Source organism: Thioclava litoralis, from assembly GCF_045278885.1.
GTDB lineage: Bacteria > Pseudomonadota > Alphaproteobacteria > Rhodobacterales > Rhodobacteraceae > Thioclava > Thioclava litoralis.
This window is the reverse complement of the sequence record NZ_CP135443.1, coordinates 843,270-1,022,500: the sequence shown is the minus strand read 5'-3', so window position 1 is coordinate 1,022,500 and position 179,231 is coordinate 843,270. Positions and strand designations below refer to the sequence as shown.

General features: G+C 61.8%; 186 protein-coding genes, 2 tRNA genes, 2 rRNA genes, 1 other RNA gene, 1 pseudogene and 2 riboswitches (2 of these 194 cut by a window edge). Of the genes and pseudogenes, 87 read left to right on the top strand and 105 right to left on the bottom strand.

What is annotated here, in order from left to right; all coding sequences use genetic code 11:
- The 3 genes from RPE78_RS05050 to RPE78_RS05040 all read left to right on the top strand — a co-directional run.
- A 23S ribosomal RNA gene (locus tag RPE78_RS05050) occupies positions 1 to 2,549 on the top strand; it begins 282 nt to the left of the window's first position.
- 72 nt (positions 2,550 to 2,621) lie between these two features.
- Positions 2,622 to 2,736 (top strand): 5S ribosomal RNA (rrf, locus tag RPE78_RS05045).
- Between the two features lie 61 nt (positions 2,737 to 2,797).
- Positions 2,798 to 2,874: transfer RNA gene (locus tag RPE78_RS05040), tRNA-Met, on the top strand.
- Between the two features lie 1,163 nt (positions 2,875 to 4,037).
- Here the strand turns inward: RPE78_RS05040 and RPE78_RS05035 are convergent.
- Together RPE78_RS05035 and RPE78_RS05030 are read right to left on the bottom strand one after the other, a co-directional pair.
- Positions 4,038 to 5,024 carry an NAD(P)H-quinone oxidoreductase gene (locus RPE78_RS05035; protein ID WP_406721402.1) on the bottom strand — a complete coding sequence of 329 codons (987 nt, stop codon included), beginning with the start codon at positions 5,022 to 5,024 and terminating at the stop codon, positions 4,038 to 4,040.
- A gap of 3 nt (positions 5,025 to 5,027) precedes the next feature.
- On the bottom strand, positions 5,028 to 5,711 hold the full coding sequence (locus tag RPE78_RS05030) for a COQ9 family protein (protein WP_406721401.1): 684 nt from the start codon (positions 5,709 to 5,711) through the stop codon (positions 5,028 to 5,030).
- 110 nt (positions 5,712 to 5,821) lie between these two features.
- Here RPE78_RS05030 and rpsU point away from each other — a divergent pair, with 110 nt between their 5' ends.
- Entirely contained in the window at positions 5,822 to 6,028 is a 207-nt protein-coding gene (gene rpsU / locus RPE78_RS05025) for a 30S ribosomal protein S21 (RefSeq protein ID WP_083217574.1), read from the top strand.
- A gap of 84 nt (positions 6,029 to 6,112) precedes the next feature.
- On the opposite strand, the gene RPE78_RS05020 is transcribed toward rpsU, so the two are convergent.
- A complete protein-coding gene (locus tag RPE78_RS05020) occupies positions 6,113 to 6,766 on the bottom strand; it encodes a ribonuclease T2 family protein (RefSeq protein ID WP_406721400.1) in 654 nt (217 codons plus the stop codon).
- 132 nt (positions 6,767 to 6,898) lie between these two features.
- Here RPE78_RS05020 and RPE78_RS05015 point away from each other — a divergent pair, with 132 nt between their 5' ends.
- Positions 6,899 to 7,663 (top strand): DUF1013 domain-containing protein, encoded by a 765-nt coding sequence (locus RPE78_RS05015; protein WP_406721399.1) that lies wholly within the window; start codon positions 6,899 to 6,901, stop codon positions 7,661 to 7,663.
- Positions 7,664 to 7,713: 50 nt separating this feature from the next.
- Here RPE78_RS05015 and RPE78_RS05010 read toward each other — a convergent pair whose 3' ends face one another.
- Entirely contained in the window at positions 7,714 to 8,736 is a 1,023-nt protein-coding gene (locus RPE78_RS05010; protein WP_406721398.1) for a Hint domain-containing protein, read from the bottom strand.
- Between the two features lie 288 nt (positions 8,737 to 9,024).
- Between RPE78_RS05010 and RPE78_RS05005 the strand changes: the two genes are divergently transcribed.
- The 5 genes from RPE78_RS05005 (at position 9,025) to RPE78_RS04985 (ending at position 12,807) form a co-directional block, all read left to right on the top strand.
- On the top strand, positions 9,025 to 9,990 hold the full coding sequence (locus tag RPE78_RS05005; RefSeq protein ID WP_339108397.1) for a L,D-transpeptidase: 966 nt from the start codon (positions 9,025 to 9,027) through the stop codon (positions 9,988 to 9,990).
- A gap of 218 nt (positions 9,991 to 10,208) precedes the next feature.
- Positions 10,209 to 11,033: a 3-methyl-2-oxobutanoate hydroxymethyltransferase gene (gene panB / locus RPE78_RS05000; protein WP_406721397.1), complete on the top strand. Its 825-nt coding sequence runs from the start codon at positions 10,209 to 10,211 to the stop codon at positions 11,031 to 11,033.
- Positions 11,030 to 11,869 carry a pantoate--beta-alanine ligase gene (gene panC / locus RPE78_RS04995; protein ID WP_339108395.1) on the top strand — a complete coding sequence of 280 codons (840 nt, stop codon included), beginning with the start codon at positions 11,030 to 11,032 and terminating at the stop codon, positions 11,867 to 11,869. Before panB ends, panC begins: the two co-directional genes overlap by 4 nt.
- A 40-nt stretch (positions 11,870 to 11,909) precedes the next feature.
- Positions 11,910 to 12,167: a hypothetical protein gene (locus RPE78_RS04990; RefSeq protein WP_406721396.1), complete on the top strand. Its 258-nt coding sequence runs from the start codon at positions 11,910 to 11,912 to the stop codon at positions 12,165 to 12,167.
- A gap of 4 nt (positions 12,168 to 12,171) precedes the next feature.
- A complete protein-coding gene (locus RPE78_RS04985; protein WP_406721395.1) occupies positions 12,172 to 12,807 on the top strand; it encodes a DUF1523 family protein in 636 nt (211 codons plus the stop codon).
- 17 nt (positions 12,808 to 12,824) lie between these two features.
- Here RPE78_RS04985 and RPE78_RS04980 read toward each other — a convergent pair whose 3' ends face one another.
- Positions 12,825 to 13,196, bottom strand: coding sequence for a hypothetical protein (locus RPE78_RS04980; RefSeq protein WP_339108392.1), 372 nt, complete (start codon positions 13,194 to 13,196; stop codon positions 12,825 to 12,827).
- A gap of 160 nt (positions 13,197 to 13,356) precedes the next feature.
- On the opposite strand from RPE78_RS04980, the gene RPE78_RS04975 reads away from it, so the two are divergent.
- Positions 13,357 to 13,725 carry a hypothetical protein gene (locus RPE78_RS04975; RefSeq protein ID WP_406721394.1) on the top strand — a complete coding sequence of 123 codons (369 nt, stop codon included), beginning with the start codon at positions 13,357 to 13,359 and terminating at the stop codon, positions 13,723 to 13,725.
- Positions 13,726 to 13,820: 95 nt separating this feature from the next.
- On the opposite strand, the gene grxD is transcribed toward RPE78_RS04975, so the two are convergent.
- The 6 genes from grxD to RPE78_RS04945 form a co-directional block, all read right to left on the bottom strand.
- On the bottom strand, positions 13,821 to 14,180 hold the full coding sequence (gene grxD / locus RPE78_RS04970; RefSeq protein WP_339108390.1) for a Grx4 family monothiol glutaredoxin: 360 nt from the start codon (positions 14,178 to 14,180) through the stop codon (positions 13,821 to 13,823).
- Positions 14,181 to 14,386: 206 nt separating this feature from the next.
- Positions 14,387 to 14,629, bottom strand: coding sequence for a BolA/IbaG family iron-sulfur metabolism protein (locus tag RPE78_RS04965; RefSeq protein WP_339108389.1), 243 nt, complete (start codon positions 14,627 to 14,629; stop codon positions 14,387 to 14,389).
- Positions 14,630 to 14,700: 71 nt separating this feature from the next.
- Positions 14,701 to 15,717 (bottom strand): FUSC family protein, encoded by a 1,017-nt coding sequence (locus tag RPE78_RS04960; RefSeq protein ID WP_406721393.1) that lies wholly within the window; start codon positions 15,715 to 15,717, stop codon positions 14,701 to 14,703.
- A gap of 191 nt (positions 15,718 to 15,908) precedes the next feature.
- Positions 15,909 to 18,074 (bottom strand): phosphoribosylformylglycinamidine synthase subunit PurL, encoded by a 2,166-nt coding sequence (gene purL, locus RPE78_RS04955; protein WP_406721392.1) that lies wholly within the window; start codon positions 18,072 to 18,074, stop codon positions 15,909 to 15,911.
- 163 nt (positions 18,075 to 18,237) lie between these two features.
- Entirely contained in the window at positions 18,238 to 18,864 is a 627-nt protein-coding gene (locus tag RPE78_RS04950; protein ID WP_406721391.1) for a hypothetical protein, read from the bottom strand.
- 429 nt (positions 18,865 to 19,293) lie between these two features.
- Complete coding sequence (locus RPE78_RS04945) at positions 19,294 to 20,196, bottom strand: LysR family transcriptional regulator (RefSeq protein WP_339109448.1); 903 nt, start codon at positions 20,194 to 20,196, stop codon at positions 19,294 to 19,296.
- 234 nt (positions 20,197 to 20,430) lie between these two features.
- Here RPE78_RS04945 and murI point away from each other — a divergent pair, with 234 nt between their 5' ends.
- From murI to RPE78_RS04915, 6 genes are all read left to right on the top strand, one after another.
- Positions 20,431 to 21,243, top strand: coding sequence for a glutamate racemase (murI, locus tag RPE78_RS04940; protein ID WP_339108385.1), 813 nt, complete (start codon positions 20,431 to 20,433; stop codon positions 21,241 to 21,243).
- A gap of 170 nt (positions 21,244 to 21,413) precedes the next feature.
- Positions 21,414 to 22,442, top strand: a complete 1,029-nt coding sequence (argC, locus tag RPE78_RS04935; protein ID WP_339108384.1) for an N-acetyl-gamma-glutamyl-phosphate reductase — start codon at positions 21,414 to 21,416, stop codon at positions 22,440 to 22,442.
- Positions 22,443 to 22,498: 56 nt separating this feature from the next.
- The gene (gene ccmE / locus RPE78_RS04930) at positions 22,499 to 22,942 is read left to right on the top strand and encodes a cytochrome c maturation protein CcmE (protein ID WP_406721390.1); all 444 of its coding nucleotides are present in this window, start codon (positions 22,499 to 22,501) and stop codon (positions 22,940 to 22,942) included.
- A gap of 86 nt (positions 22,943 to 23,028) precedes the next feature.
- Complete coding sequence (locus RPE78_RS04925; protein ID WP_406721389.1) at positions 23,029 to 23,640, top strand: holin-associated N-acetylmuramidase; 612 nt, start codon at positions 23,029 to 23,031, stop codon at positions 23,638 to 23,640.
- Positions 23,631 to 24,134, top strand: coding sequence for a holin family protein (locus tag RPE78_RS04920; protein WP_406721388.1), 504 nt, complete (start codon positions 23,631 to 23,633; stop codon positions 24,132 to 24,134). The genes RPE78_RS04925 and RPE78_RS04920 overlap by 10 nt, the downstream gene beginning before the upstream one ends.
- A 76-nt stretch (positions 24,135 to 24,210) precedes the next feature.
- Positions 24,211 to 24,378 (top strand): capsid cement protein, encoded by a 168-nt coding sequence (locus tag RPE78_RS04915; protein ID WP_406721387.1) that lies wholly within the window; start codon positions 24,211 to 24,213, stop codon positions 24,376 to 24,378.
- A 748-nt stretch (positions 24,379 to 25,126) separates the two neighbouring features.
- On the opposite strand, the gene RPE78_RS04910 is transcribed toward RPE78_RS04915, so the two are convergent.
- On the bottom strand, positions 25,127 to 26,164 hold the full coding sequence (locus tag RPE78_RS04910) for a DUF4123 domain-containing protein (protein WP_406720585.1): 1,038 nt from the start codon (positions 26,162 to 26,164) through the stop codon (positions 25,127 to 25,129).
- A gap of 185 nt (positions 26,165 to 26,349) precedes the next feature.
- Between RPE78_RS04910 and RPE78_RS04905 the strand changes: the two genes are divergently transcribed.
- The 3 genes from RPE78_RS04905 (at position 26,350) to RPE78_RS04895 (ending at position 28,585) form a co-directional block, all read left to right on the top strand.
- Complete coding sequence (locus RPE78_RS04905) at positions 26,350 to 27,588, top strand: hypothetical protein (RefSeq protein ID WP_406721386.1); 1,239 nt, start codon at positions 26,350 to 26,352, stop codon at positions 27,586 to 27,588.
- Positions 27,589 to 27,654: 66 nt separating this feature from the next.
- Positions 27,655 to 28,047: an HNH endonuclease gene (locus tag RPE78_RS04900; protein WP_406721385.1), complete on the top strand. Its 393-nt coding sequence runs from the start codon at positions 27,655 to 27,657 to the stop codon at positions 28,045 to 28,047.
- A 1-nt stretch (position 28,048) separates the two neighbouring features.
- Positions 28,049 to 28,585, top strand: a complete 537-nt coding sequence (locus RPE78_RS04895; RefSeq protein WP_406721384.1) for an SMI1/KNR4 family protein — start codon at positions 28,049 to 28,051, stop codon at positions 28,583 to 28,585.
- Between the two features lie 133 nt (positions 28,586 to 28,718).
- Here the strand turns inward: RPE78_RS04895 and RPE78_RS04890 are convergent, their stop codons facing one another.
- Positions 28,719 to 29,258 (bottom strand): hypothetical protein, encoded by a 540-nt coding sequence (locus RPE78_RS04890; protein WP_406721383.1) that lies wholly within the window; start codon positions 29,256 to 29,258, stop codon positions 28,719 to 28,721.
- Between the two features lie 281 nt (positions 29,259 to 29,539).
- On the opposite strand from RPE78_RS04890, the gene RPE78_RS04885 reads away from it, so the two are divergent.
- Positions 29,540 to 29,725, top strand: coding sequence for a hypothetical protein (locus tag RPE78_RS04885; RefSeq protein ID WP_406721382.1), 186 nt, complete (start codon positions 29,540 to 29,542; stop codon positions 29,723 to 29,725).
- The gene (locus RPE78_RS04880; RefSeq protein ID WP_406721381.1) at positions 29,715 to 30,122 is read left to right on the top strand and encodes a hypothetical protein; all 408 of its coding nucleotides are present in this window, start codon (positions 29,715 to 29,717) and stop codon (positions 30,120 to 30,122) included. Before RPE78_RS04885 ends, RPE78_RS04880 begins: the two co-directional genes overlap by 11 nt.
- A gap of 208 nt (positions 30,123 to 30,330) precedes the next feature.
- On the opposite strand, the gene RPE78_RS04875 is transcribed toward RPE78_RS04880, so the two are convergent.
- The 3 genes from RPE78_RS04875 to RPE78_RS04865 form a co-directional block, all read right to left on the bottom strand.
- A complete protein-coding gene (locus tag RPE78_RS04875; protein WP_406721380.1) occupies positions 30,331 to 30,501 on the bottom strand; it encodes a hypothetical protein in 171 nt (56 codons plus the stop codon).
- A gap of 129 nt (positions 30,502 to 30,630) precedes the next feature.
- On the bottom strand, positions 30,631 to 31,527 hold the full coding sequence (locus tag RPE78_RS04870; protein ID WP_406721379.1) for an AbaSI family restriction endonuclease: 897 nt from the start codon (positions 31,525 to 31,527) through the stop codon (positions 30,631 to 30,633).
- A gap of 472 nt (positions 31,528 to 31,999) precedes the next feature.
- Positions 32,000 to 32,089 (bottom strand) — tRNA-Ser (locus tag RPE78_RS04865).
- Positions 32,090 to 32,306: 217 nt separating this feature from the next.
- Between RPE78_RS04865 and RPE78_RS04860 the strand changes: the two genes are divergently transcribed.
- Genes RPE78_RS04860 through RPE78_RS04850 form a run of 3 tightly spaced genes read left to right on the top strand, consistent with a single transcriptional unit; the run spans position 32,307 to position 35,146 of the window.
- Entirely contained in the window at positions 32,307 to 33,320 is a 1,014-nt protein-coding gene (locus tag RPE78_RS04860; RefSeq protein ID WP_406721378.1) for a TRAP transporter substrate-binding protein, read from the top strand.
- Between the two features lie 3 nt (positions 33,321 to 33,323).
- Positions 33,324 to 33,866, top strand: a complete 543-nt coding sequence (locus RPE78_RS04855) for a TRAP transporter small permease (RefSeq protein WP_339108373.1) — start codon at positions 33,324 to 33,326, stop codon at positions 33,864 to 33,866.
- Positions 33,866 to 35,146 (top strand): TRAP transporter large permease, encoded by a 1,281-nt coding sequence (locus tag RPE78_RS04850; protein ID WP_406721377.1) that lies wholly within the window; start codon positions 33,866 to 33,868, stop codon positions 35,144 to 35,146. The genes RPE78_RS04855 and RPE78_RS04850 overlap by 1 nt, the downstream gene beginning before the upstream one ends.
- A gap of 34 nt (positions 35,147 to 35,180) precedes the next feature.
- Here the strand turns inward: RPE78_RS04850 and RPE78_RS04845 are convergent, their stop codons facing one another.
- Together RPE78_RS04845 and RPE78_RS04840 are read right to left on the bottom strand one after the other, a co-directional pair.
- Positions 35,181 to 35,789, bottom strand: coding sequence for an exopolysaccharide biosynthesis protein (locus RPE78_RS04845; RefSeq protein ID WP_406721376.1), 609 nt, complete (start codon positions 35,787 to 35,789; stop codon positions 35,181 to 35,183).
- Between the two features lie 63 nt (positions 35,790 to 35,852).
- Positions 35,853 to 37,385 carry an acetyl-CoA hydrolase/transferase family protein gene (locus RPE78_RS04840; RefSeq protein WP_406721374.1) on the bottom strand — a complete coding sequence of 511 codons (1,533 nt, stop codon included), beginning with the start codon at positions 37,383 to 37,385 and terminating at the stop codon, positions 35,853 to 35,855.
- Positions 37,386 to 37,782: 397 nt separating this feature from the next.
- Between RPE78_RS04840 and RPE78_RS04835 the strand changes: the two genes are divergently transcribed.
- Positions 37,783 to 37,956 (top strand): hypothetical protein, encoded by a 174-nt coding sequence (locus RPE78_RS04835; protein ID WP_406721373.1) that lies wholly within the window; start codon positions 37,783 to 37,785, stop codon positions 37,954 to 37,956.
- Positions 37,957 to 37,985: 29 nt separating this feature from the next.
- On the opposite strand, the gene RPE78_RS04830 is transcribed toward RPE78_RS04835, so the two are convergent.
- The 4 genes from RPE78_RS04830 to rplS form a co-directional block, all read right to left on the bottom strand.
- A complete protein-coding gene (locus RPE78_RS04830; protein WP_406721372.1) occupies positions 37,986 to 38,795 on the bottom strand; it encodes a division plane positioning ATPase MipZ in 810 nt (269 codons plus the stop codon).
- 130 nt (positions 38,796 to 38,925) lie between these two features.
- Positions 38,926 to 39,792, bottom strand: a complete 867-nt coding sequence (locus RPE78_RS04825) for a Hint domain-containing protein (protein WP_406721370.1) — start codon at positions 39,790 to 39,792, stop codon at positions 38,926 to 38,928.
- Between the two features lie 215 nt (positions 39,793 to 40,007).
- Positions 40,008 to 40,229 (bottom strand): 50S ribosomal protein L31, encoded by a 222-nt coding sequence (rpmE, locus tag RPE78_RS04820; RefSeq protein ID WP_339108366.1) that lies wholly within the window; start codon positions 40,227 to 40,229, stop codon positions 40,008 to 40,010.
- Between the two features lie 11 nt (positions 40,230 to 40,240).
- A complete protein-coding gene (rplS, locus tag RPE78_RS04815) occupies positions 40,241 to 40,618 on the bottom strand; it encodes a 50S ribosomal protein L19 (protein WP_339108365.1) in 378 nt (125 codons plus the stop codon).
- 353 nt (positions 40,619 to 40,971) lie between these two features.
- Here rplS and RPE78_RS04810 point away from each other — a divergent pair, with 353 nt between their 5' ends.
- Positions 40,972 to 42,063 carry an acyltransferase family protein gene (locus tag RPE78_RS04810; protein ID WP_406721369.1) on the top strand — a complete coding sequence of 364 codons (1,092 nt, stop codon included), beginning with the start codon at positions 40,972 to 40,974 and terminating at the stop codon, positions 42,061 to 42,063.
- Here the strand turns inward: RPE78_RS04810 and trmD are convergent.
- The 10 genes from trmD to RPE78_RS04760 form a co-directional block, all read right to left on the bottom strand.
- Positions 42,011 to 42,838, bottom strand: a complete 828-nt coding sequence (gene trmD / locus RPE78_RS04805) for a tRNA (guanosine(37)-N1)-methyltransferase TrmD (protein ID WP_339109446.1) — start codon at positions 42,836 to 42,838, stop codon at positions 42,011 to 42,013. The two genes, RPE78_RS04810 and trmD, sit on opposite strands and share 53 nt — an antisense overlap.
- Before the next feature lie 60 nt (positions 42,839 to 42,898).
- The gene (rimM, locus tag RPE78_RS04800; RefSeq protein ID WP_339108363.1) at positions 42,899 to 43,399 is read right to left on the bottom strand and encodes a ribosome maturation factor RimM; all 501 of its coding nucleotides are present in this window, start codon (positions 43,397 to 43,399) and stop codon (positions 42,899 to 42,901) included.
- Positions 43,400 to 43,402: 3 nt separating this feature from the next.
- Complete coding sequence (gene bluB / locus RPE78_RS04795; protein ID WP_339108362.1) at positions 43,403 to 44,044, bottom strand: 5,6-dimethylbenzimidazole synthase; 642 nt, start codon at positions 44,042 to 44,044, stop codon at positions 43,403 to 43,405.
- 2 nt (positions 44,045 to 44,046) lie between these two features.
- Positions 44,047 to 44,409 (bottom strand): 30S ribosomal protein S16, encoded by a 363-nt coding sequence (rpsP, locus tag RPE78_RS04790; RefSeq protein ID WP_339108361.1) that lies wholly within the window; start codon positions 44,407 to 44,409, stop codon positions 44,047 to 44,049.
- A 48-nt stretch (positions 44,410 to 44,457) separates the two neighbouring features.
- Positions 44,458 to 44,754: a chorismate mutase gene (locus RPE78_RS04785; RefSeq protein ID WP_339108360.1), complete on the bottom strand. Its 297-nt coding sequence runs from the start codon at positions 44,752 to 44,754 to the stop codon at positions 44,458 to 44,460.
- Positions 44,751 to 45,287, bottom strand: a complete 537-nt coding sequence (locus RPE78_RS04780) for a GNAT family N-acetyltransferase (RefSeq protein WP_406721368.1) — start codon at positions 45,285 to 45,287, stop codon at positions 44,751 to 44,753. Before RPE78_RS04780 ends, RPE78_RS04785 begins: the two co-directional genes overlap by 4 nt.
- Positions 45,284 to 45,796: a GNAT family N-acetyltransferase gene (locus tag RPE78_RS04775; protein ID WP_339108358.1), complete on the bottom strand. Its 513-nt coding sequence runs from the start codon at positions 45,794 to 45,796 to the stop codon at positions 45,284 to 45,286. The genes RPE78_RS04780 and RPE78_RS04775 overlap by 4 nt, the downstream gene beginning before the upstream one ends.
- A complete protein-coding gene (ffh, locus tag RPE78_RS04770) occupies positions 45,796 to 47,301 on the bottom strand; it encodes a signal recognition particle protein (protein ID WP_339108357.1) in 1,506 nt (501 codons plus the stop codon). Before ffh ends, RPE78_RS04775 begins: the two co-directional genes overlap by 1 nt.
- Before the next feature lie 177 nt (positions 47,302 to 47,478).
- Positions 47,479 to 47,814, bottom strand: coding sequence for an antibiotic biosynthesis monooxygenase family protein (locus RPE78_RS04765; RefSeq protein WP_406721366.1), 336 nt, complete (start codon positions 47,812 to 47,814; stop codon positions 47,479 to 47,481).
- Positions 47,815 to 47,886: 72 nt separating this feature from the next.
- Positions 47,887 to 48,456 (bottom strand): NAD(P)H-dependent oxidoreductase, encoded by a 570-nt coding sequence (locus RPE78_RS04760; protein ID WP_339108355.1) that lies wholly within the window; start codon positions 48,454 to 48,456, stop codon positions 47,887 to 47,889.
- Between the two features lie 115 nt (positions 48,457 to 48,571).
- On the opposite strand from RPE78_RS04760, the gene RPE78_RS04755 reads away from it, so the two are divergent.
- Positions 48,572 to 49,456, top strand: a complete 885-nt coding sequence (locus tag RPE78_RS04755; protein ID WP_339108354.1) for a LysR family transcriptional regulator — start codon at positions 48,572 to 48,574, stop codon at positions 49,454 to 49,456.
- Positions 49,457 to 49,549: 93 nt separating this feature from the next.
- Here RPE78_RS04755 and RPE78_RS04750 read toward each other — a convergent pair whose 3' ends face one another.
- The 4 genes from RPE78_RS04750 to RPE78_RS04735 are packed head-to-tail and all read right to left on the bottom strand — an operon-like array spanning position 49,550 to position 54,455.
- Complete coding sequence (locus RPE78_RS04750) at positions 49,550 to 50,821, bottom strand: OpgC domain-containing protein (protein ID WP_339108353.1); 1,272 nt, start codon at positions 50,819 to 50,821, stop codon at positions 49,550 to 49,552.
- Positions 50,814 to 52,595: a glucans biosynthesis glucosyltransferase MdoH gene (gene mdoH / locus RPE78_RS04745; RefSeq protein ID WP_406721365.1), complete on the bottom strand. Its 1,782-nt coding sequence runs from the start codon at positions 52,593 to 52,595 to the stop codon at positions 50,814 to 50,816. The genes RPE78_RS04750 and mdoH overlap by 8 nt, the downstream gene beginning before the upstream one ends.
- Positions 52,596 to 52,620: 25 nt before the next feature.
- Positions 52,621 to 52,815 (bottom strand): hypothetical protein, encoded by a 195-nt coding sequence (locus RPE78_RS04740; protein ID WP_339108351.1) that lies wholly within the window; start codon positions 52,813 to 52,815, stop codon positions 52,621 to 52,623.
- Positions 52,812 to 54,455: a glucan biosynthesis protein G gene (locus RPE78_RS04735; protein WP_339108350.1), complete on the bottom strand. Its 1,644-nt coding sequence runs from the start codon at positions 54,453 to 54,455 to the stop codon at positions 52,812 to 52,814. Before RPE78_RS04735 ends, RPE78_RS04740 begins: the two co-directional genes overlap by 4 nt.
- 415 nt (positions 54,456 to 54,870) lie before the next feature.
- On the opposite strand from RPE78_RS04735, the gene RPE78_RS04730 reads away from it, so the two are divergent.
- The 7 genes from RPE78_RS04730 to RPE78_RS04700 all read left to right on the top strand — a co-directional run bounded on the left by RPE78_RS04730 (position 54,871) and on the right by RPE78_RS04700 (position 62,659).
- Positions 54,871 to 57,885 (top strand): monovalent cation/H+ antiporter subunit A, encoded by a 3,015-nt coding sequence (locus RPE78_RS04730; RefSeq protein WP_339108349.1) that lies wholly within the window; start codon positions 54,871 to 54,873, stop codon positions 57,883 to 57,885.
- Positions 57,885 to 58,220: a Na+/H+ antiporter subunit C gene (locus RPE78_RS04725; RefSeq protein ID WP_339108348.1), complete on the top strand. Its 336-nt coding sequence runs from the start codon at positions 57,885 to 57,887 to the stop codon at positions 58,218 to 58,220. The genes RPE78_RS04730 and RPE78_RS04725 overlap by 1 nt, the downstream gene beginning before the upstream one ends.
- A gap of 5 nt (positions 58,221 to 58,225) precedes the next feature.
- Positions 58,226 to 59,869: a monovalent cation/H+ antiporter subunit D gene (locus RPE78_RS04720; RefSeq protein ID WP_406721364.1), complete on the top strand. Its 1,644-nt coding sequence runs from the start codon at positions 58,226 to 58,228 to the stop codon at positions 59,867 to 59,869.
- 13 nt (positions 59,870 to 59,882) lie between these two features.
- Positions 59,883 to 60,374: a Na+/H+ antiporter subunit E gene (locus RPE78_RS04715; RefSeq protein ID WP_339108346.1), complete on the top strand. Its 492-nt coding sequence runs from the start codon at positions 59,883 to 59,885 to the stop codon at positions 60,372 to 60,374.
- The gene (locus RPE78_RS04710; protein ID WP_339108345.1) at positions 60,371 to 60,640 is read left to right on the top strand and encodes a K+/H+ antiporter subunit F; all 270 of its coding nucleotides are present in this window, start codon (positions 60,371 to 60,373) and stop codon (positions 60,638 to 60,640) included. Before RPE78_RS04715 ends, RPE78_RS04710 begins: the two co-directional genes overlap by 4 nt.
- A gap of 8 nt (positions 60,641 to 60,648) precedes the next feature.
- Positions 60,649 to 61,152, top strand: a complete 504-nt coding sequence (locus RPE78_RS04705) for a Na+/H+ antiporter subunit G (RefSeq protein ID WP_339108344.1) — start codon at positions 60,649 to 60,651, stop codon at positions 61,150 to 61,152.
- 76 nt (positions 61,153 to 61,228) lie between these two features.
- Positions 61,229 to 62,659, top strand: a complete 1,431-nt coding sequence (locus RPE78_RS04700; RefSeq protein WP_406721363.1) for a sulfotransferase — start codon at positions 61,229 to 61,231, stop codon at positions 62,657 to 62,659.
- Between the two features lie 207 nt (positions 62,660 to 62,866).
- On the opposite strand, the gene dapA is transcribed toward RPE78_RS04700, so the two are convergent.
- Positions 62,867 to 63,739 carry a 4-hydroxy-tetrahydrodipicolinate synthase gene (gene dapA, locus RPE78_RS04695; protein ID WP_339108342.1) on the bottom strand — a complete coding sequence of 291 codons (873 nt, stop codon included), beginning with the start codon at positions 63,737 to 63,739 and terminating at the stop codon, positions 62,867 to 62,869.
- A gap of 147 nt (positions 63,740 to 63,886) precedes the next feature.
- On the opposite strand from dapA, the gene RPE78_RS04690 reads away from it, so the two are divergent.
- Positions 63,887 to 65,851: a transglycosylase SLT domain-containing protein gene (locus RPE78_RS04690; RefSeq protein WP_406721360.1), complete on the top strand. Its 1,965-nt coding sequence runs from the start codon at positions 63,887 to 63,889 to the stop codon at positions 65,849 to 65,851.
- Here RPE78_RS04690 and RPE78_RS04685 read toward each other — a convergent pair whose 3' ends face one another.
- Together RPE78_RS04685 and mnmD are read right to left on the bottom strand one after the other, a co-directional pair.
- Positions 65,852 to 66,757 carry a DMT family transporter gene (locus RPE78_RS04685; protein WP_339108340.1) on the bottom strand — a complete coding sequence of 302 codons (906 nt, stop codon included), beginning with the start codon at positions 66,755 to 66,757 and terminating at the stop codon, positions 65,852 to 65,854.
- Positions 66,738 to 67,442 carry a tRNA (5-methylaminomethyl-2-thiouridine)(34)-methyltransferase MnmD gene (mnmD, locus tag RPE78_RS04680; RefSeq protein WP_339108339.1) on the bottom strand — a complete coding sequence of 235 codons (705 nt, stop codon included), beginning with the start codon at positions 67,440 to 67,442 and terminating at the stop codon, positions 66,738 to 66,740. Before mnmD ends, RPE78_RS04685 begins: the two co-directional genes overlap by 20 nt.
- A 79-nt stretch (positions 67,443 to 67,521) precedes the next feature.
- On the opposite strand from mnmD, the gene RPE78_RS04675 reads away from it, so the two are divergent.
- Entirely contained in the window at positions 67,522 to 68,598 is a 1,077-nt protein-coding gene (locus RPE78_RS04675; RefSeq protein ID WP_406721358.1) for an NAD(P)/FAD-dependent oxidoreductase, read from the top strand.
- Between the two features lie 203 nt (positions 68,599 to 68,801).
- On the opposite strand, the gene RPE78_RS04670 is transcribed toward RPE78_RS04675, so the two are convergent.
- The 9 genes and pseudogenes from RPE78_RS04670 to RPE78_RS04630 form a co-directional block, all read right to left on the bottom strand.
- Positions 68,802 to 69,239: a molybdenum cofactor biosynthesis protein MoaE gene (locus tag RPE78_RS04670; RefSeq protein ID WP_406721357.1), complete on the bottom strand. Its 438-nt coding sequence runs from the start codon at positions 69,237 to 69,239 to the stop codon at positions 68,802 to 68,804.
- A gap of 1 nt (position 69,240) precedes the next feature.
- Complete coding sequence (gene moaD, locus RPE78_RS04665; RefSeq protein WP_339108336.1) at positions 69,241 to 69,492, bottom strand: molybdopterin converting factor subunit 1; 252 nt, start codon at positions 69,490 to 69,492, stop codon at positions 69,241 to 69,243.
- The gene (gene pgsA, locus RPE78_RS04660; RefSeq protein WP_339108335.1) at positions 69,489 to 70,112 is read right to left on the bottom strand and encodes a CDP-diacylglycerol--glycerol-3-phosphate 3-phosphatidyltransferase; all 624 of its coding nucleotides are present in this window, start codon (positions 70,110 to 70,112) and stop codon (positions 69,489 to 69,491) included. The genes moaD and pgsA overlap by 4 nt, the downstream gene beginning before the upstream one ends.
- Before the next feature lie 41 nt (positions 70,113 to 70,153).
- Positions 70,154 to 71,176, bottom strand: a complete 1,023-nt coding sequence (locus RPE78_RS04655) for a lysine-2,3-aminomutase-like protein (protein WP_406721356.1) — start codon at positions 71,174 to 71,176, stop codon at positions 70,154 to 70,156.
- 32 nt (positions 71,177 to 71,208) lie between these two features.
- The gene (uvrC, locus tag RPE78_RS04650) at positions 71,209 to 73,116 is read right to left on the bottom strand and encodes an excinuclease ABC subunit UvrC (protein WP_406721355.1); all 1,908 of its coding nucleotides are present in this window, start codon (positions 73,114 to 73,116) and stop codon (positions 71,209 to 71,211) included.
- Positions 73,117 to 73,416: 300 nt separating this feature from the next.
- A pseudogene (locus tag RPE78_RS04645) lies at positions 73,417 to 74,202 on the bottom strand (SDR family oxidoreductase); the annotation flags it as partial.
- Between the two features lie 30 nt (positions 74,203 to 74,232).
- The gene (locus tag RPE78_RS04640; protein ID WP_406721354.1) at positions 74,233 to 75,192 is read right to left on the bottom strand and encodes a calcium/sodium antiporter; all 960 of its coding nucleotides are present in this window, start codon (positions 75,190 to 75,192) and stop codon (positions 74,233 to 74,235) included.
- Positions 75,193 to 75,201: 9 nt separating this feature from the next.
- Entirely contained in the window at positions 75,202 to 75,402 is a 201-nt protein-coding gene (locus RPE78_RS04635; protein ID WP_339108332.1) for a hypothetical protein, read from the bottom strand.
- 1 nt (position 75,403) lies between these two features.
- Positions 75,404 to 76,252, bottom strand: coding sequence for a S49 family peptidase (locus RPE78_RS04630; protein ID WP_406721353.1), 849 nt, complete (start codon positions 76,250 to 76,252; stop codon positions 75,404 to 75,406).
- Between the two features lie 128 nt (positions 76,253 to 76,380).
- Here RPE78_RS04630 and fdhD point away from each other — a divergent pair, with 128 nt between their 5' ends.
- Positions 76,381 to 77,145, top strand: coding sequence for a formate dehydrogenase accessory sulfurtransferase FdhD (fdhD, locus tag RPE78_RS04625; protein WP_406721352.1), 765 nt, complete (start codon positions 76,381 to 76,383; stop codon positions 77,143 to 77,145).
- Positions 77,146 to 77,297: 152 nt separating this feature from the next.
- Here the strand turns inward: fdhD and RPE78_RS04620 are convergent, their stop codons facing one another.
- The 3 genes from RPE78_RS04620 to ubiA all read right to left on the bottom strand — a co-directional run bounded on the left by RPE78_RS04620 (position 77,298) and on the right by ubiA (position 80,728).
- Positions 77,298 to 77,612, bottom strand: coding sequence for a hypothetical protein (locus RPE78_RS04620; protein ID WP_339108329.1), 315 nt, complete (start codon positions 77,610 to 77,612; stop codon positions 77,298 to 77,300).
- A gap of 29 nt (positions 77,613 to 77,641) precedes the next feature.
- Entirely contained in the window at positions 77,642 to 79,669 is a 2,028-nt protein-coding gene (locus RPE78_RS04615; protein WP_339108328.1) for an OmpA family protein, read from the bottom strand.
- 87 nt (positions 79,670 to 79,756) lie between these two features.
- Positions 79,757 to 80,728, bottom strand: a complete 972-nt coding sequence (gene ubiA, locus RPE78_RS04610) for a 4-hydroxybenzoate octaprenyltransferase (protein WP_406721351.1) — start codon at positions 80,726 to 80,728, stop codon at positions 79,757 to 79,759.
- An 11-nt stretch (positions 80,729 to 80,739) separates the two neighbouring features.
- Here ubiA and RPE78_RS04605 point away from each other — a divergent pair, with 11 nt between their 5' ends.
- Positions 80,740 to 81,465 (top strand): 16S rRNA (uracil(1498)-N(3))-methyltransferase, encoded by a 726-nt coding sequence (locus RPE78_RS04605; protein ID WP_406721350.1) that lies wholly within the window; start codon positions 80,740 to 80,742, stop codon positions 81,463 to 81,465.
- On the opposite strand, the gene RPE78_RS04600 is transcribed toward RPE78_RS04605, so the two are convergent.
- Positions 81,466 to 81,867 carry a winged helix-turn-helix transcriptional regulator gene (locus RPE78_RS04600; protein ID WP_406721349.1) on the bottom strand — a complete coding sequence of 134 codons (402 nt, stop codon included), beginning with the start codon at positions 81,865 to 81,867 and terminating at the stop codon, positions 81,466 to 81,468.
- Positions 81,868 to 81,968: 101 nt separating this feature from the next.
- Here RPE78_RS04600 and RPE78_RS04595 point away from each other — a divergent pair, with 101 nt between their 5' ends.
- Complete coding sequence (locus RPE78_RS04595; protein WP_406721348.1) at positions 81,969 to 82,715, top strand: SDR family oxidoreductase; 747 nt, start codon at positions 81,969 to 81,971, stop codon at positions 82,713 to 82,715.
- Here the strand turns inward: RPE78_RS04595 and RPE78_RS04590 are convergent, their stop codons facing one another.
- Positions 82,716 to 83,123: an SRPBCC domain-containing protein gene (locus RPE78_RS04590; RefSeq protein ID WP_406721347.1), complete on the bottom strand. Its 408-nt coding sequence runs from the start codon at positions 83,121 to 83,123 to the stop codon at positions 82,716 to 82,718.
- Positions 83,124 to 83,215: 92 nt separating this feature from the next.
- On the opposite strand from RPE78_RS04590, the gene RPE78_RS04585 reads away from it, so the two are divergent.
- The 4 genes from RPE78_RS04585 to RPE78_RS04570 all read left to right on the top strand — a co-directional run bounded on the left by RPE78_RS04585 (position 83,216) and on the right by RPE78_RS04570 (position 85,942).
- Positions 83,216 to 83,743, top strand: a complete 528-nt coding sequence (locus RPE78_RS04585) for a hypothetical protein (protein ID WP_406721346.1) — start codon at positions 83,216 to 83,218, stop codon at positions 83,741 to 83,743.
- A gap of 79 nt (positions 83,744 to 83,822) precedes the next feature.
- Positions 83,823 to 85,193, top strand: coding sequence for a glutamate--cysteine ligase (locus tag RPE78_RS04580; protein WP_339108321.1), 1,371 nt, complete (start codon positions 83,823 to 83,825; stop codon positions 85,191 to 85,193).
- Between the two features lie 80 nt (positions 85,194 to 85,273).
- Complete coding sequence (locus RPE78_RS04575) at positions 85,274 to 85,567, top strand: hypothetical protein (protein ID WP_406721345.1); 294 nt, start codon at positions 85,274 to 85,276, stop codon at positions 85,565 to 85,567.
- 78 nt (positions 85,568 to 85,645) lie between these two features.
- On the top strand, positions 85,646 to 85,942 hold the full coding sequence (locus RPE78_RS04570; protein WP_406721344.1) for a hypothetical protein: 297 nt from the start codon (positions 85,646 to 85,648) through the stop codon (positions 85,940 to 85,942).
- Between the two features lie 48 nt (positions 85,943 to 85,990).
- Here the strand turns inward: RPE78_RS04570 and RPE78_RS04565 are convergent, their stop codons facing one another.
- The 8 genes from RPE78_RS04565 to ettA all read right to left on the bottom strand — a co-directional run bounded on the left by RPE78_RS04565 (position 85,991) and on the right by ettA (position 93,266).
- Positions 85,991 to 86,395, bottom strand: a complete 405-nt coding sequence (locus tag RPE78_RS04565) for a DUF805 domain-containing protein (protein WP_406721343.1) — start codon at positions 86,393 to 86,395, stop codon at positions 85,991 to 85,993.
- A gap of 58 nt (positions 86,396 to 86,453) precedes the next feature.
- Entirely contained in the window at positions 86,454 to 87,059 is a 606-nt protein-coding gene (gene plsY, locus RPE78_RS04560) for a glycerol-3-phosphate 1-O-acyltransferase PlsY (protein WP_339108317.1), read from the bottom strand.
- Positions 87,060 to 87,130: 71 nt separating this feature from the next.
- Positions 87,131 to 88,414, bottom strand: coding sequence for a dihydroorotase (pyrC, locus tag RPE78_RS04555; RefSeq protein ID WP_406721342.1), 1,284 nt, complete (start codon positions 88,412 to 88,414; stop codon positions 87,131 to 87,133).
- Positions 88,415 to 88,423: 9 nt separating this feature from the next.
- A complete protein-coding gene (locus RPE78_RS04550; protein ID WP_339108315.1) occupies positions 88,424 to 88,993 on the bottom strand; it encodes a hypothetical protein in 570 nt (189 codons plus the stop codon).
- Positions 88,990 to 89,451, bottom strand: coding sequence for a hypothetical protein (locus RPE78_RS04545; RefSeq protein ID WP_339108314.1), 462 nt, complete (start codon positions 89,449 to 89,451; stop codon positions 88,990 to 88,992). Before RPE78_RS04545 ends, RPE78_RS04550 begins: the two co-directional genes overlap by 4 nt.
- A complete protein-coding gene (locus RPE78_RS04540) occupies positions 89,444 to 90,418 on the bottom strand; it encodes an aspartate carbamoyltransferase catalytic subunit (protein ID WP_339108313.1) in 975 nt (324 codons plus the stop codon). Before RPE78_RS04540 ends, RPE78_RS04545 begins: the two co-directional genes overlap by 8 nt.
- A gap of 73 nt (positions 90,419 to 90,491) precedes the next feature.
- Entirely contained in the window at positions 90,492 to 91,550 is a 1,059-nt protein-coding gene (locus RPE78_RS04535; RefSeq protein ID WP_406721341.1) for an SIR2 family protein, read from the bottom strand.
- 60 nt (positions 91,551 to 91,610) lie between these two features.
- Positions 91,611 to 93,266 (bottom strand): energy-dependent translational throttle protein EttA, encoded by a 1,656-nt coding sequence (gene ettA, locus RPE78_RS04530; protein ID WP_339108311.1) that lies wholly within the window; start codon positions 93,264 to 93,266, stop codon positions 91,611 to 91,613.
- A 248-nt stretch (positions 93,267 to 93,514) separates the two neighbouring features.
- Here ettA and RPE78_RS04525 point away from each other — a divergent pair, with 248 nt between their 5' ends.
- The 3 genes from RPE78_RS04525 to RPE78_RS04515 all read left to right on the top strand — a co-directional run bounded on the left by RPE78_RS04525 (position 93,515) and on the right by RPE78_RS04515 (position 95,424).
- The gene (locus tag RPE78_RS04525; protein WP_406721340.1) at positions 93,515 to 94,057 is read left to right on the top strand and encodes a hypothetical protein; all 543 of its coding nucleotides are present in this window, start codon (positions 93,515 to 93,517) and stop codon (positions 94,055 to 94,057) included.
- Positions 94,058 to 94,316: 259 nt separating this feature from the next.
- Positions 94,317 to 94,553, top strand: coding sequence for a hypothetical protein (locus RPE78_RS04520; RefSeq protein WP_406721339.1), 237 nt, complete (start codon positions 94,317 to 94,319; stop codon positions 94,551 to 94,553).
- A gap of 109 nt (positions 94,554 to 94,662) precedes the next feature.
- A complete protein-coding gene (locus RPE78_RS04515; RefSeq protein WP_339109444.1) occupies positions 94,663 to 95,424 on the top strand; it encodes a potassium channel family protein in 762 nt (253 codons plus the stop codon).
- On the opposite strand, the gene rimO is transcribed toward RPE78_RS04515, so the two are convergent.
- From rimO to RPE78_RS04495, 4 genes are all read right to left on the bottom strand, one after another.
- Positions 95,421 to 96,815, bottom strand: a complete 1,395-nt coding sequence (rimO, locus tag RPE78_RS04510; RefSeq protein WP_406721338.1) for a 30S ribosomal protein S12 methylthiotransferase RimO — start codon at positions 96,813 to 96,815, stop codon at positions 95,421 to 95,423. The two genes, RPE78_RS04515 and rimO, sit on opposite strands and share 4 nt — an antisense overlap.
- Before the next feature lie 114 nt (positions 96,816 to 96,929).
- The gene (gene argF / locus RPE78_RS04505) at positions 96,930 to 97,856 is read right to left on the bottom strand and encodes an ornithine carbamoyltransferase (RefSeq protein ID WP_406721337.1); all 927 of its coding nucleotides are present in this window, start codon (positions 97,854 to 97,856) and stop codon (positions 96,930 to 96,932) included.
- A 41-nt stretch (positions 97,857 to 97,897) separates the two neighbouring features.
- On the bottom strand, positions 97,898 to 99,094 hold the full coding sequence (locus tag RPE78_RS04500; protein WP_406721336.1) for an aspartate aminotransferase family protein: 1,197 nt from the start codon (positions 99,092 to 99,094) through the stop codon (positions 97,898 to 97,900).
- 272 nt (positions 99,095 to 99,366) lie between these two features.
- Positions 99,367 to 100,176 carry an ABC transporter permease gene (locus tag RPE78_RS04495; protein WP_339108305.1) on the bottom strand — a complete coding sequence of 270 codons (810 nt, stop codon included), beginning with the start codon at positions 100,174 to 100,176 and terminating at the stop codon, positions 99,367 to 99,369.
- A gap of 270 nt (positions 100,177 to 100,446) precedes the next feature.
- Between RPE78_RS04495 and RPE78_RS04490 the strand changes: the two genes are divergently transcribed.
- On the top strand, positions 100,447 to 101,097 hold the full coding sequence (locus RPE78_RS04490; RefSeq protein ID WP_406721335.1) for a GcrA family cell cycle regulator: 651 nt from the start codon (positions 100,447 to 100,449) through the stop codon (positions 101,095 to 101,097).
- Between the two features lie 165 nt (positions 101,098 to 101,262).
- Here RPE78_RS04490 and RPE78_RS04485 read toward each other — a convergent pair whose 3' ends face one another.
- Both RPE78_RS04485 and hemE read right to left on the bottom strand, forming a co-directional pair.
- On the bottom strand, positions 101,263 to 101,430 hold the full coding sequence (locus tag RPE78_RS04485; protein ID WP_339108303.1) for a hypothetical protein: 168 nt from the start codon (positions 101,428 to 101,430) through the stop codon (positions 101,263 to 101,265).
- Between the two features lie 66 nt (positions 101,431 to 101,496).
- Positions 101,497 to 102,528: a uroporphyrinogen decarboxylase gene (hemE, locus tag RPE78_RS04480; protein ID WP_339108302.1), complete on the bottom strand. Its 1,032-nt coding sequence runs from the start codon at positions 102,526 to 102,528 to the stop codon at positions 101,497 to 101,499.
- A 119-nt stretch (positions 102,529 to 102,647) separates the two neighbouring features.
- Here hemE and hemC point away from each other — a divergent pair, with 119 nt between their 5' ends.
- The 3 genes from hemC (at position 102,648) to RPE78_RS04465 (ending at position 106,466) form a co-directional block, all read left to right on the top strand.
- On the top strand, positions 102,648 to 103,613 hold the full coding sequence (gene hemC, locus RPE78_RS04475; protein ID WP_406721334.1) for a hydroxymethylbilane synthase: 966 nt from the start codon (positions 102,648 to 102,650) through the stop codon (positions 103,611 to 103,613).
- Positions 103,614 to 103,715: 102 nt separating this feature from the next.
- Positions 103,716 to 105,089, top strand: a complete 1,374-nt coding sequence (locus tag RPE78_RS04470) for an FAD-binding oxidoreductase (protein WP_339108300.1) — start codon at positions 103,716 to 103,718, stop codon at positions 105,087 to 105,089.
- Between the two features lie 150 nt (positions 105,090 to 105,239).
- Positions 105,240 to 106,466 carry a hypothetical protein gene (locus RPE78_RS04465; protein ID WP_406721333.1) on the top strand — a complete coding sequence of 409 codons (1,227 nt, stop codon included), beginning with the start codon at positions 105,240 to 105,242 and terminating at the stop codon, positions 106,464 to 106,466.
- A gap of 5 nt (positions 106,467 to 106,471) precedes the next feature.
- Here the strand turns inward: RPE78_RS04465 and RPE78_RS04460 are convergent, their stop codons facing one another.
- On the bottom strand, positions 106,472 to 107,185 hold the full coding sequence (locus tag RPE78_RS04460; RefSeq protein WP_406721332.1) for an arylesterase: 714 nt from the start codon (positions 107,183 to 107,185) through the stop codon (positions 106,472 to 106,474).
- Here RPE78_RS04460 and RPE78_RS04455 point away from each other — a divergent pair.
- The 10 genes from RPE78_RS04455 (at position 107,184) to RPE78_RS04410 (ending at position 117,433) form a co-directional block, all read left to right on the top strand.
- Positions 107,184 to 107,867, top strand: a complete 684-nt coding sequence (locus RPE78_RS04455) for an ABC transporter ATP-binding protein (RefSeq protein WP_339108297.1) — start codon at positions 107,184 to 107,186, stop codon at positions 107,865 to 107,867. The two genes, RPE78_RS04460 and RPE78_RS04455, sit on opposite strands and share 2 nt — an antisense overlap.
- Positions 107,864 to 110,371: an ABC transporter permease gene (locus RPE78_RS04450; RefSeq protein ID WP_406721331.1), complete on the top strand. Its 2,508-nt coding sequence runs from the start codon at positions 107,864 to 107,866 to the stop codon at positions 110,369 to 110,371. Before RPE78_RS04455 ends, RPE78_RS04450 begins: the two co-directional genes overlap by 4 nt.
- A gap of 40 nt (positions 110,372 to 110,411) precedes the next feature.
- Positions 110,412 to 110,514, top strand: a riboswitch (TPP riboswitch).
- Positions 110,515 to 110,580: 66 nt separating this feature from the next.
- Positions 110,581 to 111,384, top strand: a complete 804-nt coding sequence (gene thiD, locus RPE78_RS04445) for a bifunctional hydroxymethylpyrimidine kinase/phosphomethylpyrimidine kinase (protein ID WP_406721330.1) — start codon at positions 110,581 to 110,583, stop codon at positions 111,382 to 111,384.
- A complete protein-coding gene (locus RPE78_RS04440; RefSeq protein WP_406721329.1) occupies positions 111,381 to 112,382 on the top strand; it encodes an FAD-dependent oxidoreductase in 1,002 nt (333 codons plus the stop codon). Before thiD ends, RPE78_RS04440 begins: the two co-directional genes overlap by 4 nt.
- Positions 112,373 to 112,570: a sulfur carrier protein ThiS gene (gene thiS / locus RPE78_RS04435; RefSeq protein WP_339108293.1), complete on the top strand. Its 198-nt coding sequence runs from the start codon at positions 112,373 to 112,375 to the stop codon at positions 112,568 to 112,570. The genes RPE78_RS04440 and thiS overlap by 10 nt, the downstream gene beginning before the upstream one ends.
- Position 112,571: 1 nt before the next feature.
- Positions 112,572 to 113,345: a thiazole synthase gene (locus RPE78_RS04430; protein WP_339108292.1), complete on the top strand. Its 774-nt coding sequence runs from the start codon at positions 112,572 to 112,574 to the stop codon at positions 113,343 to 113,345.
- Positions 113,342 to 113,935: a thiamine phosphate synthase gene (locus RPE78_RS04425; protein WP_406721328.1), complete on the top strand. Its 594-nt coding sequence runs from the start codon at positions 113,342 to 113,344 to the stop codon at positions 113,933 to 113,935. Before RPE78_RS04430 ends, RPE78_RS04425 begins: the two co-directional genes overlap by 4 nt.
- The gene (locus tag RPE78_RS04420; protein ID WP_339108290.1) at positions 113,932 to 114,912 is read left to right on the top strand and encodes a HesA/MoeB/ThiF family protein; all 981 of its coding nucleotides are present in this window, start codon (positions 113,932 to 113,934) and stop codon (positions 114,910 to 114,912) included. The genes RPE78_RS04425 and RPE78_RS04420 overlap by 4 nt, the downstream gene beginning before the upstream one ends.
- 71 nt (positions 114,913 to 114,983) lie before the next feature.
- Positions 114,984 to 116,459, top strand: coding sequence for an MATE family efflux transporter (locus tag RPE78_RS04415; protein WP_406721327.1), 1,476 nt, complete (start codon positions 114,984 to 114,986; stop codon positions 116,457 to 116,459).
- Positions 116,460 to 116,542: 83 nt separating this feature from the next.
- Complete coding sequence (locus RPE78_RS04410) at positions 116,543 to 117,433, top strand: LysR family transcriptional regulator (RefSeq protein ID WP_339108288.1); 891 nt, start codon at positions 116,543 to 116,545, stop codon at positions 117,431 to 117,433.
- Between the two features lie 82 nt (positions 117,434 to 117,515).
- On the opposite strand, the gene metG is transcribed toward RPE78_RS04410, so the two are convergent.
- The 4 genes from metG to RPE78_RS04390 all read right to left on the bottom strand — a co-directional run bounded on the left by metG (position 117,516) and on the right by RPE78_RS04390 (position 121,860).
- Positions 117,516 to 119,225, bottom strand: coding sequence for a methionine--tRNA ligase (metG, locus tag RPE78_RS04405; RefSeq protein ID WP_406721326.1), 1,710 nt, complete (start codon positions 119,223 to 119,225; stop codon positions 117,516 to 117,518).
- 85 nt (positions 119,226 to 119,310) lie between these two features.
- The gene (locus RPE78_RS04400) at positions 119,311 to 119,748 is read right to left on the bottom strand and encodes a GNAT family N-acetyltransferase (protein ID WP_406721325.1); all 438 of its coding nucleotides are present in this window, start codon (positions 119,746 to 119,748) and stop codon (positions 119,311 to 119,313) included.
- A gap of 17 nt (positions 119,749 to 119,765) precedes the next feature.
- Positions 119,766 to 120,398 carry a LysE family translocator gene (locus RPE78_RS04395; protein ID WP_406721324.1) on the bottom strand — a complete coding sequence of 211 codons (633 nt, stop codon included), beginning with the start codon at positions 120,396 to 120,398 and terminating at the stop codon, positions 119,766 to 119,768.
- A gap of 88 nt (positions 120,399 to 120,486) precedes the next feature.
- Positions 120,487 to 121,860 (bottom strand): aspartate aminotransferase family protein, encoded by a 1,374-nt coding sequence (locus RPE78_RS04390; RefSeq protein WP_406721323.1) that lies wholly within the window; start codon positions 121,858 to 121,860, stop codon positions 120,487 to 120,489.
- Between the two features lie 167 nt (positions 121,861 to 122,027).
- On the opposite strand from RPE78_RS04390, the gene RPE78_RS04385 reads away from it, so the two are divergent.
- A complete protein-coding gene (locus tag RPE78_RS04385) occupies positions 122,028 to 123,470 on the top strand; it encodes a PLP-dependent aminotransferase family protein (RefSeq protein WP_406721322.1) in 1,443 nt (480 codons plus the stop codon).
- Here RPE78_RS04385 and RPE78_RS04380 read toward each other — a convergent pair.
- Both RPE78_RS04380 and RPE78_RS04375 read right to left on the bottom strand, forming a co-directional pair.
- Positions 123,467 to 125,347: a glycoside hydrolase family 15 protein gene (locus RPE78_RS04380; RefSeq protein WP_406721321.1), complete on the bottom strand. Its 1,881-nt coding sequence runs from the start codon at positions 125,345 to 125,347 to the stop codon at positions 123,467 to 123,469. The genes RPE78_RS04385 and RPE78_RS04380 overlap by 4 nt on opposite strands.
- A 1-nt stretch (position 125,348) precedes the next feature.
- The gene (locus tag RPE78_RS04375; protein ID WP_406721320.1) at positions 125,349 to 126,158 is read right to left on the bottom strand and encodes an SDR family NAD(P)-dependent oxidoreductase; all 810 of its coding nucleotides are present in this window, start codon (positions 126,156 to 126,158) and stop codon (positions 125,349 to 125,351) included.
- A gap of 117 nt (positions 126,159 to 126,275) precedes the next feature.
- Here RPE78_RS04375 and RPE78_RS04370 point away from each other — a divergent pair, with 117 nt between their 5' ends.
- The 5 genes from RPE78_RS04370 to RPE78_RS04350 all read left to right on the top strand — a co-directional run bounded on the left by RPE78_RS04370 (position 126,276) and on the right by RPE78_RS04350 (position 131,387).
- Complete coding sequence (locus tag RPE78_RS04370) at positions 126,276 to 126,755, top strand: Lrp/AsnC family transcriptional regulator (RefSeq protein ID WP_339109443.1); 480 nt, start codon at positions 126,276 to 126,278, stop codon at positions 126,753 to 126,755.
- Positions 126,756 to 126,854: 99 nt separating this feature from the next.
- Positions 126,855 to 128,321, top strand: coding sequence for an NAD-dependent succinate-semialdehyde dehydrogenase (locus RPE78_RS04365; RefSeq protein ID WP_406721319.1), 1,467 nt, complete (start codon positions 126,855 to 126,857; stop codon positions 128,319 to 128,321).
- Positions 128,322 to 128,342: 21 nt separating this feature from the next.
- On the top strand, positions 128,343 to 129,713 hold the full coding sequence (locus tag RPE78_RS04360; protein ID WP_406721318.1) for an aspartate aminotransferase family protein: 1,371 nt from the start codon (positions 128,343 to 128,345) through the stop codon (positions 129,711 to 129,713).
- Positions 129,714 to 129,907: 194 nt separating this feature from the next.
- Entirely contained in the window at positions 129,908 to 130,702 is a 795-nt protein-coding gene (locus RPE78_RS04355; protein ID WP_406721317.1) for a trypsin-like serine peptidase, read from the top strand.
- 208 nt (positions 130,703 to 130,910) lie between these two features.
- Positions 130,911 to 131,387 carry an Hsp20 family protein gene (locus RPE78_RS04350; RefSeq protein ID WP_339108277.1) on the top strand — a complete coding sequence of 159 codons (477 nt, stop codon included), beginning with the start codon at positions 130,911 to 130,913 and terminating at the stop codon, positions 131,385 to 131,387.
- A 122-nt stretch (positions 131,388 to 131,509) separates the two neighbouring features.
- Here RPE78_RS04350 and modC read toward each other — a convergent pair whose 3' ends face one another.
- The 4 genes from modC to RPE78_RS04330 are packed head-to-tail and all read right to left on the bottom strand — an operon-like array spanning position 131,510 to position 134,445.
- Positions 131,510 to 132,592, bottom strand: coding sequence for a molybdenum ABC transporter ATP-binding protein (gene modC, locus RPE78_RS04345; RefSeq protein WP_406721316.1), 1,083 nt, complete (start codon positions 132,590 to 132,592; stop codon positions 131,510 to 131,512).
- 1 nt (position 132,593) lies between these two features.
- Positions 132,594 to 133,289, bottom strand: a complete 696-nt coding sequence (gene modB, locus RPE78_RS04340) for a molybdate ABC transporter permease subunit (protein ID WP_339108275.1) — start codon at positions 133,287 to 133,289, stop codon at positions 132,594 to 132,596.
- A 4-nt stretch (positions 133,290 to 133,293) separates the two neighbouring features.
- The gene (gene modA / locus RPE78_RS04335) at positions 133,294 to 134,037 is read right to left on the bottom strand and encodes a molybdate ABC transporter substrate-binding protein (RefSeq protein WP_406721315.1); all 744 of its coding nucleotides are present in this window, start codon (positions 134,035 to 134,037) and stop codon (positions 133,294 to 133,296) included.
- A gap of 60 nt (positions 134,038 to 134,097) precedes the next feature.
- Entirely contained in the window at positions 134,098 to 134,445 is a 348-nt protein-coding gene (locus RPE78_RS04330; RefSeq protein WP_406721314.1) for a winged helix-turn-helix domain-containing protein, read from the bottom strand.
- A 121-nt stretch (positions 134,446 to 134,566) separates the two neighbouring features.
- Here RPE78_RS04330 and RPE78_RS04325 point away from each other — a divergent pair, with 121 nt between their 5' ends.
- The 4 genes from RPE78_RS04325 to RPE78_RS04310 all read left to right on the top strand — a co-directional run bounded on the left by RPE78_RS04325 (position 134,567) and on the right by RPE78_RS04310 (position 139,018).
- Positions 134,567 to 135,592 carry a glycosyltransferase family 4 protein gene (locus RPE78_RS04325; RefSeq protein ID WP_339109442.1) on the top strand — a complete coding sequence of 342 codons (1,026 nt, stop codon included), beginning with the start codon at positions 134,567 to 134,569 and terminating at the stop codon, positions 135,590 to 135,592.
- The gene (locus tag RPE78_RS04320; protein ID WP_339108272.1) at positions 135,589 to 136,203 is read left to right on the top strand and encodes a glycosyltransferase family 29 protein; all 615 of its coding nucleotides are present in this window, start codon (positions 135,589 to 135,591) and stop codon (positions 136,201 to 136,203) included. The genes RPE78_RS04325 and RPE78_RS04320 overlap by 4 nt, the downstream gene beginning before the upstream one ends.
- Positions 136,204 to 136,278: 75 nt before the next feature.
- Complete coding sequence (locus RPE78_RS04315) at positions 136,279 to 137,301, top strand: aspartate-semialdehyde dehydrogenase (RefSeq protein WP_339108271.1); 1,023 nt, start codon at positions 136,279 to 136,281, stop codon at positions 137,299 to 137,301.
- 157 nt (positions 137,302 to 137,458) lie between these two features.
- Positions 137,459 to 139,018, top strand: coding sequence for a DUF4139 domain-containing protein (locus RPE78_RS04310; protein ID WP_406721313.1), 1,560 nt, complete (start codon positions 137,459 to 137,461; stop codon positions 139,016 to 139,018).
- Here the strand turns inward: RPE78_RS04310 and RPE78_RS04305 are convergent.
- Together RPE78_RS04305 and RPE78_RS04300 are read right to left on the bottom strand one after the other, a co-directional pair.
- On the bottom strand, positions 138,975 to 139,682 hold the full coding sequence (locus RPE78_RS04305; RefSeq protein ID WP_406721312.1) for a hypothetical protein: 708 nt from the start codon (positions 139,680 to 139,682) through the stop codon (positions 138,975 to 138,977). The two genes, RPE78_RS04310 and RPE78_RS04305, sit on opposite strands and share 44 nt — an antisense overlap.
- Before the next feature lie 53 nt (positions 139,683 to 139,735).
- A complete protein-coding gene (locus RPE78_RS04300; RefSeq protein ID WP_339108268.1) occupies positions 139,736 to 140,386 on the bottom strand; it encodes a carbonic anhydrase in 651 nt (216 codons plus the stop codon).
- Between the two features lie 247 nt (positions 140,387 to 140,633).
- On the opposite strand from RPE78_RS04300, the gene RPE78_RS04295 reads away from it, so the two are divergent.
- From RPE78_RS04295 to RPE78_RS04285, 3 genes are all read left to right on the top strand, one after another.
- Complete coding sequence (locus RPE78_RS04295; RefSeq protein WP_339108267.1) at positions 140,634 to 141,014, top strand: hypothetical protein; 381 nt, start codon at positions 140,634 to 140,636, stop codon at positions 141,012 to 141,014.
- 125 nt (positions 141,015 to 141,139) lie between these two features.
- Entirely contained in the window at positions 141,140 to 142,543 is a 1,404-nt protein-coding gene (locus tag RPE78_RS04290) for a leucyl aminopeptidase family protein (RefSeq protein WP_406721311.1), read from the top strand.
- Positions 142,540 to 143,397, top strand: a complete 858-nt coding sequence (locus RPE78_RS04285; protein ID WP_406721310.1) for a C40 family peptidase — start codon at positions 142,540 to 142,542, stop codon at positions 143,395 to 143,397. The genes RPE78_RS04290 and RPE78_RS04285 overlap by 4 nt, the downstream gene beginning before the upstream one ends.
- Here the strand turns inward: RPE78_RS04285 and RPE78_RS04280 are convergent.
- Positions 143,394 to 143,732, bottom strand: coding sequence for a DUF2794 domain-containing protein (locus tag RPE78_RS04280; protein ID WP_339108264.1), 339 nt, complete (start codon positions 143,730 to 143,732; stop codon positions 143,394 to 143,396). The genes RPE78_RS04285 and RPE78_RS04280 overlap by 4 nt on opposite strands.
- Before the next feature lie 524 nt (positions 143,733 to 144,256).
- On the opposite strand from RPE78_RS04280, the gene RPE78_RS04275 reads away from it, so the two are divergent.
- Positions 144,257 to 144,691, top strand: a complete 435-nt coding sequence (locus tag RPE78_RS04275; RefSeq protein WP_339108263.1) for a cytochrome c — start codon at positions 144,257 to 144,259, stop codon at positions 144,689 to 144,691.
- A 187-nt stretch (positions 144,692 to 144,878) separates the two neighbouring features.
- On the opposite strand, the gene RPE78_RS04270 is transcribed toward RPE78_RS04275, so the two are convergent.
- Positions 144,879 to 145,226 carry a hypothetical protein gene (locus RPE78_RS04270; protein WP_339108262.1) on the bottom strand — a complete coding sequence of 116 codons (348 nt, stop codon included), beginning with the start codon at positions 145,224 to 145,226 and terminating at the stop codon, positions 144,879 to 144,881.
- A gap of 73 nt (positions 145,227 to 145,299) precedes the next feature.
- Here RPE78_RS04270 and RPE78_RS04265 point away from each other — a divergent pair, with 73 nt between their 5' ends.
- A complete protein-coding gene (locus RPE78_RS04265; RefSeq protein ID WP_339108261.1) occupies positions 145,300 to 146,430 on the top strand; it encodes an S-(hydroxymethyl)glutathione dehydrogenase/class III alcohol dehydrogenase in 1,131 nt (376 codons plus the stop codon).
- Positions 146,431 to 146,512: 82 nt separating this feature from the next.
- On the opposite strand, the gene RPE78_RS04260 is transcribed toward RPE78_RS04265, so the two are convergent.
- The 4 genes from RPE78_RS04260 to RPE78_RS04245 all read right to left on the bottom strand — a co-directional run bounded on the left by RPE78_RS04260 (position 146,513) and on the right by RPE78_RS04245 (position 151,274).
- The gene (locus RPE78_RS04260) at positions 146,513 to 147,223 is read right to left on the bottom strand and encodes an ATP-binding cassette domain-containing protein (protein WP_406721309.1); all 711 of its coding nucleotides are present in this window, start codon (positions 147,221 to 147,223) and stop codon (positions 146,513 to 146,515) included.
- A complete protein-coding gene (locus tag RPE78_RS04255) occupies positions 147,207 to 148,742 on the bottom strand; it encodes a thiamine/thiamine pyrophosphate ABC transporter permease ThiP (RefSeq protein WP_339108259.1) in 1,536 nt (511 codons plus the stop codon). The genes RPE78_RS04260 and RPE78_RS04255 overlap by 17 nt, the downstream gene beginning before the upstream one ends.
- Positions 148,721 to 149,725 carry a thiamine ABC transporter substrate binding subunit gene (gene thiB / locus RPE78_RS04250; protein WP_406721308.1) on the bottom strand — a complete coding sequence of 335 codons (1,005 nt, stop codon included), beginning with the start codon at positions 149,723 to 149,725 and terminating at the stop codon, positions 148,721 to 148,723. The genes RPE78_RS04255 and thiB overlap by 22 nt, the downstream gene beginning before the upstream one ends.
- A gap of 34 nt (positions 149,726 to 149,759) precedes the next feature.
- A riboswitch (TPP riboswitch) is annotated at positions 149,760 to 149,863 on the bottom strand.
- A gap of 79 nt (positions 149,864 to 149,942) precedes the next feature.
- Positions 149,943 to 151,274 carry a dicarboxylate/amino acid:cation symporter gene (locus RPE78_RS04245; protein WP_339108257.1) on the bottom strand — a complete coding sequence of 444 codons (1,332 nt, stop codon included), beginning with the start codon at positions 151,272 to 151,274 and terminating at the stop codon, positions 149,943 to 149,945.
- A 216-nt stretch (positions 151,275 to 151,490) separates the two neighbouring features.
- Between RPE78_RS04245 and aroC the strand changes: the two genes are divergently transcribed.
- The 3 genes from aroC (at position 151,491) to RPE78_RS04230 (ending at position 155,339) form a co-directional block, all read left to right on the top strand.
- Positions 151,491 to 152,594, top strand: coding sequence for a chorismate synthase (gene aroC / locus RPE78_RS04240; RefSeq protein WP_406721307.1), 1,104 nt, complete (start codon positions 151,491 to 151,493; stop codon positions 152,592 to 152,594).
- 71 nt (positions 152,595 to 152,665) lie between these two features.
- Positions 152,666 to 154,378: a calcium-binding protein gene (locus tag RPE78_RS04235; RefSeq protein WP_406721305.1), complete on the top strand. Its 1,713-nt coding sequence runs from the start codon at positions 152,666 to 152,668 to the stop codon at positions 154,376 to 154,378.
- Positions 154,379 to 154,667: 289 nt separating this feature from the next.
- Positions 154,668 to 155,339 (top strand): TetR/AcrR family transcriptional regulator, encoded by a 672-nt coding sequence (locus RPE78_RS04230; protein WP_339108254.1) that lies wholly within the window; start codon positions 154,668 to 154,670, stop codon positions 155,337 to 155,339.
- Here RPE78_RS04230 and RPE78_RS04225 read toward each other — a convergent pair.
- From RPE78_RS04225 to RPE78_RS04200, 6 genes are all read right to left on the bottom strand, one after another.
- Positions 155,336 to 156,079 carry an NYN domain-containing protein gene (locus RPE78_RS04225; protein ID WP_406721304.1) on the bottom strand — a complete coding sequence of 248 codons (744 nt, stop codon included), beginning with the start codon at positions 156,077 to 156,079 and terminating at the stop codon, positions 155,336 to 155,338. The genes RPE78_RS04230 and RPE78_RS04225 overlap by 4 nt on opposite strands.
- Before the next feature lie 84 nt (positions 156,080 to 156,163).
- Positions 156,164 to 156,973, bottom strand: coding sequence for a cytochrome c1 (locus tag RPE78_RS04220; RefSeq protein ID WP_339108252.1), 810 nt, complete (start codon positions 156,971 to 156,973; stop codon positions 156,164 to 156,166).
- A gap of 1 nt (position 156,974) precedes the next feature.
- Positions 156,975 to 158,300: a cytochrome b gene (gene petB, locus RPE78_RS04215; protein ID WP_339108251.1), complete on the bottom strand. Its 1,326-nt coding sequence runs from the start codon at positions 158,298 to 158,300 to the stop codon at positions 156,975 to 156,977.
- An 11-nt stretch (positions 158,301 to 158,311) separates the two neighbouring features.
- Positions 158,312 to 158,872 (bottom strand): ubiquinol-cytochrome c reductase iron-sulfur subunit, encoded by a 561-nt coding sequence (gene petA / locus RPE78_RS04210; RefSeq protein WP_339108250.1) that lies wholly within the window; start codon positions 158,870 to 158,872, stop codon positions 158,312 to 158,314.
- A 264-nt stretch (positions 158,873 to 159,136) separates the two neighbouring features.
- On the bottom strand, positions 159,137 to 159,850 hold the full coding sequence (locus RPE78_RS04205) for a response regulator transcription factor (protein WP_339108249.1): 714 nt from the start codon (positions 159,848 to 159,850) through the stop codon (positions 159,137 to 159,139).
- Positions 159,850 to 160,350, bottom strand: coding sequence for a MarR family transcriptional regulator (locus RPE78_RS04200; RefSeq protein WP_339108248.1), 501 nt, complete (start codon positions 160,348 to 160,350; stop codon positions 159,850 to 159,852). The genes RPE78_RS04205 and RPE78_RS04200 overlap by 1 nt, the downstream gene beginning before the upstream one ends.
- 136 nt (positions 160,351 to 160,486) lie before the next feature.
- On the opposite strand from RPE78_RS04200, the gene RPE78_RS04195 reads away from it, so the two are divergent.
- Positions 160,487 to 161,356 (top strand): branched-chain amino acid aminotransferase, encoded by an 870-nt coding sequence (locus RPE78_RS04195; protein ID WP_406721302.1) that lies wholly within the window; start codon positions 160,487 to 160,489, stop codon positions 161,354 to 161,356.
- 70 nt (positions 161,357 to 161,426) lie between these two features.
- On the opposite strand, the gene RPE78_RS04190 is transcribed toward RPE78_RS04195, so the two are convergent.
- The 11 genes from RPE78_RS04190 to ffs form a co-directional block, all read right to left on the bottom strand.
- Positions 161,427 to 161,621, bottom strand: a complete 195-nt coding sequence (locus tag RPE78_RS04190) for a hypothetical protein (protein ID WP_339108246.1) — start codon at positions 161,619 to 161,621, stop codon at positions 161,427 to 161,429.
- A 98-nt stretch (positions 161,622 to 161,719) separates the two neighbouring features.
- Complete coding sequence (locus RPE78_RS04185; protein WP_339108245.1) at positions 161,720 to 162,661, bottom strand: DMT family transporter; 942 nt, start codon at positions 162,659 to 162,661, stop codon at positions 161,720 to 161,722.
- A 30-nt stretch (positions 162,662 to 162,691) separates the two neighbouring features.
- The gene (queG, locus tag RPE78_RS04180) at positions 162,692 to 163,762 is read right to left on the bottom strand and encodes a tRNA epoxyqueuosine(34) reductase QueG (protein ID WP_406721301.1); all 1,071 of its coding nucleotides are present in this window, start codon (positions 163,760 to 163,762) and stop codon (positions 162,692 to 162,694) included.
- Positions 163,743 to 164,408 (bottom strand): glutathione S-transferase family protein, encoded by a 666-nt coding sequence (locus RPE78_RS04175; protein ID WP_339108243.1) that lies wholly within the window; start codon positions 164,406 to 164,408, stop codon positions 163,743 to 163,745. Before RPE78_RS04175 ends, queG begins: the two co-directional genes overlap by 20 nt.
- Before the next feature lie 58 nt (positions 164,409 to 164,466).
- On the bottom strand, positions 164,467 to 164,841 hold the full coding sequence (locus tag RPE78_RS04170; RefSeq protein WP_406721300.1) for a TfoX/Sxy family protein: 375 nt from the start codon (positions 164,839 to 164,841) through the stop codon (positions 164,467 to 164,469).
- Positions 164,842 to 165,441, bottom strand: a complete 600-nt coding sequence (gene recR / locus RPE78_RS04165; protein WP_339108241.1) for a recombination mediator RecR — start codon at positions 165,439 to 165,441, stop codon at positions 164,842 to 164,844.
- Positions 165,442 to 165,445: 4 nt separating this feature from the next.
- Entirely contained in the window at positions 165,446 to 165,790 is a 345-nt protein-coding gene (locus RPE78_RS04160; protein ID WP_339108240.1) for a YbaB/EbfC family nucleoid-associated protein, read from the bottom strand.
- 29 nt (positions 165,791 to 165,819) lie between these two features.
- Complete coding sequence (locus tag RPE78_RS04155; RefSeq protein ID WP_406721299.1) at positions 165,820 to 167,679, bottom strand: DNA polymerase III subunit gamma/tau; 1,860 nt, start codon at positions 167,677 to 167,679, stop codon at positions 165,820 to 165,822.
- A 62-nt stretch (positions 167,680 to 167,741) separates the two neighbouring features.
- Positions 167,742 to 169,676, bottom strand: coding sequence for a MacB family efflux pump subunit (locus RPE78_RS04150; protein WP_406721298.1), 1,935 nt, complete (start codon positions 169,674 to 169,676; stop codon positions 167,742 to 167,744).
- Between the two features lie 10 nt (positions 169,677 to 169,686).
- On the bottom strand, positions 169,687 to 170,901 hold the full coding sequence (locus tag RPE78_RS04145) for an efflux RND transporter periplasmic adaptor subunit (protein ID WP_339108237.1): 1,215 nt from the start codon (positions 170,899 to 170,901) through the stop codon (positions 169,687 to 169,689).
- A 171-nt stretch (positions 170,902 to 171,072) separates the two neighbouring features.
- Positions 171,073 to 171,171: signal recognition particle sRNA small type (ffs, locus tag RPE78_RS04140), an RNA gene on the bottom strand.
- 178 nt (positions 171,172 to 171,349) lie between these two features.
- On the opposite strand from ffs, the gene RPE78_RS04135 reads away from it, so the two are divergent.
- The 5 genes from RPE78_RS04135 to RPE78_RS04115 all read left to right on the top strand — a co-directional run bounded on the left by RPE78_RS04135 (position 171,350) and on the right by RPE78_RS04115 (position 175,173).
- Entirely contained in the window at positions 171,350 to 172,132 is a 783-nt protein-coding gene (locus RPE78_RS04135) for an SDR family NAD(P)-dependent oxidoreductase (RefSeq protein WP_406721297.1), read from the top strand.
- Between the two features lie 62 nt (positions 172,133 to 172,194).
- Positions 172,195 to 172,734, top strand: coding sequence for a hypothetical protein (locus RPE78_RS04130; protein WP_406721296.1), 540 nt, complete (start codon positions 172,195 to 172,197; stop codon positions 172,732 to 172,734).
- A gap of 131 nt (positions 172,735 to 172,865) precedes the next feature.
- Positions 172,866 to 173,324, top strand: a complete 459-nt coding sequence (locus RPE78_RS04125) for a DoxX family protein (protein WP_339108234.1) — start codon at positions 172,866 to 172,868, stop codon at positions 173,322 to 173,324.
- 66 nt (positions 173,325 to 173,390) lie between these two features.
- A complete protein-coding gene (locus tag RPE78_RS04120; RefSeq protein ID WP_406721295.1) occupies positions 173,391 to 174,206 on the top strand; it encodes a VOC family protein in 816 nt (271 codons plus the stop codon).
- A complete protein-coding gene (locus tag RPE78_RS04115) occupies positions 174,196 to 175,173 on the top strand; it encodes a glutathione S-transferase family protein (RefSeq protein WP_406721294.1) in 978 nt (325 codons plus the stop codon). Before RPE78_RS04120 ends, RPE78_RS04115 begins: the two co-directional genes overlap by 11 nt.
- Before the next feature lie 26 nt (positions 175,174 to 175,199).
- On the opposite strand, the gene RPE78_RS04110 is transcribed toward RPE78_RS04115, so the two are convergent.
- A complete protein-coding gene (locus RPE78_RS04110) occupies positions 175,200 to 177,389 on the bottom strand; it encodes a primosomal protein N' (protein WP_406721293.1) in 2,190 nt (729 codons plus the stop codon).
- Between the two features lie 150 nt (positions 177,390 to 177,539).
- Here RPE78_RS04110 and fsa point away from each other — a divergent pair, with 150 nt between their 5' ends.
- Positions 177,540 to 178,193, top strand: a complete 654-nt coding sequence (gene fsa, locus RPE78_RS04105; RefSeq protein WP_339108230.1) for a fructose-6-phosphate aldolase — start codon at positions 177,540 to 177,542, stop codon at positions 178,191 to 178,193.
- Between the two features lie 92 nt (positions 178,194 to 178,285).
- On the opposite strand, the gene RPE78_RS04100 is transcribed toward fsa, so the two are convergent.
- Complete coding sequence (locus RPE78_RS04100) at positions 178,286 to 178,492, bottom strand: hypothetical protein (protein ID WP_339108229.1); 207 nt, start codon at positions 178,490 to 178,492, stop codon at positions 178,286 to 178,288.
- Between the two features lie 312 nt (positions 178,493 to 178,804).
- On the opposite strand from RPE78_RS04100, the gene RPE78_RS04095 reads away from it, so the two are divergent.
- Positions 178,805 to 179,231 carry the 5' portion of a DUF484 family protein gene (locus RPE78_RS04095; RefSeq protein WP_339108228.1) on the top strand. The gene runs 317 nt beyond the window's last position, so the window shows 427 of its 744 coding nt (coding positions 1-427); the start codon lies at positions 178,805 to 178,807; its stop codon lies off the right edge, out of view.

Here is a 179,231-nt window from a genome sequence, read left to right as displayed (position 1 = left end):
GTGGCGAGCGAACGCGGACCAGCCGAGCCTTGAGAGTGAGTAGAATGGTCTGGAATGTCCAGCAATATGGGTGATAGCCCCGTATACGAAGCTCAACGGGACGTATTAAGTAGGGCGGGACACGTGAAATCCTGTCTGAAGATCGGAGGACCACCTTCGAAGGCTAAGTACTCCTTACTGACCGATAGCGAACCAGTACCGTGAGGGAAAGGTGAAAAGCACCCCGACGAGGGGAGTGAAACAGTTTCTGAAACCGGACGCCTACAAGCAGTCGGAGGAGCCTCGAGCTCTGACGGCGTACCTTTTGTATAATGGGTCAACGACTTGGTCTTACGAGCAAGCTTAAGCCGATAGGTGTAGGCGCAGCGAAAGCGAGTCTTAAAAGGGCGACGAGTTCGTGGGATCAGACCCGAAACCGAGTGATCTAGCCATGTGCAGGATGAAGGTTGGGTAACACCAACTGGAGGTCCGAACCGACACCCGTTGAAAAGGGTCCGGATGACGTGTGGCTAGGGGTGAAAGGCCAATCAAACTCGGAGATAGCTGGTTCTCCGCGAAAGCTATTTAGGTAGCGCGTCGATTGTATTCTCCCGGGGGTAGAGCACTGCATGGATGATGGGGGCCCACAGCCTTACTGAGTCTAAGCAAACTCCGAATACCGGGAAGAACTGATCGGCAGACACACGGCGGGTGCTAACGTCCGTCGTGGAGAGGGAAACAACCCTGACCAACAGCTAAGGCCCCCAATTCGTGGCTAAGTGGGAAAGCATGTGGGACTTCCAAAACAACCAGGAGGTTGGCTTAGAAGCAGCCATCCTTTAAAGATAGCGTAACAGCTCACTGGTCTAGTCAAGAGGTCCTGCGGCGAAGATGTAACGGGGCTCAAGCCACGAGCCGAAGCTTTGGATGCACTGTGAAGTGCGTGGTAGCGGAGCGTTCTGTGATATAGAACGCTGCCTCCTTAGTATCCTCGGATACATTGGAGGCAATGTTCTGACTGTGAAGCCGGGCTGTAAGGCATCCGGTGGAGTGATCAGAAGTGAGAATGTTGACATGAGTAGCGACAAACAGGGTGAGAGACCCTGTCGCCGAAAGTCCAAGGGTTCCTGCTTAAAGCTAATCTGAGCAGGGTAAGCCGGCCCCTAAGGCGAGGCCGAAAGGCGTAGTCGATGGGAACCAGGTTAATATTCCTGGGCCGTGAGATGGTGACGGATCTGAACCGTTGTTCACACTTATCGGATTGTGTGGGCAGCCTACAGGTCCCTGGAAATAGCCTCTCTATAAGACCGTACCCGAAACCGACACAGGTGGACTGGTAGAGAATACCAAGGCGCTTGAGAGAACCACGTTTAAGGAACTCGGCAAAATGCCTCCGTAAGTTCGCGAGAAGGAGGCCCCATCGCTAGGCAACTAGTGGTGGGGGGCACAAACTAGGGGGTGGCGACTGTTTACTTAAAACACAGGGCTGTGCGAAGCCGTAAGGCGACGTATACAGTCTGACGCCTGCCCGGTGCCGGAAGGTTAAAAGGAGGGGTGCAAGCTCTGAATTGAAGCCCCGGTAAACGGCGGCCGTAACTATAACGGTCCTAAGGTAGCGAAATTCCTTGTCGGGTAAGTTCCGACCTGCACGAATGGCGTAACGATCTCCCCGCTGTCTCAAACGTGGACTCAGCGAAATTGAACTGTGTGTCAAGATGCACACTACCCGCGGTTAGACGGAAAGACCCCATGAACCTTTACTACAGCTTCACACTGGCATCAGGATTGTGATGTGCAGGATAGGTGGTAGCCTTTGAAACCAGAACGCCAGTTCCGGTGGAGGCATCCTTGAGATACCACCCTTCGCACTCTTGATGTCTAACCGCGGTCCGTTATCCGGATCCGGGACCCTGTGTGGCGGGTAGTTTGACTGGGGCGGTCGCCTCCCAAAGAGTAACGGAGGCGCGCGAAGGTGGGCTCAGACCGGTCGGAAATCGGTCGTTGAGTGCAATGGCAAAAGCCTGCCTGACTGCGAGACTGACAAGTCGAGCAGAGACGAAAGTCGGCCATAGTGATCCGGTGGTCCCAAGTGGGAGGGCCATCGCTCAACGGATAAAAGGTACTCTGGGGATAACAGGCTGATGGTGCCCAAGAGTCCATATCGACGGCACCGTTTGGCACCTCGATGTCGGCTCATCTCATCCTGGGGCTGGAGCAGGTCCCAAGGGTACGGCTGTTCGCCGTTTAAAGAGGTACGTGAGCTGGGTTTAGAACGTCGTGAGACAGTTCGGTCCCTATCTGCCGTGGGTGTAGGATACTTGAGAAGAGTTGCCCCTAGTACGAGAGGACCGGGGTGAACGGACCACTGGTGGACCAGTTATCGTGCCAACGGTAGTGCTGGGTAGCTATGTCCGGACAGGATAACCGCTGAAAGCATCTAAGCGGGAAGCCCCCTTCAAAACTAGGTATCCCTTGAGGGCCGTGGAAGACCACCACGTCGATAGGCTGGAGATGTAAGTGCAGCAATGCATTCAGTTGACCAGTACTAATTGCCCGATTGGCTTGATTTGATCCAGTAGTAGACAGACACTCCTGCAGATCAAAATCATGCATACAATTTGACTTGGACGCTCTTTATTCGGTTTGGTGGTCATAGCGCTGGCTATACACCCGGTCCCATTCCGAACCCGGCCGTTAAGGGCCAACACGCCAATGGTACTGCGTCTCAAGACGTGGGAGAGTAGGTCACCGCCAAACCTAATAAAGAGCGTCATTCATCTCTATAACGATAACACCCCCCAAATCAGACACAAAATAACGCGGGATGGAGCAGCCCGGTAGCTCGTCAGGCTCATAACCTGAAGGTCGTAGGTTCAAATCCTACTCCCGCAACCAATGAAATCTTACCAATCAGCCGCAAAGCCTCCCTAAGGAGGCTTTTTTATTGTCTATCAATACCTTGGAATGAAGAAGGGCCTCCAAAGAGGCCCCCCACATTGCTGATGATCGTGATCCGTATGCCGTCCCGACTGTCCCCTACTGCTGGCCGCCTGGCGAATGCGACGGCTTGATTTGCTAGAGCTCCTGGTCCCGGGATGGTTCGATGAACCTGACTGGGGCCGCTTCGATCTATGGAGACGCCGCGCTGAACGTGAAGTCAGCCATCTTACCCAATCGATGTCCGGGACCACGTCGGGTGCGGAACTGCTCCTGATCCAGGAGGCGCTGTTGAAGTAACCGGCGGCTTTCGCCCTTCACCTAGAAACGATGAAGCGATGGGAATCAGGGCGCGGGTCAGAGACCTGCGAGGTTGATACAAACTATCTGCCGGCCGAGGCTTTGCTGGCACTACAGAACGCCTTGCTGACTGAGATCGTCAAGCGCGGTATGGCGATAGAGGCCTTGCCGACCAGCAACCTGCGCATCAGCTATTAGCGAGAGTTTCATGAACACCATCTGTTCCGCTGGCTTGGCCTTGCGCCCGATACACCTTTGTCAGTAAAATCTGATGTTGTCGTGGGAACAGATGACACCGGAATTTTCGCCACGAATTTGAAGATTGAATTCGCGCTGATCGCCAACACACTGCGGCAACATTTTAACCTGGCGGAACGTGAGATAGAAGCACATCTTTCGCGCTTGAATCGCATGGCAGCTTCTTTCCGATTTCGGCCCCGGAGAACTTGAGTGTTGTTTCTCGCCCAGCACAGAGTCGGCTCAGTGCTGCATCAAAACCAACAGCCGCAGCTGCTACACCCAAATCATACGGCGCAGACAAGGTCAGGTAGCCAGCTTTAGTGAACGAGAGTTCGATACATAGCCCGCCTCTCCGGCGGGCTTTGACATGTAGCCATTACCCAACAGCTTGCCAGATACGTCCAGCTCATGATGCTGCTGCCCTTCGTCACAGAGTAAAGTCAGGCAGGGAGCGGCCGTTATTTATTCCCGCACCCAGTTCCAAAGAACAAGCCGCGCCCGAAAGGGCAGCGGCTTTTTTGTTGTCCGTGGCCTGTGTGTGGCGCGGCTTCTGTTTCCGAAGGCCCGCCCCGAGACGGAGGTTATTTGACCTTCAGGACGATCTTGCCGATATGGGTCGAGCTCTCCATGCGGGCGTGAGCTGCGGCGGCTTCGGTTAGGGGGTAGGTTGAATCCAGCAACACTTTTAGCTTGCCCGTTTCGACCATCGGCCAGACCCTTTCGAGCAACTCGCTTGCGATAACGGCTTTCTGTGCATCGGTTTGTGGGCGCAGCGTCGAGCCGGTGATGGTCAGACGGCGGGTCATCACGGGGGCGAAATTGATTTCGGCTTTCGGCCCTTGGAGGAAGGCGATAAAGACCAGCCGCCCGTCCATTGCCAAAGCTTTGAGATCGCGCTTGATATACTCGCCTCCGACCATATCGAGGATCAGATCCGCACCGCCCTGAGCGGTGAGAATCTTGACGAAATCCTCCTCGCGATAATTGATGGCGGTGGCGCCCAGATCCGCGCAGGCCTTGCATTTTTCGGCGGAGCCCGCCGTGGCAAAAACCGTGGCGCCGAGCGCGCGGGCGATCTGGATGGCGGTGGTGCCGATGCCGGACGAGCCGCCATGCACCAGAAAGCGTTCGCCACCTTTCAGACCGCCGCGCATCACCACGTTGGACCAGACGGTGAAGCAGGTCTCGGGCAGGCAGGCGGCCAGTTTCAGGTCCATACCTTTCGGGACGGGCAGGGCATGGGCAGCAGGGCAGGTGACAAATTCGGCATAGCCGCCACCGGGCAGAAGCGCGCAGACCTCGTCGCCCACGGACCAGTCGCTGACACCCGGCCCGCACGCAGCCACACGGCCCGAACATTCCAGCCCGGGCAAATCGGATGCGCCGGGCGGGGGATCATAGGCTCCGGCGCGTTGCAGCGCATCAGGACGGTTGACACCTGCATAGGCCACCTCGATCAGGATCTCGCCATAGCCCGGCACAGGCACGGCGCGATGGGCGGGTTGCAAGACCTCGGGGGCGCCCGGTTGGGTGATTTCCATCACCTGCATTTCATGGGGGAGGCTCATTTTTCAGTCCTTATCCTGCGGGGCCGCGGTTTTGCCGGGCAGATCCTCGCAGCCCTGCGGCGCGCGAATGCCCGAAAGCATGGTCTTCACAAAGGGCAGCTTCATGACGCTGCCCTTCACTTTCTCGAATTGCATGACATCCTCGATCCGGCGGTCGATAAAGGCCCAGGTCTCTGCATGGTCTTCGCTTTCATCGCCCATCCAGTACAGCACTGAAGCCGAATAGACGCCGGTCAGTGTCATGCGTTTGGTGTACCAGTTGTAATCGGTCGAGCTGTCGCCAAGCGTGGTCCAGATCAGGTCGCAGGTGTCCCAGACCAGTCGGGTGCCGGTCGCGGCATTTTGCGGCAGGGCAAAAGTTGCAGCCCCTCGGCGCACCAGTTCGGGGTCGACAGCTTCGAGACGGGTGCGCAGGGCAAAGGCGACCCTGTCACGGAATTTCATCGCTGACAGATCGGCGGTTTTCAGGGCGCTTACCATCGCCCGATCCCCGCGCCGGTGATATTCCACCGCCAGATCCAGCGCCCCCCGAGGGCAGAGGATCTTGGCGACACCCGGGTCGATATCCGAATCACTTACGGCCATATCGAAGGCCGGTTTGGCCCAGCCATCGAAAGGAACATGGGGCAGGATCGCATCCAACAGCTCTGATTTGGCGCGATCGGCATCGAGATGATCGTTTTTCATGGCCTTTCCCTTTCGGGCCCCTTTCAGGTGGTGGACAAATGGAAGGTTTATAGCTATATGAAGCGCTCCTGCAAACCGATGCAACTCTAACTTAGGAAGGTGGTGACACCATGCAGGTCAGCGTTCGCGATAACAACGTCGATCAGGCGCTTCGTGCCCTGAAGAAGAAACTTCAACGTGAAGGCGTTTTCCGTGAAATGAAGCTTCGGCAACATTTCGAGAAGCCGTCCGTGAAGAAAGCGCGCGAGAAGGCGGAAGCCGTTCGCCGTGCCCGTAAACTGGCGCGTAAAAAAGCACAGCGTGAAGGGGCTCTCTGAGTTTCGACGTGTTGAGAAAGCTGGCGGGTTTGCCCGCACCATGAACCCCCTCGGTTTCCTTGGGGGTTTTTGGGTGTCTTACGTTCAGCGGATGCCATCCATCCGCGCATCCGTCAGGGGGCAGTCGCGGATCACATCGGCCCCGCAGGTGCGGGGCGTCAGGTCTTTCGTCAGGCAGATGCGCACCTCCTGGATGCGGTGGGATTGGCAGGTGATGGTCACGCCATCGGCGCTCAGCCGCGGATTGGCCTCAAGGAAGGCCTCCTCCACCACGCTGGCGGGCAGGGTGACATCCTTGTGCAGCTGCTCGAACACATCCGGGATTTTCACGCTGTCATAGGCGCGGCGGGCCAGATCCAGATAGGCCTGCGCCGCAAGCCCCGAGCAGCGCCCGTGTTTCTTCCACTGATACCAAGCCGCCCCTGTTGTGCCCATGATATCCGCCATTGCCGCCGTCTGCCGCTTGGACGGATCGCGTGCTGACATGTTGCAATAGCTGGGCCAGCCGGTTTCGTTTTGCGGCCAGAGCCCGTGCAGGACAAAATCATGCGGTCCGTTGCGGTCTGTGTCGCATTGCGGCGAGTTACGGGCATCGCCCGTTAAGGCACACCATGTTGGGGACCAGCTGAGCGCAAGCACATAATAATCGAATTGGCCTGCCTTTTCGCCCTCGGCTTGCGCAGAAAGACTGGTGCTCAGAAGTGCCAAGATTATCAGGAATACGCGAAGTTTCGTCATTTTCTCTTTTCCCGAGCTGTGGATTTGAGTATATACGAGGCCAATTCCCCACCAGAAATGGATCGCGGCGTAGGGATCTCCCGCCCGCAGCCGATTTCTCGGCACGGGAGAGATATGTAAAGGATGGCTGAGATGACCAACAAGCCCCTGATGGCAAGAGCGACCGCCGTGTGGCTGGTGGACAATACCACGCTGAGCTTCAAGCAGATCGGTGACTTCACCGGCATGCACGAGCTGGAAATCCAAGGCATTGCCGATGGTGATGTGGCTGTGGGCGTGAAGGGCCAGGACCCTGTGGCGCATGGCCAGCTGGACGCCAGCGAGATCGAGAAGGGCGAGAAAGACGCGCTCTACAAGCTGAAGTTGAAGTTCAACAAGGCGGCTGTTGGCGAAGACAAGCGCCGTGGCCCGCGCTACACGCCGCTGTCCAAGCGTCAGGACCGTCCGAACGCGATCCTGTGGCTGGTGAAATTCCACCCCGAGCTGGCCGATGCGCAGATCGCGCGTCTGGTGGGGACCACCAAGCCCACCATCGCCTCGATCCGCGAGCGCACCCACTGGAACATCCAGAACATGACCGCCATCGATCCGGTGGCTCTGGGCCTGTGCCGTCAGTCCGAACTGGATATGGAAGTGCAGAAGGCCGCGAAGAAAGCCGCTGCGATGGGCGTCATGACCGATGACGAGCGCCGCAAGCTGGTGTCCACCGAGCAGTCGCTGGAAATGTCGGACGAGCCGCGTCTGCCGTCCTCTATTGCGGGGCTGGAGAATTTCTCGCTTTCGAAGCCGGAAGATGACGACGAGCGTAAATCGCCCGCCGATTATTCCGATGCGGACAGCTTCTTCAACCTGCCGCATGGCGATGATGACGAAGAAGAAGAAGACGAGCGCCGCTAAGGCCCCGATCTTTGTAACAGAAAACCGCCACGATTTTTGTGGCGGTTTTTTTATGGGCCGAATTGGGGCAGAGAGATCCGCAGCTCTTGTGCCAAGGCGCGGGTTGTATGGCGCTGCGCGGCCCGCATCGGCCAGAGCGGCTTGGCCGGAGTGGGGGTGCGACCCATGATTTTGCGGACCTTTCGGGCAATTTCCGGCGGCAGAAGCGACAGCGCCACCGGTCCGGGCCAGAAGCTCTCGCAGGGGAGGCCATTGGCAAAAATCACCGCATGCCGCTGTAGGACGATATGGATATAAGGCCCCGCAATTTCCGGGGCACGACCGATGCGGGGGCGGACAAGCAGCGAAGAGGCGGGCAGAAGCGCGTCAATCTCGGCAATATATACACGGTGATGCGCCGATAGAATCAGCGTCTTTCCGGGCAGACCATTGCCAAGCGCATGGGCCCGCAGGCGGATGGGCCGATGGTCACGCGCGCTGTCCAGCGGAACGCGCGACTGCAAGAGCATGGCAACCGGCGCGGCGGTGCCATCGTGACAGCGCAGCATATCGCCTTGGCGCAGGGCTTGGGCCATTTTCTGCTGCCCGTCCGCCATAAGAAAACGGGTGCGGGGGCCGAAGCAGGATGGCGCGGAGGTGGCATAGGCATAGCTGCCGCTTGTATAGTCAATGGCCTGTATCACCGTCAGCGGTTCGCCATAGGGCGGCGGCGTCCCCTGAATGACGAAGCCTTCGATATTCCACGCATCCCCATTCAAAGAGACGAATTGCAGCGTATAGGTGTTGCCCAGCGAATCCTGCACGATGACATCATATTCCGCCTCGATGATGGTGCCTGCCGCATAGTTGACCCCGCCGATCGTATATCCGGCAGCCAGAGTTTGCGTGTTGTCATCATCATCGAAGGTCGCGTTGGTTTGGTCATCGACCTGAAGGACGTCGCTCGTCGCGCCGGGTTGCAGGGTGATCGTGTCCACATTGACGGTGAACTGGTAGCCCCCATTATTGCTGAAGGTCCCCGCCGTGGTACTGGCATAGCTCAGATCAAAGAAGTTGAGGTTGAAGACGGCCATGACGGCTCCGTATGCGACGATCAGCCCTTATGATCCCGCAGAATGATTAAGTTTAATTTATCCGCGTTAAGTGTGATCGGGGAAACGGCGCCCTGCTGCCGCAGAAACCGGCGCAAATGTCATATGTTGGCCACCGCTTGCATTTTTTTCACCTTCGGGGGAACCGAGTTGCGGTCAATAGGCTTGACCGCTTACTGGAACATGAAAATAAGGTCCGGTTAACCCACGACCTGCCGATCTGCCCGGCAGGCGCTGGTTTGTAAAAAAGTTCCGAAAGGATTTGCTGCTGTGTCATCTCTATTTGTTCGTTTTCGCCTGCCGATGATTGCGGCTGCGGGGTTGGTTGCGTTGGCGGGATGTGCCGCACAGCCGCATACCGATAGCCCCTCGACCCGGATCTCGACAGCGTCGGTTCCGGCTGAATATCGCGCGCGCCAAGACGAACTGGAACCGGATGTGACCGTTCCGGCCATCAATCCGCGTTATCTGACCGAGCGTAACCGCCGCCAATGGGTTGATTACAACGGCCCCGAGGCGGTCGGCACCATCGTTGTGGACCCCTATGCCCGCGTGGCCTATCACATCGTTGCGCCGGGGCGTGCGATGCGTATGGGGGTTGCGGTCGGCAAGGCCGGTAAGGGCTTCTCGGGGACGGCCGTGATCCGTCGTAAAGAGGTCTATCCCAGCTGGACGCCGACCAAGAACATGATCCGCAATGATCCCGACCTCTATGGCCCGCTGTCGGGCGGGCTGAAGGGGGGGCTGGAGAACCCTCTGGGGGCGCGGGCGCTGTATCTTTATAAAAACGGTCGCGATACCTATTACCGCCTGCACGGCACGATGGACCCGTCCTCCATCGGCAAGGCGACATCGGCAGGGTGCATCCGCTTCTTCAATCAGGACATCATGGATATGTTCGACGAAACGGATCTGGGCACTGTCGTGAAGGTGCGTTCGAAGGCGGAAAGCCTGAAGATGGAAGGCCCGATGACCGAGCTGCATTCGGGATATGTGGTGCCCTCGTCGGATACCGCAGCCATCGAGGCGGATGCGAAAGCATGGGATGAGGGCAAGATCGAGGATCCGGCCATCTCCGATAAGGAAGCACATGACCGCGCGGTGGCCGCAGCCAAGGCACAGGCATCTGGCGGGGATCCGGTCGCGGCAGCAGAAGCTGCGGAAAAAGCCGACGAGGCGATCTATCCGGCGGCCATGACCGATGCAGAGCGCGAGGCCGCACTGAGCGGGAACTGATCGCATAAACAGGTTTTCCCACGGGTGGGAAAAGGGGATGCGCGGCAGGCCGACCGGTCTGTCGCGCTTTCATTTATGCCAGGCCCGGACCGGCCTTTCGGGGGGCGGGTGGCACCTTCGTGGCAGGGGGCAGGGTTTTCTTTGCAATTGCAGAAACTGGGGGCTATTGCTCTGGCACCTGCATCGGAGGATATGCAGGCCAAAGGAGGACATAGCCCATGAGTGCTGCTGCAAAGATCTCGCGCAAGATGCCGAGCGATATTGCCGCGATGAAAGGCCAAAGCCCGATTGTCTGTCTGACGGCTTACACCACCCCTATGGCCCGTATCATGGACCCGCATTGCGATCTGGTTCTGGTGGGCGACAGTCTGGGCATGGTGGTGCACGGGCTTGAAAGCACCTTGGGCGTGACCTTGGAGATGATGATCCTGCACGGTCAGGCGGTGGCACGCGGGGCGCAGGCGGCCTGTATCGTGGTGGATATGCCCTTCGGCTCCTATGAGGAAAGCCCCGCGCAGGCGTTCCGGAACGCTGCCCGTATCATGGCCGAGACCGGCGCGCAGGCCGTGAAGCTGGAAGGCGGCGCGCATATGGCCGACACGATCCGCTTCCTTGTCCAGCGCGGCATTCCGGTGGTGGCGCATATCGGGCTGACCCCGCAATCCGTCAATGTTTTCGGGGGGTATAAGGTTCAGGGGCGTGGGGATGCGGCGGCGCGTCTGATGGCCGATGCCGTTGCGGTGGACGAGGCCGGAGCCTTTGCGGTGACGCTGGAAAAGGTGCCGCAGGGGCTGGCCGACCGTATCACCGCCGAGATTTCGGTGCCGACCATCGGCATCGGGGCCAGCGTGAACTGCGACGGGCAGGTGCTGGTGGTGGATGACATGCTGGGCCTGTTTACCGCCTTCAAACCGAAATTTGTCAAACGCTATGCGCAGTTGGGCGATGCGGCAGGGCAGGCGGTTGCTGCCTATGCCGAAGAGGTGCGCGCGCGCCGTTTCCCTGCGCCCGAACATATGTTTTCCGACGAGGTGAAGAAATGACCTTGGTGATCCGTAATTCCGCCGAACTTCAGGACAAGGTCGCGGCATGGAAACGCTCTGGTATGCTGGTCGGTGTGGTGCCGACGATGGGCGCGCTGCATGATGGGCATCTGAGCCTTGTAAAGGCGGCAAGGGCGCAGTCGGACCGTGTGATCGTGACGATCTTCGTGAACCCGATGCAATTCAACAATACCGATGATCTGAGCAAATACCCCCGCGACGAGGCGCGTGATCTTGCGCTTCTGGACGAGGCGGGGGTGGATGTGCTGTTTGCGCCCGACGTGGCCGAGGTCTATCCCGACGGGTTTTCCACGACCGTATCGGTCAGCGGGGTCTCGGCCCCGATGGAGGGCGAACACCGTCCGGGCCATTTCGACGGGGTGGCGACCGTGGTGGCCAAGCTGTTTGGTATGACGCAGGCAGGGCGCGCCTTTTTCGGAGAAAAGGACTGGCAGCAATTGCAGGTGGTGCGCCGGATGGTGCGCGACCTCAATCTGCCGGTGACCGTGATCGGCTGCCCGACCATCCGCGAGGCCGACGGTCTGGCCATGTCCTCGCGCAATGTCCGGCTGAGCCACGAAGACCGTAGCATGGCACCGCTCTTGCATCAGGTCTTGCAAGAGCTTGCCGCCAGTTTGCGCGCGGGTGCCGATGTCGGGGTGGCTTTGGCCTCGGCCCGCGCGGAGCTGGCTGCGAAAGGGTTCGGCACGGTCGAGTATCTGGATCTGCGCGCCGGAGACAGCCTTGCTCCGCTGGCGCAGCTTGAAGACAATGCACGCCTGTTGGTGGCATTATGGTTGGGCAATGTCCGCTTGATCGATAATATCCCCGTTTAGGCGCAGCGGATGGCGGCGCCCCCCTCGGTGTGGAGAGCATATGCGCGCATTTCTGAGCTTTGCCGTCATCGGGTTCGGGGTTTTATGCCTGATCTACTGGCTGGTTTCGCTTTACGCGCGCTCGCGTGTCCGCGAGGGGCTGGAGCGCGCGGCGGACGGGCAGCTTGACCCCGAAGCCTATATTGCCGAAGGTCTGCGCGATTATGCGCGCTCCCTGCGCAAGCGCCTGCTGGTGCTGGTCTTTCTGGTGCCGGTGGGCGTGGTGATCTGTATCGTCTATTTAATGAACTACACATGAGGCCATGATGCGGTATTTCAAATGGGGTTTCTTTGCGGTGCTTGCGCTGCTGGTCTTCGCCTTTTTCCACTACACCTTGCCGCAGCATGACATCGTCCGGATTGTCGGAACGGAGAACCGCCGCATCGATTACGGGCAGCATTCGATCTTCTGGGCAACGCCCGACAAGGCGGCGCAGGCGGTGGGCAGCCGCGATGTGTTTTTCATCCAGACGCAGCGCCCGAACGGCAAGCCGATGGTCTATCGCAACGAGGATACCGGCTGGGGCTGGCCGCCCTATTTCAAGCTGGACAGCTCTAACCTGCAAGCCGTGGCGCAGGATCTTGTCTCGACCAAGGCTAATCCGGTCTGGGTGTCGATCACCCATTATGGCTGGCGTAACGAGTGGATCTCGATCTATCCCAATGCGGTATCGATCAATGTTGTGTCGGGGCCGGATGCGACGATCATTCCTTGGGCGAATATTGTTATCCTGACCTTCCTGCTGATCGTACTGCTGTTTTTGCGCGCGATGTGGCGGCAGTTTCGCAGGCGCTCTATCGATCCGGTGATCGAGGATATGGAAGAGGCGTGGGATGGTGTCGAAGACCGTGCCGAAGGCCTCTGGGGGCGCGTGAAGCGCCGGTTGGGCGGGAAATAACCCCGCCCGCGCCAAGATCAGCTGCGGCGCATCGCGCCGCGCGATTGGCAGATAAGATTATGGGCAAGGGCCATGATGATTGCGGCAAGGCTGGCGGCCATCATGGTGCCGTCGCTCTGTGTAAGCGCGAATTCCGCCCACAGAAGCTTGAGGGTCAGCGCCGCGCAGATCACGGTGGTGCGCAGGCAGTCCGCGCGTAATGGCGGCTGGCAGCCTTCGCGCAGATTGGCGATGAAGCCGCGCAGCGCGCAGGCACCGGCGGCTGACAGGAGCAGAAGCTCGGGCGGGGCCAGGGTGCCCGCACCGCGTGCGGCCTGAAAAATGATCATCGCGAATATGGCCGTGAACAGGCCAAGCGCGAGTTCGCGGGCTTGAGGGATATACTGCATTTTGCTGCTCATTGGGCTGTGGAGCCCCTTTCCTAGCAGAAAGTGCTTTCCAAATAAACAACATCAAATGGGGCGGCTCTTCACAAAGTCCAGATATTTCTTTCCGCGAAGATGGTCCCATAATCTGGTATGATGGCGGGGTAAGTGGTGCGGCGGGTAAATGAAAGACGATTCGGCATTGAGAACTCAGAGCGTCGATGACCATGTGCCAGAGCAGCTTTTGGCCTTTGCTCTGGAGGCTCTGCTGACCCGCGAGACAGGGTGGGTCGATCTTGTTCCGGCGCTGGCGCGGCGTTTTCCCCATGCCGAGGCGGTGGATATCGCGATTGCACTGACCTCTGCTGCGGCGGAAATCGAACATAGTTTTGTGCCCAGCAGTCCGTCGATGGATGCGGCGCGGCACGGCTACAAGCTTGCCGCCGTCCTGATGCTGGAGATGCATGCCCAGCGGTTGCAGGGCAGGCCGGTGCGTATGGCGGGCGATCTGCTGGAAATGTGGCACGAAAGGCCGTTTCTCGATCTGGGATGACCGATACGGGGCAATCGGGCCGGGGCAATCGGGCAGGCGTGCGGGCGTGAAAAAACCCCGCCTGAGGCGGGGCTTTTGTCGGGCAGGACGGGATCTCAGGCGTTGGCCGCGCGGATCTGCTCTGCCGCTTCCTTGTTGAACTCGATCCCTTTGTCGCTGAACAGCTGGTCAAGCTCGCCCGACAGGGTCATTTCGGTCACGATATCGCAGCCGCCGACAAATTCGCCTTTGACATAAAGCTGCGGGATGGTCGGCCAGTCGGAGAAATCCTTGATGCCCTGACGGATCTCGGCATCGGCAAGGACGTTGATATCCTTATAGGCGACCCCCATGAAATTGAGCACACCCGCCACACGGCTGGAGAAGCCGCATTGGGGCATTTCTTTGGTGCCTTTCATGAAAAGCACGACATCGTTTTCAGAGACGTCTTTCTGGATCTGGTCTTGCGCGCTCATGGCGAAGTTCCTTTGTTTGGCGTATGCGCAATGCATACAGGCCGTATGTGAGTGAGGGCCGATTCGCCCGACGGGGGCGTCGGTATGGCCAGCGGTCTTTGTCCGGACGCTGGTCGCCCGCGATGGACGACTTGGCGCGGCGGTAGGATTTTCGGTCGGGCATGACAGGAGGGCACGATGCCGCGCCTCCTGCCGGTCTGTTCTTGTTACTCGGGCGCCTTTGTCGTGAGCGCCAGCGCGTGGAGGGCGCCGCTCGGGCCGTCCATCGCGCCTTTGAGGGCAGCATAGACTGCGCGCTGCTGCTGGACGCGGTTCTGTCCGCGGAAGGATTCGTCGATGACCTCGGCGGCCCAGTGATTGCCATCTCCGGCGAGGTCGGTGATGGTGATTTTTGCCTCGGGGAACGAGTCTCGGATCAGGTTTTCGATATCCTGGGCTTCCATTGGCATGAAATAGGCACTCCTGCAGCTTCTTGTCTAAATTAGGGCCTGGACGCAGGCGCTGCAAGGGCTGTCCCCCTTCAGCTGGCGGCTTGCGTCCTTTCGCGGTCTCGTAAGGAGGCGATGAAATGCAGCGGTCCGGCCACCAGAAGCGTGCCGCATACCATACCGCACGCCCCCAAGGCCGTCAGCTCGAAGGAATGACCGACCGCGCCTGCCTCGCCCGCCAGCAGGAAGCACATGTTGCAATCAAGGGCGGGGGCGGCGGTTTTCGGATGGGCGCGCAGCAGGGCCCCCGCAGCCACAAAAAGAATCGCAAGAATATAGATCTGCGGCTGGTTGAGGCCGAGGCTGTCGATGATGGAGCGGTAGACCACCGCCGCGCAGACGCCCATGATTACGCCGGGCACCAGCCAGCGGATGATCGGGCGCGGATCGGTCATGGAGCCGATCACGGCGCTGAAAACGGTCATCGCAAGAGCGCCCGACATGATGGCGAAATTCATTGTCAGCCCGGTGGCCGCCGTGCCGATGGTGCAGGCGGTCGCGGCAAAGGCCATCCGCAGGATCAACTGCTGGGTTGAAGGGGGCATGGGGCGCGGCGGGATGGGGCCGTGCCGGCTGGGGGTGAAGGACCAAGACACCAGCGTGATGCAGGCGACACCGATCAGGGTGCACCAGATCCGTTCAAGCGCCAGCGCAATGTCGTTTGCGCCAAGTCCCAGCGAGGGCATGACCACCACACCGCAACTGAAAGCCATCAGGGTAAAGCCATAGCTATAGGTCGTGCCGATCCTGTAGGCGAGGCCGGTGCCGATGGCCGCGGTCACCCCGACGGCCAGACCGATCGCGACGGGATTGCCGAGATAGATCAGCGCCAGCAGGCCGATACCGGCCCCCGCCAGCGTGCCGATAACGCGCAGGATACCACGGACCACCATATCCTCACGCAGGGGTTGGGCGATGACGAAAACCGGCATGGCCGCCCAATAGGTATTATGAAAGCCCAACAGCTCGGCGATGCTCAGGGCGATGATCGCGGCGAGAAACAATCGCAGGGCTTTTGCAGGGACGCTATCGGCAGCGAAGCGAATCATTGGATACCTGAAAGCGGTGGTAAAAGGGTGATGCCGATCATAGGCGCTGTGGCAACCTTCGGAAAGGCGCGGCAGTCGCTTTCTCTGTGCGGATATCGTGGGGAAAGCCTTGGCAGATGCGCAGGGCGTGACGTGCCGCGCATAAAAAAAGGCCGCTTTGCAGCGGCCTTTCGGGAAGCAGGGGAGGCGGGTTAGCCGTTGATGGCTGCCGCAAAGGCTCCACGGTAGAGCTTGGCCAGATCCGCCAGAGGGGCGCTGTCGCCGCCGAAGCTGACCGAAGCGCCGCCGAAGGTGCCGACGCGGGCGATGGTGACGCCTGCGCTTGCCGCCGCCGCCTCCAGCGCGCTGGCGCCTGCCTCGGTTGCGGTGACCAGATAGCGGGCCTGATCCTCACCGAAGAGCTGACCGATATCGGCGGTATCGAGCGTCACGCCGACGGCTGCGCTTTCCGCCAGCTCGAAGGCTGCCAGAGCCACACCACCATCCGACAGGTCGGTGGCCGAGGTCAGCGATTTGCGGTTCGCGCGCAGGAAGGTGCCGTTTTTCAGCTCTGCGTCCAGATCGACCTCGGGGGCCTGACCTGCCTCGATACCGAAAGCTTCAAACGCCAGCGCGGATTGATCCAGATGGCCCTTGGTCGCCCCGATCACCAGCGCGATGTCGCCTTCCGACGGCAGACCTGCGATCAGCTCGTCCTCAAGGTTTTCCAGAAGACCCACGGCGCAGATCGTCGGCGTCGGCAGGATGCCCTGACCGTCGGTCTCGTTATAAAGCGAGACGTTGCCCGAAACGATCGGCATATCCAGCGCCTTCACAGCGGCATCGATGCCTTTGATCGCGCCCACGAATTGGCCCATGATTTCGGGCTTTTCGGGGTTGCCGAAGTTCAGGTTGTCGGTGGTGGCCAGCGGCTTTGCGCCAACGGCACAGAGGTTGCGGAAGTTCTCGGCAACCGCCTGTTTGCCACCCTCGAAGGGGTCGGCCTTGACATAGCGCGGCGTCACATCGGCGGTGAAGGCCACGGCTTTCGAGGTGCCGTGGATGCGCACAACGCCTGCACCCATGCCGGGGCGGCGGACGGTGTCGCCCATGACTTGGGTGTCATATTGCTCGAAGACCCAATCCTTGGCCGCGTAGTTCGGCGAACCGATCAGCGCCTTCAGCGCCTCCATCGCGCCAATCGCGGGCAGGGCTGCTGCCGGAGCGGGCTTCGGCGTTTCGACCCACGGGCGGTCATATTCGGGCGCGGTCGAGGAGAGCTTCGACAGCGGCAGGTCGGCTTTGATCGCGCCATTATGCTCGATCAGGAAGCGGTCTTCCGCGATGGTTTCGCCGACGATGGCAAAGTCCAGATCCCATTTCTCGAAGATGGCGCGGGCCTCGGCCTCTTTCTCGGGCTTGAGCACCATGAGCATACGCTCCTGGCTTTCCGAGAGCATCATCTCATAGGCGGTCATATTGGTCTCGCGCTGGGGAACATTCTCCAGCTTGAGGTGGATACCAAGGCCGCCCTTATCGCCCATCTCCACAGCCGAGCAGGTCAGGCCAGCAGCACCCATATCCTGAATCGAGATCACCGACCCCGAGGCCATCAGTTCAAGGCAGGCTTCCATCAGGCATTTTTCGGTGAAGGGGTCTCCGACTTGGACGGTCGGGCGCTTGTCCTCGATGGTGTCATCGAATTCGGCCGACGCCATCGTTGCGCCGCCCACACCGTCACGGCCGGTTTTTGCGCCAAGATAGACGACCGGCATGCCGATGCCGGATGCGGCCGAGTAGAAGATCTTGTCGGCATCCGCGAGGCCCGCCGCGAAGGCGTTCACAAGGCAGTTGCCGTTATAGGAGGGGTGGAAACGGACTTCGCCGCCCACATTCGGCACGCCGAAGCAGTTGCCGTAAGACCCCACGCCTTCGACCACGCCTTTGACGACATGGTTGGTTTTGGGATGCGAGGGCATGCCGAAGGACAGGCTGTCCATTGCGGCAATCGGGCGGGCGCCCATGGTGAAGACATCGCGCAGAATGCCGCCCACACCGGTCGCAGCCCCTTGGTGCGGCTCGATATAGGAGGGGTGGTTGTGGCTTTCCATCTTGAAGACGATCGCCTGACCGTCACCAATATCCACAACGCCTGCGTTCTCCCCCGGACCACAGATGACCTGCGGGCCTTTGGTGTGCAGCGTACGCAGCCATTTCTTGGATGATTTATACGAGCAGTGCTCGTTCCACATGGCCGAGAAAATGCCAAGTTCGGTGAAGCTCGGTTCACGCCCAATGATTTCCAGAATACGCTCGTATTCGTCGGGCTTGAGCCCGTGAGCGGCGATCAGGTCGGGGGTGAGTGCGGGTTCGGTCATAAATGTCCTCCGGCGGGCGCATCGGTTGCGCATGCCTTAGAACATTGAGCGCGTTGGGGGAAGGCCCCTTGTGCCGCAGGGCGGGATGGAATGGCGGATAGGTGCAAAAATAGGAAAGGACCAGCGCGTGGCTGGCCCTTTCTTGGGGGGAATCACATAAGGATTATGCGTCCTGCTGCTTCTTGAGCGTGTCCAGAAGGCCCGAAAGGGTCCACGGCAGCGACACGACGCCATCATCAAGGTCCGAGGCCGGGACGGTTACCTTGAACATCGACACCGGCGTATCGAGTTTTTCGGAGACGCGGATATACACGGTATCGGTGTCACCATTCTTCTCGACGCGTTCGATATTGCCGATATCCTGACCATCCTTCGACTTGGCCGAGCCGAGATCCTGTGCTGCGGTCTTGCTTTCGGCAATCCCGAGGCCGCCCTTGTAGTTGTATTCGGCAGGGACTGCGGCTTGGGTGTTGTTGCCGTCCATCTTGCCCATCGTGCCCGCATCAGCTTCGGTCACGCCAGCATTGGCTTCGGTTTTCATCTGCACCAGACCTTTCCGGCCATCGGGACCGCCGGTCACATTGGCGCTGGCGGTCGCGGCAGCGGCGGCGTCCTTGGAGCTTTCATCTTGCATCTGAACGATGCCCATCTTATAATCGACAAGGCCCGCAGGATCGTCCTGATACAGAGAATCCGCGGCGTCAGTGGTCGGTTGCGCGAATGCCGTCATCGGCATGGCAAAGATTGCGGTAAGCAGCGTGCCGGTCAGAAGTTTATGTGCGGTTTTCATATCTTGGCTCCTCTCGGATGTCATGTTTTAACCGTTGCGGTTCATGCTCCCTCAACCCTGAAATCCGCGCGCCAGTTCCGAAAAACTTTGCCCTTTTGGGCAATTTATGCCGCTTATCGAGGCTAATTCTCTGCGAAATATGCGATTTTTACCGGCGGTGTCCGGTGCTTGGCAAGGCGTGCCTGCGGGAAGATTTCGTGAGGAGGAGCCAAAAAAAAGGCCGAGCAAAGCTCGGCCATAGTCCAACAGGGAGGTAGAAGCTGATGAGCGTTTCCGCATACCATCTGCTTCTGCGCCTGAAATATGTGCAGTTTATGAATCGTTCAAGGGTTTTCTGGAAAGGTTTTTGCAGAGCCGCTATGCGTTGGCGGCATGTATGGCCCGCCACGCCTCCTTGCGCGTTTGTTGCGGGCCGGATGCCGGAGCCTGTCAGCTTTGGTTTTCGCTTGCCTGAACACGGCGATAGGCCTGGATCTCTTCCTGAATGAAGTCGCGGAACGCGGTGACACGCCGCGATTGGCGCAGCTCTTCCGGATAGGCCAGAAACACCGGGACTTCATTTGAATCGATGTCGTGCAGGACCCGTTCGATCTTGTTGTCGACGGTGAGATAATCGGGGAGGATGCCGATGCCCACATGGTTCAGGACAGCCTGAAGGATGCCGAAATAATTGTTCACGGTCAGCGTGCTGGGCATGTCATAGGCCAGCGCGCGCTGTGCAAGCGCGGCGCCCGCCGCCACTTGCGGCACCGAGGGGCTTTGGCAGATCAGGCGGTGTTTCTTGAGGTCTTCAAGCGTTTCCGGACGCCCGTGCTGTTCGAGATATTGCGGGGTCGCGTAGAAGCGCATCCGGATATTCAGAAGCCGTTTGCGCACCAGATCGGCCTGAGCGGGCTCTTTCATGCGGATCGCCACATCGGCTTCGCGCATCGGCAGGTCCAGCACGCGCTCTTCCAGCATTAGGTCGATCTTCAGCTCGGGATATTTCTCGTAAAGCTTGTTGAGACGCGGAGCCAGCCACATGGTCCCAAAGCCGGTGGTCGCGGTTACCCGCAGGTCACCATAGACCTCTTCCTCCGAATCGCGGATGCGGGCCGAGGCGGCATCGAGCTTTTTGGCCATCGTCGAGGTGGCGTCAAACAGCAGTTCGCCCTGCTCGGTCAGGATCAGGCCGCGCGCATGACGGTGGAACAGGGTCGTGCCCAGCATTTCTTCGAGCGAGCGGATCTGACGGCTGACCGCCGATTGTGACAAGTGCAGCGCGTCGCCTGCATGGGTCAAAGACCCCGCATCGGCCACCGCGTGAAAGATTCGCAGCTTGTCCCAGTCCATCACGCCCTCTATTTCCTTAGCCAGTCTTACGATATCTGCATAACAGCTATGCTTTTATAGACGAAGCCCCTAGATCACAAAGAGAAACCGTGCCGCAGGTGCAAACAATCGCGGAACGTGTCCTTTCCGTCCTGATTTGAGGCGCTTGCTCACATTATTACGTCTTTCCATCCGGGATCATGCAGGCGTAAAACACTTGCAAAACGATGGGCGACAATCCGGAAGGAGTATCCAATGGCGGTCGGCATTTTCGATAGCGGTCTTGGCGGGCTGACGGTTTTGGATGCGGTGTCCCGGCGGTTGCCGGAGGTGCCTTTTGTCTATCTGGGCGATAACGCGAATGCGCCTTACGGGGTGCGCGATGCCGAGGATATCTACAACCTGACCACGCGGGCCGTCGAGCGCTTGTGGGAGGAGGGCTGCGATCTGGTCATTCTGGCCTGCAATACGGCCTCGGCTGCGGCGCTCAAGCGGATGCAGGAAACATGGCTGCCCAAAGACAAGCGCGTCTTGGGGGTTTTTGTGCCGCTGATCGAGGCGCTGACCGAGCGCCAATGGGGCGATAACTCGCCGCCCCGCGAGGTCGAGGTCAAGCATGTGGCGCTTTTTGCGACCCCTGCCACTGTCGCGAGCCGTGCGTTCCAGCGTGAACTGGCGTTTCGTGCGATCGGTGTGGATGTCGAGGCGCAACCCTGTGGTGGCGTGGTCGATGCGATCGAGGAGGGCGATGACATTCTGGCGGAGGCGCTGGTGAAATCACATGTCGAGGCGCTGCGCCGTCGTATGCCCCGCCCCGATGCGGCGATCCTTGGCTGTACCCATTACCCGATCATGCAGCAGGCCTTCCAAGAAGGTCTTGGCCCTGATGTGAAGGTTTACAGTCAGGCCAATCTGGTTGCGGAAAGTCTGGCGGACTATCTGGAGCGTCGTCCCGAATTTATCGGCGCCGGAACGCAGACGAAGTTCCTGACGACGGGGGATCCCGGCCATGTTGCCAATCATGCAACCCGTTTCCTGCGTCGCAAGGTTGTCTTTGAGCAGGCTTGATCTGTCGCAAGGTCGGTAAAAATCCTGCGTGATAACTTGACGGGCGCGGGCACAACGCGGAAAACAGCGTCAAACTGGGTGGTCTGGCCAAAAGGGGCGGGCCAGTCCGGCTTTGTCGTGGCTTACAAACAGGTTTGGTCCGCGCCGGATCGCCTGCGAAAGGATCGCATATGACCCAGAAAATCGCCATTCTCGGGGCATCCGGCTATACCGGTGCCGAGCTTGTCCGCTTGATTGCAACCCATCCCACGATGGACATCGTCGCTTTGTCCGGCGAGCGTAAGGCCGGTATGGCGATGGGGGATGTGTTCCCGCATTTGCGACATCTCAATCTTCCGAACCTTGTGAAAATTGAGGAAATCGATTTTTCCGGCGTGGATCTGGCCTTCTGTGCCCTGCCGCATGCGACCTCGCAGGAGGTTATTCGCGAACTTCCGAAAGATCTGAAGGTCGTTGATCTGTCGGCTGATTTCCGTCTGCGCGATCCGGCGGAATACGAGAAATGGTATGGCAAGCCGCATTGCGCCGTCGAGATGCAGAAAGAGGCGGTCTACGGGCTGACCGAATTCTACCGTGACGACATCCGTAATGCGCGGCTTTGCGCGGGCACCGGCTGTAACGCGGCGGCGGGGCAATATGCGATCCGCCCGCTGATCGAGGCGGGGGTGATCGATCTGGATGACATCCTGCTGGATCTCAAGAACGGTGTCTCGGGGGCAGGGCGCTCGCTGAAGGAAAACCTTCTGCATGCCGAGCTTTCGGGCGGCACCTATCCCTATTCGGCGGGCGGCAAACACCGCCATCTGGGCGAGTTCGATCAGGAATTCTCGAAGATTGCGGGGCGTCCGGTGCTGGTGCAGTTCACGCCGCATCTGGCCCCGATGAACCGTGGCATTCTGGCCTCGGCCTATGTGAAGGGCGATCCGGAGGCGGTCTATAAGGCCTTGGCGGACCGTTACGCGGCCGAGACTTTTATCGAGGTGCTACCTTTTGGCGGCTTGCCTTCAACGCGGTCTGTGGCAGGGTCCAATTTCGTGCATGTGGGCGTAAGTGCGGATCGTATTCCGGGACGTGCGCTGGTTGTTGTGGCGCTTGATAACCTATGCAAGGGCTCTTCGGGTCAGGCGCTGCAAAACGCCAACCTGATGCTGGGCAATGAGGAAACCGCAGGGCTGATGCTGGCCCCCGTGTTCCCGTAAGATCTGTTCATCAAGGCCAGACCGCCCATCCGGTGGTCTGGCATCATGGGGAAGCGATGAAAAGTCTCAAGAAGAAACGCCGTATTCAGGTTCTGGTGGCCGCGGCTGTTGCGCTTGTCGTGGCGGTTGCGATGATCGGCTATGCGTTCCGTGACGGGATCAACTATTTCCGCGCTCCCTCACAACTGGCCACAGAGCCGGTCCGGCCCAATGAAGTGTTCCGTCTGGGTGGGCTGGTCGCCCAAGGATCGATCAAACGTGACCCCGATGGCACGATCCATTTTGATGTGACCGATGGCGGTGCCACTGTGCCTGCCCGTTTTAATGGTGTGCTGCCCGATTTGTTCAAGGAAGGGCAGGGCATGGTGGGCACGGGGAAGATGGAAGATGGCGTCTTTGTCGCCAGCGAAATTCTTGCCAAGCATGACGAAAATTATATGCCCAAAGAAGTTGTGGACGCGCTCAAGGAACAGGGTGTTTACGAGCCGCCTAAAAGCTGAGGCGGCAACGCGCGGACGTTGCGGCTTCCGCTGTTTAACCTTTGCCTGTGAGGATTTTTCCCGTGAGATCAATCGGGAGAACAGGCATGCCAAGCGTGAGAGAGATTGCCGAAGGGATCGTGGCCCGTGAGGGAGGGTTTGTAAATGACCCCTCCGATCCGGGAGGCGCGACCAATTATGGTGTGACCATCCATACGATGCGGAAGCTCGGATTGGACCTTGATCATGACGGAAAGATCACGGAAGCCGATGTGCGTCGGCTGACCCGTGCACAGGCGGTCGATATCTTTGTCCGGCATTATTTCGATGAGCCTGGCTTGGGGCAACTGCCCGAGATGTTGCAGGCCTCGGTTTTCGACATGTATGTCAATGCCGGCCGGAATGCCGTGAAAATCCTGCAGCGTCTTCTGAACGACATGGGGCAATCGGTTGGGGTCGACGGTCTTCTGGGGCCACAGACGGTTTCTGCGGCGCAGGCGGCGGCACGGGCCGCCCCCGCGCATATTGCCGATGCCTATGGGATTGCGCGCCGGAACTATTACTACGCGCTGGCCGATAGCCGTCCCGCCAGCCGCAAATACGCCACTACCCGCAAGGGGCGCAAGGGGGGCTGGATTACCCGCTCGGAAGAATTCATCTCGCCGCGCTTTCATCTGAGCGATGCCGAGCATCAGGCGCGGGTGGCAGCATGGGGTTGATCGGCAGGCTCTTCGGGAGCGCGGGCGGGGCGGCGGCAATCGGCAGTGCCGCCAGTCAGGTTGCAGAGATATTCACGGTGAATGCGACGAAGAAGATGGAAACGTCGCATGATGCGTTCATGGCCACCCAGCGAGCCTATGGCGAGGAATTCTCCCAGCCGCGCGCATGCTGGTTTGACGGTTTCGTCAACGGCCTGAACCGCTTGCCACGACCGCTTCTTGCGTTGGGGACGCTGGCTTTGTTCATCTATGCGATGGTCAATCCGGCCTCTTTTGCACAGCGTATGGTCGGTCTTTCCTATGTGCCCGAGCCGCTTTGGTGGCTGCTGGCGGCGATTGTCGGGTTCTATTTCGGTGCGAGAGAGGCGCATTACTTTCGTACCCCGAAACCAACGACCCCCGCGTCCACCGCGCCCAGCACCACCCCGTCCAGCACCACCACGCCGCTCGCGACAAACCCCGCGCTGGAGGAGTGGAAACAAAAGGGCGGTTGAAGAGTAATCGCTTCATACCGGATGAGATGGCGGGTTTCTTCGTGTAGCTCTTTCTGGCTTGCCTATGGCGCACCGAATGCAGCGAATAGCCGCAGACGCGTTCACGCTTGGCGCGCCTGTCTATTGGGATGCTGACGACGAGCTGGCGACCAGCATCGCAACCGATAACACGAAGCTAGGCGTGGCGGTCGAAGCTGCACCGGCTGACACAGGGTCTCTTAAAGTTCGGCTGTCGGGCTTCTGAGGTATATATGCCCGCCCAAGTCCGTCATCCTCAACATGGTTTCATGCTGCCTGAAAAGCGCGGCCTGAGCCGTGTTGAGGCGGCGGAATAGGCACAACGACCTTTGATAGAATGGTTTCCGACGGACTAATGCCAGCCCCTAAGCGTTTCGGCACCCGTAAAGTATGGGATCGGCAAGCTTTGGACTTGGCATTCTTAGCTCTTCCGAGTGACGATTCACCCCCCCGAAACTAATGACTGGGACTAAAGTGAAGCAGTTACGAAAACCTCCTAAATATTGCCAAGGCTTCATAGATCGGCACGGAAAGGTGCGTTAGTATTATCTCGCCCCAGCTTTCCTCGCGTGGCTCTTTCTGGCTTGCCTTGGAGCCCAGAGTTCATAGCCTGCTATGAAAGGGCTGCGTCTGGAGAAAAACTGGACATCGGCAAGAAAACGACGGTGCCGGGCAGTGTTTCCGCTCTGATCGCAAGCTATTATCAGACAAGTAACTTCACGAGGCTTAAGGACTCCACGAAAGCAACCTATCGCGGCATCATCGAACGCTTCCGGGCGGAGCATGGCGACAAGCGGGTTGCCCATATGGAAAAGCGCCATGTCCAAGCCATCATTAGCGCGAAGTCGGACACACCCGCAGCGGCAAATAATATTCTGCGGATGAGGTTACCGGCTGCCTCTACGCATGTCGGGTGGGGAGTGATGCGTTGCCTTGGGGCGTTGAAGGTGCTGAACCCGAAGCCGGATCAGCGGTCACAGAATGCCCTCTTTGAACAGGCTGGTCAGCCTCTGCTCGATCCGGCGGAATTTGCGTTGTTCGCTGAGATGGGAGCGGAAGGTCTGCAGCAGGCGGCCGGTCGGATCGCGGTGTTCGAACCCTGCGCCATAGATCAGCTCCCATGCGGTTAAGGTGTAAAGCAGCGGGCCCGAACGGAACCCGTAGCTCTGCATCCGGATCAGTGCCTCGCTGACCTTGCGGTGAAGGGTCGTGTAATCCTGTCCCTGCAGTTCGTCGGGAAAGTCGCCCTGTAACGCGCGCACCATCTCGTCAAGGCGCTCCAAGGACACCGCTTGGGTCAGGATCGCGTAATCCCGCCCTTCAAGCCGGGGCACAGGGGGGCGGGCCTCCAGCACGGGGAGGGTGAAGGCGAAGCGGTCCAGATCGCCGGTTTTCAGAACCGTGATAACCTCGCGAAGCCCTTGTTCTTCGGTGAGATATAGAAGCGCACGCAGCAGGGGGGAGCGGTTATCAGCCAGTAGCAGGAAGCGGCGCAGGATCTTGGGGTCCCAGAACCGGAAGAAGATCCAGCTTTGATCCTCACGCCGCAGTTTTACGACCCGGCGGAAATGGCGCTGCAGCGCGTCCAGATTGCAGGGCGCCCGCAGGTAGATGGCGGCCTCATGATCCCAAAGATGATGGGGCCCGTGGTCTTTCGTGAAAAGATGCCGGAGGAGGTCACTGTCGCGATCCATCTGCACGATCCAAGGTGCGATCGCGCCATAGTCGTCAAGCGCATCGCCTTTGAAAAGGCATAGATGGTTCAGGCCGCTGGCCTCCAGAAGTTCTGGTAGATCGGGGATTTTGGCGCCATCGAGAATGGCGAAGAGCTGGCCCTGATCGGTGACGGGGGCGAACTGCATCTCCAGCCCCTCCGGCACGATCCGGCGCGGATGCTTCCCGAACTGACGGTCGAGCGGGGTGATCCCTTGTTCCGCCTCGTGCTGGACTGCGATGGCCGTGGCGGTGTCTTCGGGACCATTGGCAAGGGTCAGCCAGAAATCATCATCCATCACATCGCTCCGCCACCATCCAAAGGTAATCTCATGGCTTTGGGGCTGATTGTCCAATCGGCTCTGGCGAAATTCTGCTTATAATGCGGCATCCATGCTTCCCGTGATCCGGATGGGCTTCTCATGACCCTATGAACCGGCCATAAAAGACAGGCTTATAGATCCATTTTACATGCGACGGTTTCATGTCGATTTCGCCTGAAGATATTTCAGCACGTTCGCAATCCAGCGCCTATCGCTTTGTCGGATCGCTCGATAAGACCACGATGCCATGCAAGGGCTGGATCGGGGTGTCTGCCCGATATACCGATGCCTGGGCCACGCCCCTGACCAATGCGCCGCTGAGGCTTGCGGATGCCAGCGGTGTGCTGGTCGACCAGACGGTCAAGACGGATGCGCTGCCACATCACGGGTTGACCGATGGCGATGCCGAGACTGCGCCCATCACCAAGCTGGGCACCTTCGAATACCCAGAGGTCGAGCGCGGGCGGGTCAGCGTCGATCTGCCCGGCGATAGTGGCGGGGATGCCGAGGCAGATCAGGCGATGGAGGGGCTCGGGGCTGCGCTGACCGCGTGGCGTGATGCTATGCTGGGCGCGCTCCAGCCTTGGGTCGTGAAGTGGAATGCCGATGGGGTGATGTCCATCGCGGAAGGTTTGCGCGATGGCGTCATGTCCGGTCTGGAAAGCTGGTGGGACAGCGAGGCCGATTTCTGGGGCAGTGCCAGCAAGATCGCGATCAGCCAGTTTCAGGCGGCAAAATCTTGGTGGAGCCGTCAGCCCGCCTTTGTCAGATATATTCCCGGAACATGGGGCGCGGCCTATCTTTACGAGAAGATCTTCGAGGGCGCCGATGATCTGTCCGACCATCTCAGTATTATTTTCGATGCGCTGCGGGCCTTCGCCTCGGGCACCGTGGATGTGATCGAGCGCGCGATTGATAGCCTGACCCGTCTGCCGGGCGAGATCGGGCTATTGTTCGCCGAGCTCAAGGCCAAGGGGCAGGACTGGATCGAGCGGATGATCCTCGTGGCCAGCGAGACCAATGCCTTCGAGTATCTGTTCCATATCCTGATGGCGGTTGCCACGAATATGACACCGAACTTTCTGGCCGAGATGGCGGGGACGGGGGCGGGCTTCGTGCTGCCTGAGGTGCTGATCGAGCTGGTCCTTGCGCTGATCGCGGCCCTGTCGGGCGGAACGGCTGCGGCCCTTCTGGCGGGCCGGATGGCGACATTGATGGCAAAGCTTGTCAAACTGTCCAGATCCGTGCGCGCACTGGGTGTTGTGACCTCGTTCGTGCAGGGCTTCCAGAAGGTCGTGCAATTCGTAGGCAAGATCGGCAAGGGGCTGCACAAGGCGATCAGGGCGGGCGGGGAATATGCCAGCGATCAGGTGGTGTCCGTCGTCCATAAGTTGAAATAGGAAAGCGCCGTCGTTGACCAGGCATCTCTAAAGCGCGGGGGAGCTGATGTCGTCGTAGAGCGCAAAGTGCCGACACGGTTGCCTCGCACCAATGGGCATTGGGTAGGCGAGCCCGGCGAAGGAACGTGGTATCCTGATAATCCTAAGGCTAAAAATGTTCTGGGTGCCGAAGGTGTGCCATTCAAAAATGGACGTCCTGACTTCAGTCAATGGTCCAAGGGTGAGGTCGAATTTGATCCGGGTGTCTTGGACGGCAGTAATACCGATTTTCTTCGCGTCTATGAGCAAATCAAAGAGGCAGCGGGTCTGCCATCGAATAACGCAGCGAAGGAGTTATTGCGACAGAGGGGGCTGACACCTCACCATTTCAGTGACACGGTGATACAGTTGATCCCCACTGATCTTCATGCAAACATCCCGCACATTGGCTCAGCCTCGGATTTGAGAAGGAACTTCTGATATGACCTTGCCCTCTGCAGTAGCTTCTTTGGTCTTCGTTCGAGATAGCGACGAGACCAATGCTGTGCTCTTCGCTGATCAGACCGGGCTGCCCGCAGACGCGCTGGATGCTCTGCGCGCGGTGGTCCCGCTAGCCGCTCAGTCATTGGGTTTTACAAAAGAGGTATGTGTAAAGGCTATCTCGCTGCCTCCGAGAGTTGCGGGGCCGAATGGGCCGCAAATCGCATCGATCTTCGGGTTGGGCAATCGTGAGAGTTCTGTTTTTTCAGAGTATAACAGGATGTTAGGCAGGCTGCCAAAGCAAGTGGTGCCAATAGCCGATGACGGTTTGGGAAACCTGTTTGTCGTCTCGAAGCAGAATGGGCAAGTTTACTTCTGGGATCATGAATGTCCCGACGAGGAGGCATCGGAGGCTGCTTTCACCTTGATAGCATCGTCCGCTGATGATTTTCTAAGTCGTTTCGTTCCAGCGCCTTCGATCAACTCTGAGGAATTGAAGCGTGGCGTTCGTTCTGTCCGGTTGGATTTTCTGAACTAATTATACACTCGCGCTTTTGAAGGGGTCGGTCTGCTTAGAGTGAAGTTTTGGATTGACTTGGCAGTCAGGCGAAGCAGGTATTTTGCAGGCCTGCCGGAAAGCCTGTTCGTTGCAAGCACCGCGTCTCCAGACGCTAAGGCTGATCAGAGTTTCTCGCTATCCACATTTGCAGTGCCTCATACATCTTGTCTTTGATGGTCCCTGCTTCGCCCCTGGCTATTGCATTGCCCAAAGAAGCATCGAGACGTGGGTAGCCAAGTTCATCCATGACGTTCCCCATTTTGAGGTTACGTCGATCCATTATCGCGCTGATCAACGTCATGTCTGATTTCGTCAGCGAGCGTCGTCCGGTTAGGATGGTGCCCCCCGCTAAATGCGAAGTGGGGGGTGTTGGATGCGTCGGAGGCGCTGCAGTTGTGCGAGTTGGTGCTGGAGTGGCATTGGGCGTGCAACCGATCAGCGCACGGAATTGGTCTCTCTCCGAAGTGCTGGCCGCATCCCACGCCTCCTGAAGTCTTTCAAGGGCAGGTTTGGTTTTCATGAGCCCAGCAGCGCGACGTGCGTCCGTTATGGTCTTGTAGATGCCAGACTGCAGATCAGCATACACTTGAGGATGATCCCGCTGCATTCTGCCAAGATAGTAGTCGTTGTCGCGTTTGTTTGTGGACGTCATGATCGTGCCTTTCGGTGTAGAATTCTACGGACAGGGTAGGGTTGAATTCTATCGTCGCTATCGACCCGCATACGAAGGTCGAAATCCACTTTCCCAAGCCCCAATGGGTCGATCCTGAGTCCGACGCCAGGCACCCTCGGGTGCAGCAGACATGAGTGCAAATCGGTTTGGTTTTGAAAGAAGTCTGCGCCGAGCAAGCCAAGCGTCAAACATACTAGCCATCGAAAAGTCGAAAGCCTCCGGTTCGTCCGGCCTTTTCTCTCTCGTTGATGGTGCTCCCCATGATGTTATCTTCTGCTTGCCCGACCTCGGTCGGGAACCGCCTCAGGGAAAGCAAGACCGCCCGTGCATCTGTGACGCTTCTGGAAAGGCATGATTGGCTCGCCCGCCTGCCCGAGGGGGCCGAGGTGCGCGGCATCGCCCGCAAGGAAGCCTATCGAATCGTGAGGCCCGCCGATGCTGTTTGATGTGCAGGCCGCTCTTACGGATATTCTCGCTAACCCCCCTTGCGACACCCGCGACATTTGCGACGTGCCCTCCCCGATGTCGCAGAAGTCGCAAGTGTCGCAGGGGGTAGCTTTCCGAAATCAAGGAAAATCCAAGCATGGATATTCGCCCGTCTTCCCCAATCTGGGGGAAGAGGAAGTAGGGTTTATAAAAGGAGGGCGTATTCCTGAAGGCAGGAAAAGCGGTGATTGCCATAAGCACGGAAAGGGCGTGAACGGTGAACCCGTCACATGGACCGGGCGCGTCGTATCGTTCGAGGAATGGGGCAGGCTATCGGCATGGGACAGGCACGGGCCGGACGGGCGGCAGTTCAATGGTATCACGCGGCAGTGGGAGTATCCCGAAGGGGAGCTGTGAGGCGCTGGGCGGGGCTGATGGGCGCACCGTTGGCCCCGCTCGCATGTTGACAAATGTTGACATAGCGACCGCGCGGAGGGTGATGAAAGGTGATGCCCGAAAGGCCGGAAATTACCCTATGATTACCCTAAGCCCGCGCCCTGTATGTTGAAGGATGTTGAAGCGAGCTTTTATGCACAATCAAAGGCCATACAGATAGCCGCTCCCGTCACAACTTGCCCCGCAGCGCCACGCCAAGACTGATCCGACCGGCGAGGCGCTGGGCAGGGCGTTGCATCAGCGCGTATTTGAAGGGCGGTGAGAGCGCCCGCATGACATGGCATAGAGGCCCCGCCGCCGCGCGGGGCTTTTTGCTGAATTGCGGATGCACACGCATCATGGGGGCCGCTGGGTGGTATCCGGCAGGCCCCGAACCCCCCGATAAAAAGGAGGGGGCCGTGCCGCCCCGACCTAAGCCGCCCCACCGTGCGCACTGCGAAGGCTGATCCAACAGGGGTGTGGCACATACTCAGACACGAACTTGCTCACGGGTGCGCACGAGTTCATAGGTGATACACTGTTCGTTCGAAAGCTTTCGATTGCGCACGAATGTGCCAACGTAGCGTAACAAGTTTTCTCCCAAAGCATCTTTCGCTTTAGCAAACACCACCACATTTCCCTTCGGAGATAAAACTGGTTCGGAAAGTATCTTTCGATTTGTGGCTATGCCGTCTTCATTGTTGGCTTTTTGCGTAATGACTTTGCCATCAGCCGATAATTCATTCGTCCAGCGTGGGTCATGAGGATAAAGGCGTGGAAACCAGATACTATCATTGGTGCTGTCCTTAAATTTCCAAGCCGCTTTTTGCCAACCCTTACCATCGAACCCGAAACATTTCATTGCTTCGGCTTGAAGCCGGAACGTCACGTTATCGTCCACATCAATATACCCACGCTGGATGATTGGATCGGCAAGGTATCGGCTTTCGAGGTCCCAAGTTCTAAAGTTTCCAGCGTCCACAAGTTTCGCTTTGGCGCTTTTCACTATTTCGATGAAGGCATCAGTTCTAGCACACATTTCCTCAATGGTGCTTGTTTCATCGATATCGATATTTTCAATCCGATGTTTCGTTACGTTAACTATATCGCGCTGCCGTATACTGTCAGCTTCGATGTTCTCTTTGTGGAATGGCTCGTTAATTTCGAGGTGAAGCCCAAGCTGAGGGTAGAAGAGATCCGTCAATGCTCTGGAGCCATCAGGCCGTTTGACAAGCTGCTGGGTAACGAACTCAATCGAAAAGTCATCTAGCCTGTGGATAATCCGTGAAATAATAAAATATTCCCAAGTTTTATGGGAAATCTTCGTAAGGCTGCGTCTCACATACTCTGACTTATTCAAAGCTTCATCCTTGGTAAATGACTGCATTAACATATTCGCATCCTGAACGCGCGACCGAGCAGTAACCAGTAAAAATTAAAGGGGGGCGTGATAAGTTTGGGGGCGCTTCACCGTAAAGACCGGCCTCGATACCACGCGCAAATTTTTTCTCTGGTTTTGAATTTGCATGGTGCGAACCAAGCCGCGAACCATGAGCGGGCCGAGCCTTTCCTTTTCGCGGCAATGCCTTGCCTGCCCGCCATGTCGCGCCCCGACCTGTTCGCTTTTGAAAAAGTGCGCGGCAAGTGCGCACCGCGAACCAAGGGGGGGTGATTCCGAACTTTCGCCCCTGATAGAGGACCGGCGCGGGGTCCATCGCGCACACTCAAATCTAATTGGGACTTTTTTTCTGGGCCGATGATGCCCGCATGTTCCCAAATGTAATGGGGGAAGCAATGGGGGAGGGGCTTCTGAAATTTTCCGTATTTATAATTTAAAACAATACGTTACGGGAATTTATTGGCGGATGGGGTGGGATTCGAACCCACGGTACGGTTCCCCGCACGCTAGTTTTCAAGACTAGAGCCTTAAACCACTCGGCCACCCATCCATGCGCCTCGGCGTCATCCGCCTTGGCGTTTGACGGGTCTAATCGCTTGTGGGGCCGCTGGCAAGAGACCGGCCTTCTCGGAAGGGCGCAATTTACAGCAGTTTGTTGCCGGGAAGGCGCAAATTGGAATAACTCGCGCGCCGATACCTTCCATCTGCCGATGTGGCGGGCCTAATATCGCGAAAATCCGGAGCATAGTTACAGGAAGGTTCCGCCCATGGCCCGTTTCGCTTTGTTGTCTTCTGCCGCGCTTATGGCGCTGGCTTTGCCGGTTTCGGCCCAGACCAATCTGACTGTGGCCAACTGGCTTCCGCCCTCGCATCCGCTGGTCGCGGACCTGATCGTGCCGATGACCAAGGCCATTGAGGAGGCCACCCACGGCGAGGTCAAGGCAACCCTGCTTCCGGCTCCGCTTGGTCCGCCCGCCGCACATTTCGATTTTGCCGTCAATGGGGTGGCCGATATTACCTTCGGGGTGCAGGGCTATAATCCGGGCCGGTTCAAAACCACCAATATTGTCGAACTGCCGTTTCTGGGCAATTCGGCGGAGGCGGTCTCGGTGGCCTATTGGCGCACCTTCCAGACGATGCTGCAGGACGCGGGTGAATATAAAGACGTGCATGTTCTGGCCGTTTTCAGCCACGGTCCGGGGGAAGTTTTTCTGAAGGATGGCGATGTGTCGGATATCGACGTGCTCAAGGGGCGCAAGATCCGTGTCGGGGGCGGGATCGTGCATGAAATCGTCTCGAAGCTCGGGGCGGTGCCTGTGGAGGGGCCGTCGTCGAAATCCTACGAACTGCTGAGCCAAGGTGTGGCCGATGGCATTACCTTCCCCTATGAATCGGTGAATTTCTTCAAGCTGATCCCCCAGTTGAACAAGGCGATTGCCGTGGATGGCGGGCTGTATAACACGTCCTTCTTCATTGTGATGAACAAGGCGAAATGGGATAGCCTCTCGCCCGAGGTGCAGGAGGAGATCAACTCGGTCACGGGGGAGGTTCTTGCGCGCAAGGCGGGGCAGATGTGGGATCGGGCCGATGCCGCAGGCCGCGAGGCGATGAAGGGCAAGATCGAGATTACGCCTGCGACCGATGCGCAAATGGCGGCGTGGAAGACCGCGCTGCAGCCGCTTGTCGATGCCAAGATCGAAGAAGCCTCAAGCGCGGGGATCGACGGGCAGGAAGCCTATGATTTCCTCAAATCCGAAATCGCCAAAGCTTCTGCCGAGTAACCTGTGACACACGAGAACTTTCCGCGCGTGCCCGAGACGGATCCGTCTTCGGGCCGCGATAGGGCACCGGTGCCCCGAAACTGGCCGCGGCTTGCGCTGGGGGTCGTCTGTGGCGCAATGCTTCTGGCGATGATGGCGCTGACGGTGGTGGATGTCATCGGGCGCTATGTGTTTGTCGCGCCGCTGCAAGGGGCCACCGAGCTGACCGAAATGCTGCTATGCGCGGTGATCTTTCTGGGGCTGCCTGCCGTCTGCTTCGACCGTGACCATGTGACGGTCGATCTGGTGATCGACCGCTTGCCGGCCTGCGTGCAGCCGTGGCGGGAGCTGGCCACCTCGTTGCTGTCTGCTGTGGTTCTGGGGATCGTGTCATGGCGGATCTGGGTCTATGCGGGGCAGAAGGCCAGCTATGGTGAGGCCACCAATTCCCTGCGTCTTCCCATCGCGCCACTGGGCTATCTCTGCGCGCTCTGTTGTGCGCTTGGCGTCGTGCTGACCGTGGTGGCGGCGCTGCGGCAGTTGACCTTTCAGCTTCGGAGGCAGTGATGGAGCATTGGCCTGTAGGTCTGGCGATCCTGATCGTCCTGTTGCTGGCAGGGGTGCCGATCGCTTTTGCTTTGGCCGGTGTCGGCCTTGTGGGCGTGGCGATGATCATCGGCTGGACGCCAGCCCTTTCCCTGATCGGGTCGGCATTTTTCGACAACGGGCGGGAATATTCGCTGTCGGTGCTGCCGCTTTTTCTGATGATGGGCAATTTTGTGGTGCAGTCGGGGATCGCCTCCGAGCTGTATAACTCGGCCTATGCATGGCTGCGTCATCGCAAGGGCGGGCTGGCGATGGCCACTGTGGTGGCCTGCGGGGCGTTTTCCTCGGTCTGTGGTTCGTCAATGGCAACTGCGGCCACGATGACGCGGATCTCGCTGCCCTCCATGCGGCGCTTCGGCTATCCCGACAGGCTGTCGACGGCCTCGATTGCGGCGGGGGGAACGCTGGGCATCCTGATCCCGCCCTCGGTCATTCTGGTGTTTTACGGCATCATGACGCAGCAGGATATCGGCAAGCTGTTTCTGGCGGGGATCATCCCCGGCCTGATCGGGATTGTCGGTTATGCGCTGGCGGTGAAGATTTCCATCGGGATGCGCGGGATTGACCTGCCTGTCGAAGCGAAGCTGCCGCTGATCGAACGGTTTCGGGCGCTCAAGGGCACGGCGGGCGCTTTGGTGCTGTTTGTTTTCGTGATGGGCGGGATCTATCTGGGGGTTTTTACCCCCACCGAGAGCGCAGGCATGGGGGCAGCGGGCGCGCTGTTGCTGGTGGTCGTGTCGGGCAAGTTCACATGGGGCGGCTTGCTGAACGTGCTCTATGATACGATGAAGACCACCGCGATGATGTTTTTCATCCTTTTCGGCGCGCTGAGTTTCACCAATTACGTCAATATGTCCGGCATGACGGGCGATATCCAGAACTGGCTGTCGGTGTTCGGAGGCAGTCCCGTGGCGATGATACTGGCCATTCTGGTGATCTATCTGGTGCTGGGATGCATGCTGGAAGGTCTGTCGATGATCATGCTGACCGTGCCGGTCTTCTATCCCATCGTGGCGGCTCAGGGCTTCGATCTGATCTGGTTCGGCATTTTCGTCGTTGTGATCACCGAAATCAGCTATATCACCCCGCCGGTCGGGATGAATGCCTTTGTGTTGCGGTCGGTCGTGCCGGATGTACGGCTGGGCACCATCTTCCGCGGGCTGCTGCCCTTTGTGGCGATGGACATCGTCCGCATCGGCCTGATTATCGCCTTCCCGTCGCTGGTGCTCTTGCTGACCTGACCCATGCGCCGGAGCCGTTGGCTTGGTGGGGCGCTCAGGCGGCGAGGGTGCCGCTGACGGCCCAGTAGCCGACGCCGCACGCCAGTCCGATAAAGCATAGCCCGAACAATGCGATCAATCCGTCGCGCACCAGAAGCGACAGGGCCAGAAGGGTGACCGCCGCGCCAAGGATGGACGAGCTGAACGGCACCAGCTCCAGAAAGGGCATGGCGGCTCCGCATAAAAGGCAGGCGCCCTGTGTGACCCAGCGAAAGGGGCGATGCGTGAAAAGGCGCAGCCGTTCCTTGGTGTGCAGGTCCATCCACCGCGCAATGCCCTGCAACTTGCCCGTCGCTTTGCGCAGCTTGTCCCCCGCGATATGGCGGCGCGTCAGCAGGCGCGGCAGCCAGAGGTGGTCTCGCCCCAGCAGCATCTGTGCCGAGATCAGCGCGATCAGGATGCCGCAGGCACTCGAGAAAAGCGGGATGCCCGAGAGCGGGCTGACCACGAAAAGGGCAGGCACCAGTAGCACGGGCACAAAAGAGGCGCCGCCCAAAGAGCCAAGCACATCCTCGATGCGGATCTCGTCTTCGTCTCTCGCGCGCGCGTCAATGGCGGCGACAATATCGCGGACGGCGCGTCTGGTCTGGGTCTGGTTTTGCATAAAAATACCTCTGCGGGGAAACCCCGCAGAGGTCATCTGGTTCCGGTGCGAAACGGCTTCAGGTCAGATCTTCATCGAGCCGGTTTCGATGAAGCGCTGGTGCCAGCTTAGCGATTCATTCAGCAGATGCGGGCTCTGCTGGGCATAGCTGCCCTTTTTCGCACGTTCGAAATAATCGCGCAGCATCGGACGATAATAGGGATGGGCGCAGTTTTCGATGATCTTCTCGGCGCGCTGTTTGGGCGAGAGCCCGCGCAGATCGGCCAGACCCTGTTCGGTCACGATCACTTGCACGTCCTGATTGATGTGATCGACATGGCTTGCCATCGGCACGATGGCCGAAATGGCGCCGCCTTTGGCGGTCGAGGGGGTCATGAAGATCGAGACATAGGAGTTGCGCGCGAAATCACCCGAGCCGCCAATGCCGTTTTGCATTTTCGAGCCCATGATCTGGGTCGAGTTGACGTTGCCGTAGATATCCGCCTCGATCAGGCCGTTCATGGCGATACAGCCCAAGCGGCGCACCAGTTCGGGATTGTTCGAGATATCTTGCGGACGCAGCAGCAGCTTGTCGCGGAAGAAGGCCGCATTCTGGTTGAAATACTCGGCTTTTTCCGGCGACAGCGAGAAGGCCGTGGCCGAAGCCATGCGCAGGGTGCCCGCTTCAAGCATATCCAGCATGCCGTCCTGAATCACCTCGGTGAAGGCGGTCATGTCCTCGAACGGCGTATCGATCAGCCCCGCCATCACGGCATTGGGCACGTTGCCGACACCCGATTGCAGCGGCAGAAGCGAATTGGGCAGACCGGCGCGCTTGGCTTCCCATTTGAGGAATTCCAGAATATGGCCCGCAATCGCATTGGCCGTATCATCGGGCGGCGAGAAGGGGGCGTTCCGGTCGGGGCTGTCGGTGACGACCACGGCCACGACCTTCGACGGGTCCACGTTGAAATAGGGCTGACCGATGCGGTCATCCGATTTCAGGATCGGGATCGGTTTGCGATGCGGCGGCAGCGCGGTGCCGTAATAGATGTCATGCATCCCGTCCAGCAACTCGGTCTGCCAGCTATTCACCTCAAGGATGATCTTATCCGCCAGATCCAGCCATGTCTTGTTATTGCCAACCGAGGAGGACGGGATCAGTTGACCGTCTTCGGTAATGCCCGAGATCTCGACCACGGCGGTGTCAAGCTTGCCCAGAAACCCTTCCCACGCCATCGGTGCAACCTGGCTGAGATGGATGTCGAAATAGGACATTTCGCCATTGTTGATCTGCTGGCGCGCGATCGGGTCCGAGTTGAAGGGCAGGCGGAAATCGATGCCATTGGCTTTGGCCAATGCGCCATCCAGTTCGGGGCCGGTAGAGGCGCCGGTCCAGATCGAGACCTTGAATTTCTCACCGCGGGCATGCGCCTCTTCGATTCGCTTGGCCAGCGCCTGCGGAACGGCTTTGGGATAGCCCGAGCCGGTAAACCCCGACATGCCGATAATGGCGCCGGGGTTGATCAGGGCGGCAGCATCCTCTGCCGACATGATTTTACGTTTAAAAACATCACTACGAATGCGTGAACTACTCACTTTGACATCAAAGCTCATGGGGTCCTCCTCAGGTGCTACCTCGGGGCCAAATAGCAGCGGGGCTCCTCAAGCACCCGCTATGACCAATGCTCAGTGGTAGCGTATTGTCGCCAGACTTCCTTTACGCATCGTGATTGTCCATAGTCTGGCAGCTATGCACTGTATGCATATGTATACGATAAGCAGGGTAAGGCTTGAAAACTTCTGTGTTTTCCATGTTTCCGCAGGATCGTTATATTTTTAGAAAATCAAAATTGCCGGAGTGTTGCCGGTCCTTGCCATCCGGTGACCGCCAATTTGCCCAGATCATGGCCTCCTTTGCCCGAGCTGAAGGTTCGAAATTTATCTAATCTATTTTTCGCGTTTAAGGCGAATCGGATTACATTGAGCTTGCTTATAGTGTCGGGAGGATATTATGCACCCAGTCTTCACCCTGTCCGGCGTCCTGTCGTTTCTGTCAGTGCGCCGTGATCCGAAAATCGATGCGCGGCTGACCGATCTGGGGCTGCGCAAGGCGCGCAAACATAGCTGCCCCATCTCGCCGTTCAGGCCGGTTTCGCCGTTCAGAGTGGTCCATCATGCCCTGTGACGCGGGGCAGAGGCGGCCTGATGCGGCGTTCAGAAATCGACCTCGACCCCCGGCAGGTTCAACTCTTTCATCAGATCGCGCAATTCCTGCCGGGCGGCGATATTTGACATGTTCAGGTTCTCGACGCCCAGATCCTTCAGATCCAGCAATGTGATGCCGCGCGGAAAGAGTTCGCGGAAGATGACCCGCTCGGAGAAGCCCGGCGCAACACGGAACCCGATTCGCTTCGATAGCTGTTCAAGCGCGGCTCCGACCTTGCGTTTGTTATGCATCTGTTGGGCACCCAGACGGTTGCGCAGCACGATCCAGTCAATGGGCTTCATCCCCGCACGGGCGCGCAACTGACGTGCCGACCAGACCATCTCCGAATAGATCGATGGCCCTGTGACCTTTGATGTATTCGGGTCAATCCGTGCCAGAAGGTCGAAATCGATAAAGCTGTCATTGAGCGGCGTGATCAGCGTGTCGGCCAGAGAATGCGCGACCTGACTGAGCCGCGTATGCGAACCGGGACAGTCGATCATGATGAAGTCGCAGCTTGCCTCCAGCTCGGTCACCGCTGCGGACAGGCGGTAGTCATAGGGGTTCTCGCCCGGAGGCAGGCTGGCGGCGTCGATCTCGGGCAATGTGCGATAATCGGGGCAGGGCAGGGTAACGCCCTCGCGCTCCATAAAGGCGCGACGGTTTTCGACATAGCGCCCCATAGAGCGTTGGCGCAGGTCAAGATCCAGCGCGCCCACGCGCCACCCCATGCGCACCAGCGCCGTTGCTACATGCATGGAGGTGGTCGATTTGCCCGACCCGCCCTTTTCATTGCCAGTCACGATGATATGCGCCAACTCTGCCGTCCTCACGTCATCTTGCGGGTGATCTTTATGACGTGACTATAGGGGGGAAGGCACAGCGGGGAAAGCGGAGTTGCACAAGAGTTTCCGCTTTGTCACATGTGGGTAAGATATTGATGTCGTGTTACATCATCTGACGGGCCAGAATGGCTTCGGGGCCTTTCAGGCTGGCGCGCGCGGCGGGATAGGCCTGCTCGGGGGTGCCGCCCTCCAGAGCCCCTTCCAAGGCCGGAAACAGCGTCAGGATTTCGGTGCGCTGCGCCGTCTCCATCGCGCCCATCACCTGGCAGCCGGGCTGGAAGCTCTCGCTCCAGACGCCATTGGCCAGAACCACCTCGTGGTGGTCGAACATCATGTGGATATAGGTCACGCTGTCGGGCCGGATCGCATGGATGCCGCGCGCCCCACAAAGATGGGTCGCCGCAATCAGCATTTCGTCTTCCGAAAAAGCCAGTTGCAGTTCCGGCCCGCGCAGAAGCATCCGGTGCTGCGGGCTGACCAGCAGATCAATGGCGGGCAGACCATCGCCCAGACTGCCTGCCGGAATGCGGATGGGGCGCAAGGCGGGGGCGTCCAGCGCCTCTGCCCCCAGGCTCCTGGCCCCCAGCCAGCGGATCGCCTGTAGCCCGTTGTCGCGGGTCACGACCTGATCGCCCAACCGGAGTTCCTCGATCCTGCGCGGCCCCTGCGCCGTCATGATCTGCGCACCGGGGGTGAAGCAGGGCACCCCGTTATGGTTGTCATCGGACCCGTTGCAGTCATCCTCGTGGTGGTTGCCCCCATTTCCATCGGGAGGAAGCGTGCCAGAGCCGGAATTGCCCTGACCACCGGTGTTGCAGGTGTCGTCATGCCCTTGGGGGGAGGATGGCTGGCTATTGCACGCGTCCTGATGGTCGCTGGACTGGCTGTTGCAATTATCCTGCTGCCCCGAAGCGCCCTGCGCATTTCCCTGCGTGGTGCCGTTTGAAGCGTTGTTATTGCTCTGGGTCATGCCGGTCTCCTGTCTGGGGGCAGCCACATGCGCGAGGCGAGAACCCATCTGTTCAACGTGTCAGGGACGGTGATCCGGCGTATATTTGTTCTTATGGAGATTGGCGGTTAGCCAAGGAAACCCTTCCTTCGCGATCGAACGGGCGCAATGAAAAATGGGGCGCAACGAAAAAGGGCGCGCCAGTGGCACGCCCTTCATCATAACGGCAGGTCGGATCAGAAGCCCAGACCGGCATATTTGTTTTTGAACTTCGACACGCGGCCACCGGTGTCCATCAGGCGCGAGCTTGCACCGGTCCATGCCGGGTGCGAGGTCGGGTCGATGTCGAGGGTCATGGTGTCGCCATCTTTGCCCCAGGTCGAGCGCGTTTCGTAGGAGGAACCATCGGTCATCTTGATGGTGATGGTGTGGTAATCGGGATGAATTTCCGCTTTCATCGATCCGCTCCTCAAGCTTCGGTTTTGGGTTTGTAGGTGGTGTCTTCGGCGATACGTGCCGATTTACCGCGACGCGAACGCAGGTAGTAGAGTTTCGCACGGCGCACACGGCCACGACGCACGACTTCGATCGAGTCGATGTTGGTCGAGTACAGCGGGAACACACGCTCCACGCCTTCGCCGAAGGAGATCTTGCGAACGGTGAACGAGGCAGCAAGGGTCGAACCGCCTTTGCGCGAGATGCAGACGCCTTCATACATCTGAACACGCGAGCGGGTGCCTTCGGTCACTTTATAGCCAACGCGAACGGTGTCGCCGGCTTTGAAATCCGGAATGGTTTTGCCGAGGCTGGCGATTTGTTCCGCCTCGAGTTGTGCGATCAGGTTCATCGCATGTCCTTTCATCTACTCACGGTATTGCCGTGAAGGTGGTTTCACGCCTCAGAGCTCCGGGTCTTCGCGGGTCCGCCATACTGCGCCCACCGGAGGATTCAGGTCATCCTTTAGCTGCTTTTTTCAGGCCGCAATGTGGCGGTGAAGGCGCCGCCGCGTGGTTACAGAAAAAAGGTCCGGTCACCGATTCCGGTACGGACCTGCGCGCTATACGGCCAAATGCGGTTTCGATCAAGCATAGAAGCACCGCGCCGTCCGAATTTCGGCCCGCTCGTCCGGATCGGACTATCAGTCTTTTAACCCCGATCTGCCACCCTGCGCCGGTACGAGTGTCAGTCGGGGTGCCATGAATGTCCAAGCCGGAAACCAAACGCTTGCCCGCTTTGCAGATTTTGCGGGCAATCGCGGCATTGGCCGTGGTGGGGCACCATATTCTTGACCAGCTTTGGGGAAATCTCGGAGTGGCCAGTCTGGCACAATCGCTGGATCTGGGCGCGCGCGGCGTGGGGCTGTTTTTTGTGCTGAGCGGTTTTATCCTCTGGCAGGTCCATCACCACGAGGCAGGCCAGCGCGCAGCCTTGGGGCGCTTTGCCTATAAACGTGTCAGCCGCATCCTGCCCTTCACGCTGATCGCGGCGACGGCGTGGGTGGGCATCGTGGCAGTGGCGGGCCGTTTCGGTGCGGACGCCAGTGGCGGCGGTTTTACCTCATGGCTGTCCTCCGCCTTCCTTCTGCCGCTTGAAAAACCCTATCCCGGCGTGCTCTGGTCCTTGCGCCACGAGGCGCTGTTCTATCTGGTCTTCCTTGTCCTTTTCCTCTCGCCGCGCGGTTTTGCATGGCTGTTCGGCGGGTGGATGCTGGCATCGGCGCTTGTGCCTGCGGGGGTACCATCCCCGATGCGGCACGCGCCCGATATTCTGTGGGTGACCGCGTTCTCCAGCGCCAATCTTCTTTTCCTGCTGGGAATCCTTGCCGCGATCGCCCATCAGAAGCTGCCCGCATTCCGGATCGGGGGGCGCGGCACGGTGCTTGCCTTTGCGGGCGTCGCGGTGATGGCGCTTTGGGCGGGGCAGGGGAAATATGACCTTGGAACGGTGGCGGGGTTCGGCACGGCCTGCGCCGTGCTTACGCTGGTGGCCGCCCGCAGCACGTTCCGCCTGCGCTGGCTGGAATATTGCGGCGATGCCAGTTTTTCGATCTATCTCGCCCATCACCTGGCCCTGCCGCTGGTCTATGTCGGGCTGACGCGCTGGACCACGGATGCGGGGCTGATTTTTGTGGCTGAAGCCGTGCTGCTGGTCGGGGTCGGTCTGCTTGGCTATCGCTGGATCGAGACGCCGGTCCTGTCTTGGCTCAATACCCGCGCTCCCGTGCGGGCGCGCCTGCGGCCTAGCGCTTGGACTGATGCGCGTCCCACATATCAGGGCGACGCTCGGCGGTGATCTTTTCGCTCATCTCGCGGCGCCATTTCTCGATCTTGCCGTGATGGCCGGACATCAGCACCTCGGGGATGGCGCGGCCCTCCCATTCGGCGGGGCGGGTATATTGCGGATGTTCCAGAAGCCCGTTGGAATGGCTTTCCTCCACCGCCGAGTCGGCATTGCCCAGCACACCGGGCAAAAGGCGCACGGTGGCGTCGATCATCGCCTGCGCGGGCAACTCGCCCCCTGTCAGGACGAAATCCCCCATCGAGACTTCCTCGATGCCGAAATGCTCGAGCACGCGCTCGTCTACGCCTTCAAAGCGCCCACACAGGATGGTCATCCCGTCGGCCGCCGCAAAGCGCCGCGCCATCGCCTGATCAAACCGCTTGCCGCGCGGGGACATATAGACCACCGGCCAGTCGGCCTGCGGGTCCACGCCGCGCGCCGCCTCTTTTAGCGCCGCGCCCACCACATCGGGGCGCAGCACCATGCCCGCGCCACCGCCTGCGGGGGTATCATCCACATTGCGATGCTTGCCCACGCCAAAGCTGCGCAGGTTGATGGTCTCCAGCGCCCAAAGCCCCTGATCGCGGGCCTTGCCGGTCAGCGACAGCCCCAGAACCCCCGGAAAAGCCTCGGGAAACAGCGTGACAATCTTGGCCTTCCACGCGCGGGAAAGCTGCACGGGCTCGTCCATCAAGGACCGGACCTGAAGGCTGGCGCTGATCGACACCCGCCCATGCGAACGGCTTGCCTTCGGCGGGACCGCTTCGGCCTGCGCTGCATTGCCCATCAGATTGCCAAGGCGCATCGCGCCCTTTTTCGGGGTGTCTTCGGGAGTGTCGGTCATGTCTTATACGTCTTCGGGCGGATCCGCCACGATCCGGCCTGCGGTCAGATCGACGGTCGGCACAACGGCCATAGTGAAGGGCAAGAGCAGGGGCTGGCTCTCGCCTGCTGTGGTGATTTCCAGAAAATCGCCCGCGCCATAATTCTGCACGGCGCGCACCGACCCGAGCACCGCGCCGCCGGTATCCACAACCGTCAGTCCGATCAGATCGGCGTGATAGAATTCGTCATCGGGGAGATGGGGCAGCATATCGCGATCCACCCAGAGCGAGACGCCCTTCAGCGCATCGGCCTCTTCTTTCGTCTCGACGCCGCTCAGATAGGCGCCGATGCCGCCCTTGATCGCGCGCAGATCGGTCAGATCAAAGGCGCGCTTGCCGTCTTCGGTGTAAAGCGGCGCGTAATCGGCAATGGCCAGCGGGTCGGCGCAGAAGCTCTTCAGCCGCACCTCGCCCTTGACCCCGAAAGCGCCCGCAATGGCTCCGACACAGGTCCGTTCTGTCATGGCTTATCTCCGCTCTAGTTTGGGCAGCCCGTCGCGGGTTTCCCAGCCAAGCTGCTCCAGCTCGGGGGTCGGCTGCGACCGTTCCGGCCAGCCGATACACAAATAGCCGATCAATTTCCAGCTCTCAGGCACATCCAGCGATTTTGCCAGTGCCTCGGGGTCCAGAATAGACACCCAGCCCATCCCCACCCCCTCGGCGCGAAGGGCAAGCCACATCATCGTCATGGCTGCCACGACCGAATAGGCACGCATTTCGGGCATGGATCTGGCCCCCAGACCGGCCCCTTTGACCGTGCCGGTATCGCAAAACACCGCCAGCTGGACAGGGGCTTTCTGCATGCCCGAAAGTTTCAGCCCCGCATAGAGCGTCGCGCGATCAATGTCGCCACCGGCCTGATAGGCGGCCAGCGCTTCGGCATTGGCGGTCTGGAAATTGGAAAGCGCCGCAGCACGGGCCGCGGCGCTTTCGACATTGATCACGCGCCACGGTTCGGACAGGCCGACCGATGGCGCGCGGGAAAATGCGTCCAGCCCCCGTGCAAGGATCTCTTCGGGCACAGGATCGGTGCGGAAGCGGCGCACATCACGCCGCCACAGCATCAACCTGTGCAGATCCTCGCGGAACTCGGGGGAGAACGCGTCCAAGATCAGGCCTCGGAGGCCTCAGCAGCCGCAGCGGCTTTCTCGGCTTTTTCTTTTGCGCGCTCTTGGGCTTTCTTGCCCGGCTCTGCTTTCTTCATGTTCTTACGCTCGGTTTTCGGCAGAGCACCGGCGTTTTCAAGGAAGCGTGCCACACGGTCGGTCGGCTGTGCGCCTTTGCTCAGCCAGTACTGAACGCGCTCCATGTTCATTTTCACGCGCTCTTCGCTGTCTTTTGCCAGCAGCGGGTTGTAGGTGCCCAGCTTCTCGAGGAAGCGGCCGTCACGCGGCATGCGCGAGTCGGAAGCAACGATTGCGTAGAAGGGGCGCTTTTTGGAACCACCGCGTGCGAGACGGATTTTCATAGCCATGGGTTGATCTCCTTTGAATGGCTGGTGTCGGACCTGTTTCGGGGTCCGTTACTTTTGGAACTGTTCGTGATGCCGGATGACTTCCGAGATCACGAAATTCAGGAATTTCTTTGCAAATTCCGGGTCGAGACCGCTGTCGTCGGCCAGTTTTTCCAGACGTGCGATCTGGGTCTTCTCCCGGTCGGGATCCGAGGGAGGAAGGTCGTGCTCTGCTTTCAGCTTGCCCACCGCTTGGGTCTGGGCAAAGCGCTCGGCGAGCGTATAGATCATCACCGCATCCAGACGGTCGATACTGTCGCGGTGCTCCTTGAGAAGCTCTGCGGCGCGGCTGGTTGCATCACTCATGCAAGGTCCTCCGGCTTGGGATGGCGGTAAACAAGGCAGGGCTTGCCAAGCGGCGTGGCGGCCTGCGGATCAAGGCGGCAGCCCAGACGCTCGGCCAGCGCGGCAGAGCGGGTATTGGCGGCATCGACATAGCTGACAACGCTGTCCCAGCCCAGATCGGTGTAAAGATGGGCGCGCGCCATTGCGGCAGCTTCGGCCATGAGGCCACGGCCCTCATTGGCGCCATCCCACAGATTCCACAGGATTTCCGCCTCGGGCCAGCCATGCGGTTGCCACGGGCCGACAAGGCCCAGACCACGGTCGCTGTCTTGGGGGGTCACCACGAAAGGCCCCCAGCCATGCATGACCCAATGGCCGATCACCGCAGCCCAAGCCCGCCAGACCAGCCCTTCGTCAAACTCGGGGGCAGGGCGGATAAAGACCGACCGTTCAGAGGCCTGAAAGTCGCGCCAATGCGGATAGTCATGGGCCGCGGGCGCCCGCAAAACCAACGCCTTGCTATGCAGTACGGGGGTAGGGGACAGCGCGATCATGGCTGACCTCCCATCGGGTGGCGATAGACCAGCTGGCCCTTCACCGCAGGCAGCGCATCACGGTCCAGCTTGGCCCCGATGCGTTCGGCCAGCGCGACCGAACGCGCATTGCCGGGCATGATATAGCTGACCAGCGGGCGCTTCCAGTTCAGGTCGGTGGCCGCGAAATCGCGCATCTTGCGTGCCGCTTCGGTCATATAGCCCTGACCTTCGAAGCCGGTGAAGGCAATCCAGCCCAACTCGCGTTCAGGAAAATGCGGCAAGTCGTTCAGCGTCACCTGACCCACCAGCTGGCGGTCGGATTTGCGTACCACAGCCAGCGCACCACAGCCCTTCAGCGCCCATTGCGCCACGTCTGAGGCAAAATGGAACCACGCCGCCTTCACATCATGCGGCCCGCCCAGATAGCGCGCCCGCGCAGACTTCATCACCTCCGCAAAAGCGGGGAAATCCGACATGTCATGCGGACGCAGCGTCAGGCGCTCGGTATGAAGGACGGGCGCGACCATTACTTCTTCTTGCCAAAGCCCCCAAGGCCACCCAAGCCCCCAAGACCGCCCATGCCACCCAGTCCGGGCATGTTCTTCGGCAGGGTCTGGCCCAGCATCTTGGTGGCTTCTTCCATTTTGGCGGGGTCCATCTCGCCCGCATTGGGCAGACCGCCGAATTTGCCGGTCATCGCGGCCATAGCGCGTTTCAGGGCGCCGCCCTTCATCTTGCCCAGCTTCTTCATGGTGTCGCCCATCTGGCGCTGCATCTTCAGAAGCTTGTTCAGCTCGGCCACATCCATGCCCGCACCTTTGGCGATACGCTCCTTGCGCGAGGCTTTCAGCATCTCGGGCTTGGCGCGTTCTTCCTTGGTCATCGACTGGATCAGCGCGATCTGGCGGCGGATCATCTTGTCGTCGAAACCGGCGGATTCGGCCTGTTTGGCCATCTTGCCCATGCCCGGCATCATCGACATCACGCCCTGCATGCCGCCCATCTTCTGCATCTGCTCAAGCTGGGACTTCAGGTCGTTCATGTTGAAGAGGCCCTTCTGGAACCGCTTCATCATACGCTCGGCGGCCTCTTTCTCGAAGACCTCCTGCGCCTTTTCCACAAGAGCGACGATATCGCCCATGCCAAGGATACGGCCCGCGATACGCTCGGCCTCGAAGGTTTCAAGCGCCTCCATCTTCTCGCCCAGACCCACAAAGCGGATCGGCTTGCCGGTGGTCGCGCGCATCGACAGCGCCGCACCGCCACGGCCATCGCCGTCCATACGGGTCAGGACAACGCCGGAGATGCCGACTTTTTCCTCGAATTCCTGCGCGACCTCGACAGCGACCTGACCGGTCAGCCCGTCGACCACCAGCAGCGTCTCGCGCGGGTTGGCAACGTCGCGGACCTGCTGGACCTCGGACATCAGCACCTGATCGATATGCAGGCGGCCCGCGGTATCGAGGATATAGACGTCATAGCCGCCCAGAGTGGCCTGCTGCTTTGCACGTTTGGCAATCTGCACGGCGCTCTCGCCCTGCACGATGGGCAGCGTGTCAACGCCGATCTGGTTGCCCAGAATGGCCAGCTGCTCCATTGCCGCCGGACGGTAGATATCCAAAGACGCCATCAGCACGCGCTTTTTCTCGCGCTCTTTCAGGCGGCGGGCCAGTTTGGCAGTGGTGGTGGTCTTACCCGAGCCCTGCAGACCGACCATCAGGATCGGCGCAGGCGGGTTGTCGATTTTCAGCGCTCCGGCGTCATCATCGCCCGCAAGCATGGCGATCAGCTCGTCATGGACGATCTTCACGACCTGCTGGCCGGGGGTGATGGATTTGGTCACGGCGGCACCGGTCGCCTTGGCCTCGACGGCCTTCACGAAGGACCGCACCACCGGCAGCGAGACATCGGCCTCAAGGAGCGCGGTGCGTACTTCGCGCAGCGCGGTCTTTACGTCATCAGCGGACAATGCCCCCTGCTTGGTCAGCCGGTCGAACACACCGCCAAGGCGATCTGAAAGGCTCTCGAACATGGCTCCCTCCTTGCATAAGGGCATCAGACAAACGACAAGCGCACCAGTGGGCGCAACGCGCTGACTGGTGGCGATCCCCGCCTCATGCGGGGACCGGAGGGCTCGTCCTCCGGGGAATCTCGGGACACTTAGTCAAAAAGGGCTGCGGAGTCAACCGCGCAAGGCGATTGCGGGGCGTTACCGTCCGTCGGGGCCCTCATACTGGCGTTCGATGCAGGCCACGCGCAGGGTATAATGATCATACCAGCGGGTCTTGCCCAGTTTCTGCGCCATCAGGTGGGTCGAGACCTGCTTCCAGCCGCGCACCGCTTCGGCATCGCGCCAATAGCTGATCGTAATGCCATAGCCGTGGCTGTCGCGCAGCGACTCGGCCCCGATATAGCCCGGCTGCTTGGCGGCCAGATCGGCCAGAAGATCCGCCATTTCGCCATAGCCCGCCTGGTCCGGCCCAAGCTGCGACGAAAAGATGACCGCGTGATAGGGCGGGTCCGGCAGGGGCGCGAAACGGGACATTGGTGGCGCTCCATGAAAAAGGCCCGCAACGCCATGTCGCGGGCCATACTCGTACACTACAACCGGCAGAGCTCAGGCGGCAAGGCCCTTGATCTGCTCTTGTGCTTTGGCAATGGCTTCCGCCTCGCCCATAGCCACGCCCTCGGCAGAGACGAAGGTCACATCGGTCAGGCCGATAAAGGCCAGAACCTGCTTGATGTAGCTCGACGCGATGTCATAGCCCGACCCTTGCGGCACGCCGCCCGAGGCATAGGCCACGAAGACGCGCTTGGGCGATACCAGACCTTCGGGGCCGGATTCGGTGTAACGGAAGGTCTCGCCGACGCGGCAGATCATATCGATCCATGCTTTCAGCGGGCCGGTCACGCCAAAATTGTAAAGCGGCATGCCGATGACGATCTCGTCGGCGGCTTTGAGCTCGGCAATCAGCGCGTCGGATTGTTTCAGCAGCTCTTTCTGCTCGGCGGTGCGGTTCTCGGCGGGGGTGTAGGCCGCGCCCAGCCATACGCCATCAATCAGCGGCAGGCCGGTGGTGTCGCGGGTGACGACGTCGCCGCCGAGTTTCTCGCAGATCATGCCCGTCAGTTTGCGGGTCACGGAAGCATCGCCCTTGATCGAGCTATCGATGCGCAGAATGGTCATTGGAATCTCCAATAGCGAAGAATGGGGAGGATTTTTTAGTCTGGCGCAAGATTGCCTCTTGCTACCTTGAACTCAACTGGCATGATCGCACGGAATTTGTTCGCGGGTGCACAGCATGAGTTTCGATAATTGGGATGAAATCAGAACGGCCTATCAAGTGGCGCGGGTCGGCACGGTTTCGGGGGCAGCCGAGGTGCTTGGTGTCCACCATGCGACCGTGATCCGCCATGTCGACGCGCTGGAGGCGCGGTTGGGGACGAAGCTGTTCCAGCGGCATCCGCGCGGCTATACGCCGACCGAAGCGGGGCATCAGCTTCTGGCCGTAGGGCAGGCTACCGAAGACCAGTTCAGCCAGCTGGCGGCCCGGATTGCCGGGGCAGGAGAGGAAGTGTCGGGCGAGCTGATCGTGACGTCCCTGCCGACAATCTCGACCCTGATCCTGCCGGCGCTGGAACAGATGCTGGTAGACCATCCCAAGCTGCAACTGCGCTATCTGACCGATCAGCGCGTGTTCCGGCTGGAATATGGCGAGGCGCATGTGGCCATTCGTGCTGGTAACCGCCCGACCGAACCTGATAACGTGGTGCAGCAGCTTTGCGCCAACCGCACCGGCCTTTATGCGGGCAAGAGCTATGTCGAGCGTTATGGCATGCCGACCGAAGAGACGCTGGACCAGCACCGTTTCATCGGGCCGGAGCAACGGGACAGCCGCGCGCCTTTCTGGCGCTGGATGAGCAATGCCGTGCCCGATGAATGCGTTGTTTTCCGTGCCAATGACCATGAGAGCCAGCTGGCGGCTGTGCGGCAGGGGCTTGGTCTGGGCTTCGTGCCTTATAACGAAGGCCGCTCCGACAGCCGGATGGTCGAGGTTCTGCCGCCGCGACCGGAATGGGAATCCTCGCTCTGGCTGGTGACCCATGTCGATCTGCATCGCACGGCAAAGGTGCAGGCGGTGCTGAAAGTGCTGAAGGATCTGATCGGCAGCCCGCGCCCGAACTGAGGCCCGAACCCGAAGATTATGCGCTTTGGGCCGCGGGCTCCGGGCAGCCCCCCGAAATGGATAAAGGCCACGGAGCGTTCCGTGGCCTTTTTTTCAATGTTCGGCGCGGCGTGGCACTTCGGGCTGGACGACCGGAATCGACGAGGGCAGCGACAGCCGCGGCAGCGCAAGGGCGGGCGCACCGGGCCGCAGGAGGTCGCCGGGCATGTCCTCGCGCGGCATGGTACGGGCCGCAGGCACGTCCCGCGCGACGGGTTTGGCACGCATCCATTCCGAGATACGGGCAATCGCGTAAAGGATGGCCAGCCCGCCCCAGACAAGAACCGTATCTTGCAGCAGCCCTCCCGGATGCACCACTTTCACCGCTTGGGCGAAGATGGCCAGAACGGTGCCGAAGGCAAAGACTTTCAGGCCGTGGCGGCCCAGCATACGCAGGGGCGCTGCGGCTTTGGAGGCGGCAATCTGCGGCACGAGATAGGGCATCGACAGAATATAGACCAGCGCCAGCACATGCAGGAAGCGCGGCAGCGACAGGAAGGTTTTGTCGAAGGTCACAAGGAAGAAGGGCACGCCATGATCTTTGAGGCTGCCAAGCGCCGGACCCCAAGTGCGCAGCATCCATGCGTTATTGACCCAGATCGCCGCCATGACCAGCCATAGCCCCGCAAGGATCACCAAGGGCTTGTGCACCCCCAGAAACCGCTTGCCGCCACGCATTGCCGTGCCGGTCAGGATACCGATACAGAAGATCAGCTGCCACGAGAGCGGGTTGAAGAACCAGCCGCCCTCATAGGGGAAATTCGGGAAGTTCAGCCGGAAGGTGCCCGCCAGCGCCCATAGGCTCAGCGAGACCGCCAGCAGCTTCATCGGGGCCACCTGCGAGAAGCGGATCATGAAGGGCGCGGCGATCATCAGCGCGGCATACATCGGCAGGATATTCACATATCCCAGTTGATGGCTCAGCGTGGCAAGGCCGATCAACCATTCCAGCGGCTGCTTTGCCAGCGGGCCGAAAGCGTTCATCGTCAACAGCTTGTCGCCGCCGAAAAAGAGCGCACCACCGGCGAAGATCGCGATGACCCAGAAGGTGATCACAAGATGCGTCATATAGAGCGTCCAGGACCGGCCCCAGATCTTGCCGAAGCTCTGCCGGTTGAAACCCTCTGCCAGTTTCGGACCATAGGCCAGAGCGGCGGCCAGACCGGACATGAACACAAACCCCTCGGCGGCATCGGAATGCCCGAAATTGCGCGAGGTGAAATTTTCATAGATCTGATGCGGGATATGATTGACGAATATCATCGCCAAGGCGATGCCGCGGAAGAAATCCAGCCGCGGATCGCGCGCGGACCGAGCTTCAGGCATGGTGTTTTTCCTCTATGGTCGAAGCCTCCGGTTCAGCCGACCAATTGTTGAGAATCCGGTCATGCAGCACCATGATCGGGGCTGCGTGATATTCCGTGGGGGTTCCGAACAGGTTTCCTTTGGCCGTGCGCGAGGTCATCGAAATGATGAAAGGCGCCAGAATCATCGGAATGCCGACGGGTGAAAGCCACCAGAACAGACCCGGTGCATACACCCAAGTGGCCCATAAGCCAAGCGCGCCGATAAGCACAATCCACCACGAGGCCTTGAACCCATCACGAAAACCAAGAGTGCCGTCCCCGCGGTTATTGGTGGGCCAGCCACCATCGGCCCCGAACAGGACCTGAAGCACGGAGCGGGTCGAGAACATCAGCAGGATCGGTGCGTTGACCGAGCTGATCAGCAGTTCGCAGACCGTGCCTGCAAGGGCATTCGCCCCACCGCCGAAGCCGCGGGCGGTGCCATCCAGCCATGCCCGCGCGGCAATCAGCATCTTCGGCAGAAGCAGCAGGCCGATGATCCCGATGAACAGACCGATGGCCTTGGAGGCTTCGGAGGGCGGGAAATAGGGGAAGGGCCAGTTGGGCTCGGGGAAGTAGTTGGGCGGCGCGACAAAGGCCATCGCGCCGATCGAGGCCAGAATGAATGCCAGCCAGAACAGGGGGGCGATATAGGCCATGATGCCCTGCGCGAAAACAAAGCGCGACCACATGCGCAGGCCGGGGGCGTTGATGACGCGGCTATGTTGCAGGTTCCCCTGACACCAGCGGCGGTCGCGTTTGGCGTGATCGACGATATTCTCGGGGCCTTCCTCGAAGGAGCCTTCCAGATCGTCATCCAGCCGCACGATCCAGCCACCACGCGCCAGAAGTGCGGCTTCGACATAGTCATGGCTCATCACATGGCCGCCAAAGGGCGGCTTGCCCCGCAGCGTGGGCAGGCCGCAGCACTCGGCAAAGGCGCGGGTGCGCACCATCGCGTTATGGCCCCAGAACGGGCCGGTGCGGCCCTGCATCATGGCAAGGCCCCGCGCGAAAACGGGGGAGAAGAACGCGGCCGAAAACTGCATGGCCCGTCCGAAATGCGACCGCGCCCGAATGACTTTCGGCAGCGTCTGCAACAGGCCCAGACGCGGCTCGGCCTCCATGCGGCGGGCCATCTGCAAGATGGTCTCGCCTTCCATCAGGCTATCGGCATCAAGGATCAGCGCAAAATCATAGGCACCACCGGAGCGGGTGATGAAATCCTCGATATTACCGGCCTTTTTGCCGGTATTGTTCTCGCGGCGGCGGTAGTAGTACCGGCCCATCCCGTTGCGCTCCGCCACCAGCTTGGCAAAAAGCTGCTCTTCGCGGCGCGCGGTCAGATCATTGCGCGTGTCGGAGAGAATGGCGAAATGCACCTCGGCAGAGGTGCCGGCCCTGGCCTGCGCGTCTTGAAGCGAAGCGTCCATCGCCGCCAGACGGGTGAAGGTGTAAAGCGGGTCTTCATTATAGACCGGCATCAGGATGACGGTCCGCCCCTCGATCGGGGCGTTCGCGTCATATTTCGGGGGCTTGGCGCGGGTTGTCAGCCCGATGAGGGCCTGAACGGCCCCCCATGCCAGCCAGAGTGTTGAGATAAGGATAAGAACGGCGCGCACGACGTCGAACACATCCAGCCCATCTGCAGAGCCGAATTGCAGAAACAATACGAATGCACCGCCGCCTGCCACCAGGCTCAGTGCAATCGCAAAACTACGCAAAGCCCAGAGGAACAGGCGTCCGACGGTCATGATATTTCGCTCCTATTCGGTGCGATCAGCTGCGCCCATGTGCACGCATCGGCTGCGGAAGAACCGCAAGCAGCGCATGCCAGAATCCGGCGCCTTCACGTTCGAGAACCTGCACAGGCATCGCCATCGGCGCGTCCGGCAGGGCGCAGGGACCCGAGATCAGGTCCTGCGGTTCAAGTTTGACGGTGTCCACCGCCGCGGGGGAGGTAATTACGGTCATGCTTTGATCCATTGGTAAGCCCAAGTTTCAGATTGCTTAGCACCATAACCCTGAAGGTAGGCTGTGAGTTCCACAGTCGAACCGTCTTCGGCGTCTACATCCATCACAAGTCGCCATATGTCGTGATCTGGGATTTTTGAGAAGCTCTGGTTGGTGATAGTGCCCCCGCTGATCGTGTTGACGACTTTCAGATCGGCAACCGCGTCAGAGGGAAGGTTTGCGATACGCCCGCCTGCGAAGTCCACAACGAACTTCCGGGTCTTATCATTGCTGCCCGCAACTCCGCCGGCGCCGGCGAAGGTCTCTTTTACATGGGCGATACCCTCGTTCGGATCAAGGGGAAGATCCCCCCAACTGAGCCGATAGGAGAATTCTCGCTCTTGTCCCGCCTTGGCCCCGTCTTTGGGGACCCAGAACGCGACGATATTATCATTGGCCTCGGCCTCGGAGGGGATCTCGACAAGGCGCACCATGCCATCGCCCCAATCACTGGTCGGCTCGACTTTCAGCGACGGGCGGCGCTCGTAGCGGGCCCATGCATCCTGATATTGCTCGAACTCGCGATCACGCTGGTAAAGGCCGAAGCTTTTCGGAGTCGATTCGCTGAAATAACTGGAGGCCAGACGCTCGGGATTGGCCAGCGGGCGCCAGACGCGCTCGCCACTGGCTTTCTCGATCATGAGGCCGTCGCTGTCATGCACCTGCGGGCGGAAATCGTCGAAACGGTCGCGCGAGCGGTCGGCATAGAGGAACATCGAGGTAAGCGGTGCCACGCCAAGTTGCTGCACATCGGCGCGCAGGAACAGGCGGGCGGTCACGTCCATCACCGTCGCTTCACCGGGCGTGATCACAAACCGGTAGGCTCCTGTCAGCGAGGCGCTGTCCATCGCGGCATAGACGGTCACCGTCTTGGCATTTTCTGCCGGACGCTCGACCCAGAAACGGCGGAAGCGCGGGAATTCCTCGGCAACCGACAGGCCGGTATTCACGGCCAGACCGCGGGCCGAAAGCCCGTATTGCGAATTGCGGCCAAGCGCGCGGAAATAGGATGCGCCCTGAAAGGCCACAAGCTCGTCCAGCACATCGGGGCGGTTGAGCGGATGATGCAGACGGAAGCCCGCCACGCCGGGCAGGGGGGCATGTTCGGGGACGATCTCGCGGGCTTTACGCTCGTAGACGAAGTCATCGGTCGAGAAGCTCATCGCCTGCGCCTGACCGTCCTTGACCTCGTAAATCAGCACCGGTTCGCGGAACAGCCAGCCCATATGGAAGGCCTGCAGGGTGAATTGCGGGTGGTCGCCATCGGCAAAGCGCGCATGCTCGGGGTTGAAACGGATCATGCGATAGGCGTCATAATCGAGCTTCGACAGGAAGCCGTCGACCTTTTGCGGTGCGGTTGCGGGCTGCTTTGCCGCCTCGCGCATCTCGATGGTCAGGCTGTCAAAACTGAAGGGCTGGGTTTCGGCTGCGGGGGGCAGGGCCGGTTGCGCGGCATCTGCGGCGGGTGTGTCCTCTGCCGCGTCCTGCGCCCAAAGCGGAGCCCCTGCCAAGACGCCACCCAGCATCGTGCCTGCGGCAAGATGGGCCATCACTTGACGGCGGGTCGGGACGGTGCGGGCATTCTTGGCAGTTTTAATCATGTATTATCCAGTAATCTCAGGAAGTTCCCTATCACGTGAACCTCTGCCGCTGAGGCATACTCTTGAAGCGTCACGATGTGCAATAGAGGTTGATATTCAATGTGCAGAACAGCAACCTACTGTGGTTTGTTCCGCATAATTGCGCTTGTTTGGGGAGAGAGCAGGCAAAAACCCGCCCAAATCTCGGGCGAAATTTGGGTCTTTTGTTGTTAACCACGCGCTTTGGGGGCATTTCTGTCGGTTTTCGATTTGACGGTTCCGTGAATATGCCGTGTTCGATTCGCCCCAGTTTCCCTTGACACGGGGGAGGGGAATTCGCAGTTAAAGGTGGATTGATCAGCCACCTTGCGACATCTCGCGCGGTCCAGCGCGGGTGGGCGTGAAACAGCTATGCCCTTGAACGGACCGGAGAGCAATGTCACCTGCTATAATTGCCGTCTTGCCATTTCTGGGGGCGCTGCTCCCTGGTGTTCTGATCCGCACCGGCCGGAATACAACAGCGATTTCGGTGGCGATCTGTTCCGGCCTCGCGCTTCTGGGGCTTCTTCTGCATCTGCCCGACGTCATGGCGGGCGAAGTGATCCGCACCAGAATCGACTGGATGCCTTGGCTGGGGCTGAATGTCGAATTCATGATCGACGGGCTCGGCATGCTGTTTGCGACGCTGATTCTCGGGATCGGCCTTCTGGTGATCCTTTATGCGCGCTATTACCTGTCATCGAAAGATCCGGTGGGGCAGTTCTACACCTATCTAATGCTGTTCCAGGGTGCGATGGTGGGGATTGTCCTTTCCAATAACATCCTGCTTTTGTTGATCTTCTGGGAGTTGACCTCGCTGTCGTCCTTCCTGCTGATCGGCTATTGGAAACACCTCCCCGAAGGACGTCAGGGCGCGCGCATGGCGCTGACCGTGACGGGGGCAGGGGGCTTGGCGATGATTGCGGGGATGATGATCCTTGGCCATATCGCGGGCAGCTATACGATCTCCGATATTCTTGCGGCGAGGGAGGCGATCCAGTCGTCGGACCTCTATCTTCCGGCGCTGATCCTGATCCTGCTGGGGGCCTTCACGAAATCGGCGCAGTTTCCGTTCCACTTCTGGCTGCCGCATGCAATGGCAGCCCCCACGCCGGTCTCGAGCTACCTGCATTCGGCCACGATGGTGAAGGCAGGTCTGTTCCTGATGGCGCGGCTCTGGCCTGCGCTGTCGGGCACGCCGGAATGGTTCTATATCGTGGTCAGTGTCGGGTTGTTCACCATGCTGATCGCGGCCAAGATCGCGATCTTCAAGGATGACATGAAGGGGCTGCTGGCCTTCTCGACCGTTTCGCATCTGGGGCTGATCACCTTCTGTTTCGGGCTTGGCACGCAAGCGGGCGTTGTGGCCGGGGTCTTCCACATCATTAACCACGCAACCTTCAAGGCCGCGCTTTTCATGACCGCGGGTATCGTGGACCACGAAGCCCATACCCGCGATCTGAAACGTCTGGGCGGGTTGCGCAAACTGATGCCGGTGACCTTCACGATCGCCACGATCGCGACCCTGTCGATGGCGGGGATTCCCTTCTTCAACGGGTTCCTGTCGAAAGAGCTGATGCTGGAGGAGGCCTCGCATACCGTTTGGGCCGGTACGCCGTGGCTCATTCCGGTTTTGGCGACCATTGCGGCGCTTCTGTCGGCGGCCTATTCCTTCCGCTTTATCTGGCACGGTTTCATGGGGCCGGTGCGCGACGACTATCCGCATAAACCGCATGATCCGGGCTTTGGCATGTGGGCCAGCCCTGCCTTTCTTGCCGCCCTTGTGCTGCTGATCGGCTGTTTCCCTTTCCTGATGGATCCTTTCGTCACCACCGTGGCGCAGGCCGTGATCGGTGCGCCGCTGGGCGCGCATCTGCACCTGGCCATCTGGCACGGCATCACGCCTGCCCTGATGATGTCGGGCCTCGCGGTTGCGGGTGGTCTTCTGGTGTTGGCGGCCTTCAACCCGCTGCGCGCGATCTGGGATGCCATGCCGCGTCCCGAGGCCAAGTCGATCTTCGACTGGGTGGTGGAGCGCTGCGCCTGCGCGGCGCGGTTGTTCACCTCGGGGCTGCATAACGGGTCGATGGCGCGCTATCTGATGATTTTCGCCTTTACCGCGCTGGCCATCGGGTTCTGGGCATGGACCACGGGCGATCAGGGGCCGCAAACCCGCCAGATGCTGCCGATCAGCCCCGTGGCACTGGTGGGCTGGATCATGCTGGTCACCGCGACCTTCTGTGTGGCCGCCTATCACCGCAACCGTTTCCTTGCGCTGGTGCTGGTGGGGATTGTCGGGCTGATCGTGTCGATCTGCTTCATCTATCTCTCGGCCCCCGACCTTGCGCTGACGCAAATCTCGGTCGAGGTGGTGACGGCGGTGCTGATGCTTCTGGCGCTGAACTTCCTGCCCAAGGTCACCGCCCCCGAGACCAGCAACCTCAAACGCCATTTCGACAAGATCTTCTCGGCGGTGGTGGGGCTGGGCACCGGCTCGTTGATCTACGCGCTGATGATGCGCGATTTCGCCTTCCCGTCGATGTCGGAATACCATCTGGCCAATAGCTATAACCTCGCGGGCGGCGATAACGTGGTGAACGTGATCCTCGTCGATTTCCGTGGCTATGATACCTATGGCGAGGTCACCGTTCTGGGGATCGCGGCGCTGGTGATCTTTGCGCTGACCGAGGCGCTGCTGAACGGCACCGGCTCGCGCAAGCTGATCGCATGGCGTCCCGATATGATCCGTGCGGGCGACAAGCACCCGCTGATGATGCTGATCGTGACCCGTGTCATGATGCCCATCGCGCTGGTCTTCGGGGTGTTCATCTTCCTGCGCGGCCACAACCTGCCGGGCGGGGGCTTTATCGCCGGTCTGATCGTCGCGATCGCGCTGGTCATGCAGTATATCTCGTCGGGCTTTGCGTGGACGCAGGCGCGGCAGAAGATCTATTACCACCAGCTGATCGGGCTGGGGGTGCTGGCCGCGGGGATCACGGGCGTTGGTGCGTGGTTCAATGGCAAGCCCTTCCTGACCTCGGATTTCGGCTATTTCAAGCTGCCCTTCCTCGATAAATTCGAGCTGGCCACCGCGATGGGGTTCGATCTGGGCGTGTTCCTCGGGGTGGTGGGCTCGGTCCTGCTGGCGCTGGGGGGGCTGTCGCGTCTGGCACGGCGGGCCGCCATGCCCACCGAAGAGCGCGCGGCCCATATTCTGGCAGAGCGCCCCGAGGCCCGCACTGTGGCCGAGGTCGGTATCCAGAACTTCCCCGAAGGCACCGTGGTGCCGCGGCGCTGGCTGGCGCAGCGCGAGGATGGCGGTTTCGAGGAGCGTTATCTGATGGAACGCTACGAGGACCAAGCCAGAAAAGACGATAGCAAAGACGGCGACAAGAACGGGGGAGCCCACTGATGGAAGCCTTGGTTGCAAGCGCAATCGGCGTGATGACAGCGGCGGGGATCTATCTGATCCTGCGGCTGAGGGTCTTTCCGGTGGTTCTGGGCATGACGATGCTGTCCTATGCGGTGAACCTGTTCCTCTTTGCGACGGGGCGTCTGGCGGTGAATATGCCGCCGATCCTGCAGGACGGTGTGACAAACTACACCGACCCCATCCCGCAGGCTCTGGTGCTGACCGCCATCGTGATCAGCTTCGGGATGACCTCGGTGACTGTGATGCTGGCGCTTGGCGCCTTCATCGAGGCGGGCGATGACTATATCGACCTCGATGACGAGAAGGAAAAATAAGACAGATGTTGGGCTTCTTTGATCATCTCGTTATCGCGCCCGTGGTGTTGCCGGCCTTTCTGGCGCCGCTGATCGTTCTGTGGATGCGCTTCGACCGCACGGCGCAGCGCGTCTTCTCGGTGGTGGGAATGCTGCTGCTGGTGGCCATTTCGGTGACACTGGCGGTGCGGGCCTCCAGCGGGGTGCCGGAAGTCTACCGGCTGGGCGACTGGGAAGCGCCTTTCGGCATCGTCCTGGTGCTGGACCAGCTTTCGGCGCTGATGCTGGTGCTGACCTCGGTGCTGGGTCTGGCGATCGCGCTTTATGCGATCGGCTCGGGCTGGGACAAGCGTGGCTGGCACTTCCATTCGCTGCTGCAATTCCAGATGATGGGGCTTAACGGGGCCTTCCTGACGGGCGATGCGTTCAACCTCTTCGTCTTCTTCGAGGTGCTGCTGATTGCCTCCTATGGCCTGATGATCCATGCGGGCGGGCGCAACCGTCTGAAGGCGGGCGTGCAATATGTGGTCTATAACCTTGCCGGTTCGACCCTGTTCCTGTTTGCGCTTGGCACGATCTATGCCACGACCGGCACGCTGAACATGGCCGATCTGGCACAGAAAGTGGCCGAGATGCCCGAAAGCGACGCGGCCCTTCTGCGGGTCGGTGCGGCGCTGATGATCCTTGTCTTCGCGGTGAAAGGCGCGATCGTGCCATTCCAGTTCTGGCTGCCGGGCACCTATAGCAACGCGCCGGGGCCGGTGGCGGCACTGTTTGCCATCATGACCAAGGTGGGGGTCTATTCCATCATCCGTATCTATACGCTGGTGTTCACGCCGCAAAGCGCGGTGGGGTCACTGGCGCATGATGTGCTTCTGCCCGCCGCGGCGCTGACACTGATTGTCGGGATGGTCGGTATTCTGGGCGCGCGTGATCTGGGGCGGGTCGTGGCCTTTTCGGTGATCGGCTCGGTTGGGACCATGTTGATGGCCTTCTCGCAATTCCATCAGGATGCGACGGCGGCAGGCCTTTACTATATGGTGCATTCGACGATGGTGGCCGCCGCGCTGTTCCTTGTGGCCGATCTTGTCAAAGAGCGCCGTCGCATCGGCTTGGCTCTGACAGCCCAGCCACTGATTGCGCAGAACGGGCTTCTGGCGGGGATGTTCTTCATGGCGGCCATCGGCATGGCCGGTATGCCGCCGCTTTCGGGCTTTCTTGGCAAGCTGATGATCTTGCACGCAACCTATGGCCAGTGGTGGATCTGGGCCGTTATCCTTGGCACGTCACTGATTGCCATCGTGGGCTTTGCGCGGGCGGGGACAACGGTCTTCTGGAAGGCCTATGCCGTGACAGAGGACGAACAAGACGAGACCCCGCCGCCGCTTGGTGTGGCAGATAGCAGCTCGCCCGCTTTGGCCATTACTGCCGCAGGCGGCCTGCTGGCGGGGCTTGTGGCATGGACCGTCTTCGCAGGGCCTGCCAGCACCTATGTGCAGGGGATCTCGGCACAGCTTTATGACAGTCAGGGCTATATCTCGGCGGTGATGGAGGGCTCTGCCGCCCGCGCGCAGGCCGCCGCCGAAGCCGGAGCCCATCCGCACGGAGAGGACCATGACGTGCAAGACAGCGCCCATGAAGAAGATCACACCGTGATCGACGGGCATTGAGGGAGGGCAGGATATGATTAGACGCATCCTTCCGCATCCGCATCTGACCGTGCTTTTGACGGTGGTGTGGCTGCTGCTGGCCAATGCCTATACGCTCAACTCGCTGGTCTTCGGGCTGATCCTCGGGATCGTGATCCCGTGGATCACCGCCCCCTACTGGCCGGACCGGCCGATGGTGCGCAATATTCCCAAGATGGTCGAATATGCGCTGATCGTGCTGTGGGATATTCTGGTGTCGAATGTCGTGGTGGCCAAGATCGTGCTGTTCACGCCGAATGCGAAATTGCAGCCCGTATGGATTTCCATTCCGCTCGATCTGCATACCCCCGAGGCGATCACCGTCTTTGCCGGCACGATCACCATGACGCCCGGAACGGTGGCGGCAGAACTCTCGGCGGACGGGCATTCGCTTCTGGTCCACTGCCTGCACGAGACCGACCCCGAGGGCGCGCGCGACGGCATGAAATCCCGCTATGAGGCCCGTTTGAAGGAGATCTTCGAATGATCACCTATGCTTTGATGTTTGCCATCGGTTGCTATGCGCTGGCGCTTCTGTTCAACCTCTACAGGGTGGTGAAATCGCCGGGCGTCACCGACCGGATTCTGGCGCTGGACACGATGGCGGTGAATGCCATCGGGCTGTTCGTGTGTTTCGGTATCTGGGAAGGCACGGCGATCTTTTTCGAGGCCTCGATCCTTTATGCGATGGTGGGCTTCGTCTCGACGGTGGCCTATGCCAAATTCCTTCTGCGTGGCGATCTGATCGAGTGAGGTAAGAGATGGAACTGTTCTGGGAAATTCTCATTTCGGCGCTTCTGGTGATCGGTGGCTTCTTCGGGCTGGTGGGGTCGTTCGGGTTGGTCAAGCTGCCCGATTCCATGACCCGCCTGCATGCGCCGACCAAGACCACGACGCTGGGGGTTGGGGCCTGTCTGATCGCCTCGATGATCTGGTTCGCGGTCAAGAAGGGGGATCTGTCGCTGCACGAGCTGATGATCACGCTGTTCCTGTTCATGACGGCGCCGATCACCGCGCATTTCCTGTCCAAGACGATCCTTCTGCGCAATATCCCGCGCGAGACCCTGCCGCCGCCCGCCGATGGTGACTGGGCCGTTTACACGCCCCTTTCCGATACGGCGGCACATCAGTTGGAAGAGGCGGTGGAGATCCAGAAAGCCCGCGAGGAAAAAGCCCGCCGCAAAGCGGCAGACGAGGATGATTACGAAGGCGAGGTTGACGGTCATGGCACGGTGGAAGCCGCCGATGCCGATCAGCGGTCGTGATTCATATTAAATAAAGATCGGTATGGTCTATGGGAGGTACAACCCTGAGGGGGTGTGCCACTCGTTGGATACTGAAATGGACATAACCGATCTCGATCATGATGAGGATGTCTCCCTTGCACTTGCGGTTCTTGATGGCGATCATCGTGCCGCATTGAAGCGAATAGAGACACTCTGGTCACAGAATGGACCGAGTTCACACCTGATGATGCAGGCGATCCGCAGTTCTTGGGCGCTTGGTCAGGACGGCGAAGCCCGTAAACTTTCGGAAGAAGCGGTGACTCTGTGGCCCGAGGTTTCGGTGCTATGGGGGATGCATGCCGCGATCCTGACCGCCTTTGGCGATGTCGAGGGGGCGGTAGCCGCCTATGATCGTGCGCTGTCGTTCCGTCCGGATGACGTGCAACTTCTTTCGGGGCGCAACCGCTTGCGGCGGTTTTCCGCGACGGGGCCGGAATGGCGCAGGCTGGCGCAGGCCAGTCGGGATGAGGCCACAAGCCTTGGCCAGAAGGTGATGTCCGAATTCGCCTTGGGCGCGATCGAGGATGCCGCCGGAGAGTACGCGGCGGCCTTCGCCCATTTCCAGCGTGGCAATGACCTGAAGGCGCGCGGCTATGATCCGCACCTGATCGAGCGACGCCTGCACGATCAGCTCGCGCAGTGTCCCGATTTGCGCAGCCTGCCGGAACGGGTTGGTATGGCGGGGGAGCCGCGGATGGTGTTTATCGGTGGTTTGCCGCGGTCGGGCACCACCCTGACCGAACAGATCCTGATCCGTCATGACAAGGTGTCGACCCTTGGCGAGGCCTGTGATTTCCGTCTGTCGATGATCGAGCTGATGCATGCCGAAATCGGCGCGGGCACGGCACCGCTGGATTATTGGCGCTGGTTCAGCCAGCCCGGTCGGCCACTGATCCACAAGCTGGGCCAGATCTATCGCCGCCGGATTGCCGCGCGGGGCCAGACGACGCCCTATATTCTCTCGAAAATGCCGCTGGATCTCAGCCATGCTGCCGTGCTGCGCGCGATGCTGCCGGAGGCGCGCTTCATTTGTGTGAACCGGCACCCGCTGGATGTGGGGTTGTCGCTGTTCATGACGGATTTTGCGGACGGGCACGGGTTTAGCGAAAAGCTGGAATGGATCGCGCATATGGTCAGGGCCACCGACCGGTCGATGTGTGATTATGCGCAAAAGCTGGGGCCGGCGTTCCGGATGCAGTCCCTGCGGGCGCTGGTCGAGCAGCCTGCGCAGGAAATTCCGCGCTTGCTGGATCATCTGGGCTTGGCCATGCAGCCGGCCTGTCTGGAGCCGAAAGCGGCGCAGGGGGCGGTCCGCACGGCCTCGGATGTGCGGGTCCGGCGCAAGATCAACCGTGAAGGGGTCGGCTATTGGCGGCGCTACGAGGCACAGCTTCAGCCTTTGATCGAGGCTTTGGGGCGTGACTGGATCGCCGCATGGGAAGAACGCGATGCCGATCGTCCCCGGCAGTGGGAGAAAGCGTCCTGATCCTGCGTCATAGGCAACCAAAAAGGCGCCCGAGCGGGCGCCTTTCGTCTTTTGCACTTCCGGCGTGGCCGCGGCACAGGCGCGCGGGCATTGCGTCATCCCCTGACAGGCCCCCCGATCTGGCTATCCTTGAGGGGGGCTGTCCTTGGGCGGCTTGCCCCGTGAAAGGTCGGGCCGCTCAGGGGGAGGCCCGCAGGGGCTCTGGGCTTAGATCAGCCCTGCAAATTCCAGCGCGGCATCAATGCGCGCCTTCACGCTATCGCTTAGCCCGACCAGCGGCAGGCGCACCTCGTCCGAGCACAGGCCAAGGCGCGACATCGCATATTTCGCACCGCAGACGCCGGGTTCGAGGAAGATGGCCACATGCAGCGGCATCAGCTTGTCCGAGATGTCCAGCGCGCGGGCCCAGTCGCCTGCCAGTGTGGCGTTCTGGAATTCGGCGCAGAGCTTCGGCGCGACATTGGCCGTGACCGAGATACAGCCGACGCCGCCCATCGCGTTGAAGCCCAATGCGGTGGCATCCTCGCCCGAAAGCTGGATGAAGTCCTTGCCGCAGCTCATACGCTGTTTGGCCACGCGGGCCAGATCGCCGGTGGCGTCTTTCACACCGACGATGCGCGGCAGCTTGGCCAGTTCGCCCATCGTTTCGGGCGTCATATCCACAACCGAACGGCCCGGAATGTTATAGATGATGATCGGCAGATCCGAGGCATCATGCATCGCGGTGAAATGCGCGATCATACCGGCCTGCGTGGGCTTGTTGTAATAGGGCGTCACCACAAGCGCGCCATCGGCACCGGCGGCCTGCGCGTGCTGGATCAGCTCGATCCCCTCGCGGGTGTAGTTCGAGCCTGCACCGGCGATGATTTTCATCCGTCCGGCGGCGGCTTTGACCACTTCGGCCACAACGGTGTTATGCTCGCTATGGCTCAGCGTGGGGGATTCGCCGGTGGTGCCCACAGGGACCAGACCGTGGCTGCCCTGATCGGCATGCCAGTCGACGATCTTCTTGAGCGCGTCCAGATCCAGCTCGCCGTCCTTGAACGGCGTGATGAGGGCGGGGTAGGACCCTTTGAACATGACACGCTCCTTTGCAGTGTTGGGTATCCGACATGGATTCGTCGGGTTAAAATCGGGCGGACATTATGCGAGCTTGGCGCTCTTGCCAACTTGTGAATTGCACTCCGGCGTCACTATGGCACACAGGGGCCAATCAAAGAGGATCTCATGCATCGAAAGACCCTTTTCGCCGGGCTGACTGTCGTGGTTCTGGGCTGTGGCGCCGGTTTGCGGGCCGAAGAGGCCACGCAAGTGGTCAGGCCAAGCCCCGAGCAGGCTCTGGCGCAGGCCTTGGCACTGGCCGATCAGCAGGACTGGCCGGGGGCCGAAGAGGCCGCCCGTTCCGCTGGCGCTGTTGCATTCGATATCATCGAATGGGAGCGTCTGCGCGCTGGCGAGGGCAGCTTTCGCGATTACGCCGATTTCTCGGCACGGCGGCATAACTGGCCGGGACTGCCCCTGCTGCGCCGCAAGGGGGAGGACAAGCTGGACGCGGCCAGCCCCGAACAGGTGATCGCCTATTTCGCCAAGGATAAACCCCTGACCGGCAAAGGGGCCCTGGCCCTGATCGCCGCCTATCAGGCCAAGGGGCAATCCCATGCCGCCGCGACCGAGGCGGATCGGGCATGGCGGCATCTGGATCTCAGTCCCGAGGAGCAGCAGGCCTTTCAGGACCGCTACGGTGTTCTGATCAGCCCCGCCAATGGCGGGCGTATGCAGTCCATGCTGGATCGTGGCGATCTGGCGCAGGCCAGAAGGATGCTGGATCTGGTCACGCCGGGCACCCGCGCGGTGGCGGCGGCGCGGATCGCCTTGCAGGGGCGCAAGGCCGGTGTCGATGCGCTGGTCGAGGCGGTGCCGGAATATATGCGCGGTTCCTACGGTCTGGCCCGTGACCGTGCGGTTTGGCGCTGGCGCGAAAGCTACGAGGACGGCGCGGCGGATCTGATCCTCGACTGGTCGGGCTCGGCCAAGAAGCTGGGCGATCCCGCGCTTTGGGCGGATGTGCGCCGCCGCATGGCGCGTTGGGACATGCGGCGCGGCGATTACCGGCGCGCCTATCGCGAGGCGGCCAACCATCACCTGCCGCCCGGCGGGTCCGATTATGCCGAGCTGGAATGGCTGGCGGGCTATGCGGCGCTCAAGCTTGGGGATGCGCCTACCGCGCTGCGTCATTTCGAGGCGCTTTCGGTCAATGTCGGCAGCCCGATCTCGCAATCGCGGGCCGATTACTGGCGTGGGCGGGCGCTTGAGGCGATGGGCCGCAAGGAGGCGGCAGATCAGGCCTATCAGGCGGGCGCGCGCTACCAGACCGCCTATTACGGGTTGCTTTCGGCGGAAAAGGTGGGCAAGGCGCTTGACGCCTCGCTGATCCAGCCCGAGGCGCTGCCCGACTGGCGGGCAGGCGGCTATACGGACAGTTCGGTGTTTCAGGCGGCGCTGTTGTTGCATGCGGCAGGCGATGCGGCGCTCGCCGAACGTTTCGTGCTGCATTACGAGGAAAGCCTGCCCGACAGCCGCATCGCGGGGCTGGTCGATCTGGCGCTGGAATGGCGCGATCCGCATCTGGCCTTGCAGCTTTCCAAGCGGGCGGCGCTGAATGGCGAGATTCTCGTGGCGGGCTATTTCCCCTTCCCCGAGCTTAAAACCCATGATCTGGCGGTGCCGGAGGAACTGGCGCTCTCGATTGCCCGACGCGAAAGCGAGTTCGACCATACGGTCATCTCCTATGTCGGGGCGCGCGGGCTGATGCAGTTGATGCCGGGCACGGCCAAGATGATGGCCGCCAGACTGGGCGTCGAGTATACGCCTGCGGCACTGACCACCGATCCCACCTATAACATCCGGCTCGGTTCGGAATATCTCAAGCAGTTGCGCGACGAATTCGGCAATTCGCCGCTTCTGGTAGCGGCGGGGTATAATGCGGGGCCGGGGCGGTCGCGCCAGTGGATCAAGGATATGGGCGACCCGCGTGCTCCCGGGGCCGATGTGGTGGACTGGGTCGAGATGATCCCCTTTGACGAGACGCGCAATTATGTCATGCGCGTCGCCGAAAGCCTGCCGATCTATCGCGCAAGGCTTGGCGAGCCGGCTGTGCCCTTCAGCGAGGAACTGCGCGGGAACGGGCCCTGATCAGGGCTTGACCGCCGGTCCGGGCGGCACGGGGTCGATGTTGTTCTGCGCCTGACGCCAAAGGGTGAACAGCCCCGCCAGCACCACGAAACAGGCTCCGATGGCGACATTGGTACGCAGCACATCGCCAAAGACCGTCATGCCGATCATCGCCCCCCAGACAAGCTGCAGATAGCTGAAGGGCTGGATGGCGGAGGCCTCCGCGATTTCATAGGCGCGGATCATCAGCCCGTGGCCGACCACGGCGGTGACGCAGAGGATCGACATCCAGATCCAGTCTGTCCCGCTCATCGGTTCCCAGAACCAGACGCCGACCACGGTTGACACGATCGCGCCGCCAATTCCCGTCCAGAAAATCGAGGTGTTGGAGCTGTCCTTATCCGCGACCTTGCGTGTCAGCAGCCCGTAGACGGCAAACATGACGGCGCAGAGGAAGGGAATGGCCGCAAGAGGCGAGAACACCCCGCCCGAGGGCTTGAGGATGATCAGCACCCCGATGAAGCCGATCCCGATCGCGACCCAGCGTCGCCAGCCGACCTTCTCGCCCAGAACAGGGCCGGACAGCGCGGCCACAAGCAGCGGATAGCAGATGAAGACGGCATGTGTCTCGATCAGACCCAGCAGCACGAAAGCGGCGATCATCACATAGATCTCGAGCACCAGGAGAATGGCGCGGGTCGCCTGCATCCACGGGTGATGGGCGCGCACGGCCCGTGCCAGCCCGCCTTTCTGCCGCCCGACCAGCCAGAAGGAAAAGGCCGCAAAGAACCAGAACCGGATCATGACGACCATATAGGTGTTATAGGTTTCTGCCAGATGGCGCGAAATTGCGTCCTGTGCGGCAAACACGATGGTGACGATGATGATCAGGATCGCCCCGAGTTTATTATTCGTCTGAAGGGCCATTATGGTGGGTCCTGCTGGGGGCAAACCGCCCGCGACTCATATGACGTTTATGTCCGAAGCCCGAAACACGCTCGACCTCGAAGCCCGCATCCTGTAGCGCGCGGCGCACGAAGCCTGCGGCGGTATAGGTGGCAAAGCTGCCCTGCGGCGCCGTGTGGCGGCCCACCTCGGCCATCAGCTCCGGCCCCCAAAGCTCGGGGTTCTTGGCGGGCGAGAAGCCGTCAAGATACCACGCATCGGCCCGACCTTTCCATTGTGGCAGGGCCAGACGGGCATCTTCCATGATCACCTGCACCTCGATACGCCCGAGCGTGAAACGGTCCAGACCCTGCCCCCATGCTGCGATCAGCGGGTCGGCAATGGCACGCGCTTCGGGAAAGCCCTCCAGCGCGCGGGCCATTTCCTGAGCCGACATCGGAAAGGCTTCGAAGCTGGTATAGTGCAGGGCAACATCCGGACAGGCCAGTGCGGTGGCCAGCAGGTTCAGCCCCGTGCCGAAGCCCAGCTCGGCAATCACAAAGCCGTCCCGCGCCCGCGCGGGCAGATCATTGCCGCGCAGAAACACATGGCGGGTCTCCTCCAGCCCGTTCCCGAGCGAGAAATAGGGGTCGTCGAAGCGCGAGGACACGGGAATTGCCTCATCGCGCCAGGTTAGGGCAGCTTCACTCTGGTCAGTGCGGGTCATGCGGGGTAGGGCCTTGGGTAACACCTTGCGGAACAGGGCGCGTGGCGCCCGAGGGCGACAATGCAGAAAGGCGAAGGCAATGACAAGCGGGCTTAGGATCAATCGGGTCGGGGCTCTGGGCGATCAGGTCACCGTGCGCGGCGCGGGCGTCTTCGGCCTTGCCTGTGCCTTCGAGATGGCGCGACGCGGTGCCTCTGTGCGGGTCATCGACATCAAGGGGATCGGGGCAGGGGCCTCGGGCGGTACGGTCGGGGCTTTGGCCCCCCACGTGCCCGAGAACTGGAACCCCAAAAAGCAGTTCCAGCTGGAAAGCCTGCTGATGGCCGCAGATTTCTGGGCCGATGTGGCGCGGATCGGCGGCGGGGATGCAGGCTATGGCCGGATCGGTCGGGTGCAGCCGCTGCAGGATGCGGCACAGATCGCCCGCGCCCAAACGCGCGGCGAGAACGCGAAAACCCTTTGGCAGGGCCAAGCCGTCTGGGAGGTGGTCCCCGCGCGCAGGTTCGGGCCGCTCGGGTTCCACAGTCCCAGCGGCTATGTCGTGCAAGACACGCTCAGCGCCCGCGCCTGCCCGCGGGCTGCAGGCGATGCCCTGGCCCGCGCGATCCGTGCCTTGGGCGGCGAGATCCTTATCGGCGCGGCAGACGAAACGGGTCCGGTGCTGCATGCCACCGGCACGGCGGGCCTGTCGGAACTGGGAACGGCCTTGGGCAAAAGCCTTGGCGCGGGGATAAAGGGACAGGCGGCGGTCTTTGCCTTCGACGCCGGAGATATGCCGCAGATCTATGCCGAGAGCCTGCATATCATTCCGCATTCCAATGGCACTGTGGCCATCGGCTCGACCTCCGAACGAGACTATTCCGACCCCGAAAGCACGGATGCGCAACTTGAGACGCTGATCGAGAAAACACGCCGCATCTGTCCGGAACTTGCCGCTGCTCCGGTCATCGACCGCTGGGCCGGATTGCGTCCTCGCGCCAAAAGCCGTGCGCCGATGCTTGGCCCATGGCCGGATAGGGCTGGGCATTTCATTGCAAATGGCGGTTTCAAGATTGGTTTCGGTATGGCCCCCAAGGTCGCGCAGGTCATGGCGGATATGATTTTGGAAGGTCGGGCGGATATTCCGCAGGGCTTTCACGTGGAAGACAGTTTCTAGCGCAAGGCAAAGGGGCTTTGCCCCTCTTCGACTGCGTCGAATTCACCCCAGGATATTTAGGGCAGCTGGAATGAGTGGCGCTTTCCAGCTGCAAAAAATATCCCGGGGGAGGCGGGCCTTTGCCCGACGGGGGCGGAGCCCCCTGCGATTGTGGAAAATGGTAATCGCTATGGAAGAGGCTTTTCGGGTGAGGTCACAGTGCCTTACCAGCGGGATAATGCGTCTTCGTCATTTTGCTTGGCGGAAACCCATTTGCTATGGTCGGAAAAATGCTCTTTTTTCCAGAAGGGAGCGCGGGATTTGAGGAAATCCATCAAATACTCCGCTGCCTCGAAAGCCGCCTTGCGGTGGGGGCTGGCGGTTGCGACCATCATGATGGGCTCGCCGGGCGCAAGACGCCCTACGCGGTGGATGATTGTGAGATCGGTCAGCTGCCAACGGCGCTGTGCCGTTTCGGCGATCTGGGCAAAGGCGCGTTCGGTCATGCCCGGATAATGTTCCAGTTCAAGCGCCTCGAGCGTGCCGGTGTCATCGCGCACGCGGCCTGTAAAGCTGACCACGGCCCCCGTCAGGCTATCCTGTCCGAAGGTTTCAAGTTCGGCGGCCAGATCGAAAGGGGTGTCCTGCACGATCAGCCGCATATCAGCCGCCTGTCATCGGTGGAAAAAAAGCCACTTCGCGGCTATGGCCCAGAGGCGTGTCGAAATCCGCCAGTTCCTGATCGATGGCGACCCTTAGGGCGGCAAGATCAGCAAAGGCCGCCGCGTAATGATCACTGAGGTTGCGCAGTTCCGCCACCAGTTCGGCAGGCGTCTGGGCGTCGCTCTCGATGATATCGCGAGGATGGCCTATCCGCTCGCGCACCCAAGCGAAATAGACCAGCTCGCGTTTCATTTCGGGCCTCGCAGGTAGGGCAGCGCCTTGCGGAAGTAATCCCAGCCGGTGATCGCGGTGAGAACCGCCGCGATCCAGATCAGTGCGATCCCCGCATGGGTGGCCAGATCGGCAGGCGTCAGGCCGGTGGGCAGGTCGCCTTCGCCCACGCGCGGCGGGCGTCCGGTTTCCACATAGGTCAGCCCCGTGCCAAGGAAGAGGATGGCAATCGCCACCATCTGTGCCGTGGTCTTCCATTTGGCCAGTTTCGTCACCTTCAGCTTGCCCGAATCCGTGCCGAGAAATTCGCGCAGGCCCGCCACAAAGGTTTCGCGGAACAGGATCACCGTCACCGGCAGGATGAGCCAAGGGTTCATCCCCGAATAGCCGGTCAGGATCACCAATGCGATTACCACCATCGCCTTATCGGCAATCGGGTCCAGCATCGCGCCGAATTTGCTTTCCTGTTTCCATGCGCGGGCAAGGTAGCCGTCGAACCAATCGGTGACAGCGGCGATGATAAACAGCGCGAGTGCGAAGAAATCAGCCATCGGGCGGCTGAAATACAGAAACATTACCGCCACGCCGGGGGCAGCAACGAGCCTCAATACAGTGAGGATATTGGGTAGGGTCCACGTCATGGGGGCAAGTTAACCGCGTCAATCTGAAAGGGGAAGGGGCTTCACCTTTTGGGGTCAAGATAGTCGTGAATTCTGCCTTGCCAATCGGTGACTTTCCAATGGCCTGTCGATTGTTGCGCAAAATACTCGGCGCTGATGGGCACCTTGCCGTGGCCACCGGGGATATCCAGTACATAGGTTGGCAGGCAATGCCCCGAAATCCGTCCGCGCAGCGCGCGCATCAGGGCGCGGCCTTCGTCGATTGTCGTGCGGAAATGCGAGGTGCCGCGGGCCAGATCGCAGTGATGCAGGTAATAGGGTTTCACCCGCAGGGCCGAAAGCGTGGTGAAAAGCTCTGCCAGCGCCTCTGCGCTATCATTCACCCCGCGCAGGAGAACCGATTGCGAGATCACGGGGATGCCCGCATCCACCAGCCGCGCAAGGGCTGCGCGGGCGTTTGGGGTCAGCTCGGCTGCGTGGTTGGTATGGAGCACCATCCAGGGCGCCAAGCGCAGATCTGCGATCAGCTGGGTCAGCTCGGGAGTGATACGCTCGGGCGCCACCACCGGCACGCGGGTATGAAAGCGCACCATCGCCAGATGCGGGAGGACATCAAGGCGGCTCAGCACATCGCGCAACCGGCGGGGCGACAGCGTCAGCGGGTCGCCCCCTGTTAGCACCACCTCGCGGATGGCTTGGGTGGCGGCGATATACTCCAGCGCCGCGTCCAGATCGGGCGCGGGCAGGGGGCCGGTTTCGCCCACGGTCTCGCGGCGGAAACAGAAGCGGCAGTAGACATCGCAGGTTTTGGTGATGTGCAAGATCACGCGGTCGGGGTAGCGATGGGTCAGCCCCTTCACCGGCGAATGGGCATCATCGCCAATCGGATCGGTCAGTTCCTCGGGCAGGGTGGTGAGTTCGGCCCCGCTGGGCACGAATTGCGCGGTGATCGCCTGATCGCGCATCTGCATCTCGGGGGTGATGCGGATGCGGAACTCCTGCGCCACCCGCGACAGCAGGACGGGGTCTTCGGTACTTAGTCCGGCGGTTGCCAGATCATCGGGGGTGGTCAGCGCGTGGGTCATGGGCTGCGCGCTACGCCGCGGCGGGCAATCGGTCAACCCTTCTCGTTGAAGAAGTTATAGACGGTTTCGGCGGTGGCCTCGGAAATGCCCGGCACCTCCATCAGATCGGTGAGCCCCGCGCGGCTGACCGCCTTGGCCGAGCCGAAATGCGTCAGCAGAGCGCGCTTGCGGGTCGTCCCGATGCCGGGGATCTCATCCAGCGGGTTGGCCAGATTGGCCTTGGCGCGTTTGGCGCGGTGGGTGCCGATGGCCCAGCGGTGGGCCTCGTCGCGCAGGCGCTGGATGTAATAAAGCACCGGATCCTGCCGCGGCAGCGCCATCACGGGGCGGCCCGTGCGGTAGAATTCCTCCTTGCCCTGATCGCGGTCGATGCCCTTGGCGACGCCCACCATCGGCACATCGGCCACGCCCAGATCATCCATGATCTCCTGCACCGCCGAGACCTGCCCCGCGCCGCCGTCGATCAGAAGAAGGTCGGGCCAAGCATCGGTTTTGCGCTCGGGGTCTTCTTTCAGCAGGCGCTGGAAGCGGCGGGTCAGCACCTCTTTCATCATGCCGAAGTCATCGCCCGGCGTGACCTCATTATCCTTGATGTTATATTTGCGGTACTGGCTTTTCAGAAAGCCCTCGGGCCCCGCAACAATCATCCCGCCTACCGCATGGGCGCCCTGGATATGGGAGTTGTCATAGACCTCGATCCGTTCTGGCACTTTCGGCAGACCGAAGGCCTCGGCCACGCCTTTCAGGAGCTTCGCCTGAGCCTGACTTTCCGACATCTTCCGCCCCAAGCTCTCGCGGGCATTGCGATGGGCGTTTTCCACCAGTTCCGCCTTCTCGCCGCGTTTGGGCACGCTGATTTCCACCTTACGCTCGGCCTTTTGGGAGAGTGCCTCGATCATCAGGTCCTCATCCTCGATCGGATGCGAGAGCAGGATCAGACGGGGCGGCGGGCGGTTATCGTAGAATTGCGCCAGAAAGGCCTCCAGCACCTCGGCCTCATCGGCGCCGGAACCGGTCTTGGGGTAGAAATCGTGATTGCCCCAGCTTTGATTGGCACGGATGAAGAAGACCTGCACACAGGCCTGACCGCCCTCCATATGCAGCGCGACCACATCCGCCTCGGCCACGCCGCGCGGGTTGATACCCTGAGACTGCTGCACATTGGTCAGCGCCTTGATCCGGTCGCGCAGGGCTGCGGCGCGTTCGAATTCCATCGCCTCGGAGGCGGCCTGCATCTGCTCGGCCAGCTCGCGCTGGATCGAGGTCGTCTTGCCCTCGAGGAAGCGCTTCGCATCCTCGACAAGCTGGGCGTAATCGGCCTCGGAAATCTTGCCGACACAGGGGGCGGCACAGCGCTTGATCTGATATTGCAGGCAGGGCCGCGTGCGCCCCGAGAACTGGCTGTCGGAGCAGTTGCGCAGCAAAAACACCCGTTCCAGATGGTTCAGCGTGCGGTTCACCGCCCCTGCCGAGGCGAAGGGGCCGAAGTAATAGCCCTTCTGTTTGCGCGCGCCGCGATGTTTGGTGATCATCGGATAGGGATGGTCCGTGGGGATCAGGATGTTGGGAAAGCTTTTATCGTCGCGCAAAAGCACGTTGTAGCGCGGCTTGAGCTGCTTGATGAGGTTCTGTTCCAGCAAAAGCGCCTCGGTCTCGGTGCGCGTGGTCAGAAACATCATATAGCGCGTTTCCGAGATCATCCGCGCGATCCGCGCCGAATGACCGGAGGGGCGCGCGTAATTCGACACCCGCGCCTTCAGGTTGCGCGCCTTGCCGACATAAAGCACCTCGTTCTGGGCGTTCAGCATCCGATACACGCCGGGGGAGGAATCCAGACGTTTCACATAGTCAGCGATCAGATCATGACCGCGCAACGGGGTAGGCTGTGCATTGTCGTCCAAGATGACCTCGTTCCGGTTGCCAGAGGTGGAGTTAATCATTCCCCCCAGTTTTGTTAACCATCCGATTCTGTTGATCTCTTTCTCTCCCTTTCGGGAAAAGCAAGATGGAAGAGTTTCCACGACTCTTGGGGATAACTATGTGAGTAAGCGCGGGGAAAGGGCATTTTAGCCTTGTAACACTGGCATGTCATCACTTTGCCCATTTTTTGTGCAAAAAAACCAGAGCTTTGATTCCAAAGACTAATTTATTTTTCCTTTGTAACATTTTGAAAACGTTAGCTCTTTGGTAACCTCTGTTCCACAGGGTTGAGGCATGTCTTAACGGCACATCTCCGGCGCTTATTCTGTTCCCAATATGTCCGGCGTCTGCCAGCCCAGATGCTGGCCACCATCGGTGCAGATCAACTGCCCTGTCACCGATTTCGCCTCCATCAGATAGGTCAATGCGGCGCAGATATCCTCCGGGTCCGAGCCGCGTTCGAGAATGGTGGACTGGCGCTGAGTAGTGAAATGCTCGAGCGTCTGCCGCCCGCCCTGCAGCGTTGGCCCCGGTCCGATGGCATTCACGCGGATATCGGGCGCAAGCCCCATTGCCGCCGTCCGCGTCAGCGCCCAAAGCCCCATCTTGGCCAGCGTATAGGTGGAGAATTCCGGCGTCAGCTTGCGCACGCGCTGGTCGATCATATTGACCACCATCGCCTGTGCGCGCGGCTCGCCTGCGCTGCGATCGGCTTTAGGGGCCTGTTCGGCAAAGGCCTGCGTCAGCACATAGGGCGCGCGCAGGTTCGATTCCATATGGCGGTCCCAACTGCGGCGGGTGGCAGTATGGATATTGTCATATTCGAACACGGAGGCATTGTTGATTAGCAGATCGATCGGCGCGCCCAAGGCCTCGGCTGCGGCGGGCAGAAGCGGGGTCACCTGCGCTTCCTCCAGCAGATCGGCCTGCAAGATCACAGCGCGCACACCATAGGCACGGCAGGCCGCCGCCGTGTCTTCGGCTTCGGCCTGTGACCCGTGGTAATGGATGGCGATATTGCAGCCGCGCTGGGCCAGGGTCAGCGCCATGGCGCGCCCCAGCCGTTTCGCGCCGCCGGTGATCAGGGCATTCTGCATCATAGTCTCCTCCTCGCGGGCCGTTCGGGATGCGTCGGCTCAGGCCGCCACAATCGCCCAGATATAGGCGATATAGGCCAGCGTGAAGGCAAGGCCCGTGACGCGTCCCATCGGTTGCCTGAGCAGAATAAATGGCCCCAGAACCAGCGCCGCTGCAAGCATAACCCAGAGGTCGATCCGCAACATTTCCGGTGGCACGGGCATTTGGCCGAAGAGCCCCGCGATGCCCAGAATGAAGAGCAGGTTGAAAATATTCGAGCCGATCACATTGCCCAGAGCCACATCGGCCCGTCCGCGCAGCGCCGCCGAGACCGAGGTGGCCAGCTCGGGCAGGGAGGTGCCCACCGCCACCAGTGTCAGGCCGATCACCGCATCCGAAATACCGATGGCGCTGGCGATATCCGACGCGCCGGTGACCAGAAGATTGGCCCCGACGGGCAGACCGACGAGCCCCAGCAGCAGATAAAGGGCAATCGCGCGGGCATGGAGACCGTCTTCGGCCCCTTCCACGTCCTCGCGGCTGTCATGGCTGTCATGGCGGGCATGGCGGTGCTGCAAGGCCTGACGGATCTGCCGCGTCAGGATCGCCGCCATCGCCAGCAGCAGCACGATGGCCTTTGCCCATGTGATCGGTCCGCTCAGGGCCAGCACGATGAACAGCACGGTGCCTGCGAGCATCATCAGATAGCTCTCGCGGGTGTCATGGGTGTTGGTGCGGATCACCGAGATCAGCGCGGGAAGGCCCAGCACCAGCAGGATATTGGCGGTGTTCGAGCCAATGACATTGCCAAGCGCGATGGCGGGGGAGTGGTCCAGAACCGCTGTCACCGAGACCAGAAGCTCGGGGGCCGATGTGCCGAAGGCCACAACGGTCAGGCTGACGACAAGGGCCGGTATGCCCAGCCGGAGCGACAGGTTGACCGCCCCCTTGACCAGCCAGTCGCCAGCGACCACCAGCAGGACCAGCCCCGCAACAACCATCGCGATATCAATCAGCACAAGGGCACCTCAGCCTTTCCGTTTTCCATGACCACAGGGGCAGGACCCCGATCCGATTTGCGGGCGACCGCAGCGCGGGCAGCGTTTGGCCCCCAACCGCTTTTGTCCCGGCCGCTTTGTTCCGGAAAGCCCCTTGGGCAGGCGGAGCTTGCCGAACATGGCCAGCACCGCCATACCTGCCAGAAACAGGGCCATCAGCTTCAGCAGCATGTCACAGCCCGTATCGCGCACGCAGGCTGCGCTCTTCGGCCTCGGCCAGCGCCACCTGCATGGCTTCCTGCGCGATCTCGCCGCCAAAGGCCGCACCGAAACGCCGGAACAGCGGCTTTTTCTGCGCGAAGGGCATCAGGCGCACTTTCTCGCCATACAGCTCTTTGAGTTTGGGCACGACATGGGCAATCCCGTCAATCAGGCCGGTTTCTTCGCTCAGGGCCTGACGTCCGGTCCAGATATCGCCCGTGAACAGGTCGCGCGTGGTGGTCAGGCGCGTGCCGCGGCGGTGGCGGACGTAGTCTTTGAAGCTGTCATGCATATCGTCCAGCAGGCGTTTGAGCCGCGCGATATCCTCGGGTTTCTCGGCGCGGAACGGGTCCATGAAACTTTTCGCCCCCCCTGCCGTGTGTACGCGGCGTTCTACCCCGTGTTTGTGGATGAACTGATCGAAGCCGAAGCCCGAGGAAATGACCCCGATAGACCCCACCACAGAGGTCGGGTCGGTCCAGATGTCATCGGCGGCGCAGGCCAGCCAGTATCCGCCCGAGGCGGCGACATCCTCGACAAAAGCATGGACGGGGGTGCCGGTCTCGTCGGCCAGCCGCCGGATCCGCGCGGCGATCAGGGCGCTTTGCACCGGAGAACCGCCGGGGGAATTGATGACCAGCGCCACGGCGGTGGGTTTGGCCTTGCGGAACGCGCGTTCGATCAGAGGCCCTAACGCGGCATCCGAAAGACCGGCAGAACCGGGGCGGGAGATGCCGATCGCTCCTTGCAGGCGGATCAGCGCGACGCGCGGCTCTTTGCGCCGCAGGGGGAGAAGGGCTTTGAAATCCATGTCCGGCATGTAAGTCCTTGGTCATGCCCCTACAAGCAAGGCGGGGTGCTTTTCGTGAAGTTTTCACGGAAATGATGCGCCTATCCAAGGCCTGAGGGTTTTGGCATAAGGGGCGGGTGCGGTGCGGGAGGCCAATGATGATGCAAGCGGTCCGGCGGGTCGGTCTGATGCAGGGCGTAAGCGAGCCCCTGATCGAAGAGGTGCCGGTGGCGCTTGTCTATGACGGGGTCACGCAGGCAGTCATGATGGCCACCCCCGTGGATCTGGAGGATTTCCTGCGCGGCTTTGCCCTGACCGAGGGCATCGTGCCGGCCACGGAGACGCTGTCCGATATCGAAATCCTGTCGCGCCCGCGCGGTCTGGAGGTGCGGGCATGGCTGCCTACCGCCGCCAGCGGCGCGTTTCGTGACCGCCGGCGCGCGATGGCCGGGCCTGTGGGCTGCGGGCTGTGCGGCATCGACAGCCTGTCGCAGGCGCTGCGCGAGGTGCCAAGCCGTCCGCTCCGGCCCGTGATGACGCTGCAGGCTGCGGCCAAGGCGCTGGATGTGCTGCGCGAGGGGCAGGTCTTGCAGGATGAAACCCGCGCCTGTCATGCGGCGGGGCTGTGGAAGGCGGGCGCGCTTGTCCTGCTGCGCGAGGATGTCGGGCGGCATAACGCCGTTGATAAGCTGGTCGGGGCGGCACTGGCTGCGGGCCATGCGCCCGAGGGCTGCGCCATTGTCATGACCTCGCGGATTTCGGTCGATCTGGTGCAGAAAGCGGCGATGTTCGGGGCGGCGGCGCTGGTCTCGCCCTCGGCGCCTACGGGGCTGGCGGTCGAGGAGGCGCGTCGGGCGGGGGTGCAGCTTATCGCGCGGGCGCGCCATGCGCCGGAAGGTCGCGCCGATTATACCGCCCTCTGATCGCTTGGAAACATACGCCCGCCAGATCTGGCCGTGCCTGGTGTCGGGGTCGCGATGGTGCCCGCCTTCTGCGTCCCGTCTGCCGTAGCGCGAGGCTTCGTAAGGGAGCATAGGGGGCGCAAGGCGGGCAGCAGAGTGCCCGCCGGTCGGTTCTAGCTGTCCAGCTTGGCGCGCAGTTCCTCGGCTTCGCGGCGGGCGTCGCGCAGCCCCTCCATTGCCGCGCGCAGCTCGGCTTCGGACTGATGTAGCTGGTTTGTCAGCTCGGCCTCGCGATGTTCGATATAGGCCAGCGCACGGTCGCGCGTGTCCTCGGCCTCATGCAGCGCATGGGCCATCTGTTCCAGTTCGCCCATATCCGCTTTGCTTACACGGGTCAGGCGGTGCAGAAGCCAGCAGGCAAACCACCCCAGGCAGAAAGCCAGAAACAGGATGATGGCGGTCGCAAAGACGAATTCGGTTCTGTTCATGTGATATGTTCCCGCAGGCTCTTGCCCAGTCAGTTCTTTGAAGTCTTGAGGTCGGCCGGACGCAATTTGGGTTTGCCCGGGGATTTCGCCGCCGGAGCGACAGGGATCGTGATCTGCGGATCCTGAGCCGCATCGCTGGAGGTGTCGGCGGTGCCGCCCACCTGATCGGCCTGTGCCTCACCCTTGCTGGCCTCTTCGACAATCGGCGTGGTGGCGCTGGCCGTGGCTTCGGGCAGCGGCTCGCCGGTTTCCAGAGGCTGCTCGTCCAGCAGGACGAACTCGATGCGGCGGTTGGCTTCGCGTCCGGCTTCGGTGCCGTTATCGGCAATCGGCTGGGTCTCGCCATAGCCTTTCGCCGTGAGATTGCGCACCGGGACCCCGCGCGCGGCCAAGGCTTCCAGCACGGCATTCGCACGGTCGCGCGACAGGGCCATGTTCATTTCGTCGCGGCCCTGACTGTCGGTATGGCCGTCGATTTCCAGCTTGTAATCCTCGCAGTTATGATAGGCCTTGGCGAGCGCTTCCACAGGGGTTTCGCCTGCCGCATCGATTTTGGCCGAACCCGGCTCGAAGGTGATCTTCTGCGCCGACAGCACATTGTTGAGCCGCGTCACGCATTCCTGCCCCGAGGGCAGGCCCAGCACCGGATCAAGACGCCGGTCATAGCGCACCGAGAGATCGATCCGTGCCGCTTCCCCCAGCCGCTTGGACAGCAGCCGCGAAATCTCGTCGCTGGCCTGTGCATTGCCCGAAATGCCCGACACCCGCAGGATATCGGGCCGCACGGTGATCTGCCCGCTATTGAGCTGGTCCAGCGCGGCAAGCCCCGCCATCATCCGCACGCCCCAATCTGCGGGCAGGCTGTCATCGACGCGGGTCGCCCCCGACACATCCTTCGAGCCGAATTGCGCACGGGCATAGTTCTCGACCATGTCGCGCTGCATCGCATTGGTCACCCGTCCGCGCAGCACCACCTTGCCCGAGGCATCGCGTGCGGCCGAAAACTGGGCAATCTGGGCCTGCACCTGTTTGGGCTGTTCATGGATCGAATGCAGCGAGAACACGTCGGGCAGGTTGGTTTCCAGATCGGCCACCGCCTGATCGAAGGCATCGTTGCCGACGCTTGCAGGGACATCCAGCGCGATATCGGTATCGGAATAGGTAATGGTGCCCGCGCCCATCTGACCGATGGCGGCAATCCCCATCGCGGCGGCATCGGCCCATTCGGTCGAGGGCACGCCCATGCCCACGGTGCAGCCCAGATCGCCTTCGGCCCCCGCTTTGCGCGCGGCGGCAAGGATTGTGGTTTTGGCGCGGTCGGTATCGGCCGAGCAGGCATCGAAACGGGCACCCTCGTCATCCTTGATGAAGCGCAGCGTGAACGGGGTGATCACCGGACGCGGGGCCGAGATGTTATAGCTTAGATCCAGCCCGTCGGGTTTGCGACGGTTCAGCGCGGTTTCGATGTCGGATTTCTCGCGCTTGGAGGCGGTGATGGCGGTCACCGAGACCTTGCCGGCCTCGACCGAGATCTTCGAATGCGGCAGGGTGCGCAGCGTCTCGACGGCGAAGTTATAGGCGGTGTTCCAGCCCTTCGGCACGGGGTAATCGGCCACATCCAGCATATCGACCACCTCGCCGCCCTGCGTGAACGAGGCCACGGTGGACATCAGGGCCTTGCGGTCGGTGGTGCTGGGCACCAGCCCGATGAGCGAGACGCCATCATCATTGCGCAGGATTTCAAGCGAGAAATCCGGCGCGGTCAGGTCTTCGGTCTGCACCACATCGGTATTGTCGCGGATGCGCGAGGCTTCCACGACGGAGCTGATCACGGTCATGGTGCGCAGGCGCTCGGCTTCCGAAGGGGCGGTGCCGCTGACCAGAACCTGCAACCCGTCGGTGTCGATTTTCGCCCAGCCATGCCCCGAGGTCTCGAGGGCGATACGGATATCGGACTTGGTGCGTTTCTCGATCACTGTGGCCGAGCCGCCCGCAACAAGGGCCGAACAGAGGAGTGCGGCGCCAAAGGCGGTGGCGGTCAGGATCTTGCTTCGCATGCGGTCAGCTCTCCGAGGTCAGAAAAGGGATGCCGGTTCCTTACGGTGTGGGCGGGGTTCTCGCAATCCGTAGGGACGCGCGCAAGCTTACACAATCGCGCCAACGGCGAAAAATAGCGCAGCAAACAGCCCTGCCTTCTGGGCACGGCGGAAAAGTTTCAGGCACAGGTCGGGGTTGTCGATATCAAGCTGCCACAGCTGCCATCCCATATGCGCGGCAAAGACCAGCGGCCCGCACAGGCAAAGCAGAAGCTGTCGGCCCGAGGCCCCATTGGGCAGAAGGGCTGCCAGAACCGCCAGCACCATCAGCGTGGTGGCAATCACAAGAAAGCCCAGCAGATATTGCGGCGTCTTCTCGGCAAAGAGGCGGGCGGTGGATTTTACCCCGATCAGCACGTCGTCTTCCTTGTCCTGATGGGCGTAGATCGTATCGTAGAACAGTGTCCAACTGATCCCGCCGACATAAAGAAGCACGGCAGGCAGCCCGAGGCTGCCGGTATGCGCGGTCCATGCCAGAAGTGCGCCCCAGTTGAAGGCCAGCCCCAGAAAGACCTGCGGCCACCATGTGAAGCGTTTGGCAAAAGGGTAGACCGCCACAGGCGCCAGCGACAGCACGCCCAGCCAGATGGCGGCGGCGTTGAAGGTCAGCAGGATCAGGAGCGAGATCAGGCATTGCACCACCGCCCAGACCAGCGCGCCCTTGGCCGAGATCTGCCCCGAGGGGATCGGGCGCGAGCGGGTGCGCGCCACGGCTGCGTCGAATTTGCGGTCGGTGATGTCGTTCCACGTGCAGCCCGCGCCGCGCATCAGGAACGACCCGATGGTGCAGCCGATCACCAGCCAGAGGTCCCACCAGACAAAGCCTCCCGTCGCATTGGCGGCCAGCGCGATGCCCCAGAAGCAGGGCATCAGCAAAAGCCATGTGCCGATCGGGCGGTCGGCGCGGCTGAGACGCAACAGCGGGCGCAGGCGGGCAGGGGCGCGGTGATCGACCCAGTTGCCATCATAGGCGTCATAGACGATACCGTCTGCCTCTGGAGTTTTCCGCCCACCGATCATAGATTTGCCTCATGCAACGCGCCAAGATACGTCTTCATGTAGATCATCCGCTGGGTCAGGGGCAAGTCATCGCCCTGACCGATAAACAATCACATTATCTCTTCGGGGTCATGCGCGAAGGGGAGGGCAGTGCTGTGGCGCTGTTCAACGGCCGCGATGGCGAATGGACGGCCACCGTCACCCGCGCCCATAAAAAGGCCGGAGAGCTGACCTGCGTTGAACAGGCCGCGCCCCAGCTGGACCCGCCCGACCTGTGGCTGCTTTTTGCGCCAATCAAGAAAGAGCGCACCGATTTCATCGTGGAAAAGGCGACGGAACTGGGCTGTGCCCGCATCCTTCCCGTGCAGACCGAATTCACCAATGCGGGCCGGATCAAACAGGACCGCGCGCAGGCCCATGCGATGGAAGCCGCCGAGCAATGCCTTGGCACCTATGTGCCCGAAGTCACCGAGATGCAGAGCCTGATGCAGCTTCTGCGGGGCTGGGACGATACGCGGCGTATCCTGTTTTGCGATGAAAGCCTTGTCGGCCCCGCCCAGACATTGGCTCAACTGACCCCCGGCCCCTGGGCGATCCTGATCGGGCCGGAGGGCGGCTTTTCTCCGGTCGAGCGAGATATGCTGCGCAGCCTCGATTATGTCACGCCGGTCAGCCTCGGGCCGCGCATCCTGCGTGCCGATACCGCCGTTTGCGCGGCGATCACGCTATGGCAATCCGCGCTGGGGGATTGGGGCTGATTACCCACCGTTCGAGCGGGCGGCGAAGTCTTTCCGTGCCCGCTCGATCGTGTCGTAATTCGCCTCTGCCCAAAGCCAGACGCCGCAGAAGGCCTTCGACAGCCCCAGCCCCAGCTCGGTCAGCCGGTATTCCACCTTGGGCGGCACCACTGGATAGACCTTGCGATTGACCAGCCCGTCGCGTTCCATCGCGCGCAGGGTCTGGGTCAGCATCTTCTGGCTGATGCCGGTGCAGGCGCGCGACAGCTCGCCAAAGCGGGCGCAGTCACGCTCGGTCAGGATCTCGATCAGGAGCATCGTCCATTTGTCCGCCACCCGCCCGATGATCTCTTCCACCAGCCGGTCCACCGCCGGATCGCAGGGCAGGGCGTTGAGGTCTTTGCGCAGATCATCGGCGGACATGGGCCATACTCTCTTTCGGGTAAGTATAAATCTTTCCGGTGCCTTCTTTCCCGAAGATAGCAGAAGCCGCATCTTGTTGCCAGCAAGGGAAAGGACAGACCATGAGCTTCATCAATCGCACCATCCTTATCACCGGCGGCAATTCCGGTATCGGTCAGGCGCTGGCCGAGGCATTGCAGGCCGCTGGCAACCGGATCATCATCACGGGGCGCAAAGCGGACAGCCTGCAGGCCACTCTGGCGCGCAATCCCGATATGGCGGGCTATCACCTCGATGTCACCGACGTGCAGGCGGTCGCGGCATTCGCGCCTCAACTGCTGGCCGAGCATCCCGATCTGGACACGGTGATCGTGAATGCGGGCATCATGGAACCCGAGGACTATACCGCCGATCCGGTCCGCCTTGATGTGGCCCATCGCACCATCGCCACCAATCTGACCGCGCCGATCCAGCTTGCGGCCCTGCTGCTGCCGCATCTGCGCGCGCAGCCGCATTCCGCGCTGGTCACCGTGTCATCGGGGCTGGCCTTTGTGCCAAAGGCGGCGACGCCGGTCTATTCGGCCAGCAAAGCCGCGATCCATTCGTGGTCGCAATCGCTGCGTCACCAACTGCGCGATAGCCCGGTGCGCGTGCACGAGATCGCGCCGCCTCTGGTGGCCACCGAACTGACGCCGGGCCAGTCGCAGGTTGCCGCAGCCCTGCCGCTTGCACAGTTCATTCAGGAGGTGGTTGCCCAGATGACCGCAGCAGAGGTGCCAGACGAGATCTTGGTCGAGCGGGTGCATTTCCAGCGATTTGCAGAGGCCGAAGGCCGCTATGAGGCGGCTTTTGCCACGATCAACGGCTGATCACCCCTCAAGGTAGCGGCGGAAATTCTCCAAGATCGCCTGCCAGCCCATCTGCTGCATGGCGACGGGGTTTTGTGTCTCGGGGTCAAAGCAGGTGGTCACGGTGGTGCGGCCTTGCATCGCTTCGAAGCAGGTGACCGCCTCGCGCCCGTCATCCATGCGGATGGCCAGCCGATGGGGCGGGGTGACCTCGGTATAGGTTGCGCCGAACGCGAAGGACAGGCTGCCGTCCTTTGCGGCCATCTGCGACACGACGCGCCCGCCGACGCGCAGATCGACCTCGGCCTCGGGGCAGTGCCAGTCGGGTGTGGCGAAGTTCCAGTGTGGAATCCGGGTGGCGTCGGTATAGGCGGCCCAGACGGTCCCGACAGGGGCGTTGATTGTGGTGGTGACGGTGATCTTGTCCATTCATGCCTCCGCGAACAGGGGGCTGCGCGCCATCGGGCGGGCAGGAGCCTGCGCAAATGGTTGCATTCCGGCAGGACCCAAGCAAGAGTTCCGTGACTATCTCTCAGCAGGCCCCTGCCATGATCCGTCCCGAACTCCGTCACGCGCTGGCGCGCCATTCCGAAGTGCTGCTGGCGCTTGTGCCTCTGGGCTTGGGGCTATGGCTGTGCCGGCTGGGCGGCTGGGTGCTGCTGCCTGCGGGGCTGGCGCTGGTGGCGGCGGCCGTGGCCTGGGCGGTGGTGGCCTGGCGCAGGCTGCGCTTTGCCCGCGATGTGGGCGCGCCGGGCGTGGTGGAGATCGACGAGGGCCAGATCGGCTATTTCGGCGCGGGGCGTCTGCTGGGCGGGCAGGTGGCGCTGCGCGATCTGGCCGAGATCCGGCTGTTGCATCTGAACGGTCGCCATCTGTGGCGGCTGAAGACCGCGGACGGGCAGGCGCTTCTGATTCCCGTCGATGCCGCAGGGGCGGCGCAATTATATGACGCCTATGCCAGCTTGCCCGGAACCGACATGCGGGCGATTTCCGCGGCATTGGATCAGCGCGTGACCGCACAGGTTTTATGGAAACGTGCATCAGGATAGACTGTCATTGCGCTTGACTTGATCGCGTAATCGTCACACCTCTTGCCCTTCCAAGGGCCACAATGAATTAGGAGCGTCCATGTCCATTCCGCAGCAGGGCGGTGGCCCGATCGAAGATTTCGCGCAGCTTGCCGCCTATATGGCCGAGGGTGAAAAGCCCAAGGATGCATGGCGTATCGGCACCGAGCACGAGAAATTCGGCTATTGCGAAAAGGCCCAGAAGCCGCTGCCCTATGAGGGCCCCTGTTCGATCAGGGCGATGCTGGAAGGGCTGCGCGATACCTATGGCTGGACGCCTGTCGAAGAGCAGGGCAATATCATCGGCCTCACCCATAATGGCGCCAATGTCAGCCTTGAGCCGGGTGGCCAGCTGGAGCTTTCGGGCGCGCCTTTGGAGACCATCCACCAGACCTGCGACGAGGTGAACCAGCACCTGCGCGAAGTGCAGAGCATCGCCGATAAGATCGGCGCGCGGTTCATTGGGCTGGGCGCGGCCCCGCAATGGTCCGAGGCCGAGATGCCGATGATGCCCAAGGGCCGCTACCGGCTGATGACCGACTATATGGACAGCGTCGGCACCATGGGCAAAACCATGATGTACCGGACCTGCACGGTTCAGGTGAACCTCGATTTCGCCTCCGAGGCCGATATGGTGCAGAAGATGCGCGTGGCGCTGTCGCTACAGCCGGTGGCCACGGCGCTGTTTGCCAATTCGCCCTTCCTTGATGGCAAGCCCAACGGGTTCAAATCATGGCGTGCCAATGTCTGGCAGAACCTCGATGAGGCGCGCACCGGCATGCTGCCCTTCGTGTTTGAAGAGGGCTTCGGCTATCAGGCTTGGGTGGATTATGTCCTCGATGTGCCGATGTATTTCGTCTATCGCGACGGCAAATATATCAACGCGCTTGGCCAGTCTTTCCGCGACTTCCTGAAGGGCGAGCTGCCCGCGCTGCCGGGCGAGAAGCCGACGCTTTCGGATTGGGCCGACCATATGACCACCGTCTTCCCCGAGGCGCGGGTGAAGAAATTCATCGAGATGCGCGGGGCCGATGGTGGCCCGTGGCGCCGTCTTTGCGCTTTGCCTGCCTTCTGGGTGGGGCTGACCTATGACCAGTCGGCGCTGGATGCGGCATGGGATCTGGTGAAGGGCTGGGATCACGAGACCCGCGAAGGGCTGCGCCGTGCGGCGGCGAAAGATGCGCTTCAGGGCGAATATAACGGTATCAAGCTGCATGATCTGGCGCGTGAGGCGGTTGCAATCTCGCGTTCGGGGCTGAAATCCCGTGCCAAGCCCGGCTCGGGCGGGTTGGTGCCGGATGAAACCCATTTCCTGAACGCGCTGGAAGAAAGCGTGGATTCGGGCCGCGTACCTGCCGATGAGCTGCTGGAGAAATACCACGGCGAATGGCAGGGCGATCTGTCCAAGATCTACAGCGAGTATAGCTACTGATTTTCGGTTGAACTCTCTGTGATAATCCGATCAAAGGGCGCGGGGTATTTTCCCCGCGTTTTTTTTTGTCGGAGTTTGACATGCAGAATTTCATGATTTCCTCTTACCGGAAACTGGTTGCGCTTATTATCGTTCTTGGAATGATCGGCGTTGTCATCTCGGCTGTCGCGCAGGCCTATCTGCTGTCGGCAAACCCCTATGGCGGTGGCGGTGGCGCTGGCATGGCGATTCTGGCCTTTATCGGCATCCTGATTGGTGGCGCGCTCTATGTCATCCTGATTGGCGGTGCGCTTTATGTGGGTCTCGGGATCTATGACAACACCAAGAAAATGGCCGAGCTTCTGGAAAAGCAGCTCGAGAAAACCTCGGCCTGAGAGACAGGCTCGGGAACAGGGCGCAGGCTTTCAGGCCTGCGTTTCCATTTGAACTGTCGAGGTCCGGAAGGAAAACCCATGCAGAACCTTGTCATGCGCGCCTATGCGGTGGCGCTCCTTCTGCTGGCGGTGCTCGGCTTTGCGATGATCGTCTTCTCGGCGGTGGATCTGTTGATGCGCGGATACCTGCCGCTGGTCTTTGTCGAAAGCCGGTTGATCGTTTCGACGATGACCGCCACCATCATTACGACGGTGCTGTATCTTGTGCTGTGGGTGATGGTCTGCGGCGCGCTCTATCTGGGGCTGGGGATATATGCCAACCTGCGTCGCTGTGCCAAGCTGTTAGAGGCTCTGGAGGCCCGCACGCCCTCCTGAGTGTCACGGCCCCAAGCGTTACGGCCCCAAGCGTTACGGCCCCAGGCGTTACGGTCGCGGTTCGGGGCCGAAACGGTTTGGCCCCGGACGGGTGCGGCCCAGCATGAACACGAACAGGATGATCTGTCCGACCGGCGGCAGGACATGCAGCAGAAGCCACCACCCGCTGCGGTCGATATCATGCAGGCGGCGCACCGAGACCGCCAGAAGCGGGATCACCACGCAGAGCGAGAAGAGGAACTCCAGCGGGCCACCGTTCGAGATGAACCATGCGCGCCCATTGCCCGCACCCATCGACAGCCCGCCGAAGATCAGGCCGTCAAGAAGGCTCAGGACAATGTTGGCCAAGAGGAAGAACAGGATGAACAGCCAGAATTCGCTGCGCGTGGCACGCCCCGAGAAATTGGCATAGTCCCGTGTCAGGCAGGTTCGGATGATGGTCTGGAAGCGCATGGGGAGCCTTCGGTGTTTTCCGCATAACGGCGGGACGAGGGGGCGGGTTCCCTGTTCCCTAGCCCTTCTTGCCGATCTTGGGTTCTGCGCCTTGGGCAAGGCGCGAGATATTCGCGCGGTGACGCCAGAAGATCAGCACCGCCAGCAGAGCCAACAGCAGCATCAGTTGACGTTCGCCCATCACAAGGGCTAAAGGCACGCTGAGCGCCGCCGAGACCAGCGCCGAAAGCGACGAGATACGGGTGACGATGGCTGTCAGCAGCCATATGCCGCAGGCGGCAAGGCCCAGCGGCCAGCACAGTGCCAGAACCGTGCCAAGGAAGGTCGCAACCCCTTTACCGCCACGGAATTTCAGCCAGACAGGGTAAAGGTGGCCAAGGAAGGCAAAGCCCCCCGCAAGCTGCTCGGCCAGCGGGTCGTTCAGGAAATAGCGCGCCAGCAGCACGGCAATCGCCCCCTTGCCCGAATCCAGCAGCAGGGTCGCCAGCGCGGCGGGCTTGTTGCCGGTGCGCAGCACATTGGTCGCGCCGATATTGCCCGACCCGATCTGGCGCAGATCTCCCAGACCGAAGGCGCGTGTGATCACGATACCGAAGGGGATCGACCCCAGAAGGTAGCCCAGCAAGGACACGAGGGCCAGAACGGCCGGAAGATGTTCGGTCACCGGAGGGCTCCTTCTTCGGAAAAGATGTGGCGTCAGGGGCGGCCTGACAGGGGGGGAGGCCTGACAGGGGGTCAGGCGCTTTGGGCTGTGCGGTCGAAAACTTTGCGGCCCGCCACGAAGGTTGCAAGTACTTTGCCCTCCATGCGCTGACCGTCAAAGGGGGTATTCTTCGATTTCGACTGCAATGTCCACCGGTCCAGCACGAAAGGTGCGTTGGGATCGAAAAGAACGAGGTCGGCAGGCGCGCCTTCCTGCATCCGCCCCTGTGCCAGCCCCAACCGTTTGGCGGGGTTGAGCGACATCGCGCGGAACAGTTGGGGCAGCGACACCGCCCCCGCGTGATAAAGCCGCATTGCGGCGGGAATGAAGGTCTCGAGCGCGACAGCACCAGAGGCGGCCTCTTCATAAGGCAGGCGTTTGGATTCCTCATCCGCCGGCGTGTGCATCGAGCAGATGATGTCGATCACCCCGTCTGCAACAGCCTGCGCCATTGCCAGACGGTCTTCCTCCGAGCGCAGCGGCGGGGTGAGTTTGAAGAAGGTGCGGTAATCGCCCACATCCAGCTCGTTCAGCGTGAGGTGGTGGATCGAGATGCCCGCCGTAACATCAAGGCCCGCCGCCTTGGCGCGGGCAAGGGAGGGCAGGGAACGGGCGGTGGTGATCTGGTCGGCGTGGTAGCGCACGCCGGTCATCTCGACCAGGGCCAGATCGCGTTCCAGCCCCATCCGCTCGGCCATCGGGGAGACGCCGGGCAGCCCGCGCAGCGAGGCGAATTTGCCCGAGGTCACCGACGCGCCTCTGGACAGGCCCGGATCTTGCGGATGGCACACCACCAATGCGCCCAGCGAGCGGGCATAGGTGAAGGCGCGCGACAGAACCTTGGTGTCGGTGGTGACATGGGTCACATCGCCAAAGGCCAGCGCGCCCGCATCCATGAGAAAGCCCAGCTCGGTCATCTCGCGGCCTTCGCGGCCCTTGGTCAGCGCCGCCATATGGTGGATGCGCACAGGGGCCTGCGCGGCGCGGCGGGTCACGAATTCCAGCGTCTCGGGGGTGTCGATGGCGGGGGTCGTGTCGGGGCGGGCGATGATCGTGGTCACGCCGCCTGCCGCAGCCGCAAGCCCTGCGGTGCGGAAACTCTCGCGGTGGCGCTCGCCCGGCTCGCCGATCTTCACGCCCAGATCCACGATGCCCGGCGCCAGATATTTACCGCCGCAATCGATCACTTCGGCACCTTTGGGTGCCGACATCTGGCCGATCGCCGCGATCTTGCCATCGTCAATGATGACATTGCCGGTGGTTTCGGTCAGCGCCTCGGGATCGATCAGGCGGGCATTTTCAAGAAACAGGGTCATGGGGTCACCTCACTGGCTGTGGCCTGCCCGGATCTGGCGGATCAGGTCGGAGACTTTTTCAGCGTCTGTAATATCGTGGAAATAGGCGGGAACGGCATCATGGACGGGCGTGTCATCCAGACGCAGGGTTTGCGGGCGGCGCTGGCGCGTGCCGATCTGCACCGAACTGGGATCGGCCTCGTCCAGACGTCCGGCGGCGTCATCGACAAAAAGCGAGAAGCGCGAGAGCTTGGCATTGGTGGCGGGGCCAGTGGCGATATAGGCGGCACGGTCGGTCAGCAGATAACGCTCGGCATGCGGGTTGCGGCGGATGGCGATGATCTGCCCCACCAGCCAGACCAGCGCGAGCAGGCCGAACACCACGGGCACTTCCAGATCCCGCCGGGCGGTGGCGAAAAAGGCGGTCCAGAGCACGGCGATGGCCAGCAAAAGGGCAGGCCCCCGTGCCTTGTTATGCAGCACCGACCCCATCCGCATACCCTGCCAGAGCACGGTTTCCTCGGCGGGGATGCGACCGCTCCACGGGGCGCCAAGGTGGCGATGCGGCAAGGAAGGGGTCAGGCGCGCCATCGTGGTCATGGCTGCGTGCTGGCCCGGCTTGCGCGGGCGGCCTCGATACGGGCGATGGTTTCCTGCGCATCGGCCATATGCTCGATGCGGAAGCGCCGCCCCTCGGTATTGATGATCTGCACATCGCCCAGAAACGGCACCATTTTCTGGATGTCGAGCAGCAGGATCGAACGTCCGCGCGGCCCGATAAGCCGCCGGTCGGTGAGACACCAGATGGTCGAGAAGACCCGACGATAGGCCATCATCATCCCGAAAAGCTGCGCCATCACGATCATGCCCAAGAGGGCCATCAGGTTCTGCCCCGAGGTGATCAGATTGCCGACAAACAGCGCCACGGCGAAGCTGGCCGTGATCCAGAATGCCTGAACCGAGAAGAACCGCCGCCGGTCCGCACGGAACACGGCCAGCCGTTGCTCCTGTGGGGCAAGATCGATGGCAGGGTCAGGCAGGGGGGCGGTCTCAGGCATAGGTGCCTTCATGACCTTCGCTGAGCGCACGGCCACGCTCGGCGCGCAGGTTGCGGGCCAGAAGGTCCATGCAGGCCTGACGCACGGCCACGCCCATCTCGACCTGCTCCTGAATGACCGAACGGTTGATATCGTCGGCGATGGTGCCGTCAATCTCCACGCCGCGGTTCATCGGCCCCGGATGCATGACGATGGCATCGGGCTTGGCGTAAGACAGTTTTTCGGCATCCAGCCCGTAACGGTGGAAATATTCGCGTTCCGACGGAATAAACCCGCCATCCATCCGCTCTTTCTGCAACCGCAGCATCATCACCACATCGGCATCCTGCAGGCCTTGGCGCATGTCCTCGCAGACCTCCACGCCCAGATCGGCCACGCCCGAGGGCATCAGCGTCGGCGGCCCGACCAGACGCACACGGTTTTCCATCTTGCCCAGCAGGATCATGTTGGAGCGCGCCACGCGGCTATGGGTGACATCGCCACAGATCGCCACTGTCAGGCGCGAGATCCGGCCCTTCTCGCGGCGGATGGTCAGCGCATCCAGAAGCGCCTGAGTCGGGTGCTCGTGCTTGCCGTCACCGGCATTGAGCACCGCGCATTCCACTTTCTGCGCCAGCAGATCCACCGCGCCCGAATTCTGGTGGCGCACCACCAGCAGGTCGGGATGCATCGCATTGAGCGTCAGCGCCGTGTCGATCAGCGTCTCGCCCTTTTTCACCGAGGAGGTCTGCATCGACATGTTCATCACATCCGCGCCCAAGCGCTTTCCGGCCAGCTCGAAGCTCGACTGCGTGCGGGTGGAATTTTCGAAGAACATGTTGATCTGGGTCATGCCCGCCAGCGCATCGGTTTTCTTGACCGTGCGGCGGTTCAGGTCGACATATTGCTCGGCCAGATCGAGAACGGCGAGAATATCTTCCTGAGAGAGATGCTCTATCCCCAGAAGGTGCCTTTGCCGAAACGCCATTGCAGCCACTCCTTATCCCGCGATGTTGGCGGGCTTATCGCAAATCAGAAGGGCTGCGTCCAGAGCGGATGGGTTATTCGGCGGCCCAAGAATGGAACTCTTGAATGTTGCTCATAGGGTAAGTTTTGCTGACTTTACCCTTCAATATGCCGTTCCAGCGTGCGAGGTGCTCTTCCTCGCTGTCATTGCTAAATTCGACCACGCGAATTGAAGCCTCTGGCGCATATGATGCCAACAGATCATTTAGATGATTATCCCTACCTCCATATCCCATCAAGACAATGTTAGTCGCTGACGGTAAAATGAGCCGCAACTTTTCCCAATAAGTCTTAAGAATTTCGGAACTTTGGATAATAGCCGGCTTGTAATTTACGTTCGTGAGCACGAGGTGGATGCTAGCGGTTCCGTCGTAATCTTCTTGGGCAATCTTATTTTGGTGATCCCGTCTTGTTAGCTTTCGCGGCTCGCCGTTTGCGTCGTTGATGAACAGCGGGGTGCCGTGCAATTGAAGATACCAGCCGCCCCCAAACATGTTCTGCCGTCTTTCAGCCTGGCTAAAGTTGAAGCTACCACCTGCTCCAAACCCGTCCCGAAGGCGTCTTCTCCCAGTAAATACTTCTGTATCATTGAAGGCATCGTACAGAAGGTCGTCATAGTTCAGCGTCGCGACTGTCGCGGTGTTTCGTATTAGGAAATTATTTAAATGACTTACAAACGAGGTGTTCAAATTCAAACTAACGGACTCACCTCGGCCCCGAGTATTGCGGTTCAGGAAGTAGCAGGCTGTTTGATGCACGAATTTCCGAATTGCGGTTGGAAAAGCTCTGCCGTTATCGGTTAGCCAATTATCTCCACTTTCGGGGAACTGATCTTCGATTTGTCGGATCATGTCGCAGGCGGAAACTACCTGTTGTAATTTGCGCAATTCGTCTTCACCTTCAGGTACAGTGTCGAATGAACTTTCTTGATCAATTAAGGCGTCGCGGTCTTGTAAGCAGGCGGAAATCAACTTTTTCTGCGGCTCGCTTACCAAGCCAGAGTTCCACGCCGCCTCTAAGCCTTTCTCAAGAAGAAAAAAATCATTTGAGATAGAACGTCCTAGCCCATTTCCGAATATGAGAAGTGATGACATATGAAAACCTCCGCAAATCAATGCGGAGGTTTGTGGCATGGTTCGTAAAACCCGTAAAGCTTAGCGGGTGAACTTCTTGTATTTCACGCGCTTGGGCTCGACGGCATCGGGGCCGAGGCGGCGGATCTTGTCCTGCTCGTAATCCTCGAAATTGCCCTCGAAGAATTCGACATGGCCCTCGCCCTCGAAGGCAAGGATATGCGTGCACAGGCGGTCAAGGAAGAAGCGGTCGTGCGAGATGATCACGGCAGACCCCGCGAAATCCTCGATGGCCGCTTCCAGCGCTTGCAGCGTTTCCACGTCAAGGTCGTTGGTCGGTTCGTCGAGCAGCAGCACGTTGCCGCCCGATTTCAAGAGCTTGGCCATGTGGACGCGGTTGCGTTCCCCACCCGACAACAGGCCCACTTTCTTCTGCTGGTCGGCGCCCTTGAAGTTGAAGGCCCCGCAATAGGCGCGCGATGCGATCTGCGCGTCGCCCAGCACGATCATCTCTGCGCCTTCCGAGATCTCTTCCCAGACGTTCTTGTTGGGGTCGAGCGCGTCTCGCGACTGGTCGACATAGGACAGTTTCACCGTCTCACCGACCTTGATCGTGCCCGCATCGGGGGTCTCGTTGCCGGTCAGCATCTTGATCAGCGTGGATTTCCCCGCGCCGTTCGGACCGATGACGCCCATGATGCCGCCCGGCGGCAGCGAGAAGGACAGGTTCTCGATCAGAAGCTTGTCGCCCATGGCTTTGTTCAGGCCCTCGACCTCGAAGACCTTGCCGCCCAGACGCGGGCCGTTCGGGATGACGATCTGCGCCTTGCCCACACGGTCCTTGACGCCCTCATCGGCCATCTTCTCATAGGCGGCGATCCGCGCCTTGGATTTGGCCTGACGGGCCTTGGCACCGGCACGGATCCATTCGAGTTCTTTCTCAAGAACCTTCTGCTTGGCCTTGTCCTCGCGGGCTTCCTGTTCCATGCGCTTGGCTTTCTGTTCCAGCCAGCTGGAATAGTTGCCTTCCCACGGAATACCGCGACCGCGCTCCAGTTCGAGGATCCACGAGGTGATATCGTCCAGGAAGTAACGGTCGTGGGTCACACAAAGGATGGTGCCTTTGTATTCGATCAGGTGCTTTTGCAGCCAAGCGATGGTTTCGGCATCAAGGTGGTTGGTCGGTTCGTCCAGAAGCAGCATGTCGGGCGCTTCAAGCAGCAGCTTGCACAGCGCGACACGGCGACGCTCACCGCCCGAGAGAGTGGCCACATTGGCATCATCGGGCGGGCAGCGCAGGGCTTCCAGCGCGATATCCACCTGACTGTCGATATCCCACAGGTTCTCGGCGTCGATCTCGTCTTGCAGGCGCGCCATTTCGTCGGCGGTCTCGTCGGAATAGTTCATCGCCAGCTCGTTATAGCGCTCGAGCTTGGCGGTTTTGGCGGCGACGCCTTCCATCACGTTCTCGCGCACGGTCTTGGTGTCGTCGAGTTCGGGCTCCTGCGCGAGATAGCCGACCTTGGCGCCTTTGGCGGCCCAGGCCTCGCCCTGGAAGTCCTTATCCATGCCCGCCATGATCTTCAAAAGCGTGGATTTACCGGCGCCGTTCACGCCGACAACCCCGATTTTCACGCCGGGCAGGAAGTTGAGACGGATGTTTTCAAAGCATTTCTTGCCACCGGGATAGGTCTTCGAGACACCATCCATATGGTAGACGAATTGGTAGGACGCCATGCGAATTCCCTTTGTTTCGAGGCAGGATTGGCGCCCCTTCTAGTCGGAATCGGCTCTTTATAAAAGAGGGCAAGCGCATTGAGTTAGTAAGCTTGCTTATATCTGTCAATGTGCATTTATACACATTAGCATGCTAACTAACTGCCTTTTATTCGGATAATAAACCTACATATTTGTTTCATACAACGAACGAGACCCCGGCTGGCTCAGCTACCGACCGAGATCTCTAGGAAAACTGGAGAAATGAAATGAAACTTACGAAATTTGCCGCCGCCGCAATCCTTGGTCTGACCGCTTCTGCAACTGTTGCCGCCGCTGCGCCGCTGAACTACCCGATGCTGGCACGCAATGGTGTCGACGTGACGCAATATAGCGATGCGGAAGCCCGCCAGATCAACACCGCCCTGCGCGACGGGGATGTCTCGACGGCGCGGTACTATATCAACCATGAGGATCGGGCGGTGGAACATACGGCCGACGTCAATCCGGGTACGGCACAACTGGCCGCACAGCTTGGCCTGAATCCGGGCAACTATACCACGGCCGAGCTCGAGAAAGTCAGCACCTCGCTGCGCAATGACAACATGGAAGCTGTGGCTTTCGTCGTGAAACATGAAGATCGTGCGGTGCCCGGTGCCAAAGGTGTCGTCACGCCTGGCAAAGCCCAGATTGCGGCCCAGCTTGGCGTGAACCCCGCCGACTATACCGATGCCCAGCTTGATAAAATGCTGATGGATCACGTTGGTAGCGGCAATGACGGGATGATCACCGCTAAATATATCAACAAATAATCTCTGCGATCTCCGTTGATCACAGGCTGGCCCGCCGCAAGCGGGCCAGTTTTTTTCTAAGATGAAGAAACACGCGGTTTTCACACGCCCTTGCCAGTTAAATGGCCCAAATATGGAGGCGCGCAGAAAGTCTGTGCTGCGCCGCACATATCTTCTAAGCAAGCTTTTGTTTCTTTTCGCTGCTGCGCAGAATATATCAATTTCATGACGGATCGAACCGATTGGTTCACCTTGGATCCATGTTTAAAAAGATTACGCTATGAAACGAATAGTCCTCTCCCTCTGTTTGGCCCTTTCGGGCGTGACTTTTGGCGCGTCCATGTCTGTGGCACAGGATGCGGCGCGCAATGCAAAAATCGCCGAGATTTTGCGCGCGAATGGGATGGAATTCGTGACAACCGATCTGAAGACGCTGAAATTTGCCGAGGACACCCCTGTGGTACAGCAAGACCAGCCAGCGCCCGCTGCGGCGCAAGACTCCGACGGAAATTCGTGACCTTCCGGCCCGCCTTGACAGAAGGCTTGGGGCCAAAGGCAAAAATGCTTTAAATTCCCGTGGCCTGTGGCATATCAAAGGATATGTCCCAACCGATAGGCCATTGACCATGATCGAGTTCCTGCGCGCCCTTTACGAGGGCGAGACCGACCGCGCGCATCGTTTTCGCTACGGGCTTCTGGCATTTGATATCGTGACGGTCGTGTTTGTCGTGGTCACGTCGTTTGTTCCGCATGATGTGGTGATTACGGTGATTGATGCGGTGATCGGTCTGGCGATCGTGGCCGATTTTCTGGCGCGTCTGCTGATCGTGTCGCGCCGGTTCCGGTTCTGGTTCCAGCCCGCCACCTTGGCCGACCTTATCGCGATGGTTTCGTTTCTCCTGCCGTTGGCAGGCGAGGGGCTGGGCTTTCTGCGGGTCTTGCGGACGCTGCGCTTGCTGCATGCCTATCAGACGCTATCCCGCCTGCGTCAGGACTGGCCGTTTTTCCGCAAGCATCAGGATGTGCTTCTGGCGGCGATCAATCTGGCGGTGTTCCTGTTCGTAATGACGGGGCTGATCTATGTCACGCAGGAAGGCGTGAACGACCAGATCAACAATTACGCCGACGCGCTCTATTTTACCGTCACCACGCTGACCACGACCGGATTTGGCGATATCACCCCCAAGGGCGAATGGGGGCGGATGATCTCGGTCGCGATCATGATCTTTGGCGTGACGCTGTTCTTGCGGCTGGCGCAGGTGCTGTTCCGGCCCACCAAGGTGCGTTACGAATGCAAGACCTGCGGGCTAAGCCTGCATGATGCCGATGCCGTGCATTGCAAACATTGCGGAGCAACGGTGCATATCGACACCGAAGGGCAGCTTTAAACCAGCCGCCCCCAGAGGTCGTAATCCGAGGCCTCATCCACCTCGACAGTGACCATATCGCCCACGCTGAGGGTTTCGAAACCCTCGTCGATGAACAGGTTGCCGTCGATTTCCGGTGCATCGGCGCGGGTGCGGCAAGTGGCGCCTTCCTCGTCGATCTCGTCCACGATGACCTGTTGCAGCGAACCAACCTTGGCCTGAAGCTTGGCCTCGGAGATCTGCTGCGCCTTCTCCATGAAGCGGTTCCAGCGGTCCTGTTTGACCTCGGGGTCCACGTGGTCGGGCAGGTCGTTCGAGCGCGCGCCATCCACATTTTCATACTGGAAGCAGCCGACGCGGTCGAGTTTGGCCTCATCCATCCAGTCCAGCAGATATTGGAATTCCTCTTCCGTCTCGCCGGGATAGCCCACGATGAAGGTGGATCGCAGGACGATCTCGGGGCAATCCGCCCGCCAAGCGGCGATCTCATCCAGCGTCTTGGCCGAAGCCGCGGGCCGCGCCATGCGTTTGAGCACATCGGGATGCGCATGCTGGAAGGGGATATCCAGATAGGGCAGGGCCAGACCTTCCGCCATCAGCGGGATCAGGTCGCGCACATGCGGATAGGGGTAGACATAATGCAGCCGCAGCCACGCTTCGGCCTCTTTCACCATCTTGCCCATCTCGCGGGTCAGATCGGTGATATGGGCGCGCACCTCGCCGCCTTTCCAAGGGGAAAGGTCATGCTTGCGGTCCAGACCATAGGCCGAGGTATCCTGAGAGATCATCAGGATCTCGCGCACACCGGCTTCCAAGAGCTTCTCGGTCTCGCGCAGGATCGCATGCGCCGGACGCGAGGCCAGTTTGCCCCGCATATCGGGGATGATGCAGAATTTGCACTTGTGGTTACAGCCTTCCGAGATCTTCAGATAGCTGTAATGGCGCGGCGTCAGTTTCACGCCCTGTGCCGGTAGCAGGTCCACAAAGGGGTCGGGCGCGGGCGGCACCGCGCCATGCACGGCATCCAGAACCTGCTCGAATTGCTGCGGGCCGGTCACCGCCAGCACCTTGGGATGCACGCCGGTGATATAGTCGGGCTCGGCACCCAGACAGCCGGTGACAATCACCTTGCCGTTTTCCTTCAGCGCCTCGCCAATCGCCTCAAGGCTTTCGGCCTTGGCGCTGTCCAAAAAGCCGCAGGTATTCACGATCACCGCCTCGGCGCCCGTATAGTCGGGGCTGATCGCATAGCCTTCGGCGCGCAGGCGGGTCAGGATGCGCTCGCTATCCACCAGAGCCTTGGGGCAGCCAAGGCTGACCATGCCGATCTTCGGCTGACCCTCGCGGACGGGTTCGTCCACACGGATGCGGGGCGCAAGGTCGGGGCGCAGGTTCGGAGGGTTCTGGCTCATGTCGCTTCCCATGCATAAGGTGGCTAAGGCGAAGGGCGAGCCAAGGCCCGCCCTTTTCAGGTGCAGATACTCCCTCAAGGGGGCATGCTGCAAGTCATTTGCCCGAATGCTGGTTTATTTGCCCAAGCAGTAGCGCATCACGGCCTTCTGCGCATGCAGGCGGTTCTCGGCCTCGTCAAAGATCACCGAATGCGGGCCATCCATGATCTCGCTGGTGGCTTCGTCATTACGATGCGCGGGCAGGCAATGCATGAAGAGCGCATCGGGGTTGGCGTGTTTCATCAGCTCGGCGTTGACCTGATAGGGGCGCAGCTGGTTATGGCGACGCTCCTTGGCCGATTCGGGGTCATGCATCGACACCCAAGTATCGGTGACAATCAGATCGGCCCCTTCGACGGCCTTCACCGGATCGCGCTCGATCTCGCATTTCACGCCCATATTGCGCGCGAAATCGATCCATTCGCGCTCGGGGTCGAGGGGCTGCGGGCCGGTAAAGGTGAAATCGAAGCCGAACTGCCCTGCCGCATGCATGAAAGAGGCGCAGACATTGTTGCCATCGCCCGACCAGACCACTTTCTTGCCCTTGATCGGGCCGCGATGTTCCTCGAAGGTCATGATATCGGCCATGATCTGGCAGGGGTGGGTGCGGTTGGTCAGGCCGTTGATCACCGGAACGCTGGCATATTCCGCCATCTCCAGAAGGGTCTCTTCCTCGAAGGTGCGGATCATGATCAGGTCGACATAGCGCGACAGCACACGGGCGGTATCGGCAATCGTCTCGCCGTGACCAAGCTGCATATCGGACCCCGACAGCACCATCGTCTGCCCGCCCATCTGGCGCACGCCCACATCAAAGCTGACGCGGGTACGGGTCGAGGGCTTCTCGAAGATCAGCGCAACCATATGACCGTCCAGCGGTTTTTCCGCATCGGGGGTGCCTTTGGGCTGGCCCTTGCGCGCATCCTTCATGGCGCGCGCCTGATCGATCATGGCCCGTAGGTCGGCCTGCGAGGTGGTATGGATATCAAGGAAATGGTTCATCGGTCTTGCTTTCTGTCTCCCGAAAGGTTCGGGCTTTCGGGTCAGTTAGTCTTGGCCTCAAGGCTCTGGACTTCAAGGCTCTGGGCGGCTTTATCAAGGCGGGTCACTGCCTCGGCCAGATCCTCTTCGGAAATGTTCAGCGCGGGCAGCAGGCGCAGGACGTTATCGGCGGCAGGCACGGTCAGCAGGTGCTGCGCATAGGCCGCCTGCACCACATCACCGCATGGCACCTTGCATTTCAGGCCCAGCATCAGGCCCATGCCGCGCACCTCCTCGAAGACCTCGGGATGGGTGGCCACAAGACCTTCCAGCTTCTGCCGCATGAAGCCCGCCTTGGCATTGACCGCATCTAGGAAGGCCGGATCATTGACGATCTCGATGACTTTCGCGCCGATCGCACAGCCCAGCGGGTTGCCGCCATAGGTGGAGCCATGCGTGCCCGCAACCATGCCCGATGCCGCCTCTTCGGTGGCCAGCACGCCGCCCAGCGGGAAGCCGCCGCCAATGCCCTTGGCCATCATCATGATGTCCGGCGTCACCCCCGACCATTCATGCGCGAAGAGCTTGCCGGTACGGGCGACACCGCATTGCACCTCGTCAAAGATCAAGAGGATGCCGGTCTCGTCACACAGCGCGCGCAGCGCCTTCATCTCGGCTTCGGGCAGCGGGCGGATGCCACCTTCGCCCTGCACGGGCTCGATCCAGATGGCGGCGGTCTTGTCGGTGATGGTGGATTTCAGAAGATCCATATCGCCCCAGGCGATCTGGTGGAAACCGGGCAGCAGAGGCCCAAAGCCCTTCACCATCTTCTCGGCATGGGGCACAGCCGAAATCGCACCGGTCGAGCGACCGTGGAAGGCGCCATCGAAGGTGATGATCTCGGTCCGGTCCACGCCTTTCGAATACCAGTATTTCCGCGCCATCTTGATGGCGAGCTCTGCGGCCTCGGTGCCCGAATTGGTGAAGAAAACCGTATCGGCAAAGGTGTTCTCGACCAGCATATCCGCCAGCTTCTGCTGCAGCGGGATCTGGTAGAGGTTCGACACATGCCACAGCTTCTGCGCCTGATCGGTCAGCGCCTCGACCAGTTCGGGGGCGGCATGGCCCAGCACATTCACCGCGATACCGGCGCCCATATCCAGATATCGGCTGCCATCCTCCGTCTCGAGCCAGCTTCCCGACCCGCGGGTAAAGGCCAGCGGTGCGCGGTTATAGGTGGGCAGGACGGACGGTATCATGGCATGAACTCCATAAGGGAAGGCCCATTTGGTGCGACGAACCCCGCAGGGTGTCAATGTCTCGGGCCGGACTGATGCTGTTTTAGGAAGGGATGTGGCAATTGGCCACGTCTGATCACCCGCCGCAGGGCGGATCGGCGCGCATTAGCGACGTCGGATAGGCGAAATATGGTCAAAGCCCGTAATCATGCTGCATTCCTTAGCCGCCGGCCCGTATGTTGTAAATCGGATTCGCACGCTTTCTGCCGCGCTGGCCCGAAGGCGCGCGCCCTTCAGGCTTTCAGACGGAAACCGATGCGGAACCAGTACCATGCCAAGCCCAGAACGATCACGAGCCACAGCGCGATCACTCCCAGCCCCTGCACCGGCGAGGCATCCGACGTGCCGATAAAGCCGTAGCGGGCCCCGTCGATCAGGAAAAAGACCGGATTCCAATGCGAGAGCGCCTGAAAGAACGGGGGCAGGGCCTCGACCGAATAGAAAGTGCCCGACAGGAAGGACAGCGGTGTGATCACGAAATTGGTGAAGGCCGCCATCTGGTCGAATTTATTGGCCATGATGGCAGCCAGCATCCCCAGACCGCCCATCAGCATCGCGCCCAGAATCACGAAGGCCAGCGCCCAGAGCGGATGGGCGATGCCCTGTCCGATGGTCACAAACAGCCCCGCCGCAATCACGACCGCCACCAGAAGCGAGCGGCCGATGGCTCCGGCCAGATAGCCCATCAACAGCTCCCACGGGGCCAGTGGGGGCATCAGCGTATCGATGATATTGCCCTGCACCTTGGCGACCACGATGGAAGACGAGGTATTGGCAAAGGCGTTCTGGATTACGGTCATCATCAGAATGCCGGGGGCGAGGAATTCCAGAAACGGCACGCCCATCATATCGGCACGCCCTTTGCCGAAGGCCAGCGCGAAGACCACCAGAAACAGCCCTGCGGTGATCAGCGGCGCCAGCACGGTCTGTTGCCATACGGCCAGAAAACGGCGGTTCTCGCGCCAGCCGAGGCTATAGAGGCCCAGCCAGTTCACCCGGCCAAAGCGCCGTATTCCCATCTCGCGATTTGCGTGTCTGTCCATCAGTCGTCTCGTTTCCCGCTTGGTCCGGTTCCGGCGGAGCTCGGGGCCGCCAGAGCGCGTGGTCTGTGCCTCTCTACCTAGTGGGCGCAACGCAATCGGGCAACTAAGGCACAGTGCGTCCGAACTCTGCACAAGAACACAGCTTCTCGTGCTCAGACATCTTGAAAAGCAGGGCATGGCGGGGTAAATCCATAGCTCTTGATATTCCGGAGCCGGAAATCCCGTGGGAAGCTATGGGCCCGTCCGGACCGGAACAGTGAAAGGAAACCCATGTCCTGGACCGATGAACGCGTCGAAATTCTGAAAAAGATGTGGTCCGAGGGCCAGTCTGCCAGCCAGATCGCAAAGGAACTGGGTGGGGTGACCCGTAATGCCGTCATCGGCAAAGTGCACCGTCTGGGTCTGTCCAACCGGACCGCAACCACCGCCGAGGCCGCAGCGCCCGCCGCAGCGCCCAAGCCTGCGGCCGAGGCCAAGCCCGTGGTCGAGCCCAAACCCGCGCCCGCTGCGCCGCGTGCAGAGCCGAAAGCCGCGCCCGCCAGTGCGGCCGTGCGTCCGGCTCCTGCGCCGAAACCCGCCGCTGCCAAGCCCGAGCCGGTCGAGACGACAGAAGTGGCCGAGGCCGCACCGGCGCCCATGCGCCGTCAGATCATTCCCGCAGGCCAGCCGCTGCCGCCGCAGCCTTCGGCCAACGAGATCAGCCCCGAGGCACTGGCCCGTGTGGGCGAGATCGAGAAACACGCCAAGAAGCTCACCCTGATGGAGCTGACCGAGCGCACCTGCAAATGGCCGATCGGGGATCCTGCTACGGATGATTTCTGGTTCTGTGGCCTGCCGACCCAATCGGGCAAACCCTATTGCGAGGCGCATGTCGGCGTTGCCTTCCAGCCGATGAGCTCGCGCCGCGACCGTCGCCGGTAACGCCCGCGCCGTTCTCCGGCACACCGTTGGAATAGCCAAAAACCCGCAGCCGGATGGTTGCGGGTTTTTCGGTTTCGGGCATCCGGCTCGGGCTTTTGTCGCGGGCGTCCGGCTTTGGGCCCCGTTGGGACGCTCGGCCTTCGGGCCGGATCGGTGGACGGCTGATCAGTGGGCGGTTGCCGCACCGACCGTGCCGCCAACCACAGCCCCTGCAGGCCCTGCCACAAGCGCGCCGCCAAGGCCGCCGGTTGCGGCCCGCTCGGTCGCGTTATGGCCGCAGGCTGCCAGCAGGGCGAGAACAGCAAGAGCGGGGGTCAGTTTCACGAGTTTCATCGAAATCTCCTGTTTCCTAATTCAGGAGTATGACGCCCGAAGCCCCGAAAAGTTCCCCCGCCTCTGTTACATATTGCGCACCGTCTCGATCATCAGTGCCACATTCTCGGGATCGGCATCGGGGGTGATCCCGTGACCGAGGTTGAAGATATGCGGCCCCTTGCGGAAGGCCTCGACCACGCGGCGGGTCTCCTCGACCAGTGCCTGCCCGCCTGTGACCATATGTCGCGAGGCCAGATTGCCCTGCACACAGCCCGACACCTGCACATGCTCGGCGGCCCATTCGGGGGTCACCGAATTGTCGATGGCCACACAATCCGCGCCGGTTTTCTGGTGGAAGCCGATATAGCCATCGCCCGCCTCGCGCGGGAAGGCGATCACCGGCAGACCGGGGAAGCGGGCCTTCATTTCCTTGGTGATACGGGCGGCCGGCTTGACGGCGAAATCCTCGAAATCCTGCCCTTTCAGCGAGCCGGCCCAGCTATCGAAGAGTTTCACGACCTCGGCACCGGCTTCCACCTGTTTCGAAAGATATTCGATGGTCGCATCGCTCAGCAGGTCGATCAAGGCGCTGAATGTCGCGCGATCTTCGTCTTTCAGCTTATGCGCGGGGCCTTGGTCGGGCGTGCCACGACCGGCCACCATATAGGTCGCCACCGTCCAGGGCGCACCGGCAAAGCCGATCAGCGTGGTCTCTTCCGGCAGGCTTTCGGACAGAATCCGCACCGTCTCGTAGACCGGAGAAAGCACCTCGTGGATGTCGTCACGGGTCTTCAGCCCGCGCAGCCCCTCTGCCGAGGTGATGGTGGACAGCCGCGGGCCTTCGCCCGTGACAAACCACAGATCCGCCCCAAGGGCTTGCGGCAGAAGAAGAATATCGGCGAACAGGATCGCTGCATCAAAGCCGTAGCGGCGGATCGGCTGCAGCGTGACCTCGGCGGCCAGTTCGGGGTTGTAGCACAGCGACAGGAAGTCGCCCGCCTTGGCCCGCGTGGCGCGATATTCCGGCAGGTAACGTCCGGCTTGCCGCATCATCCAGATCGGGGGCGTGGGCAGGCGTTCGCCGCGTAGGGCGCGCAGGATCGTTTTGTCGGCCATCTGGGTACTCTCCTTGGGTTGGTCTCTCTAGAACAAGGCGGGGCCCGTGCTGTCAAGCTTTCCCGCACCACAATGGCCGACAGGGCTTCTTGCATGGGGCCGCGCGCAAGGCTAAGGCTATGGCTATGACACAGATGCCCACACCCGATCAGCCCCTGAAGCTTGGCACCCGCGGCAGCCCTCTGGCGCTTGCGCAGGCCCATGAAACCCGTGCCCGCCTGATGGCGGCGCATGATCTGCCCGAAGCCGCCTTCGAGGTGGTCGTTATCAAGACCACCGGCGATGACCGTGCGATGATCGCCTCGGACAAGCCGCTCAAGGAAATCGGCAATAAGGGACTGTTCACCAAAGAGATCGAAGAGGCGATGCTGGACGGGCGGATCGATATCGCGATCCACTCGATGAAGGACATGCCGACGGTCCAGCCCGAGGGTCTGGTCCTTGATACCTATCTGCCGCGCGAGGATGTGCGCGACGCCTTTGTATCGCTGAAGGCGACGACGATCCATGATCTGCCCGAAGGGGCCGTGGTGGGCACCTCCAGCCTGCGCCGCCGTGCGCAGCTTCTGTCTCGCCGTCCCGACCTGAAACTGGTGGAATTCCGTGGCAATGTGCAGACGCGGCGCCAGAAGCTGGCCGATGGTGTGGCCGAGGCCACTTTCCTTGCGATGGCGGGGCTCAACCGCCTTGGCATGACGGAACTGGCCGCAGGGGCGATTGCCCCCGAAGATATGCTGCCTGCTGTGGCGCAAGGTGCCATCGGGATCGAACGTCGTGTGGATGACGCGCGCGCGGCGCAGTTGTTGTCGCCCATCCATGACATTCCGACCGAGCAGCGGCTGACTGTCGAACGCGCGTTTCTGGCCACGCTGGACGGTTCTTGCGAGACCCCGATTGCAGGGCTTGCGCTGATCGAGGGCGGCGAAATCTGGATGCGCGGCGAGATCCTGCGTCCCGACGGGTCCGAATGTCTGCGCGCCGAGGGGCGTGCCAGCCTGTCCGATGCGGGCGAGTTGGGGATTGACGTGGCCCGTGCTCTGCTGGATCAGGCGCCAAAAGGGTTTTTTGACTGGAAGCGCGGGTAGGTTTTGCCGCAAGGCGACGGTAACGGCGCCGTTCTGTATACAATAGGGATATGACCTGTGTCGGGTGCCGTTCGGGCCCCCGCTTGTTGGATGGGGACTGACATGCTGCTTGATCGCCTGCGGGATTTGCTGGGGCATGACCATGTGCTGACCGGCGCGGATATGGCAGGTTTCGGTGAGGAATTTACGGGCCATTACCACTGGCAGCCGCTGGCCGTGCTACGTCCTGCCACAACCGAAGAGGTCTCGGGCATTCTGCGGCTGGCCTCGGAAAGCGGCACGCCGGTCGTGCCGGTCTCTGGCGGGACGGGGCTGAATGGCGGGCACGAGGCCGAGGGGCGGCTGATGATCTCGTTGGCGCGGATGAACCGCATCCGTGATTTCAACCCTGCGGCCCGTACCATAGCGGTGGAGGCGGGGGTCATCTTGCAGACGATCCATGACCATGTGGCCGAGGCCGGTCTGATGTTTCCGCTCAGCTTCGGGGCCAAGGGGTCGGCGATGGTCGGGGGCTTCCTGTCGACCAATGCGGGCGGCTCGAATGTGGTGCGCTATGGCAATGCGCGGGCGCTGTGTCTGGGGCTTGAGGTGGTGATGGCTGATGGCGCGGTGATGAACCTGATGACCGCGCTGCATAAGGACAATACCGGCTATGACCTGCGCGATCTGATGATCGGGGCGGAAGGCACGCTGGGGGTGATTACCGCCGCCATGCTGCATCTGGTGCCGGCCCCCACCGCGCGGGCTACGGCGCTGCTGGCATTGCCGGGCTTTGCGCAGGCGCTCTCGCTTCTCAACCGTGTGCAGGCGGGTACGGGCGGGGCGGTCGAGGCCTATGAATATCTGCCCGATCTCTTTTTCGACCGGATGGCGAAATACAAACCCGACTGGACCTGCCCGATCACCCCTGCGCCGGTGAATATCCTGCTGGAAATCGCCACGACGGTGCCCGGAGACACCCCGCAATCGCGGCTGGAAGACCTGCTGGAGGCCCCGCTGGAGGCGGGGGATATTCTGGATGCGGTCGTGGCCTCCTCTGATGCACAGCGTAACTATCTGTGGCATATGCGCGAATCCGCAGCCGAAGTGTCCCTGAACGAGGATCCGCTGGTCGATACCGATGTGTCGCTGCCGCTGGATCTGATCGAGCCGTGGCTCAACCGGATGAATGCCGAAGTGGCGCGACTGGACCCAAAGGCGCGGATGATGGCGATCGGGCATCTGGGCGATGGCAACCTGCATTATACCGTCTACCCGTCGGATAAGGGCTTTGTGGCCCCGATCCGTGATGCGATCTCGCGCGAGGCGGTGGTGATGGGGGGCAGCTTCTCGGCGGAACATGGCGTCGGGCTGTCCAAGCTGGGGTCGATGGCGAAATACAAAGACCCCGTTGCGCTGCGCACGATGCGCGCGATCAAGGCGGCGCTGGACCCCAAGAATATCCTCAATCCGGGCAAGACGGTCCCCGAGGCCTGACGGCCCCTTCGGGTCTCGGTCCGGCATCAGGGGGCGGTGCTGCCTGTGCCGAAGCCGCGCAGAGCGGCCTGTGCGGCCCCGAAGCCGTGATAGGGATTGCAGCGCCCTGCGCGAAAGGGCATGTGGGGATCTTGCGAAAGGAAGGTCCCGATGTCTGCCTTGGCCGCGTATAAGCCGCTGGTGAAAGATCCCGCATTGCTGCTGACCTCGGCGCTGATGGTGCTGTTTGGCGCGCATGTGGCCTCGCTTCTGCCGCAGGCTTCCACCATCGCGGTAACCATTTTCGGGCTCAGCGACGGGGCCTATTCCCGCATCCTTATCGCGGCCTCGGTGATTGCGGTCACCACCTCGGTGGGCTTTGGCATTATTGCAGACCAGCGGGCCAACCGGCGCGCCATCGCCTTGCTCTCTTCGGTGTTTCTGACAATCGGTTCGGGGCTGGTGACGCTCCATCCCAGCCCTGTCACCTTTGTGCTGGCCCATGCGGTTTTCGTGCCGCTGGCCTCGACGCTGTTCGGGCAGCTTTTTGCGTTGGGCCGGTTGGCGGCTTCGGTCCATCCCAAGCGTGAACGCGAGGCGATCCAGTCCAGCCTGCGGGCGCTTTTTGCCGTGCCGTGGCTTGCGGTGCTGCCGGTCTGGTCACTGGCCTTCGGCGCGGGGGTCGACCTGATGGCGATCTATCCGGTCTGTTTCTGCCTTGCGGCCTCGGTTCTGGTGCTGACGCTTCTGTTCTGGCCCCGCGACGGCGCGACGCGCTGGCCCGACCCGAAATCGGGGCTGAGCTTCCGCCAGTCGCTGACGGAAATGGCGGATTGGCGTATTCTGGTGCGGGTGCTGGCTTTGGGCGCGATCAATGGCGGCGTTGTGCTCTATCTTGTGCTGATCGGTCTGGTCTTTGCGCAGGTGCCCGGACGGGGGGCGGGGGATGTGGCGATTTATGCGGCGATCACCGCAGGGCTGGAAGTGCCCCTGATGCTGATGGTGCCGGCAGTCTCCATGCGGATGTCGCGGGTCACGCTCATCCTGATCGGAACGTTGCTCTATTCCGTGCATCTGGCCTGCATTCCGGTGCTGGCATCCAGTCCGGCCTTGTGGGTCCTGCCGGTGTTCGGGGCGCTGGGGGGCGCGTTCATCCTGACCCAGCCGATGGCCTATCTACAGGAACTTCTGTCTGCGCGGCCCGGTGCGGGGGCCTCGCTTCTGGCGCTGCAAAAGCTCATAGGCGACGTCACCAGCGCCACGGTCTTTGCCCTTGGTGCGGCGCTGGCAGGTTATGGGGTGGTGGCGCTGCTGGGGGCGGCTCTGGCCATTCTGGCGGCGGCGGCGCTCTATCTTATGGACCGCCGCAAACAGGGCGGCCCACGCTACTCGGCCTGATCGCGCTACTCGACCTGATCGAGAAGATCCAGAACCTGCGGCCCCAGCGCCTCGACCACCAGTGCCACACCCTTGGCAGAGGGGTGGAGGCCGTCGGGCTGGAGATAGTCGGCGCGCTTGGTGTCATCCTGCTGGGCTGCCGCCAGAGGTGCCAGTAGGTCGGGCACCAGCACCGCATCGTATTCTGCCGCCAGATCGGGATAGATCGCGCGGAACTCGGTCTGGTAGCTGGTCCCGTAATTGCCCGGCACGGGGACACCGGCCAGAAGCACTGGCAGATCCTTGTCGGTCACGGCCTTGAGGATGGCATCCAGATTGGCCTTTGCCTGAGCAGGCGCCAGCCCGCGCAGGATGTCATTGCCGCCAAGCGCCACCATCACCGCATCCACATCGGGCGTCAGCGACCAGTCGATACGCGCCCGCCCGCCTGCCGTGGTATCGCCCGATACCCCGCCATTGATGATCGTGACATCCGCACCATGCGCGTTCAGCCATGCCTGCAACTGCGGCACAAGGCCCTGGCCATCGGGCAGCCCGTAGCCTTGGGTCAGGCTGTCCCCGAAGGCCAGCAGCGTCTTTTCGGCGGCATGGCCCTGTAGCGGGGCCAGTGCCAGCAGCAGGGCAAAACCCGCCCGGATGCCGCGTTTGTGAAGTGCAAAGCTCTGTAGACCCCGTGTCTTATGGGGCGGTAGGAAAAGGAATTTCGACAGGATGGACATGGCGGATACAGTGCTTTCCATGAAAGAAGTGGAGCTGAAGCTGGAGGGAAATGCAGGCCTTGTCCCGATCCTGAACGGAATTACGCTGGACGTCCAGCGCGGGCAGAGCCTTGGTCTGACGGGGCCTTCGGGGTCTGGCAAATCCTCGCTTTTGATGGTGATGGGCGGGCTCGAGCGCGCCACATCGGGGCAGGTGCAGGCGCTGGGGCAGGATCTGGGCGCGATGCAGGAAGACGCGCTGGCGCGGTTTCGTCGCCATCACATGGGGGTGGTGTTCCAGAATTTCCACCTGCTGCCCACGATGACCGCGCTGGAAAACGTGGCCCTGCCGCTGGAGATTGCGGGCGCGCGCGATGCTTTTGCCCGCGCCAAGGCCGAGCTGGAGGCGGTGGGGCTTGCCCACCGGATGCACCATCACCCGACAGAGCTGTCTGGCGGCGAGCAGCAGCGTGTGGCGCTGGCCCGTGCGCTGGCCCCGCGCCCCGAGATCCTGCTGGCCGACGAACCCACCGGCAACCTTGATGCCAGGACCGGCGTGCAGATCATGGATCTGCTGTTCGGGCTGCGCGACCATTATGGCGCGACGCTTGTTCTGGTGACCCATGCCGCCGATCTTGCCGCCCGCTGCGACCGGGTGGTGGGGCTGCGCGATGGGGCCATTCTTTCGGACAGTCTCGCATGAGCGTGTCATGGTCCATCGCTAGGCGCGAGCTGCGCAGCGGGTTGCGCGGCTTTCGGGTGTTCTTCCTGTGCCTGATGCTGGGGGTGGCGGCGATTGCCTCGGTGGGGCTGGTGCGCCATGCCATCCAGCAGGCTCTACAGGAACAGGGCGCGGTGCTTCTGGGCGGCGATGCCCAGCTGGAATTCACCTATCGCCGCGCCACGGCGGACGAACGCGCATGGATTGACGCGCGGGCGGCGCGGGTCTCCGAGGTCATCGACTTCCGCTCCATGCTGCGTCATGGCGAAGGCGAGACCCTGCAGACCGCGCTTGTTCAGGTGAAGGGCGTCGATACTGCCTATCCGCTTTATGGTGCGGTAGAGACCGCCCCACAGATGACGCTGGCAGATCTGATGACCCCTGTCGATGGCGTCTATGGAGCGCTGGTCGACCCCGTTCTGGCGGATCGCATGGGGCTGAAAGCGGGCGATCCCGTCGAGATTGGCGGCGTCACGTTCCGCATGCTGGCGCGGCTTGCCCGTGCGCCCGACGAAACAGGGGCGGGCATCACGCTTGGCCCGCCGGTGATTGTGGCCACCAAAGCGCTGGAGGGCTCGCGCCTGCTGGACCCCGGCGCGTTATATGAAAGCGAATACCGTCTGGCCCTGCCTGCGGGCACCGACCTCGAGCCCCTCAAAACCGAGGCGCAGACCCGTTTCAAAGAGGCCGGTCTGCGCTGGAGCGACCGCAGGCGGGCCTCTCCGGCGGCGGACCGTTTTGTGACGCGGCTGGGGAGTTTCCTCGTGCTGGTGGGGCTTGCGGGGCTGACGGTGGGCGGTGTGGGGATTTCGTCCTCGGTGGCAAGCTGGCTGGACCGTAAGGCCGCGACCGTGGCGACCCTGCGGGCTATCGGGGCCTCGGGGCGCACCATCCGCTGGGTGTTTTACTGGCAACTGATCGTGCTCGGCGTGGCAGGAATTGCGGCGGGGCTGGGGCTGGCCTGCCTTCTGGTGCTGGGCTCTGGCGGGCTGATCGGGCGGGTCATGCCGATCCCGGTGGATCTGCGCCTGAGCGCAGGCCCGATGGCCGAGGCCGCGATGTATGGCGCGCTGGTCACAGCGATCTTCTCGCTCTGGCCGCTTGCGCGCCTGTCACAGACGCGGGTGGCGCGGCTTTACCGCGCACGGGCGCGGGGGCTGCCGCCCTTGGGGATGCTGGCGCTGATCGCGCTTCTGGCGGCGGTGCTGGTGGGGGCGTCAATGGCGCTGTCGGGCCTGCCGTGGCTGACGCTCGGGGCCTTGGGCGGGGTGGCAGGGGCGCTGGCTTTGCTGGCGCTGACGGGCTGGCTGACGAAACGTCTGGCGGCCCGCGTGCAGCGGATCGTGCGGGGTGCGCCTGCGCTGCGGGTGGCGTTGGCGGGGATTTCCGGCCCGAACTCCGAGGCGCTGCCGGTGGTGCTGTCGCTGGGGCTGGGGCTTTCGGTCCTGTCGGCCATCGGGCAGGTGGATGCGGGGCTGCGCAATGCGATTGCGACCGACCTGCCAAAACAGGCACCGGCCTTTTTCCTGCTGGACATCCAACCCGACCAGCTTGCGCCTTTCACCGCGCAGATGCAGGCCGATCCGCAGGTGGAGCGCGTCGAGACCACGCCCATGCTGCGTGGTGTGATCACGCGGATCAACGACAGACCTGCCCGCGAGGGCCGCCCCGACCACTGGGTCTTGCGCGGTGACCGTGGCGTGACCTATGCCGCCACCCCGCGCGAGAAAATCGTGGCGGGCCAGTTCTGGGCCCCCGATGATCAAGGCCCGCCGCAGATCAGCTTTGCCGCAAAGGAGGCGCAGGAGCTTGGGCTGAAGCTGGGCGACAGGCTGACCGTCAATATCCTTGGCCGCGACATCACCGCGCCGATCACCTCGCTGCGCGATGTCGATTTCTCGACGGCGGGGATCGGCTTTGTGATCACCTTCAACCCTGCGGCTCTGGCGGGCGCGCCGCATACCCATCTGGCCACACTCTACGCCCCCGAAACCGCCGAACCCGAGATCCTGCGGCATCTGGCGCAGGCCTTCCCCAATGTCACCGCCGTGCCCGTGCGCGAAGCCATTGGCCGCCTGACCGAGGCGCTGCAGACGATTGCCCGCGCCACCTCGCTTGCGGCCAGCGTGACGCTGGTGACGGGGGTGATCGTGCTGATCGGGGCCTCTGCGGCAGGCGAGGCCCGCCGCGCATGGGAGGCGGCGCTGTTGAAAACGCTAGGCGCCAGCCGTGGCCGTATTCTGCTGGCGTTCCTGCTGCGCGCGCTGATCCTTGGCGGTGTGGCGGGGCTGGTGGCTGTCGGGGCGGGGGCGCTGGCGGGCTGGGCGGTGCTTACGCAGGTGATGGAGCTGGGCTATCACATGGCGTGGACACCGGCGCTTGTCATCCTGTTTACCGGCATGGCGGCGGCGCTGCTGGCGGATCTGATGTTTGTGATCAGGCCCCTGCGGGTGCGGCCTGCGCGGATCTTGCGGCAGGCCGATTGAAAGACCTCTTGTATCGCTGCGCCGCGAGGTCTAGCTTGGCGCAAATCCGTTGGGGTGCCCCTATGAGGGGCTGAGAGGCGTCACGCCAACCCATCGAACCTGATCCGGCTTGTATCGGCGTAGGGAACGGAACCAAAGCGATGGGTGCAGCCTTTCTGCATCCCCTTTTTCCGCCCGTGCCGAGATGCCGGGAAATTGGAGGAAGGGATATGGTCGCGAAACTTCTCAGTATCGCAGGATCGGATTCGGGCGGCGGCGCGGGGCTTCAGGCCGATCTCAAGGCGGCTTCGGCGCTGGGGGTCTATGCCATGAGCGCCGTCACCGCCGTGACCGCGCAGAACACGCGCGGGGTGACGGATGTGGTGCTGATGTCGCCCTCTATGCTGCGCGCCCAGATCCGCGCCTGCCTGGACGATATCGGGGCCGATGCGATCAAGATCGGCATGCTGGGCTCGGCCGAGCTGGTGCGGGTGGTGGCCGAAGAGATCGCGGGATTTGCAGGGCCTGTGGTGCTGGACCCCGTGATGATTGCCAAATCCGGTGATGCGCTGCTGGCCAAAGAGGCCGTGGCGGCGCTGACATCCGACCTGCTGCCGCTGGCAAGCCTGCTGACCCCGAACCTGCCCGAGGCCGCCTGTCTTCTGGGCCTGCCCGAGGCGCAGGAGGCCGATGAGGCGCAGGCCCGCGCGCTGCGGGCGCTTGGCCCGAAGGCGGTGCTTCTGAAGGGCGGGCATGCAACGGGGCCTGTCTGCACCGATCTTCTTCTGGCCGAGCAGGTCTCTTATTTCACCGCGCCCCGCTGTGTCACGCGTCACACGCATGGCACGGGCTGTTCGCTGGCCTCGGCCGTGGCGGCGGGGCTGGCACTGGGGCAGCCGCTGCCGCAGGCGGTGGTGCGCGCGCATGGCTGGCTGCAGGGCGCGATCCGTGCCGCTCAGGGGTTGCAGATCGGGCAGGGCCACGGGCCGGTGCATCATTTCCACGAAATCTGGCCGATGGAGGCTCTGGCATGAGCATCGATTTCACCATTCTGGGCGCGGGCGTGGCCGGGCTGACCACCGCGCAGGAACTGACCACGCGCGGGGCACGGGTGCAGATCATCGACCCGCATGGCGCCCCCGGACCGCATGGCTGTAGCTGGTGGGCAGGGGGGATGCTGGCACCCCATTGCGAAAGCGAGATCAGCGACGAGATCGTGGTGCGCCACGGCCTGCGCGCGGCCGACTGGTGGGCCAAGGCAGGGGTGCCGGTGACCCATCGGGGCACTCTGGTGGTGACGCTGGCGCGCGACCGGCGCGAGCTGGACCGTTTTGCGCGCCGCACCGATGGCCATTGCTGGCTGGATGCGGCGGGCATTGCCGCGCTGGAACCCGATCTGGCCGACCGCCATGAACGGGGCCTGTTCTTCGGGACCGAGGCCCATATCGAACCGCGCGTGGCGCTGGCCGTCCTGCGCGAGGGGCTTGCGGACAAGGGTGTCGAGATCATGCCCGACGCGCCGCATCAGGGACGGCTTGTCGATTGTCGCGGGCTGGAGGCGCGCGACCACCTGCCCGCCCTGCGCGGGGTGCGCGGGGAAATGGTGGTGCTGCGCTGCCCGCAGATCGGGCTGTCGCGCCCCGTGCGGCTGCTGCATCCGCGCTATCCGCTGTATATCGTGCCACGGGGCAACGGGATCTTCATGCTGGGGGCGTCACAACTGGAAGGCGACAGCCGCGGACCATCGACCCTGCGCTCGACGGTCGAGCTGCTCAATGCCGCCTTCGCGCTGCATCCGGCCTTTGCCGAGGCCGAGGTGCTGGAGCTTGGGGCCAATGCCCGCCCCGGATTTGCCGATAACATTCCGCGCGTGGTGGTCGGCGCGGACCGCGTTTTTGTCAACGGGCTGTTCCGTCATGGCTATCTGATGTCACCCGCGCTGGCGATGACCGCCGCCGATTATCTGCTGGACGGGCAAAACTCGGAACTTTTGCTGTCTGAACCCCTGCTACAGGAGGCCCCATGCGCCTGATCGTCAACGGAATCCCCGCCGAGGCCGAGGCCACGACACTGGCCGAGGCGCTGGTTGTTCTGGGCTATGGCGAGGCCCGCGTGGCCACCGCCGTCAACGAGGTCTTCGTGGCCTCTGCCGCCCGCACGGGCCATGCCCTGCGCGACGGCGACCGTCTGGAAATTCTTGCACCCCGTCAGGGAGGGTAACATGCCGGTTTTCTATGGAACCGAGGTGGCATCGCGGTTGATGCTGGGCACCTCGCACTATCCCAGCCCCCGCGATCTGGCGCAGGCTTTTGCGGCCTCGGGCGCGGGGATTGCCACCGTGTCGCTGCGCCGCGAGACCGCCGGATCGGGCACGGGCGCGGGCTTCTGGGAGCTGATCCGCGGGCTGGATGTGCCCGTGCTGCCCAATACCGCCGGATGCCATTCGGTCAAAGAGGCGGTGACCACCGCCCATATGGCGCGCGAGGTGTTCGATACGGACTGGATCAAGCTGGAGGTGATCGGCCATCCCGACACGCTGCAACCCGATCCGTTCGGCCTGTTGGAGGCCACCCGCATTCTGGCCCAAGACGGGTTCAAGGTGTTTCCCTATACCACCGAGGATGGCGTCTTGGGCGGCAGGCTCTTGGAGGCAGGGGCCGAGGTGCTGATGCCGTGGGGCGCGCCGATCGGCACGGGGCTGGGGTTGAACAATCCCTACGGGCTGCGGAGCCTGCGGGCGCAATTCCCCGAGGTGCCGATGGTGATCGATGCGGGTCTGGGCCTGCCCAGCCATGCCGCCGCCGCGATGGAGATGGGCTTTGACGCGGTGCTTCTGAACACGGCGGTGGCCAAGGCCGGAGACCCCGTGAAAATGGCCGAAGGGTTTGCGCGCGCCTTGGAGGCAGGGCGGCTGGCTTATGAGGCGGACCCGATGGAGCCACGCGATATGGCCCAGCCCTCGACGCCGGTGATCGGCATGGCGGTGCTGGCATGATCCCGCGTTTCTATCCCATCTTCGACCACCCCGACTGGCTGCGTCGCGCGCTGCCCTTGGGGGTGGAATTCGTCCAGTTGCGGATCAAGGACCAGCCGCAGGGCCGTTTGCGCGCTCTGCTGGCCGAGGGGCGTGACCTGTGCCGCGCGCATGGGGCGCAGATGGTGGTGAATGACCATTGGGAGCTGGCCATCGAGCTGGGCTGCGACTGGCTGCATCTGGGGCAGGAAGACCTTGAGACCGCCGATCTGGCGGCGATCCGCGCGGCGGGGCTGAAGCTGGGCCTTTCCACCCATGACGAGGACGAGCTGGCGCGCGCTCTGGCGGCGCGTCCCGATTATGTCGCGTTGGGGCCGGTCTGGCCGACGATCCTGAAAAAGATGAAATGGCATCAGCAGGGGGTCGAGACACTGACCCGATGGAAGCAGCTGTGCCAAGGGGTGCCCTTGGTGGCCATTGGCGGGCTGTCGGTGGAACGCGCGCCTCTGGCCTTTGCGGCAGGGGCGGATTGCGTGTCGGTGGTGACCGATATCACCCTCAATGCCGACCCGGAGGCACGGCTGCGGCAGTGGCTGGAGGTCACCCGATGACCCGCTATGCCCGCCAGATCGCCGTGCCGGGCTTCGGAGAGGCGGCACAGGCGCGGCTGCAGGAGGCGCGGGTGCTGGTGGTGGGGGCTGGCGGGCTGGGGGCGCCGGTGCTGCACTATCTGGTGGGCGCGGGGGTGGGCTATATCCGCCTGCTGGATGCCGATCATGTCAGCCGCTCCAACCTGCACCGGCAGACGCTGTTTCGCGAAAGCGATATCGGCCGGTCCAAGGTGCTGGCCGCGGCGGCCCATATGGCGGATCTCAACCCCGACGTGGTGCTGGACCCTGTGCCGCAGGCGTTGAGCCCTGCCAATGTCGCGCATCATATGGCAGGCTGCGATTTGGTGCTGGATTGTGCCGATAGTTTCGCGGCCAGCTATATCCTGTCGGACCAGTGTCTTGAAAACCGTGTGCCGCTGATCTCGGCGTCGGTCGTGGGGACCGAGGGCTATGTCGGCGGGTTCTGTGCCAATGCGCCCTCGCTGCGTGCGGTCTTTCCCGATCTGCCACAGCGGTTGGGCAGCTGTGCTGCGGATGGGGTGCTGGGGCCGATTGTGGGGGTGATCGGCGCGTTACAGGCCCAGATGGCGCTGGCGGTGCTGACCGGTTTCGGTGAAAGCCCTCTGGGGCGGGTCAGCAGCTTTGATGCGGTTTCGTGGCGCTTTGGCGGTTTTGTGTTCCACACCGCGCCCGAACCCGAATACGCGCCGCGTTTCATTGCTCCCGAAGCGATGTCGGCGGAGGATCTGATCATCGATCTGCGCGCCGAGGAGGAAGGCCCGCTGGCGCATCCGCAGGCGCATCGGCTGGGCGTGGAAGACCTTCGGACGATGGCGCTGTTCGGGCCGCGCAAGCGGTTGGTTCTGGCCTGCCGGTCGGGGCAGCGGTCCTGGGCTGCGGCAGACGCGATCCGTGGCGAATGGCAGGGCGAGATCGTGCTGGTGGCGATGGGCGCGCACCCTGTTGAACGGGCCTGAGTTGCAAAGCGGATGACTTCGTGCCGGATGACGCTATCTGGGTGAGCTGCAAAGAACAGACGGAGCCCTTTATGTCGCGTGGACCCTCAGGCAAGACCTCGTCAAACGCTCTTGTTTCCGGCTCTATTCCCTGGGCGCTGGCCATGTTTGCCCTGCCGACGCTGGGCTCTTCGGTGCTGCAATCGGCAGGCGGGTCGATCGACTCGGCTTGGGTGGGCAACCTGCTGGGCGAGACAGCGCTGGCGGCCACCACCAATGGCAACCTGATCATGTTCCTGCTGGTCAGCTTTGTCTTCGGGTTCGGCATGGCGGCCACCATTCTGATCGGTCAGGCCATCGGGCGTGACAGCCTGTGCGAGGCCCGCCGGATCGTCGGCACGGCGGTGGGCTGCTTTTTTCCGCTGGCGGTCGTGGTGGCCGTGGCGGGGTATTTCGCCGCGCCGCATCTGCTGGCGCTGCTGGGGACCGATCCGCAGATCGGGGATCTGGCCCGTAGCTATCTGCAACTGACCTTTGTCGCCATGCCAGGCATCCTGATGCAGACCATGCTGATGATGACCCTGCGCGGGTCGGGGGATTCGGTGACGCCGCTCTATTTCATGATTCTGGCGGTGCTGCTGGCGGCGGTGATCAACCCGCTGCTGATCCTTGGGGTCGGGCCGCTGCCGAAGCTGGGCATCGGCGGATCGGCGATCAGTCTGGGGCTGGCCAATTACACCTCGCTGGTGGCGATGCTGGTCTATATCTATCTGCGGGACTTGCCGCTGCGCCTGCGCGGGGGCGAGCTGCGCTTTCTGCGGCCCGATCCGCAGATCCTGCGCCAGATCCTTGCCAAGGGCCTGCCCATCGGCCTGCAGATGGTGGTGGTGACCACCGCCGCGCTGACGGTGCTGCGCCTGATCAATCGCGAGGGCGTGGAGACCACGGCGGCTTACGGTGCGGTGCAGCAGATCTGGACCTATGTGCAGATGCCCGCGATGGCGCTGGGGGCGGCGGTGTCGGCAATGGCGGCGCAGAATATCGGGGCGGGCCGGTTTGATCGTGTCTCGCGGATCACCCGTATCGGGATCGTCTTCAATATGGTGCTGACCGGCGGGCTGGTGGCTCTGCTGTTGCTGGTGGACCGCTATGCGCTGGCGATCTTTCTCGACGGGCAGGGGGCGGCGATGGAGATCGGCCAGCATGCGCTTCTGGTGGCGACATGGGGCTTTGTCGCCTTCGGGGTCAGTCAGGTGCTGTTCGGCACGGTGCGGGCCAACGGGCGTGTGGTCTGGCCGCTGGTCATTCTGGCGGTGTCGCTTTATCCGGTGCGGCTGGGCTTTGTCGAGCTGATGCATCCGGTGCTTGGCACCGATGCGATCTGGTGGAGCTTCCCGACCGCCTTCTGCGCCACGATGCTGATGGCGGTGTTGTATTATCGCTTCGGTCGCTGGCAGGACGGGCCCGCAGGTGGATTGCACACCCCGCCAAAGCCTCCTATTGCCAATCCCAGCGATACCCAGCCCGATCCTGCTTCGGCCACGCTGTCCCACGAAAGGACGCAATGATCCGAAGCCAGATCGACAGCCAGATCTTGCGCATCACCGCCGAAGGCCGTTCAATGCGCGCATAACAAAGCGATGAGGACCATATGCCGTCGAGCATTCCGAAGACCAACCTCGAACATTGGGCCATCTTGCGGCGCGTTGTGGAATGCGGCAGTTTTGCCGAGGCGGCGATCAGTCTGGAGCGGAGCCAGTCCGCGATCAGCTATTCGGTGTCCAAGCTACAGGAATCTCTGGGCTTCCCGATTATGGAGATGCAGGGCCGCCGCGCGGTTCTGACCGAGCATGGCAAGCTGTTGCTGGCCGAGGTCTCGCCGCTGATCGACGAGCTGGTTTCGGTCGAGACGGCCGCACGGGCGGAATCCGGCACCGGACCGCTTCAGGTCCGCCTGCTGGTCGATGCCCTTTTCCCGCGCGAATGGCTGGGCGAGGCGCTGCAGCAGCTTCAGGTGAAATTTCCCGATGTTCTGGTGGATATCCACGAGACGGTGCGTCTGGAAATGTCGGAATTCATGAGCCTGCCCTTTGATCTGGCCGTGGTTCTGCCCGAGCTTTGCCCTGTTGTCGGCCAGCGGATCTGCGAGATGGATTTCGCGCTGGTGGCGCGCAAGGATCACCCTCTGGCCAATGCCCATCACAGCCTGACACAGGCCGAGATGGCGCGGCATCTGCGCGTTTTCATCCGCGAGAACCGGCTGGACGGCACCGAGGTGGACCGCCCGCATGGCCGTATCTGGACGGTCTCCTCGCTGGAAAGCGCCGTGGCGGCGGTCGAGCGGGGCATGTGTTTCGGCTGGTTGCCGACCGAGCTGATCTCCGGTCAGCTGGAACGCGGTGATCTGGTGATGCTGAATGCAGGCGGGGTCAGCCGCCGCAAGGTCTCGCTTGATCTGGTCTATCGCGATGTGGACCGCGCCAGCACGCCGGTGAAATTCATGGCGCAATGTCTGGCCTCGATCCATCAGGCCAATGGCTGATCGGGTCTCGGCCTGACCTCGGGCCGAAATGCAAAACGGCGGGCGCATCGGCCCGCCGTTTTTTCATGTCCGGAGCACTGGCTCAGGTGCGGATGCCCGCAAAGCGGCTTTGCCAGTCCTCGCGCTCTTCGTCCGAGATCTTGCCAAACAGCACGTCCGGCGTGGTGAAGGCATGGCCTTCGGGCAGGGCGCGTACGGCGGCGGCCACATCCGCGGGCCAGGTTTGGTCGGTTGCATGCATGCCTTCCAGCATGGACGCTGCCGCATCGGGGATGAAGGGCGCCGAGAGCACCGCGTAAAGCGGCACGAGGTTCAGTGCCAGACGTGCAATCGCGCCCGCCTGCACCGGATCGGTCTTGAACACCGACCAAGGCGCCGAGGATTGCAGGTATTCATTACCCGCCACCCAGATCGCGCGCAGCTCGGCTGCGGCCTTGCGGACCTCTTTGGCCTCCATGAAGCGCTCGTAGTCGCGGATGCGGGTGGTCAGCTCGGCAATCAGCGCCTCGCCTGCCTCGCCCCAATCGCCGCCCTCGGGGATCGCCTCACCGAATTTGGAACGGGTGAATTTGGTGATCCGCGAGACAAAATTGCCCAGCACATCGGCCAGATCCTTATTCACCGACACCTGGAAGTTTTCCCAAGTGAATTCGGCATCCGCAGACTCGGGGGCGTGCGACAGAAGCCACCAGCGCCAGTAATCCGACGGCAGGATTTCAAGCGCCTGATCCATGAAGACGCCACGCCCGCGCGAGGTCGAGAACTGGCCGCCGTCATAATTCAGGTAGTTGAAGGATTTGATGTAATCCACCAGCTTCCACGGCTCCTCCGAACCAAGGATTGTCGCGGGGAAGGACAGCGTGTGGAAGGGGACGTTATCCTTGCCCATGAATTGGGTATAGGTCACATCCTCGGCGCCTTTATCGGTGCGCCACCAGCGTTCCCAATCGCCGCCCGAAGCTTCGGCCCATTCCTGCGTGCCCGCGATATATTCGATCGGCGCGTCGAACCAGACGTAGAAGACCTTGCCCTCCATGCCTTCCCAAGGTGCGCCCTCGAATTGCGCAGGCACACCCCAGCTGAGGTCGCGGGTGATGCCGCGGTCCTGCAGCCCGTCGCCGTCATGCAGCCACTTCTTGGCAATCGAGGTCGTCAGCACCGGCCAGTCGGTCTTGCTGTCGATCCATGCGTCCAGCTTGTCCTTCATGGCCGACTGGCGCAGGAAGAGGTGCTTGGTCTCACGCATCTCCAGATCGGTCGAACCCGAGATCACCGAGCGCGGGTCGATCAGATCCACCGGATCCAGCTGCTTGGTGCAATTGTCGCATTGGTCACCACGCGCGCTGTCATAGCCGCAATTGGGGCAGGTGCCCTCGATATAGCGGTCCGGCAGGAAGCGGCCATCCGCGTTGGAATACATCTGCTTTTCCGAGACTTCGCGGATCAGCCCCATATCGAACAGGCGCTTGGCGAAGGCTTGGGTCAGGCGGCGGTTCTGCGTGCTGGAAGACCGCCCGAAGTGGTCAAAGCTCAGGCGGAAACCTTCCGCGATACGGGCCTGCACCTCGTGCATTTCCGCGCAGTAATCGGCCACGGGCTTACCGGCCTTCTGGGCGGCCAGTTCGGCGGGGGTGCCATGTTCGTCGGTGGCGCAGATGAACATGACCTCATTGCCGCGCGCACGCTGGTAGCGGGCGAAAAGATCCGCCGGAAGCTGCGAGCCGACGAGATTCCCGAGGTGTTTGATGCCGTTGATATAGGGAATCGCCGATGTGACGAGGTGACGTGCCATATATCCGCCTTTCAGATGAGTTTGCGCAGGGTTTAACGCGGGGCGGGGCGTATGGCCAGAGGGATAGCGGCGCAAGCCCCGCGCTTCATGCCGGATTTTTCTGGAAATAGACGCGGTGGAAGCCGTTTTCCACCCGTTCGCCTATCATGGCATAGCCCAGACGCGGATAGATCGCGAGGTTCTCGGTCATTTTGGCATTGGTATAAAGCTGCACCGGTTTGCCTGCCAGACGGGCGGCCTCTTCGCAAAAGGCGATCAGCTTGCGGCCCGTGCCACGGCCCCGCGCGGCCTCTGTCACGGCGACATTTTCCAACAGAATATGGGGGCCTTCGTCATAGAAGGTGATGAACCCCAGAAACGCGCCGTCATAGGCCACATGGACCACCCCCTGCGCGATCTGGGCGGCGTAATCCGCGCTCATGGGTGCAGGGTCGCGGCCCATGCGGGCGATATAGGGGGTGTAGGCCGCAATGGCGCAGGCACGGATGGCGGCTTCGTCTTCGGGTGTGGCTGGGCGGATCATGGCTTACTGCTCATAGCTTATGGGGCGATCCGGCTTTGCGCCAGTTTCATCCCGAAGCCGATGAAGACCACGCCCGTCACGGCCTTCAGGGCGCGCTGGAAGGCGGGGCGGCGGGTGGCGGCCCTGAGGCCGCCAAGCGCCATCACCATAGCCGAGAACCATAGCGCATTGATCGTGGCATGCAGCGTGACCAGCGCGAAGGGCTGGGCGATGCCATGATCCGCAGGCAGGAATTGCGGAAAGGCCGCAAGATAGAAAAGCGAGACCTTCGGGTTGAGCGCATTGGTCAGGAAGCCTTCGATGAAGGCACGGCGCTTGCGGGTCTGGCGCAGTTCGGGGGCATGGGGCGAGGGCGTCACGCCACGGGCCGCAGCGATCAGCGATTTGACCCCGAGCCAGACCAGATAGCCCGCGCCCAGCATCTTGAAGACATTATAGGCCCATGCGGATTGCGTCAGTATCGCCGAGATTCCCAGCACCGACAGCGTCCCATGCAGGTAGAAGGCCGCCACAAAGCCGCAGACCGCCGCAAACCCCGCCCGTCGCCCCGAAAGCGGCACGATGCGCGCGATCAGCAGGCCGTTCGGTCCGGGCGAGATCACCAGCAGCGTGGTGACAAGGGCGAAGGTCAGCAGCGTGGCAAGGGTCATATGGGCTCTCCTGTAGGGGCAGACCTGCGCGGGTCATGAAAAAGGCAGGAGCGTGCCCCTGCCTTGTTCCGGATAGCTTAAGCCTGGTTCAGGCCAGTTTGGCAAGGCCGCGATCAACGGCGTCGATGATCCGGTCGATCTTGGGCTGGTCCACGATCAGCGCGGGGCTGAAGCAGAGCGTGTTGTTGAAGCCCTTGAACGACCGCGCCGTGGCGCCGATCAGCACGCCATCCGCATCCGCCGAGGCCACAACCGACTGGACCAGCTTCTCGGCCAGCGGCTCCTTGGTGGCGCGGTCCGCCACCAGTTCGGCGCCGCAGAACAGGCCCTTGCCGCGCACATCGCCGATGACCTTGTGCTTTTCCTTCAGCTCTTGCAGGCGGCTCATCATATAGTCGCCCATCGCCTTGGTATTGGCCAGAAGGCCCTCATCCTCGATGATGCGCATGTTTTCCAGCGCCGCAGCAGGGCCCGCCGTGCAGCCGCCGAAGGTCGAGATATCGCGGAAATAGCTCATTTCGTCATCGGGATCTGTGCGGAATTTCTCGAAGACCTCATCGGTGGTCAGCATGCAGGCAATCGCCGCATAGCCCGAGGCCACGCCTTTGGCGCAGGTCACGAAATCGGGTTTGATGCCGTAATTCTGATAGCCGAACCACTCGCCGGTGCGGCCCATGCCACAGACGACCTCGTCGATATGCAGCAGGATGTCGTATTTCTTGCAGATCTCCTGCACGCGCTCCCAATAGCCCTTGGGCGGCACGATGACACCACCGCCCGCGGTGACGGGCTCAAGGCAGAGCGCGCCCACGGTATCGGGGCCTTCGCGCAGGATGACCTCTTCGATGGCATCCGCCGCGCGTTCGCCGTAGTTTTCCACGTCCCATTGTGCGCGGTATTCAAGGCAATGCGGCACGGGGATGAAGCCCTCGGGGAAGGGGCCATATTGGTCGGCGCGCTGGTGCTGGCCACAGGCGGCCAATGCCGCCAGCGACGAGCCATGATAGTCGCGTTCGCGGTAGAGAATTTTCCACTTCTTGCCGCCGTGATGCTTATGCGCGATCTGGCGGACCATCTTCCATGCTTTCTCATTGGCCTCGGTGCCCGAGTTCACATAGTAGAGACGGGTCAGGCCCGGGGTCTTTTCCGTCAGGCGTTCCGCGAATTGCGCGCCGGGGATGGACCCGACCGAACCCGCGAAATAGTTGATCTTGATAAGCTGGTCGCGCACCGCATTGGCGATGCTTTCGCGGCCATAGCCCACATTCACCGTCCAGACGCCGCCCGAGACCGAATCCAGATATTCGCGCCCGTTCTGGTCCCAGACCGACATGCCCTTGCCCTCGACGATGATGCGCGGGTCATGGGTGCGCAGCTTCGCGTGTTGGAACAGGTGGTGGAAGACATGGGCCTTATCAGCATCGACAGTGGCCTGAATGTCATTAAGTGCGTGACCGTCCATCGGGGCCATCCTTTTCTTGAAATTCCGCTTTACCCAATCGTTTTCGGGCTGGCGCTGATAGGGCCAGATAGGTGCAAGCGATGGTGCCAGATTGGCGGGTATGCTATAGCAGGGCCAAGGCATTCTGCATTTGGCAGGGCGGTTGCGGGAATTTTAGGCGAAAACCTATGGCAGAGCAGGCGAAATCAACCCTTGGTCTGACGCTGGACAGATCCAGCCCCGACCCGTTGCAGCGCCAGTTGCGGCAGGGGATCATCACCGCCATCGAACAGGGGCGGCTGCGTCCGGCGCAGAAGATGCCCGGCTCGCGCAGTCTGGCGCAATCGCTGGGGGTGGCGCGTAATACGGTGACGCTGGCCTATGACGAGCTGGTCGCGCGCGGCTATCTGGAGGCCCAGCCCAAGCGCGGGGTCTTTGTGGCGGTGCGCGCGCAGCCCATGCCCGAGACGGCGGCGCAAGGGGCGATCCATTGGGCCAGCCGGCTGCGGGCGCGGCCCTCGGCGTTCGAGCAGATCCGCAAGATGACCAATTGGGCCGATTACCCCTATCCGTTCATCTACGGGCAGGTGGACCCGACGCTCTTTCCCATTCAGGCTTGGCGGTCCTGCTCGCGCGATATGATGGGGCGCTCGGCGCTGGATTGGTGGTCGGCGGATCGCGCGGTGGAAGATGACCCGATGCTGATCGAACAGATCCGCACCCGTATTCTGCCTGCGCGGGGGATCTTTGCCCGCCCCGAAGAGATCCTGATTACCTTGGGCGCGCAGGAGGGGCTGTATCTGGCGGCGCGTCTTCTGGCGGGCGAGGGCGCGCGTGTCGGGCTGGAACGTCCGGGCTATCCCGATGCGCGGTTCATCTTTGGCCTGACAGGGGCCGAGCCGGTGGATCTGGGCGTGGATGCGGAAGGGGCGGCACCTGTCTCTGCGCTTGATCTGGCGGTGCTGACACCTGCCTCGCATTGTCCGACGATGATGGTGATGTCGCCCGCTCGTCGCGCCGACTGGCTGGACCGTGCGAGCGATGAGGATTTCCTGATCCTCGAGGATGATTACGAGGGCGAACTGGCCCTAGCCCGAGGCCCCGCGTTGAAGTCTCAGGATCGGGCGGGGCGGGTGATTTACCTCGGTACCATGTCAAAGATCCTCGCGCCGGGGGTGCGGCTAGGGTTTATGGTGGCACCCGAGGGTTTTGTGCATGAGGCGCGCTGGATGCGCAGGCTGCTGCACCGCTCGGCCCCGCTGAACAATCAGCGCACGGCGGCGATCTTTCTGGCCGAGGGGCATTATCTGGCGCTGATGCGGCGGCTGCGCGAGGCCCATGCCGAACGCTGGTATCAGGTGATCGACCGCCTTCCCCAAGACCTCGCGGGGTTTCAGGCGCCCGACCCCTGTCATGGCGGGTCGAGCCTCTGGCTAAAGCTGCCCGAAGGCATGGATAATGCCGCGCTGTTGCAGGGTGCGCTGGCCCGTGGCGTGGCTTTCGAGCTGGGCGATCCTTTCACCGGAGCCGAAGGTGCTGGGCGTTACATCCGGCTGGGGCTCAGCTGTATCCGGACCGAGGCCGTGCGCCCCGGTCTGAAGCTTTTGGGGCAGGTGGCCGAGGCGCTTTAGTCGCAATCGGCGCGCGTGCCACGGGCCTCTTCCAGCGCGACGGCCGCCGCAATCAGCCCCGCATGGGAAAAGGCCTGCGGGAAATTGCCCAAGTGGTCGCCGCTTGCGGGGTCGATCTCTTCGGGCATCAGCCCCAGATCATTCGCCGTGGCCAAAAGGCCGGAAATCTGCGCCTCGGCCTCAGTGATGCGGCCCGCGCGGGTCAGGTAATCTGCCGCCCAGAAGCCACAGGCCATGAAGTGCCCCTCATTGCCCGCAATGCCATCCACCCCTTCCTGATAGCGGCGGAAATGCGGTCCCTCAGACAGCTCGCGCTTCAGGGTCTCATAGGTGGCCACCATCTTCGGGTCGTCCGGCGCGACGATCCCGATGCGGGGCAGCAGCAGAACCGAGGCATCCAGCCAGTCGCGCCCGATCGCGCCGGTAAAGGCACCGACCTCCTCGCTCCATGCCCGCGACAGAACATAGTCGCGGATGCGGGCATGTTCGCTCAGGTAGTCCTCTGGGTCATCCTGAACGGCGCCCAATGCGATCAGATCGAGCCAGGCATCCAGCGCCTGCCAGCACATCGCCTTGGAATATGTGTGATGCTGGCGCGCCCCCGGAATTTCCCACAGGCCACTATCGGGCAGGGTCCAATCCAGCATGGCCGCCTGCGCATAGCCCTGAAGGCGGGTCTGTTCTTCCTCGGACAGGGTGCCGCCATGACGCACATACATGCGCGCGCAATCCAGCACGGCCCCATAGCCGTCCAGTTGGAGCTGACCCTGTGCGTCATTGCCGATGATCAGCGGCGCCGAGCCGCGATAGCCCTCAAGCGCCGTCAGTGTGCGCGTGCCCGGATCATGTTCCTTGCCGATGGAATAGAACACCCCCAGACGCGGAGCGGACTGGCGCGCGGCCTGCATCAGCCAGCGGAAGAAATTCTGGGCACAGTCAGGCAGGTTCAGCGCGAAAAACGCATGCAGCACAAAAGTGGCATCCCTGATCCAGCAGAAGCGGTAGTCGTAATTGCGCACCCCGCCGATGGTCTCGGGCAGGCCCGCCGTGGGGGCGGCCAGCAGCGCGCCCGAGTTGTTGTAGTGCAAAAGATGCAGGGTCACCGCGCTGCGCATGATCGCCTTGCGGAAAGGGCCTTCGGGTTTGCAGCCCGTGTTGATCTTTTTCCAATAGGCCAAGGTGCGGTCGAGTTCACGCCGAGGCGTGCCAGCATCCACAGGGCGGGCATCGGGGCTGGCGCTGGTCAGCAGGGCAAAACGGGTCTCGCCCGCCTGAAGCGTGCAGGATCCGCCCAAGGCTCCGGGGGTAACAGGGGACAGATCCACATCGGACACAAAGCGCAGCCCGTCATGGCCGAATTCCATCCGCCAGCTGCCATCCTCATCCTGCCGGAGGTCGGGCAGGGTCGCGCCCCAGTCCAGCATCGGGTTGATCAGCACGGCTAGTTCCGGCGCACCTTCCAACGCTTCGACAATGCGCAGCACCTGCCTGTCGCCGCCGATCGAGCCATCTGCGCGTTCGCCCATCGGCATCAGGTCGGTGACCTGCAAGACCCCCTGCGGCGTGTGATGGGTGGTGCGCAAAACGGCGCTGTCCCCGATATAGTCGCGGGTGATTTCCCCCTGCACAGTGGGGCCCACGAAAAACCGCCCGCCGCGTCGCGCGTCCAGCATGCCGGTGAAGACCGCATCGCCATCGAAATCCGGCAGGCAGAGGAATTCGATCGCCCCGTCGCGCGCGACAATCGCCGCGGTCAGCGTGTCTCCGATCAGGGCGAAATCGCGAATCGGCGGATAGGCGTTTTTGCGCTGGGGCAGGTCGGCCAGAGCGGTGTCGGCAGGGGTGTGCAACAGCGGACGGGTGATGCGGCCCTCCATCTTATGCCCCCTGACCAAGGTTGATCGACAGCCCGCCATCAATAGCGAAGCTCTGGCCCGTCACATATTCCGCATCCGTCGAAGCCAGATAGACCGCCATTTTCGCCACCTCCCACGGCTGGCCCGCGCGGCCCCACGGGATATGGCTCTCCATCTCCTTGCGCAGTTCGGGATCGTCGATGGCCTCCTGGTTGATCGGCGTCAGGATCATGCCGGGAAGGATATTATTGGCGGTGATCCTATGCGGCGCGAGTTCCAGCGCCAGCGTGCGGGTCAGCATCCGCAGCCCGCCCTTGGACGCATCATAGGCCGAGGTGCCCCCGCGCGGGACGTTCTCATGCACCGAAGACACGGTGACAATGCGCCCACCGCCGCCCGCTGCCTTGCGCATACGGGTGAAGGCCGCCGAAGCCATGGCGGGGCCGGTCAGATTGACGGCGATCACCTTGGACCAGTCTTCGGGGTCCATCTGGTCCAGATCGGCGGGGTCGGGGTCCATCCCGCCGTTATTCACCAGAATATCCGCCGCTCCGAACCGGTCCTGCGTCTTGGCAAAAAGCGCCTCGATGTCGTCAAGCTTGGACAGATCGCATTTCACGATCTCCACCAGACTGCCGTGGGCGGCCACATGATCGGCGGTCTTCCTCGCACCCTCTTCATCCGAGCGGTAGGTGATCACCAGATCCGCCCCCTCCTGCGCGTAGGTCTCGGCAATGGCCGCCCCGATCCCCGACGAGCCGCCGGTGACAATGGCGATTTTGCCTTTCAGGCGGTTGGCGGCTTTGGTCGGTTGCGGCGTTACAGGAGACATCGGATATCCTTTCCTCAGGGGGTGTCTCCCTAACGGGCAGACCCTTTGGAAGTTTCCTTCACTTCGTCGTTTTTGCCGGATGCAGGGCCGCGCGCGCTGGGCTATCATGGCCTCATGCTGAAGCTTGATGACCGTGACCTTGCCATTCTGACAACGCTTGCCCGCGAGGGCCGCATCACCAAAGCGGCGCTGGCTGAGCGTATCAACCTCTCGCCCACCCCCGCTTGGGAGCGGCTGCGCAAGCTTGAGGCCGCGGGGCTGGTCGAGGGCTATGGCGCAAGGATCGCGCTGAAGAAACTGGGCCCGCATGTGACGGTCTTTGTGGCCGCCGAGCTGGCCGATCATAAGGCCGCGACCTTCCGCATTTTCGAGGATGCCGTGCAGCCGATCCCCGAGATCGTGAATGTCTGGGCTTTGGGCGGCGGGTTTGATTACCTCATGCAGATTGTCACCCGCGACATCGACAGCTACCAGCGGCTGATCGACACCCTGCTGGAGGGGCGCATCGGGATTGCGCGCTATTTCACCTATATCGTGACCAAGCCGGTGAAGCAGGGCCTGCCGCCCTTCGATCTGCTGGCAGGCCATCTGGACTAAGATCACCTGCGCGGCAGTCCGCTTGGGCTGCGGATGGGCGATCTTCGGTCTCTAAGCCGGCGTAAGTCGGGCAGACTGGACGGGAAAGGAGACCCGCCCATGCTGGATGCCGCTATTTCCGAGCGAGCCGCCCTGAAAGACCGCCGCCTTCTGCGAAGCTTCGCCTATGTGGATGGCAAATGGCAGGCAGGCGATGCGCGTGCCTTTGCCGTTTCTGACCCGAGCGACGGGGCAGAATTGGGCCATGTCGCCAGCCTCTCGGGCGCGCAGGCCGTGGCGGCTGTTGATGCGGCAGATCGTGCCTTTGGCGCATGGTCTGGCACCCTGCCGCAAGAGCGCGCGGCGATCCTGCGCCGCTGGTTTGATCTGATTATCGAGGCAAAAGAAGACCTTGCCCGCATCATGGTGGCCGAACAGGGCAAGCCGATATCGGAGGCACGTGGCGAGATCGACTATGCCGCAAGTTTCGTCGAATTCTACGCCGAGGAAGCCAAGCGCCCCAATGTGGAAAGCGTGACCTCGCATCTGCCCGATGCCGAGATGGAGCTGTGGCTGGAACCCGTTGGCGTGGCGGCGCTGGTCACCCCGTGGAATTTCCCCTCGGCCATGTTGACGCGCAAGGCAGCGGCGGCCTTGGCGGCGGGGTGTAGCGTGGTGGCGCATCCATCTGCCGAGACGCCCTATTCGGCGCTGGCGTTGGCGGAACTTGCCGAACGGGCGGGCTTTCCGGCGGGGGTCTTCAATGTGGTCACGGGCCATGCGCCCGATATCGTCACTCCTTGGTGCGAAGACCCCCGCGTGCGGGCGCTGTCCTTCACTGGCTCCACCGCCATCGGCAAGCTGCTTTACGCGCAATCGGCCCAGACGGTGAAACGGCTGGTGCTGGAACTGGGCGGCCATGCGCCGGTGATCATCTTCAAGGGCGCCGATCTGGACCGCACTGTCGCCGAGACGCTCAAGGCCAAATTCGCCACTTCGGGGCAGGATTGTCTGGCCGCCAACCGCATCTATGTCGAGCGTCCGGTCTATGACGCCTTCTGCGCCAAGTTCACCGAGGCCGTTCAGGCGCTGACCGTCGGGCGGGGGATCGACGACCCCGATATCGGCCCGCTGATGAATGAAGGTGCCATCGCCAAACAGGTCGAGCATCTGGAAGACGCTTTGGCCAAAGGCGCGAAACTGGCCACGGGCGGCACGCATGAGGGGCTGTTCTTCCAACCGACGGTGCTGACCGATGTGACCGATGACGCCAAGATCATGCGCGAGGAAACCTTTGGCCCCATCGCGCCGATCACGCCCTTTGATACCGAGGACGAGGTGATCGCCCGTGCGAATGCAGGCGACTACGGGCTGATGGCCTATATCCACAGCCGCGACCCCAAGCGCATCTACCGCATGAGCCGCGCGCTACAGTTCGGCATGGTGGCGGTGAACCGCACCAAGGTCACCGGCGCGCCCATCCCCTTTGGCGGTATGAAGCAATCCGGCCTTGGCCGCGAGGGCGCGCGCACGGGCATGCAGGAATTCATGGAGATCAAATACCTCTGCCGCGACTGGGGTATCTAAGTGATGACGAAAGGAGGCATTATGCTGACCAATGACCAACTCGCCCGCTGGGACCGCGAGAATTTCTTCCATCCCTCGACTCATCTGGCACAGCATGCCCGTGGCGAGACCCCAACCCGCGTGATCCGCACCGCCAAGGGGGTCTATATCGAGGACCGTGATGGCCGCCAGATGCTGGACGCTTTTGCGGGGCTTTACTGCGTGAATGTGGGCTATGGCCGCCCCGAGATTGCCGATGCGATTGCCGATCAGGCGCGCGAGCTGGCCTATTACCACGCCTATGTGGGCCATGGGACCGAGGCCTCGATCACGCTGGCGCAGATGGTCATGGAGCGTGCCCCCAAGGGCATGTCCAAAGTCTATTTCGGGCTGTCCGGCTCGGATGCGAATGAAACCAACATCAAGCTGATCTGGTATTACAATAACATCCTGAACCGCCCCGAGAAGAAAAAGATCATCTCGCGCTGGCGCGGCTATCACGGCTCGGGGGTGATGACGGGGTCTCTGACGGGGCTTTCGGGTTTCCATAATAAATTCGACCTGCCGCGCGCGCCGATCCTGCACACCGAGGCACCCTATTACTTCCGCCGCCCCGAGGGGATCGAGACCGAGGAAGCTTTCACCGCCCATTGCGTGGCCGAACTGGAGGCGCTGATCGACCGCGAGGGCGCAGATACCATCGCGGCCTTCATCGGCGAGCCGGTTCTGGGCACAGGGGGCATCGTGCCGCCGCCCGCAGGTTACTGGGAGGCGATCCAGAAGGTGCTGGCCAAGCATGACATCCTCTTGGTGGCCGATGAGGTCGTCACGGGGTTCGGGCGGCTGGGCACGATGTTCGGCTCGGATCACTACGGGATGAAACCCGATCTGATCACCATCGCCAAAGGGCTGACTTCGGCCTATGCGCCGCTGTCGGGGTCGATTGTGGGTGACAGGATGTGGAAGGTGCTGGAACAGGGCACCGATGAAAACGGTCCCATCGGTCATGGCTGGACCTATTCTGCCCACCCCATTGGCGCGGCAGCAGGGGTGGCCAACCTCAAGCTGATTGACAGCCTCGGTCTGGTGGAAAACGCAGGCACAACAGGGGCCTATCTGAACAAGGCGATGAAAGATGCCTTGGGTGACCATGCCAATGTCGGTGATATCCGGGGCGAGGGCATGCTTTGCGCGGTCGAATTCGTCGAAGACCGCGACAGCCGCCGCTTCTTTGACGCGAGTGCCAAGATCGGCCCGCAGATCGCTACGGCGCTGGCCGCAGAAGGGGTGATCGGGCGCGCCATGCCACAGGGCGATATCCTTGGCTTCGCGCCGCCCCTATGCCTCAGCGAGGCCGAGGCAGATATCATTGTCGCGGCGATGAAAAAGGCGGTCACACAGGTGCTGGGCTAAGCCCGAAGGGGCCGTAGGTCCCTTCGGGCCGAGCGGGGCGGGGTCTCGATGGCCCCGCCCCGCTCGGCCTGCTCGAAACATATCCGCGAGTGTGAATCCCGCTCGGGGCCGCGCGTTTGTCCTAAAATCGCCGTATTGACCCGCTTTGACGATCTGCGGGCACGGTTTGCGGGGAAATGGCGATGATCCGGCATATGATATCACTCTGTCTTCTGGCCATGCTTCTCCCTGTCGCGCTATCGGCCCAGACCACTCTGCGGGCCCAGACCCCCTTGCGGGTCCTGACCACGGGGGATGCCGGTCGGGGCTGGGAGGCGGTCGGACGGCTCGATTTTGCGGATGGCGGGTTCTGCACCGCCAGTCTTGTGGCGCCCGATCTGGTTCTGACGGCGGCGCATTGTCTCTTTGATCCCCGTAGCGGGGGCAAGGTCGATATCACCACGGCCCGCTTCCGGATGGGATTACGCGAAGACCGTGCCTTGGTCGAACGCCAGATCAGGGCGGGGTTTCCCCATCCGCAATATCGCTATCAGGGACCGCAGGCCTTTGACCGCGTGACCTATGATATGGCTCTGCTGCAACTGGATAGGCCCGTGCGGATCTCGCCGGTCATGCCGTTCGATCTGGGGGAGGCGCCCCGCAAGGGCGATCCGCTGCGGGTGGTCTCCTATGCCGAGGGGCGCGAGGCGCTGCCCTCCCTGCAGGCGCGCTGCTATGTGATCCAGAAAAACGAGGGGCGGATGATCACGGATTGTGATGTCGATCATGGGGCCTCCGGTGCGCCGGTCTTCGTCATGAAACATGGCAGGCCGCAGATCGTGGGGGTGGTCTCGGCCAAGGCGCGGCTTGAGGGGCAGCCGGTTGCGGTGGTGGCCGATGCCAGCCTGATGCGCCATATGCTGACCGATCTGCGCCAGCCGGGCGGGCAGCGGGCGAAGATGGTGGGGGGCGCGAAGTTCCTCTCGGTGCCGCCATCCGTTTCGCCTTAGGCTTCCGCACCAATGCGGGCTGTGTCCGCACCAATGCGGGCTGTGGCCGAGTGGCAAAAATCTGAAATCCTTCGGGGCAGGAAGGCTTGAAACGGCGTTTGGCCCTTCCCAGATTGAGTGTGTCGGGATGCCGCAACAGGGTCCCGCACCCATTTCATCGCCCATGCCCGGACGGGGTGGGCAACCATCGCTCTGAGAGGATGATACCATGCGTAGCTTTGATCTTTCGCCGCTTTACCGTGCCACTGTCGGTTTTGACCGGATGGCCGACCTGATGGATAGCGTGATGTCGAAAGACGTCTCCCAAACCAGCTATCCCCCCTATAATATCGAAAAAACCGCCGAGAATGCCTATCGCATTACCATCGCTGTCGCGGGGTTCGCCGCAGACGAGCTGACCGTCGAGATGCGCGACGGGGCGCTGATCGTCTCGGGCCGCAAATCCGAGGAAGCCGGACAGAAGACCTATCTGCATCGCGGTATCGCCACCCGCGCTTTCGAGCGTCGTTTCGGGCTGGCCGATCATGTCCGTGTGACCGGTGCCAGCAATGAGGATGGCATGCTGCATATCGATCTGGTGCATGAGGTTCCCGAGGCTCTCAAGCCCCGCCGGATCGAGATTACCAATACCGGTGCGGGCCGTGTCGCGCGCGATATGCGCGATGTGATCGACAATGCGCAATAAGCCATCTGTGTGACGAAGCCGGAGGCGCGGGATATCCCGCGCCTTTTTCTATGCCGTTTCCTATGCTTTGGCCTGCTATACCTTAGCCTGTGTCGGCTGTTCTCAGGGCCGTTCAGGGGCGTTCAGGGGCGGGGCGCGCGGCGTTCGACGGCCACGGTTTTCAGGATCGCATGACATTCCGTGTCGGGCCGCAGATCCAGAGCCTGCCGCGAGCGCGCGGTGATCTTGGCCAGCAGCGTCTCGTCGCCACAGCGGATCTGTACCCAGAACCGGTCTTCGGCCTTTGATGTCGGGGTGATTTTCTGCACCTGTCCCGACAGGATATTCAACGCCGAAAGCCCCTCGGGGCGTTGGCGCGACAGGATGACATCACTGGCCTGAATGCGCAGCCGTAGCGTCTGGCCCACGGGATGCGGCTCGGTCAGAAAAAGCGTGCCCCCCGCGCCCTGCACGCGGGTCATGCCATCGGGGTCCTGTCCGGCAACCTGCACATGGATCACCGCGCCCGCCCCGTCCTGCCCGAATAGCGGGGCCAGATCCGGCTCGGCCAGCAGGGTCTGAAGCGGTCCCGAAGCGCGGGTTCTGCCGGCCTCGATCACCACCAGCGTATCGGCCAGCCGCGCGATCTCGGACACGGAATGGCTGACATAGACAATCGGCAGGCCGGTATCGCGCAGATTCTCCAGAAAGGGCAGGATCTCGGCACGGCGGGGGGCATCAAGCGCCGCCAGCGGTTCGTCCATCAACAGGATCTGCGGTTTGGACAGTAGGGCGCGACCGATCGAGATGCGGGCTTTTTCGCCGCCCGAGAGCGCCGCGACCCTGCGCCCGAGCAAGGGCGCGATGCCCAGCATTCCGATCACCTGATCGAAATCCGGCCCCTGTGCGTCTTTGGGGGCGCGCCTGCGGCCATAATCCAGATTGCCCCTGACACCCAGATGGGGAAACAGGCGCGGTTCTTGAAAGACATAACCGATGCGGCGTTTATGGAGGGGCAGATTGGTGCGGGTGGCGCTGTCAAACAGCACCGTTCCGCCCAATGTGATGCGTCCGGCAGCGGGGCGCAGAAGCCCCGAGATCGCGTTGACGATGGTGGATTTGCCCGCCCCTGAGGGCCCGAACAGCGCGGTGACGCCGGTGGGGGCGGTGAACTCGGCCGATAGGTCAAGCTGTCCGGCGCGGTGCTTCAGGCAGACCTTGAGCATCCTATGCCCCCCTGATCCGTTTGGCGATCATCCGCGAGACGGATTCCGACACCAGCATGGCCGTGACCGCAATCGCGATGGAAATCCCCGCAAGCTTGGCCACCGAGGCCTCGGCACCGGGCACCTGCAGCAGGGCATAGATCGCTGAAGGCAGTGTCTGGGTCCGCCCCGGAATGTTGGAGACAAAGGTGATGGTGGCCCCGAATTCGCCCATCGCCTTGGCAAAGGCGAGGATCATCCCCGCGATGATCCCCGGCGCGATCAGTGGCAGCGTGATGCTGAAGAACATGCCCAATGGGCGCGCGCCAAGGGTGCGGGCGGCCTGTTCAAGGCCGGGATCGACGGCTTCGATGGCCAGCCATATCGCCCGCACCATCAGCGGAAAGCCCATCACCGCAGCGGCCAGCGCCGCCCCCGTCCATTGGAAGGCGAAGACCAGCCCGATGGCATGGTCGAGCACGCGCCCCACCGGTCCGTTACGGCCAAAAAGCAGCAGCAGGATGTAACCGGTGACGACAGGGGGCAGGATCAGCGGCAGATGAACCAGCGCATTCAGCCCCCAGACAAGCGGCCCGCGCCCCCGCGCCAGCACCAGCGCGACCGCAATCGCCACCGGCAGCGCGCAAAGCACCGCCACCAGCGAGACTTTCAGCGACAGCGCGATGGCGGCCCATTCTTCGGGGCTGAGCATGGGCATCTGTTCAGGGCTTTACCGTGAAGCCCTGTGCTGCAAATATCTTTTTGGCAGCGGGCGTGGTCAGATAGGCCAGAAAGGCTTTGGCCCCCGCCGCATCGGCGCCGGTATTCAGCAGCGCCACCGGATAGGTGATCGCATCATGGCTGTCTTCGGGGAAGGTGGCGGCAATATGCACATGCGGTTCGGCATGGGCATCGGTGGCATAGACGATGCCATAGGGGCTTTCCCCCGTGGCCACCAAGGCCAGAGCCGCACGCACGTTATCGGCCTGTGCGACATGTGCGGAAAGCTGGTCCCACAGCCCCAGATGGGTCAGCGCCTGCTTTCCATAGACCCCCGCCGGTACGCTATCGACAAGTGCCATAGCCAGAAAACCGTCTTGGCCCAAGGCTTTGGGCAAGTCGGCGGGGGCGGTCTGCACATCGTCATGGGCCACCAGAACCAGCGCGTTGCCCAGCAGGTCGTGGCGGGTGCCTGCAATGGTCGCGCCGGATGTCTCGACCTCGTCCATCCAGTCGGTCGAGGCCGAGATGAACATATCGGCTGGCGCTCCGGCCTCGATCTGGCGGGCCAGCTTCGACGAGCCCGCATAGGAGATGGTCACCGGATCATGCGTTTCGCCCCAGCCCTGCGCGATCTCGTCCAGCGCGGTTTTCATCGAGGCGGCGGCAAAGATGACGGGGTCCGCTGCGGCGGCAAGCGGGCTCATCAGGACGGTGGTTAGGGCAAGAAGGGGCAGGGCGCGCATGCGGGGATCTCCGATATGTTTCGCTGAACATAACCCTTTTCTGCTTCCCGTCCATAGGCTTCAGTCGCGGGGGCCGGTCAGGGCCTCGAGCGCGGCAATGTCGTCGTTGCAGCTTTCGCGGAACCGTTCCAGCAGTTGGCGATACAGCCGCAGCACTTCGGTGCCGGTTTCGGTCAGATGCGCGCCGCCGCCCCTTGTTCCGCCGCGCGCCGAGGACACGACCGGTGCGCAAAAGCCTGCATTCATCTCTTCCACCAAGGCCCATGCGCGGCGATAGCTCATGCCCATGCGGCGTCCGGCGGCGGAAATGGAGCCTTCTTCGGCAATGGCCTGCAAAAGATCGGCCTTGCCGGGCCCCATCATGATCGGGTCCCAGTAAAGGCGCAGGGCGATACGGTTTAGCGGCATGCGAATGTCCTGACAGGGCATGGAAACAGCCCCGATCATCCTGCCCGCCCGCCCCGAAGGCAAGCCGCGCCGCGCCATTTTCTCGAAAGACAAGGCGGGCAAGGCAGGGTATGAAAGGGGTATGGATAAAGAGATTGATGTTATTGCCCCGAACCTCAAGCGTCGCCTGTCCGGCGTGACCGCGACGATTGTTCGGCTTGTGCCCCTGCAGGCGCGCAAGATCGGTATTGTGACCACCGGGCCGGGTTTGCCCGAAACCGTGCCGCATGTCGCCCTATGGCGCGTGCCGTTTCTGAAGCGTCGCCGCCGTGTCTGGCATGCGCGGCGCAATGTGGAAATGGCTCTGGGGCTGGCGCTGAAATATCTGTGTTTCATGGATCTGAAGCTGCTATTCACCTCGGCCAGCCAGCGGCAGCATACGGGCTATACGAAATGGCTGATCGGGCAGATGGACGCGGTGGTGGCGACCTCGGCGCGCACGGCGGAATACCTGAGCGTGCCCAATCATGTGATCCATCATGGCATCGATATCTCGGGGTTCGACAGGGCGCAGGACCGTAGCGCCTTGCGCGCATCGATGAATCTGCCGCGCGGGGTGCTGATCGGCTGTTACGGGCGGGTCCGCCATCAGAAGGGCACCGATGCTTTTGTGGAGGCGATGATCGCGCTGCTGCCCTCGCGCCCCAATGTCTCGGCGCTGGTGATGGGCCGCGCAACCGAAGGGCATTCGGAATTTCTGGCGGGGCTGAAGCGTAAAGTGGGGCAGGCGGGGCTGGAGCATCGCATCCTGTTCATGCCCGAGGTCTCGGTCGATCGCATGGCCGACTGGTATCGGGTGCTTGATCTTTACGTCGCGCCGCAGCGTTGGGAGGGCTTCGGCCTGACGCCCATCGAGGCAATGGCCTGCCATGTGCCGGTGGTGGCGACCCGCGTGGGCGCCTTCGAGGAGATCGTGACGCCGGAAAGCGGCAAGCTGGTCGATCCGGGCGATATAGAGGGCATGAGCGCGGCGGTGGCGGGCTATCTGGATGATCCGCAATCGATGGCCGCGGCAGGGCGTGCGGCGCGGCGCAATGTCGAGGCGCGCTTCCAGATCGATGCCGAAGCCGATGCGCTGATCGCTGTCTATCGCGATCTGCTGGCATGACGCGGGCGGGGTTCTATCTGGCGCGGCTTTTGCGGCAGGAGGCACCTCTGGCCGCGATGTCGGTGGATCAGGCGGATCTGCTGGCGGGGCTTGCGGGCAAATCGGTGGCGCTGGTGGGCAATGCGCGGTCGCTGGCGGAAACGCGGCACGGGGCCGAGATCGATGCGCAGGATGTGGTGGTGCGGATCAACCGTGCCCCGATGCCGTCGGTGGCAAGCCACGGCACCCGCACGGACTGGCTGGCCCTTGCGACGCGGCTCGGGGCGCAGGACCGTGCCCGCATCGGGGCGGGGCGGTATCTGTGGATGAGTCACAAACGCAAACGGCTGGATTGGCAAACGGCCACAAGCCACGGTTTCTATCTGCACCCTCTGGCCGATTATGCGGATCTGCAAAGCCGGCTTGGCGCGCAGCCCACCACGGGGGCGATGATGATCGACCTTCTCTTGCGCTCGGATCTGCGGCAGTTGACGCTATACGGCTTTGATTTCTTTGCCTCTTTGTCGCTTTCGGGCAGCCGCAGCGCCAAAGATGTGCCGCATGATTTCACCTCCGAGGCCGATTTCGTCGCAGGGCTGATGGCGCAAGATAACCGCCTTATTCGCCGCTAATTTCGCGAAAACCCTTTAAATATACGGCCATTCGGGCTATGTCGCACCTCGTCCGAAGTACAAGGAGGGCCTAAATTGGGCTATAAAGTCGTCGTTGCTGGCGCCACGGGTAATGTGGGCCGCGAAATGCTGAATATTCTCGCCGAGCGCGAGTTCCCTGCCGATGAGGTTGTTGCTCTGGCGTCGCGCCGGAGCCTTGGTACTGAGGTCAGCTATGGCGACAAGACACTCAAGTGCAAGGACATCGAAGGGTTCGACTTCTCTGGCTATGACATTGCGCTCTTCGCCATCGGCTCGGATGCGACCAAGCAATACGCGCCGATCGCGGCGAAAGCGGGTTGCGTTGTCATCGATAACTCTTCGCTCTACCGCTATGATCCGGAGATTCCGCTGGTCGTTCCGGAAGTGAACCCCGAGGCGGTTGATGGCTACACCAAGAAGAACATCATCGCGAACCCCAACTGCTCGACCGCGCAGATGGTTGTGGCGCTCAAGCCGCTGCATGACCGTGCGAAGATCAAGCGCGTTGTCGTGTCGACCTATCAGTCGGTGTCCGGCTCGGGCAAGGAAGGGATCGATGAGCTGTGGGACCAGACCAAGGGCCTTTACGTCCCCGGTCAGGAAAAAGAGCCGAAGAAATTCACCAAGCAGATCGCTTTCAACGTGATTCCCCATATCGACGTCTTCATGGAAGACGGCTCGACCAAGGAAGAATGGAAGATGGTGGCCGAGACCAAGAAAATCGTCGATCCGGCGATCAAGGTCACCGCGACCTGTGTGCGCGTGCCGGTCTTTGTGGGTCACTCGGAAGCGATCAACCTCGAGTTCGAAGAGTTCCTTGATGAGGACGAAGCCCGCGATATCCTGCGTGAAGCCCCCGGTATTCTGGTGGTCGATAAGCGCGAGGATGGCGGCTATGTCACCCCCGTGGAATGCGTGGGCGATTACGCGACCTTCATCTCGCGCATCCGTCAGGACAGCACCATCGAGAATGGTCTGAACCTGTGGTGCGTCTCGGATAACCTGCGCAAGGGCGCGGCGCTGAATGCCGTGCAGATTGCCGAAACGCTTGGGAAGCGCTGCCTGAAAAAAGGCTAAGCGCCAGACTGGACTGATGTCGAAACGCCCGGAGAGTTCTCCGGGCGTTTTGCATTGACGCAATCGTCATTGGCGGAGGCGGGGGATTATGCGGGCGGGGGCTTGTCAGCCTCTGTCCGACCGATCACCTTCGTGAATAGTCGGGGAGGAGAATGTGATGCGTTTGATAATGGCCGGACTGGTCGTGGCATTGCCGCAAACGGTATGGGCAGAGGATCTTTTGCAGGCGCAGATACGTCGTGTCACGCTGTATCCGCAAGGGGCCGAGGTGACGCGGCAGGTGCAGGTTCCGGATGGGGCGGTCACGGTGCGGGTTGCGGGACTGCCTGCCAGCCTTGATCTTGACCGGCTTCGGATCGCGGGTGAGGGCGTCAGCCTTTCGGGCGTGCGGCTTGTCTCGGGGCAGGGGGCGGGCGACAGCCCTGTCGTGCAGGAGGCGCGCGCCAAGCTTGCGCAAATGACCGAGGATCTGGCGCAGAAAGAGGATGCGGTCGCGCTTTTGCGGGCCAAAGCCGAGGCGGCGCTGGATCGGGTGGTCTATCTGCGTGGGATCGGGGCGGCGCAGGCCACGCCCGAGCAGGCGCTTGCGATTGGCGATGAGGTCGAAGCGCGTGCTCTGGCGGCGCGTCAGACCGCCTTGCATGCGCAAGCGGAGGCGCGCCGTGCCGAGGCGGCACTGGCCCCTGACCGACGCGCGTTGCAGCGCGCGCAGGATGATCTGGCGCAACTTTTGGCCAAAGCGGAGAATGGCCAGTGGCTGGAGGCCACGGCCAGCGGGCATGGGGTGCTGACGCTGACGAGCTTTGCCGATGATGCGGGCTGGTCGCCGGTGTATGACATGCGTCTGGATCGCGGCGCCAAGCGGATTGATCTTACACGGCTGGTGTCGGTGCATCAGTCGAGCGGCGAGGACTGGCACAATGTCGATCTGACCCTGTCAACCGCGCGCCCGAATGACCGCATGGATCCGTCCGAGCTATGGCCGCTTTTGCGCAGCGTCGGGCCGGACCGTCCGGTTCTGCGAACGATGGGGGCGGAATATGCCGCAGCCGAGGTCGAGGCGGCACCGATGCGGAAGGCGGATCTGCTAGCACCGCAAATGGAGGGGGTGTCGCTTGTCTATCATCTGTCGCAGAAGGTGGATATGCGCGACGGGGCCGAGGCGCTGCGTCTGAAAATGGATGATCTGTCCTTGAAGGCCGCAAGCTGGGCGGAGGCCGTGCCTTCGCGCGATCCAACCGCCTATCTGGTGGCCGAGGCGACCAATAGCGGGTCCGAGCCGATTCTGCCCGGTCCGGTGATGCTTTATGCCGATGGGCGTCTGGTCGGTCAGGGTGCCCTTCCGCTGACGATGCCGGGCCAGACGGTCACCCAAGGGTTCGGAGCGATTGACGGGCTTGTGCTGACCCGCAAGCAGACCCGCCAATCTGGAGATCGCGGAGTGATCGCGCGCCGGAATGAACAGGTGGAGACCGTGCGGATGACCGTCGAGAACCATACCGACCAGTCGTGGCCCCTGCGGGTGGTGGATCAGGTGCCTTATTCGGAACAGGATGATCTGAAGATCAGCTGGAATGCCTCGCCCGAGGTCAGCCAGACCGATCTTGACGACAAGACCGGTCTTCTGGGATGGCGGTTTGACCTGCCCGCGCAGGCCAGCCGCGAGATCACGCTTACGACGCGATTGGAGTGGCCCGCAGATCAGGTTCTGCACTGAACCTGACCGCCTGCGCCGCGCGGCGGGACCGGAACATCGCATTGCTGAAAGCGGCGTCCAGCTCGTCTTCGGTGGGGGCGGTCGAAACGGCGACCAGCTTCGGGCGGTCCGGTTCCGGGCGCGGTTTGCGGCGCAGCGAATGGAAGACGGGCTGGGGCTGCACGAGGGGCTCGATCTCTGCCGTTTCCGTGGCAGCTTGCGGTGCGGTTTGCAGCATCGGAGCCGGAACCGGTTCGGGCGCCGCTTCGGCGGCAGCTTCGGGGCGCAGGCCGGGGAAGGGGGAATGGTAGCGGCGGGTCAGTTCGCCTAGATTCTGGCCGATATCATGCAGGCTGCAGAGGAAATCCTGCGATGGGAAGTCATGCAGGCAGACCTGCTCTTCACCGTTATGGCGCAGCACGAACCCGAGACCGCGCAGCTGGGCTTGAAGATCCAGCCAGCCATCGGCCAGCTCGAAACATTCCGCCAGTGCCACATGCTTGCGCAGGCGTTCGGCGACGGTGCTGCCCCCCTGAGACAGGGAAGCCAGAAGAGCGCCGCGGATCAGGTCCGCGGGGGACTTTGCTTGCGCGCGTGCCGTGCGTTCGATCAGGTGGATCATGTCTGCCGGCAGGCGGAGGGTGACGAGGTGTGATGCAATCTGGGTCATGTCGCCAGATTGCATCCCTGTCCTTAATCGCGAGTTAAGCGAACTTGGTCTTTTTTATTAAAACCGCCTCAGACGGCTTCAAACCCATTCTTGTTGGGGTTGTACTGGCGCAGATCACCGCTGCCGATGTCGTGCCACAGCCCGTGCAGCGTCATCTGACCCGATTCGACAGCCGCCGTGACAAAGGGGAAGGTCATCAGGTTTTCAAGGCTGACCATAACGGCCTCTTGTTCAAGCGCCGTGATTCGCTCTTCTTCCGGCAGATCCTTGACGCGTTCGAAGCCGGGACGCAGCAGGTTGAGCCAGGTGCCCACGAACGAGGTCTTGTCTTCCAGTTCGGGCGCATGGCCGGTGCACATCGCGTTGCACCCTGCCACGCCACCGCAATTCGAATGGCCGAGCACGATCAGATGCGACACTTTCAGCGCCTGCACGGCATATTCCAGTGCGGCGGAGGTGCCGTGATGTTCGCCATCGGGCTCATAGGGCGGCACGAGGTTCGCGATATTACGGTGAATGAAGAACTCGCCCGAGTCGGCACCGAAGATCGAGGTGACATGCACACGCGAATCGCAGCACGAGATCACCATCGCACGCGGGCGCTGGCCCTCATCGGCGAGCTTTTTGTACCATACGGAATTTTCCGAATAGGTGGTTGCTTTCCAGCCGTGGAAGCGTTGCACCAAAGTCGGCGGCAACAGTTTTACACGTTCCCTCATGATCATCCCCTATAATGATTTCCCCTTACTTAGACCCGATACAAGGGGAGTTCGAGAGATTTTCCGGGGGTTAGGCAGAGTTTTTCCTAATTATGAAAGCTTTTCTTGAGACCTTTCCTGCATGGTGAATGTCGACCGTGGGGGTCATGGGGGGCAGGCTATACCTGCCAAAATGGGGTCCTTGAAAGCCATACGTGTTCTGTATGGTCAGTATGATGTGACCCGACGCAATGCGGAGGGTGCCAGTTTGGCAAATGTTACGAAATTGCGCTGCAATGAAACGGTGCGGATTGAACAGGCCCGGATCGTCGCGCTTTATGCCCAGTTGGGGCAGCAGGCAGCCGAACGGCTGATGGCCAGCGCAATCGAGGATCTGGCGATGCATATGGTTGCCATCGATGCCGCCGTACAGAAAAACCAGCTCGGGGCGTTTGACGACGCCGTGACCTCGCTTATTCCGTTGGCGCGTCAGGTGGGAATGACCAAGCTGGAGCAGGTGACGCGGGATCTGCGGGACTGTATGCGGGCGCAGGATCTGGTGGCCTCGCGCGCTGTTTTGGCACGGTTGATGCGGATCGGGGACCGCTCGCTGAGCGAGGTTTGGGATCTGGAGGATATGAGCATCTAGGCGGGGGCACCGCAGATCATGGTGCAAAGCCGCGTGAGAACGCGGCTGACGCTCCGGCGTGCTCTTGCAGGTGGCGCAGAGCAGGTTAGGCTGAGGCAAATGTCCAACCGATCCGGAAGCTTCTGATGTCTTTGCCTGTCCTGTCCGACCGTCCTGCCATGCGTTTCGCGCAAAGCGACGCACCGTTGCCGCTTTATATTACCGAAGGGGGGCTGCCGGCCGCGCTGACGGAGGCGCAGGTGGCATGGGCCAAGGCGCAAGGCTTTACCGGCGCTCTGGGGCAGATCTGTGTGCTTCCCGATGCCGAGGGGGGGCTGTCTGCGGCGCTTTTCGGCTGGGGCAGCGCGGCCAGCCGGGCGCGCGGGCGGTTCCATCTGGCGCGTGCGGCCACGGCCCTGCCCGAAGGCGTTTGGTCCTTGCAGGGCGATCTGTCGAGTGCCGCATCTGAAGAGGCGGCGCTTGGCTGGTTGCTGGCGGGCTATGCCTATGAGCGTTATGCCAAAGCTGCCGCGCCCAAGGCCCGCCTGCATTGTCCCGCAGGGCTGGATGCGGCGCGCCTTGAAGCGATAGCCGCAGGTGAAGCCCTGACCCGCGATCTGATCAATACGCCAGCCAATGATATGGGGCCGGAAGAGCTGGAGCGTGCGATCAAGGATCTGGCCGACCAGCACGGGGCCGAACTGAAATCGATCATCGGCGAGAAGCTGGTCGAGAAAGGATTTCCGCTGATTTACGCGGTGGGGCAGGCCAGCCCGCGGGCACCGCGACTGGTCGAGATGCGCTGGGGCAGCGAGGGGCCGGAACTGACGCTGGTGGGGAAGGGCGTGTGTTTCGATACGGGTGGTCTCAACCTCAAACCCGGCAGCTCGATGGGGCTGATGAAAAAGGATATGGGCGGGGCGGCCACGGTGCTGGGCCTTGCGCATATGATCATGGCCCTGAAACTGCCGCTGCGGCTGCGCGTTCTGGTGCCTACGGTGGAAAATGCGGTGTCGGGCAATGCGTTCCGTCCGCAAGATGTCTATACCTCCCGCAAGGGGCTGACAGTCGAGATCAACAATACCGATGCCGAGGGCCGTCTGGTGCTGGCCGATGCGCTGGCCTATGCCGATGAGGAAAACCCCGATCTGGTGCTTTGCATGGCCACCCTGACCGGCGCCGCCCGCGTGGCCTTGGGGCCGGACGTGCCGCCATTCTATACCGATGACGAGGATCTTGCCGCCGCGCTGGCAGAGGGGGCCGCGCAGGTTGCCGACCCGCTATGGCGGATGCCGTTCTGGTGCCCCTATGAGGACAAGATCGAACCCGGCATCGCCGATCTGGACAATGCGCCGGCAGGGGGGATGGCAGGCTCGATTACAGCGGCATTGTTCCTGCGCCGCTTCGTCACCGAAACCGAGGGCTTTGTCCATTTCGACATCTATGGCTGGCAACCTTCGGCGGCTCCGGCGCGACCGAAAGGGGGTGTGGGGCAGGGCGCGCGGGCCATTCTTGCGGCCTTGCCCGCCATGCTGGGGCTGCCCGCATGACGCCTGCCGGATGTGATCCCCTGCACGGGCTGGACAGGCGGCTGACCCCCTATTCCGGCTCGGTGGCACTGGTTGCCCTCAAGGGGAAAGTGGCCGCGATCAGCTTTACCGAGGGCCGGCCTGCGCGGGTCGCTGTGCCAGTGGTGGATCTATGTGACGCTCCCGCCGGAGCACGTGACCGGCAGCTTGTCTTCGGGGCGGGCGTGACCGTGATCGACGAACGCGCGGGATGGGCCTTCGTTCAGGCCGCAGCCGACCACTATTGCGGCTGGGTGCCTCTGACCGCTTTGGGGCAGGGCGGGGATGTCACCCATGTGGTCTGTGCCCCTGCCACCCATATCTATCGCGAGGCCTCCATCAAGCGCGGCGAGGTCATGGCCCTGCCGATCGGCGCAGGGCTTGGCGCGATACGGGAAGAGGGCGGCTTTGTCGTGACAGCGGAAGGCTTCGTGCCGCGCCAGCATCTGCGCGCGGTGACCGCCCCCGAGGCCGATCCTGTGGCCGTGGCCGAACGTCTGCTGGGGGCTCCCTATCTCTGGGGGGGGAACGGCTATGACGGGATCGACTGTTCGGGGCTCGTGCAGCTGTCTTACGGGCTTTGCGGTATCGCCTGTCCGGCCGATAGTGACCAGCAGTGGCACGGTTTCGGGCAGGTGCTTCCGGAAGAGGTTCCGGTTATCCGCGGGGATCTGTTCTTCTGGAAGGGGCATGTGGCGATGGCGGTCGATGACACGTGCCTGATCCATGCCAATGGCCACCATATGGCGGTCCGTTACGAACCGATCCGCGACACGATGGAGCGCATCGCCGCCTCCGGCGAGGGGATCTATCTGGGCCGCAAGCGCAGGCTCTAATCGATCGGGCGGATCAGCTTGCGCTCCAGAACCTGTAGCACCTGTGCAAGGTCATGGCCGCGTTTGAGGATCCGCCCGTCCATGCCGATCACCGAATACATCCCCTGCCGGTTGCGCAGGGCGGGGCGCTTTTCGATGCGGTAGATCGGGTATTCTGCCGCCCGGCGGAAGACCGAGAAAATCGCCACATCCCTGAGAAAGCTCATGCCGTAATCACGCCATTCACCAGCTGCGACCATGCGGCCATAGACCGAGAGGATGACCGAAAGCTCGTGGCGGTCGAAGGCGATTTGCGGTGTGCCTCCGGAAAGAGGCGGCATATTTTGCACTGTCATGGGGTCAGCCTGCCACCGCTTTGCGTTTCGCGCAATCTTTTCCAAGGGGCCGCAGCACGGCGCGGGTGCCATTATGAGCGGAAAGTGAATGCGATTAATCAATTCTTGGTTTAGCCAGATTCCGGTCTTGAAATGACCTTTTTGCCCCCTCGAAGGTGCCGCGATCCGCTGTCAGGAAAGAGAGAGCGAAAGCAAACGCTCTGTTCCGGTGCCGCAGTTAACAGCCCCCACCCAGTATGCGGCACCGGAACAGTCTTTCCCCCTCTTTGCGATCCGTGCCTTTCGGGCCGAACTGCACAGGCCAGTTGCGGCGGGGCCTGCCCGATTGCGGATGACCGGCTGTGCAGGGCGCGTTCAGATGGGCGCGTTCAAATGGGCGCGGGCCTTTCGTGGGCGGTTTTCCTCGCGGGGGGGGGCGGCCTGACGGAAAACCTGTTTTGTCTCACAGCGGAGGCTGGCATAGTGTCCAGGATGTGCAGAGCCATTACGCGTCTTCGCATAAGCTATTTCACAAGGAGCCACAGATGCAGCGTTTCATTACTTTTTCCGCAGCGGTCCTGTTGATGGGCAGCTCGGTCGCGGCGGTGTATGCCGATGTCGCAGATCCGACGGTCAAAGCCTGGCAGGACGGAATGAAAGAGCTGCGTCAGTCGTCCAATATTCTGGGCGATATGGCCAAGGGCAAAAGCAGCTTTGATGCCGAGATCGCGGCCTCTGCCGCTTCGGCGCTGAAGGAAGAGGCCAAGAAGGTGGCGCCTTTGTTCGAAGCCAAGGCCACGGACCCTGAATCGGAAGCCAAATCCAGCATCTGGGACAACTGGGAGGCCTTCACCTCTCATGCCACTGATCTCGAGGTCGCCTCGGCGCAGATGGACACCTCGTCTCTGGCGGGCGTGCGGGAAGGGATGCAGGCGGTTGGTGCGGCCTGCGGCGGCTGCCATAAGCAGTTCAAGGAATAACCGTGCCTCTTGCGGGCGGGGTTTTGGCCCTGTCCGCAAAGGCCCTGTCCGTAAAGGCCCTGTCCGCAAAGCCTGTCGGCCCCGCAATGGGCCGCAGGGGCCGTGCCGCCCGTGTCCGGCGTCACGGGCGGGTCGGATTGGCAGGCCGCAATCCCGCCAATCCCGCCAAGATGCGCGATGCGCATGCTCAACCGCAATCTACGTTATAGACATTGCCTGCCTCGTCGAGGCGGAAGACGATCCGATGCGGTTGGTAAAGCTGGTCTTCCACACCGCGCCATTCGACCACGCGGTATTTCGTGTCACCAAGCGGCAGGGTCGAGACGACGCTGCCCGGCTGGCCAAGCACATAGGAATAGGCTTTGGCCCCGCAAAGATCGGGCTCGCGCTCGTTCAGCCCGTCGGCGGAATTTTCCGGCTGGATCAGGGCTTGAGCTGATTCGGGGAGGATCGGGGTCGGGGCCAGTTCTTGTTGGGAAGGCTGGCAGGCGGCCAATAGGCCAATCGCTGCGAAGGCGTAAACTCGGGTCAACATGTCGCTCTCTTGCTTGTGTTTGCGCGCATTGTGCCTCAGGTTCGGATAAAATTCCATATGACGGAGAAGGCCAATGAGAACCCGTGCTGCTGTTGCACTAGAGGCAGGTAAGCCCTTGGAAATTATGGAAGTGGAGCTTGATCCGCCGAAGAAGGGGGAGGTGTTGGTCGAGATCAAGGCCACGGGCCTGTGCCATACGGATGCCTTCACGCTCTCGGGCGCGGACCCCGAGGGGCTGTTTCCGTCGATTCTCGGCCATGAGGGCGCGGGCGTCGTGATCGAGGTGGGCGAGGGCGTGACCACGCTGAAACCGGGCGATCACGTGATCCCGCTCTATACGCCCGAGTGCCGCGAGTGCCCCTCCTGCCGCTCGGGCAAGACCAACCTCTGCACCGCGATCCGCAATACCCAAGGTCAGGGGCTGATGCCCGATGGGACGACGCGCTTCCATATGCTGGATGGCACGCCGATCTATCACTACATGGGCTGTTCGACCTTCGCCCAGCATACCGTGATGCCGGAAATCGCGCTGGCGAAAGTGCGTGAGGACGCGCCGTTCGACAAGATCTGCTATATCGGCTGCGGCGTGACCACTGGTATCGGCGCGGTGATCAATACCGCAGGTGTCGAGATCGGCTCGACCGCGGCAGTGTTCGGCTTGGGCGGGATCGGTCTGAACGTTATTCAGGGTCTGCGGATGGCGGGGGCCGATATGATCATCGGCGTCGACCTGAATGATGACAAGGCCGAAATGGCCAAGAAGTTCGGCATGACGCATTTCGTGAATCCCTCGAAGATCGAGGGCAGCGTGGTGCAGGAGATCGTCAATCTGACCAAGAAGGGCGATGACCAGATCGGCGGCGTGGATTACTCCTTCGATGCGACGGGTAACGTCAAGGTTATGCGCGATGCGCTGGAATGCTCGCATCGTGGCTGGGGTGTGTCGGTGATTATCGGTGTGGCGCCGGCAGGGGCCGAGATTTCGACCCGCCCGTTCCAGCTGGTCACCGGCCGCGTCTGGAAGGGCACCGCCTTTGGGGGCGCCAAGGGCCGGACCGATGTGCCGAAGTTCGTTGACTGGTATATGGATGGCAAGATCGAGATCGATCCGATGATCACCCATGTTCTGAAGCTGGAGGAGATCAACCACGGCTTCGACCTGATGCATGAGGGCAAGTCGATCCGCGCGGTCGTGCAATACTGAGGTCGGTCTCTGCCGACGGGAAGCAGGGGGCGCTCGCGCCCCCTCTTTGCGTTTCCCGCAAATTCACCCCCTGAGGATATTTCTAGCAGCTGGAAGCGGGCGTGCCGAGATAGCGGCGGAGCGCTTCGGGGGGGTGGGACAGGAGGCCCTTTGTGGGCTGTGGTGGCTCGGCGTGGCCGTCGGCCACAAGGATCGTTTGCGGGCAGAGTTTTTGCGCATCTTCGGGGTCATGGGTGACCATGAGGATGGTGAAATCATGGTGTCTGGCGAGGGTTTCGGTGAGGTGGAGCATCTCGGTTTTCAATGCGGGGCCGAGGGCTGCGAAGGCCTCGTCGAGGAGGAGGAGGGGGCGGTTGCGCAGGAGCGCGCGGGCAAGGGCTGCGCGGCTTTGCTGACCGCCCGAGAGTTCGGCGGGGCGGCGGGTGCCCAGATCCTGCAGGCCCGTGGCGGCAAGGACGTTTTCGATGCGCTGGTGATCTTCGGGCGAGAGGCGCAGGCGCGGCGAGATTCCGAGGCCGAGATTTTGCGCGATGCTGAGATGGGGGAACAGGTTCTGGTCCTGAAACAGGATCGAGAGCGGGCGTTTGCCCGGCGGGATCTGGACAAGATCCTGCCCCTGCCAGAGCACACGTCCCCGTTCCGGCGCGAAGAGGCCGGCAATGGCGGCAAGCAGGGTGGATTTGCCCGCGCCCGAAGGCCCGATCAGTGCGGTATGCTGGCCTTGTTCGATGCTCAGGTTGGCCTCGAGGTGCCAGTCGTTTTGCGTCAGGCGCAGGTTATCGAGGGTCAGCATGATGTCCGATCCGGTCGAAAAGGGCGAAGAGCCCGAAGGTGAGTGTCAGAAGCAATGTGGCGGCGGCGGCGGCCTGATCCAGCCGGTAGCTGCCCATCAGCTGGAAGATCGCCAGCGGCAGGGTGCGGGTCTGGCCATCGGAGAAGAGGGTGATGACACCCAGATCGCCCATCGAGAAGGCGCAGGCCAGCCCTGCGGAAAAGCCCAAGGGGCGGGCGAGGCGGGGCAGGGTGAGCCGCCGCAATTTGGCCCATCCGCTTAGGTCCAAGGATGTGGCGAGCCGGTCGTAATCGGCTTGCAGGGATTGGATTTCGGGCAGCAGAAGGCGGGTGATGAAGGGCAGGGACAGCGTGGCGTTGACCACCAGTGTGACCGGCACGAGGAGGCTTGTCGGTGCGGCAAAGGGCTGGATCAGCAGGAAAAGTCCTGTGCCCAGCACCAGCCCCGAGGCGGCCAGTGGCAGCATGGCGGAGCCTTCCGCCCAGCGATGGCGCGGGGCCGCCAGTGCCAGAGGGAGGGCCAATGCCAGCGCCAGCACGGTGGAGCCAAGTGCGATGGTCAGCGAGGTGGCCGCGGCTTTCCAGACCATAAGGGGCAGGGCCGGAAAGGCGGGCAGGCCACGCCAGAGGATCAAACCGATGGGCAGCAGAAGAAACAGTGCGGCAAGGACGATGATGGCTGCATCGCCCGACCGTTGCCAGAGGCTTGACGGGCCATAGAGGGTGGGGCGGTCCAGCCCTGCGCCGAAGCCCGTGGGGGCCGAGATCTTGGCCCCGATCCCCACGGCCAGCACGCAGAGCGCGACCTGCACCAGCGCGAGGCTTGCGGCGCGGCCTGTATCGTAATCGAAGCGGAACGCTTGGTAGATGGCCAGCTCGACCGTGGTGGCCGAGGGGCCTCCGCCCAAGGTCAGCGCAACGGCGAAGCTGCCCAGACAGACGAGGAAGATGGCGATGAAGGCGCCGGGCAGGGTGGCGCGCAGCATCGGGGTTTCGATGTGGCGGCGTCGGGCGGGGCCGTCGAAATCCAGCATCATGGCAAGGCGCAGGCGTTCGGCGGGGATGGCCTGCCAGCCTTGCAGCACCATGCGGGTGGCCAGCGGCAGGTTGAAGAACACATGGGCCAGAATGACCCCATGCGCGCCATAGATGGTCATTGTCGGCAAACCGAGCGCGCCGAGCGCCTGATTGAGCAGCCCGCTACGGCCGAAGACCGCCAGCAGTCCCAGAATGGCGGCGATGACCGGCAGGATGAAGGGCGCACCAAGTGCGGTGATCAGCACGCTGCGCCCGATAAACCGCCGCCGCGCAAGCGCCCGCGCCAGAGGCACCGCCAGCACACAGGAGATCAGCGCCGACGCCGCCGCCTGCCAGAGTGTGAACCACAGCGCCTGCAGGTCCGACCCGCGCAACCCCGTAAGACCGCCCCCGTGCAGGGCGGTCATCAGGATCGGCCCCAGCACCAGAAGCGCGGGGACCAGAGCGACGCAAGCCGCAATCAGCGGAACGCGGCGAGCCATTCGTCCAGTGCGGGCTGGCGCAGGGCCTCGGCCTCGTCTTCGCTATAGAAGATGGTCTTGTTCGGGCGCGGCAGGCTGGCGAATTCGGGCGGCAGGAAGCCTTCTTTGATGATGGCCGGATAGGACCAGTTGGCGGTGGCGATCATCCCCTGGAAATCATCCGACAGCACGTAATCCATGAAATCCTGTGCCAGTTCGGGATGTTTGGAGGTTTTCAGCTGCCCCACCAGCTCGGCCATGAAATAATGGCCTTCCGGGAAGATCGCGGCGGCTTTGGTGTCATCATGCTCGGCGATGATGTGATAGGCCGGCGATGTGGTATAGGACAGCACCATATCCACCTCGCCATCCGTGAAGAGGCCGTAGCTTTCCGACCAGCCGGGGGTCACGGTCAGCACTTTGGGTTTGAGTTTGGCCCATGCTTCGGGCGCGCGGTCGCCATAGACGGCCTTGACCCAGAGCAGCAGCGCCAGCCCCGAAACGGACGAGCGCGGGTCCTGGATGGCGATCTTCAGATCATCGGGGGCATCCAGCAGTTCCTCGAAGCTTTTCGGCGGGTTTTTCAGCTTGGTCTTGTCATAGACAAAGGCGGTTTCGCCCCAGTTGAACGGGATGAAGGTGTCATCGGTCCATTTGATCGGCAGGGTCAGGCGCGAATTGTCTTCATGCGAGGGCGCGAAGAGGCCGGTCTTGCGGGCACGGGCGGTCTGGTCGGTATTGAGGCCGATCACGATATCCGCTTTGGTCTTGTCGCCTTCGAGCATGAGGCGCGAAAGCACGTCACCGGCCACGAATTGCAGGTCGCAGCCGCATCTGGCCTCGAACCCTTTTTCGATCTGCGGGCCGGGACCCCATTCCGAGGTGAAATAATCGGGCGCATAGACCGTGAGAACGGGCAGGTCTTCGGCCTGAGCGCCGCCGGTCGTGGCTGCCAGAAGGGCTGTGCCCGCCACAAGGCGAAGGGCCGTAAGGGGTCGTTTCATCTATGCTCCTCCAATCCGCAGGGGAAGGAGGGCGCGACAGTCCCGTGACCTTCCCTCCGCCGGTGCTAGCCGGTTCAGGTTCGACGGGTTCGCCTTTGGCATCTCAGCCGGACCAAACCGGCACCCCGAGGTGATAGGGCTGTTCTAGTGCAGGGGCCGCATTCGGGCAAGCGCCCCCTGCCGTGTCGTACTGGCCGCTCAAACCGGAGCGCGCCGCTTAATGCGGGCGGGCCAGATGGGCCAGTTTCTCTTCGGCGGCGGGGTCGATGCCCAGATCGTCATCCGCGGTGCCTGCAAGAGGGTTCTCGTAGGTGGCGATGTCAAGCTGGCCTTCGGTTTTGGCCACAATGGCGGTCACCACGGCATCCCCTGTGATATTGACGGCGGTGCGGATCATATCCATCAGCCGGTCAACGCCCAAGATCAGCGCGATGCCCTCGATCGGCAGGCCGACCTGTCCCAGCACCATCGTCAGCATGACAAGCCCCACGCCGGGTACGCCTGCGGTGCCGATCGAGGCCAGAACCGCCATAGCGATCACGGTCAGGTAGCCGGTCAGCCCCAGATCGATGCCGTAGACATTGGCCAGAAAGACCGTGGCCACACCCTGCATGATCGCGGTGCCGTCCATGTTGATCGTGGCCCCGAAAGGAATGCAGAACGACGCCACCGAATTGCGTGCGCCCATACGCTCGGTCACGCAGCGCAGGGTCACCGGAATGGTGGCATTCGAGGAGGCGGTCGAGAAGGCGAAGATCTGTGCCGGACGGATCTTGCGAATGAAGGTGATCGGGCTCAGCCCCGAGAACAGCTTCAAGATCACCATCAGCGTGACAAACAGGTGCAGCAGAAGCGCGCCGGTCAGGGTCAGCACATAGGCCAGCACCGGCAGGAACAGGTCGATCCCCTGTTCTGCGAAGGTCTTGGTGATCAGGCAGAACACGCCCAAAGGCGCGAAGGCCATGACGATGGAGACGATCTTCATCATCACCTCGTTCATATATTCACAGCCCTCGACGAATTTGTCCGATTTCTCGCCCAGCATCAGCACTGCCACGCCCAGCACGATGGTATAGAAGATGATCTGCAACATCTCGCCGCTGGCAAAGGCCTGAACCGGATTGGTCGGCACGATCGAGGCGAAGACATCCCAGACCGAAGGGGCCGTTTTGGCACTAATGCCCGAGGTGTCGATGCCCTCCATTGTGAAGCCTTGGCCCGGCCCGACAATCTTGGCGATGAGAATGGCGATGGCGATGGCGATGGCGGTGGTCACGATATAAAGCCCGAAGCTTTTGCCGCCAACACGCCCCAGAACGCGGATATCGCCGATCCCTGTCACGCCGCAGATCAGCGAGAAGAAGACCAGCGGCACCACCAGCATTTTCAGCGCGTTGACAAACATCTTCCCGATCATCGCGAGAAGGCCGCCGGTGATATAGGTCGAAATGAAACCGGATTGGATCTGGTTGAAAATGACCCCCAGAACGATGCCCGCGCCCATCGCAACCATGATCTGCGTCGTCAGTGATACGCGTTTATGAACCATGCAACACTCTCCCCCTTTGTGATGCTTTCAGTCTGCCTATAGGTGATCGGCCCGGGCGAGGCCATTAAAACCCAAGCATGCCCATCATGATATCTTCAGCCCTGATTGCCTAGAGGGGATGCAGTTGCTACATCGGTGCCGGGCTTTTATGCAGGCTGGAATCGACCGCCGCAGGAGCTTTTGCCGGATCTGGCGCGCATAACAGGGAGATGCCTCATGTCGTATAATACCTTCGGACATCTGTTCCGCGTGACCACTTGGGGCGAAAGCCACGGGCCGGCGCTTGGCGCGACGGTGGATGGCTGCCCTCCGGGGATCGAGATCTCGGAAGAGTTCATTCAGGTCTTCCTTGACCGCCGCCGTCCGGGCCAGTCGAAAGAGACCACCCAGCGCAAGGAACCCGATGCGGTGCGTATCCTGTCGGGCGTGTTCGAGGGAAAAACCACCGGCACCCCGATCCAGCTGATGATCGAGAATACCGACCAGCGGTCGAAGGATTACGGCGAGATCGCCCGCCAGTTCCGCCCCGGTCATGCCGATCTGGCCTATTTTCAGAAATATGGCATCCGCGATTACCGTGGCGGCGGACGGTCCTCGGCGCGGGAAACGGCGGCGCGGGTGGCGGCAGGGGGTGTCGCGCAGGCCGTGCTGCGCCAGCTGGTGCCCGATCTGAAAATCACCGGCTATATGGTGCAGATGGGCGTGAAACATATCAACCGCGCGCGGTTCGACGAAGCCCAGATCCTGCAGAACCCCTTCTTCATCCCCGATGCGGGTGTGGTCGATGAATGGGCCGATTACCTGCAGGCGATCCGCAAGCAGCATTCCTCGGTCGGCGCCAAGATCGAGGTGGTGGCGACCGGCGTGCCCGCAGGGCTTGGCGCGCCGATCTATGCCAAGATGGATACCGATCTGGCAGCGGCGATGATGTCGATCAATGCCGTGAAAGGCGTCGAGATCGGCGAGGGCATGGATGCCGCCAATCTGACCGGCATCGAGAATGCCGACGAGATCGTCATGGGCGAGAACGGGCCGGAATATCTGACAAACCATGCCGGCGGCATCTTGGGCGGGATCACCACGGGCCAGCCGGTTGTGGTGCGCTTCTCGGTCAAGCCGACCTCGTCGATTCTCACCCCGCGCCGTTCGATCAACCTTGATGGCGAGGCGGTCGAGGTGGTGACCAAGGGCCGCCATGATCCTTGCGTGGGTATTCGGGCCGTGCCTGTTGCCGAAGCGATGACAGCTTGTGTCATTCTGGACCATCTGTTGATGGACCGTGGACAAACGGGCGGGATTCGGGGTGAAGTCGGTAAATAAAACTTTACCGCATCCATAAATATTATAATCCTCGCATTATTACGGGCCTTTGCCTGATTGTGGGGATTATTATGTCTTATATTCTGGGGAGCTCTGCGGCTGACGAGATCACCGCCGGTTTTGTTGATGCGAATGGGGTGACGCTCGATTACACGGGCAGCGCCACTTGGGAAACCTTTCTCAATATCTGGGCAGGTCGCGGCAATGACCGCGTGACCGGTGTGGAGGGGCGCACCATCGTTCATGGTCAGGCCGGAGACGATTATCTCTCGGGCAGCAATCTGGTTGCGACGCCCAGCCTCGACCATTTCTACCCCCAGCTTTTTGGCGATGAGGGCAATGACACGATCGAAGGGTCGGGGAATGTGCTGTTCAACGGCAATGCGGGCAACGATACGATTACCTGGTCCGGTCAGGGCTATGCGTCCTTGTCGGGCGAGTATGGCGATGATGTGATCACCGCCAATATGACGTCAGTGGGGGCCGAGTCTGCGCGGATCTTCACCGGACAGGGTGCGGATACCGTCAATATCACGCTGGGCGATAATGATACGGCCTCGGTGTTTCTGGCTGAAACCGAGGCAGCAGCGGATGTCATCAATGTTACCTCCGATATCGATGCCGAGACGGGTGGTCTTGTCGATTTGGGCAGCGATTTCGACCCCTCGATGGACACGCTTGTTGTGAATGGTGTGACATATAGCGGCGACGATCTGTCGGCATTGGTGGCCGATCCCGAGAATGCGGAAGGGGTCGATATCAGCAGCGCGACCGAATATTCGGGGAACTTCACCTATCTTGCGTTCTCGGGGAACGATGAAGGGGGGCCGGTGACCATCCGTTTGTCTTCCGACATTTTCGCCGATGAGGAATCGAGCGAGGAGGCCGCGACCGATCCGGGCGCGGGCACCGGTGAAGAGGCGACCCTCTCGGACAATCGTGTCGATGGCACCGAAGAGGCGGATTTCATGCAGGATCTCTATGTCGATGCCGATGGCGATTCGACAGCCGATACGGTGCGGATCAACGGCTTTGGGGGCGATGATTACATCCGTGTCAAAAGTGGTCTGTCGCATATCATCGGGGGCGGCGAGGGCAATGACAGCCTGTATGCGGTCAGCGGCGAGCATCATCTGGCCGGTGAGGCAGGCGATGACCTGATCGTTGGCGGCAATGACACCTGTCTGCTGGAAGGCGGCAAGGGGGATGACACGCTTGTGGGGTATCTCGATCACGGGGCTGATCACGTGATGCATCTGGGCAAGGGCAATGACGTGGTGGATTTGCGCGGCGCTTCCGATACGGCGACATCCAATGTGACGGTCACGGATTTCCGCTTCGGGGAAGATGTGCTGATGTTTGATGGCGAGGCGGTCGATTTCTCGGCTCTGCCCGATGACGTCTCCGGCGCGGATGACGAGGATGGCAATCTTGTCCTGTCGTTCCATGATGATGATAGCGTGACCCTGCAAGGCCAGTCGGTTGCCTCCATGCAAAGCTATGGTGCAAAGTTGCAGGCCGCCAAGGACGCGCAACTGGCGGATGGCTGGTCCGATGACAACGAGGCCGAAGATGACAGCGCCGCCTGGGCCGAGCTGGAAGACGAGAGCACCGAAGCGCAGGCCGATGCCTCTGACAGCGAGGAGAGCACCGAGGCACTCGATGAGACCACGAGCGAGACCCAGACCGCCGCGGCCGATCTTGCCGATATCCCGACTGTGCCGGTTGCCGAAGATGGCGATACCGAGGACGAAGACGAGGACGAGGCACTTGCGGATGCCTAAACGGCCCGCGTTTTACTGATCGGGAAGGCCGCCCCTCGGGGTGGCCTTTTGAGATGGGCCGCCATGAGATTCGCAGCCTCGCCCGTTGGTATCCTTCTTTCGGACATGCGGCGGATGCCGTGCCTTGCGGATATCGCCCCTGCGCAGGATGTGGGTCGGGCGGTGGCCTATCGCGCCGGCATGATAGGCTTTGGAGACACGGCGGCGGATGGCTTTTCTTGCCCGTCGAAGGGACCCGCTTCCCCTTCTGAACCGTTCTGTCTATCATGATGGAAAGAAGGGGACCTTGATGACGCATTCTCCGAAACAGCCTGCCATGGAAACATGTATCCGCCGAGGGCGGAAATTCGATCAGGTGCTCGAAGGGGCGCGCAAGGTGTTCTTGCGGGACGGGTTCGAGGGAGCCTCGGTGGATGACATCGCCCGCGAGGCAGGGGTCTCCAAGGCGACCCTTTACAGCTATGTTCCTGACAAGCGCTTGTTATTTATGGTTTTCGCCCAGCAGGAATGTGCCATGCAGGCGCAATCCAGCATGTCTCCGATGGAGGCGATGGACGCGCCGATCGAGGTGGTCCTGACAGGGGCGGCAGAAAAGCTGACAACCTATATTTTCTCTGATTTCGGGCGGGATATCTTCCGGATCTGCGTGGCCGAAGCGGAGCGTTTTCCCGAGGTCGGACGGCAGTTCTACGCCACCGGCCATGTCGTTGTCTGCGACAAGCTAGTGGGCCTGATGCGCCGCGGCGCGGAACGCGGCGAGTTGAAGATCGAGGATTTCGACTTTGCCGCCGAGCAGTTTCTGGAACTGTGCAAGGCCAATCTGCACGCCAAGATCGTCTTCGGCCTGCCGGAGATGCTGACCGAAGACTGCCGCCAGCGCACCGTCAAGGAGGCCGTGGCGATGTTCATGGCGCGCTATGGCACCAAATGCCATTGCCAGACAGAGGGCGGCGCCTCCTAAGCGCGGTCGCGCACCTGAATGTGGTTCCCTTCGCCCTTGCGCACCTCGAAGCGGCCCGTCTGGCGGATCAGATCCGACAGCTTGGCTGCGCCATAGGTGCGGGTGTCGAAATCGGGATTGGCCTGTGTGATGAACTGACCGATCTGGCCAAGGGAATACCACTCCTCTTCCAGCCCGATCCGTTTGATCGCGGCGGCAATCAACGGAATGGCCTCCTTGGCGCCCAGTTTTTCGACGGGGGCGGGACGGGGGGTGACATCGGTGGGCTCGGGGGATGCGGTCTCGCCCAGATTCTCGACATAGATGAAGCGTTTGCAGGCATTGCGGAAGGCCTCGGGGGTCTTTTTCTCGCCGATGCCGAACACATCCAGCCCCTGTTCGCGGATACGCTGGGCAAGGCGGGTGAAATCGCTATCCGAGGACACCAGCACGAACCCGTCGAACCGCCCCGAATGCAGGAAATCCATCGCGGCAATCACCAGCGCGATATCCGAGGCATTCTTGCCCTTGGTATTGGCAAATTGCTGGTCCGCGACCAGCCCCAGCACATTGGCCTTCTTGGCCCAGCCGCCCAGTCGTTGGGCTGACCAGTCGCCATAGATCCGGCGCACGCTGGCCTCGCCCAGGCCCGAAATCTCTTCAAAAATCGCTTCGGCATGGGCGTGGGGCATATTATCGGCATCGATCAGGACGCAAAGGCGGGCGGTGCGCTGAAGCTCGTGGCGTTGGGTGTCGGGCATGTGATCCTCTTTTGCCCCAAGTTAGCGCATTCTATAACAAAGGAAAACGCGCCCCGAAGGGCGCGTTTCAAGAAGAGGCCGGTTCTAGTCCGGAATATTCTCTTTGTAGTCATCATGACGGAACCGGTCTTTGAACGGTGCCCAGAGCCGCTTGTTCGTCAGGTAGAGCAGCACGGTCAGCAGTGACAGCAGCAGCACCGCCACAAAGCCCCACTCCTTGCGATCCACCAGCTTGGGTTCGGCGGCCCACATCAGGAAGGCCGCGACATCCTTGGCCATCTGCTGGGTCGTGGCGGGCGTGCCGTCCTCGTATTCGATCAGATCGTCCGAAAGCGGCGGCGGCATTTGCAGATAACCCGTCGAGAAGACGTGGTTTTCATAAAGCACATTGCCGGCGGTTTCGGTTTCTTCTCCGGTATAGCTAGTCAGCAGCGAATAGATATATTCCGGTCCGCCCATACCTTGCACGAATTGTGCGATACCGGTGCCGTAGGGCCCGTGGAACCCCGCCCGCGATTTCGCGATCAGCGACAGATCCGGTGCGCCGGCATCCACCACGGTCGGGAAATGGTCGGTTTCCTTGCGCGGGCGTTCATCGTCGAGTTCGGGGTCGTAGATCGACATTTCGGCGGCATAAGCGCGCACCCAATCGGGGTTCATGCCCAGCCCGTCCTTGTCGGAGAGCGTGCGCAGCGCCACATATTTCAGCCCGTGACAGGCCGAGCAGACCTCGCGATAGACCTGAAACCCGCGACGCAGCTGTTGCTGGTCATATTTGCCGAACGGTCCTTCGAAGCTGAAGGCGATATCGGTGACATGGCCGCCCTCATTGGCATTGGCCGCGCCAAAGCTAAGCCCCAAGGCAGCGATGGCAGAGATCAGAAGGGTTTTCATCTTACAGGCCCCTTTCCGCGGCATCAGGGCCGTAATGGGCGTTGAAGTCATCCTCGATGGTGGCGGGGGGAAGCGTCGTTTTCTCGATACGGCCCAGCACCGGAAGGATCACGAGGAAATAGGCGAACCAGTAGGTGGCCCCGATGAGCGAGATATAGGGGTAGATCCCGTCGGTCGGCATTGCCCCCACCCAAGTCAGCACCACGAAGTCGATGGCCAGCAGCCAGAACCAGAATTTGAAGGCGGGCCGGAACATGCCCGAGCGCATCTTCGAGGTATCGAGCCACGGCGCCAGCACCATCACGATGATCGAGCCGAACATGGCGATCACCCCGAAGAACTTGGCGTCGATGAAGCCCATGGTCAGCCAGTTCACCAGCATCACCACCCAGACATCGGCGGTGAAGGCGCGCAGGATGGCGTAGAAGGGCAGGAAATACCATTCGGGCACGATATGGGCGGGCGTCGCCAGCGCATTGGCCTCGATATAGTTATCGGGGTGGCCCAGATAGTTCGGCATGAACGCGACAACCGCGAAGAAAATCAGCAGAACCAGTGCCAGCGCGAAGAGATCCTTGATCACGAAATAGGGCCAGAAGGGCAGGGTGTCTTTCTTGGCGTCTTCTTTCGAGGTGCGGCGCACTTCGACCCCGGTGGGATTGTTGTTGCCGGTGGTATGGAAGGCCCAGATATGCAGCGCGACAAGGGCGGCAATCACGAAGGGCAGCAGATAGTGCAGCGAGAAGAAGCGGTTGAGCGTCGCATTATCGACCGCCGGTCCGCCAAGCAGCCATTCCTGGATGGACGGGCCGATCCCGGGGATCGCGCCGAACAGGCCGGTGATCACCGTGGCCCCCCAGAAGGACATCTGCCCCCAAGGCAGCACATAGCCCATGAAGGCCGTGCCCATCATGCACAGATAGATGATCATGCCGATGATCCACGTCACCTCGCGGGGCGCTTTGTAGGACCCGTAATAGAGGCCGCGGAAGATATGCAGATAGACCGCGAAGAAGAAGAGCGAGGCACCGTTGGCATGCAGATAGCGGATGAAATAGCCGCCATTCACATCGCGCATGATATGTTCCACGCTGGCGAAAGCGAGGCTGATATGCGGCGTGTAATGCATCGCCAGAATAATGCCGGTCACAATCTGCAGCACCAGACAGAAGGCCAGAACAATCCCCCAGATCCACCACCAGTTCAGGTTCTTGGGGGTGGGAATCATGATGGTGTCATAGACCAGTCCAACGATGGGCAGGCGAGAATGTAACCATTTCTCGAACCCCGATTTGGGTTCGTAATGATCATGGGGAATGCCGGACATAGGTTCCTCCCTCAGCCCAGTTGAATGGTTGTGTCATCGGTGAACTTGGCCACCGGAATATCGAGATTGCGCGGGGCGGGGCCTTTGCGGATACGGCCTGCGGTATCGTAATGCGAGCCGTGGCAGGGGCAGTACCAACCGCCGAAATCGCCCGAGGCATTGCCGATCGGAACGCAGCCCAGATGGGTGCACACGCCCATCATCACCAGCCATTCTCCGGCCTCATCCAGCGTGCGGTTCTCATCTGCCGCATCGGCGCCGGGTTTATTGGCGTTTTCGGCAGAATGGTCGATCAGGTCGTTCAGCGGCACAGCGCGACCCGCCGAGATCTCGTCTGCCGTGCGGCGGCGGATGAAAACCGGTTTGCCCCGCCATTTTACCGTGATCTGGGTGCCCTGTTCGACCCCCGAGATATCGACGAAAATCGAGGACATGGCCTGCACATCCGCCGAGGGGTTCATCTGGTTGATCAATGGCCAAGCCGCCGCACCGGCGGCCACTGCCCCCGTACTGGCGGTTGCAAAATAAAGGAAGTCCCTCCGGGTACCTTTTTGTTCGTCTGAGTGGGACACGCGTTCCTCTCCCTTGCCTAGACTGTGCTGTGCCTGCTTTCTGCCTGTCCGCCGACCCGACCGGAAGAAGAAAGGCGCAAGCGCCCGATCCTTTCCTGTCATGCGGACACGGGAAAACAGACCGATGCCCTTAGACTGGAACATAAAGTTCCGCCTTATAGCATCCGATACACAGGCAAGGGAGCGAGCCGCATTGATATAGGTCAAGCAAATGTGAAGACCGTGTCGGGCACGGTTTTGCGGTCACAGCAGGACGGGCCGCGTCTAGTCGGGCGTCAGCATATAGCCCAGGCCGCGCACGGTTTGCAGATAGCGTGGCTCTTTCGGGTCGCGTTCCAGCTTGCGGCGCAGGCGGGTGATCTGCACGTCAATGGCACGGTCGCCCGAGGTCTCGTCCGAGGCGGGCCGGTCGCGCGACAGCTCGTCAATCAGATCCGCGCGCGAGACAACATCGCCCGGATGGGCGGCAAAGATTTTCATCAGGGCCATCTCGGTGGCTGTCAGGCGGACGATTTCCTCGCCATCCCACAGCTCGCCACGGTCCTGATCATAGCGCAGCCCGCCCAGATGCAGGAATTTCGGCCCCGCCGAGGTCTCTGCCGGCACCCGCCGCAAGATCGCATTGATCCGTAACAGCAATTCGCGCGGCTCGAACGGTTTGGCCAGATAGTCATCGGCCCCCGCCTCCAGCCCCTCGATGCGGTCGCGCGTCTCGCTGCGCGCTGTCAGCAGCAGAACCGGAGTGCGGATCTTTTTGTGCAGGTCGATCGTCAGGCTGATCCCGTCTTCGCCGGGCATCATGACATCCAGCACGATCAGGTTGAACTCCAGCCCATCCAGCAGCCTGCGCGCATGCGCGGCATCGCGTGCCGTTGTCACGATAAACCCGTTGCGCATCAGGAATTTGCGCAGAAGGGAACGGATGCGCTCGTCATCATCCACGATCAATAGATGCGGGGCTGCGGGATCATAGGCCATCAGCTATTGTCTTTCATGGTCTGGAACTGCTTTTGCAAGTCGTGATCCATCATCGCCTCCAGCACCTGCCGGAACCCCTGCACAGCCTGAGGCCCTGCCTGCCGGTAGGCGGCGCGCATTCGGGTGCGCTGCGCATCCGAAATCTCGCGTTCCAGCGCCGAGCCCGTGTCGGTTAGGTACAGATGCCGCTCGCGCTTGTCCTTGCGGCCCACGCGGTTATCGACAAGCCCGTCCTCGATCAGGGTGCGCAGCACACGGTTGAGCGATTGTTTGGTCACCCCCAGAACCGACAGCAGCGCGGTCACCGTCAGGCCCGGCTGGCGGTTGATGAAATGCAGCGCACGGTGATGGGCGCGGCCATAGCCATGTTTGTCCAGAATCCGGTCGGGATCTGCCGTGAAGGCACGATAGGCGAAAAACATCGCCTCGATCCCTTTGCGCAATTGCTCGTCGGTCAGAAACAGCAGGGTCTCGCCGCCCTGAGATCCGATTTCCGCCATGTCTCACCTCATTTTTGACGAGTTTACGTCAACGATGTTGACTTTCCAAGAATCGATTGCTAGCGAATTCTCATCATTTCTGTAATTTTATGGCCGATTTGGGCCTAATTTTGCAATATTCAAAAAGGGGGCTGGTATGGCTGCTGCATATGATGATCGCGATGGCAAGATTTGGGTAGACGGCCAGCTGGTCGAGTGGCGCGAGGCGAAGGTGCATATCCTGAGCCACGCCATGCATTATGCCTCTTCGGTTTTCGAAGGGGAGCGCTGTTATAACGGCAAGATCTTCAAATGCCGCGAACATTCGGAACGGCTGATCCAGTCGGGCCGCCTGATCGATATGGAGATCCCCTATACGCCCGAAGAAATCGACGCGGCCAAATATGCCGTGCTTGCGGCCAATGGCTGGAGCGATGCTTACGTGCGGGCGGTGGCCTTTCGGGGCGCGGGGCTGGATATGGGCGTGTCGGCGGCCCGTAATCCGGTGCAACTGGCGGTGATCGCGTGGGAATGGGGCAGCTATTACGGCGAGGCCAAATGGGACGGCGCCAGGCTCGATATCGCGAAATGGGCGCGTCCCGACCCGCGGACCATTCCGGTGCAGGCCAAAGCCTCGGGGCTTTATATGATCTGCACCATGTCCAAACATGCCGCCGAGGCGAAGGGCTGTTCGGATGCGCTGTTTCTCGACTGGCGCGGCAATGTGGCCGAAGCCACGGGGGCCAATATCTTTTTCGTCAGGAATGGCGAGATTCACACGCCGCTGGCCGATTGCTTCCTCAACGGGCTGACCCGTCAGACCATTATCGGGATGGCGCGCGAGAAGGGGATTGTGGTGCATGAGCGCCGGATCAATCCGCTGGAGCTTGCCTCGTTCGAGGAATGTTTCCTGACGGGCACGGCGGCAGAGGTCACGCCGGTGGCGCAGATCGGCGATATTACCTTTACCGTCGGCCCGATGGCGCGGGCGCTGTCGGAGGGCTACGAGGCTTTGGTGCGCCGCTAGGGTCTGCGGAGCATAACAGAAAAGGCGCACTCTGGCAGTGCGCCTTTTGGCTTTGTTCGGCGGCAGCGGCTTAGACAGACCCGAGGCCTTCATGTTCGATCCGCAGGAAGTGGCTCAGCCTTGGCTGGTCGCTGGATTTGCGCGGGCGTTGCAGCAGGGCGCGGGTATTGCGTGCCATCTGGCCATCATGGTCGATTTTCAGAAACCGGCGGTAACGGCTGTCATCGCTCCGGTTCGGAGCGCGGTCGAGAATATGCTTTGTCATGTGAGGGTCCTCCTTCCCCGACAAGAGCATAGCATGGAATAGGTCCGCACCGGAATTATTTTTAATCTTGCTTGATCAGAGGGAAACCATCTTTGGCCTTATCCCTGCGGGGTCTGGGCCTTGCGCTGGCGGTCGCGTTGTAGCCCCAGCTGCCGTTCGCGCCAGATGATGAGGATACCGGCAAAGATGATCACGGCGGCTCCGGCCAGTGTCAGGGTGGTCGGAATTTCGGCAAAGAACACAAAGCCGATGATCAGCGCGAAGAGCATCGAGGCATAATCGAAAGGTGCCACAATAGAGGCGGGCGCAAAACGGTAGGCCGAGGTCAGCAGGATCTGCCCCACACCGCCCAGAAGCCCCGCCACGATCAGCAGCGCGGTATTGGTGGGGCTGGGTATGACCCAGCCAAAGGGCAGGGTGATCAGGGAAAGCAGCGTCGAGGTGATGGTGAACCAGAAGACGATGGCCGAGGTGCGCTCGGTATGCACGATCTTGCGGATGAACACCTGTGCGAGGGCGGCGCAGAGTGCCCCCGTCAGCGCCATCATCGCCCCGAGCGCCTGCCTGTCGGAGGTGTCTCCCACATGGCCCAGATTGGGATAGAGCACGATCAGCACCCCCACCAGCCCCAGCCCGACCGTGCTCAGGCGGAACAGCCGGACCTCTTCCCCCAGAAACATCGCGGCCAGAATGACCACCAGAAGCGGGGTTGCATAGGTGATGGCGGTCAGTTCGGGAAGGGGCAGAAGGCCAAGCCCCGCAAAGTTCAGCGCCATGGCGGCGGTGCCCGCGATCCCGCGCCAGAAATGGCCCATCGGGCTGGCGACCTGAAAGCCCACGCGCAACTGCCCGCGTAGCGCCAGCCAGCCGACGATCACCGGAATCGCGAAGAACGACCGGAAGAAGACCGTTTCACCGGCGGGCACCTCATCGGCGGCGGCCTTGATCAGCGAGGACATCACGATGAAGGCCAGCACCGATCCGAGCTTCAGCAAGATCCCTGTCAGGGCGGAGGGCGGCGCGTCAGGTGTGTCGGGCATGGGGGTCTGTCCTTCGGATGCTAAGCTTGGCTAGCATGGCTTGGTAAGCCGCTCCAATGCCCAACTGGCCGCATCCGCCACAGTTTCATCGGGGTCCTGCGTCAGGGCGCTGGCTTGCCTAATAAATGTGCTCTGGCCGGAGTTTCCCATTGCGTAAAGCACATTGCGCACCATCCGGTTGCGCCCGATCCTTTTGATGGGCGAGCCCGAAAAGCGCTCGCGGAAGGCTGCATCATCAAGGGCCGCCAGTTCTGCCAGATCAGGGGCGCGATGGGGGCCATGATAGCGCATCTCGCGCGCGTCTGCCGCGAATTTGTTCCACGGGCAGGCGGCAAGGCAGTCGTCGCAGCCATAGATCCGGTTGCCCATCATGGCACGCAGATCTTCCGGCACGGGGCCTTTATGCTCGATCGTCAGATAGGACACGCAGCGCCGCGCATCCAGTTGGTAGGGCGCGGGAAAGGCCTTCGTCGGGCAGGCATCCAGACAGGCGCGGCAAGACCCGCAATGGCTGCTGTCAGGCGCATCGGGCGCAAGGGGGATCGTTGTGAAAATCGCCCCCAGAAAGAACCACGACCCAAGATCGCGTCCCAGCAGGTTGGTATGTTTGCCCTGCCAGCCAAGACCCGCTGCCTGCGCCAAGGGTTTCTCCATCACAGGAGCCGTATCGACAAAGACCTTGATCTGCGGATCATCCCCGAGCTTTGCCGCCTCATCCATCAGCCAGCGACCCACGCGTTTGAGGCGCTTTTTCACCAGATCATGGTAATCCTTGCCCTGCGCATAGACGGAAATCCCGCCCTGTTCGGGGTGGTTCAAGACCTCCAGCGGGTCGTGATCGGGGGTATAGGTCTCGGCCAGCATGATGACCGACCGCGCCTCTGGCCAAAGCGCATCGGGGGCACCGCGCCAATGCATCCGCTCTTCCATCCAGCCCATATCGCCATGATAGCCCGCATCGACAAAAGCGCGCAGACGACTCATGGCCTCGGGGATCGCATCGGGGCGGGTGACGCCCATCTTGGAAAACCCCTCGGCCAGCGCCTGTGCGTTCAGGCGCGCCTTGAGGGCAACGAGAGGATCAGAAGTCAAGCTCGGCATATTGCGGGCTGGGCCGCATCCCCGGAAGCTGATCGGCCAGAAGCGAGCGGAAGGCAGGGCGCGATTTGATCTTCGCGTACCAGTCCTTCACATTGCGCGAGCGGTTCCAATCCACATCCGAAATATAGTCCAGACAGCTCAGATGGGCGGCGGCGGTGAAATCGGCCAGAGACATCATGTCGCCAGCCAGCCAGCGGCGCTCATTCAGAAGCCAGTCCATGTAATCGATATGATATTTGATCGCGGCCAAGCCCCCCTTGACCGTGCGGCTGTCGGGATAGCCTTCCTTGCGGACCTTCTTCCAGACGCGCTCGTTCATGATCGGCCCGCTGACCTCTTCGTTGAACTTGTCGTCGAACCAACTGCACAACCGGCGTACCTCATAGCGCCCCATCGGGTCTTGCGGCAGCAGGCGCGGCTCGGGGGCGATTTCGTCAAGGAACTCGCAGATGGCCTGACTCTCGGTCATCAGCATGCCCTCATAGCGCAGGATCGGCACTTTGCCAGCAGGGTTGCGGCGCATGAATTCGGGCGATTTCTCCCAATAGCGCTCTTCGACCAGCTCGACCTCCATGCGCTTTTCCGCAAGCGTCAGGCGCACCTTGCGGCAATAGGGCGATAGCGTCATGTGATAGAGCCGGTTCATCTTCACCTCTTGTGGCGGTTGGGGGCAGCTCCGGTGATACGCGGGAATGCGGGGCGGTTCAATCCTTGCCTGATTCGCGGTGCGTCTTCTTGGGTTTCGCCTTGGGTTTGGCGGCGGGTTTGGGGGCGGGGATCACCTCATGGGCCGTGCGGATCAGCCCCATCAGCCAGTCGCCATCCTCCCATAGGTCGGGGTCAATCCGGTAATAGCTTTTCGCGCCCTTCACCGGACCATCCATGACAAGATCATGCCCCGTGCCCTCGATATAGGCGCGGATTTCAGGCAGGGGGCGCAGGAACAGCGCGTCATTGAGCAAAAACGCCACGCATTTCACATCCGTATAGACGCCATAGCCGCCGAACATCCGCTTCGTATGGACGCGGCCCTCAAGCTGTTCGCGCAGGAACAGCTCGATATCGGGCGAGACCGGCATCTAGAACTTCCGCCGTGCGCGCAGGGCCGCGCCGATGGTGCCATCGTCAAGGTAATCAAGCTCGCCGCCAATCGGCACCCCTTGGGCCAGAGTACTGACGTTGATCTCCTGCGCCTCAAGCGCCTCGGCGATGTAATGGGCGGTGGTCTGCCCCTCGATCGTGGCATTGAGCGCCAAGATCACCTCGGTCACACCCTCGGCGCCGGTGCGGTCGATCAGCTTGGGGATGCCCAATTCTTCGGGGCCGATACTATCCAGCGCCGAAAGCGTGCCGCCCAGCACATGATAGCGGCCCTTGAAGGCCTGACCGCGTTCCATCGCCCAAAGATCGGCCACGCTTTCCACGACGCAGATCTCGCCCGTGGCGCGGCGGGGGTCGGCGCAGATCTCGCAGATCTCGGCCGTTCCGATATTGCCGCAGACAGAGCATTCGCGGGCATGGGCGGCCACCTCGCCCATCGCGCGCGCCAGAGGGGCCATCAGCCCCTCGCGCCGCGTGAGCATATGCAGCACCGCACGCCGCGCAGAGCGTGGCCCCAACCCCGGCAGGCGGGACATCAGCGCAATCAGCGCCTCGATTTCGTCGCGGGGTCCGGCCATCAGGTCAGATCGGCAGGTTCATATCGGCCGGTAGACCCATATCCTGCAGCATCTTCTTCTGCTCTTCCTGAGCGCGGGCCTTGGCGCGCGATTGCGCATCCTTGATCGCGGCAAGGATCAGATCTTCGACGACCTCTTTCTCCGAGGCGACAAGGATCGAGGGGTCGATATCCAGCCCCAGCAGATCCCCCGAGACCGCCGCACGCGCCTTCACCAGACCCATGCCGGATTCGCCGGTGACCTCGATCTTCTGCATCTCTTCTTGCAGGCCCTGAACGCGTTCCTGCATTTCCTTCGCCTGTTTCATCATCTTGGCCATATCGCCAAGACCGCCCAAACCTTTGAACATAGGGTAATCTCCTGAAGTGATCTCGGGGATCAATGATCCTCGAAAGGGTCCCATTCGTCTTCGACCTCGTGCAGGACGGTGTCTTCCATCTCCTGCGCGATTTCTTCCGACGAGATGATTTTCTCGAATTTCACGCCCTCGAATGTGGCAAAGATCGCCTGCACAAGGGGGTTATCCATTGCGGCCTTCTCGGCGATGCGCCGGTCGGCGTCGCGCATCTCGGCGATGGTCTCGGCACCGCCCTCATTGACGACCGACACACCCCAGCGCTGACCCGTCCAGTTCTGCAGCCGCTGCGCCAGATGGGCGGCCAGCGATTTCGGCGCGCGTTCGGCGGGCTGGAACTCGATCAGGCCGGGACGGTAGCGCACAAGGCGCAGCCCGGTTTCGACATCCAGCAAAAGCGTCATGTCGCGCATCCGGCGGATGAGGTCCACGACCTTATCGAAAGTATCAAACCGCGCCAGCGCCTCTTCTGCCGAGGGCTTTTGTGCTACGGCCAGATTGCCCGCCGCGACGATGGGCTGACCAAAGCGCGCGCGCATCGTGGTGGCATAGGGGTGGATCGCCATGACCTGACCCTCGCCCGACATGGTGGGGCCATGCACGGGGCCTCCCGAGGGGGCAGGGCCACCCATGCCGCCGATGCTACCAGAGGGGCCACCTGCAGGCGCACCGCCGCCGCCGCTGGGCGGGGTCACACCCGGCCCATCCTGAATGCGGCGCAAAAGCGCCTCGGGGTCGGGGAGGTCGGCCACATGGGTCACACGGATCACCGCCATCTCGGCGGCCATCATGGCATTGGGCGCGGAAGAGACCTCTTCGATCGCCTTCAAGAGCATCTGCCAAAGGCGGGTCAGCACCCGCATCGGGATCTTCTCGGCCATGCCCATGCCGCGGTCGCGCTCGTCCGGCGGGATGGTCGGGTCTTCGGCGGCATCGGGCGTGATCTTGATGACCGAGACCCAATGCGTGATCTCGGCCAGATCGCGCAGAATGGCCATCGGGTCGGCACCATCGGCATATTGGCCCGCGATCTCGGTCAGCGCGCCTGCGGCATCGCCCTTCAGGATCATGTCGAACAGATCCAGCACGCGACCACGGTCGGCCAGACCCAGCATCGCGCGGACCTGATCGGCGGTGGTCTCGCCCGCCCCATGCGAGATGGCCTGATCCATCAGCGACATCGCATCCCGCGCCGAGCCTTCAGCGGCCCGCGCAATCAGCGCCAGCGCATCGGCATTGATCTGGGCGTTCTCCTTGGCGGCCACCTTGGAGAGATAGTCGATCATCACCTCTGGCTCGATCCGGCGCAGGTCAAACCGCTGGCAGCGCGAGAGGACTGTCACCGGAACCTTACGGATTTCGGTGGTGGCAAAGATGAATTTCACATGGGCAGGCGGCTCTTCCAGCGTCTTCAACAGCGCGTTGAAGGCATTGGTGGACAGCATGTGCACTTCGTCGATGATATAGACTTTGTAGCGGGCCGAGGCCGCGCGGTAATGGACGCTTTCGATGATCTCGCGGATATCATCGACGCCGGTGCGGGACGCTGCGTCCATCTCCATGACATCGACATGGCGGCCTTCCGCGATGGCGCGGCAATGCTCGCAGACCCCGCAAGGCTCGGTCGTAGGGCCGCCCTTGCCATCCGGCCCGATACAGTTGAGCCCCTTGGCGATGATCCGCGCGGTGGTGGTTTTGCCCACACCCCGGATGCCCGTCATGACGAAAGCATGCGCGATCCGGTCCGCCGCAAAGGCATTCTTGAGGGTGCGCACCATCGCCTCCTGACCGATCAGATCGGCAAAGGTGGCGGGGCGGTATTTGCGGGCCAGAACCTGATAGCCGCCTTTCTCGGGGGCGTCGGTTCCCATCGCGTCTGTCATGGCCTCTCCTTTGGTTGGCGCCAATCTAGGGATTGGGCCGCCCGCGGGCAAGGTGTGATCACTCACTCTCGGGCAAGCGCCACCACCGGATCCAGCCGCGAGGCCGAGCGGGCAGGCAGGTAGCCGAAGATGATCCCGATCAGCGTGGCCGAGGTGAAGGCCGCAGCAATGGTCGTGCCGGAATAGACCAGCCGCGTGCTGGGTGAGAGAATGCCGATAACTTCGCCAATGGCAAAGGCCAGCCCGACCCCCAGCGCCCCGCCTAATATGCAGACCATCACCGCTTCGATCAGGAATTGCGCGGTAATATCGGACCGTCGCGCGCCCACCGCTTTACGGATGCCGATCTCCTTGGTGCGCTCGGTGACCGAGACCAGCATGATGTTCATCACCCCGATCCCGCCCACGATCAGCGAGATCACCGCGATGGCCGAGATCAGATAGGTCAGCGTCTTCGAGGTGGATTGGATCGTTTCGCGGATCGTGTCCGAGTTGGTCAGGAAGAAGTCCACTGTGCCGTGGCGCTGTTCCAGAAGGTTGCTGATCTCGGTTTCGGCCTGATCCATATCGTAGCCGTCATTGACCTGAACGGTGATCGAATCCACCGTGTCGGCGCCGGTCACCCGCACCATCATTGTGGTATAGGGGGTGAAAATCTTGATCGATTGCGGCCCGAAACTTGCGCCCGAACTTTCCACCACACCGATCACCTGCAGCGGGATGCGCCCGATCAGCACGCGCTGGCCGATGGGGTTGTCGGTGCCAAAGAAGGTCTCGGCGGCGTCCGTGTCCAGCACCGCGACCTGCGTGCGGTTGGTGACATCGCTTTCGTCAAACACCGCCCCCTTGGTCACCTTATAGGCGCCCAAGTCGAAATAGCCCGCCGTTACCCCGTTGACCGAGGCGGAGGCCGTCACATTGCCATGCAGGACATTGGCCGTTTCCGAAACTTCCGGCGATACGCTTTGCGCCAGCGACAGGCTTTCCAGCGCCGTGGCATCGCCGCCCACCAGTGTTTCCACCCGATTGGCACGCCTATCGCCAAAGCCCGTGCCCGGACGGATCGAGATGGTCGAGGTGCCGATAGAGGCGATGTTTTCCAGCACCTTCTGTTGCGAGCCATTGCCCAAAGCCACCACCGAGACCACCGAGGTGATGCCGATGATGATGCCCAGCATGGTCAGGAAGGACCGCAGCTTATGGGCGGCGATGGATTTCATCGCCATGCGGGCGGCCTCGCGCAGCCGGTCGAGCCAGACGCCGATGCCGCCTGCGCCCTCATGCGGCGGTGTCATCCTTGTGCTTTGGCGCAGCGGGGCCTTGCGGGTGTCGTCGATGATGCACCCGTCACGGATTTCGATCACCCGCTCGGTCTGGGCCGCGATTTCGGGATCGTGGGTCACGATGATGACGGTATGGCCCTCGGCATGCAGTTCCTGCAAGAGCGCCATCAGGTCCTTGCCGGACTGGCTGTCCAAAGCGCCGGTCGGTTCGTCAGCAAGGATCACCTCGCCGCCATTCATCAGGGCGCGGGCCACCGAGACCCGTTGTTGCTGCCCGCCCGACAGTGCGCCGGGGCGGTTGCCGAGCCTGTCGCCAAGCCCCAGCCGTGTCAGCAGATCCTGTGCCCGCTGGCGCCGTGCGCCACGTGACATGCCACGGTAAACAGCGGGGATCTCGGCATTTTCCACGGCATCCAGTTCGGGCATCAACTGGTAGCGCTGGAAGATGAAGCCGAAATGCGCGCGGCGAAGTTCGGCCAGTTCCTCATCCGACATCTGGCCGACTTCGGCACCGTCAAACCGGTAGCTGCCGCCATTCGGACGGTCGAGGCAGCCCAGAATGTTCATTAGGGTCGATTTCCCCGAGCCGGACTGCCCGATGATCGCCACCATTTCGCCCGCCTCGATGCTGAGGTCGATATCATGCAGAACGGTCACTTCCTGATCGCCTGCCGCGAAGGCGCGGCGGATATTGGAAATTTCGATCAATGCCATGGTCTGTGCCTCACATGCCCATCATCGGCGGGCCACCGCCCGGACCGCCGCGCCGCTGCGAATTGTCCGAAGGGGGCGGGCCGGTGGGCGCGGTCATCTGCACGACCTTGTCCCCTTCGGAGAGGCCGTCGGTGATGGCCGCCGTGGTCGAGTTCTCCAGCCCGACCGTGATCGCGCGCATCTCGTGCTTGTCATTCGCGCCAATGACCTGCACGCGGTATTTGCCATCCGGCCCTTTTGGCGGCAGGGCGGAAACCGGCAGGGTCAGCGCGTCATCGGCTTCGTCAATGATGATCGTGACATTGGCCGACATGCCGATCCGCAGCAGACCGTCGGGATTGTCGACGGTGAAAAGGGCATCGTAATAGATCGCGCTATCGGTATCGATATCGTCGTCATCCTCGATCGACGAGGGGGCCGGTTCGACCTTGTCGAGCGTGGCCGAATAGGTTTTGTCCGGATCGCCCAGCAGCGAGAACTCGACCTTCTGGCCCGCTTTGACATTGATCACATCGGCTTCGGAGATCTCGGCCTTGATCTGCATCTTGTCGAGCTTGGCCAGCTTGACGATTGTCGGCGCATCCTGACTGGCATTCACCGTGGTGCCCTCGCCATTGACGATGGCGACCACCGTTCCGTCAATCGGCGCGGTGATCTTGGTACGGTCCAGATCCAGTTCGGCAGAGGAGACCTCGATCACCGCACGGGCGCGTTGTGCCTGCAACGAGACCAGCCCCGCCTTGGCCATATCCAGCGTGGCCTGCGCGGTTTCCAGATCGGAGGTGGCCGAGAGCTTTTGCGAATTCAGCCCCGTCTGGCGCGTGACATCCAGTTGCGCCACCTTGATCTCGGCTTCCTTCGAGGTGATCTCTGCATCGATCTCGTCCAGATCGGCCTTGGCCTGCGCCACCGTGTTCTGCTGTTCGAGACTGTCGATCTGGGCGATCAGATCACCGGACTTGACCGTATCGCCGATCTCCACCGCCAGCGTCTCGATCTGCCCCGAGGTCCGCGCCCCGACCGAAACCAGATCATCCGCCTCGATAAGCCCCGTCGCCAGAACCGTCTTCTGCACATTGGCGCGCGCGACGGTCACGGTCTGCACCTCGCTCTCCTGAGCGGCATTGCTATGGCTGTGGAACCACGCAAAAACGCCTGCCGCGATCAGGAGGATACCTGCAAGAGATATCAGCTTCGCGCGAGTGATTTTCAGTCTTTGCGTCATACGGCCCGGTCCACTAACTTATTCGTCTTGTTATGCTTCAACGGCGGACGGGCTATATTCTGTCTGATAAATTTGCGCCTTCACGCAAATATCAGCTGATCCTTGCGCCGCCGACATCTGGCGGCACCTTCGGTGATGGACCTGAAGAGAAACTGAAGCTGTGGGGGAATTAGGTGAGAGGCTGGACAGCGACCCAAGCGGGGCTCGTTGCGGCTGCTTCCTTCCGGACCTGACCGGGTTGGCGAGGCGCTCGCCCGCGCCAACCTCTCAAGGGGGCATATAGAAAATCTTCGCCTCTTTCGCAAGCCTTGTTTTCGAGGTCATTGCCACGCGCCCTCGCTACGCATTCTTGCGGGCGGCCTCGCGGGCGCGTGATCGGCTCTCTTGGAACAGCGGGCGGGGGCGGGGGCGTTGGCCCGTCGACAGCATTCAATCAGGAGAATTGCACATGGATCTGCACATCAGGGGACGGCGCGCGCTGATTACCGGAGCATCGGGGGGCATGGGGCACGAGACCGCCAAGCTTCTGGCCGAGGAAAAGGTCGATCTTGTCCTGACCGATCTCGATCAGAAAAAGCTTGATGCCGTGGCCGAGCCGCTGGGGGCGAAGGCCGTGGCTGCCGATCTTTCGACACCCGAAGGGGTGGACGCGCTGATCGACACAATCGGCACCGATTTCGACATCTGGGTTCATGCGACCGGTGTGACGGGGGCCAAGGGCGATCCGTTACAGATGACGGAAGAGGATTGGGCCGAGGCGCTGAATATCGACTTCCTGTCTGCCGTGCGTCTGGCCCGCCATATCGGGCCCGCGATGATCAGGGGCGGTTGGGGACGGATGGTCTTTGTGACCTCGGAGAATGTCGCCCAGCCCTATGCGGATGAAACCGTTTATAACTGTGCGAAATCGGCGCTGCTGAGCTTCTCGAAATCCATTGCGCTGGCGCATTCCTCCAAGGGGGTGATGGCGAATTGTGTGGCCCCTGCTTTCATCGAAACCCCGATGACCGACGGGATGATGGAGAAACGTTCGAAAGAGCTTGGCGTGTCGAAGGACGAGGCGATCCAGAGCTTCCTGAAGGAAGAACGTCCCTTCCTGAAGCTGGGGCGTCGCGGTAAGCCCGAAGAGGTCGCTCCCGTGATCGCGCTTCTGTGCTCGGAAAGGGCGAGCTTTGTCACCGGAGCGAATTGGCGGGTCGATGGTGGCTCGGTGGGCTCGATCGAGGTGTAACCGCCGCTTGAATCCGGTGTTCCGTTGTGGATTGTAACGTACAATCCGCAGCGGAGATTCATATGATTATCGATGACATTCTTCCCGAGTTCCATTTTCAGGAAACCCATTCGGTTTCCATTCCGGCCCCTGCCGAGCGGATACTGGCAGAGGCACTGGCCTATGATCCCCGACAGGACGGTTTCATTCGTGGGGCCATCACCCTCAGGGAGTTGCCCGCACGGCTGATCGGGCGCCTGCGAGGCAAGCCTGTGGCGCAAAAGCCGTTCGATCTGACGCATTTCACGCCTTTGGCTCAGGGCCCCGACGAGGCGGTTTTCGGGATGGTCGGACGGTTCTGGCAGGCGCGCTACGGTCAGGACCCGCTGCCCGATCTGGCCGCCCTTCACGCCTATGACCGGGCCGGTTCCGTCAAGCTGGTGATGCATTTCCATGTTGAGGGCGACAATCGCCCCCGCCTGACCACCCGCACGCGTATCTACTGTCTGGATGGTGCGGCCAAGGTGCGGCTAACCCCCTATTGGTATCTGATCCGGCCGGTCAGCGGTCTGATCCGCAAAAGGATGCTGGCTGCGATCAAACGGAGTTGTTTAGGAACATAATAGCGATAGTGTTTCCTTTTATAGATCATTTTATTGGCAAATGATCGACGTCATAGTGTCTTCATCGAAAGGGCCAGCACGGGAGGCCCGCAATACTTCCGGCGGATCTGCCGGATGATGGAGAGAAGACAATGGCACATATCGCACTCGATAACGCAGCCGCTCCGGCCAAGCCTGACACCACCAGCCGCCTTGCCCCGCTAGGCATTCTGGGGCTTCGCCTGACGACGGGGGCTTTGTTCGTAACCCACGGGCTGATCAAATATTTCATCTTCACCCCCGCAGGCACCGCCGGCTACTTCCAGAGCCTCGGCCTGCCGGGCTGGGTAGGTCTGCTGACCATGACGGCGGAGTTCTTTGGTGGTCTGGCCCTGATTTTCGGCCTGTTGCCGCGTCTCGTTTCGGCGCTCTTCGTGCCGCTGCTTCTGGGGGCTGCGATGGCCGCCCATATTGCCAATGGCTTCACCTTCTCCAATGCCGGTGGCGGCTGGGAATATCCGGTAATGTGGGCCGCCGTCATGGGCATGATGGCCCTGCTGGGGGATGGCGCGGCTGCCTTGTTCCCGACGCATCGCCTGTTCCGTCGCTGATAGCTTGGACTGCGGGGGCGCTTTCCCCGCATCCTGTAACGCGACGCGGGTGGCAGGAGGTTTGAAATGGCAACGAGTGATGCACCGATCGAGGTCGGCCATGTCACCCTCACGGTCCGCGACCTGAAATCCGTGGGCGCATTCTATGAAAACGTGCTGGGTCTGGCGCGTCTGTCATCGGATGGCACGGTGGCCCGCTATGGCGCGGACGGGCGCGTGCTGGTCGAGTTGCGGGCGGATCGTGCGGCCCGCAAGGCCAGCCACCGCGAGGCGGGGCTGTTCCACACGGCCTTCCTGATGCCCTCGCGTCGTGCGCTTGCCGATTGGCTGGATAATGCGGTGGCGCGTCGGGCACCTTTGCAGGGCGCATCCGACCATTCGGTGTCCGAGGCGATCTATCTGGCCGATCCCGAGGGCAATGGCGTCGAGGTCTATGTCGACCGCCCGCGCGACCAGTGGATCCGCATGGGCGACCAAATCCATATGGTGACCGAGCCGCTGGATCTGCAGGATCTGCACAACCAGCGTTCGGGCAAATGGTCGGGGGCGCCCAAGGGGATGACCATCGGCCATGTGCATCTGCAGGTGGGTGGGCTTGCGCCCGCGATGGAGTTCTATGGCGAGCGTTTGGGGCTTTCGGTGATGAACGACTATCCGGGAGCGAAGTTCTTCGGTTGGGGCGGCTATCACCACCATATCGCCACCAACATCTGGAATTCGCGGGGCGCAGGGGCTGTTTCGCGCCCCGCCACCGGCCTGTCGGGGCTGACCCTGCGCGGTGAGGCCAAAGCCTTGGCGGCGCTGGGCGGTGCTGCCACACTGGTGGACCCTTGGGGGCTGCCGGTGACACTGAAAGCCAAGGAGATGGCCAATGCTCGTTGATGGCACATGGACCGAAGACTGGCAGCCGGTGCAGAAATCCGATGATAAGGGACGCTTCGTGCGACAGGTCTCGGGGTTTCGCAACTGGATCACGCCGGACGGGTCGGCCGGTCCCACGGGGCAGGGCGGCTATAAGGCCGAAGCCGGGCGCTACCGTCTGTATGTGGCCTATATCTGCCCCTGGGCCTCGCGCACATTGATGGCCCGTAAGCTGAAGAAGCTGGAGGCGTTCATCGAGGTGACTGTCGTCAATCCGCGCTTGGGCGATCAGGGCTGGGAATTTGGCGGCTTCCAGCGGGCGGAGGCCGATCCGCTGCATGGCGCGACCTATCTGCACGAGCTCTACACCCGCGCCGATCCGCAGTATACAGGCCGCGCGACGGTTCCGGTGCTGTGGGACATGAAGACCGATAGCCTCGTGAATAACGAGAGCGCCGATATCGTCCGTATGTTCGACGCAGCCTTCGAAGGGCTTGCCCCCGAGACCCCGTGCCTGCGCCCCGAGGATATTGAGACAGAGATCTCCAAGGCGTCTGCCCGCATCTATGACGCCTATAATAACGGGGTCTATAAGGCGGGGTTTGCCAGCTCTCAGGCGGCCTATGACGAGGCCGTGGCCGGTGTCTTTGCCGAGATGGACCGGATGGAAGCCGTGTTGTCGGATGGCCGCCCGTGGTTTCACGGCGATCGCCTGACCGAGACCGATATCCGGATCTTCGTCACCTCGATCCGCTTTGACGTGGCCTATCACGGGCTCTTCAAGACCAACCTGAAGATGCTGCGCGACTACCCTGCGCTTTACGCCCATATGGTGCGGATGCTGAACCAGCCGGGCGTGGCCGGGACGGTCGATCTGGATCACATCAAGGCGGGCTATTATGCGATCAAACGGCTTAACCCGCCGCGTATCGTGCCGAAGGGGCCAGAAGACAGCTATCGCCTGCTGGCCGAGGCGCGCGGGCGCTAAGGGACCGTTTCACATGAAACCTTGCCCTACATGAAGCTTTGCGGGTCGATGTCGATCGCAAGGCGCACATTATTGGGCAGGCGCACCTGTGCCACCCAACGCGCAAGGGCCGCTTGCAAAGGTGCCCGCTTGTCGGCCTTCACCAGCAGCCGCACGCGGTGCCGCCCGCGCACGCGTGCCACAGGGGCGGGGGCAGGGCCATAGACGGTGGCCTCGATCTCGCGCAAAGGTCCCGACTGGCGCGAAAGCGCCTCGCCAATGTCAAACAGCGGCTTCAGATCCGGCCCCGACAGGATAATCCCCGCCATACGCCCATAGGGCGGCACGTGCTGCGCCTGACGCTGGGCGGCCTCGGCGCGCCAGAAGGCTTCCTCATCGCCGCCCAGAATCGCGCGGATCACCGGATGCTCGGGCTGATAGGTCTGCAAAAGCGCCAGCCCCTCGGTCTCGGCGCGGCCCGCACGGCCCGCCACCTGCCGCATCAGCTGGAAAGTACGCTCGGCGGCGCGCAGGTCGGACCCCTGCAACCCCAGATCGGCATCGATCACCCCCACCAGCGACAGTTTCGGGAAGTTATGCCCCTTGGCCACGATCTGCGTGCCGATGATGATATCCGCCCCGCCATTGGCAATGTCAGAGATCGCCTCCTTCAGCGCCCGCGCGGTGGTAAACAGATCAGACGACAGCACTGCCATCCGGCTGTCGGGAAACCGCTCGCGCACCTCCTCGGCCAGACGCTCGACACCGGGGCCAACGGGTGCCAGCTTGCCTTCGACCTTGCAATTAGGACATTGCGTGGGGATCGGTTTCGTCTCGCCGCATTGATGGCAGACAAGCTGCTTCATGAAGCGGTGCTCCACCATCCGCGCATCGCAATGGTCACAGCCGATCTGATGCCCACAGGCCCGACAGATCGTCACCGGCGCATAGCCGCGACGGTTGAGAAACAGCATCGCCTGCTCGCCACGGCGCACCCGCTCGATCACCGCGCCCACCAACGTCGGGCCGATCCAGTGCTGGCTCTCGATGCTCTCGTTGCGCATGTCGATGGGCCGCATCTCGGGCAGCTTGGAGGCGCCAAACCGCGCGCCCAGATCGACCCGCGCATATTTGCCGCTCTCGGCATTGGCCCAGGTCTCAAGCGATGGCGTGGCCGAGGCCAGAACCACCTGCGCCCCACACAGGGATGCCCGCAATACCGCCATATCGCGGGCGTTATACAACACACCCTCCTCCTGCTTGTAGGAGGTGTCATGCTCCTCATCCACCACGATCAGCCCCAAGTCACGGAAGGGCAGAAATAGCGCCGAACGCGCCCCCGCCACCATCTGCACCTCGCCCGAGGCCGTGGCTTTCCACAACCGCCGCCGCTCGGTCTGGGTCACGCCGGAATGCCACTCGCCCGGTTTTGCGCCAAACCGCGCCTCCACACGGGCGAGAAACTCCGATGACAAGGCAATCTCGGGCAAAAGCACCAAAGCCTGCCGCCCCTGCCGCAGACAATCGGCCACCGCTTCCAGATACACTTCCGTCTTGCCCGAGCCCGTCACACCCTTCAGCAAAACCGGCGCAAACCCACCAGACCCATCCTCCAGCCGTGCCACAGCGGCCCTTTGCGCCTCGGATAGCACCTTGCCCGGCAAGGACGGATCAAGCCGCGCAAAGGGCGCATCGCGCGGCACATCAGCCTCCACCACCGCGCCAGAGGTCAGCATCCCTTTCACCACGGATGTCGTCACCCCCGCCAAAGCGGCCAGTTCTCCCAACTGAAAGCCCGCCCCGCCATGGTCGCGCAAAACCTCCAACACCCGCGCCCGCGCATCGGTCATCCGCGACGGCTCGCCCGACCCAAGACGGTAGATCTTGCGCAGCCCCGGCGCGTCAAACAGCCCCGGCGCACGGGTGGCCAGCCGCAAAACCTGCGGCAGGGGCGTCATCGTATAGGCGGCCATCCTCATCAGGAACTGCCGCATCTCTGCCTTCATCGGCGGCACATCCATCACCTGTAAAACGCGCCGCAACTTGGCCGCGGCAAAATCCCCATCGCCCGCCCCCCAGACAACGCCCAAGACCTTGCGCGGCCCCAAAGGCACCATGACAAAGGCGCCCGCCCAGCAGCCCCCTTCAGGCGCCAGATAATCCAGTGGCCGCCCGACCGGCTCCGCCGTCAGAACCGAGACCCGCGCCCCGTCCGTAAACCAGTCCTGCCCGCTCATGCGGCCCCCCTTTCCAGCTGCCCCAAATATCCCGGGGGGAATTGGCCGCAGGCCAAGGGGGGCAGAGCCCCCCGAATGCGCGACAACCACCCTTTCGCGGCCAGAGGTTTTGCGCTATCAGTGCCGCACCTGCCCATCTGGAGGAAACTCATGAAATTCTTCGTCGATACGGCCGATGTGGCCGCCATCAAGGAACTCAACGACCTCGGCATGGTCGATGGCGTGACCACCAACCCCTCGCTGATCATGAAATCGGGGCGCGATATCCTCGAAGTGACCAAAGAGATCTGCGACATGGTCACCGGTCCGGTCTCGGCAGAGGTGGTTGCCACCGAAGCCAAGGACATGATCGAAGAAGGTCTGAAACTTGCCAAGATTGCCCCCAATATCGCGATCAAGGTTCCGCTGACCTGGGACGGTCTGACCGCGTGTAAGGCTTTCGCATCCGAAGGCCACATGGTCAATGTCACGCTGTGCTTTACTGCCGCACAGGCGATCCTTGCCGCCAAAGCGGGCGCGACCTTCATCTCGCCCTTCATCGGGCGTCTGGACGACATCAACCTTGATGGTCTGGAGCTGATCGAAGACATCCGCACCGTCTATGACAATTACGAGTTCAAGACCGAGATCCTCGCGGCCTCGATCCGTTCGGTCAACCATATCACCGATTGTGCGAAAATCGGGGCCGATGTGATCACCGCGCCGCCGGCCGTGATCAAGGGGATGGTCAAGCATCCTCTGACCGATAAAGGGCTCGAGCAGTTCATGGCGGACTGGGCGAAAACCGGCCAGAAAATCATCTGATCCTCCAAGAGGAAGATCGGTGGGAAGGGGGCCGGAAGGCCCCTTTTTCCTGCGCCGGTATGTGCGAAAGACCGGAACAGGGGCGGGTGGTTTCAGGCCAGATCCTGCGGCAAGGCGGGGTCGCCCAGCAATGTCATCAGCGCGTGACGGCGGTTCGGATGTGTCTGGGCCAGACGCAGCAGCGTTTCCGCCTCGTCATCGATATGCACACCGAACAGTATATAAGGCAGGTTCAGCCCGTTGGTATGGCAGATTTCGGTCAGGCTGCTGATGGTCGGATCGTTTCCATCCTTGAGCACGGAATGGAGATATCCCGGGGATTTTCCAGCCCTGATAGAGGCCTGCCGCATGGAAACCCCGATCCGCCGAAGCTGCTCCTGCAAGCGGAGCCGGATATCTGCAATAGAATAACTAAGCATGATTGTTTTATGTAACTCGTTATTTGGAAGAGAGTAACCCCAAAATATCATTTGCCGTTCTGGATTCGGGTTAAATAACCAATTTTGGTGATATATGATAATATTCCTGAAACAGTCTTGCACGGTCCCCTTGGGAAAATAGCAAGAACTTGATATATTCGCCTAAGGTCTTGAAATCTGGGGATGCTTGCGATGACACAGGCCGGTTTGGCGCAAATTCTACGCGAGAAAATTCTGTCCGAGCCAGACCTTGTTCTGGATGATCCTGCCGTGATGCAGGTGCTTGTCGGGGCGGGCGGAGCCGCGCGGGATGATAGGGTTGTCGACCTGCGATCGGTTGCGCTGCGGCGGCTCGAGATGCGGCTCGACCGGCTCGAGGATACCCATCGCTCGGTCATCGCTGCCGCCTATGACAACCTTGCCGGCACCACTCAGGTGCATCGTGCGGTGCTGGCGCTTCTGGGGCCGTTCGATCGGGTCCCCTCCCATCCGGAGCCCTCCGGTTTTCGCGGGTTTCTGGAGGCGCTGCAGGGCGAGGTGACAGAGATTCTGGAGGTCGACACCCTCCGGCTGGTGCTGGAAACCCATCACTCCGAGGCTGATCCGGCGTTACGGCATC

What these genes read in the sequence shown, in the direction of transcription:
- RPE78_RS05035 (WP_406721402.1), bottom strand. Translation starts at nt 5,024, where the DNA reads ATGAGCCTCCCCCATGAAATGCAGGTGATGGAAATCACCCAACCGGGC.
- RPE78_RS05030 (WP_406721401.1), bottom strand. Translation starts at nt 5,711, where the DNA reads ATGAAAAACGATCATCTCGATGCCGATCGCGCCAAATCAGAGCTGTTG.
- rpsU (WP_083217574.1), top strand. Translation starts at nt 5,822, where the DNA reads ATGCAGGTCAGCGTTCGCGATAACAACGTCGATCAGGCGCTTCGTGCC.
- RPE78_RS05020 (WP_406721400.1), bottom strand. Translation starts at nt 6,766, where the DNA reads ATGACGAAACTTCGCGTATTCCTGATAATCTTGGCACTTCTGAGCACC.
- RPE78_RS05015 (WP_406721399.1), top strand. Translation starts at nt 6,899, where the DNA reads ATGACCAACAAGCCCCTGATGGCAAGAGCGACCGCCGTGTGGCTGGTG.
- RPE78_RS05010 (WP_406721398.1), bottom strand. Translation starts at nt 8,736, where the DNA reads ATGGCCGTCTTCAACCTCAACTTCTTTGATCTGAGCTATGCCAGTACC.
- panB (WP_406721397.1), top strand. Translation starts at nt 10,209, where the DNA reads ATGAGTGCTGCTGCAAAGATCTCGCGCAAGATGCCGAGCGATATTGCC.
- panC (WP_339108395.1), top strand. Translation starts at nt 11,030, where the DNA reads ATGACCTTGGTGATCCGTAATTCCGCCGAACTTCAGGACAAGGTCGCG.
- RPE78_RS04990 (WP_406721396.1), top strand. Translation starts at nt 11,910, where the DNA reads ATGCGCGCATTTCTGAGCTTTGCCGTCATCGGGTTCGGGGTTTTATGC.
- RPE78_RS04985 (WP_406721395.1), top strand. Translation starts at nt 12,172, where the DNA reads ATGATGCGGTATTTCAAATGGGGTTTCTTTGCGGTGCTTGCGCTGCTG.
- RPE78_RS04980 (WP_339108392.1), bottom strand. Translation starts at nt 13,196, where the DNA reads ATGCAGTATATCCCTCAAGCCCGCGAACTCGCGCTTGGCCTGTTCACG.
- RPE78_RS04975 (WP_406721394.1), top strand. Translation starts at nt 13,357, where the DNA reads ATGAAAGACGATTCGGCATTGAGAACTCAGAGCGTCGATGACCATGTG.
- grxD (WP_339108390.1), bottom strand. Translation starts at nt 14,180, where the DNA reads ATGAGCGCGCAAGACCAGATCCAGAAAGACGTCTCTGAAAACGATGTC.
- RPE78_RS04965 (WP_339108389.1), bottom strand. Translation starts at nt 14,629, where the DNA reads ATGCCAATGGAAGCCCAGGATATCGAAAACCTGATCCGAGACTCGTTC.
- RPE78_RS04960 (WP_406721393.1), bottom strand. Translation starts at nt 15,717, where the DNA reads ATGATTCGCTTCGCTGCCGATAGCGTCCCTGCAAAAGCCCTGCGATTG.
- purL (WP_406721392.1), bottom strand. Translation starts at nt 18,074, where the DNA reads ATGACCGAACCCGCACTCACCCCCGACCTGATCGCCGCTCACGGGCTC.
- RPE78_RS04950 (WP_406721391.1), bottom strand. Translation starts at nt 18,864, where the DNA reads ATGAAAACCGCACATAAACTTCTGACCGGCACGCTGCTTACCGCAATC.
- RPE78_RS04945 (WP_339109448.1), bottom strand. Translation starts at nt 20,196, where the DNA reads ATGGACTGGGACAAGCTGCGAATCTTTCACGCGGTGGCCGATGCGGGG.
- murI (WP_339108385.1), top strand. Translation starts at nt 20,431, where the DNA reads ATGGCGGTCGGCATTTTCGATAGCGGTCTTGGCGGGCTGACGGTTTTG.
- argC (WP_339108384.1), top strand. Translation starts at nt 21,414, where the DNA reads ATGACCCAGAAAATCGCCATTCTCGGGGCATCCGGCTATACCGGTGCC.
- ccmE (WP_406721390.1), top strand. Translation starts at nt 22,499, where the DNA reads ATGAAAAGTCTCAAGAAGAAACGCCGTATTCAGGTTCTGGTGGCCGCG.
- RPE78_RS04925 (WP_406721389.1), top strand. Translation starts at nt 23,029, where the DNA reads ATGCCAAGCGTGAGAGAGATTGCCGAAGGGATCGTGGCCCGTGAGGGA.
- RPE78_RS04920 (WP_406721388.1), top strand. Translation starts at nt 23,631, where the DNA reads ATGGGGTTGATCGGCAGGCTCTTCGGGAGCGCGGGCGGGGCGGCGGCA.
- RPE78_RS04915 (WP_406721387.1), top strand. Translation starts at nt 24,211, where the DNA reads ATGCAGCGAATAGCCGCAGACGCGTTCACGCTTGGCGCGCCTGTCTAT.
- RPE78_RS04910 (WP_406720585.1), bottom strand. Translation starts at nt 26,164, where the DNA reads ATGGATGATGATTTCTGGCTGACCCTTGCCAATGGTCCCGAAGACACC.
- RPE78_RS04905 (WP_406721386.1), top strand. Translation starts at nt 26,350, where the DNA reads ATGTCGATTTCGCCTGAAGATATTTCAGCACGTTCGCAATCCAGCGCC.
- RPE78_RS04895 (WP_406721384.1), top strand. Translation starts at nt 28,049, where the DNA reads ATGACCTTGCCCTCTGCAGTAGCTTCTTTGGTCTTCGTTCGAGATAGC.
- RPE78_RS04890 (WP_406721383.1), bottom strand. Translation starts at nt 29,258, where the DNA reads ATGACGTCCACAAACAAACGCGACAACGACTACTATCTTGGCAGAATG.
- RPE78_RS04885 (WP_406721382.1), top strand. Translation starts at nt 29,540, where the DNA reads ATGATGTTATCTTCTGCTTGCCCGACCTCGGTCGGGAACCGCCTCAGG.
- RPE78_RS04880 (WP_406721381.1), top strand. Translation starts at nt 29,715, where the DNA reads ATGCTGTTTGATGTGCAGGCCGCTCTTACGGATATTCTCGCTAACCCC.
- RPE78_RS04875 (WP_406721380.1), bottom strand. Translation starts at nt 30,501, where the DNA reads ATGATGCGTGTGCATCCGCAATTCAGCAAAAAGCCCCGCGCGGCGGCG.
- RPE78_RS04870 (WP_406721379.1), bottom strand. Translation starts at nt 31,527, where the DNA reads ATGCAGTCATTTACCAAGGATGAAGCTTTGAATAAGTCAGAGTATGTG.
- RPE78_RS04860 (WP_406721378.1), top strand. Translation starts at nt 32,307, where the DNA reads ATGGCCCGTTTCGCTTTGTTGTCTTCTGCCGCGCTTATGGCGCTGGCT.
- RPE78_RS04850 (WP_406721377.1), top strand. Translation starts at nt 33,866, where the DNA reads ATGGAGCATTGGCCTGTAGGTCTGGCGATCCTGATCGTCCTGTTGCTG.
- RPE78_RS04845 (WP_406721376.1), bottom strand. Translation starts at nt 35,789, where the DNA reads ATGCAAAACCAGACCCAGACCAGACGCGCCGTCCGCGATATTGTCGCC.
- RPE78_RS04840 (WP_406721374.1), bottom strand. Translation starts at nt 37,385, where the DNA reads ATGAGCTTTGATGTCAAAGTGAGTAGTTCACGCATTCGTAGTGATGTT.
- RPE78_RS04835 (WP_406721373.1), top strand. Translation starts at nt 37,783, where the DNA reads ATGCACCCAGTCTTCACCCTGTCCGGCGTCCTGTCGTTTCTGTCAGTG.
- RPE78_RS04825 (WP_406721370.1), bottom strand. Translation starts at nt 39,792, where the DNA reads ATGACCCAGAGCAATAACAACGCTTCAAACGGCACCACGCAGGGAAAT.
- rpmE (WP_339108366.1), bottom strand. Translation starts at nt 40,229, where the DNA reads ATGAAAGCGGAAATTCATCCCGATTACCACACCATCACCATCAAGATG.
- rplS (WP_339108365.1), bottom strand. Translation starts at nt 40,618, where the DNA reads ATGAACCTGATCGCACAACTCGAGGCGGAACAAATCGCCAGCCTCGGC.
- RPE78_RS04810 (WP_406721369.1), top strand. Translation starts at nt 40,972, where the DNA reads ATGTCCAAGCCGGAAACCAAACGCTTGCCCGCTTTGCAGATTTTGCGG.
- trmD (WP_339109446.1), bottom strand. Translation starts at nt 42,838, where the DNA reads ATGGGCAATGCAGCGCAGGCCGAAGCGGTCCCGCCGAAGGCAAGCCGT.
- rimM (WP_339108363.1), bottom strand. Translation starts at nt 43,399, where the DNA reads ATGACAGAACGGACCTGTGTCGGAGCCATTGCGGGCGCTTTCGGGGTC.
- rpsP (WP_339108361.1), bottom strand. Translation starts at nt 44,409, where the DNA reads ATGGCTATGAAAATCCGTCTCGCACGCGGTGGTTCCAAAAAGCGCCCC.
- RPE78_RS04785 (WP_339108360.1), bottom strand. Translation starts at nt 44,754, where the DNA reads ATGAGTGATGCAACCAGCCGCGCCGCAGAGCTTCTCAAGGAGCACCGC.
- RPE78_RS04780 (WP_406721368.1), bottom strand. Translation starts at nt 45,287, where the DNA reads ATGATCGCGCTGTCCCCTACCCCCGTACTGCATAGCAAGGCGTTGGTT.
- RPE78_RS04775 (WP_339108358.1), bottom strand. Translation starts at nt 45,796, where the DNA reads ATGGTCGCGCCCGTCCTTCATACCGAGCGCCTGACGCTGCGTCCGCAT.
- ffh (WP_339108357.1), bottom strand. Translation starts at nt 47,301, where the DNA reads ATGTTCGAGAGCCTTTCAGATCGCCTTGGCGGTGTGTTCGACCGGCTG.
- RPE78_RS04765 (WP_406721366.1), bottom strand. Translation starts at nt 47,814, where the DNA reads ATGTCCCGTTTCGCGCCCCTGCCGGACCCGCCCTATCACGCGGTCATC.
- RPE78_RS04760 (WP_339108355.1), bottom strand. Translation starts at nt 48,456, where the DNA reads ATGACCATTCTGCGCATCGATAGCTCGATCAAGGGCGATGCTTCCGTG.
- RPE78_RS04755 (WP_339108354.1), top strand. Translation starts at nt 48,572, where the DNA reads ATGAGTTTCGATAATTGGGATGAAATCAGAACGGCCTATCAAGTGGCG.
- RPE78_RS04750 (WP_339108353.1), bottom strand. Translation starts at nt 50,821, where the DNA reads ATGCCTGAAGCTCGGTCCGCGCGCGATCCGCGGCTGGATTTCTTCCGC.
- mdoH (WP_406721365.1), bottom strand. Translation starts at nt 52,595, where the DNA reads ATGACCGTCGGACGCCTGTTCCTCTGGGCTTTGCGTAGTTTTGCGATT.
- RPE78_RS04740 (WP_339108351.1), bottom strand. Translation starts at nt 52,815, where the DNA reads ATGACCGTAATTACCTCCCCCGCGGCGGTGGACACCGTCAAACTTGAA.
- RPE78_RS04735 (WP_339108350.1), bottom strand. Translation starts at nt 54,455, where the DNA reads ATGATTAAAACTGCCAAGAATGCCCGCACCGTCCCGACCCGCCGTCAA.
- RPE78_RS04730 (WP_339108349.1), top strand. Translation starts at nt 54,871, where the DNA reads ATGTCACCTGCTATAATTGCCGTCTTGCCATTTCTGGGGGCGCTGCTC.
- RPE78_RS04725 (WP_339108348.1), top strand. Translation starts at nt 57,885, where the DNA reads ATGGAAGCCTTGGTTGCAAGCGCAATCGGCGTGATGACAGCGGCGGGG.
- RPE78_RS04720 (WP_406721364.1), top strand. Translation starts at nt 58,226, where the DNA reads ATGTTGGGCTTCTTTGATCATCTCGTTATCGCGCCCGTGGTGTTGCCG.
- RPE78_RS04715 (WP_339108346.1), top strand. Translation starts at nt 59,883, where the DNA reads ATGATTAGACGCATCCTTCCGCATCCGCATCTGACCGTGCTTTTGACG.
- RPE78_RS04710 (WP_339108345.1), top strand. Translation starts at nt 60,371, where the DNA reads ATGATCACCTATGCTTTGATGTTTGCCATCGGTTGCTATGCGCTGGCG.
- RPE78_RS04705 (WP_339108344.1), top strand. Translation starts at nt 60,649, where the DNA reads ATGGAACTGTTCTGGGAAATTCTCATTTCGGCGCTTCTGGTGATCGGT.
- RPE78_RS04700 (WP_406721363.1), top strand. Translation starts at nt 61,229, where the DNA reads ATGGACATAACCGATCTCGATCATGATGAGGATGTCTCCCTTGCACTT.
- dapA (WP_339108342.1), bottom strand. Translation starts at nt 63,739, where the DNA reads ATGTTCAAAGGGTCCTACCCCGCCCTCATCACGCCGTTCAAGGACGGC.
- RPE78_RS04690 (WP_406721360.1), top strand. Translation starts at nt 63,887, where the DNA reads ATGCATCGAAAGACCCTTTTCGCCGGGCTGACTGTCGTGGTTCTGGGC.
- RPE78_RS04685 (WP_339108340.1), bottom strand. Translation starts at nt 66,757, where the DNA reads ATGGCCCTTCAGACGAATAATAAACTCGGGGCGATCCTGATCATCATC.
- mnmD (WP_339108339.1), bottom strand. Translation starts at nt 67,442, where the DNA reads ATGACCCGCACTGACCAGAGTGAAGCTGCCCTAACCTGGCGCGATGAG.
- RPE78_RS04675 (WP_406721358.1), top strand. Translation starts at nt 67,522, where the DNA reads ATGACAAGCGGGCTTAGGATCAATCGGGTCGGGGCTCTGGGCGATCAG.
- RPE78_RS04670 (WP_406721357.1), bottom strand. Translation starts at nt 69,239, where the DNA reads ATGCGGCTGATCGTGCAGGACACCCCTTTCGATCTGGCCGCCGAACTT.
- moaD (WP_339108336.1), bottom strand. Translation starts at nt 69,492, where the DNA reads ATGAAACGCGAGCTGGTCTATTTCGCTTGGGTGCGCGAGCGGATAGGC.
- pgsA (WP_339108335.1), bottom strand. Translation starts at nt 70,112, where the DNA reads ATGACGTGGACCCTACCCAATATCCTCACTGTATTGAGGCTCGTTGCT.
- RPE78_RS04655 (WP_406721356.1), bottom strand. Translation starts at nt 71,176, where the DNA reads ATGACCCACGCGCTGACCACCCCCGATGATCTGGCAACCGCCGGACTA.
- uvrC (WP_406721355.1), bottom strand. Translation starts at nt 73,116, where the DNA reads ATGATTAACTCCACCTCTGGCAACCGGAACGAGGTCATCTTGGACGAC.
- RPE78_RS04635 (WP_339108332.1), bottom strand. Translation starts at nt 75,402, where the DNA reads ATGCTGCTGAAGCTGATGGCCCTGTTTCTGGCAGGTATGGCGGTGCTG.
- RPE78_RS04630 (WP_406721353.1), bottom strand. Translation starts at nt 76,252, where the DNA reads ATGCCGGACATGGATTTCAAAGCCCTTCTCCCCCTGCGGCGCAAAGAG.
- fdhD (WP_406721352.1), top strand. Translation starts at nt 76,381, where the DNA reads ATGATGCAAGCGGTCCGGCGGGTCGGTCTGATGCAGGGCGTAAGCGAG.
- RPE78_RS04620 (WP_339108329.1), bottom strand. Translation starts at nt 77,612, where the DNA reads ATGAACAGAACCGAATTCGTCTTTGCGACCGCCATCATCCTGTTTCTG.
- RPE78_RS04615 (WP_339108328.1), bottom strand. Translation starts at nt 79,669, where the DNA reads ATGCGAAGCAAGATCCTGACCGCCACCGCCTTTGGCGCCGCACTCCTC.
- ubiA (WP_406721351.1), bottom strand. Translation starts at nt 80,728, where the DNA reads ATGATCGGTGGGCGGAAAACTCCAGAGGCAGACGGTATCGTCTATGAC.
- RPE78_RS04605 (WP_406721350.1), top strand. Translation starts at nt 80,740, where the DNA reads ATGCAACGCGCCAAGATACGTCTTCATGTAGATCATCCGCTGGGTCAG.
- RPE78_RS04600 (WP_406721349.1), bottom strand. Translation starts at nt 81,867, where the DNA reads ATGTCCGCCGATGATCTGCGCAAAGACCTCAACGCCCTGCCCTGCGAT.
- RPE78_RS04595 (WP_406721348.1), top strand. Translation starts at nt 81,969, where the DNA reads ATGAGCTTCATCAATCGCACCATCCTTATCACCGGCGGCAATTCCGGT.
- RPE78_RS04590 (WP_406721347.1), bottom strand. Translation starts at nt 83,123, where the DNA reads ATGGACAAGATCACCGTCACCACCACAATCAACGCCCCTGTCGGGACC.
- RPE78_RS04580 (WP_339108321.1), top strand. Translation starts at nt 83,823, where the DNA reads ATGTCCATTCCGCAGCAGGGCGGTGGCCCGATCGAAGATTTCGCGCAG.
- RPE78_RS04575 (WP_406721345.1), top strand. Translation starts at nt 85,274, where the DNA reads ATGCAGAATTTCATGATTTCCTCTTACCGGAAACTGGTTGCGCTTATT.
- RPE78_RS04570 (WP_406721344.1), top strand. Translation starts at nt 85,646, where the DNA reads ATGCAGAACCTTGTCATGCGCGCCTATGCGGTGGCGCTCCTTCTGCTG.
- RPE78_RS04565 (WP_406721343.1), bottom strand. Translation starts at nt 86,395, where the DNA reads ATGCGCTTCCAGACCATCATCCGAACCTGCCTGACACGGGACTATGCC.
- pyrC (WP_406721342.1), bottom strand. Translation starts at nt 88,414, where the DNA reads ATGACCCTGTTTCTTGAAAATGCCCGCCTGATCGATCCCGAGGCGCTG.
- RPE78_RS04550 (WP_339108315.1), bottom strand. Translation starts at nt 88,993, where the DNA reads ATGACCACGATGGCGCGCCTGACCCCTTCCTTGCCGCATCGCCACCTT.
- RPE78_RS04545 (WP_339108314.1), bottom strand. Translation starts at nt 89,451, where the DNA reads ATGCCTGAGACCGCCCCCCTGCCTGACCCTGCCATCGATCTTGCCCCA.
- RPE78_RS04540 (WP_339108313.1), bottom strand. Translation starts at nt 90,418, where the DNA reads ATGGCGTTTCGGCAAAGGCACCTTCTGGGGATAGAGCATCTCTCTCAG.
- RPE78_RS04535 (WP_406721341.1), bottom strand. Translation starts at nt 91,550, where the DNA reads ATGTCATCACTTCTCATATTCGGAAATGGGCTAGGACGTTCTATCTCA.
- ettA (WP_339108311.1), bottom strand. Translation starts at nt 93,266, where the DNA reads ATGGCGTCCTACCAATTCGTCTACCATATGGATGGTGTCTCGAAGACC.
- RPE78_RS04525 (WP_406721340.1), top strand. Translation starts at nt 93,515, where the DNA reads ATGAAACTTACGAAATTTGCCGCCGCCGCAATCCTTGGTCTGACCGCT.
- RPE78_RS04520 (WP_406721339.1), top strand. Translation starts at nt 94,317, where the DNA reads ATGAAACGAATAGTCCTCTCCCTCTGTTTGGCCCTTTCGGGCGTGACT.
- RPE78_RS04515 (WP_339109444.1), top strand. Translation starts at nt 94,663, where the DNA reads ATGATCGAGTTCCTGCGCGCCCTTTACGAGGGCGAGACCGACCGCGCG.
- rimO (WP_406721338.1), bottom strand. Translation starts at nt 96,815, where the DNA reads ATGAGCCAGAACCCTCCGAACCTGCGCCCCGACCTTGCGCCCCGCATC.
- argF (WP_406721337.1), bottom strand. Translation starts at nt 97,856, where the DNA reads ATGAACCATTTCCTTGATATCCATACCACCTCGCAGGCCGACCTACGG.
- RPE78_RS04500 (WP_406721336.1), bottom strand. Translation starts at nt 99,094, where the DNA reads ATGATACCGTCCGTCCTGCCCACCTATAACCGCGCACCGCTGGCCTTT.
- RPE78_RS04495 (WP_339108305.1), bottom strand. Translation starts at nt 100,176, where the DNA reads ATGGACAGACACGCAAATCGCGAGATGGGAATACGGCGCTTTGGCCGG.
- RPE78_RS04490 (WP_406721335.1), top strand. Translation starts at nt 100,447, where the DNA reads ATGTCCTGGACCGATGAACGCGTCGAAATTCTGAAAAAGATGTGGTCC.
- RPE78_RS04485 (WP_339108303.1), bottom strand. Translation starts at nt 101,430, where the DNA reads ATGAAACTCGTGAAACTGACCCCCGCTCTTGCTGTTCTCGCCCTGCTG.
- hemE (WP_339108302.1), bottom strand. Translation starts at nt 102,528, where the DNA reads ATGGCCGACAAAACGATCCTGCGCGCCCTACGCGGCGAACGCCTGCCC.
- hemC (WP_406721334.1), top strand. Translation starts at nt 102,648, where the DNA reads ATGGCTATGACACAGATGCCCACACCCGATCAGCCCCTGAAGCTTGGC.
- RPE78_RS04470 (WP_339108300.1), top strand. Translation starts at nt 103,716, where the DNA reads ATGCTGCTTGATCGCCTGCGGGATTTGCTGGGGCATGACCATGTGCTG.
- RPE78_RS04465 (WP_406721333.1), top strand. Translation starts at nt 105,240, where the DNA reads ATGTCTGCCTTGGCCGCGTATAAGCCGCTGGTGAAAGATCCCGCATTG.
- RPE78_RS04455 (WP_339108297.1), top strand. Translation starts at nt 107,184, where the DNA reads ATGGCGGATACAGTGCTTTCCATGAAAGAAGTGGAGCTGAAGCTGGAG.
- RPE78_RS04460 (WP_406721332.1), bottom strand. Translation starts at nt 107,185, where the DNA reads ATGTCCATCCTGTCGAAATTCCTTTTCCTACCGCCCCATAAGACACGG.
- RPE78_RS04450 (WP_406721331.1), top strand. Translation starts at nt 107,864, where the DNA reads ATGAGCGTGTCATGGTCCATCGCTAGGCGCGAGCTGCGCAGCGGGTTG.
- thiD (WP_406721330.1), top strand. Translation starts at nt 110,581, where the DNA reads ATGGTCGCGAAACTTCTCAGTATCGCAGGATCGGATTCGGGCGGCGGC.
- RPE78_RS04440 (WP_406721329.1), top strand. Translation starts at nt 111,381, where the DNA reads ATGAGCATCGATTTCACCATTCTGGGCGCGGGCGTGGCCGGGCTGACC.
- thiS (WP_339108293.1), top strand. Translation starts at nt 112,373, where the DNA reads ATGCGCCTGATCGTCAACGGAATCCCCGCCGAGGCCGAGGCCACGACA.
- RPE78_RS04430 (WP_339108292.1), top strand. Translation starts at nt 112,572, where the DNA reads ATGCCGGTTTTCTATGGAACCGAGGTGGCATCGCGGTTGATGCTGGGC.
- RPE78_RS04425 (WP_406721328.1), top strand. Translation starts at nt 113,342, where the DNA reads ATGATCCCGCGTTTCTATCCCATCTTCGACCACCCCGACTGGCTGCGT.
- RPE78_RS04420 (WP_339108290.1), top strand. Translation starts at nt 113,932, where the DNA reads ATGACCCGCTATGCCCGCCAGATCGCCGTGCCGGGCTTCGGAGAGGCG.
- RPE78_RS04415 (WP_406721327.1), top strand. Translation starts at nt 114,984, where the DNA reads ATGTCGCGTGGACCCTCAGGCAAGACCTCGTCAAACGCTCTTGTTTCC.
- RPE78_RS04410 (WP_339108288.1), top strand. Translation starts at nt 116,543, where the DNA reads ATGCCGTCGAGCATTCCGAAGACCAACCTCGAACATTGGGCCATCTTG.
- metG (WP_406721326.1), bottom strand. Translation starts at nt 119,225, where the DNA reads ATGGCACGTCACCTCGTCACATCGGCGATTCCCTATATCAACGGCATC.
- RPE78_RS04400 (WP_406721325.1), bottom strand. Translation starts at nt 119,748, where the DNA reads ATGATCCGCCCAGCCACACCCGAAGACGAAGCCGCCATCCGTGCCTGC.
- RPE78_RS04395 (WP_406721324.1), bottom strand. Translation starts at nt 120,398, where the DNA reads ATGACCCTTGCCACGCTGCTGACCTTCGCCCTTGTCACCACGCTGCTG.
- RPE78_RS04390 (WP_406721323.1), bottom strand. Translation starts at nt 121,860, where the DNA reads ATGGACGGTCACGCACTTAATGACATTCAGGCCACTGTCGATGCTGAT.
- RPE78_RS04385 (WP_406721322.1), top strand. Translation starts at nt 122,028, where the DNA reads ATGGCAGAGCAGGCGAAATCAACCCTTGGTCTGACGCTGGACAGATCC.
- RPE78_RS04380 (WP_406721321.1), bottom strand. Translation starts at nt 125,347, where the DNA reads ATGGAGGGCCGCATCACCCGTCCGCTGTTGCACACCCCTGCCGACACC.
- RPE78_RS04375 (WP_406721320.1), bottom strand. Translation starts at nt 126,158, where the DNA reads ATGTCTCCTGTAACGCCGCAACCGACCAAAGCCGCCAACCGCCTGAAA.
- RPE78_RS04365 (WP_406721319.1), top strand. Translation starts at nt 126,855, where the DNA reads ATGCTGGATGCCGCTATTTCCGAGCGAGCCGCCCTGAAAGACCGCCGC.
- RPE78_RS04360 (WP_406721318.1), top strand. Translation starts at nt 128,343, where the DNA reads ATGCTGACCAATGACCAACTCGCCCGCTGGGACCGCGAGAATTTCTTC.
- RPE78_RS04355 (WP_406721317.1), top strand. Translation starts at nt 129,908, where the DNA reads ATGATATCACTCTGTCTTCTGGCCATGCTTCTCCCTGTCGCGCTATCG.
- RPE78_RS04350 (WP_339108277.1), top strand. Translation starts at nt 130,911, where the DNA reads ATGCGTAGCTTTGATCTTTCGCCGCTTTACCGTGCCACTGTCGGTTTT.
- modC (WP_406721316.1), bottom strand. Translation starts at nt 132,592, where the DNA reads ATGCTCAAGGTCTGCCTGAAGCACCGCGCCGGACAGCTTGACCTATCG.
- modB (WP_339108275.1), bottom strand. Translation starts at nt 133,289, where the DNA reads ATGCCCATGCTCAGCCCCGAAGAATGGGCCGCCATCGCGCTGTCGCTG.
- modA (WP_406721315.1), bottom strand. Translation starts at nt 134,037, where the DNA reads ATGCGCGCCCTGCCCCTTCTTGCCCTAACCACCGTCCTGATGAGCCCG.
- RPE78_RS04330 (WP_406721314.1), bottom strand. Translation starts at nt 134,445, where the DNA reads ATGCCGCTAAACCGTATCGCCCTGCGCCTTTACTGGGACCCGATCATG.
- RPE78_RS04325 (WP_339109442.1), top strand. Translation starts at nt 134,567, where the DNA reads ATGGATAAAGAGATTGATGTTATTGCCCCGAACCTCAAGCGTCGCCTG.
- RPE78_RS04320 (WP_339108272.1), top strand. Translation starts at nt 135,589, where the DNA reads ATGACGCGGGCGGGGTTCTATCTGGCGCGGCTTTTGCGGCAGGAGGCA.
- RPE78_RS04310 (WP_406721313.1), top strand. Translation starts at nt 137,459, where the DNA reads ATGCGTTTGATAATGGCCGGACTGGTCGTGGCATTGCCGCAAACGGTA.
- RPE78_RS04305 (WP_406721312.1), bottom strand. Translation starts at nt 139,682, where the DNA reads ATGCAATCTGGCGACATGACCCAGATTGCATCACACCTCGTCACCCTC.
- RPE78_RS04300 (WP_339108268.1), bottom strand. Translation starts at nt 140,386, where the DNA reads ATGAGGGAACGTGTAAAACTGTTGCCGCCGACTTTGGTGCAACGCTTC.
- RPE78_RS04290 (WP_406721311.1), top strand. Translation starts at nt 141,140, where the DNA reads ATGTCTTTGCCTGTCCTGTCCGACCGTCCTGCCATGCGTTTCGCGCAA.
- RPE78_RS04285 (WP_406721310.1), top strand. Translation starts at nt 142,540, where the DNA reads ATGACGCCTGCCGGATGTGATCCCCTGCACGGGCTGGACAGGCGGCTG.
- RPE78_RS04280 (WP_339108264.1), bottom strand. Translation starts at nt 143,732, where the DNA reads ATGACAGTGCAAAATATGCCGCCTCTTTCCGGAGGCACACCGCAAATC.
- RPE78_RS04275 (WP_339108263.1), top strand. Translation starts at nt 144,257, where the DNA reads ATGCAGCGTTTCATTACTTTTTCCGCAGCGGTCCTGTTGATGGGCAGC.
- RPE78_RS04270 (WP_339108262.1), bottom strand. Translation starts at nt 145,226, where the DNA reads ATGTTGACCCGAGTTTACGCCTTCGCAGCGATTGGCCTATTGGCCGCC.
- RPE78_RS04265 (WP_339108261.1), top strand. Translation starts at nt 145,300, where the DNA reads ATGAGAACCCGTGCTGCTGTTGCACTAGAGGCAGGTAAGCCCTTGGAA.
- RPE78_RS04260 (WP_406721309.1), bottom strand. Translation starts at nt 147,223, where the DNA reads ATGCTGACCCTCGATAACCTGCGCCTGACGCAAAACGACTGGCACCTC.
- RPE78_RS04255 (WP_339108259.1), bottom strand. Translation starts at nt 148,742, where the DNA reads ATGGCTCGCCGCGTTCCGCTGATTGCGGCTTGCGTCGCTCTGGTCCCC.
- thiB (WP_406721308.1), bottom strand. Translation starts at nt 149,725, where the DNA reads ATGAAACGACCCCTTACGGCCCTTCGCCTTGTGGCGGGCACAGCCCTT.
- RPE78_RS04245 (WP_339108257.1), bottom strand. Translation starts at nt 151,274, where the DNA reads ATGGTTCATAAACGCGTATCACTGACGACGCAGATCATGGTTGCGATG.
- aroC (WP_406721307.1), top strand. Translation starts at nt 151,491, where the DNA reads ATGTCGTATAATACCTTCGGACATCTGTTCCGCGTGACCACTTGGGGC.
- RPE78_RS04235 (WP_406721305.1), top strand. Translation starts at nt 152,666, where the DNA reads ATGTCTTATATTCTGGGGAGCTCTGCGGCTGACGAGATCACCGCCGGT.
- RPE78_RS04230 (WP_339108254.1), top strand. Translation starts at nt 154,668, where the DNA reads ATGACGCATTCTCCGAAACAGCCTGCCATGGAAACATGTATCCGCCGA.
- RPE78_RS04225 (WP_406721304.1), bottom strand. Translation starts at nt 156,079, where the DNA reads ATGCCCGACACCCAACGCCACGAGCTTCAGCGCACCGCCCGCCTTTGC.
- RPE78_RS04220 (WP_339108252.1), bottom strand. Translation starts at nt 156,973, where the DNA reads ATGAAAACCCTTCTGATCTCTGCCATCGCTGCCTTGGGGCTTAGCTTT.
- petB (WP_339108251.1), bottom strand. Translation starts at nt 158,300, where the DNA reads ATGTCCGGCATTCCCCATGATCATTACGAACCCAAATCGGGGTTCGAG.
- RPE78_RS04205 (WP_339108249.1), bottom strand. Translation starts at nt 159,850, where the DNA reads ATGGCCTATGATCCCGCAGCCCCGCATCTATTGATCGTGGATGATGAC.
- RPE78_RS04200 (WP_339108248.1), bottom strand. Translation starts at nt 160,350, where the DNA reads ATGGCGGAAATCGGATCTCAGGGCGGCGAGACCCTGCTGTTTCTGACC.
- RPE78_RS04195 (WP_406721302.1), top strand. Translation starts at nt 160,487, where the DNA reads ATGGCTGCTGCATATGATGATCGCGATGGCAAGATTTGGGTAGACGGC.
- RPE78_RS04190 (WP_339108246.1), bottom strand. Translation starts at nt 161,621, where the DNA reads ATGACAAAGCATATTCTCGACCGCGCTCCGAACCGGAGCGATGACAGC.
- RPE78_RS04185 (WP_339108245.1), bottom strand. Translation starts at nt 162,661, where the DNA reads ATGCCCGACACACCTGACGCGCCGCCCTCCGCCCTGACAGGGATCTTG.
- queG (WP_406721301.1), bottom strand. Translation starts at nt 163,762, where the DNA reads ATGCCGAGCTTGACTTCTGATCCTCTCGTTGCCCTCAAGGCGCGCCTG.
- RPE78_RS04175 (WP_339108243.1), bottom strand. Translation starts at nt 164,408, where the DNA reads ATGAACCGGCTCTATCACATGACGCTATCGCCCTATTGCCGCAAGGTG.
- RPE78_RS04170 (WP_406721300.1), bottom strand. Translation starts at nt 164,841, where the DNA reads ATGCCGGTCTCGCCCGATATCGAGCTGTTCCTGCGCGAACAGCTTGAG.
- recR (WP_339108241.1), bottom strand. Translation starts at nt 165,441, where the DNA reads ATGGCCGGACCCCGCGACGAAATCGAGGCGCTGATTGCGCTGATGTCC.
- RPE78_RS04160 (WP_339108240.1), bottom strand. Translation starts at nt 165,790, where the DNA reads ATGTTCAAAGGTTTGGGCGGTCTTGGCGATATGGCCAAGATGATGAAA.
- RPE78_RS04155 (WP_406721299.1), bottom strand. Translation starts at nt 167,679, where the DNA reads ATGACAGACGCGATGGGAACCGACGCCCCCGAGAAAGGCGGCTATCAG.
- RPE78_RS04150 (WP_406721298.1), bottom strand. Translation starts at nt 169,676, where the DNA reads ATGGCATTGATCGAAATTTCCAATATCCGCCGCGCCTTCGCGGCAGGC.
- RPE78_RS04145 (WP_339108237.1), bottom strand. Translation starts at nt 170,901, where the DNA reads ATGACGCAAAGACTGAAAATCACTCGCGCGAAGCTGATATCTCTTGCA.
- RPE78_RS04135 (WP_406721297.1), top strand. Translation starts at nt 171,350, where the DNA reads ATGGATCTGCACATCAGGGGACGGCGCGCGCTGATTACCGGAGCATCG.
- RPE78_RS04130 (WP_406721296.1), top strand. Translation starts at nt 172,195, where the DNA reads ATGATTATCGATGACATTCTTCCCGAGTTCCATTTTCAGGAAACCCAT.
- RPE78_RS04125 (WP_339108234.1), top strand. Translation starts at nt 172,866, where the DNA reads ATGGCACATATCGCACTCGATAACGCAGCCGCTCCGGCCAAGCCTGAC.
- RPE78_RS04120 (WP_406721295.1), top strand. Translation starts at nt 173,391, where the DNA reads ATGGCAACGAGTGATGCACCGATCGAGGTCGGCCATGTCACCCTCACG.
- RPE78_RS04115 (WP_406721294.1), top strand. Translation starts at nt 174,196, where the DNA reads ATGCTCGTTGATGGCACATGGACCGAAGACTGGCAGCCGGTGCAGAAA.
- RPE78_RS04110 (WP_406721293.1), bottom strand. Translation starts at nt 177,389, where the DNA reads ATGAGCGGGCAGGACTGGTTTACGGACGGGGCGCGGGTCTCGGTTCTG.
- fsa (WP_339108230.1), top strand. Translation starts at nt 177,540, where the DNA reads ATGAAATTCTTCGTCGATACGGCCGATGTGGCCGCCATCAAGGAACTC.